The organism is Kitasatospora dryopteridis (genome assembly GCF_050749075.1).
Lineage (GTDB): Bacteria > Actinomycetota > Actinomycetes > Streptomycetales > Streptomycetaceae > Kitasatospora.
In genome coordinates this window covers 4055472-4284680 of the sequence record NZ_CP192749.1, presented here as the reverse complement: position 1 = coordinate 4284680, position 229209 = coordinate 4055472, and the positions used below count along the sequence as shown (strand labels likewise).

194 protein-coding genes, 3 tRNA genes and 3 pseudogenes (2 of these 200 running past the window's edge) are annotated in these 229209 nt (G+C 72.7%); 89 read left to right on the top strand and 111 right to left on the bottom strand.

The features are described from left to right. Nucleotides 1–142: the beginning of a hypothetical protein gene (locus tag ACQ614_RS19515; RefSeq protein WP_431679810.1), read on the bottom strand. Its footprint begins 782 nt before the window's first position; 142 of the gene's 924 nt are visible here — the first part of the coding sequence; it begins with the start codon at nt 140–142; its stop codon lies off the left edge, out of view. A 163-nt stretch (nt 143–305) separates the two neighbouring features. On the opposite strand from ACQ614_RS19515, the gene ACQ614_RS19510 reads away from it, so the two are divergent. Together ACQ614_RS19510 and ACQ614_RS19505 are read left to right on the top strand one after the other, a co-directional pair. Beyond that, the gene (locus ACQ614_RS19510) at nt 306–1481 is read left to right on the top strand and encodes a Glu/Leu/Phe/Val dehydrogenase dimerization domain-containing protein (protein ID WP_431679809.1); all 1176 of its coding nucleotides are present in this window, start codon (nt 306–308) and stop codon (nt 1479–1481) included. Between the two features lie 380 nt (nt 1482–1861). Beyond that, entirely contained in the window at nt 1862–2107 is a 246-nt protein-coding gene (locus ACQ614_RS19505; protein WP_363492793.1) for a DUF3073 domain-containing protein, read from the top strand. A gap of 126 nt (nt 2108–2233) precedes the next feature. Here the strand turns inward: ACQ614_RS19505 and purM are convergent, their stop codons facing one another. The 3 genes from purM to ACQ614_RS19490 form a co-directional block, all read right to left on the bottom strand. Continuing rightward, complete coding sequence (purM, locus tag ACQ614_RS19500; RefSeq protein ID WP_431679808.1) at nt 2234–3319, bottom strand: phosphoribosylformylglycinamidine cyclo-ligase; 1086 nt, start codon at nt 3317–3319, stop codon at nt 2234–2236. A 121-nt stretch (nt 3320–3440) separates the two neighbouring features. After that, complete coding sequence (gene purF, locus ACQ614_RS19495) at nt 3441–5018, bottom strand: amidophosphoribosyltransferase (RefSeq protein WP_363492795.1); 1578 nt, start codon at nt 5016–5018, stop codon at nt 3441–3443. 219 nt (nt 5019–5237) lie between these two features. Then, nucleotides 5238–6059: a diacylglycerol kinase gene (locus tag ACQ614_RS19490; protein ID WP_431679807.1), complete on the bottom strand. Its 822-nt coding sequence runs from the start codon at nt 6057–6059 to the stop codon at nt 5238–5240. A gap of 127 nt (nt 6060–6186) precedes the next feature. Between ACQ614_RS19490 and ACQ614_RS19485 the strand changes: the two genes are divergently transcribed. Together ACQ614_RS19485 and ACQ614_RS19480 are read left to right on the top strand one after the other, a co-directional pair. Beyond that, nucleotides 6187–7470, top strand: a complete 1284-nt coding sequence (locus tag ACQ614_RS19485; RefSeq protein ID WP_363492797.1) for an adenylosuccinate synthase — start codon at nt 6187–6189, stop codon at nt 7468–7470. A gap of 179 nt (nt 7471–7649) precedes the next feature. Continuing rightward, the gene (locus ACQ614_RS19480) at nt 7650–8252 is read left to right on the top strand and encodes a GNAT family N-acetyltransferase (RefSeq protein ID WP_431679806.1); all 603 of its coding nucleotides are present in this window, start codon (nt 7650–7652) and stop codon (nt 8250–8252) included. Between the two features lie 21 nt (nt 8253–8273). Here the strand turns inward: ACQ614_RS19480 and ACQ614_RS19475 are convergent, their stop codons facing one another. Further along, nucleotides 8274–8696, bottom strand: a complete 423-nt coding sequence (locus ACQ614_RS19475) for a DUF350 domain-containing protein (RefSeq protein ID WP_431679805.1) — start codon at nt 8694–8696, stop codon at nt 8274–8276. Between the two features lie 87 nt (nt 8697–8783). Between ACQ614_RS19475 and ACQ614_RS19470 the strand changes: the two genes are divergently transcribed. The 3 genes from ACQ614_RS19470 to pip are packed head-to-tail and all read left to right on the top strand — an operon-like array spanning nt 8784 to nt 11334. Further along, entirely contained in the window at nt 8784–9101 is a 318-nt protein-coding gene (locus ACQ614_RS19470) for a hypothetical protein (protein ID WP_431679804.1), read from the top strand. A gap of 5 nt (nt 9102–9106) precedes the next feature. Continuing rightward, a complete protein-coding gene (locus ACQ614_RS19465) occupies nt 9107–10327 on the top strand; it encodes a glutathionylspermidine synthase family protein (RefSeq protein WP_431679803.1) in 1221 nt (406 codons plus the stop codon). A 44-nt stretch (nt 10328–10371) separates the two neighbouring features. Further along, on the top strand, nt 10372–11334 hold the full coding sequence (pip, locus tag ACQ614_RS19460; protein ID WP_431679802.1) for a prolyl aminopeptidase: 963 nt from the start codon (nt 10372–10374) through the stop codon (nt 11332–11334). Between the two features lie 39 nt (nt 11335–11373). Here the strand turns inward: pip and ACQ614_RS19455 are convergent, their stop codons facing one another. The 3 genes from ACQ614_RS19455 to ACQ614_RS19445 all read right to left on the bottom strand — a co-directional run bounded on the left by ACQ614_RS19455 (nt 11374) and on the right by ACQ614_RS19445 (nt 13532). Then, on the bottom strand, nt 11374–11859 hold the full coding sequence (locus tag ACQ614_RS19455; RefSeq protein WP_431679801.1) for an LURP-one-related/scramblase family protein: 486 nt from the start codon (nt 11857–11859) through the stop codon (nt 11374–11376). A 134-nt stretch (nt 11860–11993) separates the two neighbouring features. Continuing rightward, on the bottom strand, nt 11994–12908 hold the full coding sequence (locus tag ACQ614_RS19450) for a GlxA family transcriptional regulator (protein WP_431679800.1): 915 nt from the start codon (nt 12906–12908) through the stop codon (nt 11994–11996). 39 nt (nt 12909–12947) lie between these two features. Then, complete coding sequence (locus ACQ614_RS19445) at nt 12948–13532, bottom strand: cysteine hydrolase family protein (protein ID WP_431679799.1); 585 nt, start codon at nt 13530–13532, stop codon at nt 12948–12950. Nucleotides 13533–13655: 123 nt separating this feature from the next. Here ACQ614_RS19445 and ACQ614_RS19440 point away from each other — a divergent pair, with 123 nt between their 5' ends. Then, complete coding sequence (locus ACQ614_RS19440) at nt 13656–15476, top strand: NHL domain-containing thioredoxin family protein (RefSeq protein ID WP_431679798.1); 1821 nt, start codon at nt 13656–13658, stop codon at nt 15474–15476. Nucleotides 15477–15552: 76 nt separating this feature from the next. On the opposite strand, the gene ACQ614_RS19435 is transcribed toward ACQ614_RS19440, so the two are convergent. After that, complete coding sequence (locus ACQ614_RS19435) at nt 15553–16854, bottom strand: M18 family aminopeptidase (RefSeq protein ID WP_431679797.1); 1302 nt, start codon at nt 16852–16854, stop codon at nt 15553–15555. 267 nt (nt 16855–17121) lie between these two features. After that, the gene (locus tag ACQ614_RS19430) at nt 17122–18951 is read right to left on the bottom strand and encodes an acyl-CoA dehydrogenase (RefSeq protein ID WP_431679796.1); all 1830 of its coding nucleotides are present in this window, start codon (nt 18949–18951) and stop codon (nt 17122–17124) included. Nucleotides 18952–19164: 213 nt separating this feature from the next. Between ACQ614_RS19430 and ACQ614_RS19425 the strand changes: the two genes are divergently transcribed. Then, nucleotides 19165–19656, top strand: coding sequence for an SseB family protein (locus tag ACQ614_RS19425; protein ID WP_431679795.1), 492 nt, complete (start codon nt 19165–19167; stop codon nt 19654–19656). A gap of 133 nt (nt 19657–19789) precedes the next feature. Continuing rightward, a complete protein-coding gene (locus tag ACQ614_RS19420; RefSeq protein ID WP_431679794.1) occupies nt 19790–20740 on the top strand; it encodes a pirin family protein in 951 nt (316 codons plus the stop codon). 29 nt (nt 20741–20769) lie between these two features. On the opposite strand, the gene ACQ614_RS19415 is transcribed toward ACQ614_RS19420, so the two are convergent. Continuing rightward, nucleotides 20770–21591 (bottom strand): integrase, encoded by an 822-nt coding sequence (locus tag ACQ614_RS19415; RefSeq protein WP_431679793.1) that lies wholly within the window; start codon nt 21589–21591, stop codon nt 20770–20772. Between the two features lie 335 nt (nt 21592–21926). Here ACQ614_RS19415 and ACQ614_RS19410 point away from each other — a divergent pair, with 335 nt between their 5' ends. Further along, nucleotides 21927–22166 (top strand): DUF5302 domain-containing protein, encoded by a 240-nt coding sequence (locus ACQ614_RS19410; RefSeq protein WP_431679792.1) that lies wholly within the window; start codon nt 21927–21929, stop codon nt 22164–22166. A gap of 67 nt (nt 22167–22233) precedes the next feature. Here ACQ614_RS19410 and ACQ614_RS19405 read toward each other — a convergent pair whose 3' ends face one another. From ACQ614_RS19405 to ACQ614_RS19385, 5 genes are all read right to left on the bottom strand, one after another. Further along, a complete protein-coding gene (locus ACQ614_RS19405) occupies nt 22234–23106 on the bottom strand; it encodes an alpha/beta hydrolase (protein ID WP_431679791.1) in 873 nt (290 codons plus the stop codon). A 113-nt stretch (nt 23107–23219) separates the two neighbouring features. Continuing rightward, entirely contained in the window at nt 23220–23843 is a 624-nt protein-coding gene (locus ACQ614_RS19400; protein WP_431679790.1) for a TetR/AcrR family transcriptional regulator, read from the bottom strand. Nucleotides 23844–23883: 40 nt separating this feature from the next. Further along, a complete protein-coding gene (locus ACQ614_RS19395) occupies nt 23884–25158 on the bottom strand; it encodes an amidase (RefSeq protein WP_431679789.1) in 1275 nt (424 codons plus the stop codon). Nucleotides 25159–25212: 54 nt separating this feature from the next. Continuing rightward, a complete protein-coding gene (locus ACQ614_RS19390) occupies nt 25213–25443 on the bottom strand; it encodes a hypothetical protein (RefSeq protein WP_431679788.1) in 231 nt (76 codons plus the stop codon). A gap of 112 nt (nt 25444–25555) precedes the next feature. Next, on the bottom strand, nt 25556–26206 hold the full coding sequence (locus tag ACQ614_RS19385; protein ID WP_431679787.1) for an ATP-binding protein: 651 nt from the start codon (nt 26204–26206) through the stop codon (nt 25556–25558). A gap of 227 nt (nt 26207–26433) precedes the next feature. Between ACQ614_RS19385 and ACQ614_RS19380 the strand changes: the two genes are divergently transcribed. The 8 genes from ACQ614_RS19380 (at nt 26434) to ACQ614_RS19345 (ending at nt 35210) form a co-directional block, all read left to right on the top strand. Further along, entirely contained in the window at nt 26434–27237 is an 804-nt protein-coding gene (locus ACQ614_RS19380) for a hypothetical protein (RefSeq protein WP_431679786.1), read from the top strand. Nucleotides 27238–27379: 142 nt separating this feature from the next. After that, on the top strand, nt 27380–28114 hold the full coding sequence (locus tag ACQ614_RS19375; protein WP_431679785.1) for a YcnI family copper-binding membrane protein: 735 nt from the start codon (nt 27380–27382) through the stop codon (nt 28112–28114). 80 nt (nt 28115–28194) lie between these two features. Further along, a complete protein-coding gene (locus ACQ614_RS19370; protein ID WP_431679784.1) occupies nt 28195–28869 on the top strand; it encodes an SCO family protein in 675 nt (224 codons plus the stop codon). Then, nucleotides 28866–29342 (top strand): copper chaperone PCu(A)C, encoded by a 477-nt coding sequence (locus tag ACQ614_RS19365; protein WP_431679783.1) that lies wholly within the window; start codon nt 28866–28868, stop codon nt 29340–29342. The genes ACQ614_RS19370 and ACQ614_RS19365 overlap by 4 nt, the downstream gene beginning before the upstream one ends. Before the next feature lie 5 nt (nt 29343–29347). Continuing rightward, nucleotides 29348–31369 carry a FixH family protein gene (locus ACQ614_RS19360; protein WP_431679782.1) on the top strand — a complete coding sequence of 674 codons (2022 nt, stop codon included), beginning with the start codon at nt 29348–29350 and terminating at the stop codon, nt 31367–31369. 169 nt (nt 31370–31538) lie between these two features. After that, nucleotides 31539–32474 carry a prephenate dehydratase gene (gene pheA / locus ACQ614_RS19355; protein ID WP_431679781.1) on the top strand — a complete coding sequence of 312 codons (936 nt, stop codon included), beginning with the start codon at nt 31539–31541 and terminating at the stop codon, nt 32472–32474. A gap of 637 nt (nt 32475–33111) precedes the next feature. After that, entirely contained in the window at nt 33112–34389 is a 1278-nt protein-coding gene (gene serS / locus ACQ614_RS19350; protein ID WP_431679780.1) for a serine--tRNA ligase, read from the top strand. Further along, a complete protein-coding gene (locus ACQ614_RS19345) occupies nt 34386–35210 on the top strand; it encodes an HAD family hydrolase (protein WP_431679779.1) in 825 nt (274 codons plus the stop codon). The genes serS and ACQ614_RS19345 overlap by 4 nt, the downstream gene beginning before the upstream one ends. Before the next feature lie 83 nt (nt 35211–35293). On the opposite strand, the gene ACQ614_RS19340 is transcribed toward ACQ614_RS19345, so the two are convergent. Beyond that, complete coding sequence (locus tag ACQ614_RS19340; RefSeq protein ID WP_431679778.1) at nt 35294–37183, bottom strand: LCP family protein; 1890 nt, start codon at nt 37181–37183, stop codon at nt 35294–35296. Between the two features lie 268 nt (nt 37184–37451). Here ACQ614_RS19340 and ACQ614_RS19335 point away from each other — a divergent pair, with 268 nt between their 5' ends. Both ACQ614_RS19335 and ACQ614_RS19330 read left to right on the top strand, forming a co-directional pair. Continuing rightward, nucleotides 37452–38183, top strand: a complete 732-nt coding sequence (locus ACQ614_RS19335; RefSeq protein ID WP_431679777.1) for a FadR/GntR family transcriptional regulator — start codon at nt 37452–37454, stop codon at nt 38181–38183. A 59-nt stretch (nt 38184–38242) separates the two neighbouring features. Beyond that, a complete protein-coding gene (locus tag ACQ614_RS19330) occupies nt 38243–39481 on the top strand; it encodes an MFS transporter (protein ID WP_431679776.1) in 1239 nt (412 codons plus the stop codon). A gap of 89 nt (nt 39482–39570) precedes the next feature. Here the strand turns inward: ACQ614_RS19330 and ACQ614_RS19325 are convergent, their stop codons facing one another. The 11 genes from ACQ614_RS19325 to ACQ614_RS19275 all read right to left on the bottom strand — a co-directional run bounded on the left by ACQ614_RS19325 (nt 39571) and on the right by ACQ614_RS19275 (nt 50365). After that, entirely contained in the window at nt 39571–40287 is a 717-nt protein-coding gene (locus ACQ614_RS19325) for an ABC transporter permease (RefSeq protein WP_431679775.1), read from the bottom strand. A 37-nt stretch (nt 40288–40324) separates the two neighbouring features. Further along, a complete protein-coding gene (locus ACQ614_RS19320) occupies nt 40325–41242 on the bottom strand; it encodes an ABC transporter ATP-binding protein (protein ID WP_431679774.1) in 918 nt (305 codons plus the stop codon). Nucleotides 41243–41251: 9 nt separating this feature from the next. Then, nucleotides 41252–42157, bottom strand: coding sequence for an ABC transporter permease (locus ACQ614_RS19315; RefSeq protein ID WP_431679773.1), 906 nt, complete (start codon nt 42155–42157; stop codon nt 41252–41254). Further along, the gene (locus ACQ614_RS19310; RefSeq protein WP_431679772.1) at nt 42141–43115 is read right to left on the bottom strand and encodes an ABC transporter ATP-binding protein; all 975 of its coding nucleotides are present in this window, start codon (nt 43113–43115) and stop codon (nt 42141–42143) included. Before ACQ614_RS19310 ends, ACQ614_RS19315 begins: the two co-directional genes overlap by 17 nt. 147 nt (nt 43116–43262) lie before the next feature. Beyond that, nucleotides 43263–44252 carry a hypothetical protein gene (locus tag ACQ614_RS19305; protein WP_431679771.1) on the bottom strand — a complete coding sequence of 330 codons (990 nt, stop codon included), beginning with the start codon at nt 44250–44252 and terminating at the stop codon, nt 43263–43265. Beyond that, nucleotides 44249–45175, bottom strand: a complete 927-nt coding sequence (locus tag ACQ614_RS19300) for a hypothetical protein (protein ID WP_431679770.1) — start codon at nt 45173–45175, stop codon at nt 44249–44251. Before ACQ614_RS19300 ends, ACQ614_RS19305 begins: the two co-directional genes overlap by 4 nt. Beyond that, a complete protein-coding gene (locus ACQ614_RS19295; protein ID WP_431679769.1) occupies nt 45172–46053 on the bottom strand; it encodes a hypothetical protein in 882 nt (293 codons plus the stop codon). Before ACQ614_RS19295 ends, ACQ614_RS19300 begins: the two co-directional genes overlap by 4 nt. 52 nt (nt 46054–46105) lie before the next feature. Then, the gene (locus ACQ614_RS19290) at nt 46106–47032 is read right to left on the bottom strand and encodes a hypothetical protein (protein ID WP_431679768.1); all 927 of its coding nucleotides are present in this window, start codon (nt 47030–47032) and stop codon (nt 46106–46108) included. Nucleotides 47033–47246: 214 nt separating this feature from the next. Next, nucleotides 47247–48410 (bottom strand): hypothetical protein, encoded by a 1164-nt coding sequence (locus ACQ614_RS19285; RefSeq protein WP_431679767.1) that lies wholly within the window; start codon nt 48408–48410, stop codon nt 47247–47249. 90 nt (nt 48411–48500) lie between these two features. Next, nucleotides 48501–49388, bottom strand: a complete 888-nt coding sequence (locus ACQ614_RS19280; protein ID WP_431679766.1) for an LLM class flavin-dependent oxidoreductase — start codon at nt 49386–49388, stop codon at nt 48501–48503. An 83-nt stretch (nt 49389–49471) separates the two neighbouring features. Then, nucleotides 49472–50365 carry a DUF72 domain-containing protein gene (locus ACQ614_RS19275; protein WP_431679765.1) on the bottom strand — a complete coding sequence of 298 codons (894 nt, stop codon included), beginning with the start codon at nt 50363–50365 and terminating at the stop codon, nt 49472–49474. 359 nt (nt 50366–50724) lie between these two features. Here ACQ614_RS19275 and ACQ614_RS19270 point away from each other — a divergent pair, with 359 nt between their 5' ends. The 4 genes from ACQ614_RS19270 to ACQ614_RS19255 all read left to right on the top strand — a co-directional run bounded on the left by ACQ614_RS19270 (nt 50725) and on the right by ACQ614_RS19255 (nt 53895). After that, nucleotides 50725–51486 carry a hypothetical protein gene (locus tag ACQ614_RS19270; RefSeq protein ID WP_431679764.1) on the top strand — a complete coding sequence of 254 codons (762 nt, stop codon included), beginning with the start codon at nt 50725–50727 and terminating at the stop codon, nt 51484–51486. Between the two features lie 350 nt (nt 51487–51836). Further along, nucleotides 51837–52001 carry a hypothetical protein gene (locus tag ACQ614_RS19265; protein WP_431679763.1) on the top strand — a complete coding sequence of 55 codons (165 nt, stop codon included), beginning with the start codon at nt 51837–51839 and terminating at the stop codon, nt 51999–52001. An 88-nt stretch (nt 52002–52089) separates the two neighbouring features. Continuing rightward, nucleotides 52090–52995 (top strand): hypothetical protein, encoded by a 906-nt coding sequence (locus ACQ614_RS19260; protein WP_431679762.1) that lies wholly within the window; start codon nt 52090–52092, stop codon nt 52993–52995. 84 nt (nt 52996–53079) lie between these two features. Then, a complete protein-coding gene (locus ACQ614_RS19255; RefSeq protein WP_431679761.1) occupies nt 53080–53895 on the top strand; it encodes an HAD family hydrolase in 816 nt (271 codons plus the stop codon). A 34-nt stretch (nt 53896–53929) separates the two neighbouring features. Here ACQ614_RS19255 and ACQ614_RS19250 read toward each other — a convergent pair whose 3' ends face one another. From ACQ614_RS19250 to hisC, 12 genes are all read right to left on the bottom strand, one after another. After that, nucleotides 53930–55576 (bottom strand): GAF domain-containing protein, encoded by a 1647-nt coding sequence (locus ACQ614_RS19250; RefSeq protein WP_431683965.1) that lies wholly within the window; start codon nt 55574–55576, stop codon nt 53930–53932. A gap of 243 nt (nt 55577–55819) precedes the next feature. Beyond that, complete coding sequence (gene cydD, locus ACQ614_RS19245) at nt 55820–59248, bottom strand: thiol reductant ABC exporter subunit CydD (RefSeq protein WP_431679760.1); 3429 nt, start codon at nt 59246–59248, stop codon at nt 55820–55822. Further along, on the bottom strand, nt 59248–60255 hold the full coding sequence (gene cydB / locus ACQ614_RS19240) for a cytochrome d ubiquinol oxidase subunit II (RefSeq protein WP_431679759.1): 1008 nt from the start codon (nt 60253–60255) through the stop codon (nt 59248–59250). Before cydB ends, cydD begins: the two co-directional genes overlap by 1 nt. A gap of 13 nt (nt 60256–60268) precedes the next feature. Next, complete coding sequence (locus ACQ614_RS19235) at nt 60269–61810, bottom strand: cytochrome ubiquinol oxidase subunit I (RefSeq protein ID WP_431679758.1); 1542 nt, start codon at nt 61808–61810, stop codon at nt 60269–60271. Between the two features lie 263 nt (nt 61811–62073). Continuing rightward, on the bottom strand, nt 62074–63132 hold the full coding sequence (locus ACQ614_RS19230) for a sensor histidine kinase (protein ID WP_431683964.1): 1059 nt from the start codon (nt 63130–63132) through the stop codon (nt 62074–62076). Nucleotides 63133–63648: 516 nt separating this feature from the next. Next, complete coding sequence (locus tag ACQ614_RS19225; RefSeq protein WP_431679757.1) at nt 63649–64407, bottom strand: response regulator transcription factor; 759 nt, start codon at nt 64405–64407, stop codon at nt 63649–63651. 120 nt (nt 64408–64527) lie between these two features. Beyond that, nucleotides 64528–65193, bottom strand: a complete 666-nt coding sequence (locus tag ACQ614_RS19220; RefSeq protein ID WP_431679756.1) for a VC0807 family protein — start codon at nt 65191–65193, stop codon at nt 64528–64530. Between the two features lie 137 nt (nt 65194–65330). Further along, the gene (locus ACQ614_RS19215) at nt 65331–65975 is read right to left on the bottom strand and encodes a hypothetical protein (RefSeq protein ID WP_431679755.1); all 645 of its coding nucleotides are present in this window, start codon (nt 65973–65975) and stop codon (nt 65331–65333) included. A 16-nt stretch (nt 65976–65991) separates the two neighbouring features. Further along, on the bottom strand, nt 65992–67194 hold the full coding sequence (locus ACQ614_RS19210) for an ABC transporter permease (RefSeq protein ID WP_431679754.1): 1203 nt from the start codon (nt 67192–67194) through the stop codon (nt 65992–65994). Beyond that, the gene (locus tag ACQ614_RS19205) at nt 67191–67967 is read right to left on the bottom strand and encodes an ABC transporter ATP-binding protein (RefSeq protein ID WP_431679753.1); all 777 of its coding nucleotides are present in this window, start codon (nt 67965–67967) and stop codon (nt 67191–67193) included. Before ACQ614_RS19205 ends, ACQ614_RS19210 begins: the two co-directional genes overlap by 4 nt. Beyond that, nucleotides 67967–69349 carry an efflux RND transporter periplasmic adaptor subunit gene (locus tag ACQ614_RS19200; protein WP_431679752.1) on the bottom strand — a complete coding sequence of 461 codons (1383 nt, stop codon included), beginning with the start codon at nt 69347–69349 and terminating at the stop codon, nt 67967–67969. The genes ACQ614_RS19205 and ACQ614_RS19200 overlap by 1 nt, the downstream gene beginning before the upstream one ends. A gap of 239 nt (nt 69350–69588) precedes the next feature. After that, nucleotides 69589–70668 (bottom strand): histidinol-phosphate transaminase, encoded by a 1080-nt coding sequence (gene hisC / locus ACQ614_RS19195; RefSeq protein WP_431679751.1) that lies wholly within the window; start codon nt 70666–70668, stop codon nt 69589–69591. Between the two features lie 340 nt (nt 70669–71008). Between hisC and ACQ614_RS19190 the strand changes: the two genes are divergently transcribed. The 4 genes from ACQ614_RS19190 to ACQ614_RS19175 all read left to right on the top strand — a co-directional run bounded on the left by ACQ614_RS19190 (nt 71009) and on the right by ACQ614_RS19175 (nt 75705). Further along, the gene (locus ACQ614_RS19190) at nt 71009–72181 is read left to right on the top strand and encodes a LacI family DNA-binding transcriptional regulator (protein ID WP_431679750.1); all 1173 of its coding nucleotides are present in this window, start codon (nt 71009–71011) and stop codon (nt 72179–72181) included. A gap of 163 nt (nt 72182–72344) precedes the next feature. Then, nucleotides 72345–73553 (top strand): metallophosphoesterase, encoded by a 1209-nt coding sequence (locus ACQ614_RS19185; protein ID WP_431679749.1) that lies wholly within the window; start codon nt 72345–72347, stop codon nt 73551–73553. A gap of 238 nt (nt 73554–73791) precedes the next feature. Next, on the top strand, nt 73792–74637 hold the full coding sequence (locus ACQ614_RS19180) for a hypothetical protein (protein ID WP_431679748.1): 846 nt from the start codon (nt 73792–73794) through the stop codon (nt 74635–74637). 138 nt (nt 74638–74775) lie between these two features. After that, a complete protein-coding gene (locus tag ACQ614_RS19175; protein WP_431679747.1) occupies nt 74776–75705 on the top strand; it encodes a glycerophosphodiester phosphodiesterase in 930 nt (309 codons plus the stop codon). A gap of 91 nt (nt 75706–75796) precedes the next feature. Here the strand turns inward: ACQ614_RS19175 and ACQ614_RS19170 are convergent, their stop codons facing one another. Beyond that, nucleotides 75797–77188, bottom strand: coding sequence for a VWA domain-containing protein (locus tag ACQ614_RS19170; RefSeq protein ID WP_431679746.1), 1392 nt, complete (start codon nt 77186–77188; stop codon nt 75797–75799). Nucleotides 77189–77516: 328 nt separating this feature from the next. On the opposite strand from ACQ614_RS19170, the gene ACQ614_RS19165 reads away from it, so the two are divergent. The 3 genes from ACQ614_RS19165 to ACQ614_RS19155 all read left to right on the top strand — a co-directional run bounded on the left by ACQ614_RS19165 (nt 77517) and on the right by ACQ614_RS19155 (nt 79486). Then, the gene (locus ACQ614_RS19165; protein ID WP_431679745.1) at nt 77517–78455 is read left to right on the top strand and encodes a MarR family transcriptional regulator; all 939 of its coding nucleotides are present in this window, start codon (nt 77517–77519) and stop codon (nt 78453–78455) included. Between the two features lie 122 nt (nt 78456–78577). Next, nucleotides 78578–78964 carry a roadblock/LC7 domain-containing protein gene (locus tag ACQ614_RS19160; protein ID WP_431679744.1) on the top strand — a complete coding sequence of 129 codons (387 nt, stop codon included), beginning with the start codon at nt 78578–78580 and terminating at the stop codon, nt 78962–78964. Between the two features lie 90 nt (nt 78965–79054). Then, nucleotides 79055–79486, top strand: a complete 432-nt coding sequence (locus ACQ614_RS19155; RefSeq protein WP_431679743.1) for a hypothetical protein — start codon at nt 79055–79057, stop codon at nt 79484–79486. Nucleotides 79487–79580: 94 nt separating this feature from the next. Here ACQ614_RS19155 and ACQ614_RS19150 read toward each other — a convergent pair whose 3' ends face one another. Further along, the gene (locus ACQ614_RS19150) at nt 79581–80015 is read right to left on the bottom strand and encodes a DUF4267 domain-containing protein (protein ID WP_431679742.1); all 435 of its coding nucleotides are present in this window, start codon (nt 80013–80015) and stop codon (nt 79581–79583) included. 93 nt (nt 80016–80108) lie between these two features. Here ACQ614_RS19150 and ACQ614_RS19145 point away from each other — a divergent pair, with 93 nt between their 5' ends. Further along, on the top strand, nt 80109–80693 hold the full coding sequence (locus tag ACQ614_RS19145) for a TetR/AcrR family transcriptional regulator (RefSeq protein ID WP_431679741.1): 585 nt from the start codon (nt 80109–80111) through the stop codon (nt 80691–80693). 152 nt (nt 80694–80845) lie between these two features. On the opposite strand, the gene ACQ614_RS19140 is transcribed toward ACQ614_RS19145, so the two are convergent. Continuing rightward, the gene (locus ACQ614_RS19140) at nt 80846–81292 is read right to left on the bottom strand and encodes a DUF5994 family protein (protein WP_431679740.1); all 447 of its coding nucleotides are present in this window, start codon (nt 81290–81292) and stop codon (nt 80846–80848) included. 255 nt (nt 81293–81547) lie between these two features. Between ACQ614_RS19140 and ACQ614_RS19135 the strand changes: the two genes are divergently transcribed. Next, nucleotides 81548–81970, top strand: a complete 423-nt coding sequence (locus tag ACQ614_RS19135) for a CBS domain-containing protein (RefSeq protein WP_431679739.1) — start codon at nt 81548–81550, stop codon at nt 81968–81970. 76 nt (nt 81971–82046) lie between these two features. On the opposite strand, the gene ACQ614_RS19130 is transcribed toward ACQ614_RS19135, so the two are convergent. The 4 genes from ACQ614_RS19130 to thiC all read right to left on the bottom strand — a co-directional run bounded on the left by ACQ614_RS19130 (nt 82047) and on the right by thiC (nt 90395). Next, the gene (locus ACQ614_RS19130) at nt 82047–82199 is read right to left on the bottom strand and encodes a hypothetical protein (protein ID WP_431684132.1); all 153 of its coding nucleotides are present in this window, start codon (nt 82197–82199) and stop codon (nt 82047–82049) included. Between the two features lie 284 nt (nt 82200–82483). Further along, nucleotides 82484–84898, bottom strand: coding sequence for a non-reducing end alpha-L-arabinofuranosidase family hydrolase (locus ACQ614_RS19125; protein WP_431683963.1), 2415 nt, complete (start codon nt 84896–84898; stop codon nt 82484–82486). Between the two features lie 320 nt (nt 84899–85218). Next, the gene (locus ACQ614_RS19120; protein ID WP_431679738.1) at nt 85219–87846 is read right to left on the bottom strand and encodes an RICIN domain-containing protein; all 2628 of its coding nucleotides are present in this window, start codon (nt 87844–87846) and stop codon (nt 85219–85221) included. Between the two features lie 737 nt (nt 87847–88583). Further along, nucleotides 88584–90395 carry a phosphomethylpyrimidine synthase ThiC gene (thiC, locus tag ACQ614_RS19115; RefSeq protein ID WP_431679737.1) on the bottom strand — a complete coding sequence of 604 codons (1812 nt, stop codon included), beginning with the start codon at nt 90393–90395 and terminating at the stop codon, nt 88584–88586. Nucleotides 90396–90621: 226 nt separating this feature from the next. Between thiC and ACQ614_RS19110 the strand changes: the two genes are divergently transcribed. Both ACQ614_RS19110 and ACQ614_RS19105 read left to right on the top strand, forming a co-directional pair. Further along, complete coding sequence (locus ACQ614_RS19110) at nt 90622–90825, top strand: hypothetical protein (RefSeq protein WP_431679736.1); 204 nt, start codon at nt 90622–90624, stop codon at nt 90823–90825. A gap of 159 nt (nt 90826–90984) precedes the next feature. Then, nucleotides 90985–92451: a flotillin family protein gene (locus ACQ614_RS19105; protein WP_431679735.1), complete on the top strand. Its 1467-nt coding sequence runs from the start codon at nt 90985–90987 to the stop codon at nt 92449–92451. Between the two features lie 72 nt (nt 92452–92523). Here the strand turns inward: ACQ614_RS19105 and ACQ614_RS19100 are convergent, their stop codons facing one another. Together ACQ614_RS19100 and ACQ614_RS19095 are read right to left on the bottom strand one after the other, a co-directional pair. Continuing rightward, nucleotides 92524–93504: a hypothetical protein gene (locus ACQ614_RS19100; protein ID WP_431679734.1), complete on the bottom strand. Its 981-nt coding sequence runs from the start codon at nt 93502–93504 to the stop codon at nt 92524–92526. Nucleotides 93505–93575: 71 nt separating this feature from the next. Further along, nucleotides 93576–94268: a VC0807 family protein gene (locus ACQ614_RS19095; RefSeq protein ID WP_431679733.1), complete on the bottom strand. Its 693-nt coding sequence runs from the start codon at nt 94266–94268 to the stop codon at nt 93576–93578. A 210-nt stretch (nt 94269–94478) separates the two neighbouring features. On the opposite strand from ACQ614_RS19095, the gene ACQ614_RS19090 reads away from it, so the two are divergent. The 8 genes and pseudogenes from ACQ614_RS19090 to ACQ614_RS19055 all read left to right on the top strand — a co-directional run bounded on the left by ACQ614_RS19090 (nt 94479) and on the right by ACQ614_RS19055 (nt 106356). Then, complete coding sequence (locus ACQ614_RS19090) at nt 94479–95489, top strand: 3-oxoacyl-ACP synthase III family protein (RefSeq protein ID WP_431679732.1); 1011 nt, start codon at nt 94479–94481, stop codon at nt 95487–95489. Continuing rightward, the gene (locus ACQ614_RS19085) at nt 95486–96226 is read left to right on the top strand and encodes a glycosyltransferase family A protein (RefSeq protein ID WP_431679731.1); all 741 of its coding nucleotides are present in this window, start codon (nt 95486–95488) and stop codon (nt 96224–96226) included. Before ACQ614_RS19090 ends, ACQ614_RS19085 begins: the two co-directional genes overlap by 4 nt. A gap of 11 nt (nt 96227–96237) precedes the next feature. Then, on the top strand, nt 96238–97692 hold the full coding sequence (locus ACQ614_RS19080) for a class I adenylate-forming enzyme family protein (protein WP_431679730.1): 1455 nt from the start codon (nt 96238–96240) through the stop codon (nt 97690–97692). Then, the gene (locus tag ACQ614_RS19075) at nt 97689–98738 is read left to right on the top strand and encodes a cytochrome P450 (RefSeq protein ID WP_431679729.1); all 1050 of its coding nucleotides are present in this window, start codon (nt 97689–97691) and stop codon (nt 98736–98738) included. Before ACQ614_RS19080 ends, ACQ614_RS19075 begins: the two co-directional genes overlap by 4 nt. A 5-nt stretch (nt 98739–98743) precedes the next feature. Then, a pseudogene (locus ACQ614_RS19070) lies at nt 98744–99313 on the top strand (NAD-dependent epimerase/dehydratase family protein); the annotation flags it as partial. A 596-nt stretch (nt 99314–99909) separates the two neighbouring features. Next, nucleotides 99910–100494 (top strand): NAD-dependent epimerase/dehydratase family protein, encoded by a 585-nt coding sequence (locus ACQ614_RS19065; protein ID WP_431679728.1) that lies wholly within the window; start codon nt 99910–99912, stop codon nt 100492–100494. Between the two features lie 302 nt (nt 100495–100796). Next, the gene (locus tag ACQ614_RS19060; RefSeq protein WP_431679727.1) at nt 100797–103550 is read left to right on the top strand and encodes a PKD domain-containing protein; all 2754 of its coding nucleotides are present in this window, start codon (nt 100797–100799) and stop codon (nt 103548–103550) included. A gap of 34 nt (nt 103551–103584) precedes the next feature. After that, nucleotides 103585–106356 (top strand): PKD domain-containing protein, encoded by a 2772-nt coding sequence (locus ACQ614_RS19055; RefSeq protein ID WP_431679726.1) that lies wholly within the window; start codon nt 103585–103587, stop codon nt 106354–106356. 58 nt (nt 106357–106414) lie between these two features. Here ACQ614_RS19055 and ACQ614_RS19050 read toward each other — a convergent pair whose 3' ends face one another. Continuing rightward, nucleotides 106415–106615 carry a DUF5326 family protein gene (locus tag ACQ614_RS19050; protein WP_431679725.1) on the bottom strand — a complete coding sequence of 67 codons (201 nt, stop codon included), beginning with the start codon at nt 106613–106615 and terminating at the stop codon, nt 106415–106417. A 223-nt stretch (nt 106616–106838) separates the two neighbouring features. Between ACQ614_RS19050 and ACQ614_RS19045 the strand changes: the two genes are divergently transcribed. Further along, nucleotides 106839–109613 carry a PKD domain-containing protein gene (locus tag ACQ614_RS19045; RefSeq protein WP_431679724.1) on the top strand — a complete coding sequence of 925 codons (2775 nt, stop codon included), beginning with the start codon at nt 106839–106841 and terminating at the stop codon, nt 109611–109613. Between the two features lie 73 nt (nt 109614–109686). Here ACQ614_RS19045 and tenA read toward each other — a convergent pair whose 3' ends face one another. Both tenA and ACQ614_RS19035 read right to left on the bottom strand, forming a co-directional pair. Then, the gene (tenA, locus tag ACQ614_RS19040) at nt 109687–110349 is read right to left on the bottom strand and encodes a thiaminase II (RefSeq protein WP_431679723.1); all 663 of its coding nucleotides are present in this window, start codon (nt 110347–110349) and stop codon (nt 109687–109689) included. Between the two features lie 59 nt (nt 110350–110408). After that, complete coding sequence (locus ACQ614_RS19035) at nt 110409–110726, bottom strand: cupin domain-containing protein (protein ID WP_363494646.1); 318 nt, start codon at nt 110724–110726, stop codon at nt 110409–110411. Between the two features lie 151 nt (nt 110727–110877). Between ACQ614_RS19035 and ACQ614_RS19030 the strand changes: the two genes are divergently transcribed. Then, on the top strand, nt 110878–111255 hold the full coding sequence (locus tag ACQ614_RS19030; protein WP_363494644.1) for a phage holin family protein: 378 nt from the start codon (nt 110878–110880) through the stop codon (nt 111253–111255). A gap of 19 nt (nt 111256–111274) precedes the next feature. On the opposite strand, the gene ACQ614_RS19025 is transcribed toward ACQ614_RS19030, so the two are convergent. After that, a complete protein-coding gene (locus ACQ614_RS19025; protein WP_431679722.1) occupies nt 111275–111703 on the bottom strand; it encodes an SsgA family sporulation/cell division regulator in 429 nt (142 codons plus the stop codon). A 344-nt stretch (nt 111704–112047) separates the two neighbouring features. On the opposite strand from ACQ614_RS19025, the gene ACQ614_RS19020 reads away from it, so the two are divergent. Further along, nucleotides 112048–112575: an NUDIX domain-containing protein gene (locus tag ACQ614_RS19020; RefSeq protein ID WP_363494640.1), complete on the top strand. Its 528-nt coding sequence runs from the start codon at nt 112048–112050 to the stop codon at nt 112573–112575. 29 nt (nt 112576–112604) lie between these two features. Here the strand turns inward: ACQ614_RS19020 and ACQ614_RS19015 are convergent, their stop codons facing one another. The 4 genes from ACQ614_RS19015 to pdhA form a co-directional block, all read right to left on the bottom strand. Next, nucleotides 112605–114281 (bottom strand): globin domain-containing protein, encoded by a 1677-nt coding sequence (locus tag ACQ614_RS19015; RefSeq protein WP_431679721.1) that lies wholly within the window; start codon nt 114279–114281, stop codon nt 112605–112607. 297 nt (nt 114282–114578) lie between these two features. Further along, the gene (locus tag ACQ614_RS19010) at nt 114579–115901 is read right to left on the bottom strand and encodes a dihydrolipoamide acetyltransferase family protein (RefSeq protein WP_431683962.1); all 1323 of its coding nucleotides are present in this window, start codon (nt 115899–115901) and stop codon (nt 114579–114581) included. 5 nt (nt 115902–115906) lie between these two features. Beyond that, entirely contained in the window at nt 115907–116902 is a 996-nt protein-coding gene (locus ACQ614_RS19005) for an alpha-ketoacid dehydrogenase subunit beta (RefSeq protein WP_431679720.1), read from the bottom strand. Next, nucleotides 116902–118044: a pyruvate dehydrogenase (acetyl-transferring) E1 component subunit alpha gene (pdhA, locus tag ACQ614_RS19000; protein ID WP_431679719.1), complete on the bottom strand. Its 1143-nt coding sequence runs from the start codon at nt 118042–118044 to the stop codon at nt 116902–116904. The genes ACQ614_RS19005 and pdhA overlap by 1 nt, the downstream gene beginning before the upstream one ends. Nucleotides 118045–118192: 148 nt before the next feature. Between pdhA and ACQ614_RS18995 the strand changes: the two genes are divergently transcribed. After that, a complete protein-coding gene (locus ACQ614_RS18995) occupies nt 118193–118657 on the top strand; it encodes an Lrp/AsnC family transcriptional regulator (protein ID WP_363494632.1) in 465 nt (154 codons plus the stop codon). Nucleotides 118658–118699: 42 nt separating this feature from the next. Here the strand turns inward: ACQ614_RS18995 and ACQ614_RS18990 are convergent, their stop codons facing one another. Then, nucleotides 118700–119284 (bottom strand): TetR/AcrR family transcriptional regulator, encoded by a 585-nt coding sequence (locus ACQ614_RS18990; protein ID WP_431679718.1) that lies wholly within the window; start codon nt 119282–119284, stop codon nt 118700–118702. A gap of 212 nt (nt 119285–119496) precedes the next feature. On the opposite strand from ACQ614_RS18990, the gene ACQ614_RS18985 reads away from it, so the two are divergent. Both ACQ614_RS18985 and paaN read left to right on the top strand, forming a co-directional pair. Continuing rightward, a complete protein-coding gene (locus tag ACQ614_RS18985) occupies nt 119497–120768 on the top strand; it encodes a glycosyltransferase family 39 protein (RefSeq protein ID WP_431679717.1) in 1272 nt (423 codons plus the stop codon). 101 nt (nt 120769–120869) lie between these two features. Then, nucleotides 120870–122567 carry a phenylacetic acid degradation protein PaaN gene (paaN, locus tag ACQ614_RS18980; RefSeq protein ID WP_431679716.1) on the top strand — a complete coding sequence of 566 codons (1698 nt, stop codon included), beginning with the start codon at nt 120870–120872 and terminating at the stop codon, nt 122565–122567. A gap of 76 nt (nt 122568–122643) precedes the next feature. Here the strand turns inward: paaN and ACQ614_RS18975 are convergent, their stop codons facing one another. Next, nucleotides 122644–123861 (bottom strand): glycosyltransferase, encoded by a 1218-nt coding sequence (locus tag ACQ614_RS18975; RefSeq protein ID WP_431679715.1) that lies wholly within the window; start codon nt 123859–123861, stop codon nt 122644–122646. 105 nt (nt 123862–123966) lie between these two features. On the opposite strand from ACQ614_RS18975, the gene ACQ614_RS18970 reads away from it, so the two are divergent. Beyond that, on the top strand, nt 123967–125451 hold the full coding sequence (locus ACQ614_RS18970) for an FAD-dependent monooxygenase (RefSeq protein WP_431679714.1): 1485 nt from the start codon (nt 123967–123969) through the stop codon (nt 125449–125451). Nucleotides 125452–125500: 49 nt separating this feature from the next. On the opposite strand, the gene ACQ614_RS18965 is transcribed toward ACQ614_RS18970, so the two are convergent. Both ACQ614_RS18965 and ACQ614_RS18960 read right to left on the bottom strand, forming a co-directional pair. Then, nucleotides 125501–126622 (bottom strand): ISAs1 family transposase, encoded by a 1122-nt coding sequence (locus tag ACQ614_RS18965; RefSeq protein WP_431676013.1) that lies wholly within the window; start codon nt 126620–126622, stop codon nt 125501–125503. A 263-nt stretch (nt 126623–126885) separates the two neighbouring features. Continuing rightward, nucleotides 126886–127443: a CGNR zinc finger domain-containing protein gene (locus tag ACQ614_RS18960; protein ID WP_431679713.1), complete on the bottom strand. Its 558-nt coding sequence runs from the start codon at nt 127441–127443 to the stop codon at nt 126886–126888. A gap of 199 nt (nt 127444–127642) precedes the next feature. On the opposite strand from ACQ614_RS18960, the gene ACQ614_RS18955 reads away from it, so the two are divergent. The 5 genes from ACQ614_RS18955 to ACQ614_RS18935 all read left to right on the top strand — a co-directional run bounded on the left by ACQ614_RS18955 (nt 127643) and on the right by ACQ614_RS18935 (nt 134069). Next, complete coding sequence (locus ACQ614_RS18955) at nt 127643–129793, top strand: protease pro-enzyme activation domain-containing protein (RefSeq protein WP_431679712.1); 2151 nt, start codon at nt 127643–127645, stop codon at nt 129791–129793. A gap of 236 nt (nt 129794–130029) precedes the next feature. Continuing rightward, on the top strand, nt 130030–131121 hold the full coding sequence (locus ACQ614_RS18950) for a hypothetical protein (RefSeq protein WP_431679711.1): 1092 nt from the start codon (nt 130030–130032) through the stop codon (nt 131119–131121). A 118-nt stretch (nt 131122–131239) separates the two neighbouring features. Further along, nucleotides 131240–131713, top strand: a complete 474-nt coding sequence (locus ACQ614_RS18945; protein WP_431679710.1) for a VOC family protein — start codon at nt 131240–131242, stop codon at nt 131711–131713. A gap of 3 nt (nt 131714–131716) precedes the next feature. Then, nucleotides 131717–132604: a pyridoxamine 5'-phosphate oxidase family protein gene (locus ACQ614_RS18940; protein ID WP_431679709.1), complete on the top strand. Its 888-nt coding sequence runs from the start codon at nt 131717–131719 to the stop codon at nt 132602–132604. Between the two features lie 142 nt (nt 132605–132746). After that, a complete protein-coding gene (locus ACQ614_RS18935) occupies nt 132747–134069 on the top strand; it encodes a peptidoglycan-binding protein (protein WP_431683961.1) in 1323 nt (440 codons plus the stop codon). Between the two features lie 7 nt (nt 134070–134076). Here ACQ614_RS18935 and ACQ614_RS18930 read toward each other — a convergent pair whose 3' ends face one another. The 5 genes and pseudogenes from ACQ614_RS18930 to ACQ614_RS18910 form a co-directional block, all read right to left on the bottom strand. Further along, nucleotides 134077–134757: a TrmH family RNA methyltransferase gene (locus tag ACQ614_RS18930; RefSeq protein WP_431679708.1), complete on the bottom strand. Its 681-nt coding sequence runs from the start codon at nt 134755–134757 to the stop codon at nt 134077–134079. Continuing rightward, on the bottom strand, nt 134754–136895 hold the full coding sequence (locus tag ACQ614_RS18925) for an FUSC family protein (RefSeq protein WP_431679707.1): 2142 nt from the start codon (nt 136893–136895) through the stop codon (nt 134754–134756). The genes ACQ614_RS18930 and ACQ614_RS18925 overlap by 4 nt, the downstream gene beginning before the upstream one ends. A gap of 10 nt (nt 136896–136905) precedes the next feature. Continuing rightward, a pseudogene (locus ACQ614_RS18920) lies at nt 136906–137858 on the bottom strand (HTTM domain-containing protein). 74 nt (nt 137859–137932) lie between these two features. Further along, complete coding sequence (locus tag ACQ614_RS18915) at nt 137933–138565, bottom strand: DUF5819 family protein (protein ID WP_431679706.1); 633 nt, start codon at nt 138563–138565, stop codon at nt 137933–137935. 127 nt (nt 138566–138692) lie between these two features. Beyond that, on the bottom strand, nt 138693–139877 hold the full coding sequence (locus tag ACQ614_RS18910) for a rhodanese-like domain-containing protein (RefSeq protein ID WP_431679705.1): 1185 nt from the start codon (nt 139875–139877) through the stop codon (nt 138693–138695). A 362-nt stretch (nt 139878–140239) separates the two neighbouring features. Here ACQ614_RS18910 and ACQ614_RS18905 point away from each other — a divergent pair, with 362 nt between their 5' ends. After that, nucleotides 140240–143011 carry a SpoIIE family protein phosphatase gene (locus tag ACQ614_RS18905; RefSeq protein WP_431679704.1) on the top strand — a complete coding sequence of 924 codons (2772 nt, stop codon included), beginning with the start codon at nt 140240–140242 and terminating at the stop codon, nt 143009–143011. A 4-nt stretch (nt 143012–143015) separates the two neighbouring features. Here ACQ614_RS18905 and ACQ614_RS18900 read toward each other — a convergent pair whose 3' ends face one another. Next, on the bottom strand, nt 143016–143744 hold the full coding sequence (locus ACQ614_RS18900) for a hypothetical protein (RefSeq protein ID WP_431679703.1): 729 nt from the start codon (nt 143742–143744) through the stop codon (nt 143016–143018). A 287-nt stretch (nt 143745–144031) separates the two neighbouring features. After that, nucleotides 144032–145873 (bottom strand): phosphatidylglycerol lysyltransferase domain-containing protein, encoded by a 1842-nt coding sequence (locus ACQ614_RS18895; protein WP_431679702.1) that lies wholly within the window; start codon nt 145871–145873, stop codon nt 144032–144034. A gap of 268 nt (nt 145874–146141) precedes the next feature. On the opposite strand from ACQ614_RS18895, the gene ACQ614_RS18890 reads away from it, so the two are divergent. Together ACQ614_RS18890 and ACQ614_RS18885 are read left to right on the top strand one after the other, a co-directional pair. After that, nucleotides 146142–146813: a response regulator gene (locus tag ACQ614_RS18890; protein WP_431679701.1), complete on the top strand. Its 672-nt coding sequence runs from the start codon at nt 146142–146144 to the stop codon at nt 146811–146813. Beyond that, on the top strand, nt 146810–147946 hold the full coding sequence (locus ACQ614_RS18885; RefSeq protein WP_431679700.1) for a sensor histidine kinase: 1137 nt from the start codon (nt 146810–146812) through the stop codon (nt 147944–147946). Before ACQ614_RS18890 ends, ACQ614_RS18885 begins: the two co-directional genes overlap by 4 nt. A 76-nt stretch (nt 147947–148022) precedes the next feature. Here the strand turns inward: ACQ614_RS18885 and ACQ614_RS18880 are convergent, their stop codons facing one another. Both ACQ614_RS18880 and ACQ614_RS18875 read right to left on the bottom strand, forming a co-directional pair. After that, on the bottom strand, nt 148023–151067 hold the full coding sequence (locus tag ACQ614_RS18880; RefSeq protein ID WP_431679699.1) for a S53 family peptidase: 3045 nt from the start codon (nt 151065–151067) through the stop codon (nt 148023–148025). A 448-nt stretch (nt 151068–151515) separates the two neighbouring features. Further along, a tRNA-Leu gene (locus ACQ614_RS18875) sits at nt 151516–151599 on the bottom strand. Nucleotides 151600–152050: 451 nt separating this feature from the next. Between ACQ614_RS18875 and ACQ614_RS18870 the strand changes: the two genes are divergently transcribed. From ACQ614_RS18870 to pknB, 6 genes are all read left to right on the top strand, one after another. Further along, on the top strand, nt 152051–152914 hold the full coding sequence (locus ACQ614_RS18870) for an FhaA domain-containing protein (protein WP_431679698.1): 864 nt from the start codon (nt 152051–152053) through the stop codon (nt 152912–152914). Nucleotides 152915–152926: 12 nt separating this feature from the next. Next, nucleotides 152927–153439: an FHA domain-containing protein FhaB/FipA gene (locus tag ACQ614_RS18865; RefSeq protein WP_363494592.1), complete on the top strand. Its 513-nt coding sequence runs from the start codon at nt 152927–152929 to the stop codon at nt 153437–153439. A 122-nt stretch (nt 153440–153561) separates the two neighbouring features. Next, the gene (locus tag ACQ614_RS18860) at nt 153562–155163 is read left to right on the top strand and encodes a PP2C family protein-serine/threonine phosphatase (RefSeq protein WP_363494590.1); all 1602 of its coding nucleotides are present in this window, start codon (nt 153562–153564) and stop codon (nt 155161–155163) included. Between the two features lie 45 nt (nt 155164–155208). Then, nucleotides 155209–156642 carry an FtsW/RodA/SpoVE family cell cycle protein gene (locus ACQ614_RS18855; protein WP_431679697.1) on the top strand — a complete coding sequence of 478 codons (1434 nt, stop codon included), beginning with the start codon at nt 155209–155211 and terminating at the stop codon, nt 156640–156642. A 13-nt stretch (nt 156643–156655) separates the two neighbouring features. Continuing rightward, a complete protein-coding gene (locus ACQ614_RS18850) occupies nt 156656–158119 on the top strand; it encodes a peptidoglycan D,D-transpeptidase FtsI family protein (RefSeq protein WP_431679696.1) in 1464 nt (487 codons plus the stop codon). Between the two features lie 270 nt (nt 158120–158389). Next, entirely contained in the window at nt 158390–160441 is a 2052-nt protein-coding gene (gene pknB, locus ACQ614_RS18845) for a Stk1 family PASTA domain-containing Ser/Thr kinase (RefSeq protein WP_431679695.1), read from the top strand. Nucleotides 160442–160519: 78 nt separating this feature from the next. On the opposite strand, the gene ACQ614_RS18840 is transcribed toward pknB, so the two are convergent. The 5 genes from ACQ614_RS18840 to ACQ614_RS18820 all read right to left on the bottom strand — a co-directional run bounded on the left by ACQ614_RS18840 (nt 160520) and on the right by ACQ614_RS18820 (nt 163986). Next, entirely contained in the window at nt 160520–161218 is a 699-nt protein-coding gene (locus tag ACQ614_RS18840) for a class E sortase (protein ID WP_431679694.1), read from the bottom strand. 24 nt (nt 161219–161242) lie between these two features. Further along, nucleotides 161243–162253 carry a class E sortase gene (locus ACQ614_RS18835; RefSeq protein WP_431679693.1) on the bottom strand — a complete coding sequence of 337 codons (1011 nt, stop codon included), beginning with the start codon at nt 162251–162253 and terminating at the stop codon, nt 161243–161245. A 4-nt stretch (nt 162254–162257) separates the two neighbouring features. Beyond that, nucleotides 162258–162917, bottom strand: a complete 660-nt coding sequence (locus ACQ614_RS18830) for an aminodeoxychorismate/anthranilate synthase component II (RefSeq protein ID WP_431679692.1) — start codon at nt 162915–162917, stop codon at nt 162258–162260. Nucleotides 162918–162978: 61 nt separating this feature from the next. After that, the gene (locus ACQ614_RS18825) at nt 162979–163149 is read right to left on the bottom strand and encodes a hypothetical protein (protein WP_363496469.1); all 171 of its coding nucleotides are present in this window, start codon (nt 163147–163149) and stop codon (nt 162979–162981) included. A 78-nt stretch (nt 163150–163227) separates the two neighbouring features. Next, on the bottom strand, nt 163228–163986 hold the full coding sequence (locus tag ACQ614_RS18820) for a DUF881 domain-containing protein (protein ID WP_431679691.1): 759 nt from the start codon (nt 163984–163986) through the stop codon (nt 163228–163230). A gap of 164 nt (nt 163987–164150) precedes the next feature. On the opposite strand from ACQ614_RS18820, the gene crgA reads away from it, so the two are divergent. Continuing rightward, nucleotides 164151–164399 carry a cell division protein CrgA gene (gene crgA / locus ACQ614_RS18815; protein ID WP_363496472.1) on the top strand — a complete coding sequence of 83 codons (249 nt, stop codon included), beginning with the start codon at nt 164151–164153 and terminating at the stop codon, nt 164397–164399. 309 nt (nt 164400–164708) lie between these two features. Here crgA and ACQ614_RS18810 read toward each other — a convergent pair whose 3' ends face one another. Together ACQ614_RS18810 and ACQ614_RS18805 are read right to left on the bottom strand one after the other, a co-directional pair. Then, a complete protein-coding gene (locus ACQ614_RS18810; RefSeq protein WP_431679690.1) occupies nt 164709–165599 on the bottom strand; it encodes a rhomboid family intramembrane serine protease in 891 nt (296 codons plus the stop codon). 82 nt (nt 165600–165681) lie between these two features. Continuing rightward, entirely contained in the window at nt 165682–166206 is a 525-nt protein-coding gene (locus ACQ614_RS18805; RefSeq protein WP_431679689.1) for a peptidylprolyl isomerase, read from the bottom strand. A 154-nt stretch (nt 166207–166360) separates the two neighbouring features. On the opposite strand from ACQ614_RS18805, the gene ACQ614_RS18800 reads away from it, so the two are divergent. Continuing rightward, nucleotides 166361–167245, top strand: coding sequence for a DUF5324 family protein (locus ACQ614_RS18800; protein WP_431679688.1), 885 nt, complete (start codon nt 166361–166363; stop codon nt 167243–167245). A 103-nt stretch (nt 167246–167348) separates the two neighbouring features. On the opposite strand, the gene ACQ614_RS18795 is transcribed toward ACQ614_RS18800, so the two are convergent. The 14 genes from ACQ614_RS18795 to dnaA form a co-directional block, all read right to left on the bottom strand. After that, a tRNA-Ala gene (locus ACQ614_RS18795) sits at nt 167349–167421 on the bottom strand. Between the two features lie 126 nt (nt 167422–167547). Continuing rightward, nucleotides 167548–167676: a DLW-39 family protein gene (locus ACQ614_RS18790; RefSeq protein WP_014137031.1), complete on the bottom strand. Its 129-nt coding sequence runs from the start codon at nt 167674–167676 to the stop codon at nt 167548–167550. Nucleotides 167677–167854: 178 nt separating this feature from the next. Continuing rightward, a complete protein-coding gene (locus tag ACQ614_RS18785) occupies nt 167855–168148 on the bottom strand; it encodes a DUF6191 domain-containing protein (protein ID WP_431683960.1) in 294 nt (97 codons plus the stop codon). A gap of 347 nt (nt 168149–168495) precedes the next feature. Next, nucleotides 168496–168741 (bottom strand): hypothetical protein, encoded by a 246-nt coding sequence (locus tag ACQ614_RS18780; RefSeq protein ID WP_431679687.1) that lies wholly within the window; start codon nt 168739–168741, stop codon nt 168496–168498. A gap of 371 nt (nt 168742–169112) precedes the next feature. Further along, nucleotides 169113–169186: transfer RNA gene (locus ACQ614_RS18775), tRNA-Ile, on the bottom strand. Between the two features lie 16 nt (nt 169187–169202). Next, nucleotides 169203–170579 carry a class I SAM-dependent methyltransferase gene (locus ACQ614_RS18770; RefSeq protein WP_431679686.1) on the bottom strand — a complete coding sequence of 459 codons (1377 nt, stop codon included), beginning with the start codon at nt 170577–170579 and terminating at the stop codon, nt 169203–169205. A gap of 204 nt (nt 170580–170783) precedes the next feature. Next, entirely contained in the window at nt 170784–171527 is a 744-nt protein-coding gene (locus ACQ614_RS18765) for a DUF3566 domain-containing protein (RefSeq protein WP_431679685.1), read from the bottom strand. 143 nt (nt 171528–171670) lie between these two features. After that, the gene (gene gyrA / locus ACQ614_RS18760; RefSeq protein WP_431679684.1) at nt 171671–174262 is read right to left on the bottom strand and encodes a DNA gyrase subunit A; all 2592 of its coding nucleotides are present in this window, start codon (nt 174260–174262) and stop codon (nt 171671–171673) included. A 53-nt stretch (nt 174263–174315) separates the two neighbouring features. Continuing rightward, nucleotides 174316–176349 carry a DNA topoisomerase (ATP-hydrolyzing) subunit B gene (gene gyrB, locus ACQ614_RS18755; RefSeq protein WP_363496491.1) on the bottom strand — a complete coding sequence of 678 codons (2034 nt, stop codon included), beginning with the start codon at nt 176347–176349 and terminating at the stop codon, nt 174316–174318. A 238-nt stretch (nt 176350–176587) separates the two neighbouring features. Then, nucleotides 176588–177124, bottom strand: a complete 537-nt coding sequence (locus ACQ614_RS18750) for a DUF721 domain-containing protein (protein ID WP_431679683.1) — start codon at nt 177122–177124, stop codon at nt 176588–176590. Nucleotides 177125–177211: 87 nt separating this feature from the next. Beyond that, nucleotides 177212–178345 (bottom strand): DNA replication/repair protein RecF, encoded by a 1134-nt coding sequence (recF, locus tag ACQ614_RS18745; protein ID WP_431679682.1) that lies wholly within the window; start codon nt 178343–178345, stop codon nt 177212–177214. 29 nt (nt 178346–178374) lie between these two features. Next, on the bottom strand, nt 178375–179250 hold the full coding sequence (gene gnd / locus ACQ614_RS18740) for a phosphogluconate dehydrogenase (NAD(+)-dependent, decarboxylating) (protein WP_431679681.1): 876 nt from the start codon (nt 179248–179250) through the stop codon (nt 178375–178377). A gap of 172 nt (nt 179251–179422) precedes the next feature. Continuing rightward, entirely contained in the window at nt 179423–180553 is a 1131-nt protein-coding gene (dnaN, locus tag ACQ614_RS18735; protein WP_431679680.1) for a DNA polymerase III subunit beta, read from the bottom strand. 1001 nt (nt 180554–181554) lie between these two features. After that, nucleotides 181555–183399, bottom strand: a complete 1845-nt coding sequence (gene dnaA, locus ACQ614_RS18730) for a chromosomal replication initiator protein DnaA (protein ID WP_431679679.1) — start codon at nt 183397–183399, stop codon at nt 181555–181557. Nucleotides 183400–183832: 433 nt separating this feature from the next. Here dnaA and rpmH point away from each other — a divergent pair, with 433 nt between their 5' ends. The 9 genes from rpmH to ACQ614_RS18685 all read left to right on the top strand — a co-directional run bounded on the left by rpmH (nt 183833) and on the right by ACQ614_RS18685 (nt 190565). Next, nucleotides 183833–183970, top strand: coding sequence for a 50S ribosomal protein L34 (gene rpmH, locus ACQ614_RS18725; RefSeq protein ID WP_030059672.1), 138 nt, complete (start codon nt 183833–183835; stop codon nt 183968–183970). Between the two features lie 21 nt (nt 183971–183991). Beyond that, nucleotides 183992–184420 (top strand): ribonuclease P protein component, encoded by a 429-nt coding sequence (gene rnpA / locus ACQ614_RS18720; protein WP_363496506.1) that lies wholly within the window; start codon nt 183992–183994, stop codon nt 184418–184420. Continuing rightward, nucleotides 184417–184731: a membrane protein insertion efficiency factor YidD gene (gene yidD, locus ACQ614_RS18715; protein ID WP_095873843.1), complete on the top strand. Its 315-nt coding sequence runs from the start codon at nt 184417–184419 to the stop codon at nt 184729–184731. The genes rnpA and yidD overlap by 4 nt, the downstream gene beginning before the upstream one ends. A gap of 3 nt (nt 184732–184734) precedes the next feature. Then, nucleotides 184735–185895 (top strand): membrane protein insertase YidC, encoded by a 1161-nt coding sequence (gene yidC / locus ACQ614_RS18710; RefSeq protein ID WP_431679678.1) that lies wholly within the window; start codon nt 184735–184737, stop codon nt 185893–185895. A 79-nt stretch (nt 185896–185974) separates the two neighbouring features. Continuing rightward, entirely contained in the window at nt 185975–186505 is a 531-nt protein-coding gene (locus ACQ614_RS18705; protein WP_431679677.1) for a protein jag, read from the top strand. 139 nt (nt 186506–186644) lie between these two features. Continuing rightward, a complete protein-coding gene (gene rsmG / locus ACQ614_RS18700; RefSeq protein ID WP_431679676.1) occupies nt 186645–187493 on the top strand; it encodes a 16S rRNA (guanine(527)-N(7))-methyltransferase RsmG in 849 nt (282 codons plus the stop codon). Nucleotides 187494–187788: 295 nt separating this feature from the next. After that, nucleotides 187789–188757 carry a ParA family protein gene (locus tag ACQ614_RS18695; RefSeq protein WP_431683959.1) on the top strand — a complete coding sequence of 323 codons (969 nt, stop codon included), beginning with the start codon at nt 187789–187791 and terminating at the stop codon, nt 188755–188757. Next, nucleotides 188754–189830 (top strand): ParB/RepB/Spo0J family partition protein, encoded by a 1077-nt coding sequence (locus tag ACQ614_RS18690; protein ID WP_431679675.1) that lies wholly within the window; start codon nt 188754–188756, stop codon nt 189828–189830. The genes ACQ614_RS18695 and ACQ614_RS18690 overlap by 4 nt, the downstream gene beginning before the upstream one ends. 117 nt (nt 189831–189947) lie before the next feature. Further along, nucleotides 189948–190565 (top strand): GNAT family N-acetyltransferase, encoded by a 618-nt coding sequence (locus ACQ614_RS18685; RefSeq protein ID WP_431679674.1) that lies wholly within the window; start codon nt 189948–189950, stop codon nt 190563–190565. Nucleotides 190566–190672: 107 nt separating this feature from the next. On the opposite strand, the gene trxA is transcribed toward ACQ614_RS18685, so the two are convergent. From trxA to ACQ614_RS18650, 7 genes are all read right to left on the bottom strand, one after another. Beyond that, nucleotides 190673–190999, bottom strand: coding sequence for a thioredoxin (gene trxA / locus ACQ614_RS18680; RefSeq protein WP_363496520.1), 327 nt, complete (start codon nt 190997–190999; stop codon nt 190673–190675). 112 nt (nt 191000–191111) lie between these two features. Next, complete coding sequence (gene trxB / locus ACQ614_RS18675) at nt 191112–192077, bottom strand: thioredoxin-disulfide reductase (RefSeq protein ID WP_363496523.1); 966 nt, start codon at nt 192075–192077, stop codon at nt 191112–191114. A gap of 194 nt (nt 192078–192271) precedes the next feature. Beyond that, nucleotides 192272–193189, bottom strand: coding sequence for an anti-sigma factor family protein (locus ACQ614_RS18670; protein ID WP_431679673.1), 918 nt, complete (start codon nt 193187–193189; stop codon nt 192272–192274). Then, nucleotides 193186–193920 carry an RNA polymerase sigma factor SigM gene (gene sigM / locus ACQ614_RS18665; protein WP_431679672.1) on the bottom strand — a complete coding sequence of 245 codons (735 nt, stop codon included), beginning with the start codon at nt 193918–193920 and terminating at the stop codon, nt 193186–193188. Before sigM ends, ACQ614_RS18670 begins: the two co-directional genes overlap by 4 nt. Before the next feature lie 26 nt (nt 193921–193946). Continuing rightward, entirely contained in the window at nt 193947–196148 is a 2202-nt protein-coding gene (locus ACQ614_RS18660) for a protein kinase family protein (protein WP_431679671.1), read from the bottom strand. Nucleotides 196149–196376: 228 nt separating this feature from the next. Beyond that, nucleotides 196377–198689, bottom strand: a complete 2313-nt coding sequence (gene murJ / locus ACQ614_RS18655; RefSeq protein ID WP_431679670.1) for a murein biosynthesis integral membrane protein MurJ — start codon at nt 198687–198689, stop codon at nt 196377–196379. A gap of 41 nt (nt 198690–198730) precedes the next feature. Next, nucleotides 198731–201109, bottom strand: coding sequence for a DUF6049 family protein (locus ACQ614_RS18650; protein ID WP_431679669.1), 2379 nt, complete (start codon nt 201107–201109; stop codon nt 198731–198733). 366 nt (nt 201110–201475) lie between these two features. Between ACQ614_RS18650 and ACQ614_RS18645 the strand changes: the two genes are divergently transcribed. Together ACQ614_RS18645 and ACQ614_RS18640 are read left to right on the top strand one after the other, a co-directional pair. Further along, nucleotides 201476–202921, top strand: coding sequence for a CCA tRNA nucleotidyltransferase (locus ACQ614_RS18645; protein WP_431683958.1), 1446 nt, complete (start codon nt 201476–201478; stop codon nt 202919–202921). A 107-nt stretch (nt 202922–203028) separates the two neighbouring features. Continuing rightward, nucleotides 203029–203745 carry a restriction endonuclease gene (locus ACQ614_RS18640; RefSeq protein WP_431679668.1) on the top strand — a complete coding sequence of 239 codons (717 nt, stop codon included), beginning with the start codon at nt 203029–203031 and terminating at the stop codon, nt 203743–203745. Between the two features lie 59 nt (nt 203746–203804). On the opposite strand, the gene ACQ614_RS18635 is transcribed toward ACQ614_RS18640, so the two are convergent. The 5 genes from ACQ614_RS18635 to ACQ614_RS18615 form a co-directional block, all read right to left on the bottom strand. Further along, nucleotides 203805–204482 (bottom strand): LppU/SCO3897 family protein, encoded by a 678-nt coding sequence (locus ACQ614_RS18635; protein ID WP_431679667.1) that lies wholly within the window; start codon nt 204480–204482, stop codon nt 203805–203807. A 41-nt stretch (nt 204483–204523) separates the two neighbouring features. Next, nucleotides 204524–205222 (bottom strand): LppU/SCO3897 family protein, encoded by a 699-nt coding sequence (locus tag ACQ614_RS18630; protein ID WP_431679666.1) that lies wholly within the window; start codon nt 205220–205222, stop codon nt 204524–204526. 47 nt (nt 205223–205269) lie between these two features. Further along, nucleotides 205270–206622 (bottom strand): MFS transporter, encoded by a 1353-nt coding sequence (locus ACQ614_RS18625; RefSeq protein ID WP_431679665.1) that lies wholly within the window; start codon nt 206620–206622, stop codon nt 205270–205272. Between the two features lie 146 nt (nt 206623–206768). Then, a complete protein-coding gene (locus tag ACQ614_RS18620) occupies nt 206769–207851 on the bottom strand; it encodes an inositol-3-phosphate synthase (protein ID WP_363496547.1) in 1083 nt (360 codons plus the stop codon). A 135-nt stretch (nt 207852–207986) separates the two neighbouring features. Further along, nucleotides 207987–208670 carry a helix-turn-helix transcriptional regulator gene (locus ACQ614_RS18615; protein WP_431679664.1) on the bottom strand — a complete coding sequence of 228 codons (684 nt, stop codon included), beginning with the start codon at nt 208668–208670 and terminating at the stop codon, nt 207987–207989. 386 nt (nt 208671–209056) lie between these two features. Here ACQ614_RS18615 and ACQ614_RS18610 point away from each other — a divergent pair, with 386 nt between their 5' ends. Beyond that, nucleotides 209057–211621 (top strand): transglycosylase domain-containing protein, encoded by a 2565-nt coding sequence (locus ACQ614_RS18610; RefSeq protein ID WP_431679663.1) that lies wholly within the window; start codon nt 209057–209059, stop codon nt 211619–211621. A gap of 110 nt (nt 211622–211731) precedes the next feature. After that, nucleotides 211732–213360 carry a glycosyltransferase family 87 protein gene (locus tag ACQ614_RS18605; RefSeq protein WP_431679662.1) on the top strand — a complete coding sequence of 543 codons (1629 nt, stop codon included), beginning with the start codon at nt 211732–211734 and terminating at the stop codon, nt 213358–213360. An 8-nt stretch (nt 213361–213368) separates the two neighbouring features. Here the strand turns inward: ACQ614_RS18605 and ACQ614_RS18600 are convergent, their stop codons facing one another. The 3 genes from ACQ614_RS18600 to ACQ614_RS18590 all read right to left on the bottom strand — a co-directional run bounded on the left by ACQ614_RS18600 (nt 213369) and on the right by ACQ614_RS18590 (nt 216036). Further along, nucleotides 213369–214391, bottom strand: a complete 1023-nt coding sequence (locus ACQ614_RS18600) for an alanine racemase (RefSeq protein WP_431679661.1) — start codon at nt 214389–214391, stop codon at nt 213369–213371. Nucleotides 214392–214429: 38 nt separating this feature from the next. Then, nucleotides 214430–215548, bottom strand: coding sequence for a lipid II:glycine glycyltransferase FemX (locus ACQ614_RS18595; RefSeq protein WP_431679660.1), 1119 nt, complete (start codon nt 215546–215548; stop codon nt 214430–214432). Nucleotides 215549–215727: 179 nt separating this feature from the next. Further along, the gene (locus ACQ614_RS18590) at nt 215728–216036 is read right to left on the bottom strand and encodes a hypothetical protein (RefSeq protein ID WP_431679659.1); all 309 of its coding nucleotides are present in this window, start codon (nt 216034–216036) and stop codon (nt 215728–215730) included. A 327-nt stretch (nt 216037–216363) separates the two neighbouring features. Here ACQ614_RS18590 and rpsF point away from each other — a divergent pair, with 327 nt between their 5' ends. From rpsF to rplI, 4 genes are all read left to right on the top strand, one after another. Beyond that, complete coding sequence (gene rpsF / locus ACQ614_RS18585) at nt 216364–216654, top strand: 30S ribosomal protein S6 (protein WP_030270167.1); 291 nt, start codon at nt 216364–216366, stop codon at nt 216652–216654. Nucleotides 216655–216758: 104 nt separating this feature from the next. Next, complete coding sequence (locus tag ACQ614_RS18580) at nt 216759–217355, top strand: single-stranded DNA-binding protein (RefSeq protein ID WP_431679658.1); 597 nt, start codon at nt 216759–216761, stop codon at nt 217353–217355. Nucleotides 217356–217463: 108 nt separating this feature from the next. After that, a complete protein-coding gene (gene rpsR / locus ACQ614_RS18575; protein ID WP_030270170.1) occupies nt 217464–217700 on the top strand; it encodes a 30S ribosomal protein S18 in 237 nt (78 codons plus the stop codon). A gap of 17 nt (nt 217701–217717) precedes the next feature. Further along, entirely contained in the window at nt 217718–218164 is a 447-nt protein-coding gene (rplI, locus tag ACQ614_RS18570; RefSeq protein WP_363496573.1) for a 50S ribosomal protein L9, read from the top strand. Between the two features lie 115 nt (nt 218165–218279). Here rplI and ACQ614_RS18565 read toward each other — a convergent pair whose 3' ends face one another. Next, the gene (locus tag ACQ614_RS18565; RefSeq protein ID WP_431679657.1) at nt 218280–219605 is read right to left on the bottom strand and encodes an MATE family efflux transporter; all 1326 of its coding nucleotides are present in this window, start codon (nt 219603–219605) and stop codon (nt 218280–218282) included. Nucleotides 219606–220095: 490 nt separating this feature from the next. Between ACQ614_RS18565 and dnaB the strand changes: the two genes are divergently transcribed. Beyond that, a complete protein-coding gene (gene dnaB / locus ACQ614_RS18560; RefSeq protein ID WP_431679656.1) occupies nt 220096–221667 on the top strand; it encodes a replicative DNA helicase in 1572 nt (523 codons plus the stop codon). 58 nt (nt 221668–221725) lie between these two features. Here the strand turns inward: dnaB and ACQ614_RS18555 are convergent, their stop codons facing one another. The 3 genes from ACQ614_RS18555 to ACQ614_RS18545 form a co-directional block, all read right to left on the bottom strand. Beyond that, a complete protein-coding gene (locus ACQ614_RS18555; protein WP_431679655.1) occupies nt 221726–222649 on the bottom strand; it encodes an NADP-dependent oxidoreductase in 924 nt (307 codons plus the stop codon). 135 nt (nt 222650–222784) lie between these two features. Beyond that, nucleotides 222785–223978: a mannose-6-phosphate isomerase, class I gene (manA, locus tag ACQ614_RS18550; protein WP_431679654.1), complete on the bottom strand. Its 1194-nt coding sequence runs from the start codon at nt 223976–223978 to the stop codon at nt 222785–222787. A gap of 128 nt (nt 223979–224106) precedes the next feature. After that, nucleotides 224107–225498, bottom strand: coding sequence for a phosphomannomutase/phosphoglucomutase (locus ACQ614_RS18545; protein WP_431679653.1), 1392 nt, complete (start codon nt 225496–225498; stop codon nt 224107–224109). A 357-nt stretch (nt 225499–225855) separates the two neighbouring features. Between ACQ614_RS18545 and ACQ614_RS18540 the strand changes: the two genes are divergently transcribed. After that, complete coding sequence (locus ACQ614_RS18540) at nt 225856–226620, top strand: polyprenol monophosphomannose synthase (RefSeq protein ID WP_431679652.1); 765 nt, start codon at nt 225856–225858, stop codon at nt 226618–226620. A 94-nt stretch (nt 226621–226714) separates the two neighbouring features. Here ACQ614_RS18540 and ACQ614_RS18535 read toward each other — a convergent pair whose 3' ends face one another. Continuing rightward, on the bottom strand, nt 226715–227077 hold the full coding sequence (locus ACQ614_RS18535; protein WP_363498302.1) for a winged helix-turn-helix transcriptional regulator: 363 nt from the start codon (nt 227075–227077) through the stop codon (nt 226715–226717). Nucleotides 227078–227183: 106 nt separating this feature from the next. On the opposite strand from ACQ614_RS18535, the gene ACQ614_RS18530 reads away from it, so the two are divergent. From ACQ614_RS18530 to mobA, 3 genes and pseudogenes are all read left to right on the top strand, one after another. Next, nucleotides 227184–227831 (top strand): FMN-dependent NADH-azoreductase, encoded by a 648-nt coding sequence (locus tag ACQ614_RS18530; RefSeq protein WP_431679651.1) that lies wholly within the window; start codon nt 227184–227186, stop codon nt 227829–227831. 133 nt (nt 227832–227964) lie between these two features. After that, entirely contained in the window at nt 227965–228879 is a 915-nt protein-coding gene (locus ACQ614_RS18525) for an MBL fold metallo-hydrolase (protein ID WP_431679650.1), read from the top strand. Nucleotides 228880–228956: 77 nt separating this feature from the next. Beyond that, a pseudogene (gene mobA, locus ACQ614_RS18520) lies at nt 228957–229209 on the top strand (molybdenum cofactor guanylyltransferase); its annotated part runs 305 nt beyond the window's last position; the annotation flags it as partial.

Sequence of the window (229209 nt, the reverse complement as noted above, 5' to 3'; positions counted from 1 at the left end):
CGGCGTCCGGGCCGTGCTCCGCCGCGTACGCCTGCCAGCGGGCCCGCTCCGGCTCCGGATAGGCGGCCAGCGGCTCGTACACCCGCAGCTGGGCGGCGTAGGGCGGGAGCACCGAAGTGCGCACGGCGGTCACACCCGGCATCGTCGCACGCCCGCGGGGCCCCCGGGGAGGGTGCCGTCGGGGGGCCATCGGTCGTTATGTCCATGGGACCGTCAGGGGGCAGATCCGGTGACGGCCCCGGGGCTAGGCTTCGATCAGACGCCCGCACCACAGCCGCGGGCCCACAAATACTGGAGTCACCACAGTGACCGACGTACACACCGCGTCCGCCGCGCACCCCGCATCAGGTGTGCTCAGCAGGATCTTCGCGACCGGGCAGGACGCTGCCCCCGGGGACGGCCACGAGCAGGTCGTCCTCTGCCACGACCGGTCGACCGGTCTCAAGGCGATCATCGCCATCCACTCCACCGCGCTGGGCCCGGCCCTCGGCGGCACCCGCTTCCACCAGTACGACTCCGAGGAGGAGGCGCTGGAGGACGCGCTGCGGCTGTCCCGCGGCATGAGCTACAAGAACGCGCTGGCCGGCCTGGACCTCGGCGGCGGCAAGGCCGTGATCATCGGCAACCCCGTCCCCTCCTCGGAGGGCGGTGACAAGAACGAGGCGATGCTCCGCGCGTACGGCCGCTTCGTCGAGTCGCTGCGCGGCCGCTACGTCACCGCGTGCGACGTGGGCACCTACGTCCAGGACATGGACATCGTGGCCCGTGAGACCACCTTCGTGACCGGTCGCTCCCCCGAGTACGGCGGCGCGGGCGACTCCTCCGTGCTGACCGCCTTCGGCGTCTTCCAGGGCATGCGCGCCTCCGCCAAGGCCCGCTGGGGCCAGCCCACCCTGCGCGGCCGTCGCGTGGGCGTCGCGGGCGTCGGCAAGGTCGGCCACTACCTGGTCGGCCACCTGGTCGCGGACGGCGCCACCGTGGTCGTCACGGACGTCTCCGAGGCCGCGGTGAACCGCGTCCGCGCGGCCCACCCCGAGGTGGAGGTCGCCGCCGACACCGCAGCCCTGCTGCAGTCCGCGCTGGACGTCTACGCCCCCTGTGCGCTGGGCGGTGCGCTGGACGACGCCACGGTGGCCCAGCTCGGCCAGGCCGGCACCTCGGTGGTCTGCGGCGCGGCCAACAACCAGCTGGCGCACGCCGGCGTGGAGAAGGACCTGGCCGACCGCGGCATCCTCTACGCGCCGGACTACCTGGTGAACTCCGGCGGCGTCATCCAGGTCGCCGACGAGATCGAGGGCTTCGACTTCGACCGCGCCAAGAACAAGGCGACCAAGATCTTCGACACCACGCTGGAGATCTTCACCCGGGCCGCCGCCGACGGCATTCCGCCGGCGGTCGCCGCGGACCGCCTCGCCGAGAAGCGGATGCGCGAGGTCAGCGCTCTGCGCTCGATTCTGCTCCCGGGCGCCCGCCGGTCCTGATCGGCGGAGCGCACCGGTCCGGAGGGGGGCGAACGGAGTTCGCCCCCCTCCGGATCACAATGTGGAACCGGATTCTCACTTGGTAGCCCGATCGGGGGATACCGAGCCCTCTCGCGAGGGATAATCGGAACCGGAACGACGAGCCCGGGCACGCTCCGGGCAGCCTGCAGAAGCCCGAGAAACCTCCTGTGACCTGGAAAGACCCGGTTTCGGGGGTCGGCGGTGCGCGCCACGTCACACCCGCGACGTACCGTCCGGCGGCGGAAACAGGTACCGTTAATGCTCCAAGGGACGGCTCTCCCACTCCGGGCAGGCCGCTCCTGATCATGAACACGTGTCAGACTCGGGGCCGTGAGCCCCACCGTTGAGGGGGTCGACCCATGGGGCGCGGCCGGGCCAAGGCCAAGCAGACGAAGGTCGCCCGCCAGCTGAAGTACAACAGCGGCGGCTTCGACGCTAACCGTCTGTCTCATGAGCTGGGCGTATCTCCGTCCACCGCGATCGAGCCGGAGCCGATCGAGGAAGAGGACGACGACGACCCCTACGCGGCGTACGCAGATCTCTACGCCGACGAGGACGACGACGAGGACCCCGCCGACAACGGGCAGTCCCGCCGCCGGGCCTGACAGCCAGCACAGGACCGGCCCGGCGCTCATCGAGCGCCGGGCCGGTCTTCGGCGTATCCGCAGCCGTACGGCGGCCGCAGCCCGCCGCGGGCCCGCCCCGGGGTGGGGCGGGCCCGCGGGCCGGGCTCAAGCCAGGTCGAAGCCCTCGTAGGCGTTGTAGAGCGCCGCGGCACCGTCGTGCTCGTCGGCGCGCTCGACGATGTCGCCGAGCAGCCAGGCCTCCACGCCGCGGTCCTCCAGCACGGACAGCACCACGTCCACCGAGGACGGCGGGACGACGGCCACCATGCCGACACCCATGTTGAGGGTCTTCTCGATCTCCAGCGCCTGCATGTTGCCGACCCGGGCGACGGTCTGGAAGACCGGCATCGGCGTCCAGGTGCCGCGGTCCAGGCGGGCGTGCAGGCCGGCCGGAATGACCCGGGCCAGGTTGGCCGCCAGGCCGCCGCCGGTGACGTGCGAGAAGGCGTGGATCTCGGTGGCCCGGGCGAGCGCCAGGCAGTCCAGCGAGTAGATCCGGGTGGGCTCCAGCAGTTCCTCACCGAGGGTGCGGCCGAACTCCTCGACCTGGCGGTCGAGCTTCCAGCCGGCCTGGTTGAGCAGCACGTGGCGGACCAGCGAGTAGCCGTTGGAGTGCAGGCCCGAGGCGGCCATCGCGATGACCACGTCGCCGGCCCGGACGCGCTCCGCGCCGAGCAGCGCGTCGGCCTCCACGACACCGGTGCCGGCGCCCGCGACGTCGTACTCGTCCGGGCCGAGCAGGCCCGGGTGCTCGGCGGTCTCGCCGCCGATGAGCGCGCAGCCGGCCAGGGCGCAGCCCTCGGCGATGCCCTTGACGATCTGGGCGACCCGCTCCGGGACGACCTTGCCGACGCAGATGTAGTCGGTCATGAAGAGCGGCTCGGCACCGCAGACCACGAGGTCGTCGACGACCATGCCGACCAGGTCGTGGCCGATGGTGTCGTGCTTGTCCATGGCCGAGGCGAGGGCGACCTTGGTGCCGACGCCGTCGGTGGCGGTGGCCAGCAGCGGGCGCTCGTAGCGCTTGAAGGCGGAGGCGTCGAAGAGTCCGGCGAAGCCGCCGAGGCCGCCGACGACCTCGGGGCGGTCGGCCTTCTTCACCCACTGCTTCATCAGCTCGACGGCGCGGTCGCCGGCCTCGATGTCGACACCTGCGGCGGCGTAGGTGGCGCCGCCCTCGTTGCTGGTCACTGTCCGGTGGCCCTTTCAGGAATGGTCAGACCGTCAGGGGCGCGAGCAACGGCGCACCCGGCCGGCACCGTACGGGTGCCGGCCGGCCGCGCAGTTCCCCGCGCCCCTGGATCGTGCATGGTTACGGGCGACGGAGCGCGTCGGCCGCGCCGTGCCCGCCGATCAGCGACTGGACGCCGTCCAGGTCGCTGGTGGGCTTGCCGCGCACCGCCGGCGGCTGCTGGCTGCCGGCGATCTCGGCCTCCAGGAGCAGCTTCCCGAGCAGGGCCGGGTCCGGCAGCTCCATCGGGTACTCGCCGTCGAAGCAGGCCCGGCAGAGCTTGTCCTTGGGCTGCGCGGTGGCCTCGATCATGCCGTCGATCGAGATGTAGGCGAGCGAGTCGGCGCCGAGCGTCCGGCCGATCTCTTCGATGGTCATGCCGTTGGCGATCAGCTCCGCGCGGGTGGCGAAGTCGATGCCGAAGAAGCAGGGCCACTTGACCGGCGGGGAGGAGATCCGGATGTGCACCTCGGCGGCGCCCGCCTCGCGGAGCATCTTCACCAGCGCGCGCTGGGTGTTGCCGCGGACGATGGAGTCGTCCACGACCACCAGGCGCTTGCCGCGGATGACTTCCTTCAGCGGGTTGAGCTTGAGCCGGATGCCGAGCTGGCGGATGGTCTGGCTGGGCTGGATGAAGGTGCGGCCCACGTAGGCGTTCTTCACCAGGCCGGAGCCGTACGGGATGCCGCTGGCCTCGGCGTAGCCGATGGCGGCGGGGGTGCCGGACTCCGGGGTCGCTATCACCAGGTCGGCCTCGACCGGGGCCTCCTTCGCCAGCCGGCGGCCCATCTCCACGCGGGAGAGGTGCACGTTGCGGCCGGCGATGGTGGTGTCCGGGCGGGCCAGGTAGACGTACTCGAAGACGCAGCCCTTGGGCTTGGCCTCGGCGAAGCGGGAGGTCCGCAGGCCGTTCTCGTCGATGGCGATGAGCTCGCCGGGCTCCACCTCGCGGATGAAGGAGGCGCCGACGATGTCGAGGGCCGCCGTCTCGGAGGCGACCACCCAGCCGCGCTCCAGCCGGCCGAGGACCAGCGGGCGGATGCCCTGCGGGTCACGCGCCGCGTAGAGCGTGTGCTCGTCCATGAAGACGAGCGAGAAGGCGCCCTTGACCTTGGGCAGGACCTGCCGGGCGGTCTCCTCGATGGAGAGGTCCGGGTACCCGGCGAGCAGGGCGGTGACCAGGTCGGTGTCGTTGGTCGCGGCGGTGCGGCCGGAGCGGGAGACGTGCTCCTCGCCGGGCAGCTCGGCGACCATCGCCGCCAGTTCGGCGGTGTTGACCAGGTTTCCGTTGTGGCCCAGGGCGAGCGAGCCGTGCACGGTCGCCCGGAAGGTCGGCTGGGCGTTCTCCCAGACCGACGAGCCGGTTGTCGAGTAGCGGGCATGTCCGACGGCGATATGCCCGTGCAGCGACCCCAGCGAGGTCTCGTCGAAGACCTGGGAGACAAGCCCCATGTCCTTGAAGACGAGAATCTGGGAGCCGTTGCTCACTGCGATGCCCGCGGATTCCTGTCCGCGGTGCTGCAGGGCATAGAGGCCGAAGTACGTGAGCTTGGCGACCTCCTCGCCGGGAGCCCAGACACCGAAGACGCCGCAAGCGTCCTGGGGGCCTTTCTCGCCGGGAAGAAGATCGTGGTTGAGTCGTCCGTCACCACGTGGCACGTCTTCGAGTCTAGGGCAGTTCCGTACGCCTTCCCGAACAGGGATGCCGAGGATTATTGGCCGAACCGATGGCAACGCGCGTAGACAAAACCCCTTACAGCTCGGGTCATTTCTCCGGCGCGTTTTCCGGCGAGCGGCGCACTCCCTTGTCACGCGCGCCCTTCGGGGTGGCGCAACGGCTGACGGGGCGTCGGCCGGCGGGGCGCGGCGTGATCCTGCTCACCCGGCAGGCAGCATCAGCGCCCAGGCACCCGGATGCACCGTCCACGTCCGATGCCGGACGGGGCCCACAGGGCAGCCGTCCGCGGTGTAGCCGAAGCCCCGGCCGGCCACGCCGAGCGTGGAGGTGCGCAGCCGGCGGACGGGCCCGCCGGTACCGATCTCCACTTCGAGCTCGCCGCCGGCCGGCCGCGCGCGCAGCAGCCGGACCCGGTCGTGGACGTCGGCGAGCAGCCTGCCGCCGTCCGCCTCGACCCGCAGCGGTACGCCCTCCGGGTCGGAACCACTCGCCTGGTCGGGCGCAGCGAGTTTCGCCCATAGCGAACGCAAGGACAGCGGGGCCCTTCGGGGTTCCGCCCCGATCCGCAACTCGGCGAGCACCACGCCGCCGCCGTCGTCCACCACCAGGTCGAGCTTGCGCGGGGCACCGCCCAGCACCGCCCTGGCGGCGGCCACCGGCAGGTCCGGCACACCGAACGAGCGGCAGGCCGAGGTCGCCTCCGGCGGACCCACCGGAACCACCCCGACCGGGTCCGCGCCCAGGTCACGGTGCCGGTGGAGGGCCTGCAGCAGCCGCTGGACGGCAAGATCGGAACCGATCACCACCGGTCGCCGGCGGCCGCGGTGCGACAGCACGCGGTCCAGTTCGGAGGGGCTCTCGGGCAGCGCCACCTTGGCGTCCGCACCCCCGCAGAGGACGTCCCGGGCGATCCGCACCGACTCTCCGTCGGCCCGGCCGGCCGCCGGGTCGACCAGCACCAGCAGCGGCTCCCCCGGACCTCGCCCGTCGGGGCGGGATGCGGGCGTGGACAGGGACGACACGACCGGTCCTTCCTCAGGTAATCTCTCGGTGCAAGAGCCCCTTGCGCTATTGCGCCAGGGGCTTCGTCTATCTCGGGGCAGACTGCGGTCTTCCGCAGGATGCCCCAACCGGAAGGGGTGTACGCCTGTGCCGGCACTCGTGCTCGTTGGCGCCCAGTGGGGAGACGAGGGCAAGGGGAAGGCTACTGACCTCCTCGGTGGCTCCGTCGACTACGTCGTCCGCTACCAGGGCGGCAACAACGCCGGTCACACGGTGGTCATCGGCGACCAGAAGTATGCCCTGCACCTGCTGCCTTCCGGCATCCTCAGCCCGAATGTGACCCCGGTGATCGGCAACGGCGTCGTCATCGACCCGGGTGTGCTGCTCTCCGAGCTGAACGGGCTGAACGAGCGCGGCATCGACACCTCCAAGCTGCTGATCTCGGGCAACGCCCACCTGATCACGCCGTACCACCGCACCCTCGACAAGGTCACCGAGCGCTTCCTCGGCAAGCGCCGGATCGGCACCACCGGCCGCGGCATCGGCCCGACCTACGCGGACAAGATCAACCGCGTCGGCATCCGCGTCCAGGACCTCTTCGACGAGTCGATCCTCCGCCAGAAGATCGAGGCGGCGCTGCACGACAAGAACCAGATCCTGGTCAAGCTCTACAACCGCCGCGCCATCCCGGCCGACCTGGTGCTCGAGGAATACCTGGGCTACGCGGAGAAGATCCGCCCCTTCCTCGCCGACACCACCCTCGTCCTGGACGAGGCGCTGAAGGCCGGCAAGGTCGTCCTGCTGGAGGGCGGCCAGGGCACCCTGCTGGACGTCGACCACGGCACGTACCCCTTCGTGACCTCGTCGAACCCGACCTCGGGCGGCGCCTGCACCGGCTCCGGCATCGGCCCCACCAAGATCGACCGGGTCATCGGCATCCTCAAGGCGTACACCACCCGCGTCGGCTCGGGCCCGTTCCCGACCGAGCTGCTGGACGCCGACGGCGAGGCGCTGCGCCGGATCGGCGGCGAGCGCGGTGTCACCACCGGCCGCGACCGCCGCTGCGGCTGGTTCGACGCGGTGATCGCCCGCTACGCCACCCGCGTCAACGGCCTCACCGACTTCTTCCTCACCAAGCTGGACGTGCTCACCGGCTGGGAGCAGATCCCGGTCTGCGTCGCGTACGAGATCGACGGCCGCCGGGTCGAGGAGCTCCCGTACAACCAGTCGGACTTCCACCACGCCAAGCCGATCTACGAGACGCTGCCGGGCTGGAGCGAGGACATCTCGAAGGCGCAGACCTTCGCGGACCTGCCCAAGAACGCCCAGGCGTACGTGAAGGCCCTGGAGGAGATGTCCGGCGCCCCGATCTCCGCGATCGGCGTCGGCCCCGGCCGCACCGAGACCATCCAGATCAACTCCTTCCTGTAGGCAGCTCCTGCCTGCGGGGGCTCCTTCCTGCAGGCAGTGCCTTCCTGCAGGGCCGCAGGGCACCGCCGAAGGGCCCCGCACCTCCGGGTGCGGGGCCCTTCGCGCGCCCGCCACCCGATCGATTGCACTAGTGCAGAAACCCGTTGCACCTAGTGCGTACCGGGTCTATGGTCGGCGGCATGACTGCGAAGCTGCCCGCCCCGACCGTCCTGACCGGCCGCCACGTCCGGCTGGAGCCACTCGCCCAGGGCCATGTGCCCGACCTGTTCGCCGCGGCCGGCGGGGACGAGGAGGTGTTCCGCTGGATGTCGCACGAGGCGCCGCGCACCGAGGAGGAGATGGCCGACCGGATCGGGCACCGGCTCGCCGATGCGGCCGCGAGCGCCTGCGTCCCCTTCGCCGTGGTCTCGCCCGCCGACGGCCGGGCGATCGGCGTGACCTGCTACCTCGACGTCAGCCCGCGGGACGAGTCGGTCGAGATCGGCGGCACCTGGTACGCCCGCCGGGTGTGGCGCAGCGCCGTCAACACCGAGGCCAAGCTGCTGCTGCTCGCCCACGCCTTCGAGGACCTCGGCATGGGCCGCGTCACCTGGAAGACCGACCACCTCAACGAGCGCTCGCAGAACGCGATCCGCCGGCTCGGCGCCCAGTACGAGGGCACCCTGCGGCGCCACCGCCGCCGGCCCGACGGCACCTGGCGGGACAGCGTCTACTTCTCCATGCTGCGCGACGAATGGCCCGCGGCCAGGGCTCGACTGACGGAGCGCCTGGCCGCGGGCTGAAGGAAGAGGGGGGTGGGTCCGTCAGGCGATGGAGGCCGCGACGATGGCCGCCACCGAGAGGTTGCAGGCGGCGGTCACCCAGACCGCCGGGTGCGGCTCGGGGTCGACGAGGACGGCACCGAGCTTGCCCGGGGTCAGCAGGTCGACCAGCCAGAACGCGGCGGCCATCAGCACCAGGCCGAGCAGGCCGAACAGTGCGGTCGCCGCGAGGCCCTTCCCGAACTCGTCGTAGGTGTACATGATCGCGGTGAAGACGATGCCGCCGATGCCGATCAGTGCGGAGCTGAGCACCACGGCCGCGTTCCGGTTGCGCTCCAGCCAGATCTGCCGGCCGAGCTTGCCGGGCGTCAGTGCATCGACGAGGCCGACACCGAGCAGCAGCAGCACCAGGCCGACCGCACCGTAGGCGGCGGCCGTGCCCAAGCCGTGGACGATGTCGTTCATGCTGCTCCCCCGTGGCGAAGTGTCAAGGACCGGCAAAAGATATCCCATGGTTCCGGCTCCGGGGAGCCCTGAGTACCATCACCCGTCATGACGCAGACCGACCCCTCCTCCACCAGACGCCGCTCGGGCGTCGTCGCCCTCGGCATGGTGGGGACGCTGGCACTGGCCCTGTCCGGCTGCTCCTCCTCCTCGGGCGGCAGCACGCCGAGGCGCTGCGTCGACCCGGGCACCCTCAAGGTGCTCGACGACCACTCCTGCGGGGGCGGCACCACCGCCGCGGCCGGCCGCTGGTACTACTGCGGCTCCGGCTCGCTGACCGCCGCCGGCGGCACCTTCGACAAGGCCGCGACCAAGCGCGGCGGCTTCGGCTGCCCGTCGGGCAGCTCCGGCTCGGGCGGGGGCTGACCGCCGTGCGCCGCCGCACCGTCGAACCCCGCGCCGGCTGGCAGGCCGCGGTCGAGGCCCAGGGCCTGATCTACGCCGTCTGCGAGGACCCGCGCAACCCCGGCACCGAGTACGCCTACTGGGACGAGAGCGCCTACTACGAGTTCTCGCTGCCCGAGGTCGAGGCGCTGGAGGAGGTCGTCGACGAACTCCACGAACTCTGTCTGGAGGCCGCCGACCACGTGGTGCGGACCGGCCGGTTCGCCGACTACGGCATCACCGACCCGCGGCTGGCCGAGGTGATCGCGGCGTCCTGGCGGCGGCGCGAGGAGCAGCCGTCGCTGTACGGGCGGTTCGACCTCGCATACGACGGCACCGGCCCGGCCAAGCTCTTCGAGTACAACGCGGACACCCCGACCTCGCTGATCGAGGCGGCCAGCCCGCAGTGGTTCTGGATGGAGGAGCGCTTCCCCGACGCCGACCAGTGGAACTCGCTGCACGAGCGGCTGGTCGCCGCCTGGTCGCGGCAGAAGGACCTGCTGCCGCCCGGCCCGGTGCACTTCGCGCACTCGCGCGGCGACACCGAGGGCGAGGACTGGATGACCACGCTCTACCTCCAGGAGACCGCCGAGCAGGCGGGCCTGGAGACGGTGTCCATCGCCGTGGAGGACATCGGCCTGGACGGGCTGACCGGGCGCTTCGTGGACCTGCAGCACCGGTACATCCGCTCGGCGTTCAAGCTGTACCCGTGGGAGTGGCTGGCCGAGGACGAGTTCGGCGCGCAGCTGCTCGCCACCGTCGACCTGGGCGGCTCCACCGGCTCCACGCTGTGGATCGAGCCGCCGTGGAAGATGCTGCTCTCCAACAAGGCGCTGCTCGCCGTGCTGTGGGAGCTCCACCCCGGCCACCCCAACCTGCTGCCCGCCTACCTGGACGGCCCGCGGGAGCTGGCCGCCACCGGCTATGCGGCCAAGCCGCTGCTCGGCCGGGAGGGCGCGGGCGTACGGATCGTCGAGCCGGGCCACGGCGAGACGCTGCTGCCCGCGTGGGCCGGCGACCCGGACCGGTACGGTGCGGAGGGCTTCTGCTACCAGCAGCTGTGCCGACTTCCGGACTTCGACGGCAACCACCCGGTGCTGGGCGCCTGGGTGGTGGACGGCGAGGCCGCGGGCCTCGGCATCCGGGAGACGCACGACTCGCCGATCACCCACGTCGGCGCCCGCTTCCTGCCGCACGTCATCCTCTGAGCGGGGCCGGGCCGACCGGCCCGGACGATCGGGAGGGGAGTCCCGTGGACGCGAAGTACCCGGCGGTGGAGCCGTACGCACACGGCATGCTGGAGGTCGGCGACGGCAACTCCCTGTACTGGGAGACCTGCGGCAACCCTGACGGCAAGCCGGCGGTGGTGCTGCACGGCGGCCCCGGCTCCGGCTGCACGCCCGGGTGGCGGCGGTTCTTCGACCCGCAGGCGTACCGGGTGGTGCTCTTCGACCAGCGCGGCTGCGGGCGGTCGACGCCCGACGCGGCCGATCCGGCGACGCCGCTGGCCGCCAACACCACCGCGCACCTGCTGGCCGACCTGGAGCGGCTGCGGGAGCACCTGGGCATCGACCGGTGGCTGGTGTTCGGCGGCTCGTGGGGTTCCACGCTCGGCCTGGCCTACGCCGAACGCCACCCCGAGCGGGTCACCGAGCTGGTGCTGTTCAGCGTGGTGACCGGTGGCCGGGCCGAGGTCGACTGGGTGACCCGGCAGATGGGGCGGGTCTTCCCCGAGGAGTGGCGGCGCTTCGCGGACGGCGTCCCCGCCGAACTGCGCGACGGCTGCCTGGCCGACGCCTACGCCCGGCAGCTGGAGTCTTCGGACCCGGCCGTCCGGGAGCGCGCCGCGCGCGACTGGTGCACCTGGGAGGACACCCATGTCGCCACCGCCGACGGGCACCGGCCGGACCCGCGCTACGACGACCCGGTGTTCCGCTTCCGGTTCGCCCGGCTGGTCACCCACTACTGGCGGCACGCCTGCTGGCTGCCGGAGGGCGGACTGCTGCGGAACGCCCACCAATTGGCCGGCATCCCCGGCGTGCTGGTGACCGGCCGGCTCGACATCAGCGGCCCGCCCGACATCGCCTGGCAGCTCTCCCGCGCCTGGCCGGACGCCGAGCTGGTGCTGGTCGAGCGGGGCGGCCACGGCTGGGACGCGGACGGCATGAGCGCCGCCCTGCTGGCCGCCACCGACCGCTTCGCGGGCCGGAACTGAGGCGGTGCCGCAGGGCGGCGCGCACGCGCCGACCGGACGTCAGGCGTTGTGCTCGACCATCCGGTCCAGGCACACGGCGACGGCGAGCAGCAGGGGGACGTCCGCGCCGTCCGCGATCTCCACCCCGTAGGTGTCGCGGATGCGGAACCACTTGCGGGAGATCTCGGCGACGGTGTCGCCGTCGGACTCCACGGTGTACTCCTTGTCGATCAGGTCGCCGTGGACCTCCATCTCGCCGCCGGCCTCCAGCTCGACCAGGTACTTGTCCCGGAAGGGCGTGAACAGCTTCTTGCGGACGGTCGCCACGGTCTCGCCCTCGGCGTTCTCGATCCGCATGGCGTCCCGGACGGTGAGCACCTTCTCCTTGATCACCGCGACCACGGTGCCGGACGGGTCCTGCAGTTCGAAGGTGTCGCGCAGCCGCAGCACCTTGCCGTCCACCAGGAACGCCTTCTCGCCGTCGCCGTCCTCGATCCAGTAGTCGTCGCCGACCGCGAACAGCCGCTCCTTGACCACGTACTTCATACCCGTCCGACTCCCTCGTCCGTCTGCCCTGCCCGATCCGACGAGCACATCGTGCCGGACACCGGCCCCGCGGTCAGCCCCCGGCGGCACGGAACCCGGGACGTGTCCCTCCGGTGCCGGGCGCGTCCCCGGTGTCAGCCCGCCGCCGGCCGGGCGCGGAGCCTGCGCAGCATCCGCGCGTCCTGGAAGCCGACCGCGCGGGCCGCGGCCTCCACCGTCGCCCCCTGGGTGATCAGGTGCTCGGCGTGCTCCAGCCGCAGCTGCTGCTGGTAGCGCAGCGGGGTGAGGCCGGTCGCCTCGGAGAAGCGCCGGGTGAGGGTGCGCTCGCTGACCCCGGCGGTGGCGGCCAGCCCGGTGAGCAGCAGCGGGTCGGCGAACCGGGCGTCGATCACGTCCTGCACCCGGTGCACGGCGTCGCTCAGGTGCGCGCGGTGCCGCAGCATCGCGCTGGCCTGCTGCTCGTCGCCGTTGCGGCGGGTGTGGACCACCATGGTGCGGGCCACCTGGGCGGCGGCGAACGGGCCGTGCCGGACGGCGACCAGGTGCAGTGCCAGGTCGATGCCGCTGGCGATGCCGGCCGAGGTGAGCACCCGCCGGTCCTCCACGTAGAGGACGTCCCGGACGACGGCCGCCCGCGGATAGCGCCGGGCGAGTTCGTCCTGCAGGTCGTGGTGGGTGGTGCAGCGCCGGCCGTCGAGCAGCCCGGCCCGGCCGAGGGCGTCCGCCCCGGAGCAGACGCTGGCCACCGTGCCGCCGGCGGCATGGTGCGCGACCAGCCGGTCCAGCGACTCCCGGGAGAACACCGGCCCGCGGGGCAGCGCGGGGGAGCGCCAGCCCGGCACCACCACCAGGTCGGCCGGGGTCAGCTCCGGCCAGCCGGTGGCGGCGCGCAGGCCGACGCCCTGCGCGGTGGGCACGTCCTCCTGCTCGGCGACGTAGACCGTGCTGTAGCGGTGGCCGAATTCGTCCGCCGAGGAGAACACCTGGGCCGGGCCGGCGAGGTCCAGCAGGTGCAGCCGGGGAGCCAGCAGGAAGACGACCTTGCTCACGGTCTGCCGCCTCCTGCTCTGCTCACGATCAGGCCCTGCTCACGATCCGGTCAGCTCGGCCACGGTGGCGATCCGCGCGAAGCGGCCCGCCAGCGCGTACTCGGTGCGGGCGATGACCTCGTCCGTCGACAGCGTACGCGGGTCGGCCAGGATCTCCGCCAGGTCGCGGCCCGCGGGGGCGTCCCGGTGCTCGATCGGGTGGGTCGCGGTGGCGTCGGTGACGAACACCACCTGGTACCCGAGGTCGGAGGCGACCCGCGCGGTGGTCTCGCAGCACTGCTCGGTGCGGATGCCGCTGATCACCACCTTGCCGACGCCCTGCTGGGTGAGCAGCTGCTGGAGGTTGGTGGTGGTGAAGGCGTTGTGCGAGGTCTTGGTCAGGACGGGCTCGCCCTCGGCGGGCTTCAGGCCCTCGATCGGGCGCACGAACCCGAGCGCCGGGTCGAAGTCCCCGCCCGAGCCCGGCTCGGCGTGGAGCACCCAGACGACGAGGTCCCCCTTCTCCCGTGCGGCGGTCACCAGGCGGTCCACCTTGTCGGCGATCCCCGGGTCGGAGACGGCCGCCCAGTTGGGTCGCCGGCGGAAGGACTCCTGGACGTCGATGACGACGAGTGCGGTCTTCATGCCTCCATCCTGACCGCCCCGAGGCCCCGCCCCCAGGCATGATCACGCCCCACCCCGGACCGATCCGGTCACCCCGCCGAGCCGTACGGAATGCGGGCACCGCAGGTGGGGTTGGATGGGGGCATGGCTTCTCGTGCACGCGTACGCGCCCCCGAACTGGTGGGCAAGGGCGGATGGCTCAACACCGGCGGCAAGGACCTGACGCTGGCCGACCTCCGCGGCAAGATCGTCATTGCCGACTTCTGGACCTTCTGCTGCATCAACTGCCTCCACGTCCTGGACGAACTCCGGGAGCTGGAGGAGAAGCACCGCGACACCGTGGTGATCGTCGGCGTCCACTCGCCCAAGTTCGTCCACGAGGCCGACCACCGGGCCGTGGTGGACGCGGTGGCCCGCTACGAGGTGCACCACCCCGTGCTGGACGACCCCGAGCTCGCCACCTGGAAGCAGTACGCGGTGCGCGCCTGGCCGACGCTGGTGGTGATCGACCCCGAGGGGTACGTCGTCGCCCAGCACGCCGGCGAGGGCCATGCGCACGCGATCGCCGCCCTAGTCGAGGAGCTGGAGGCGGAGCACGGCGCGAAGGGCACGCTGCGCCGCGGCGACGGCCCGTACGTGGCGCCGGAGCCGCAGGCGGGCGACCTGAAGTTCCCGGGCAAGGCGGTGCGGCTGCCGGACGGCCACTACCTGGTGGCCGACTCCGGCCACCACTCGCTGGTGGAGCTGGCCGAGGACGGCGAGACGGTGCTGCGCCGGATCGGCGACGGCGAGCGCGGCCTGGTCGACGGCACCTCCCCGCGCTTCAGCGAGCCGCAGGGCCTCGCCCTCGTCCCCGAGGGCCTCGGCCTCGACTACGACGTCGTGGTGGCGGACACCGTGAACCACGCCCTGCGCGGCGTGCGCCTCGCCGACGGCAGCGTCACCACCCTGGCCGGCACCGGCCGGCAGTGGTGGCAGGGCTCGGCGACCGGGGGCGCGGCCCGCGAGGTCGACCTCTCCTCGCCGTGGGACGTCGCCTGGTTCGACGGCCGGGTGTGGATCGCCATGGCCGGCGTGCACCAGCTGTGGGCCTACGACCCGGCGGCCGGCACCGTCGAGGTCGCGGCCGGCACCACCAACGAGGGCCTGGTCGACGGACCGGCGGCCGAGGCCTGGTTCGCCCAGCCGTCCGGCCTCGCGGTCTCCGCCGACGGCGAGCGGCTCTGGGTCGCCGACTCGGAGACCTCGGCCGTCCGCTGGGTTTCACGTGGAACATTCACCGTCCACACCGCGGTCGGCACCGGCCTGTTCGACTTCGGCCACCGCGACGGCGCCGCCGACCAGGCGCTGCTCCAGCACCCGCTGGGCGTCACCGTGCTGCCGGACGGCTCGGTCGCGATCGCCGACACCTACAACCACGCGCTGCGCCGCTTCGACCCGGCGAGCGGCGAGGTGACCACCCTCGCCACCGACGTCCGCGAGCCCTCCGGCGCCGTGGTGGTGGACGGCGACATCGTCGTGGTGGAGTCGGCCCGGCACCGGCTGACCCGGCTGCGTCTGCCGGAGGAGGCCGTCCAGGTCGAGTCGGTGGCGCACCGTACCCAGCGCGCCGCCACCGAGGTCGCCCCCGGCGCCCTTCAGCTGGACGTGGTCTTCCAGGCCCCGTCCGGTCAGAAGCTGGACGAGCGCTACGGCCCGTCGACCCGGCTGCTGGTCAGCTCCACCCCGCCGGAGCTGCTGCTCTCGGGCGCGGGCGCGGACACCGACCTCTCCCGCGGGCTGGTGCTCAACGAGGCCGTCGCCGAGGGCGTGCTGCACGTGTCGGCGATGGCCGCCTCCTGCGACGACGACCCGGCCGTCGAGTACCCGGCCTGCCACGTGCACCAGCAGGACTGGGGCGTGCCGGTGAAGCTGACCGCCGACGGCGTGCGCCGACTGCCGCTGGTCCTCGCCGGCATGGAGTGACCTGAACGGGACGGGTCGACCGGGGGCCGTCCGCGCGGCGGCCCCCACCGCCCGCGCACCGGCCCCCGGCCCCGGCTCAGCCCTCCAGGAACGCCTTGAGCGCGCTCGCCAGCAGGTACGGGTCCTCCGCGCCGCACAGCTCGCGCGCCGAGTGCATGGAGAGCGCGGCGATGCCGCAGTCCACGGTGGTGATGCCGAGCCGGGCGGCGGTGATCGGGCCGATCGTGGTGCCGCAGGGCATGGCGTTGTTGGAGACGAAGGTCTGCCACGGCACGCCGGCCTTCTCGCAGGCGGCGGCGAACACCGCCCGGCCGACGCCGTCGGTGGCGTACCGGTTGTTGACGTTCACCTTGAGGATCGGGCCGCCGTTGGGCATCGGGTGGTGCCCGGGCTCGTGCCGCTCGCTGTAGTTGGGGTGGACGGCGTGCCCCATGTCGGAGGAGAGGCAGACCGTGCCGGCCAGCGCCCGGGCGCGGTCCTCGGCGGTGCCGCCGCGGGCGAGGACGCTGCGCTCCAGCACGTTGCCGAGCAGCGGGCTCTGCGCGCCGGTGTCGGACTCGCTGCCGGTCTCCTCGTGGTCGAAGGCGGCCAGCACCGGGATGTACGGCAGGGTGGCGTCGCCGGTGGCGACGGCGGCCAGCGCGGCGGTGGCGGCGTGCACCGAGAGCAGGTTGTCCAGGCGCGGGCCGGCGAGCAGCTCGCGGTCGCGGCCGAGGTAGGACGGCGGCTGCACGTCGTGGGTCATGAGGTCCCAGCCGACCACGTCGTCGGCGGCCACGCCGGCCTTGGCCGCGACGTACTCGACCAGGGCGCCCTCGGTCACCTCGCCGATCCCCCAGATCGGTGTGAGGTGGCGCTGCTTGTCGAGCTTGAGGCCCTCGTTGACCGCCCGGTCCAGGTGGATGGCGAGCTGCGGGACGCGCAGCAGCGGCTCGTCGATCTGCACCAGCCGGGCGGTGCCGTCGCGCAGCGCGAGCCGGCCGGAGACGCCGAGGTCGCGGTCGAGCCAGGTGTTCAGCGGGACGCCGCCGTAGATCTCGACGGCGACCTGGCGCCAGCCGGCCGAGCCGGTGTCCGGGATCGGCTTGACCCGGAGGTTGGGCGAGTCGGTGTGCGTGCCGACCACGCGGAACGGCGTCTCCGGCCCGGCCCCCTCGGGCACGTACCACGCGATCAGCGCGCCGCCGCGGACGAGGTACCGGCCGCCGGCCTCGGCCCCCCAGGCGTCGGTCTCCAGGACCCGGCGGAAGCCCGCCTTCTCCAGGCGCTCGGCCGAGGCGGCCACCGCGTGGTACGGCGAGGGCGCGGCGCCGAGGTAGGCGATCAGATCGTCGGTGTGCGTCCGGTCGAAGTAGGCCGGGCGGTCGGCGGTCGACATGCTGCTCCTGGGTTGAGGGAGGTCGGACGCCGGATGGGGGTACCGGCTCCGCATCTGAGCATATGCCCGTACACGGACATGACGCGGCGAACTCAAAAACGGTGACACAACGGTGAGGGCGCCGGGACACAGCGCACTCCTGACCGGACGTCAAGCAGTTCTCGACGGGGGGTTTGCCCGCATCCGTCCGGTGCGGAAACGCCGTGGGGCCCGGTCGTCGGACCGGGCCCCACGGCGTGAGGGTGTGTCAGGCAGACTTCAGGGGCCTCAGAAGGCCTCCTCCGCGAGCTCCATGATCTCGTTGTCCACGGCCTCCGCGATCAGGCGCTGCGGGGCGGTGGTGGGGAGGATGTTGCGGGCGAAGAAGCGGGCCGCGGCGACCTTGCCCTGGTAGAACGGCACGTCCTTCTCGGAGGCGCCGGCCTCGAGCTTGGCCAGCGCGACGGCGGCCTGGCGGAGCAGCAGCCAGCCGATCACGACGTCGCCGGAGACCATGAGCAGGCGGGTGGTGTTGAGGCCCACCTTGTACATGTTGGTGACGTCCTGCTGGACGGCGGTCAGGTCGGCGAGGAGCTTGCCGACGATGGCCTCCAGGTCGCCGGCGGCCTTGCCGAGCGCCTCGCGCTCGGTGGCCAGGGCGTCGCCGCCCTCACCGGTGGCGATGAACTTCTGGATCTGCTCGGAGACGGCGGTGAGCGCCTGGCCGCCGTCCTTGACGATCTTGCGGAAGAAGAAGTCCTGGCCCTGGATGGCCGTGGTGCCCTCGTAGAGGGTGTCGATCTTGGCGTCCCGGATGTACTGCTCGATCGGGTACTCCTGCAGGTAGCCGGAGCCGCCGAAGGTCTGCAGGGACTGGGCGAGCTGCTCGTAGGACTTCTCCGAGCCGTAGCCCTTGACGATCGGCAGGAGCAGGTCGTTCAGGCGCTCGGCGGCCTCGTCGGACTCGCCGCGCAGGCGGGCGGCCAGCACGTCGTCCTGGACGGAGGCGGTGTAAAGCACCAGGGCGCGCATGCCCTCGGCGTACGCCTTCTGCGTCAGCAGCGAGCGGCGGACGTCCGGGTGGTGGGTGATGGTGACGCGCGGGGCGGTCTTGTCCAGGAAGTTGGCGATGTCCGCGCCCTGCACGCGCTCCTTGGCGTACTCGAGGGCGTTCAGGTAGCCGGTGGACAGGGTGGCGATCGCCTTCGTGCCGACCATCATGCGGGCGAACTCGATGATCTTGAACATCTGGCGGATGCCGTCGACCTTCTCGCCGAGCAGCCAGCCCTTGGCCGGGTGCTTGGCGCCGAAGGTCATCTCGCAGGTGTTCGAGGCCTTGAGGCCCATCTTGTGCTCGACGTTGGTGGCGTAGACACCGTTGCGCTCGCCGAGCTCGCCGGTCTCCCAGTCGAAGTCGTACTTCGGCACGATGTAGAGGCCGAGGCCCTTGGTGCCGGGCTTGCCGCCCTCGGGGCGGGCCAGCACCAGGTGGATGATGTTGTCGGACATGTCGTGCTCACCGGAGGTGATGAAGCGCTTCACGCCCTCGATGTGCCAGGAGCCGTCCTCCTGCTTGATCGCCTTGGTGCGGCCGGCGCCGACGTCCGAACCGGCGTCCGGCTCGGTCAGCACCATGGTGGCGCCCCAGAGGCCGTCGACCATGCGCTGGGCGACCTTGTGCTGCTCCTCGGTGCCCTCCTCGTAGACGACGCCGGCGAAGGCCGGGCCGGAGGAGTACATCCAGATGGCGGGGTTGGAGCCGAGGATCTGCTCCGCGTAGGCCCAGACCAGGGAGGACGGGGTGACCTGGCCGCCGATGCCCTCCGGGATGCCCAGGCGCCACCACTCGGCGTCCATGAAGGTCTGGTAGCTCTTCTTGAAGGTGGCCGGGATCGGCGCGGTGTTGGTCTCCGGGTCGAAGACCGGCGGGGTGCGGTCGGTGTCGGTGAACGACGCGGCGAGGTCGTTCTCGGCGAGGCGGGAGATCTCGCTGAGGATGTTCTTCGCGGTGTCGACGTCCATGTCGGCGAACGGACCGGTGCCGTACACCTGGTCGCGGCCGAACACCTCGAACAGGTTGAACTCCACGTCCCGCAGGTTGGACTTGTAGTGACCCATGACCGTTTCTCCGGTTCGTCTGCTTGCCGTGGGCCCGCCGATCGAGCGCCACTTACCCACCAGTACGCACCATGATGCTACCCGGCAGTAACTTGTTCAAGCCCTCGCACGGCAAAGCCTTATGAACGTGGTCACGTCCCACAACCGCAGCCGCGGCCGCATTGTGCGGTCCACCCGCTCCCCGGAGGCGCCCGGCCCGCTAGCCTGGTCCCCGTGTACGGCTACGAGCAGACCGCGTACCAGGACCCCTACCAGCAGCAGGCGGGGATGAACGGCATGCCCGGCCCCGGCCCGTACGGCGACCCGCAGCAGGGGGCGGCCCAGCAGTCCCTCTACCCGGAGCCCTCGCCGCCCTCGCTGGCCGACGCGGTCCGGGCGTTCACCACCGGATCGATGCCGGTCGAGGACTTCCAGGCGATCTTCATCACCTCCAAGGTGCACTGCCCGCGCGGCGACCGCCCCGGCTTCCTCGCCCTGCACAACACCCCGACCCCGGTGATCCCGATGTTCAGCTCGCTCAAGGAGCTGAGGCGCTACGCCGGCAAGGAGTCCAAGCACTTCAGCGTCACCGGCGCCGAGGTGCTCGACCTGCTGCCGACGGGCTACGGCTTCGCGCTCGACATGGAGGGCGAACACCGCATGGTCTTCGACGCCAAGGCCGTCGAGCAGATGGTCGACTTCACCATGCGCCGGATGTACGGCTGACCCCACACCCCGCGGGAGGCGTGCGGCCTCCCGCCGACCTTTCACCATTTAGTTCAACATTCAACTTGCAGTTGGTTGATGATTGAACTAACCTGTCGGACGTAGGCCACAGACCCCTCCGAAGGAGGCCGACATGCCCGCCGTGACCGTCGAGAACCCGCTGACCCTTCCGCGCGTCGCCACCCCCGACCCCGCCGTCGCGGGCGCCCGGCCGGTGCTGGCCGTCGCCACCGCGCCGGAGGGCTTCGAGGGCGAGGGCTTCCCCGTCCGCCGCGCCTTCGCCAAGATCAACACCAAGTTCCTCGACCCGTTCATCATGATGGACCAGATGGGCGAGGTGGAGTACGCCGCCGGCGAGCCCAAGGGCACCCCCTGGCACCCGCACCGCGGCTTCGAGACCGTCACCTACCTGATCGACGGCGAGTTCATCCACAAGGACTCGCACGGCGGCGGCGGCCACCTCGGCGGCGGCGACACCCAGTGGATGACGGCCGGCTCCGGCATCCTGCACATCGAGACCCCGCCCGAGTCGCTGGTGCTGAGCGGCGGCCTGTTCCACGGCATCCAGCTGTGGGTCAACCTGCCGGCGAGCGACAAGATGACCCAGCCGCGGTATCAGGACATCCACGGCGGCCACGTGAAGCTGCTGACCAGCCCGGACGGCGGCGCCGTCCTGCGGCTGATCGCCGGCGAGCTCGACGGCCACCAGGGCCCGGGCGCCACCCACACCCCGATCACCCTGCTGCACGCCACGATCACCCCGGGTGCCTCGATCACCCTGCCCTGGCGGCCGGACTTCAACGCCCTGGCCTACGTGCTCAACGGCGACGGCACCGTCGGCACCGAGCGGCGGCCGGTCCGCACCGGGCAGGCCGTGGTCTTCGGCGACGGCGACACCATCACCATCGCCGCCGACGCCAAGCAGGATTCGCGCCACCCCAACCTGGACGTGATCGTCCTGGGCGGGCAGCCGATCCGGGAGCCGGTCGCCTGGTACGGGCCGTTCGTGATGAACAGCCACCGGGAGCTGGAGCAGGCGATGAAGGACTTCCAGTCCGGCTCCTTCGGTCACCCGATCGACTGACCGTGAGGTCCGGGGCCCCTCCGGGGGCCTCAGATCCGGGCGTAGAGGGCGCAGGCGTCGTCCGACTTCTTGCCCCTCGGCCACTGCGCGCAGTCGGCGTCGGCCTCCTCGACCGCCCGCACCTGGGCGATCAGCTCGGCCGGCCCCGACTCCGCCAGCAGCCGCAGCGCGTCCGACCAGCTGCCGAGCCCGAACCGCTCGGTGAAGCGGGCCGCGCCGTCGGTCAGCGCGGCCACCCCGCGCAGGTCGGCGAGCGGCACGAAGCCGGTCTCGGCGTGCTCGGCCGCACGCGGGGCGGCGGCCGCGATCCACGGCCCCTGCCCCGAGTTCCGCGCCGTGCGGACGGCCTGGGCGTACGCCATGTACAGCTCGGACCGCTCCGCGCTGCCGGGCACGGTCGTCCAGACCTGCCGGCGCAGCAGCTCGCCGCCCGGGAAGCGCTGGTTGTCCCCGATCACCCGGGGCGCGCCCTTCCGGGGGTGCAGCACCAGCAGGGAGTCCCCGAGCACGAGGTACTCCAGCGAGCCGCCGGTCAGCCTGGCGGCGACCACCATCGCGGCCGGGGTGTTGGGGTTGGCGAGGTCGCAGCGCCCGCCGTGCAGGGCGGCCGTCTCCGCGATGGCGTCGGCCAGGCACTCGGCGATCGAGCGGTCGGCCCGGTCGGTGAGCCGGGCGAGGAGGTGCACGCCGAGCCTTCTCGCGTACCAGGCGGTGCCGTGGCGGCACCCTGATTCCATCCCCTCCGGCATGCTGGAACCGTCCAGCAGCACCAGTGCTTCGGCAGAGGCGGCGGCGAAGTCCTCGCTCTCGCGGCCCGGCCCGTACGGTTCTCCGGCGAGCTGTACCTGCATCCGACCAGTCTGGGGGCGGGCGGGCGCCCGGTACAGGGGTCGGACGGCCTTCTGCGCGACGGCGCGGCGTGCGCCGGAGCGCGCGGTGGCGACCGGGCGGAGCGCGGCATACCGTCGAAAGATCAACCGGTCCCGCCCTGGAGTGTGCGATGGTCTGGCAGTTCTTCGTCCTGGTGATCGCGTCCATCGGCTTCCCGATCCTCGCGCTCTTCTACCTGATCGGCGGGCCGCGCTTCCCCGACGAAGTGAAATGAGCCCGACACTCGGCGGCAGGCATGGCAGGGTGTGCACTGCACACGGCCCCCGCCCCGGGGGCCCGTACCGGAGGTCGCGTCATGAGCCAGGAAGCAGCCCCACCCGCCGAGCAGCCGGAGGCCGCGGCCGCCCCGGCCGACGCGCCGACCGAGGCGCCCGCCCAGGACGACGTCAAGGCGAAGTTCCTCGCCGCGCTGGAGCGCAAGCACGGCGGCCGCGCGTCCGGCGGCGCCGGACAGGGCGGGGACGCGTCGAAGATCCACGGCACCCACGGTGCCGCGGGCGGCAAGCGCACGTTCCGCCGCAAGAGCGGCGGCTGACCCCACGCGAAGCCTGATGCAGCACCGGAGGGCGGCCCCGCACAGGGGCCCGCCCTCCGGCGTCGTGTCAGGCAGTGCTGGGCGCCGGCCTGGCGCTCGGCTCGGCCAGGAAGCCCAGCGCGTTGTCGAGGACGGAGGGCTCGGTGAGCACCCGCCGGTGGCCGAGCCGCCGGGTGGTGAGCAGCTCGACGCGGTCGCCGTACGCCGCCTTCAGCCGGTGGGCGTGCCGGATCGGCACCATCGGGTCGTCCTCGTCGTGCACCACCAGGGTGGGCGGCACCGATGCGGCCGGCTGCCGGGTGGAGTCGAAGCTGTCCCACACCGAGTCCACCTCCGGGAAGAGCACGGTCTCGATCCGGTGGGCGAGTTCGGTGCCGAGCCGCTCGGAGAGCCCCAGTTGGTGGCGGAAGCCGTCGACCAGGAAGCGGATGTCGGTCACCCCGGCGACCGCCACCACCCGGCCGACCGGCACGCCGCCGCCGAGCGCGAGGAACGTGGCGGCCACTCCGAAGGAGTGCGCCACCGCGGCCTCGAAGGGCCCGTGCCGCTCGTGCAGCCGGCCGATGATCTCCCGGTACTCCAGGATCGTGGTGGTCCGGCCGCCGGAGTCGCCGTGGCCGGGTGCGTCGAAGGCGACCGGGCTGAGTCCCGCCGCGAGCAGCCGGGACACCCACGGGGCGAAGCGCGAGGCGCGGGACTGCCAGCCGTGCACCAGCAGGACGGGACGGGTGCCGTCGCCCCAGCGGTAGACCGTGGTGCGCTTGCCCGCGACGGTGAGGTGCTCGGTTCGCGCCCGGTCGTGGACCTCGCGCTCGGCGGTGCGGACCCGGCTGCGTCCGCCGGGTCGGCGGAAGATCTCGAAGGTGGCGCGGCCGGCGAGGCCCGGGGAGAGCAGCGCGGTGCTGTTGAGCGTGCGGCCGAGCAGGGCGTAGGTGTCCATGGGGTCTCCCCGGTGGTGGTGCGGGGCGGGTGGAGCCTGACGGGGAAAAATATTAGCACGACCGTTCGTGCAGTTTTAGGGGGACGGAAATGCGGTGACGGTGCGGGAAGGGGTCAGGCCGCGGTGGACGCCTGGTCGAGCAGCCGGGCGACACCGGCCGCCGCCAGGTCGTAGCGGTTCTCCTCGCCGTACAGCAGCGACTGGGCGTTGGCCGTCTCCAGCAGGCTGATCAGCGAGAAGACCAGCAGGTCCAGGTCGGTGTCGGCGCTCAGCTCGCCGGCCGCCCGGGCGGCGCGCGCCAGGTCGGTCATGTGGCCCTCCCAGGCCCGGGCGACCACCGCGAGGGCGTCCCGCACCGGCCCCGGCCGGGCGTCGAACTCCGCCGACACCGCGTAGAAGAAGCAGCCCCCGGGGAACACCCGGCGCCGCGAGTACGCCAGCCAGGACTCGCAGAGGGCGCGCAGCCGGCCGAGCCCGAACGGCAGGCCGTCGACCGGGGCGACCACGGCGTCGTAGAAGATCCGCTGGGCAGCCCGCACGGTGGCCAGCTGCAGCCCCTCCTTGGAACCGAAGCTCGCGAACACGCCGCTCTTGCTCAGCCCCAGGTCGGTGGCGAGCCTGCCGATCGACAGCGCCTCCAGGCCCTCGACCGAGGCGAGCTCCACGGCGCGCCCCAGCACCGCGCGGCGGGTCTCGTTGCCCCGCTGCACCCGGCCGTCCGTGGTCGGCGCCTCCACCGCGCTCCTCCCGTCCCGGCGGTTGCTGTCGGCGGCCAGCCTACGCCGCGAGGCGGCCCTCGATCACGGCCGCGCGGGCGAGCAGCGCCTCGTCACCGCCCTCCGCCCCCACGCACTGCAGGCCCAGCGGCAGACCGTCCAGCCGTCCGGCCGGCAGCGAGACCGCGGGCAGCCCCGCGTGGCTCCACGGCAGCGACATCACGGCACTGCCGGTCGAGTCCAGGCCGAGCGGGGCCGGGCCGGTCGCGGCGGGCGTCACCCAGACGTCGACCCCGTGCTCCGCCGCCACCCCGGCCACTCGCCGCCGGAAGTCGGCGCGGGCGGCCAGCGCGGCCGCGTAGTCCGCCCGGTCGATCTCCCGGCCGTGCCGGACGGCGGCCACCGTCTCCGGCCGGTACAGGCTGCCGAAGCGGGTGAACAGCTCGTGGTGCACCTGCGCCAGCTCGTACCGGATGATCGTCCGCAGGTGGTGCTGGACGGCCTCGAAGTCGCCCAGCACGTCGACCCGGCGCACCGGCAGGCCGAGCTGCTCCACCGTGCGCTCGAAGGCGGCCAGCGCCTGCGGGCGGACCTCGTCCAGGTAGCCGCCGACCGGCACGCCCAGCACCGGCTCCGCCGCCGGGGCCGGCTCCTCGCGCCACCCGTCGCAGAGCACCGAGGCCGCCAGCCGCACCCCGGCCGTGTCCGAGGCGAAGCAGCCCATGGTGTCCAGCGTCGGCGCGTGCGCGATCACCCCGTCCACCGGCATCCGGCCGTACGTCGGACGGAAACCGACCACCCCGCAGTACGCCGCCGGGCGGACCACCGAACCCACCGTCTGGCTGCCGATCGCCAACGGCACCAGACCCGCCGCCACCGCCGCCGCCGAACCGCTGCTCGACCCTCCCGGTGTGTGCCCCAGGTCGTACGGGTTCCGGGTCGGGCCCGGCGCCAGTACGGCGAACTCCGCCGTCACCGTCTTGCCCGCGATCAGCACCCCCGCCGCCCGCAGCCGCCCCACCAGGGCGCCCTCCGGGCCCGCCAGCACCCCGGGCGGCAGCGCCGAGCCGCCATGGGTGGGCAGGCCCTCGACGTGCACGATGTCCTTCACCCCGACCGCCACCCCGTACAGCGGCGGGCGGGCGGCGGGCGACGGGTACCGCGCCTCCAACTCCTTGGCGGCAGCGGCGATCCGGTCGTGCCGGCCGGGCTCCGGGACGAAGGCGCGCAACGCCGGGTCGATCCGGTCGATCCGGGTGCAGAGGCGCTCGACGTGCTCGCCGAGCGGGGGGTCGCCGGCGCGGAGGCGGGCGGCGGCGGGGACAAGAGGCGTCATCGGCTCCATGGCGCCCACGCTACGGCTCCGCCGCGGCCCGCACCGGCGGTTCGATCACTCGTGTTCGGCCGGCATGTAGGGCGTCTCGCGCAGGAACAGCGCCCCGCAGGTGTGGCAGTTGAGGTCCGGCGCACGGGACCACAGCTCCGGGTCCTGGGTGAGCGCCGAAGCATCCAACTCCCGTCCACAGAGGGCGACCTCGGTGCCGCCGTGGGCGATGTGCCAGGTCTTCACCCCGTCGGACGGGCCGGACGGACCGTACTCGGCTCGCATCTCGTACCTCATGCCGCCATGCTGCGACGGCCTCCGGCCCACGGCAATCCGGCACGCCCGCCGCTGAAGGGGACTCGCCCCGACACGAGGGGTGCCCCTGTCGGGGTTTGCGTGCAGCGCCTCGTCAGGAGGCGGTGCGGAGGAGGGCGTCGTCCTGCCACTTGAGGATCTTGTCGAAGCTCACGATGGCGCCGCGCAGCGGGTGGTTGCGGAGTTGGACGTGGTCGGTGAGGGCGTGGATGAGGAAGAGGCCCCGGCCGGACTCGGCGGTGAGGTCGGGGAGGACGTCCGGATCGGGGGTGAGGACGGGGAGGAGCCGGCCGGCGGGCAGGACGTGGGTGTCGTACGGGGCGGGGTGTCCGGGCTGCCGCGGCCGGTGGCCGGCGAACAGCGAGGGGCCGAGGCTGGCGCGGCCCCGGCGGTTGCGGCACCGCCGCGGACCGGGGCGGGGTGCGGCGGCGGGCCCGGGGTGGGCCGGCGGGGGGAGCGTGCCGGGCACGGCGGGGGCGATCGGCGGCAGGCCCGGGCCGGAGTCGACGACCTCGATCCGCAGCCGGTCGCCGGCGATGGCGGCGGTGACCTGGAAGCCCTCGTCGGGGCGGCCGGTGACGGCGTGCTCGACGGCGTTGGCGCAGGCTTCGGAGAGTGCCACGCCGAGGTCGTGGGCGATCTGCGGGTCGACACCGGCGGTGTCCATGGCGCCGAGCAGGATGCGGCGGGCGAGCGGCACGCTGGCCGGGTCGCGCTTGAGGTGCAGAGTCCACCAGATGTCCACGGGAGGTCCCTCCTGGCTGCGGCTCCACATACAACTAGGTATCTCCGGGCGTTTCGGCAGTGAACCGTCGGCTCCGGCCGCGACCGCCCGTTCGGCGGATGGACTGATGCGGAACAGTGTGCCGCGCGGCGCGCGTGATGGCGCGCACGCCGGGCCGAAAGGGTCATTCGGCGTATTTCCCACCCTGCCCGTGGTGACGGTGTGAGCGGTGAGATGATGGCCCGGCCATGACTGCCGACCCCGCCGCCGCGTTCGCAGGCGCCGCCGCACCCTCCGACGGGGTGGCGGCCGCAGCCTGGGACCTCCGGGTGGCGCGGGCGGTGCCGTTCGCGCTGGTGTGCACGCTGGTTGCGGCCGCCGGGCACGCGCTGGTGGGTGGCGGGGACGTCGCCCTGCCGGCGCTGGGGCTCGGTTTCACCGCGGTGGTGCTGCTGGCCGCGGCCCTCGGCGGGCGGGAGCGCTCGCTGCCGGCGATCGCCGGGGCGCTTGGTGCCGGGCAGCTCGGTCTGCACCTGCTCTTCCACACGCTGACCCCGGCCCGGGCGCACCACATGGCGGGCATGTCGATGCCGGAGGTCGCCGGGCGGCTGCTCTGCGACGACGTGGCGGGCAACGGTGTCACCCGTGTGCCTGCCGGCACCTCCCCCGAGCAGTTGATCAGCGACGCCGGCCTGGACCCGCACATGTATGCCGCGTCCGGCGCCGGGCATGCCGCCCCGGACCTGTGGGGGACGAGCCCGGCGATGCTGCTGGGCCACCTGCTGGCGGCGGTCGTCGCCGGGTGGTGGCTGCGGCGCGGCGAGGCTGCGCTGTGGCGGCTGGTGCGGCTGACCGCGGAGGCGGCCCGCGAGTGGGCCGCGCCGCTGCGGCGCGCGCTGGTGCTGCTGGCGGCGGTGCTGCTGGGCGGTGTGCCCGCGGCCCGTCCTGCGGTGCCCGGCGGTCGGGCGGCGGACGTGCCGCTGCCCGGGGCCGCGGTCCTGTTGCACAGCGTGGTCCGGCGGGGTCCGCCGACGGGGGCGTTCGCGCGCTGAGCGGCCCGGGGCACCGGGTTCGCGGCGCGCAGTCCGGCCGTTCCCGCACGGAGTCGGGACGGCCCGTACCGCCCCACCCGAAGCCCGGTGCATGCCGCGGCCGTTGCCGCCGTGCACCCCGCTCCCCTTGGAGAGACCTGTCATGCGTACCACTTCCGCCCGCCGGACCGCCCTCGCCGCCGCCGTCGCCGGTGCCGCCCTCGTCGCGTTGGCCGGCCCGGCCTCCGCCCACGTCACCGTCCAGCCGGGCAGCGTCCCGCAGGGCGGCTACACCGCCGTGGCGTTCCGGGTGCCGGACGAGAGCGACACCGCCTCCACCGTGAAGCTGGAGGTCAGCCTGCCGATGGACCACCCGATGGCGTCGGTGCGCATCCAGCCGCTGCCGGGCTGGACGGCCGTCCTGGAGAAGTCGAAGCTCGACAAGCCGCTGAGCTCGCACGGCAAGGAGATCACCGAGGCCGTCTCCAAGATCACCTGGACCGCGGACGCCGGCACCAGGATCGCCCCCGGCCAGTTCCAGGAGTTCCGGGTCTCGCTCGGCGCCCTGCCGACCGACACCGACAAGCTGACCTTCAAGGCCCTGCAGACCTACGACAACGGCGACGTCGTCCGCTGGATCGAGGAGGCCAAGGAGGGCCAGCCCGAGCCCGCCAAGCCGGCCCCGGTGCTGACCCTCACCAAGGCCGCCGCCACCGCCGCCGCCGCGCCGGCCGCCGACCAGCACGCCTCCCAGGACTCCCACGGCGACAAGGCCGCCGCGAGCACGGGTGACGACTCCACCGCCCGCACCCTCGGTGTGGTCGGCATCGTCGTCGGCGTGATCGGCGCCGCCCTCGGCGTCGCCGGCCTCCGCCGCAAGAGCGGCACCGCCTCCTGACCGGGCGCCCGGCGGGGCCGCACCCCTGGTGCGGCCCCGCCGGGCCGAGCCACCACCGCACGATCGGAAACCCCAACGCCATGGCCCACACCCCCCGTCCGAAGGCCCGGCTGCTCGGCGCGGCCGCCCTGGCCCTGTCCGGCGCCCTCGCGCTCACCGCCTGCTCCTCCTCCGCCGGCAGCGGCACCGGCGCGGCGACGGTACGCAAGGAGAGCAGCGGCTCCGCGTACCAGGGCAGTGTGCTGAGCAAGCACTTCGACAAGCCCGACCTGGTGCTGACCGACACCTCCGGCCAACCGTTCGACCTGCGCAAGCAGACCGCCGGCCGGTCCGTGGTGCTGTTCTTCGGCTACACCAGCTGCCCCGACGTCTGCCCCACCACGATGGGCGACATCGGCGTGGCGATGTCGAAGCTGTCCGCCGAGGAGCAGAAGAAGATCGACGTCGTGTTCGTGTCCACCGACCCCGAGCGGGACACGCCGAAGGTGCTGCGCACCTGGCTGGACTCGATGGGCAGCGGCTTCATCGGCCTCACCGGCGACCTCGCCAAGGTGAAGGCCGCCGCCCGGACGGTGGGCGTCGCGGTGCAGGACCCGGTGGTCAACGCGGACGGCACCGTCACCTCCGCGCACGGCGCCCAGGTGCTGGCCTTCATGCCCTCCGACGACAAGGCGCACGTGCTGTGGATGGGCAGCAGCACCGTCCAGACCTACACCCACGACCTGGCGCTGCTCGCCAAGGGGGTGCCGGCATGAGCCGCGCCTTCCGCCGCTCGGCGCTGATCGGCGCGGGTCTCGCCACCGTGCTGACCGCCGGGACGATACTCGTGGCGTGCGGGACGGGAACCGACGACGGGCGCGCCGAGCTCAGCATCAGGGACAGCTACGTCCCGCTGCCCGCCCTGCCCGGCGGCATGGGCGCCGGCTACCTCACCGTGCACAACGACGGCGGGACGGCCGACCGGCTGGTCGCGGTGACCAGCCCGGACGCCGGGTCCGTCACCATGCACACCTCCGGCGGGTCCTCGATGACCGCGGTCGACAGCCTCCAGGTGCCGGCGCACGGCGAGCTGGAACTGGCCCGGGGCGGCCACCACCTCATGATCATGGGATGGCAGAAGCAGCCCGCCGTGGGCGACGAACTCGAACTGGACCTCACCTTCGCCAAGAGCGGCACCATCACCGTCACCGTGCCGGTGAAGCCGCTCACCTACCGGCCCGGGAGCTGACACACATGCTGAGGAGAGTCGCGGCACTGCTGGCCGTGCTGGCGGCGGCCGCCGCGGTGCTGCTGGGCAGCGCCGGCACCGCCGCCGCGCACGCCACGCTGGTCTCCACCGACCCGGCGCAGGGCTCGGTCGCCGCCACCGCGCCCGCCGCCGTCACGCTCACCTTCAGCGAGGGGGTCTCGCTCACCGCCGACTCGGTGCGGGTCCTCGACCCGGCCGGGAAGCAGGTGGACAACGGCGACGCGAGCCACGTCGACGGCAAGGACGCCAGCGCCCGGGTGACCCTGCGCCCCGGCGTCGGCAACGGCACCTACACCGTGGCCTGGCGGGCGGTCTCCGAGGACTCCCACCCGGTCGGCGGGGCGTTCACCTTCTCGATCGGCGCGCCGTCCGACACCAGCGTCTCCGCCTCCTCGGTGCAGGGCGCCGAGCCGGACGCGGTGGTCGCCGCCGCGTACGGCACCGCCCGCACCGTCGCTTACGCGGCGTTCGCGCTGCTGGTGGGGGCCGTCGCGTTCGTGCTGATCTGCTGGCCGCGCGGTGCCGCCGTGCACCCGGTGCAGCGCCTGATGATGACCGGCTGGATCGCCCTGCTGGTGTCGACCGTCGCGGTGCTGCTGCTGCGCGGCCCGTACGAGCGCGGCACCGGGATCTCGCAGGCCTTCGACCTCTCCCTGGTGCGGGCCACCCTGGACGAGCGGATCGGCACGGCGCTCGCCGCCCGGCTGCTGCTGCTCGCCGCCGGCGGCGTCTTCCTGTCGCTGCTGGTCGGCCAGCTCGGGCAGGAACGCGGCACGGAGCCTGCGGCCGACGCCGAGGACGGCGCTCCGGAGGAGGGCGGCTCCGCGGCGGCCGGTACGCCGGACGGCGAGGAGGCCGAGCTGCGCGCCCTGGAGCGGCGGGCGGCCGAACGGCCGCTGCGCGACGCCCGGCTGGGCCTGGGGGTGGCCGGCGCGGTGCTCGCCGTCGCACTGAGCGCGACCTGGGTCGGGGCCGACCACTCCTCCGTCGGCATCCAGGTGCCGCTGGCGCTGCCCATGGCGGCCCTGCACCTGCTGGCGATGGCGCTCTGGCTGGGCGGCCTGGCCACCCTGCTGGTGGGGTTGCGGCACGGGGTGCCGACCGCGGCGGTCGAGCTGTTCTCCAAGCTGGCGCTGGCCGCCGTGACCGTGCTGACGGTGACCGGTGTCTACCAGTCCTGGCGCGGTCTCGGCAGCTGGAGCGCGCTGGTCGACACCGAGTACGGGCGGCTGCTGCTGATCAAGACCGGGTTGGTGGCGGCGATGGTCGGCCTGGCCTGGATCTCCCGCGCCTGGGTCGCCCGGCTGCGGGCGGCCGGCGCCGAGGCGCCCGCGGCCGAGTCGGGGTCGGAGGCCGACGAGGCGGCGGAGGCCGCCGTGGGGACGAAGAAGAACGCGGCCGAGGGCGGTGCCGACCCGGCACGGCAGGCCCAGCTGGCCCGCCAGCAGGCCGCCCGCGACCGGGCGGCCGAGCGGCGCGTCCGCGACGGGGGCCCGGCCAGGTCCGGGCTGCGGCGGACGGTGCTGGTGGAGTCCGTGGTCGCGGTCGCCGTGCTGGTGGTGACCACCATGCTGACCAACTCGCCGCCCGGCCGGGTGGCCGAGGCGGTCGCCGCGACCTCGCAGTCCCCGGCGGCGCCCGGGGCGTCCACCGTGCCGGGCCGGACGGTGGAACTGAAGCTGCCGTACGACACCGGCGGCCGCACGCCCAACGCCAAGGGCACCGCGACGGTGACCGTCAACCCGGTCGCCACCGGCCCGAACGAGGTGCAGCTGAAGCTGGACGACTCCTCGGGCAGGCCGGTCGAGGTGCCGGAGGTGCAGCTCGCCTTCACCCTGCCCGACCGCGACCTCGGCCCGCTGCCGGTGACGCTGGCCGCACAGGGCACCGGGCGCTGGACGGGGACCGCGCAGCTGCCGCTGGCAGGGAACTGGGTGGTGTCCGTGACGGTGCGGTCCTCGGACATCGACCAGGTGACGGCGACCGAGCAGCTGAAGGTCGGCTGAGCGCGTCCCCGGGCCGTGGCGGCCGTCCGGAAGTGCCGGAGGGCACTCGGTGACATGCCCGGCCCGGGGCGGCGACCAGTGGGCGAAACGGTGTCCGGGCGGGCGCCGCGAGTGACTATGGTGGCAGGCCGAGTCCTGCTCAGCACCACCCTTGCGTTACGGAGGCGGCATGTCGGCGACCCGCTACACCTATCTCGGGCCGGAGGGCACGTTCACCGAGGCCGCGCTGCGCACGCTGCCCGAGGCGGCGACCCGCGAGCTCGTGCCGTTCGCCTCCGTCCCGGCGGCGCTGGACGCGGTGCGGGCGGGCGAGGCCGCGGGCGCGTTCGTGCCGGTGGAGAACTCGGTGGAGGGCGCCGTCACGGCGACCAGCGACGAGCTGGCCTCCGGCGCACCGCTGATGATCTACCGCGAGGTGCTGCTGCCGATCACCTTCGCGCTGCTGGTGCGGCCGGGCACCTCGCTCGCCGACATCAAGACCGTCACCAGCCACCCGGTGGCGCAGCCGCAGGTGCGGCGATGGCTCGCGACGAACCTGCCGGACGCCCAGTGGGAGTCGGCGGCGTCCAACGCGGACGGCGCCCGGCTGGTCCAGGAGGGCCGCTTCGACGGCGCGTTCGCCGGGGAGTTCGCGGCCGTGCTGTACGGGCTGGAGCCGCTGGTGAGCGACATCCACGACGCGGCCAACGCGACCACCCGCTTCCTGCTGGTGGGGCGGCCGGGCCGGGTGTCCTCGCCGACCGGCCTGGACAAGACCTCGATGGTGGTGTGGCTGCCGGACGACCACCCGGGTGCGCTGCTGGAGCTGCTGCAGGAGTTCGCGGTGCGCGGCATCAACCTGATGCGGATCGAGTCCCGGCCCACCGGTGAGGGCATGGGCAATTACTGCTTCCTCATCGACTGCGAGGGGCACCTGAGCGAGCGGCGGGTGAGCGAGGCGCTGATGGGCCTCAAGCGGATCTGCCCGCAGGTGCGTTTCCTGGGCTCGTACCCGCGGGCCGACAAGGGTTCGCAGCGGCCGGTACGGCCGGGCACCTCGGATGCGGACTTCTCGGAGGCGGCGGACTGGCTGTCCCGCTGCCTGGACGGCCGCGGGGAGCTCTGACCGTTTCGGTCGGGCGGCCGCCCGGCCGCCCGGGCGGCCGTTCATCCACAGGCGGGGCGCTTCGTCCACAGGCTGTGCGGGGCTGTGGTTATCCACAGGGTCGGGGTCGAGTCGACAAAGCGGTATAGCCATAGCCTGAACTGGTCAGATCATCACACTTAGCCTCGGAGACGACTCATCGGACCAGAGTCACCCTTCAGGCAGCAAATCACCCGTTCGAGCGAGCAAAATGCCTCACCCGAGAAGGCTCATCGAGGTTTCAAACCCCAATTCCTCTGCGAATCGAGGCGCGCGCCCCTGCTTTCGCTTCGTCCACAGGACCGGGGTGGGGCCTGTGGACAAACTCACGCCGAGCGAGTTCCCCACAGGAGTTATCCACAGGATCGAAGGGGTTATCCCCAGGGCTTCCGCCGCTCTCCACAGCCTCCGGCGCGCCCCCGCAGCGTCAGAACCCTGCCGGGACCGCAGAATCCCGGACAGGAATGGACATAGTGGGCGGGATTGCGATCGGCTCCGAAAGCAGTGAATCACATGCGCGGGTTCCGGCGGGGCAACCGCCGCGGGCGCTGCGCCGATCCGCGCGCAACCCGCGGAAACCGGTTCCGGTCCGGGGCCCGCTCACCGGTAGGCTTGGCCCGTGATTGACCTTCGCCTGCTCCGTGAGGACCCCGACCGAGTGCGCGCCTCGCAGCGCGTCCGTGGTGAGGACGTCGACATCGTCGACGCCCTCCTCTCCGCCGACGAGCGGCGCCGGTCCTCGGGCAGTCGCTTCGACGAGCTCCGCAACGAGCAGAAGACCCTCGGCAAGCAGGTCGCCAAGGCCCAGGGCGAGGAGAAGGCCGCACTGCTCCAGCGCACCAAGGACCTCGCCGCCGAGGTGAAGGCCGCCGACGCGGAGCAGAACGAGGCCAAGGAGGAGGCCGACCGCCTGCTCCGCTCGCTCGCCAACCTCATCGACCCGGCCGCGCCGGTCGGCGGCGAGGAGGACTTCGTCACGCTGGAGGAGGTCGGCACCCCGCGCGACTTCGCCGCCGAGGGCTTCGAGCCCCGCGACCACGTCGAGCTCGGCCAGATCCTGGGCGCGATCGACACCGAGCGCGGCGCCAAGGTCGCCGGCGCCCGCTCCTACTACCTGACCGGCGTCGGCGCGCTGCTGGAGCTCGCCCTGGTCAACATGGCGATGGCGCAGGCCACCGCGGCCGGCTTCACCGCCATGATCACCCCCGCCCTGGTCCGCCCGGCCGCCATGGACGGCACCGGCTTCCTCGGCCAGGCCGCCGAGAACGTGTACTACCTCCCCGAGGAGGAGCGCTACCTCGTCGGCACCAGCGAGGTCCCGCTCGCGGCGTACCACATGGACGAGATCCTGGACGTCGACCAGCTGCCGCTGCGCTACGCCGGTTTCTCCTCCTGCTTCCGCCGCGAGGCCGGCACCTACGGCAAGGACACCCGCGGCATCATCCGCGTGCACCAGTTCGAGAAGGTGGAGATGTTCGTCTTCACCACGCCGGAGGAGGCCGAGGCGGAGCACCGCCGCCTGCTCCAGTGGGAGAAGGACTTCCTCAACGCGCTGGAGCTGCCCTACCGGGTGATCGACGTCGCCTCCGGCGACCTCGGCGCCTCCGCCGCACGCAAGTTCGACATCGAGGCGTGGATCCCCACCCAGGGCAAGTACCGCGAGGTCACCTCGACCTCCAACACCACCGAGTACCAGTCGCGCCGGCTCGCCATCCGGGTCCGCGAGGAGGGCAAGGTGCGCCCGCTGGCCACGCTGAACGGCACGCTCGTCGCCGTCCCGCGCACCATCGTGGCGATCCTGGAGAACCACCAGCAGGCCGACGGCTCGGTGGTCGTCCCCGAGGCGCTCCGCCCGTTCCTCGGCGGCCGTGCGGTGATCGAGCCCGTCGCCAAGTGAGTACCGCCCCCGGTGGCGGCCTGCCGTACCGGCTGGTCGCCACCGACCTCGACGGCACCCTGCTCACCTCCACCGAGACGGTGAGCGAGCGGACGCGCACCGCCCTCGCCGGGGCGGTCGCGGCCGGGGCGCAGCACATCATCGTGACCGGCCGCTCGGCGGCCTGGGCCCGCCCGGTGTTCGACCAGATCGGCTACACCGGCATAGCGGTCTGCGGCCAGGGCGCCCAGGTGTACGACGCCGGTGCGCACCGCCTGCTGACCTCGCTCACCCTGGACCGGCGGGTGGCCGCGCTGGCGCTGGCCAAGATCGAGGCGGAGACCGGCACGCTCGCGGTGGCCGCCAACCAGGACGGGCTGGACGGCCAGGTGCTGGCCGGGCCCGGCTTCCGGCTGCAGATCGGCACCGAGCTGCCGGTCGTACGGGTGGCCGCGGACGAGCTGCTGACCGGCCCGCTCGCCAAGCTCTACATCCAGCACCCCACCCTCTCCGACGACGAGCTGGCCGACGCCGCCCTGCGGGTGGCCGGCGACCTGGTCGGCGTGGTGATGGCCGGGCCGGGTGTGGTCGAGCTGCTGCCGCCCGGGCTGTCCAAGGCGACCGGGCTCGCGGTGGCGGCGCTGCGCCTCGGGGTGAAGCGCGCCGAGACGATCGCCTTCGGCGACATGCCGAACGACCTGCCGATGTTCGCCTGGGCCGCGTACGGCGTGGCGATGGCGGGCGCGCACGAGCAGCTGCGCGCGGTGGCCGACGAGGTGACGGCCGGCAACGACGAGGACGGCGTGGCCCTGGTGCTGGAGCGGGTCTTCGGCCTGGGCTGAGCGCCCCTTCGGCCGACACACCCGGCGGGCGACGCGCCGGGGGCCGCCGGGCCGGAACTCGTCCGGCCCGGCGCCGCCGACGGTCAGCCGTACGAGACGTTGGAGCAGGGGTCGTCGTCCGCGGAGCGGGCCTCGTTGGCGACGCTGGACGGCAGGGCGGTGGGCACCGCGCTCGCCGAGCCGGCCGCGGCGCCGGAGGCGTAGTCCATGCCGAGGACCAGGCTGATGCCGGCCTTGCTGGAGGACTGCAGGGTGGCGCCCGGGAAGAGCTGGGCGACCAGCTGGGCGTTGGCCTTCTCGCCGGGGCCGTACTGGACGAGCGTGGTCTCGTGGTTCTGCGCCGCCGCGTTGCCCCGGCTGGTGACGGTGAAGCCGGAGCCGGTGAGGGTGGCGGCAGCCTTGGTGGTGAGGCCGCTGGTCAGGGTGCCGTTGTAGACGCCGAGCCTGATGCCCGCGCCGTTGACCGCGACCGGGGTCGGGCTGGGGCTCGGGGCCGCGGAGGCGCTCGCGCCGGCGCCCGCGCTGGCGTCCTGGCCGTCCAGGGTGCGGTCGGCCTTGAGGGCCTGCCACAGGGTGTCGACGTCGGGGTGGACGAGGTCGATCCGCGAGCCGGAGAACTTCCAGGGCGTGGTCAGGAACTTGATGTTGTGGAGGTCGATGTCCTTCATCTGCGTGGCGAAGGAGATCAGCTTGGTCGGCGAGTTCAGCCCGGGGTCGACGATCATCGACTTGGTGGCGGCGTCGGCGAGCGGCAGCAGCGTGGTCGGGTCCATGCCCTTGCTCTTGACGCTCTTGATGAGCGAGGCCATGAAGGCCTGCTGACGCTTCATCCGGCCCACGTCGGAGCCGTCGCCGATGCCGTGCCGCAGCCGGACGTAGTCGAGCGCGGCCTTGCCCTGGACCTTCTGCTCGCCCTTGGGGTAGAGCTGCTTGCCCTTCTTGCCGAGGTTGGGGTTGAGGTCCCCCTCGTAGATGGCGTTGGGGAGGCAGACGTTGACACCGCCGACCGCCGCGGTCATCGCGGAGAAGCCCTCGAAGTTGATCACCATGGTGTGGTCGACGCGTATGTTCGTGAGCGCCTCGACCGTGTTCTGGGTGCAGGCGGGGTTGCCCTCCTCGGTGTTGCCGGTCGAGAAGGCGCTGTTGAACATGACGTCGGTCTTCTTCTTCGTCCAGCTGCCGTCCGGCAGCTTGCACGGGGGGATGTCGACCAGGGCGTCGCGGGGGAAGGAGACGCCGACGGCGTGCTTGTGGTCGGCGTAGACGTGCAGCAGGATCGTGGTGTCCGAGCGCGCGCCGCCGTCCTCGCCGCCGCCGAGGTTCTTGTTGTCGCCGCTGCGCGAGTCGGAGCCGATCAGCAGGACGTTGATCGGGGTGTGGCCGTTGGCGTCGGGGGTGGCGGCGTCCGGGCGGTTCTTGCTCAGGCCGTCGCCGTCGAACGCCTTGATGTTGCCGCTGAACTTCAGGTAGAGCGCGCCGCCCGCGGCGGTGACCAGGGCGAGCGTGGTCACCGCGACCCAGACCACGGCCTTCTTCCGCCCGCGGGGTTTCTTCCGGGCGCGTCTGGCCTCGGCCCGGCTGCCGGAGCCGCCGTCGTCACCGCCGCGGCCCTGCTGGGCGCGTCTGGCCTCGGCCCGGCCGCCGGGGACGCCGTCGTCGCCGCGGCCCTGCTGGGCACGGCGGGCCTCGGCGCGCCCGCCCTGGCGGGGTACCGGCGGGCGCTCCGACTCGTCGCCGCGGCGGGGGCGCGGGGGCTCGTCGCCGCGGCGGGGGCGCGGGGGCTCGTCGCCGCGGCGCGGGCGCGGGGGCTCGTCGCCGCGGCGCGGGCGCGGGGCGGCGGGGCGGCGCTGGGGCGCGGAGAAGTACGCGTCGTCGCGCTGCGGGGCGTCGCGGCGGTAGCCGTCCTGGTAGGAGGCATCGTCGTGCCACCAGCCGGCGTCGTGTTCCGACGCCCCCGCCCTCTGGCCTGACATTCGTACACCTTCCACCGGCGCAGCCAACACACGACCGCAGCAGGGCACCGTGGTGGGGTACTGCCGCGTGAGCTTCTGCGGAGCATATAAAGGCATCAATGAAGAGTCACGGCCCGGGCCGCCGATTGCACAATCGGACAAGCCCGGTGTGCGGCTCTCGAAGGAGATGCGACGAACTCGGGAGTAGCCGATTCTAGGTCGGTTGCCGGTGCAGTCCAGTTGTAGGATGACTGGGCAAGCCGACCTCTGCGCTCGGAAGGGAGCCGCCATGCCCGGTCGTACCGACGGTCTGCACGCCGCCGGCCGCCGCTCCCTGGTGGACGAGACCATCGAGCAGCTGCGCGAGCAGCTCGGCGCCGGCGTCTGGGCGGTCGGCGAGCGCATCCCCACCGAGCACGAGCTCGCCGAGCGGCTGCAGGTCGGCCGGAACACCGTCCGGGAGGCCATCCGGGTACTGGTGCACGCCGGCATGCTGGTCTCCCGCCAGGGCGAGGGCACCTTCGTCCGCTCCACCAGCGACCCGGCCGCGGTGCTGCGCGGCGTGCAGCGCTCCGGTGTCCGCGACGTCCTGGAGGTGCGGGCCGCGCTGGAGGCCGAGGCGGCCCGGCTGGCCGCCGTCCGGCACACCCCGGAGGACATCGCCCGGATGCGGGCCGCGCTCGCCCGCGAGGCCGAGGTGATGGCCGCCCACCCGGAGCGGGCCGGCCGCGAGGCCACCGTCGAGCACGACCTCGAGTTCCACACCGCGGTGGTGGACGCCGCGCACAACCCGGCCCTGGCCGAGCTCTACCGCTACTTCGGCGCCTCGGTGCGCGAGGCGATGCGGACCGCGTTCGGTGACCACGAGATGCCCGAGATCTCCCTGGAGACCCACCGGGCGCTGGTCGACGCCGTGGAGAGCGGAAACCCGGACCGTGCCGAGGCGGCCTGTCGCGCGCTGCTGGCGGGGCCGACGGCCGCCGTCGAGCAGCTGATCGCCGCCATCGCGGCCCGGAAGTGACGACGGGCCCGCCCCCGTCCTCCCCCCGACGCACCGAACCCGAGAGAGCCCACGCAACCATGGCGGTCACCCGCACCCCGCAGCCCGTCGCCACCCAGGTGGTCCGTACCCGCACAGCCATCGCGCACCCCGCGCTGATGCTCGTCGGCATCCTGCTCGTCGCGCTCAACATGCGGGCCTGCCTGGCGGCGATCTCCCCCATGGTCGGCGAGATCCAGCGGACGCTCGGGCTGTCGGCCACCGCGAGCGGCCTGATCACCACCGTGCCGGTGCTGTTCCAGGGCATCGGGGCACCGCTCACCCCGCGGCTGACCCGCCGCTTCGGCGCCGAGCGGGTGGTGCTCGGCGCGGTGCTCACCCTCGGCGCGGGCGTGCTGCTGAGGGTGCTGCCCTCGGCGGCCGCGCTGTACGCCGGGTGCGTGGTGATCGGCGTGGCGATCGCCGTCCTGAACGTCTCCATGCCGGGCCTGGTCAAGCGGGAGTTCCCGCACCGGGCGGCCGCGATGACCGGCGTCTACTCCACCACCATGCTGGTCGGCGCCACCCTGGCGGCCGGGGTGTCCGTCCCGCTGGAGCACGCGCTGGGCGGCGGCTGGCGGGCCTCGCTGGGCGCCTGGTCGGTGCTGGCCGTGGTCGCGGCCGCCGCATGGCTGCCGCAGCTGCTGAACTCCCGCCGCCCGCAGGCCCCCGCCGTGCCGGCGCCGGCCGCCGCGGCCGCGAAGGGCGCGGGCCCCTGGCGCTCGGCGACGGCCTGGCAGATCAGCGCGTTCATGGGGATCTCGTCGCTGCTGGTGTACAGCCTGGTCGCCTGGATGCCCACCGTGCTCGCCGACCACGGCATGGACCGCGGCGAGGCCGGCCTGGTCTTCGCCTTCTCCAACCTGGTGCAGGTGGCCGGGGCGTTCCTGGTGCCGCTGATCGCCGGCCGGATGACCCGGCAGCGGGCGCTCGCCGTGGCGATGGCCGGGCTGAACGCGGCCGGGATCGCGGTGCTGCTGCTCGCCCCGGTCTCCGGCGCCTGGGTGGCGGCGGCCGTCCTCGGGGTGGCCCAGGGCGGCTCGCTGGGGCTGGCGCTGGCCTTCATCGTCCTGCGCACCGACAGTGCGGCCGGCGCGGCCGGGCTGAGCGGGATGTCCCAGGCGGTCGGCTACCTGGTGGCCGCGGCGGGGCCGGTCGGCGCGGGTGCGCTGCGCCAGCTGACCGGCGGCTGGACGGTGCCGCTCGCCCTGCTGCTGGTGCTGGCCGCGGCAGCCGGTGCGGCGGGCTGGGGCGCGGGCCGGAACACCACCGTCCGCTGACGGGGCACCCGAGGACACAACGGCCGCGGGGCGGGAGGTACGGTGCCGTACCTCCCGCCCCGCGGCGGTCCCCGAGCCCCCTCGGGCGACTACTCCTCGCCGGCCAGGGTGAGGCCGCCGAGCCGGACGGCGGCCAGCACCGTCGCCGCGACGGCGACCAGGGCGAGCATCGGAGCGGCCACCTTCAGGGCGACGTCCGCGGCGATCGCACCCTCGACGGCCAGCGGCTTGGCCACCGCCAGGCCCCACTGCTGGATGCTCAGCGTGCGGGCGCCGGGCACGAAGTTGCCGACCAGGCTCTCCCAGACCAGCGCGTAGCCGAGACCGGCCACCACCGCGTGCTTGGTGACCACGCCGAGCAGCAGGAAGAGCGCGCTGTACGCGGCGCCGGAGACCAGGGCGCCCACGGTGTACGCGACGGCCACGCCGTCCCGGGTGCCGCACAGCAGCAGGCCGGCGACCAGGATCGGCAGGGCCGAGAGCAGCCAGGTCGCGAAGACCGCGACCGCCAGCTTGGTGGTGACGATCAAGTGCCGCGGCAGCGGCTTGGACAGCAGGTAGACGATCGAGCCGTCCTCGATCTCGGTGGCGATCACGCCCGTGCCGACGACCAGCGAGAGGATCGGCAGCAGGGTGCCGAGGCCGAGCCGGCCGATGACGGTGGCGGCGAGGTCCTCCGGGGTGTCGGCGGTCAGCCGGGCGATCACGGCGACGAGCAGCAGCAGGGCGGGGACGACCAGCAGCAGGATGCCGCGGCGGCGCCCCAGCAGGCCGCGCGCGGTCAGCCTGGCGACGGTCACGTTCACGGTTCGGCCTTCCTTCGGGCGTGGTTCGGTGGTCTGGTCAAGAAGCGACGAGGTAGGAGAAGACGCTCTCCAGCGACTCGTCGGCCGGGGACACGGTGTACAGACGGATGCCGGCGTCCCGGGCGACCCGGGGGAGCAGGGTGGTGAAGCCCTGGAAGTCGACCGCCTGGATGCGCAGGGCGCGCTCCTGCCCGTCGAACTCGATGCCGGTGGTGGAGCCGTCCGCGATCAGGGCGGCGGCCAGCCGGCGGTCGTCGCTGGAGCGGACGAGGTAGCGGTGCGGGCGGTTGGTCATCAGCCGCCGGATCTTGCGGAAGTCGCCGGAGGCGGCGTGCCGCCCGGCCACCACGACCTCGATGTGCCGGGCGAGCTGCTCGACCTCCTCCAGGATGTGCGAGGAGAACAGCACGGTGCGGCCCTCGGCGCCGAAGCGGCGCAGCAGCTCCATCAGCTGGAGCCGCTGGCGCGGGTCCATGCCGTTGAACGGCTCGTCGAGCAGCAGCACGGCCGGGTCGTGGACGAGCGCGGAGGCCATCTTGACCCGCTGCTTCATGCCCTTGGAGTAGGTGCCGGTCTTGCGGTCCTGGGCGTACTCCATCTCGACCAGGGCGAGGGCGCGGCGGGCGGCCGCGGCCGGGTCGGCGAGGCCGTGCAGCTCGGCGTTGGCGAGGACGAACTCCCAGCCGGTCAGGTAGTCGTACATCGACTCGCGCTCGGGGACGAGCCCGATCGCCCGGTACGCCTCCTGGTTGCGCCAGATCGGCACGCCGTCCAGCGCGACCTCGCCGGCGGACGGCGGCAGGAAGCCGCTCATCATGTGGATGAGGGTGGACTTGCCGGCGCCGTTCGGGCCGAGCAGGCCGGTGACGCCGGGCCCGATCTGCATCGAGACGTCGTTGACGGCGACGACGTTGCCGAACCAGCGGGAGACCCGGTCGATGGTGATGACTGCCATGGCGAGCTCTCAGATCTTCCGGTAGCGGCGGTCGGTGAACCAGTAGCAGGCGACGGTGAGCAGCACGATCTCCGCGCCGAAGAGCACGGCGGCACCGGCACCGGGGGCGTGCACCACGCGCGAGTTGGCGACCAGGCCGAAGACCTGGTTGGTGAAGCCCTGGACGAGCCAGCTCGGGGAGAGCATCGCGGCCCAGTTGGCCTTCTCCGGGACGTCGGCGTAGTCGCCCCCGCCCAGCGCGTAGACGATCAGGGCGATGCCGCTGCTGACCACCATCGCGCCCATGATCGAGGCGACGCCGAAGCCGCGGCGCGGAGTGCAGGCGGCGATCAGCAGGCCGATCGAGGAGCCCACCACCGCGTACAGCAGTGCGGTGGCCAGGCCGAAGAACAGGTGGCCGGTGTGGTGGCCGAAGTCCTGGCGGCCGAGCAGCGAGCCGAGGTACAGCACCAGCAGCGGCGCCGCCATGACGATCATCATCGCGCTGATCATCGCGGCGAACTTCGCCCGCACGTAGTCGGCGCGGGTGATCGGGCGGGAGAAGTACAGCGGGACGGTGTTGTGGCGGAGGTCCCTGGAGAGCAGCACCGGCGCCTGGGCGGCCAGGAAGATCCAGGTCAGCATGCCGGTGGCGTCGAGGAACTCGGTGTAGTCCAGGATCGGCTTCTCGATCTTCATGACGATCTGAACGGCCGCCACGACGACGGCGATCATCAGCGGCAGCGCCAGGACGATCATGGGCAGCACCTTGGAGCGCCCGGAGCGGCCGAGCCCGAAGGCGGCGCGCAGGCTCTGCTCGTACAGCGAGCAGGTGGCGTAGCCGCGGCCGAGCCGGGGCCCCTCGTACCGGCGGTAGCCGATGTTGTGGATCACGCCGCTGTCGGCGGCGGTGCGGGCGTCAGGAGACGGCTGCATCTGCGGGACCTCCCGTCCGCTCGGTGCCGTGCGCGGGCTGGGTGAAGATCTCGGCGACCCGGTGGCGGCGCTGTTCCAGGCGCACCAGGCCGAGCCCGAGGTCGGCCACGGTGTCGCGGACGGTGTCGTAGGTGCTCTCGTCCTTGATCTCGACGAGCAGGATGCGGGAGCCGTCGGTGCCGACGGTCAGCCCGGCGGCGGCCAGCCGCTCGCGGACGGCGGCGTCCGGATCGGCGATCTCGTCCTGCGGGTGGTCGGTGACCTCGACCGCGAGGAGCTGGGTGGCCTCGGTGAAGGAGGCGGTGGAGGAGGAGCGCAGCAGCCGGCCGCCGTCGATGACGACCAGGTGGTCGCAGGTGCGCTCCAGTTCGCCGAGCAGGTGGGTGGTGACCAGCACGGAGATGCCGAAGTCGGTGTACACCCGGCGGATCAGGCCCAGCATGTCGTCGCGGCCGACCGGGTCGAGGCCGTTGGTCGGCTCGTCGAGCAGCACCAGCTGCGGGTCGTGGACGAGTGCCTGGGCGAGCTTGACCCGCTGTTTCATGCCGGTCGAGTAGCCGCCCATCGGGCGGTACCGCTCCTCGTAGAGGCCGACGTGGCGCAGGATGTCGGCGGTGCGTTCGCGGGCGGCGGCGGCCGGCAGGCCGGACATCCGCGCCATGTGCACCACGAACTCCGTCGCGGAGACGTCCGGCGGCAGGCAGTCGTGCTCGGGCATGTAGCCGACGCGCTCGCGGATCGCGGCGCCCTCGGTGGCGATGTCCAGGCCGAGCACGCGGCCGGTGCCGGAGGTCGCCGGGGAGAGCCCGAGCAGGATCTTGATGAGGGTGGACTTGCCCGCCCCGTTGGCGCCCACCAGGCCGACCACCCCGGGCTGCACCTCTACGGTCAGCTGGTCGAGGGCGGTGACCCGCGGGAACCTCTTGGTGAGGCCGTCCGTTGCGATGACAGTGGACACGTCCCTCAACGTAGTGGTGCCGCGCCCGCACGGGAATGAGCTGGGATGACGAGCCCGCCCTGATCCTTCGGGATGACGCGGAGGGGGCGTCCCCTAGGGGTCGCCCCCTCCGCACGGCCGGGGCCCGGTCGGCGCCGGGGCGGTTCGTCAGCGCAGCATCTGCGACTGCAGCAGCGCGACCTGACGGTAGGCCTGGACGGCGACCCCGTCCGGGTTGGTCATCACGATGCCGGCGACCACGTCGCCCTGCTGCAGGTACGCCGCCCGGGCGGTCGGCCCGTTCTTCGCCTTCTGGTCGCCCGCCTGCGCGGTGAGTGCCGCCGCGGGGAGCGACGGGTCGACCTCGACGTCGGCGCTGTGCAGCGCGGGGACGCCCTTCGGCTCCGACCAGCCGATCTCGCCGAACATCCCGCGCGCCTCCGTCTGCGAGCCGAACCGGAACAGCCAGATGTCGGTGCGGGTGCCGTCGGCCGCCGTCCAGGTCCGGCGGGTGGCGGCACGGCAGGCGTACTCGGCCATCGCCGCGTCGAGCCTGGCCCGGGCGCCGTCGCCCGCGGCGTAGTCGGTGCACGCCAGCCACGGCACACCGGCCGCGGCTGCGCTCGCACCGCTCGGCGCGGCGCTGCCCGCGGCGGAGGTCGCGGCCTTCCCCGGCGCCGCCGGCTGTTCGAGCACGGCGCCGCGCGGCGGCGGCAGCAGCAGCCCGCGCAGGTCGGCGTAGTGCCGACCGCCGGCGTCCACCTGCCCCGGGTCGGGCTTGCCCGAGGGCAGTCGGGGGAGCGTCAGCGGCGGGAAGGCGTACCGGCCGTCCTCGGGGGTGGCCAGGCCGGGGATGTCGGTGCGGTCCGGCGCGGTGACGGCCAGCGCCGCGGCCGTGCCGGACAGCAGCAGGACCAGCGCGACCGCGCCCCAGCGCAGCAGGGCGGCGCGGGTGCGGCGGCGGTCGGAGGCGGCGGCCTCCAGCAGCTCCGGGGCGAGGCTCCAGGCGTCGCCGGCCACCGCGGGCGGCGGCCCCGGCTGCTCGGGCCCGGGCTGCGGCGGCACAGCGGCAGCCGGGGGCGCGGCAAGGGCCTCCGGCGCCGCGGTGGGAACGGCCGGGGATGCCGCCGCGGGCACGTGGCCGGTGGTGTCGGTCATGCGGACGCTCCGGGGATGGCCAGCCGGTCGAGCTGCTGGGCGAAGAGGGGGACGATCCGGTCCTTCGGCAGCGGGGCGATGCCCTCGACGTGGAGCACCACCCGCAGGTCGCCGAGCGCGGCCGAGCACTCCAGCTCGTCGATCTCCGCGCCCGGGGCGAGGTCCGGCAGGTAGCAGTGCGCCTCGGGGTGGCCGGGGATCGGCGGTCCGACCCGGAACAGGCCGGAGTCCGACCCCAGCGCGGCGACCCAGGCGTCGTGCGCCTTGACCGCGGCCTGGTGGTACTGCAGCAGCCAGACGGTCGCCTGCATGCTGCCGTCCTCGGCCGCGAAGCTGCGGACACCGCCGCCCTTCAGCGGGATCTCCTGCCAGGCCTTGCGGACGGCGTCCTGCAGCTTGGCGGGCAGGCCGCGGACCTCGTCCTCCACCCAGGCCTTGCGCTGGGCCTCGGTCAGCTCGGTGTCGTTGCCGAACGCGCCCGAGTCCGCACCGAGCCGGAAGCCGGCGGGCACCGGCAGCAGCAGGTCGCGCATCGAGCCGAAGTGGGTGCCGTTCTGCTGCGCGCCGAAGGCCGGGCCCGCCGAGGCGGTCGGCGCGCCGGACGGCTGCGCGGTCGCGGCCGCGGGCGCCGGGGCGTCGTCGAAGCCGACCTCCAGGATGCCGAGGCCGACGCCCACGCCGAGCAGCGCGGCGGCGGCCACGGAGGCGGCGGCACGGACGGCGAAGCCGGCCCGCCGTCCGGCCGGCCCGGGCTCGACAGGGGCGTGCACAGCGGGCTCCGGTGCGGCCGGCCCGGGCTCGACAGGGGCGTGCACAGCGGGCTCCGGTGCGGCCGGCCCGGGCTGCGCCGCCGGGACGGGCAGGGTGGGCTCGGGCTGCGCCGCGGGCTCGGCGCCGGCCGGGTTCATGGTGGTGTCGCTCACTTCAGCCGCTCCCACTGACGCTTCGCCAGGTCCTTGATCTCGTTGGCATCGACCGGGTTCGGGGAGAAGACCGTGATCCGCATGACCACCGAGCCGCGGACGGCGGTCGCCAGGCCGTAGTAGTACTGCTCGGTGCTCTCGGCGTAGTGCGAGGCCTTCTTGGGGGCCTCGTACTGTCCGTTGACCGTGCCGTCGATCTTCCCGCCGTCCTCCGGGACGCCGATCGTGTAGGCCACGGTCGCCGGGCCGATGTCGTCCGGCCCGAACTGGATGAGCTCGATCCGGTAGAGGACGTCGCCGCGGCGGTAGGCGAGCAGCGCGTCCCGGCGGAAGTGGTACTGCATCAGACGGCGGAACTCGCGCTCCGAATTGCCGACCAGCATCGCCTTGTCGCCGGCCCGCAGCCAGCCCGACGCGTCGCCGAACCCGTTGTTGTCCCACTCCTGGGCATCGGCGGGCCGGTCGACGAGCAGCTTGCGCAGGTCGCCGTCGATTGCGAGCGGCTTGGGCTCGGCGGCCGCGGCGAGCGCCGGGTCGAGCGGCGCGGTCGGGTAGTGCAGGGTGTCGACGGCCAGCGGCGGCAGCGGCGTCTGCGGACGCGCGGCCTGGACGGCGTAGCCGACGCCGGCGCCGAGCACCGGACCGAGCAGCACGGCGGCGAGCATCAGCCGGGCCGTCCGAGGCGTCCGGGCAGCGGGGGAGCCGGACGGTGACGCGGCATCGGGTGCGTCGGCGGCCTCGGGGGTCCCGGGCGCGTCGGCGGATTCAGGGGTGTCGACGGGGTCGGCGGGGTCTGACGTGCCGTCGGCCGCGACCGGTGCGGGCTGCGGCGGCGCGGGCTCGTCGGGTACCGGGGTCGCCGGGGTCTCGGTGGTCACGGGGTGCTCCTGGTCGGAGGGGGAGGGTGCCGGGTCCGTCCCCGGCCTGGGCTCAGCCACCGGAGGCCAGCCGCTCGCGCTGGCGCTTCATGGCGTCGACCAGCAGCGCCTTGTCCGGGGTGCCCTTCACGTACACGGTGACCTCGTACTCGATGTCGCCGGAGAAGGAGACGCCGACCATCTCGCCGGTCCAGGCCTCCTGTTCGGGCTTGAGCATGATGCCCTGGGCGGCGCCGTCACCGGGGATGTCGAAGGTGTCCCCGTGCTTGAAGGTCAGCCCGGCGGCGAACTCCTTGGCCATCTGGCGGCTCTTGAAGCGCATCAGGCGGACGTACACCTCCTGCGTCCCGTCCGCGGTGCGGTAGCGGCGCTCGGCTGCGTCGTTCTTGTAGCCGTACGAGCGCAGGACCTCCGGCATCTCGGACGGGTTGCTGAACTCCTCGGAGACCTCGTCGGTGCTCAGCTTGGCACCGTCCGGGGAGCCGTAGGACTCGGCGCCGGCCGGCAGCGGCAGCAGGAAGTAGCGGATGTCGCCGCCGTGCGTGGAGCCGTCGACCGTGCCGTGCAGGGTGCTGGTCGGCACGGGTGCCGCGGAGGGCTTCGCCGTGGGCGAGGCCGCCACGCTCGGGGACGCGGAGGCGGAGGCGCCGGAGGCCGACGCGGAGACAGTGGCGGCGGGGGCCGCGGCCTGCACCGTGTTGTCCGGACGGCCGACCGCCACCGTGGCGGTGGCACTGAGGGCGGTCACGGCGAACAGGCCGGCCGCCGCCAGCGCCACCGACCGCGGCGACCGGCGGGCGGTGGCCGCCTCGGCGCCGCCCTCGGGGACGGTGCCGGGCTGCCCGGCATCGGGCACCCGGTCGGCCGGGGCCTCGACGGCGGATTCGGCAGTGGGCTCGGCGGGTGCGTGGGCGGCAGGTGCGTCGGCGGCCGCCGGCGGCACGGCAGGCTCGGGCGGCGCGTTGTCGGGCGCAGACAAGGGACTCCCCAGAAAGGCAAACGGATTGCCGCGCGCGGGCCGGACGGGTCACCCCCGGTTCGCCGACGTCCGAGCCTCTGACCACGCGTGTCCGGGAATTATGAGAGTCCGTTGCCTGAGGCGACAACAGAGTTGTTCGAGACATTCCGCTCGACGCCCGCACATGTCCGACACGTCGTGATCGAACCGCAACGGTGCGGCAGTTCCGCCGGTGTCACTCCTCGCCGGTTCCGGGCTTCGCCGCCCCCGGTTCGGCTGCCGACGGGCCGTCGGCCGGCGGGCCTGCCTGGGCGGGGACGTCGGCCTCGGGCCAGGGACGCAGACCCGCCGCGGCGGCGAGCGAGACGTCCAGGCTCTCCCGGCGGATGCGGCGGTCGATGTACAGCAGGCCGTTGGTCAGCGGGGTCAGCGGCATGGTCAGGGCGGTGGCCGCCACGAGGCCCACCGCCACGCAGAACAGCATGACCACCAGGGCGCCGAGGGACGGGGCCGTGGGCTCGCCGTACGGGTCGGCCGGGTCCTCCCCCATGGACGAGAACAGCGTCACCAGGCCGACCACCATGAACGGGGCCAGCACGATCTGGGCGGCGAACGAGCCGATCAGGCTGACGACGTACGGGATGCCGAAGCTGCGCCACCAGTTGCCCTCGTTCAGCCGCCAGGCGCGGCGGAGCGCCGCGAGCGCGGTGGTGTCCTCCATCACCAGCACCGGCACCTCCAGCACCAGGCGCACCTGGACGTAGACCGCACCGGCCCAGCCGGGCACGGCCAGGAGCAGCGCCACCGCCGCGGTCGGGTCGCCGTGGGTGGCGATGCCGATCAGCACCGCCGGCAGGTAGGAGACCAGCACGATGCCGGTGGCGATGCCGCCGACGAGGAACTGCGAGACGACGACCCGCCACACGGCCGGCCGCGCCTCGGCCCAGATCTCCCGGCCGGACTTCCGGCGGCCGATCACCGCGTACCGGAGCACCACGGTGGCGGTGGCCGAGGACACCGCGTACAGGGCGGTCAGCGCGGCCGCCAGCACCAGGAAGGCGGCCGCCGCGACCGAGAGCAGCGCGACGAGGTCACCGGTGGCGGGCGTCTCCGTCGCGGTGACCGCCCGGTACGGGCCGTCCAGCACCGGGAAGGCGACGACGGCCAGCGCACCGAACACCACCAGCGAACCCAGTGCCGTCCACAGCAGCGGGACGAACAGCGCCGCCGGGTAGCGCTGCAGGGTGGCGAACACGCCGGAGATGACGTCGCCGACCTTCAGCGGACGCAGCGGCACCACCCCCGGCTGCGGTGCCGGGGCCGCCTGGCCCCAGGGCACCTGCCCTCCGCCGCCGCCCGGGCCGAACTGCGGCCCCTGCCATTCACCGTGGCTGCTCATCGCCGGTCCTCTCCCCTCGACCGCCGCAGTGCGCGGCGCGACACCGAAGCGTAGAAGGCAGGAGGGACGGCGGCCGGACGGGCCCCGGGGTCAGCCCAGCTGGGCCAGGCCCTCGACGGCGATCTTCTCGAAGACGGCGAGGTCGTTCTCGAAGATCGAGTCGGGGACGGGCCAGTGCACCACCAGCTCGGTGATGCCGAGCTCCCGGTAGGTGCCGGCCCAGTCGACGAAGGCGTCCAGCGAGGCCAGCGGCTTCTCCGCGGTCGAGCCCTGCAGCAGCACCTTCTCCAGCCCGGCGACGTCACGGCCCTGCGCCTCGCAGGCCGCGGCGAGCTTGGCCAGCTGCGCCTCGATCACCGCCGGGGCCTGGTCGACCGGCACGTCCGCCGGGCCGCGCGGGTCGCCGTAGGTGACCCAGCCCTGGCCGTGCTCGGCGGCCAGCCTCAGCCCGCGGGGGCCGGTCGCCGCCACGTAGAACGGCACGCGCGGCCGCTGCACGCAGCCGGGGATGTTCCGCGCCTCGACGGCCGAGTAGTAGCGGCCCTCGCTGGTGGTGGCGTCGCTGGTCAGCAGCTCGTCCAGGAGCGGCAGGAACTCGGCGAAGCGGTCCGCCCGCTCCTTCGGCGACCACGCCTCCTGCCCCATCGCCGTCGCGTCGTAGCCGACGCCGCCGGCCCCGATCCCGACCGTCAGCCGGCCGTCCGACACGTCGTCGACGGTCAGCAGGTCCTTGGCGAGGGTCACCGGGTGCCGGAAGTTCGGCGAGGTGACGAGCGTGCCGAGCCGCATCCGCTCGGTCGCCGCAGCGGCGGCCGTCAGGGTCGGCACCGCGCCGAACCACGGCGCGTCCCGGAAGGACCGCCACGACAGGTGGTCGTAGGTGTATGCGGCGTGGAAGCCGAGGTCCTCGGCCCGCCGCCAGATCTTCTGCCCCTCGCCCCACCGGTGGATGGGGAGGATCACGGTGCTCAGTCGCATGTCCCCGACCCTACGCGTACGCCCCGCGGGCGAGTCCGGGGCGGCCACGGCGGCCGGGGGCACCACGTCGTGCGCGGTGCCCGTCAGTCCGCGGGCCCGGACGCCGCAGGGGTGGCGAGCAGATCGCGCATCGACTCCGCGGCGCGGACGGCCGCGTCGCCGCAGCAGTTGTTGAACAGGACGTGGACCTCGCGGGCCCGGTCGGCCATGGCGCGGATGCGGGGTGTCCAGGACGCCAGTTCCTCGGGCGTGTAAACGTGGCGGAACCTGTCCTCCTTCGAGCCGGTCCTCCAGGCGGGGCTGCGTCCGTGGAAGCGCACGACCGCGAGCCGGTCGGAGGTGACCGGGGTGACCGGGGGTACGGACACGGGGAGCGTCTGCACCATGTCCACGGCCACGGCGGCCATCCCCAGCTCCGCCAACAGGTCGGCGGTGGCGGCGAAGTGCGCCTCCCGCCACCAGTCGGGGTGCCGGAACTCGACGGCCACGGGCCATCCCGCGGTGCGCTCCCGGCAGCGGCGCAGGAACGCCTCCGCCGGCCCGCCCGGGGCCAGCCGCGGGGGGAACTGGAAGAGGACGGTCCCCAGGCGCTCCGCCCGGCGCAGGGGCTGGAGGGCCTCGCTGAAGCGTCCCCACACCTCGTCGAGCAGTCCGGGGTCCGGCTCCGTCCGGCCGCGCTGCCGGGCGAGGGCCAGCCGCAGATCGGCCGGCAGCGCACCCGACCGGGTCGGGTGTCCGGTGAGCAGCGAGAACGCCTTCACGTCGAAACGGAAACCGGTCGGCGAGCGCTCCGCCCACAGGACGCCGTTGCGGGTGCTGGGCAGCCCGTAGTAGGTGGCGTCGACCTCCACCACCGGGAACTGCGCGGTGTAGTACCGCAGCCTGGCCTCCGCACCGCGGTGGCCCTCCGGGTACCAGCCACTGGCCACGAGCTCCCGGTCCGTCCATGAACACGTACCGACACGGATCTCTCCCATGCCCCGCGTCTGCCCGGTACCGCGGAACCGACTCGGCGACCGGGCCCCGGCTGCCGACCCCTCGTGGAGCAGGCCGACAACTTGCTCGCCCAGGCGTCGAACCACGACGCCCCGAGGGTCAAGGCGATGATCGAGCCTGCGGAGCGGGCCCTGGATGAAATGAGCCCGTTCTGACGGCGCCCGGGCTGCTCGGGACCGGATCGGCCGCCACGGCGAATGCCCCGGGCATGACAGGGGGACGGGTGGCGGGCGGACTGCCGAGTAGTGCCATTTCGTTGTACATGTTTTGACGCATTGTCATATGTGCGGTCGTCGATTCCGACGGCTTTCGCGATCTGATGATGATTTAGTTGTTCTCCGTGACCAGTCCATTCATACGAAAGACAGCTGCCGTCTGCGGGCTCGCCTCCGCGCTGCTCCTGGCCGGCTGCAGCAGTTCGGGCGGGAGTGGCACGGCCGCCCCGGTGCCGTCCGCCCCGTCCGCCCCGTCCGCCGCCGGCTCCTCGGTGTCGGGTGCACCGCTGGTGGCGGAGGCGCCGGACGCTCCGGCGCTGGCCGCCTCGGTGGCGCTGAAGCCGCAGGAGTGGGCGGCGGGCTTCGTCGGCGGCGAGCCGTACGAGTCGGCGCAGCTCGTGGAGCGGATGGTCGACACCTCCTGCGAGTACGTGGCGAACTCCCAGGGGACGGGCCGGATCGGCACCATGGCCCGCACCGTGCGCCTGCCCGCGCAGGCGGGCGGCAGGAGCGTCGCGGTGTACGCCCGCTCCACGGCGGACGTCTACGTCCGGGCCGAGGACGCGCACGAGGCGGTGTCCGCGCTGCGGACCGACGCCCGGCGATGTACCGAGGTCGTCGACCAGGAGTACGGCCGGAAGTACCGGGGCACCCGCGAGGTCGCGCCGCCGCGGACGACCGCCGCGGACGAGGTGTACGCCGAGGAGGGGCAGGCGGTCCTGATCGGAGGTGCGGGCGAGTTCCCGTTCGTCCACCTGGCGGCCCGCAAGGGCGCGGTGGTCGTCGACGTGTTCGTGGACGTGGAGCAGGGTCAGGGGGCGGCCGCCGCCCGCGACCAGTCCCGCAAGGCGCTGGCCGCCCTGCTGGCGAAGCTGCCCGACCGGTAGCCGCCCGGCGCCGCGCCAGGGGAGCCTCCAGCGCTGTGCCCGATACCGGTAGGGGGTATCGTCGGGCCGATGTGTGGGAGGCCGGCGAGGGGGCGGGCGGTGCACGGCAGGACGACAGGCGCTCGGGCGGCCGCCCGTGCGGCCCTGCTGTGCGCGCTGCTGCTCTGCCTCTTCCTGATGCACGGCAGCCCGACCGCCGCGGCCGCCGGCTGCCAAGAGATCGGCCGGCCGCCGCCGCTCCGTCGCACCTGCACCAGCCGGCCGCCGCCGACACCGCCCCGGGCGGGTCCGCCGCCCGGCCGCCGCAGCCCTGGGGCACCGGCACCCACTGCGTCTCCACCCAGGCGCGGGTGACCGCCTCCCCCACCGCCCCGGGCCCGGCGCCGCTGCCCGCGGACGGCGCGGACGCGGGCCCGGGCGGAACAAGCACTGCACCGGCCGCCCGGGACGGCGGGCGGGCACCGCCCGACGGCGGCCGCACCCTGCTGCTCAAGGTGTGCGTGGCACGGGCCTGACCGACCCACCCGGCTCCCGCAGGGGCCCGGGCGCCGCGTCCTGCACTCCCACGGCCCCGTCGCGGGCCTGCACCCTCGGAGAACCACCGTGACCACGAAGAACCGCCTCCTGCTCCCCGCTGCCGCCGCCGTCCTGACCCTCGTCCTCGCCGGATGCGGCTCCAACGGCGGCGGCATGTCCGGGATGCACCACGGCGCGGAGGGCCACACCCACGCCAGCGCCTCCGGCCACGGCGGCGACCACACCGACACCGGCCACGCCGCGGACGGGCACGCCACCGCCGGCGACGGCCTCGCCGCCGAACAGGCCGGCTACCGGCTGGACCTCGCGACCGCACAGCTGCCCGGCGGCAGCCCCGCCGAGCTCAGGTTCGCCGTCACCGGCCCGGACGGTGCGAAGCTCACCGCCTTCCAGCCGGAGCAGACGAAGCCGATGCACTTCTACGCCATCCGCTCCGACCTCAGCGGCTTCCAGCACCTGCACCCCGAGATGGCCGCCGACGGCACCTGGACCGCCCCGCTGACCGCGCTGCGGCCCGGCGACTGGCGCTTCTACGCCTCCTTCGTCCCGGACGCCGGCGCCGGCAGGGGCAGCGGCCTGGTGCTCAGCCGCACCCTCACGGTGCCCGGCTCCGCCGCCGACACCCCGCTCCCGCCCGCCTCCGGCACGGCCACCGCCGACGGCTACACCCTCACCGTCACCGGCTCCCCGAAGGCCGGCGCCGCCGGCGAGCTGAAGGCCACCGTCACCCGGGACGGCAAGCCGGTCACCGACCTGCAGCCCTACCTGGGCACCTTCGCCCACCTGACCGCCTTCCACGCCGGCGACCAGGCCTTCGCCCACCTGCACCCGCAGGCCGCCGAGGGGGCCGCGGGCGGCCCCGAGCTGACCTTCCACGCCGAGCTGCCCAAGGCCGGCGACTGGCGGCTCCACCTGCAGTTCCAGACCGGCGGCACACTGCACACCGCCGCGCTCACCCTGCACGCGGGCTGAGCCGGTCCCGGGAGGGGCGGCCCCGTCCCTCCCGGGCGGAACGCCCCCTCCCGGGGCGCCGCCGCCGTACGCGAAGATGGACCGGTGACCGCCACCCCGCCCCGCGCCCGCCTGATCGCCACCGACCTGGACGGCACCCTGCTGTGCCGCGGCGGGACCGTCTCGGACCGGACGGCGGCCGCACTCGCCGCCGCCGAGCGGGCCGGCCTGCAGGTGGTCTTCGTGACCGGTCGGCCGCCGCGCTGGATGGCACAGCTCAGCGGGCACATCGGCGGGCACGGCGTGGCCATCTGCTCCAACGGCGGCGCCGTCGTCGACGTGCACCGCGGCGAACTGCTGGAGTCCTTCCCGCTCGGCCCCGAGGAGGCGTTGGCGGTGGTCCGCGCCCTGCGCGAGGAGCTGCCCGGCACCGCGTTCGCCTTCGAGTTCCCCGGCGGCTTCGCCCGCGAGCCCGAGTACACCCTGGTCATGTGGGAGTCCGACAAGGAGCACCCGGTCGCCCGCGCCGAGGAGCTGATCGCCGGCGGACAGGTCGACGGCCTGTTCAAGGTGCTCGCCAAGCACTCCGAACTCGACCCGGACACCTTCCTCGTCCGGGCCCGCGAGGCCGCCGGGCACCTGGCCGAGATCACCCGCTCCAGCCCGATCAGCCTGCTGGAGATCAGCGCCGCCGGGGTCACCAAGGCCAGCACCCTGGCCCGCTGGTGCAAGGAGCAGGGCATCGACCGCAGCGAGGTCGTCGCCTTCGGCGACATGCCGAACGACCTGGAGATGCTCGCCTGGGCCGGCACCTCCTACGCCGTCGCCAACGCCCACCCGGACGTGCTCGCCGCCGTCGCCCAGCACACCGTCAGCAACGAGGACGACGGCGTCGCCGCCGTGGTCGAGACGCTCTTCTGACCCCGAGACGCTCTTCCGGCCCGCGGGCGGGAGCTCACAGCCGGGCCGTCCAGCGGACCCGGGTGCCGCGGCCGCGCAGGCCGGCCTCGTGCCAGGCGTCCCCGCCGAGCGCCTCGGCCCGCCGGGTCAGGTTGCGCAGCCCGCTGCGGCGGCCGCCCTCCGGGATGCCCACACCGTCGTCCGTGACGGTCAGCAGGACACCGGGCCGGCTGCTCTCCAGCGCCGGCGGGTCCGCGGCGAGCGGCCGGCCCTCCGCGTCCAGGTGGACGGTGGCGTCCACCTCCACCGCCACCCGCGACGCCCGGGCGTGCCGCGCCGTGTTGGAGAGCATCTCCCGCAGTGCGGCCAGCAACTGGCGGCCCGTCCCCTCCCCGACCAGGCTCTCCACCGGGCCGGTGAAGCACACCGACGGCTTGAAGCCGAGCGCCGCCCCGGCCTGGCTCGCCTCCCGCAGCACCCGGGTGCGCAGGGTGTCCGGCTCGTCCCCGGTGTCGTGCTGCAGGGCGTAGATCGTGGTGCGGACCTCCTGGATCGTCGCGTCCAGCTCGTCCACGGCCTTGCCGATGCCCGTCCGCACCTCCGGGACGACCGCCCGCCGGGCCGCGCCCTCCAGCATCATCCCGGTCGCGAACAGCCGCTGGATCACCAGGTCGTGCAGGTCCCGGGCGATCCGGTCGCGGTCCTGGAAGACCGCCAGGCGCTGCTGGTCCCGCTGGCCCTCCGCGAGCCGCAGCGCCAGCGCCGACTGCGAGGCGAAGGTCTGCGCGAGCTGCTTCTCGCCGTCGGTGAACGGCGCCGCCCCCCGGTTGCGCCACACCACCAGACCGCCCAGCACCCGGCCCGCCGACACCATCGGCACCGCCATCGCCGGGCCGAACCGGCGGGCCAGCCGGATCACCACGTCCGGATCGGTGGACATGTCGTCGAAGTAGACGCTCTCCCCCGCCAGCAGCCGCCCCGCGAAGCCGCCCTCCGGCATCAGCTCCCCGCGGACGAACTCGGCGGCCTCGCCCGAGGCGTGCGCCACCCTCAGCCGGCCGTCGCCCGTCGGCAGCAGGATCATCCCCAGCGCACCGGCCGCCAGGTCCCGGACCTGCTCGGCGGCCACCGTCAGGGCGACCTCGGCCTCGTCCGTGGAGAGCAGCGCGGTCGTGACCGCCGCCGCACCCGCGATCCACCGCTCCCGCCGCCGGCCCGCCTCGTACAGCCGGGCGTTCTCGATCGCCACCCCGGCGGCCGTGGCCAGCGCCTGCACCACCTGCTCGTCCTCCGGGGTGAAGCCGCCGCCGCCCTGCTTCTCGGTCAGGTACAGATTGCCGAACACCTCGCCGCGGACCCGGATCGGCACCCCCAGGAAGGACGTCATCTGCGGATGGTGCAGCGGGAAGCCCACGGAACGCGGGTCCTGGCTCAGATCGGCCAGCCGCAGCGCCTCCGGGCGGTCGATCAGGGCACCGAGGATGCCCCGGCCGGACGGGAGGGCGCCGATCCTCTCGGCCGTGCGGTCGTCGATGCCGACATGGATGAAGTCGGAGAGGCCCGTGCCCTGCGGGGAGACCACGCCGAGGGCGGCGTACTCGGCATCGACCAGCTCCGCGGCCCCGGCGGTGATCCGCTGCAGGGTCGCATGGAGGTCCAGGCCCACGCCGACGGAGACCACCGCCTCCAGCAGCCGCTGCATCCGGTCGGTGACCGCAGCGGCCGACTGCAGCCGCTCGGACACCTCGCTGACCAGGGTCTCCAGGCCGAGGGAGGCGATCTCGGGAACGCGATGCGGCTCCATGTCCCGAGCGTAGCTCCGCAAGGGAGCGCCCTCAGGGCTCGCCACCAGGGGCGCACCGTGAGCGCGAGGGTGCCCGCTCTCGGATTGCGCAGTTCCCCGCGCCCCTGCGGGTCAGCCTGCCCCTGGCCGGCTCACTGCCGGTCAGGGCTGGAGGGCGAGTTCTCGGTGGAGGAGGGCGGCGAGGCGGGTGTCGGGGCGGGTGGTGAGGTCGGACCAGCGGCCGCGTTCGGCGATGCGGCCGCGGTCGAGGACGAGGACCTCGTCGACGGTGGTGTCGTCGAGGCCGGCGAGGCGGTGGGTGATGAGGAGGGTGGTGCGGCCTGCGGTGGCGGCGAGCAGGTCTGCGGTGAGGGCGTCGGCGGTGGGCAGGTCGAGGTGTTCGGCGGGCTCGTCGAGGATCAGGACGGGGAAGTCGGCGAGCAGGGCGCGGGCGAGGGCGAGCCGCTGCCGCTGGCCGCCGGAGAGGCGGGCGCCGTGTTCGCCGACCATGGTGTCGAGCCCGTCGGGGAGGGTGTCGACCCAGGGGAGCAGGCGGGCGGCGGCCAGTGCGTCCCGGAGGGCGGCCTCGTCGGCGTCGGGCCGGGCGAGCCGGAGGTTCTCCCGCAGGGAGCTGTCGAAGACGTGGGCGTCCTGGGCACAGAGCCCGACGACCCGGCGGACGTCCTCGCCGGTGAGGGCGCGGGTGTCGACGGCGTCGGGGCCGAGGGTGATGCTGCCGGCGCTCTGGTCGAGGAACCGCAGCAGGGCGTGGGCGAGGGTGGTCTTGCCGGAGCCGGAGGGGCCGACGACGGCGATCCGGCGGCCGGGGGCGAGGTCGAGGTCGATGCCGTGCAGGGCGTCGGTCTGCTGTCCGGGCCAGCGGGCGGTGAGGCCGCGGACGGTGACCGGCAGCGGGTCGGCGGGCAGCGGTCGGGGGTCGGCGGGTTCGGTGACGGGTTCGGGGGCGGCGAGGACCTCGTCGAGGCGGGCCCGGGCGGTGCGGCTGCGCTCGCGGAAGCGGACGGCGGTGGGCATCCCGGCGACGGCCTCGAAGGCGGCGAGCGGGGTGAGGACGACGACGGCGAGGCAGACGCCGGGGAGGGCGCCGGTGGCGACGCCGTACACGCCGGCGGCGGCGGAGAGGACGACGGTGAGGCCGGTGACGAGGGCGGTCAGCCCGGCGCCGAGGGCGGCGCCGGCGGCTGAGCGGGCGGCGAGGCCGGTGAGGTCGGCGTCGGCGCGGCGGACGGCGGCGAGCCGGCCGGGGAGGGCGCCGGCGACGGTGAGTTCGGCGGTGCCGGTGAGGGTGTCGACCACGGAGGCGGTGAGCGCGCCGCGGGCGGCGGCCTGCCGGCGTTCGGCGCGGCCGGAGATCAGGGCGGCGAGGGCGGGGACGGCGGCGCCGGCCAGCAGCAGTCCGGCGGCGAGGACGGCGCCGGCGGCGGGGAGCAGCAGGCCGAGGGCGGCGGCGGAGCCGGCCGAGACGAGGACGGCGACCGCGGCGGGCAGCCGCCAGCGCAGGTGGTGGTCCTGGACGGCGTCGACGTCGGCGACGAGGCGGGCGAGCAGGTCACCGCGGCGGTAGGCGGGGAGGCCGGTGGGGGCGAGCCGTTCGAGGCGGCGGTAGACGGCGACGCGCACCCCGGCGAGGGCCTTGAGGACGGCGTCGTGGGAGACCAGGCGTTCGGCGTAGCGGAAGACGGAGCGGCCGATGCCGAAGGCGCGGACGGCGGTCACGGCGACCATCAGGTGGAGCACCGGCGGCATCTGGGAGGCGCGTGAGATCAGCCAGCCCGAGGTGCCGAGCAGGGCGACGGCGCAGCCGAGGGCGAGGGTGCCGAGCAGGACGGCGGCGGCCAGCCGGGGCCGGGTCGGCGGCCGCTGCTCGGGCTCGTCGTCGTCGGCGGCGGGCCGGACGCGGGTGCCGGGCCGGGCGGGGGCCTCGGGCAGGGGTGCGGCGGGGGTGTCGGCGGCGGGGCCGGGCAGGTGGTGGATGCGGTCGGCGGTGTCGAGGAGGGCCGGCCGGTGGGCGACCAGCAGGACCGTCCGGGTGCCGTGCAGGGCGCGGACGGCGTCGACGACGGCGGCCTCGCTGGCGGGGTCGAGGTTGGCGGTGGGCTCGTCGAGCAGCAGCAGGGGCCGGTCGGTGAGCAGGGCGCGGGCGAGGGCGAGGCGCTGGCGCTGTCCGGCGGACAGGCCGCTGCCGCCCTCGCCGAGGAGTGCGTCCGGGTCGGCGAAGTCGAGGGCGTGGGCCGCGGCGAGGGCGGCGCGGACCTCGTCGTCGGTGGCCCCGGGCCGGGCGAGCCGGACGTTGTCGGCGACGGTGCCGGCGAACAGGTGGGGGTGCTGGGGCACCCAGGCGATCTGCTGCCGCCAGGCCGCCGGGTCGAGGTCGGCGAGGTCGTGGCCGCCGATCCGGACGGTGCCGGCGTCGGGGCCGACCAGGCCGAGCAGGACGGCGAGCAGGGTGGACTTGCCGGCGCCGCTGGGGCCGGTGAGGGCGGTGGTGGTGCCGGGCTGCAGGGTGAGGGTGGCGCCGTCGAGGGCGGGGGCGCTGCGGCCGGGGCGGGTGACGGTGACGCCGTCCAGTTCGATCTGCGCGTCGGCGAGCGGCGGGACGGGCCGGGTGCCGGCGGCGGGCAGCGGGGTCTCCAGGACGTCGAAGACCTGTCCGGCGGCGGTGAGCCCCTCGGCGCTGGAGTGGTAGAGCGCGCCGACCTGGCGGATCGGCAGGTGGACCTCGGGGGCGAGGACGAGGACGAGGAGCCCGGTCTCCAGGTCGAGGCTGCCGTCGACGAGCCGGAAGCCGATGGAGACGGCGACCAGGGCGACCGAGAGGGTGGAGAGCAGTTCCAGGGCGAAGGAGGAGACGAAGGCGATCCGCAGGGTGCGCAGGGTGGCGCGGCGGTGGTCGTCGGTGATCCTGGCGATGGTGCGGGCCTGGGCCTTGGCCCGGCCGAAGACCTTGAGGGTGGGCAGGCCCGCGACCACGTCCAGGAAGTGGTGGGAGAGCCGGGCGAGGTGCTGCCACTGCCGGTCCATCCGGGCCTGGGTGGCGAGGCCGATGAGCACCATGAACAGCGGGATCAGCGGCAGGGTGACGGCGATGATCGCGGCGGAGACCCAGTCGGCGCCGAGGATGCGGGCCAGCACGACGGCGGGGACGACGACGGCGAGGGCGAGCTGCGGGAGGTAGCGGGCGAAGTAGTCGTCGAGGGCGTCGATGCCGCGGGTCGCGAGGGCGGCGAGTTCTCCGGTGCGGCGGCCTGCGAGGTACTCGGGGCCGAGGGCGGTGGCGTGGTCGAGCAGCCGTCCGCGGAGGGTGGACTTGACCCGGGCGACCGAGCGGTGGGCGGTGAGTTCGGTGAGCCAGGCGACCGCCGCCCGCCCGGCCGCGGTGGCGGCCAGGGCGAGCAGCGGCCCGGTGAGGTCGTACCGGTGCTGCTGGAAGGCGCGGACGACGATCTCGGCGATCAGTCCGGCCTGGACGACGACCAGGACCGCGCCCGCCCCGCCGAGCAGGACGGAGCAGACGAGGAAGGCGCGGGTGGCGGCGGCGTACCGCAGCAGGCGGGGGTCGACGGGCTTCATCAGTGCTGCACTGCCGCGGGGATGTGCTGGACGCCGATCCGGCGGCGGAACACCCAGTACGTCCAGCCCTGGTAGAGCAGCACGATCGGGGTGAAGACCACGGCGACGACCGTCATCACCTTGAGGGTGTACGGCGAGGAGGCGGCGTTGTCGACGGTGAGGCTGAACGCCGGGTTCAGGGTGGAGGGCATGACGTCGGGGAAGAGGGCGAGGAAGAGCATGGCGGTGGCGGCGGCCACGGCGGTGCCGGAGAGGGCGAACGCCCAGCCCTCACGACCGAGCTGATTGGCGGCCAGGGCGCCGGCCAGGGCGAGGACGGCGACCACCAGGGCGGCGAGGCTCCAGGCGTCGCCGGAGTCGGCCTGGGTCCAGATCAGGAACGCGGCGGCGAGGACGGCGGTGGCGATGCCGAGCTGCAGGGCCTGGGCCCGGGCGCGTTCGCGGATCTCGCCGACGGTCTTGAGGGCGGCGAACACGGCGCCGTGGAAGGTGAAGAGCACCAGGGTGGTGAGCCCGCCGAGGATCGCGTACGGGTTCAGCAGGTCCCAGAAGGTGCCGGTGTAGTTCTTCTGCGCGTCGATGTCGACGCCGTGCACGATGTTGGCGAAGGCGACGCCCCACAGGAAGGCGGGGACCAGGGAGGTCCAGAAGATGGCCTGCTCCCAGTTGCGCTGCCAGCGCTCCTCGGTGCGCTTGGCCCGGTACTCGAAGGCGACGCCGCGGACGATCAGGCAGACCAGGATGACCAGCAGCGGGATGTAGAAGCCGCTGAAGAGGGTGGCGTACCAGTCGGGGAAGGCGGCGAAGGTGGCGCCGCCCGCGGTGAGCAGCCAGACCTCGTTGCCGTCCCAGACCGGGCCGATGGTGTTGATGAGGACGCGCCGCTCGGTGGTGCTGCGGGCGAGGGTGCGGGTGAGGATGCCGACGCCGAAGTCGAAGCCCTCGAGGAAGAAGTAGCCCGTCCACAGGACGGCGATGAGGATGAACCAGAGGTCGTGGAGGTGCATGCCGTTTCCGTCCTCAGTAGGCGAAGGCGAGGGGCTTGTCGGCGTCGTCGCCGTCGGACGGTCCGCGCAGGACCGGGTCCTTCGCGGGTGGCTGCTCGGAGGTGTCCGGGCCCGGCTTGGCGTACTTGACGAGCAGTCCGACCTCGACGACGGCGAGGATCGCGTAGAGCGCCGTGAGGGTGATCAGCGAGGCGGTCTGCAGGCCGACGCCGACGCTGGGGGAGGAGGCGTTGGCCGTCTTCATCAGGCCGAAGACCACCCAGGGCTGGCGGCCCATCTCGGTGAAGATCCAGCCGAAGCTGTTGGCGATCAGCGGGAAGCCCATGGTGAGGATGCCGATCCGCCAGCTCCACCGGGTGAAGAAGGTGTTCATCTCGCGGTGCTTGGTCAGCATCAGGCGGGGCGGTTCGTCGTCGCCGGTGCGGTACTCCTCGGCGAGCCAGAACTTCCGCCGGGTCGTCCAGAGGCCGATCAGCGCGGCGACGAAGGAGGTCATGCCGAAGCCGATCATGAGGCGGAAGCCCCAGTAGGTGACGAAGATGCTGGGGATGTAGTCCTCGGGCTGCCCGCCGTACTTGGCGGCCTCGGCCTCCGCGGTGTCGTTGATGCCGGGGACGGCGGTGGAGAAGTCGCTGTGGGCGAGGAAGGACAGCAGTCCGGGGACCTCCAGCTCGACCGAGTTGCGGCCCTGGGAGACGTCGCCGACCGCGAAGATCGAGAAGGGGGCGGGCGCCTGGGTGTCCCAGAGCGCCTCTGCGGCGGCCATCTTCATCGGCTGCTGCTCGAACATGACCTTGGCCAGGGTGTCGCCGCTGACGGCGGTGCCGAGGCCGGCGACCACGGCCATCACCAGGCCGACCCGCAGCGAGGTGCGCATCGCGGCGGTCTTCCTCCGGTCCTCCACCTTGCCCCGCTTGGCCTTCCACAGGTGGTACGAGGCGATGCCGACCACGAAGGCGGCGCCGGTGAGGAAGGCGGCGGTCAGGGTGTGGAAGACCTGGACAAGGGTGGTGTTCTGGAACAGGACCCGGGCGATGTCGGTGAGCTGGGCCTTGCCGGTGGCCGGGTCGATCCGGTAGCCGACCGGGTGCTGCATCCAGGAGTTGGCGGCGAGGATGAAGTACGCCGAGAGCGCGGTGCCGATCGCCACCATCCAGATGCAGGCGCAGTGGATCTTCTTCGGCAGCCGGTCCCAGCCGAAGATCCACAGGCCGATGAAGGTGGACTCGAAGAAGAAGGCGATCAGCGCCTCCATGGCGAGCGGTGCGCCGAAGACGTCGCCGACGAAGCGCGAGTAGTCGGACCAGTTCATGCCGAACTGGAACTCCTGGACGATACCGGTGACCACGCCCATCGCGATGTTGATCAGGAAGAGCTTGCCCCAGAACTTGGTGGCGTGGAAGTACTTCTCCTTGCCGGTACGGACCCAGGCGGTCTCCAGGCCGGCGACGGTGGCGGCCAGGCTGATCGTCAGCGGGACGAAGAGGAAGTGGTAGACGGTGGTGATGCCGAACTGCCATCTCGCCACGGTCTCGTGGGCGACTGCTAGGTCCACAGCGCTCTCCTGACAAATGTGCCCTTGCCGGACAATCGGGTGTCTAGCACGCATCCGCGTCGAAGCATGCCAAGCTTGTCCGCTTGTGAACGTGAACACGTTCACAAGCGCAGTATGCACCACCCCTACATCGGGAGATGCGGCGGGGTGTGGTTTTGCGTCCATCGGATGATCCGACGGAATCCGGAGGCCTCACAACCGGCAGCCGGGAGGGCCGGTTCGACGTCCCGGCACTTGACAGCGCCGGGCAGCGGGCCTGCGGGTCAGAGCTGGCGGGGCAGCAGCACCTTGAACGCGGCGCCCGCGCCGGGCGCGGTGTCCAGCGTCAGCGTGCCGCCGTGCGCGCCCACCAGCGCGGAGGCGATGGCCAGGCCGAGGCCCGCTCCCCCGCCCTCCCGGCGGCTGCGCGAGGCGTCCACCCGGTAGAACCGCTCGAAGACGAGGGAGGCCTGATCGCCCGTCATCCCCGGGCCCCGGTCGGCCACCTCCAGCAGGCAGCGGCCGTCCACCGATCCGACGCCGATCCGCACCGCGGTGCCCGCCGGGGTGTGCTTGACCGCATTGCCGACCAGGTTGGTGACGACCTGGCGCAGCCGCGACTCGTCGCCGAGGACGGGCGCGGCCTGCGGTGCGCCGGAGCCGTCCGGTCCGGTGAGCGAGACGGGGCGTCCCGGATCGAGGGCGGTCAGGTCGTGCAGTGCGTCCGCGGCGAGGGTGCGCAGGTCCATCGGGGCGAGGTCGAGCGGGCGCTCCTCGTCCAGCCGGGCCAGCATCAGCAGGTCCTCGACCAGGCCGCCCATCCGGACGGCCTCCGCCTCGATCCGGTCCATCGCCCGGTCGGTGTCCGGCAGCGCCCCCATCCGGTGCAGTTCGGCGAAGCCGCGGATGCCGGCCAGCGGGGTGCGCAGCTCGTGCGAGGCGTCGGCGACGAAGCGGCGCATCCGGGCCTCGGACTCGGCGCGGGCCGCGAAGGCCGCCTCGATCTGCGCCAGCATCCCGTTGAGCGCCGCGGACAGCCGGCCGACCTCGGTGCCGGGGGCGAGTTCGGGCATCCGGTGGGAGAGCTCGCCGGAGGCGATCCGGGCGGCGCCCTCCTCGATCCGGCGCAGCGGGCTCAGCCCGGCCCGGACGGCGAACAGCCCGAGCACGGCGATCAGCAACAGGACGACGCCGCCGATCGCCAGGAACGCGGTGCGCAGCCGGTGGACGGTGCCCCGGACGTCGTCCAGCGAGACCGCCACCAGTACGTAGGAGGGCAGCGGTTGGGCCTGGGGGGCCGCGGCGGTCGTGCCGGGGGCGGCGCTCGGGGCGGCGCCCGGCATGCCGACGGCGGCGGACGGGTCGACCGGCAGCACCAGCACGCGCCATTCGCCGCCGCCGTGCTCGGCCGGGACGTCGAAGGCGGTGAGCCGGCTCTGCTCCAGTCTTCGGCCGGTGAGGCCGGTGAGGGAGGGCGCGCCGTCGGATTCGCTGACCGGCTGGCGCAGCACCGTCTCCACCGCGCCGTCCGCGCCGAGGTACTGGACGACGTACTGGCTGGGCAGGAACTGGTTGATCCGGCGGCCCGCGCCGGCCCCGGCGCCCTGGCCCGCGCCGTCGCCCTGCTGGCCCGCTCCGGCCCGCTGGCCGGTGCCCTGGCCCGGGGTTTGCTGTGTCCGGCCGGGGACGCGGCGGGCGAGCGGCTCGCCGAAGCGCCGCAGCTGCTGGTCGGTCCGCTCGATCAGCTGGTTCTGGACGGTGCCGATCACCAGGGTGTCGCTCACCACCAGGCCGGTCGCGACCAGCAGCAGGGCCAGCACGAGCAGCCGGACGCGCAGGGAGAGCCGGGCCAGCACGGGTCAGGCCTGCTGGGGCCGGCGCAGCGCGTAGCCGATGCCGCGGACGGTGTGGATCAGCTTGGGGCCGTGCACGGCGCCGCCGGAGTCGAGCTTGCGGCGCAGGTAGGAGATGTAGGACTCGACGATGGAGAGGTCGCCGCCGAAGTCGTACGCCCACACGTGGTCGAGGATCTGCGCCTTGGACACCACCCGGCCGACGTTGGCCATCAGGTAGTGCAGCAGCTTGAACTCGGTGGGGGAGAGCGAGACCGTCCGGCCGCCGCGGGTGACCTCGTGGGCGACCGGGTCGAGGGTGAGGTCCGCGACGATCAGCCGGCCGTCCTCGGCGGGGCCGCCGGCCCGGCGGAGGATGGCCCGGATGCGGGCGATGAGCTCCTCCAGGCTGAACGGCTTGGTGACGTAGTCGTCGGCGCCGAGGGCGAGGCCCTGCACCTTGTCTCCGGTGCCGTCGCGGGCGGTGAGCAGCAGGACGGGCACGTGCTCGCCCGCCGTCGGCCACTGGCTCTGGTCGCGCAGCCGCTCGACGACGGTGAAGCCGTCAAGGTCGGGCAGCATCACGTCGAGGACGACGAGGTCGGGCCGCTCGGCGGCGACGGCGGCGAGGGCCTCCTCGCCGGTCGCCGCCGACGCGACCCGGAATCCGGAGAAGCGCAGGCTGGCGGAGAGCAGTTCGCGGATGTTCGGCTCGTCGTCGACGACGAGGAGGAACGCCTCACCGGGAGCGGCCGCCCCGCCTACGGTCTGTACTGTCCCTGACACGTGCCCTGCGCCTCCCGGTCCTCACGAAATCTTCTCATCGGACGATAGCCGGGGAAGGCTATGCGGGGTTGATGAAAGTTTGATGATTGTCGACCCCGTCATCGTAAGCGGTCCCCCGGGCTACCCCGCGGCCGCCGCCGTCGCCGCGGCCGCACGGGCCCGCGCCCGCTTGGCGTAGAGCACCGTCCACACCGCCAGGGCGGCGGTGGTGCCGTAGGCCAGCACCGGGTTCAGGGTGACCATCGCACCTGTGGACAGCGTGTAGGAGAGGGCGACCCGCAGCAATGCCTCGGCGACGTACGCGGCGCCCCAGCCGACCGTCAGGTTGCGCTGCACCCGGCGGAAGCCCTCGAACTGCCAGAGCCCGTTCCAGCGGGCCAGGCCCTCGGCACTGCCGTCGGTGCCGAACTTGCGGCCGAAGTAGAACATCAGCGGCCTGGGCGCGGCCAGCGACGCCAGGCAGACCACCCCGAACAGGCCGGTGACCAGCGAGTCCTTGACCAGCAGCAGCCGTGCCGAGTTCGGGCCGACCAGGGTCACCAGCACGGTGATGCCCAGGAAGACCAGGGTGATCGCGGCGAACTCGTCGATCCTGCGGTGCCAGGCCAGGTAGACCACCACGTCGACGATCGGCCACAGGCCGGAGAGCAGCAGGGCCGTCACCTCGCTGTGGCCGTGCTCGACGAGCTGGTTGTAGGTGAGGATCGGCGCCACGATGTTCAGGCCGATCGTCAGTATCCAGCCCAGCGCGGTCGATCCGCTGCGGTCAGGCTTGTTCCCCGACACGGTTTCCCCCGAATTCTCTGTACATGTCGAACCTCGGCAGCCTAGGTGATGCCGCGTCAGACCTGCCAGGAAAGAAAAGGTCAAGGAGACGGGCGGGCCCGGACCACCGGTCCGGCCCCGCCCGGGTTCGGGGGGGGTCAGCGGCTCCCGGTGCCGCCGACCGCAGCGGCGCCGGTGCCGCGGGCACCGCCGAAGCCGCCCGCGGCGGCACCCTCGGTGAGCTGGGTGGCGGTGTAGCCGCCGTCGGCGCCCTTCTGGCCCAGCACGGTGACGGTCTGTCCGGGCTGCAGGTCGGAGACCTTGCCCTCCTTGTTCAGGGTGACCTTGGTGGAGTCCCCGGTGGTGACCTTGACGGTGTTGCCGGAGGCGTCGGTCAGGTAGACGGTCGTCCCGTCGACGGAGGCGACGGTGCCCCGGGTGAAGCCGGCGTTCTGCCCGCCGCCGGGCACGGCACCGCCCGCCGCCGCGTTCCCGTTCCCGGCCCGGCCGCCGTAGCCCCCGAGGCCGCCGTAGCCCCCGAAGCCGCCCGGGCCACCGGCGCCCTGGCGGCCGGCGGCGACCTGGCCGCCCCCGGCCCCGTCGCCCTTCTGGAACCACACCCCGCCCGCGAAGGACAGGGTGGCTATCACCGCGCCGGCCAGCACCAGGGTGGGCCAGGGCAGGCGGGGGCGAGGCGGGGCGGCGAGTTCCGCGGCGATGTCGCGGGCGTCGGGCGCGGTGCTGAGCAGCTCGGTCGCCTCGACCGGGCCGAGGGGGCGGCCGGGCTCGTTCTCGCTGGTCATGTCGGATGCTCCTGGGTCACTCGTGGCGGAGGGCTTCGATCGGGCGCAGCGAGGCGGCCCGGCTGGCGGGGTAGCTGCCGAAGAACAGTCCGATGGCGACGGCGATGCCGAAGGCGCCGAGGACGGACTCCGGGATGACCACCGGCTCGATGCCGACGATCGTGAAGTGCGAGCCGATCAGGCCGGCGGCGACGCCGAGGCCGGCGCCGGTCACCGAGAGCAGGGTGGACTCGGTGAGGAACTGGCCGAGGATGACGGCGCGCGGGGCGCCGAGCGCCTTGCGGATGCCGATCTCCCTGGTCCGCTCGGTGACGGTCACCAGCATGATGTTGGTGATGCCGATGCCGCCGACCAGCAGCGAGATCGCGGCCACCGCGCCGAGCAGCACGGTGAACGTCTTGGTGGTGGACTCCCGGGCGGTGAGCAGCGAGGTCTGGCTGCTGATCCGGAAGTCGGCCTTGGTCGGGTCGGTGATGGCGTGGGTGCCCATCAGGATCCGGGTGATGTCGCTCTGCGCCTCGGTGGTGGCCTCGGCGGAGGCGGCCTGCACCATGATCTGGTTGACCGAGCCGAAGCCGGTGAAGGCGTTCTGCACGGTGGGCAGCGGGGCGATCACCACGTCGTCCGGGTCGTTGAAGCCGGTGGAGCCCTTGGCGGTGAGCACGCCGACCACGGTGAACGGCGTCCCGCCGATGACGATCCGCTTGCCGACCGGCTCCTCGGTGTCGAAGAGCTGCTTGGCCGTGGTGGCGCCGATCACCGCCACCTTGCGGGAGTTGAGCACGTCGTCGTTGGAGAAGTAGTCGCCGTCCCTGACCTTCTGGTTGGCGGTCTCGAAGTAGGCCGGGTAGGTGCCGACGATCGAGCCCGGCTGGTACGAGATGTTCCCGTACAGCGCGGTGCCGGTGGTGGTGACGACCGGCGCCACCGACTTGATCGACTTGGCGTCGGCGTCGGTGGCGAGCGCCTTGGCGTCGGCCACGGTGAGCGCCTTGGCGGCCGTGGCGGACCCGCGGCCGGCGTTGGAGGAGACGGTCAGCGCGTTGGTGCCGAGCGAGGTGATGGACGCCTTCACCGCCTCCGACGAGCCGTTGCCGACGGCGAGCAGCAGGATCACCGAGGCGACGCCGATGAGCACGCCGAGCATGGTGAGCGCGGAGCGGACCTTGTTGGCGACCAGGCCGCCGACCGCGAAGCGGATCATCTGCCAGAGGATCATGCGGGCACCTCCGCGGCGAGGGCGGGCGGCGGGCCGTCCACCGGCGCGCGGCGGACGTCGTCCACGATCGCGCCGTCGACCAGCCTGAGGACCCGCTTGGCGTGCCGGGCGACCTCGTCCTCGTGGGTGATCACCACGACGGTGCGGCCGGAGGCGTTGAGCCGGTCGATGATCGCCAGCACCTCGGCGGTGGAACGGGAGTCGAGGTTGCCGGTCGGTTCGTCGGCCAGCAGCATGGCGGGCGCGGTGACCAGGGCGCGGGCGACCGCGACGCGCTGCTGCTGGCCGCCGGAGAGCTCGTTGGGCTTGTGCCCGGCGCGCTCGCCGAGGCCGACCAGCTCCAGCGCGGCCAGTGCCCGGCGGCGCCGTTCGGCGGCCCGCACCCCGGCGTAGGCGAGCGGCAGCTCGACCTGGGCCAGGGCGGTGGTGCGGGGCACCAGGTTGAACGACTGGAAGATGAAGCCGATCTTGCGGTTGCGCACCAGCGACAGCCGGCCCTCGTCGAGGTGGCCGACATCGGTGCCGTCGAGCAGGTAACGGCCGGAGGTCGGCACGTCCAGGCAGCCGAGGATGTTCATCAGGGTGGACTTGCCGGAGCCGGAGCTGCCCATCACGGCCACGTAGTCGCCCTCCTCGATGTCGAGGCTGACGCCCAGCGGCTCGCCGGTCCCCGGTGCCGACGGGCCGCGCAGCGCGTGCACGGCGGAGTCGCCCTGGCCGTACGACTTGGTGACCCGGCTGATCCGGATCACCGGGGGCTTGGTGGCGGCCATCAGCGGGTGCCGCCGCCGGTACGGGTGCCGCCGGTGCTGCGGGCACCGCCGCCGCCGAGGCCGCCGGCTCCGCCCGCGGTGCCGAGGCCGCCGGCCGCCCCGCCCGCGCCCGGGAAGGCGCCGTTCGGGAAGCCGTTGCCGGTGGCGGCGGTGGTGGAGGTCAGCTCGACCTTGTCGCCCTCGGCGAGGCCCTCGACCACCTGGACGGTGGTGTCGCCCTCGATGCCGACGGTGACCGACACCCGCTCGGTGGAGCCGTCCTCGTGGACGAGGGTGGCGGTGCGGGAGCTGCCGGTGCCGGCCAGCGCGGCGGTGGGCACCGAGAGCGCGTTGTCGGCCTCGCCGACGACGACCGAGATGGTGGCGCTCAGGCCGGTGCGCAGCTTGCTGGTGTCGCTGGTGATCTGCAGCACCGCGCCGTACTGGACGGCGCTGCTGCCGTTGCCGCCGGAGGAGCTGGGCAGCGAGCTGACGGACAGCACCGTGGCGTTCAGCTTGGTGTCGGACTGCGCATTCAGGGTGACGGTGGCGGACTCGCCCTTCTTGAGCTTGAGCGAGTCCAGCTCGGAGAAGTTGGCGGTCACCTGCATGCCGCTCGGGTTGGTCAGCACCACGAAGCCGCTGGGGGTGGTGGAGGAGGACGTGCTGCTGCCCGTGCCCGTGCCGCTGCTGCTGCTCTTGCTGCCGGTGCCCGAGGCGCCGCTGCCGGAGGAGCTGCCCGTGCCGCTCACGGTGTCGCCGACCTTGCCGGCGACCGAGGCGACGGTGCCGTCCGCGGTGGCCTTGAGAGTGGTGCCGTCGAGGGCCGCCTCGGCATTGGTGAGGGCCGTCTCGGCGGAGTCCACCTGCTGCTGGGCCTGGGCGACCTGGGCGGCGTCCACCTTGGTGGTGGTCGTGGTGGTCGGCGTCTGCTGGGCGCTGCTGCCACTGCGGCCGCCGGTGGTGCCGGCGGTCGATCCGCCGGAGCCGCCGGACATGGTGGTGACGGTCTCACCGGCCTTGGCCTTGGTGAGATTGGCCTTGGCGGTGGCCAGTGCGGCCTCGGCGGCGTCCACGTCCTGCCGGGCGGCGGTGGTGTCGACGGTGGCCAGCACCTGGCCCTTGGTGACGGCGTCGCCGACGGCGACCCTGACCGAGGTGAGCCGGCCGCCGGTGGTGAAGTCCTGGCCGGTGTCGGAGGGCGAGGAGAGCGTGCCGGAACCCGACACGGTGGCCAGCACCGTGCCCTTGGCCACGGTGGCGGTGCGGACGCGGGTACCGCTCGCGGCAGAGCTGGTTCCGGAGTCCACGGTGGTGTACGCCAGCGCGGCCCCGCCGACCAGGGCCACACCGAGCGCGGAGTTGACGAGGACGGCACGGCGCCGTCGCGGGAGCACCTTCATGGCGGACAGCTTCGCCCCGTGCTCTTTCCGCTTCCTGGCGCCGTCCTGGGAGCCTGCTGAGCCCTCCGATGCGGACAATCGCGGCAAAGCATGCCTGCCGGGCGGATCCCTCTACCTGCCGGGGATGAAGCGTTGATCCGTCTCCCAGTGAGTTCCCAGCGTTTGTCCGCCGCTTTCTGAACCGGCACGGGAAGGGGCCCGCCGCCGTGGCCGGCGGCGGGCCCCTCCGGGCGGACGGCTCAGAGTTCCTTGCGGAAGGCCTCGGCGGTCGCCAGGAAGATGTCGTTGCCGGCGGTCTCGCCGATCGACACGCGGACGCCCTCGCCCGGGAACGGCCGCACGACGACCCCGGCGGCGGCGCAGGCCGCGGCGAAGTCCACCGTGCGCTCGCCGAGCCGCAGCCAGACGAAGTTGGCCTGCGACTCGACGGCCGTCCAGCCCTGGGCGCGCAGCGCGGCCAGCACCCGGGTGCGCTCGGCCACCAGCGACTCGACCCGCTCCAGCAGCGCCTCCTCGGCGCGCAGCGAGGCGACGGCCGCGTCCTGGGCGAGCTGGCTGACGCCGAACGGCACGGCGGTCTTGCGCAGCGCGGTGGCGACCTGCTCGTGGGCGACCGCGAAGCCGACCCGCAGGCCCGCCAGGCCGTACGCCTTGGAGAAGGTGCGCAGCACGCAGACGTTCGGCCGGTCGCGGTAGAGGTCGATGCCGTTGGGCACCTCGGCGTCCCGGATGAACTCGATGTACGCCTCGTCGACGACGACCAGGATGTGGCCCGGGACGGCGTCGAGGAAGCGCTCCAGCTCGGCGCGGTGGATCACGGCGCCGGTGGGGTTGTTCGGGTTGCAGACGAAGATCAGCCGGGTGCGGTCGGTGACGGCGGCCAGCATGGCGTCGAGGTCGTGCTCCTCGTCCGCGGTGAGCGGGACGGGCACGGGGGTGGCGCCGGCCACCTGGGTGATGATCGGGTAGGCCTCGAAGGAGCGCCAGGCGAAGATCACCTCGTCGCCGGGGCCGGCCGTGGCGAGCACCAGGGACTGGGCGACGCCGACCGAGCCGGTGCCGGTCGCGATGTGCTCGGCGGGGACGCCGAAGCGCCGGGCGAGCTCCTCGGTGAGGCCGGTGACGGCCATGTCCGGGTACCGGTTGAACGAGCCCGCGGCGGCGGTGGCCGCCTCCAGCACGCCGGGCAGCGGCGGGTACGGGTTCTCGTTGGAGGACAGCTTGTACGCGTCGGCACCGGCCGGCTTGCCCGGCTTGTAGGTGGGGATGCCGTCCAGGGTCGGCCTCAGCCGGGGCCCCTGCGCTGCGGTACCGCTCACGGTCGTTCTCCTTCTGTGCTCTCTTGGGCGCACGTGCCGGGCCGCGCACGCCGGGTTCGCCGATCCCGCGCCGCCCCTCGCCACACACCCGCGCCACCCCGGTCGGGTGCCCCGCACGATACCGGCCGGGCTCACCCGTGCGGGTGAGATGCACGATCGGGTTACGGGTGCAGATCAGCCATTCTGCCGCGTTCCGACGGCACATGTCAGAGGCGAGAGGCCCGAATCGGCGCAGGTATCGAAGGGTGCTATCCGTCCCGACTCTTGGAGAAACGTATCTTCAGACCGGTGGCCGGGCCCGGTCACAGCCCGCTGTCATGCGCCATACGATCGGTCCGCCATGACAGCAGCAGCCAACCAGAGCGGTCGGCGGTCCACCTCGCGGCGCCTGGAGCGGGCCGGCATCCGGGACGTGGCGGCGGCCGCCGGAGTGTCGATCACCACGGTCTCGGACGCCCTCAACGGGAAGGGCCGCCTGCCCGACGAGACCAGAAGCAGGGTGCGCGAGGTCGCCGAGCGCCTGGGCTACCGGCCCTCCGCGGCCGCCCGCACCCTGCGCACCGGCCGCTCCGGCCTGATCGGCCTCACGGTCACCACCTACGGCGAGGAGCCGTTCACCTTCACCGAGTTCGCCTACTTCGCCGAGATGGCGCGGGCGGCCACCAGCGCGGCACTCGGCCGCGGGTTCGCGCTGGTCGTCCTCCCGGCCTCCTCCCGGCACGACGTCTGGAGCAACATCGCCCTGGACGGCACGGTGGTCATCGACCCGCCCGACCAGGACCCGCTGGTCACCGAGCTCTACCGCTCCGGCGTGCCGGTGGTCAGCGACGGAAAGCCGGGCAACTGCCCGGTCACCGCCTGGGTCGACAACGACCACGAGGCCGCCGTCCTCGACATCCTGGAGCACCTCTCCGAGGCCGGCGCCCGCCGGATCGGCCTGCTCACCGGCACCAGCACCGACACCTACACCCGGCTCTCCACCGAGGCCTACCTCGGCTGGTGCCACCGGGTCGGCCAGGAGCCGGTCTACGAGACCTACCCCGCGCACGACCCGGCCGCCGGCGCCGTCGCCGCCGACCGGCTGCTCGCCCGCCCGGACCGCCCCGACGCGGTGTACGGGCTGTTCGACCCGAACGGCACCGACCTGCTCGCCGCCGCCCGCCGCTACGGCCTGCGGGTCCCCGACGACCTGCTGCTGGTGTGCTGCAGCGAGAGCGACGTGTACGCCGGCACCGAGCCGCCGATCACCACCCTCTCGCTCAAACCGCGCAAGATCGGCACCACCGTGGTCAACCTGCTGATCGACGCCATCGAGGGAGTCGACTCCGGCACCGGCGCGGCCGCCGGCGGGCGCGGCGAGGGCGCGCGGCTCTTCCCGCCGCGCTTCCGCACCGCGGGGACGGGCCCGCCGCCCGGCACCCTGATGCCCACCGAGCTGATCGTCCGGGCCTCCTCCCAGCGGCGCAGCCCCCGCAGGACGGTCAGCCCGCCCCGCACCCCGGGCGAGGTGTAGGGGTGCCGCCCAAGGCACTTGGGCACCCCACGGGGGCGCGGCCCACGACCGGAGTGCGAGGACGCCCCGGAGACCCGGACCGCGCCCGCGCCCGTGACGCTCCGAATGATTGGATGCCCACCAGGTGAGGACGGCGGGAGAGTGGTCTTCCTATGATGGTCGAATGACACCCGAGGACCGCTTCCCCGGGCCTGAACAGCCCCACTCAGGCCCCCGCCATCACCAGGACCTCGACGTGCTCCCGTACGGCACCTACTACGAGCCCGCCGAGCCGCCGGCGGGCTACGGATACGACGAGACGTACAGCGGCTACGGCGGCGCCCACTACCTCGAGCAGCACTGGCACGCCCCGGGGCACCCGGCGGATCCGCACGCCCCGTCCGGCCACGACGCCACCGTGCAGCTCGGCACCCTGCACGCCGCCGGGCACGACCCGGCGGCCGCCCAGGAGCAGGCGCAGGCGCCCGCCGTGCCCCGCGAGGACCCGCCGACGATCGAGCTCGGGCCTCCGCTGACCGAGCAGCCGGTCAACTTCCCGTACCCGCAGCCCGAGCCCGGCGAGGCCCCCGGCCCGCTGTACGTGATCGGCGACGTGCACGGCTACCTCGACGAGCTGCTCGCCGCGCTGCGGCAGGCCTCCCTGATCGACGCCGAGGGCCACTGGGCCGCGGGCCGTTCCCGGGTCTGGTTCCTCGGCGACTTCACCGACCGCGGCCCGGACGGCATCGGCGTGATCGAGCTGGTCATGCAGCTCGCCGCGGAGGCCGCCGCGGCCGGCGGCTACTGCCGCGCCCTGATGGGCAATCACGAACTGCTCTTCCTCGGCGCCGCCCGCTACGGCGACGAGCCCGTGCAGTCCACCGCCGGCACCGCCTCCTTCCTCGCCGCCTGGCGCCTCAACGGCGGCCAGCAGCACGACCTGGAGCGGCTGGAGTCGCACCACATCAGCTGGCTCTCCCGGCTGCCCGCCATGGCGCTGGAGGACGGCCACCTGCTGCTGCACTCCGACACCACCGCGTACCTGGAGTACGGCGACTCGATCGCCGAGGTCAACGACGCCGTCCACGACCTGCTGGCCGACGAGGGCGTCGACGAGTGGTGGGACTGCTTCCGCCGCTTCACCAAGCGCTTCGCCTTCCGCGGCGAGAACGGCCCGACCGCCGTCCACGAGCTGCTCGCCGCCTACGGCGGCTACCGCGTGGTGCACGGCCACAGCCCGATCCCGTACCTCACCGGCGCGGTGCACGCCGACGACGGCGCCCCGCCGCACGTCCCCGGCCCGTACATTTACGCCGACGAGCTGGCCATCGCGATGGACGGCGGCGTCACCATGGACGGCCGGCTGCTGATCGCCCGACTGCCGGTGAACTGAACTTCCGCCGGACCTGTCCTGACCCTGTGTCAGGACAGGTCCACGGAAAGTCGGAACACGGGCTGAACGACCGCCGACCGAGCACCTGACTACCGTCGAAAGCACTGAAAATCCGGAAAGCGACTGTCTGAGTCTCGGTGGTCACCCCTACCATCGAGGCACCGCGCAGCCGCCCGCCCGCCACCGGGCCGCCGCGCCGCACCAGTCCACCTCCGTGAATCAGCGGAACGGGGTCCCCATGACCGACGCCCCGCACCTGCTCGCCGAGGACCGCCCGGACTACGAGCGCATCCTCGACGAAGCACTGCGCGACGGAACCATCCTCGAAGCACTGAGCGCGCCCGAACCCCACCTCAACACCGAGCAGCTGCGCACCAAGGCCATGCTCAACGCCGGCGCGGTGGCCTCGGCCGCCGCACCGGAGTACCGCCACTACATCGGCCTGCGCGACGACCTCAGACACGCCCCCGCCGCCGAGGGCACCGGCCTCGGCGGCGAGCTCTCCGGACGGCTGCGCTCCGACGAAGGGGCCGGACTCTTCCCGGTGCTCACCGTGCTCGCCCCCGTCCTCTCCTGGGCCGCGGCCGCCCTGCTGCTGGCCATCGGCTACCTGCTGCGCGCCGTCCGGCCCGCCCTGCCGCTCGGCCGCAGCGTGGTCACCGCAGGCTGGGCGGCCATCGCGGTGGGCACCGCAGCGATGGCCGTCGGCATCGTCGGCCTGCTGCTCACCGCCCTGCGGGACGGCTCCGCCGGGCCCGCCGGACAGGACCCGAACCTCGCCGCCGACGTCGCCGAGGCCCGCCGGGCCTGGCACACCGCCCTGCTCGAACGGGCCCTGCTCCCCTACCTGTACGACAACCTGGGCTCCGACCCGGCGCTCTCGCCGCAGCCCGCCGGGCGGCCGGTGCCCCCGGACCTGCTCAGCCCCGGATACAGCCGGCCCGGGTACAGCAGCGCGGGGTTCAGCAGCCCCGGAGTGGAAGGGCTCACCGACCCCGAGGGGCGGGAGCCCCGGACGGCCGAGTTCACCGGGCCCGGCTACACCCCGCCCGGCTTCACCGGGCCCGACGAGGTCTCCCCCTGAGGCACCGCCGCACCCCCCGCCGCTCCGTCAACCGGCGCCCCGGCGGCTCACCCGGACGGGGTGTCATCCTGCTCCGAGCGGCGCACATCACTCGTGGCCCGCAGAACCGAACGGACCCACCGGCCCATCATCCCCGGCATGAAGACCTCTCCGCGGACCGTGCGGGCCGCAACGGTGGTCGCCGCCACCCTGGTGATCACCGCCTTCGTGCTGCCCGCCGACAGCCTCCGCACGGGCAGTGCGCGGGGCGCCGACCGCCCGGCGGCACCGCCCGCGGCCGTCCCGCCGCCCGCCCTGGACGCGACCGCAGCCGGCGTGCTCGCCGCCGCCGTGCCGCCGGTCGGCCTCCGCTGCCCGTCGCTCGCCGTGGTCGGCCACCGGGGCGCCCCGCGCGCCGCCGCCGAGAACACCATGGCCGCCTTCCGGGCCGCCCTCGACGGCGGCGCGGACTGGCTGGAGACCGACGTGCAGACCACCCGGGACGGCGTCCCCGTGCTGATGCACGACGCGACCGTCGACCGGGTCACCAACGGGCACGGCAAGGTCTCCGAGCTGACGGCAGCCCAGATCGCCGCCCTCCGGGTCACCGTCGGCCCCGGCCCGGCTCAGCCCGTCCCCACCCTGCAGGAGCTGCTCGACGAACTCGCCGGCACCTCCACCCGGCTGCTCATGGAGATCAAGGAGCAGCGCAGCCCCCAGGACGCGGCCCGGATCGCCCGGATCGCCGCCGCGGGCGGGGCCGACGTGGTGCTGTACTCGTTCTTCCCCGCGCTCCTGCAGGCCGCCCACGAAGCCGCCCCGGAGCTGCCCGTCGTCCTCCTCCAGGGCGCTTTCCTGTCCAACGACCCCGGCCGGCTGCGGCTGGACGCCATCGCCCTCGACGAACAGCTCGCCACCCCCGAACGGATCGCCCGCGAGCACGCCGCGGGCCGACAGGTCTACGTGTGGAAGCTCGACCGGGAGACCGCCTGGAGGACCATGGCCGACCGGCACGCCGACGGCCTGATCACCGACGTCCCGGCGGCCGCCCGCACCTGGACCGACGCCAACTGCCCGCCGGTGCTCTGACGGCGCGTGGGGCGGGCCTCGCCGCCGGGCCCTGCGGCGGGAGCCCGGCGGCCGAGTGCCCGGCTGGTGGCCAGTGGCCAGTGGCCAGTGGTCAGTGGTCGTGCAGGATGCCCGCCCGGCGGGCGGCGGCCAGCCAGGACGGGAACTCCGTCAGCAGCCGGTCGTAGAGCTCGGGGTCGGAGATCGAGTCGATGTCGTCGACGGCGAAGAAGCCCACGTTGTCGACCCGCCGGCCGGACAGCGTGTCGAACCGCTCCAGCACGCCGTAGTCCGCCTGCCCGAGCCCCACGAACTGCCAGAAGACCGGCTCCTCGACGGCCTCCCGCAGCTCCTGCTCGATCGCCGCGTTGCGGTAGACCCCGCCGTCGGAGAAGAACAGCACCAGGGTCGGCTCGGCCGTCGGATCGGCCCGCACGTGGTCGCGGACCTCGGCGATGACCTTCTGCTCCTCGTTCTGGATGCCCACCATGCGCATGTCAACCTGGCCCGGCAGCAGGCCGCGCCGCGGCTTCTTCGGCCGCCCGAAGAGGGTCAGCTCGCCGACCCGCACATGGCGGGGAATCCACTCCGCCAGCTCGGCGAGGTGCAGGTCCGGCAGCCGGGCGGGGTGGGTGGCGAAGGTCCACGCGGACATCCGGCCGTCCTCCGCGAGCTGGGCGGCCACCGCGGCCATCCGCTCCACCACCCCGGCCACCGTGCCGCGGCGGTAGAGCCCGGCCATGGACCCGGAGGCGTCCAGCACCAGCACCACCCGGGCCCTGACGCCCGCCGCGCCGTGCTTCTCCAGGCTGACCGCGACCTGCTGCTTGCGCAGCGAGAGCCGCTTGCGCAGGTCGATCGGCAGCGCGTCCTCCGGCGCGGCCCGGCCGGGCTCGGGCTCGGGTACGGGTACGGGTACGGGCGGGACCGGCGCGGTGGCCGGCGCCGGTGCGGGCGGGACCGGGGCCGGAACGGGCTCCGGCGCGTCCGTGGCGGCGGGCGGCGGTTCGACAGCGCCGTAGTCGGCGGTCAGGCCGGCCCACCCGTCGGCGTACCCCTGGCCCACCGCGCGGAACTTCCACTGGCCGGCCCGGCGGTACAGCTCGCCGCCGACGATCGCGGTCTCCCGGGTGGCCGCCATCGGGAAGCGGGCCGCCTCCGCGCCGGTCCGAGCATCCGTCAGCACCAGCTCCAGGGTGCCGAGTCGGCCGAGGGTGCCGCCGTCGGCGGTGGCGCAGAGCAGAATCCGCTCGATCTGCGCCGGGAGCGGGGCGAGATCGGCCTCGACGGCGCCGCCCCCGGCCGACCGCACCCGCCCGGACGGGTCCGCCGGCCGGCCGCCGCCCACCACGCCGTCGTCGGCCACCCGGCCGTCCGCACCGAGGAGCAGCGCCCAGACCCGGACGTCCGGCCCGCCGGGCGGCTGTGCCCAGGAGAAGGCCGCCCGCACCGACGGCGCCGCGACGACCAGATTGGCGCCCTTGCCCAGCGAACTCGAGGTCATCCCGCCAGTCTGCCAACAGGCCCGGCGGATCGGCAGCCTCGCCGCTCCGATTGCCGTGGACATTGCAGGAGCGATTACCGGCGAATACCACGCCGAATTACCGCTGTCCATCACGCAGTGGAACGGCTTGACTACCGATCGCGCCGGACGGTTGGATAACGCCAGTTGCCACCGGCGGGAATTCGCCGGTATTCGACCTCCACCGAGGGAGAGTTGTGCCTGAATTCACCGGGACCGGTCGAATACTTCGCCCTGCCGCCGGCGCCCGGTCGTTCCTGACCGGTTCCGACCGCATTCCCGATCGAATTCCGTGCTGCGGAGCGCGGGCGTGACAGAATTCCGTCCGGGCACCGGCCCGCCGCTGCCCGCCGTGGTGCGGACCGACGCGGCCGGCCGCCTTGCGACGGTTCTCTCCGCCACCCCGGGCGGGCGGCCGTCCGGCACGCTGACGGTGCTGGGAGACCCGGGCGGAGTGTTCCACCTGGCCTCAGGCATCATCACCGCGGTCGACTCCCCGGGCGCTCCGGACGTCGCCACGCTGCTGCTCCGCTCGGGGCGGGTCGGCGCCGCCGACTGGGAGGCCGCCTGCCACGCCGGCGCGGCCGACGGCCGGACGGGCGCCGAACTGGTCGCCCGCCAGCTGCTCGGCGCCGCCGAACTCCAGCTGATGTGCATGATGGCCGCCCTGGACGGCGCCTTCGCGGTGGCCGCCGGACGGGTCGACGGATGCACCCTGGCCGGCGGCCCGCCCGCCCACCGGCTGCCCGCACCCCAGGGTGTGGAGCCCGAGTGGCTGTTGCAGGAGACGGACCGCAGGCTCCGCGCGCTGGCCGCCCTCCGCCCGCCGCTCTCCCCGCTGCACGACCGGATCGGCCCCGCCCCGGGGACCGACCGCCGCAATGCCGGCGACGGCCGGGGCAGCCGGCTCACCGGCGAGCGGCGGGAGATCCTGCAGTGCGCCAACGGGCGGCGCAGCGCCCGGGACATCGCCTTCCGGCTCGGCCGCAGCCTCTACGCGGTCACCGTGGAGCTCTCGCGGCTGCTCGCCGACGGGCTGGTCGAGATCGTCCCGCCCGGTCCCGCGGCCCCGGTGGCGGGCGGCCGCCCCGGGGTGACGGCGGCCCGCCGCCCGCCGGACCCGTCGCCGGTCCACCAGCCGGCGGGCCGGCTGCCGCTGCCCAGGCGCCGCCGGGGAGCCAGCGGCATCAACGACGTCCTGTCGTGGCGGCCCGCGGCCGGCCGCCACCACCGCGCACCCGGTTCCTGAGCGGGCCGAGCTGCCCGGCCGGCCGTTGCCGGCATTTCTGCACCCAGCGCGACGGGCGGTTTCGGCATGCCGTGGAACGCGGCGCGCGGCCCCCGAGCAAGGAATTCCAGAACAGGAGAGATGTGAGCAGTGGAAACGGCGAATTGCTCGCCGAAATGCGCACCCTGCGGGACCGGGTGGCAGGTGTCACCGATCTCGCGCTGGCCGCCGTGGACGGTCTGCTGATCACGGCCGACGCCGAGGACGGGCTCGACACCGAGAGCCTGGCCGCACTGGCCGCCGCCGCCCTCGGCCTCGCCCGCCGGGCCGGCCAGGCCACCGGCAAGGGCCTGCTGCACCGCACGGTGGCGCAGTTCAGCCACGGCTACGTGGTCGTCCAACCGGTCGGCCGGATGGGCCTGATGACCGTCCTCGGCGACTCGGGCCTGGACGTCGCCCGCCTGCACACCGAGTCGCAGGCCGCGGCCGAGCGGATCGACCGCCTGCTCACCGCCGCACCGCAGGCCTGACACCCCGCCGGCCCGTCCTGCCGGCATTCCGACGTGCTGTCAGCCGTGTTGTCAGCCGTGTTGTCAGCCCAACCGCAGAGAAGGAGCACCATGAACTCACCGCAGGGATTCGGGAGCATGTCCGACCGGGTGCAGAACCTGGTCAAGGGCCTGCGCTCCGAGGTGCCCGAGTGCCTCGCCGCCGGCATCATCGACATGTCCACCGGCATGCTGCTGTCCGTCGAGACCGTCGACTCCCATCCGCCGGAGGTCCTCGACATGCTGGCCGCCGCCACCCTCGACCTGTTCCAGGGCCGCAACGTGGTAATGATCGAGGGCATCTTCAAGGAGCGGCGCGGTGTGGTCAGCGACCGCCACTACTTCCAGGAGATCCTGGTCAACAGCGACAACCTGGCGCACCTCTTCCTCCGCGTCGACAGCGGGGACGAGATCGTCGCCGTCGTCGTCTGCCGCAACACCGTGAACGTCGGCATGCTGTTCGCCCAGTCCCGCCGGGTCCTGAAGGAGACCGGCCGGCTCTGACCGCGATGCGCCGGGTCCGGGCCTCCCCCGACCGCGAGCTGCGCGGCGGCCGTACGGAGGTCCGGACCGGGCGTGCCCGCCGCCCCCGGAGGGGTCACCCGGCGGCGGGCCGCGGGTCGGCGGGCGGCGCCTGCTCGGCCGTCCGGGTGCGGTCCTCGGTCAACAGCATCACGGCCGCCAGCAGGACGAGGAGCGCCGCGAAGACGTGGACGCCCAGGACGGTCGCGAGCGTGCCGCCGTGGGTGGCCACGGCGAACGCGTCGCCGAGCGGGATGACGGCGTTGATGAGGACCACCCAGCCGAGGGCGCGGCGCTGACCGAGCGCCAGCAGCAGGAACGTGGTCGAGCCGACGGCGATGTCGCGGACGCCCTTCACGATGTAGTAGCCGCTCGCATTCCCCTGCGGCCACGGATCGATGCCGAAGCCGGGGGCGGAGCCGCCGGGGTTCAGCAGGAAGTTCAGTCCGAAGAACAGGACGGCCGCACCGGTCAGCGCGGCGAGTGCGGTGGTGAGGTGGCGCCTGGTCATGGGTCCCCCAATCAGAGTGCCTAGCATTGCTAGCTCTTGGAGCGATGCTAGACCTAGCGCCGCTTCCATGTCTAGCGCTGCTAGGATCGAGGCATGGCAGTACAGCAGCGCCGGGAGCGCGAACGATCGGAACGGCACCGCCTGATCATCAGTGCGGCCCGCGAACTCGCCGAGGCGGAGGGCTGGGGCGCGGTCACCACGCGCCGCCTCTCCGAGCGGGTCGAGTACAGCCAGCCCGTCCTCTACAGCCACTTCAAGGGCAAGGACGCCATCGTGGCGGCCGTGGCCGTCGAAGGGTTCGGGGAGATCGCCGAGGAACTGCGCCGCGCCCGCACCGCACAGGCCTCACCGCGCGCGGCGCTCGGCGCCCTGGCGGACGCGTACCTGGAGTTCGCCCGGGCGAAGCCCGCGGTCTACGCCGCGATGTTCGTCCGCGAGATCGACGTGGAGTTCGGCAGCGCGGCGACGCCGGCCCCGCTGAAGGCGGCCTTCGGCGAGCTCCTCGGCGCGGTCGAGCCACTGGCCGCCGCCCGCAACGCCGACCCGGAGGCCCTCACCGAGGTCTTCTGGAGCGCGCTCCACGGCCTGGCCACCCTGGAGGAGGGACACCGCCTGCGCCCCGGGGCCCACCGGACCCGGGTGGACCTCCTGATCGACCTGGTCGCCGCCGGCACGTGACGGTCTTCGGCGAGGCGACCACACCTCCCCGTGTCACGGCAGCCCTGGGGTGCGGCGCAACGCCACGATCCCACAGGTCACGAGCCGGCACGTACCGCGCTCCGCTTCGCGGCTCACAGACCGCATGTTCGGGCAGGACGGACAACCGCCGTTCAGCCGAGCAGGAGTTCTGCTGCCGGGGTGTGGTTTCCGGTCACCGAGGCTCCGGCCATGGCCGAGGCGGCCGCGCCCGGCGCGGTGCCGGGCGGCACCACGAGGAGCAGGAGGTGGTCCTGGAAGCCCCGGGTGACACTGATCGTCGCATCGCTGCCGGCGCACCAGTTGATCTTGATCATCAGGCCGTTCACCACGACGGACCGTGGCACGTCGTTCCAGGCCGAGGTGGCGAGGCCCACCCGGACGATGCGTCCGAAGTGGGCGCCGAGCGCGGTGATCAGGTCCGGCAGCTCCGCGAGGACATGGTTCGAGCGGGGCCACCAGGCGCCGTCGAACATCCCGTCCCGCGACATCGTGGGCTCCAGCACGAGGCGCGGCAACAACGGGGCGTCAGGTACGGACCACGGCCCGGGAGAGGGAGGGGTGGGAAGGGGGATCGGCATCATGAGGAGCCGCCCGTCCGGTCCACGAGGGACCAATCATGACCCAGGGCGACGCCGGCGCTGATGCCGGTATGCGGAATGTCCTTGGATACCTCCCACGGTACTCCGCCGCGGTCTCCCCGGAGCCGTTCTCCACGGGAGTAGGCTCGAAGAGATCCAGGGCATCCCGCATTCCGGTACCCCTTCCGGCTTCGTTCTGGGTGCAGACAGCCCGGCAGTCCCCGTGGACAGCCGGAGACGGGAACGGTGAACACCGTGACCACTCACCCGCAGCCAGGACGACACGGCCGCGGCCTCACGGTCGCCGACGCCATGGAGCCCTGCGACTACCAGATAGCCGACGACAGCACCGTCGACCAGGCCAACGACATCTTCCAAGGCGCTCGTGTCGAGTTCCTGCTCGTCCGCGACCACAACGGCCGGTGCGAGGGGCTGGTCACCCGCGCCGGACTCCACCCGTTCCTGTCCCGCTCGTGGTACACCGAGCGGACCGCGATCAGCGCCACCTCGCACCAGCGCGGCCCGTTCGCCTGGCCGACCATGGGTCTGGCCCTGGCCGCGATTTCCATGCGGATCAGGCGCCTGGTGGTCTGGCCCGTCGTCGACGAGGACGGCTACACGCTCGGCGTGCTCACGGCGGACCGCGCCACGGCCGTCCTCGCCGACGCGCCCGCATGAAGCGCCGCGTCCGGCCGGAGCACTGCTCCGGGAAGCCCCCTCCACCTCCCGGAGCAGCACCGACGACGAACGACCGTCAGTCCGCCAGCGGGAGGTAGACCCGGTTGCCCTGGGCGGCGAACTCGGCGGACTTCTCGGCCATGCCGACCAGCGCCTCGGAGTCGTAGCCGGACTCGACGGCGGTGGAGCCGTCGCCGTGCTCGTCGCGGATCTTCTGACTGATCTTCATCGAGCAGAGATTCGGCACGAACCCAGCACGTCCCCCGGTACCCGACGTGCCGACGGCCAACGTCCGCCAGATTCCGATACCCACCAGCCCGCCGAGTGTCGCATCTTCCTCGGCGTCACCCTCTGCTCTCGCAGGACCGCTGATGAAAGTCCACGAAAGAGGAACCCCAGCCGACGCACGGCTGGGGTTTCTCTATGCGGTAGTACCGGTCAACAGGTCGAGTCGGGCCCGTTCCTACGTGCCGGCAGGCCGCACCCGATCGTGATCACCGTGGGTGGGGCGGGTCAGCGCTTCAGGGTGAGGACGCCGGGCCGGTACGGCAGTTGGTCGTAGGGGCCGCTCGCGGTGGGGGACTTGCCCTGGTAGAGGAACTGCAGGTTGCAGGGGTCGATGGTCATGGTCTGGTCGGGGTTGCTGCGGACCAGGTCGCCGTGGCTGATGTCGTTGGTCCAGGTGGCACCGCTGTTGGCCTTGCCAGCGAAGGGGTTGCTCTCGCTGGCGGCCTGCGGGGTCCAGGAGCCGTTCAGGCTGGTGGCGGTGAAGGAGCGGAAGTAGCGCCCGTTCGCACCCTGCGCCTCAACGATCATGAGGTACTGGTTCTGGCCCTTGACCTTGTAGACCTGCGGCGCCTCGAACAGGTTGTTCGTCGTGTCGCTCATGACCGTCGTGTAGGACGAGCCGAAGCTGCCCGGGAAGTTCCCGATCGGCATGCTGGCCCGGTAGATCTTGCCGTTGTCACCGGCGAAGAACAGGTACATGTTCTGGCCGTCGGCGATCAGGGTCTGGTCGATCGGGCCGGTGCTGGACTTCGGGATGCTGCCGGTGAACAGCGGCTGCGGCGCGGACCAGCCGTTGGGGTTGGTCGGGTCGCTGGAGGTGCGGTAGATGAACGGCCACTGACCCCACTGGTACGCCAGCACCCAGATGTTCTTGGGCGCGAAGTAGAACAGCGTGGGCGCCACCGCGGCCTGGCCCATCCCGCTCTGCCCGGCCGACGCCATGTCCGACCAGTTCGTGAACGGGCTGAACATCATCGACCCGTACGACGATCCCGACACGTTCGACGCGTAGACCACGTGCTTGCCGTTGTACACCACATCGGTGAAGTCCTTCACCGACGCCCACCCGTTCGCCGGCTGCGCCAATGAACCCGTCGAAGTCCACCGGTAGGTCGACGGAAGGGCGCACGTGCCGCCCGGCGCGGGCGTGGTCGGGGTCGGGGTCGGGGTCGGCGCCGGGGTGGACGACCCGGACGACCTGAAGTTCCAGTGCTGGTTGGCTGCCCCCCAGGAGTCCCAGATCTGGACGGCGGTGCCGTTGGCGGTCTGGTTGCCGGGGGTCTCCAGGGCACGGCCGCTGGCGACGTTGATCAGGGTGAAGGAGCCGTCGCCGTTCTGGGCGGCCTTCCAGTGCTGGTTGGCGCCGCCGTTGGCGTCCCAGACCAGCAGCTTCGTGCCGTTGGCGGTCTGGCCGCCCGGCTCGTCCAGGACCCGGCCGCTGGCGACGTTGGTCAGCGTGTACGAGCCGTCGCCGTTCTTGGTGGCGCGCCACTGCTGGTTGGTGGCGCCGCTGGCGTCCCACACCTGGAGCGGGGTGCCGTTGCCGTTCTGCCCGGCGGGCTGGTCGAGAACACGTCCGGCGGCGCCCACCGCGGAGAGCGTGTAGACGGTGCCGGAGTTGATGCCGCCCGGCGTGCTGCCGCCGGCGCCGCCGAGGGCGGTGAGGACGGCGTTGTAGGCGGGCTTCTTGTTGCCGCTGTTGTCGAACAGCAGCGCGTTCTCACCGGTGCGCCAGGAGTCGCTGTCGCGGATGCCCCACACCGTGATGCCGGTGCAGCGGGCGACGGCGAGGCAGTCCTTGACGGCGTTGTCGTACGCGCTGGCGGACGCCTGGGCGATGTCGAGTTCGGTGATCTGGACGTCGACGCCGAGCGCGGCGAAGCTGGACAGGGTGGTCTGGAAGCTGGCCGGCGGGCCGCCCGCGCCGAAGTGGCTCTGGAAGCCGACGCAGTCGATCGGCACGCCGCGGGACTTGAAGTCCTTGACCATGCGGTAGACGCCCTGGGTCTTGGCGTCGGTCCAGTTCTCGATGTTGTAGTCGTTGTAGCAGAGCTTGGCCGAGGAGTCGGTGTTCCGAGCGGTGCGGAAGGCCTCCTCGATGAAGCCGTTGCCCAGCACGTTCTGGAACACCGAACTGCGGTGCTGGCCGCTGCCGCCGTCGGCGAAGGCCTCGTTGACCACGTCCCAGGCGTAGATCTTGCCCTTGTAGTGGGCCATCTCCTGGGTGATGTGGTTGTTCATCACACTGCGCAGGGTGTTGGCGTCGTTGATGGAGCCGACCCAGTTGGGCAGCTGGGAGTGCCAGACCAGGGTGTGGCCGCGCATGCGCTGGCCGTGCGCGGAGGCGTGGCTGACGATCGAGTCGGCGGCGCCGAAGTTGAACGACCCGCGGGAGGGCTCGATGGCGTCCCACTTCATCTCGTTCTCCGGGGTGATCATGTTGAATTCCCGGTCGAGAATGGTGGAGTACGTCGAGTCACCGAGCCTGCCCGCGGCCACCGCCGTACCGAAGTAGCGGCCGCTGCCGGCCGCTGCCGCGCCGAGGACGGTCGGCGTGCCGGCATTCGACGTGAATGCGGCCTGGGCGACCAGCGGTATGGCAGCACCCACGGCGGCGAGCACCACGGCGGCGGCGATCAGGCGGCGGGTTGCCGGACGGCGGCGATGAGAGCGGTTCTGATCTGGCAACAGCTTGTCCCTCTGGCGCAGTGGGCCTTGGTCTTGGCCACGGTTACCTGCCAGTTGCCGCCACGCACACAGAGGTTGCCGTGATCGGGAGAACTTTTTTGTCGAGTCGGAGATTGGCGCGGCCCTCGTCCCGTCGGGGCGAAGCCGCCCCGGACCACGAGGGCGCCCGCGGCGTTCCCGGCCTCGGCGCGATGGGTGTCGTCCTTGGTTTTCCGTCAGACGCGGCGGGACCGCAGGCCGTTTGACCTGCGGCCCCGCTCAGGGGGTCGGGATCAGGATGGGTCGCCGTACTGGAGGCCGCGTCCGTTGGTGCCGATGTAGACGCGGCCGAAGGTGTCGGGGTCGCCGGTGATGATGCCGAGGCTGCCGATGGCGCCCCACTGGTGGGCGTCGTCGTTGACGCGGAGCCAGGTGGCGCCCTTGTCGGTAGAGCGGAAGACTCCGGTGACGTCCTTGACGGTGCCGATCAGGTACAGGGCCTGGTAGTTGGCGCCGGGTGCGGCCTTGCCGAAGCCGAGGGCCGAGGCGGACTGCACCGAGCCGAGCGGGGTGAAGGTGCGGCCGCCGTCGGTGGAGTGCAGCAGCCCCTTGCCGCCGCCGGAGATCCACAGGTCCCCGGCGATGCCGGGGACGGCCGTGAGCCGGCCGGAGGGCAGGTTGCCGGTCCGGGCGGTGAAGGTCGCGCCGCCGTCGGTGCTGGCGTAGAGGGTGCCGCCGGACAGGGAGTAGAAGGTGTTGCCGGAGGAGCGGTCGGCGACGACCTCGGCGTCGGCGCCCAGGCCGCTGACCTTCGACCAGCTCGAGCCCTTGTCGGTCGAGCGGTACGGGACCTGACCGTCCTCGGTCCAGACGATGGTGGAGCCGTCCGCCGCAAGCGCGACATGGCCCATCTGGGAGCTGCTGACCGGCTCTGACTTGAAGCCGTTCCAGCTGCTGCCGCCGTCGGTGGAGTAGGCGCCGTCCTGCGCGCCGCCACGGCCGACGCGGACCATCATCGAGGGGTTGGACTGAGCGAAATCGATGTCGGTGCTGCTGCTCATCAGCGGGTTCTTCAGCCGTCCGGCGGGCACCTCGGTCAGGGAGTCGTGGCGGAAGCCGCCCTGGTCGCCCATGGAGGTGATGACGGTGGCGCCGCCGGGAGGGGCGATCGCGTCCGCCAGCGAGGTCTCCTCCAGCCCGCGGGCCCCGGAGGCCCAGTGGCTGGTGCCGCCGCTGTCGGAGGCGTTGGCGTCCTTGCTGCGCCAGATGCCGTTGCCGGTGCCGTACAGCGCGTGCCCGGAGTCGAAGGGATCGATGGCCAGCGCGGTCATCCAGTGCCCGGTGCCGGTACCGACGTAAGGAGCGCCGGAGGCGTCGCGCTGCGACTTGTCGGCCAGTGCCTTCCAGGTCGTGCCGCCGTCGGTGGTCCGGTAGACCTCGTCCTCGGGCCACCAGCGGTCGAGGGTGGTGACCATCACCGTGGACGGTCTCTGCGGGTCGACGGCCAGACCGGAGAACCCGTAACCGCCCTGGGAGGGGGAGATGTTCTTCCACGCGCCGCCGGACGGCGTGTACTTCCACACCGAGCCCGCCGTCGCGTCCATGGGGCCGATGCTGTTGCTGTAGGACAGGTACAGCGAGCCGTCACCGGAGACCACGCCGTGCTGCGGCATCTGGCCGGTGGGCTGCCCGGAGATGGCCTGCCAGGTGTTGCCGCCGTCGGTGGAGCGGTACAGGGAGGTGGACCTGTCGTTGACGCCGACGTAGATCGTGTTGCTGCCGGTCGGGCCGTACGTCACGAAGGAGATGCCCGCGCCGCTGCTCGCCCCGTCCTTGACGGGGAACGAGGAGACCTGACTCCATGTCGCGCCGTAGTCGGTGCTGCGCCACAGGCCGTTCTTGCGGGTGCCCAGCAGTAGGGTGCCGTGGTTCGCGGGGTCGATCACGAGCCGTTCGCCCGCCCCGCGGCCGGGTTCGTTGCCGCCCAGCTTGAACGGCAGATCGGTGCGCTGGAAGGTGCGGCCCCGGTCGGTGGAGCGCAGGATCGCGCCGTTGCCGGCCCACTCGTTGGTGTAGGTGCCCGTCGCGAGGTAGAGCCGGTTGGGGTCGACGGGGTCGGTGGCCAGCGCATCTATGCCCAGCAGGTTCCAGTCCTTCTCGCCAATCCAGTCGGTCAGCGGTATCCACTGCTCGGCCCCGGTGTCCCAGCGGTACGCGCCGCCCATGTCGGTGCGCGCGTACAACAGGCCCTTCTCCTTCTGGTTGAAGACCAGGCCGGTCACGTAACCGCCGCCCGCCACCGGGGCGTTCTTCCACACGTACGATCCGGACCCGGTCTGCGCGCCGCCGCTCTCCGCCACCTTCACCAGCTTCCACTGCTGGTTGGCGCCGCCCCAGCCGGGCCACTGGATGACCTGCGCGCCCCGGTCCGTGGAGCTTCCGGAGACGTCCAGGACCTGACCGCTCTTGCGGGAGGTGAAGGTGACGGCGTCGGAACCGCGCACATCGTCGATCCGCCACTGCTGGGACGCTGAGGACCTGTCCGTCTGCTGCTCGGCGGCAGCCGCCTGGCTGGTCGAGTCGCCCGCTATGCCCAGCACCTTGCCGCTGTTGCGGTTCACCAGCTCGTAGTAGCCGTCCCCGGTGGACTTCAGTTTCCACTGCTGGTTGGCGGTGTTCTGGTCGGTCCACTGCTGGATCCGGGTGCCGTCGGCGGTAGAGAAGGCGTTGACGTCCACCACCTGGCCGCTGCGTACCGAGACCAGCCTGTAGTAGGCACCGTTGTCGACCGTCGTGGCCTGGGAGTCCTCGGGTGTGAACATGAAGTACGAGACGCCGGCGAGGGGCACACCGAGCGCCAGAGCGGTGGCGCTGAAACGACGGCGGTGACGCCCGCGGCGCCCGCGGGTGGGGTTGCTCATGGGTAGACGTTCTCCTTGCGAACTGTGCACGAGGGAAAGGCGGATCGGGACACCGGAACTGGCCGGATCTACTTCCTTGTGGTCACAGGCTCCGCAAAGGGTTGCCGCGAGCCGGAAACTTTTTCCGGTCACCTCGTGGTGAGGTGAACGTTGATCAGCGTCCAGGGTGACGTCGGCGCCCTCGGCGTCGACGTTCCACACGCGCGTAGCCCAGAAGGGTCGGCGTCCTCATAAGCGGCTCAAGAACACGGCTGAGCAGGCATATCGGATGCGGTGGCGCTGAAGAGCACGGCCGCACACGTCGGCTGAACGGCTCCTGCCGACGCGCCACCGGCGCGGACCAGGCCGTCCAGCCATGCCCGGCGGCGGGTGAGCACGGACGGTTGGCGGTTCACTCGTCGTCCGCTTCTCCGCGCAGATACGCCTGATGTCACGCGCGACCGGCGCCGCACCATCCGAGTGCAGCGCTCCCTTGCCCCGAGACCCGGGCCGGGCGGAGCTCGAAGAGATTCGCCGGCTCTTTGACGGCCAGCTCGTCCACTGTGATGCCCTCGGCTGTGGCCTGCTCACGCAGACAGACCTCAACACCGTCCGGCACCTGAATGGACATGCGGACACCGCGCGCCTGCGCAGGAGGGCCGGAGCTCGGCGGAGACAATCCGGCCGCCCGGTAGGCCTGTACAGCGAAGCGCCGTCCCGGAAAGCGAAAGTCGCTCGGGACGGCGCTCGTCTGTAGGTCAGTCAGCCAGCGGCAGGTAGACCCGGTTACCCTGGGCCGCGAACTCCTCCGACTTGGCCTTCATGCCCTCGACGGCCTCCGCGTCGTACTCGGGCTCGGGCGCACCGTCGCCGTACTTCTCTGTGATGGTTCGACTGATCTTCATCGAGCAGAACTTCGGACCGCACATGGAGCAGAAGTGCGCGGTCTTGGCCGGCTCGGCGGGCAGCGTCTCGTCGTGGAAGTCGCGGGCGGTCTCCGGGTCGAGGGCCAGGTTGAACTGGTCCTCCCAGCGGAACTCGAAGCGCGCGTCGGAGAGCGCGTCGTCCCAGGCCTGGGCGCCGGGGTGGCCCTTGGCGAGGTCGGCGGCGTGGGCGGCGATCTTGTAGGTGATGACGCCGGTCTTGACGTCGTCCCGGTTGGGCAGGCCCAGGTGCTCCTTGGGCGTGACGTAGCAGAGCATCGCGGTGCCCCACCAGGCGATCATCGCGGCGCCGATGCCCGAGGTGATGTGGTCGTAGCCGGGGGCGACGTCCGTGGTGAGCGGGCCGAGGGTGTAGAAGGGCGCCTCGTCGCAGATCTCCTTCTGGAGGTCCATGTTCTCCTTGATCTTGTGCATCGGGACGTGGCCCGGGCCCTCGATCATCACCTGGACGTTGCGCTCGCGGGCGATCCGGCCGAGCTCGCCGAGCGTCTGCAGCTCTGCGAACTGGGCCTCGTCGTTGGCGTCCGCGATCGACCCCGGGCGCAGGCCGTCACCGAGCGAGAAGGTGACGTCGTACGCGGCGAGGATGTCGCAGAGCTCCTCGAAGTTGGTGTAGAGGAAGTTCTCCTTGTGGTGCGCCAGGCACCAGGCGGCCATGATCGAGCCGCCGCGGGAGACGATGCCGGTCTTGCGGCGGGCGGTCAGCGGCACGTACCGCAGCAGCACGCCGGCGTGGACGGTCATGTAGTCGACGCCCTGCTCGCACTGCTCGATGATGGTGTCGCGGTAGACCTCCCAGCTGAGGTCCTCGGCCCGGCCGTCGACCTTCTCCAGTGCCTGGTACAGCGGCACGGTGCCGATCGGCACGGGAGAGTTGCGGAGGATCCACTCGCGGGTGGTGTGGATGTTGCGGCCGGTCGAGAGGTCCATGACGGTGTCGGCGCCCCAGCGGGTCGCCCAGGTCATCTTCTCGACCTCCTCCTCGATGGAGGAGGTGACGGCGGAGTTGCCGATGTTGGCGTTGATCTTCACCAGGAAGTTGGTGCCGATGATCGCCGGCTCGACCTCGGGGTGGTTCACGTTGACCGGGATGACGGCCCGGCCGCGGGCCACCTCGTCGCGGACGAACTCCGGGGCCAGGCCCTCGCGGAGCGCCACGAACTCCATCTCGGGGGTGATCACGCCCTGCTTGGCGTAGGCGAGCTGGGTGACGGCGGTGCCGGCCCGGCCGCGCAGCGGGCGGCGCGGGCGGCCGGGGAAGACCGCGTCGAGGTTGCGGAGGTTCCCGCCGCGCGGCGAGGTGTGCTTGATGCCGTCGTCCTCGGGGCGGGCCTCGCGGCCCTCGTACTCCTCGACGTCGCCGCGCTGGCGGATCCAGGGGTCGCGCAGGGCGGGCAGGCCGCGCCGCACGTCGGGCTCGTAGGACGGGTCGGTGTACGGGCCGGAGGTGTCGTACAGCGGGACGGTGCGGCCGTTGGTGAGGAGGACCTCGCGGTACGGGACGCGGAGGTCGGGGCGGCTTCCCTCGCGGTGGGCCTTGCGCCAGGCCGGGGTGGGGTAGCCGGTGGACGCGCTGCTGACGTCCCGGCCGGAGGCAGACTGCGGCTGTGCTTCAAAGATGGTCATCAGACCCTCTACTCCCTACGCCGGCATTACCCGGTCAGGTTCCTGCGGTCGGCGCAGCGGTCGGTTCGCACACCTGCGATCCGTTCAGCGCCCTCTCAGCCCGGTGCTCCGAGCTCCCGTTGGTTGCGGGCGGGTGCCCGCAACAAGACGTCAACACCGTAGCGGCCGCATCCGGGCAGGTCCAGACGGGTTCCGGCCAGTGGACCGGCGCGGCAGACTGGCCGGCATGGTGGGCAGCACGGGGCGGGTGACCGGACGGATCGGGCCGGGACTGGTCGGCGAGGTGATGGTTTACGTCCGCGAGCGGAGCGGCACGGAGGCGTTCCTGGCCCACCCGGCTGTGCCGGGCGAGCAGTTGGCGGTCGGCACGCCGGTGGTGGTCGTGGAGTACCAGCCGCCGCGCACCGTGTACGTGGCCGCCCTCCCTTGACGGAATCTTGACGATCTCCTGGGCGGATCGGGGGCTCCCGCCCCTTCCGCGGGGATCACCGCAGGCGCAGAATCTCCTGCTGCCGCCGGCTCCCGCGCCTCCCTGCACATCAGCGCGCAGCCACGGGACGCCGGCGTGCCCTGAAGGGGGAATCAGCCGATGCTGATCGGCATCGCGGGGGCCGTGGCGGCCTCCATCGTCGTCCTGGTCGTGCTCTTCAAGCTCATGTGGCGGGTCGCCGAGCCGAACGAGGCACTGATCATCTCCGGCTCCCGGCACCGCTCCGAAGGCGTCGCCGACGGGCTCGGGTTCCGCATCGTCACCGGCCGCGGGACGCTGGTGATGCCCGGCGTCCAGGTGGTGCGCCGGCTCTCGCTGGACCTCAACGAGGCGGACCTCGACGTCGAGTGCGTGACGTCGCAGGGAATCCCGCTGCGGGTCAAGGGTGTTGTGATCTTCAAGGTGGGCGACGACCCGGTGTCGATCGCCAACGCCGCCCGCCGCTTCCTCGACCAGCAGAAGCTGATGGGCCACCGCGTCCACAACGTGTTCGCGGGCCATCTGCGGTCCATCGTCGGCGGGTTGACGGTCGAGGACATGATCCGCGACCGCGAGCGGATGACCGGCGAGACCCGGGCCGCGTCCGGCACCGAGATGGAGAAGCTCGGCCTGATCATCGACTCGCTGCAGATCCAGGAGATCCTCGACCCGACCGGCTACATCAAGAACCTCGCCGCGCCGCACGCCGCCGCCGTCCAGCGGGACGCCCGGATCGCCGCCGCCGAGGCGGACCGCCGGGCCACCGAGGCCGAGCAGGAGGCCTTCGCCCGCAAGGCCGAGGCCACCCGCAACTCCGGTATCCAGCAGGCCGGTTACCAGGCCGAGCTGGAGACGGCGCAGGCCCGGGCGCTGCAGGCCGGCCCGCTGGCGCAGGCCGCGGCCCGGCAGGAGGTCGTCGTCGAGGAGACCAAGGTCGCCGAGCTGGAGGCGCACCGCAAGGAGCAGCAGCTGCAGGCGGACGTCCGCAAGCCGGCCGACGCCCGCGCGTACGAGACTCGCACCAAGGCGCAGGCCGACCGCGACGCCCGGATCTCGGCGGCCGAGGCGCTCGCCAGGGAGACCGAGCTGAAGGCCGGGGCCGAGGCGAACCGGGTGAAGGTCGCCGCCACCGCCGAGGCGGAGGCCACCAAGGCCCGCGGCCTGGCCTCGGCCGAGGCCACCCGGGCCACCGGCCAGGCGGAGGCCGCGGCCGCGGAGGCCAAGGGCCTGGCGGCCGCCGAGGCGGCCCGCGCCCTGGGTCTGGCCGAGGCCGAGGCGATCAAGGCGCGGGCGGCCGCTCTCGCCGAGAACCAGGAGGCCGTGGTCGCCCAGCAGTTGGCGGAGAACTGGCCGGACATCGTCCGGGCCGGCGCGGAGGCCCTCGGGAACGTCGAGCACATGGTGGTGCTGAACGGCGCGGACGGCATGGCGGACATGCTCGCCAAGGCTCTCGCCATGGGCGGCACGGGCCTGGGCCTGGCCCGGCAACTGCTCGCGGCGACGGGCCCGCAGCAGCAGCCGGCCGCCGAGCCGGCGGCGGGCCGGGTGAGCCACCCGATCCCCGTCCAGGAGGGCTCCGACGACTAGGGATTGCACCGCGACGGCCCGCCGACCGCGCAGTGCGGTCGGCGGGCCGTCGGCTTCGGGCCGGGTGGGCGGTCAGGCGCGGTGGGCCTCGGCGAGGGCGGCGAAGACCGCCTTGGGCCTGCGGGCGCCGTCGAGCAGCTTGACCACGCCGTAGGAGCCCAGGTCGAGGTCGTGGGCCGGGTCCTGGGGGCGGTGCGGGGCACGGTAGCCGGCCCAGGTGAACCAGAAGGCGGCGTCCACGCCCTCCTCCTCGAAGACCGGCAGCAGTTCCTGCAGGTACCGGACCTGCTCCTGCTCGTCGCGGGCGAGGCCGGGGCGCAGCACGGGCGGTTCGGCGGAACGGTCGATCACGTCCCAGCCGAGGCCGCCGCGGTCGCCGGCGCCGGTGTAGGTGCAGCAGCCGAACTCGCTGACGGCGACGGGCTTTCCGTGGGAGGCGTGGGAACGGAGCTCCGCGCGGTAGCGGGCGGCGTTGTGCGCGTCCCGGTAGGCGTCGACGGCGACCAGGTCGAAGGGTGTCCAGTCGACCTCCTCCCAGGTGCCGGCGGCGTAGGTGATCCGGCCGCCGAACTCGGCCCGGCAGGCGGTGACGGTGTCGGCGAGGAAGGCGTTCAGCCGGGCGGCGACGGCGGACAGGGTCTGCCGGGTCTCCGGGGCGAGCAGTGCGGCGATCCGCTCGCCGAGGTCCGCGCCGGGCAGCAGGCCGTCGGCGAAGAGGGTGAGTTCGCAGCCGAGCACCAGGACGGTGTCGGTGCCGCCGGCCCGCAGCTGCTCGGCCCGGCGGGCGCAGTCCAGCAGCAGGGGCCGCATGCCGTCCTCGTCGAGGCCGCACGGGAAGGGCGAGAACCAGACCTCCAGGCCGTACTCGGCGGCGTGCGCGGCGGCGAGGGCGATCCGCTCCGGGTCGCCGCCGGTGATCCGGACGGCGGTGCAGTGCAGTTCCTCTGCGATGGTGCGCATCTCGGCGCGGACCTCGGCCGGGTCGAAGTGCGGGCGGCTGGTCTCCCCGTCGGGGGTGAAGCCGGTGTCGTAGTTGATGCCCCTGGCGCGCACGGTGCCTCCTCCGGTGGGTGTTTCGGGCCTGCGAGGCCTGCGAGGGCCTGCGGGTTTCTGTGCGGGGGAGGTCACTCGGACTCGGCGACGACCTGCTCGGCGATCCGCTCGGCGAAGACGTTGCCGCCGAGGATGCCCACGGCGATCGCGGCCACCAGGAAGACGGTGCCGAGCCAGACCATGGTCTCCACCGGCACGGTGTAGGCGCCGACCACCCGGGCGATGCACTCGGCGACCAGTGCGGAGCCCCAGACCAGCGAGAAGTTGCGCTCCTGTCGGCGGAAGGCCGTGGAGCCGGCGGCCAGGCGCTCCCAGGCGGCGGCCCGGGCGGCGATGCCCTTGACGACGAAGGGCTTGAGGCCGGCGGTCATCAGCGGCTTCCCGGCGAAGGCGGAGACGATGACCGAGAGGCCGATGACGCTGCTGATCGCACCGTCCTTGGCGAGCATCAGCCGCGGGTCTCCGCTGACCGCGGAGAGCGTGATGCCGACGGTGTTGACCACCAGCATCACCAGGGCGAGCCCGTTGAGGCTGCGGTGGCGGAGCAGTCCGGCGACGGTGCGGACGGCCGGGACGGCGCTGCTGATGCCCAGCGAGGCGACCAGGCCGAGGCCGAGCAGGCCGTGCGCCGCGTAGTAGACGCCGAGCGGCACGGCGACGTCGACCAGCAGGGGCTTGAAGGCGTCGAGCCTCGACGCGCCCGCCCCGGCCTGCCCGTTCTGCTCGGTCCGCTCGATCGCCGCGCTGCTGGTGATGGTGGCCATGGTGTCCGCTCCCCGTGTCGGTGGTGCCCGGTCTTCCCGATGCATCGAGAATCCCGCGGCGGGGGTGCCGCCCGGCAGTGTCGGCCGCACCGGGATCCGCATGACGGATGTCACGGCCCGGTCCCGGCAGGAAGGTTGGGGGCGATCACCGGTTCGGGCTGAGTACGGGTACTCAGGCCGCGGGCGTCCGGCGCCCGGCAGCATGGCGGCATGGACCTTCGAATTCCGAGCGTGGGCATCACCGCGGTGGGCTCCGGCCTGCCGGCCCGGGTGCTGACGTCGCAGCAGCTCCAGGACGAGGTGGTGGCGGGCAGCGGACTCCGGCTCCCCGAGCGGATGTTCGAGAAGGCCACCGGTATCGCCACCCGGCGGTTCGCCGCCGACGACGAGTACGCCTCCACGCTGGCGCTGGCCGCTGCGAGGAACGCCCTCGGCAACGCCGGGTACGACCCGCTCGACATCGACCTGCTGGTGTACGCCTCGGCCACCCGGGACGTCTGCGAGCCGGCCACCGCCCACCTGGTGCAGGCCGAACTCGGCTCCCGCGCCCACGCCTTCGACGTCTCCAACGCCTGCAACAGCTTCATCAACGGCATCGACGTGGCCCGCGCGATGATCCTCGCCGGACGGGCCCGCCGGGCGCTGGTCGTCACCGGCGAGACCCCGAGCCGGGCGATGCGCCGCGACCCGTCCGGGCTCGCCGATTTCCGGGACGGCTTCGCCGGCTACACCTTCGGCGACGCCGGCGCGGCCGTGGTCGTCGAACCGGTCGAGCGCGGCGGCATCCTGGACGTGGAGACCGAGACCGCCTCCGAGCACTGGGCGGTCGGCGGCATACCCGGCGGCGGCTCGCGGCACCCGCGCGGCGACGAGTACAGCTACTTCCGGGGCGGCGGAAAGGAGTTGAGGGGCGTCTTCGAGAAGATCGGCGGCGACATCCTGACCCGGGTCGCGGCCCGCACCGGGCTCGGCTGGGACGCGTACGCCCGGGTGCTGGTGCACCAGGTGACCGTGCCCTACCTGGAGCGCTTCGTGGAGCTCACCGGGGTGCCGCAGGAGAAGCTGGTGCTCACCGTCCCGGAGCTGGGCAACGTCGCCAGTGCCACCCTCGGTGTCCAGCTCGACCGCATCCACGGCGGGCTGCGCTCCGGCGACAAGGTGCTGATGGTCGGCCTCGGCGGCGGCGTCAGCCTGATGACCATGGTGTGGGAGGTGCCGTGACCGCGCTCTGGGTGATCGTGCCCGCCTACCGCGAGGAGGCCCGGATCGGCGAGACCCTGCGGGCGCTGGCCGCCCAGCGGGACACCGACTTCACCCTGCTGGTGGTCGACAACGCCTCCGACGACCGGACGGCCGCCGTCGCCGAGGAGTTCGCCGCGAACGCGCCGTTCCCCGTCCGGGTGCTGGTCGAGCCGGAGAAGGGGGTCGGCTGCGCCGTCGACACCGGCTTCCGGCACGCGATCGCCCACGGCGCCGACCTGCTGGCCCGCACCGACGCCGACTGCCTGCCCGAGCCCGGCTGGACGGCCGCCGCCCGCGCCGGGCTGCTCGCCTCGCGCGGCCTGGTCTGCGGCCACATCACCGCCCGCCGCGACGAGCACGGGCCGGTCGGCCGCCGGCTGTTCCGCACCCTGGTGGTGCTCGGCGCCTTCTTCGGCCGCATCCGCCCCGCACACCACCGCCGGCACGGCTTCCTGGTGCCGTACCGGATGCACGCCGGCAACAACATGGCGATCACCGCCGACCTGTACGAGGCGGTCGGCGGCATGCCGCGCCGGCCCTCGCCCACCGACCGGACGTTCATCAACCGCGTCCGCCGCCACACCACGGCCATCGTGCAGCGCCGCGACATGGTGGTGCAGAACTCCACCCGCCGCATCCGCGCCTACGGCGTCGTCGGCACCGCCCGCTGGTACCTGGACCGCGGCAGCGGCGGCCGCGGCGTCGACCCCCGATGAAGGAGCCGGACGTGCTCGACCACCTCACCCGCGTCCTGCGGGACGGCGCCGACCGGCCCGCCGTCCTCGGCTGCACCCGCAGCGGAGCCGTCCGGGTCCGCGCCCGCTGCGGCGAGATCGCCGACCTCGCCGACTCGTACGCCGCGGCCCTGCACCACGGCCACGGGCTCGCCGCCGGGGACACCCTCGGCGTCGCCGTCCGGCCCGGCCCGCGCGCGCTCGCCCTGATGCTCGCCGCCCACCGGCTCGGCCTGCGGGCCGCCGTCCTCGACCCCTCGGCCGGCCCGGACGTCCTGCTCGCCCGTCTCGAACTCGCCCGCCCGGCACTGGTCGTCGCGGACGCAGCCGCCCAGGCCGTGGCCGGCTGGGCCCGCGGCCTCGCCCGCCGCGCCTCGCTGGAACTGCCCCGTCTCGACGCGCTCGGCCCGGTCGCCACCGCAGGACCGCGCCGCCCCGGCTGCGCACCCGCCCTGCGCACCCCCGGCGGCCGCCCGCCCGCGCCCTACGACGGCGACGGCGACGCGGTGATCGTCTTCACCTCCGGCACCACCTCCGCCCCGCGCGCCGTGGTGCACACCCGCGCCTCGGTCGCCGCCGGGATGCGGGCAGTCGCCGGGCTGGTCCGCCCGCAGGCCGGGCAGGCCGTGCTCGGCGGCACCTTCTTCGTCCTCGTCCCCTCGCTGGCGGCGGGTGCCACCGTCGCCCTGCCCGCCCGCTCGCCCAAGGTGCTCGGCCGGCAGGTCCGCCGCCTCGCCCCCGCCGAGACCTATCTGACCCCGCCCCAGCTGCGCGGCCTCGACCACCTCACCGGCCGGGTCTGGACGGGCTCCGCACCGGCCTCCGCCGAACTGCTGCGCCGTGCCAAGCAGGCCGGCGCCACCGAGGCCTGGGGCGTGTACGCGCTCACCGAGCTGTTCCCGGCCGCGGCCGTCGAGGAGGCCGACAAGTCCGCCTTCGACGCCGACGGCGACCTGCTCGGCCACCCGCTGCCCGGCGTCACCGCCCGGCTCACCGACGGCGGCGAACTGCTCCTCGCCGGAGCCGCCGCCCGCGACCGTTACCTCGGCGAACGCCCCGACCCGTGGGTGCGCACCGGCGACCGCGCGAGCCTCGACCCGGACGGCCGGATCGTCCTCGCCGGCCGCTGCAAGGACATGGTGCTGCGCCGCGCCGAGAACATCTACCCGGGCCTGTACGAGCCCTCCCTGCACCTGCCGGACGTCGAACTCGCCCTGCTGGTGGGCGTGCCCGCAGGGGACGGCGACGAACGCCTGGTCGCCCTCGTCCAGCCGCGCCGCGGCGCCGACCGGCACCGGCTGCGCGCCGACCTCGAACGCCCGCTGGCCCGGATGGGCAGCGCCCGCCCGGACGCCGTCCTGCTCGGCGAGATCCCGCTGGCCGGCCGCTCCCGCAAGCCCGACCGGGCCGCCGCCGCCCGGCTCTGCGCCCGCGAGCTCGCCCGGTGAGCGCGGACCGCACGGCCGTTCCGGCGCGCGCCCACCGCACCGCCCGGCGGCTCGACCGGCGGGTCTACCTGGCCTCCCACCCGGTGCTGTTCGCGCTGCTCGCCGCCACCCGCCGGCGGCCGGTCGTCCGCCTCGGCAGCACCGTGCTGGTGCACGGCGCCGAGGCGTACCGCGAGGTGCTCACCCGCGTCCCGCTGGACCGCACCGCCGAGGGCACCACCGGCGGGGCCGCCGCCCGGCGCACCGACGGCGGACTGCTCTTCGACCAGGACGGCGGCGAGCACCGCGCCGCCCGCCGCGACCTCACCGAACTCCTCGGCGCCCACGGCACCGAAAAGCTGCGCCCGGTGTGGCAGACCGTCCTCGACCGCCGGCTCGCCGGACTCACCGGCACCGTCGACCTGGTGGACGTCGTCCGGGAGCTCGCCGGGGCCACCGCCGCCGCCCTCACCGGCAGCACCGCCGAACCGGCGGAACTCGCCCGCGCCTGCGCCGAGGCCGCCGCCGAGGCCGCCCGGGAGCACCTGCCCGGCCTGCCCCGGCGCACCTCCACGACGGCCGCCGAACACCTCAACTCCCTGCTGCCCAACGGCCGGGACGCCATGCTCGCGGTCGCCGCCGTCAACACCACGATCGCCGCCCTCCCGCGGGCCGCCGCCTGGTGCGCCCGGGCCGGCCTGTGGAGCGACGTCTCTCCCGAACTCGCCGTCGAACTGCTCCGGTTGACCGCACCCTCACCGATCCTGCCGCGGGTCGCCGCCGCCGACGCAACGGCGGCCGACTGCCCGATCGGCCGCGGCGACCGGCTGGTGCTGGTCGCCCGGCACGCCGCCGGCGCCCACGGCAGCGGGCCCGCAGACCCGCAGGCCGCCCAGGCGGTCTTCGGTTCAGGCCCGCACGCCTGCCCCGGCGCCCGCCTCGCCCGCGCCCAGCTCACCGACTTCCTGGCCGCCCTGGCCCCGCACCGGCCGGTGGTCGTCCGGGCCTCCGTGGACCGCCGTGCCGCCCTGCCCGGCTACTCCTCGCTGCTCGTACGGAAGGGTTGACCCGCATGCTCCGCATCGCGATCACCGGCGCCAGCGGCTTCTGCGGCTCGCACCTCGCCGAGGCCGCGGCCGCCGCCGGCGCCGAGGTGCGCTGCCTGGGCCGCCGGCCCGGCCCGGTCGGCACCCACGTCCGCTGGGACGCCGCCGCCGAGGCCCCCCACCTGAGCGGCGCCGACCTGGTGGTGCACTGCGCCGCCGCCGTCGGCGACCACCCGCCGGGCTCCCCCGCCGAGGCCGAGCAGCACGCCGTGAACGTCGACGGCACCGCCCGGCTGCTGGAGGCCGCGGCGGGCACACCGGTGGTCCTCGTCTCCAGCGCCAGCGTCTACGACCCGCGCACCGACCGCAGCCTGGTCCGCGAGGACCACCCGACCGGCGGCGGCCACCGCAATGCGTACGGCCGCACCAAGGCCGCCGCGGACCGGCTCGCCCTGCAGGCGGGTGCGGTGGTGCTGCGGCCGCGCGCCGTCTACGGCCCCGGCGACCCGCATCTGATGCCCCGCCTGCTGGAACGCGTCCGCCGCGGCCTCCTGCTGCTGCCCGGCCCCGACGTTCCGCTCAGTCTGACGGCCGTACAGAACCTCGCCGAGGCCTGCCTGGCCGCCGCCGAGTGGGCGCCCGGCGCGTACAACATCACCGACGCGGAGCCGTACCGGCGGGACGCTGCCGTCCGAACGGTGTGTGTGTGTGTGTGTGTGTGTGTGTGTGTGTGTGTGTGTGTGTGTGTGTGTGTGTGTGTGTGTGTGTGTGTGTGTGTGTGTGTGTGTGTGTGTGTGTGTGTGTGTGTGTGTGTGTGTGTGTGTGTGTGTGTGTGTGTGTGTGTGTGTGTGTGTGTGTGTGTGTGTGTGTGTGTGTGTGTGTGTGTGTGTGTGTGTGTGTGTGTGTGTGTGTGTGTGTGTGTGTGTGTGTGTGTGTGTGTGTGTGTGTGTGTGTGTGTGTGTGTGTGTGTGTGTGTGTGTGTGTGTGTGTGTGTGTGTGTGTGTGTGTGTGTGTGTGTGTGTGTGTGTGTGTGTGTGTGTGTGTGTGTGTGTGTGTGTGTGTGTGTGTGTGTGTGTGTGTGTGTGTGTGTGTGTGTGTGTGTGTGTGTGTGTGTGTGTGTGTGTGTGTGTGTGTGTGTGTGTGTGTGTGTGTGTGTGTGTGTGTGTGTGTGTGTGTGTGTGTGTGTGTGTGTGTGTGTGACCGCAGCCTGGTCCGCGAGGACCACCCGACCGGCGGCGGCCACCGCAATGCGTACGGCCGCACCAAGGCCGCCGCGGACCGGCTCGCCCTGCAGGCGGGTGCGGTGGTGCTGCGGCCGCGCGCCGTCTACGGCCCCGGCGACCCGCATCTGATGCCCCGCCTGCTGGAACGCGTCCGCCGCGGCCTCCTGCTGCTGCCCGGCCCCGACGTTCCGCTCAGTCTGACGGCCGTACAGAACCTCGCCGAGGCCTGCCTGGCCGCCGCCGAGTGGGCGCCCGGCGCGTACAACATCACCGACGCGGAGCCGTACCGGCGGGACGCTGCCGTCCGAACGGTGCTCGCCACCCAGGGCGTTCGCGCCCGGATCGGCCATGTGCCGGTCGCCGCAGCCGAGTTCGCGGCCCGCCGCGGCCTGCTGCCCGGCCTCACCCCGTACGCCGTCGACCAGCTCGCCCGACCCGTTGTCCTGGACACCACCAGGGCCGCCGACCAGGGCTTTCGGCCACGCTGGGAGTTGACCTCGGCACTGTCCGCCACAAATGATCACGAATGCGCAACACCCGCGAAGATCACGTGACACTTCGCATGCCACCCGCCAGAATCCCTCTGCCCGTGCGTGAGCGGACCACCGCCCGCGGGCCAGGGACTTTTCTGGGGGACAGGTCGCCATGCGCACCCGCCACACCGCTGCCCTCGTCGCAGCATGCCCGACGGCACCGCCCGTCGGGCACCGACGCACGGACGCCGACAACGGCCCCGCCGTCGTCCCGTTAGGCGCCGTCGCCCCCCTCGGCCCCACCGGCACCACCCCGTGGTGACCGCCCCCTCCGGCCGGTCCGCCGACGCCTGACCGGCCCACTCCACCCCCGGGAACCACCCATGCGCATCCGCCGCACGGCCGTCCTGACGGTCGCCTGCACCACCGGCCTCCTCGGCCTGGCCGCCCCCGCCCACGCCGAGACGGCCGCAACGCTCTACGTCAAGAACGGCACCGACGTTCCCTGTTCGGACACCGGCCCGGGCACCCAGGAGCAGCCGTTCTGCTCGATCGGCGCCGCGGCTGCGGTGGCCGTGCCGGGCCAGACGGTGGACATCGCCGCCGGCCGCACCTACACCGAACAGATCGCCCCCACCCGTTCCGGGGAGCCGGGCAGGCCGATCACCTTCCGCAGCTCCGGTCTGGTGAACATCCAGAGCGACGCCACCCGCAGCAGGGCTGCGATCGCGGTCAGCGGCGTGCACGACCTCGTGTTCGAGAATGTCCGCGCCCTGGGCGGAGTCACGGTCGACCAGTCCGACCGGATCGCCTTCAACAAGGTGCCCACGGCTGCCACCGGCACCCGGCCGGGCGTGCTGATCGGCGGCGCAAGCCACGATGTGGTGTACACCCGCTCGTTCATTGCCACGCAGTCCGGCAACCCGCAGTTCAGGATCGAGGGCGCGACCGGTACCGTCCTCAGCCGCAACCAGGGGTCGGGGGCAAGCCTCACTCCCTCCGTCATGTTCAGCGTGGCGGACGCCCCGAAGACGACGATCACCAACAACAGCAGTGATGCGGGATGCGGTGTCGTCCTCTCGGGCGGCTCGATCGACTCGAACATCTTCAACAACATCTTCGCGGCTGCCACCCCGGCCACCACCTGCAGCGGCGAGAAGCAGCCGCCGATCTCGGTCGCGGCGACGGCGGTCCCCGGCACCCGCGTCGGCTACAACCTGCTGAACGCCGCCCCGGGCACCGCCCTGTACTCATGGGCGGGCACGGACCACACCGACCCCGAGCAGTTCCGTACCGCCACCGGCCAGGGCACGAACGACCTGGTGGCCCCCACCGGCCAGGCCCCGAACGCCGACAAGGGACCGGCCGTCGACTCGGCCGACGCCACGGCACCCGGTGTGATCGACGCCGACAGGTCCGATGCGCAGCCCGCGGACGACCCCCGCGTTCCGAACACCGGTACCGGGTACGGCTACCTGGACCGCGGCCCGTACGAGAAGCAGGACCGCTTCAACGGCGTCACGCTGCTCTCCGTGACCAACACGTGGGCGCCGTACGGCACCAAAGTGACCGCGGCCGCCTGGGCCGACGACCTCTGGCCGGCGGCGCTGACGTACACCTTCGACTTCGGCGACGGCACCCAGGTGACCACCAAGGAAACGGTGGCCACCCACATCTACAGCTCGCCCTGCGCCTGCAAGGTGAAGGTCACGGGCGTGAACGGGGCCGGAGTGTCAAAGGTCAGCAACCCGGTGGACGTCAAGGTCACCACTCCCGGCCCGATCGTGCCGCCGCTGTCGGCCACCCCGGCCCTCCCGCTCGGCAACGACCCGATCAGCCACACCCCGCCGCTCTCCGTCGCGGTCGACGCACCGGTCCCCGACTCGGCGTGGCCGATCGCCTCGTACGCCTACTCCTACGGCGACGGTTCCCTGACCGAAAGCACCTGGTCGAACGGCCGGCACACCTACGCCAAGCCCGGCGACTACCAAATCACTGTGACCGTCCGGGACATCAAGGGCAACATCGGAACCGCCTCCACCACGTTCCACGCCGAGTACTCGAAGGCGACGTACACGCCGGTGTCGCCGTTCCGGGTGATCGACACCCGGTCGTCCCCGTCCATCCTTCCGGGCGGCGGCTCAATCACACTGAACGTCTCCAACGGCTACCCGGGTGGCGACAAGCCGGTCACCTCCGGCAGCCCCGAGGCGGTCGTCCTCAACGTCACCGCCACCAACGCGACAGCGGACACCTACCTCACGCTCTTCCCCAGCGGCCAGGACCGCCCGACCGCCTCCAACCTGAACGTGAAGGCCGGACAGACCGTGGCCAACCTGGTCACCGTTCCCGTCGGCAGCAACGGCATGGTCGAGCTCTTCAACTTCTCCGGACGCACCGACGTCGTCGTCGACTTCGTCGGCTACTACCAGCCCAACGCCGGCCAGGGTTTCACCGCCACCGGCCCGGCCCGGCTCTCCGACGCGCCGATGGCCGCCGGTGCCACCAGCACCCTGAAGGTCGTGGGCAAGGCCGGTGTGCCCGCCGACGCCACCGCGGTCGTCGTGAACCTCACTGCCGACAAGCCCACTGCCAACGGCTACCTCACCGCCTACCCGCACGGCATCAACCGGCCGACCGTCTCCAGCCTCAACTTCCGTGCCGGGCAGACGATCGCCAACCAGGCCATCGTCCCGGTCGGCGTGGACGGCTCGATCGACCTCTACAACTTCACCGGCAACACTCGCGTCGTCGTCGACGTCTTCGGCTACTACAGCCCCGGCAGCAAGGGCCTCTTCACCCCGGCAGCCCCCGTCCGCCTCACCGACACCCGCTACGACAACACCAAGCAGCCCCTCGGCCCCGGCGCCCAGCTCAACCTGCCCGTCGCCGGCACCCACGGCGTCCCCGCCGACGCCACCGCAGCGGTCCTCAACGCGGTCCTCCAACCCCGCCTCACCGTCTGGCCCGACCTCACCACCAGGCCGAACACCTCCAACCTCAACCTCGCCCCCGGCGTCACCACCCCCAACCACGTCACCACGCCACTCGGCACCAACGGCCGCGCGAACATCTACAACTTCAGCGGCAACACCCACGTCGTCGCCGACCTCGCCGGCTGGTTCACCAACAACTGACCTGCCCGCACCACCTTCCTGGGGAAAGCACTCCATGCGCATCCACCGCACGGCCGCCCTGACCGTCGCCGGCATCACCGGTGCCCTCGGTCTGGCGGCACCGGCCCACGCCGCGGCGCCCGGCACCCTCTACGTGAGCAACAACTCCGGTGCCGGCTGCACCATCACCGGTGACGGCACCCAGCAGAAGCCCTTCTGCACCATCGGCGAGGCCGCGGCCGTGGCCCAGCCCGGCCAGACGGTGGAGATCAGGGGCGGCATCTACCCGGAGCAGCTCATCCTCACCCGCTCCGGCGAGTCCGGCAGTCCGATCACCTTCCGGGCCGCCCCTGCCACCGGCCAGGTGACCGTCCGGTCCGACACGCAGGGTTCCAAGACCGCCATCGTGGTGAACAGTGCGCACGACATCGTGGTCGAGGGCTTCTACGGCTACGGCGGCGTCTCGATCGATGCCTCCGACCGGATCACCTTCAATAAGGTCACCACAACCGGTACCGGCACCCGGCCCGGCGTACTGATCGGCGGCGGCAGCCACGACGTGGCCTACACCCGCTCCATGCTCTTGGCGCAGCAGGGAGCACCCCTGGTCAGGATCGAGGGCGCCAGCGGCACGCTGCTCGGCCGCAACCGGGGCTACGGAGCCGTCGACAAGCCGTCCGTCCTGGTCAGTGCATCGGACGCGCCGCACACCACGGTCACCAACAACACCCACATGCGGGGATGCGGCGTCGTCCTGTCCGGGGATTCGACGGGATCGAACATCTTCAACAACGTCTTCGTGGCCACCACCCCGGCCCCCACCTGCGGCGGTGAGGTGCGGCCCCCGATCTCGGTGGCAGCGTCGGCGACCGCCGGTACCCGCGTCGGCTACAACATGCTGTCCGCTGCCGGCACGGCCATGTACTCCTGGGGAGGAGCGACCTACCCCGATCCGGACACGTTCCGGGAGGCCACCGGGCAGGGCCTGCAGGATCTGGCCTCTCCCGCCGGCACGTACCCCGCAGGGGACAAGGGACCGGCCGTCGACTCGGCGGACGCCACGGCACCCGGCGTTCTGGAGACCGACACAGCTGGCAAGAGCCCCGAGGACGACCCACGGGTGCCCAACACCGGCACCGGCTACGGCTACCTGGACCGCGGCGCGATCGAGCAGCACGACGACCTCGTCCGGGTGGAACTGGCCGTGGAACAGGCCTGGGCGCCCTACGGCACCACCGTCACGGCGACCGCGAAGCCGACCGACACCTGGCCGACGGGCCTGACCTACACCTTCGACTTCGGCGACGGGACGGTGGTCAACACCCGGGACACCTCGGTGAGCCACGTCTACGCCGCACCGTGCAAGTGCACGGCGAAGGTCACCGCCACCAACGGTGTCGGCGTCACGAAGACCAGCGAGCCGTACAGCATTCGGGTGACCGAGCCCGGCGACCTCCAGGCCGTCCTCGACATCGTGCGGGAGGGCCACAACGTGGGTCACACCGACCCCATGCCCTCCCTGACCTTCAGCGCCACCGCGGCCCGGAGCACGGCCCCCTGGCAGATCACCGGCGTCACCTACGACTTCGGCGACGGAACGCAGGAGACCACCAGCTCGCTCGAGCAGGGGAGCGGCCACACCTACACCGCCCCGGGCGATTACACCGTCACGGTGACCCTCCAGGACGCCAAGGGCCACACCTCGACCGCGTCCACCGTCCAGCACGTGGCCTATGAGGCCTCGAAGTACGTCCCCGCCACCCCGTTCCGCCTGGTGGACACCCGGAGCGGCGGCGGCGGACTGCAGGGCGGTACCACCCTCGACTTCAACGTCATCCGCGGCCCCTTCGAGTTCGACGAGCGCCTGCCGTCCTCGAACCCCGAGGCCGTGGTGCTCAATGTGACCGCGACCAACGCCACCACGGACACCTTCCTCACCGTCTTCCCCGGCGGCCAGGTGCGCCCAACCGCGTCCAACTTGAACGTGAAGGCCGGGCAGACCGTCGCCAACCTGGTCACCGTCCCGGTCGGCAAGGACGGCAAGGTCCGGATCTACAACCACTCCGGAAACTCCGAAGTGGTCGTCGACTTCGTCGGCCACTACAACGCGCTCTACGGCGACGGTTTCACCGCCACCGCCCCGGCCAGGCTCTCCGACGCGCCGATGGCCGCCGGCGCCACCAGCACGCTGAAGGTCGCGGGCAAGGCCGGCGTGCCCGCCGACGCCACCGCCGTGGTCGTCAACCTCACCGCCGACAAGCCCACCGCCAACGGCTACCTCACCGCCTACCCGCACGGCATCAACCGGCCGACCGTCTCCAACCTCAACTTCCGCGCCGGCCAGACGATCGCCAACCAGGCCATCGTCCCCATCGGGCCGGACGGCAGCATCGACCTCTACAACTTCACCGGCAACACCCGCGTGATCGTGGACGTCTTCGGCTACTACAGCCCCGGCAGCAAGGGCCTCTTCACCCCGGCAGCCCCCGTCCGCCTCACCGACACCCGCTACGACAACACCAAGCAGCCCCTCGGCCCCGGCGCCCAGCTCAACCTGCCCGTCGCCGGCACCCACGGCGCCCCCGCCGACGCCACCGCAGCGGTCCTCAACGTCACCGCCACCCAGCCCACCAACCCCGGCTACCTCACCGTCTGGCCCGACCTCACCACCAGGCCGAACACCTCCAACCTCAACCTCGCCCCCGGCGTGACCATCCCCAACCACGTCACCACGCCACTCGGCACCAACGGCCGGGCGAACATCTACAACTTCAGCGGCAACACCCACGTCGTCGCCGACCTCGCCGGCTGGTTCACCGAGAGCTAGCCGGAGCATGCCGAAGGGCCCCACCCCGCAACGGGAGTGGGGCCCTTCGGCGGCAAGGTCAGTTCCTGGCTGCCTTCTTGACCAGGATCACCACCGCGGCGCCGAGGCCGACCACCAGCAGGACCTTGATCAGGAATCCGATCAGCGAGCTGACCACGCCGACCACGAACCACAGCAGGTTCCAGGCCAGGATCAGCACCAGGATCGGGACGACGATGTTGCGCACCCACGAGGGCAGCGACTTCCAGAGCTCGGCCATGTCCGTTCCTTCTCTCCCCTCGGGCTCGGCGCCGGTCCGTCCGCCGCTTCCCGTTCGTTTCGGTACTTCGATCGTAGGGCGCCGCCTGCACCAGAACGAGGGCCCGGGCCCCGGAGAGAACCCGGAGATCACCCCGAGACCGGGCCCGGGGGACCCCCTGAGGGGTGCCCGAACGACCGGCTTCATACTTCTTTCACCAACGACTTGGGGGGACCACCAAGCCATGCGAAGAATCCGTGCCATCGGTCTTGCCGCCGCCACCGTGACGGCCGTCCTGGGCATGCCCGTTCCGGCCGCCGTCGCCGCGTCCGGCGACCTGTACGTGGACAACACCGGCACCTGCTCGGACTCCGACCCGGGCACCCGGGCCGCGCCTTTCTGCACCGTCGGTGCAGCGGCCGCCGTGGTCGGGCCCGGCACCACCGTCCACCTGAACGGCCGGTTCAAGGAGGACCTCCGCATCACGCGCTCGGGCGAGAAGGACGCACCGATCGTCTTCACCGGCCAGGGCGCGGTGACCGGGGTTGACCCCAACGACGCCACCCCGGCCGTGACCGTCGACGGCGCGCACGACGTGGTGTTCCGCGAGGTCCCGCTGTTCTCGGCGCTGGTGAAGAACTCGGACCGGGTCACCTTCGACCGAACCACGAGCATGTCGGGCAGCACGCCCGTCCCCCTCGTCGCCATCACCGGCGGAAGTGACAACAGGGTCACCCGCAACTGGCTGGACCAGGGCGGAAGCATCGGGGTCTCGGTCTCGGGCGGTGCCACCGGCACCGTCGTCAGTGGCAACGTCGTCGCCACCGACCGCAGGGGCATCGTGGTGGACGGGGCGACCGGCACGGTCGTCACCAACAACACCGTGCTGGACGGCTGCGGTCCGGGCATCGGTCTGTCCGGCGGTTCCACGGGCTTCCGCCTGTACAACAACATCGTCGCCTGGCACACCAGCACGCACCCGAACCCGCGGGACACCTGCGGCGAGGGCACTTCCGCCACCGAGGTGCTGGCCTCCGCGGACTCACTGCCCGGCAGCAGGGCCGACTACAACCTGGTCTGGCCTGCCAAGGACGGCCTGGCCTACTCCTGGGGCGGCACGGCGGCCAAGAGCGTCACCGAACTGCTGGCCGTGTCGAACGGCGAGGGCACCCACGATCTCGTGGCGGACCCCATGATCATCGCGGGCATGCCCGGCGAGGGCTCCCCGGCCATCGACTCCGCGGCCATGGACGCCCCCGGCGTCCTGGACACCGACCTGGTCGGCAACCCGCCCGTCGACGACCCGCTGGTCGCCAACAGCGGCTCGGGATTCGGGCTCCTCGACCGCGGGGCGTACGAACTCCAGGACGCGCTGGACTTCGTGACGCTCTCGGCCGACAACTCCTGGGCGCCGTACGGCACTGCGGTGACCTTCACGGCCAAGGCCCAGTCGCGCTGGCCCAGCACGCTGATCTACACCTTCGACTTCGGCGACGGCACGTCGGTGAAGCAGACCGGTCTTCCGACGGCAACGCACACCTACAGCACGGCCTGCACCTGCAGGGCGACCGTGACCGTCACGGACCAGTCCGGCCGACAGGTGAAGACGGCCCAGGTCGAGGTGAAGGCGACCACTCCGGGCGAGCTCACCCCGAAGATCACCGTGAACCCCGACCTGCCCTCGTCGAACAGCCCCATGTCCCACACCCCGCCGCTCACCGTGCGGGCCGACGCCGCGGCCACTGCGGCGCCCTGGCCGACCACCTCGTACGCCTTCGACTTCGGTGACGGCTCCCCGGTGGTGACCGGCGTCTACCAGGCCGAGTCGCACACCTACGCCAAGCCCGGTGATTACAAGGTCACCGTGACGGTCAAGGACTCCAAGGGCAACTCGGCCTCGACGAGCACGACGGCCCACGTGGAGTACGCGAAGGCGACGTACACGCCGGTCAAGCCGTTCCGGATGCTCGACACCCGGAAGACCTGGCAGACCCTCAACGGCGGCAACTCGCTGACGCTGGACGTCTCCAACGGCTACCCCAACGGCGAGAAGCCGGTCACCTCCGGCAGCCCCGAGGCCGTCGTCCTGAACGTCACCGCCACCAATGCGACCGCGGACACCTACTTCACCCTGTGGCCGACCGGCCAGACGCGGCCCACCGCCTCCAACCTGAACGTGAAGGCCGGGCAGACCGTCGCCAACCTGGTCACCGTCCCGGTCGGCAAGGACGGCACCGTCCAGCTCTTCAACCTCTCCGGACGCGCCGACGTGGTCGTCGACTTCGTCGGCTACTACCAGCCCAACACCGGCCAGAAGTTCACGGCCACGGGCCCCGCCCGCGTCTCCGACGGCGTCATGCCCGGCGGCACCACCACCGCGGTCAAGGTCACCGGAAAGGCCGGCGTGCCCGCCGACGCCACCGCCGTGGTCGTCAACCTCACCGCCGACCGCCCGACTGCCAACGGCTACCTCACCGCCTACCCGCACGGCACCGACCGGCCGACCGTCTCCAGCCTCAACTTCCGCGCCGGGCAGACGATCGCCAACCAGGCCATCGTCCCCGTCGGCGCCGACGGCAGCATCGACCTCTACAACTTCACCGGCAACACCCGCGTGGTCGTCGACGTCTTCGGCTACTACAGCCCCGGCAGCAAGGGCCTGTTCACCCCCACCACACCGGCCCGCCTCGCCGACACCCGCTACGACAACGCCAAGCAGCCCCTCGGCCCCGACGCCCAGCTCAACCTGCCCATCGGCGGCACCCACGGCGTCCCGGCCGACGCCACCGCGGCCGTTCTCAACGTCACCGCCACCCAGCCCACCAACCCCGGCTACCTCACCGTCTGGCCCGACCTCACCACCAGGCCGAACACCTCCAACCTCAACCTCGCCCCCGGCGTGACCATCCCCAACCACGTCACCACGCCACTCGGCACCAACGGCCGCGCGAACATCTACAACTTCAGTGGCAACACCCACGTCATCGCCGACCTCGCCGGCTGGTTCACCGACAACTGACCGGTACCGCAGGTACGAAGGCCCCGCACCCCCGGGCAGGGGGTGCGGGGCCTTCCGCGTGTGCGGCGGACCGTCAGACCGGCCAGGTCTCGCCGCGCCAGGCGGCGTCCCAGAACATCCACTCGTAGCGCGAGGTGGTGGTGAAGTGCCGGACCATCCGGTGCCGTTCGGTGGGGGAGATCTCCTCGCCGAGCCGGTCGGTGAGGTCGAGCACCCGGCGGACGACGGACTGGAAGGCCTCGTCACCGTAGGTGGCGATCCACTTGGCGTAGAGCGGGTCGGGGGAGGACTTCGCCAGCAGCGCCTCGCCGACCCGGGCGTAGATCCAGTAGCAGGGCAGCACGGCGGCCACGGCCTCGGCGAAGGAGCCGCCGTGGACGGTGGCCAGCAGGTAGCTGGTGTAGGCCAGGGTGGTGGGCAGCACCGGCTCGGCGGCCGCCTCGGCCGCGGTCTCGCCGAAGGCGGTCAGGAACTCGGCGTGCATCTCCTGCTCGGCGGCGAGGGCGCCCACCGCGTCGTCGGCGAAGGCGCGGACGTCGGCCTCGTCCGGCGCCTTGGCCGCGCACACGGCCAGCGCCCGGGCGTAGTCGCGCAGGTAGTGCGAGTCCTGGACGACGAAGTGGCGGAACGCCTGCCGGGGCAGGGTGCCGTCGGTGAGGCCGGCCAGGAAGGGGTGGGCCAGGATCTCGTCGTAGACCGGCTCGATCGCCGACCAGAGTTCGTCGGTCAGGGCCACTGTTCTCGCTCCTCGTCTCCGGGTGGTCGCGCCCGGCCGACCCTACCCGGCGGCGCCGGTCAGTCCTCCGGCGGCGAGAAGATCACCAGGACGCGCAGTTCCTCGGTGATGTGGTGGAAGCGGTGCGGCACCCCGGCGGGCACGTACACGACGGTGCCGCGGCCGACGGTGGTGGTCTCGCGGCCGACGGTGAGCTCGGCCCGGCCGCTGATCACCTGGTAGATCTCGTCCTGGTCGTGCGGGGCCTGGGTGTCGGTGTCCCCGGGAGAGAGCGCGTAGAGGCCGGCGGACATGTTCCGCTCCTTGAGGAAGCGCAGGTAGGAGCCCTGATGGGCAGCCCGTTCCGCATCCAGCTCGTCCAGCCGGAAGACCTTCATCGCGCGCTGCTCCTCTCCGGGCTCCGTTCCGGGCCGGGACCATTCAACACCCGGTCCGGACACCGCCGGTGCGGGCCCGGGGCGAAGAAGGCGCACGACGTTCCCGCCGAGAGCTTCCCAGCGGGCGGGCGGCCTGCGACCATCCGGTGCCATGAAGAGTTTCGTGATCAAAACGCTCATCAACGCGGTGGCCATCTGGGTCGCCGCCTGGATCGTCGACGGGATCACCCTGTCCGACGGCAGCTGGGGTCACCAGGCACTGACCGTGATCGCGGTGGCGCTGGTCTTCGGCGTGGTCAACTTCCTGATCAAGCCGTTCGTGAAGCTGCTCTCGCTGCCCCTGTTCGTGCTCACGCTCGGCCTGATCACCTTCGTGATCAACGCCCTGATGCTGTGGCTGACGTCCTGGGCGTCCGACGTGCTCGACCTGGACTTCCACGTGTCGGGCTTCTGGTCGGCCCTGCTCGGCGCCCTCATCATCAGCGTCGTGTCCTGGGGCCTGGACCTGGCGCTGGGCGACGACGACTGAGCGCCGGCCGTGCCGGCGGTCAGCCGGCGTTCTCGCAGCCGCCGCTGAGGATCAGGTCGAGCTGGGCCTCCAGCTCGACCTCGGTCTCCTCCTGGCCCATCGGGACGAGCTTGTCCGTCCGGGCGAGGAAGGCGATCAGCGGCGGCGCGGGCGCGCGCAGGGTGGCGTCCCCGTCGGGGGAGCGCAGGACGACGCAGACCTCGGTGAGGTCCTCGCCGATCGGGTGCAGGTGCACGTCGCCCTCGCCGGCCGGGCGGCTGATGCCCTCGACCAGCAGCTCGCGGGCGAAGTACCACGTGACCGGGGTGTCCCCGGGCAGGTGGAAGGTGAACCGCACCGCGTACGGGTCGTCGGTGTCGTACCCGAGGTCGACGGCGATACGGACGGAGAGGTCGTCACCCGCCACGAGGTCCATCACCACATGGCCCAGGACTGTGCTGCTGTGCATGCGCGCGCTACCTCCGCGATCCGTTGGTGTCGGCCTGCCCGGCTGGCGGCCATTGCAGCACAGGGGCCACCCCGCTTCAATCATTACGCCGGGTGAAGGCGCCGATTGGGCTTCAATTCCAAGAGCAAACTAGTGTCCGACCTTGTCGATTGACAACCGGAGTGCGATCTTCCTTTGAATGGAAGATCCAATTCCGTGACCGGCCGGACCGGGTCGAACACGCAGCGGCACGCCGAATCATCCGTTCGGCCCAACGTTTTCCCCCTGTTCGCCCATGTGTGCGAGTTTCATTCCGCCCCGTGCGCGGGAGAATCACGCACAACTCCCGTGTCCCGGAGGTGGCCATGGCCGTCCCCGTCCGCCCCGTCGTCAAGCGCACCGCGCGGGCGATCCTGTTGGAGGACGACCCGGGCGATCCGCACGCCCCGGCCACCATCCTGCTGATCCGCCGGGTCCGGCCCGGGGCCGTCCATCCGTACTGGATCACGCCCGGCGGCGGTGTCGAGCCCGGCGACCGGACGGTCGTCGACGCCCTGCACCGCGAGGTGGACGAGGAGCTCGGCGCCAAGGTCCAGGACGTGGTGCCCGCCTTCGTCGACACCGTCGCGCACTCCCACCACGACGACGGCACCCCGGCCCACCCGCACGGGGTCAAGGTCCAGCACTTCTTCGTCTGCCGGCTGGCGTCCATGGACCTCTCCCGGCGGCACGGCCCCGAACTGGAGGACCCGAACGGCGAGTACGAGATCGTCCGGCTGCCGTTCACCCGCGAGGGCGTCACTTCGGTCAACGTCGTACCTCCCAGCCTGCGCGCCTACCTCGCCGCCAACATCGAGGGCATCCGCGCCCTGCTCGCCCGCGACCTCGCCTGACCCGCCGATCCGGCGGCCTCCGTCGGGGCTCAGCCCGCGGCCTGCTCGGCGGCCAGGTCGTGGTGGATGCGCTCCTTCGCGATCCCGGCCCGCAGCAGCACGCCGACCGCCCGCCGCACCATCGCCGCCGGCCCGCCCAGGTAGGCGTCGTGGCCGTGCCACGGCGCGTACCGGGAGACCACCTCCGGCAGTTCGCCGACCACCTCGCCGCCGGACGCCGTGTCCTGCGCGGACACCACGGGGTGCACCTTGAGCCAGGGGTGCTGCCGGTCGAGGCCGCGCAGCTCCTCCAGGGCGTACAGCTCGGACGTGCTGCGGGCCCCGTAGAAGACCTCCACCGATCGGCCGCCGGGGCCGTGCTCGGCGACCTCCTCCACCAGCGCGGCGATCGGGGCGATGCCGGTGCCGCCGCCGAGGCAGAGCAGGTCGGCGCCGCTGCCGTGGTCGACGACCATGCCCCCGGCCGCCGGGCCCAGCCGGAGCACGTCGCCCGGTGCCGCGCGCCGGACGAGCGCGGTGCTCACCCAGCCCGCCTGGACGGACTTGACGTGGAAGGTCAGCAGCCCGTCCGGCCGGGGCGCGGTGGCCAGTGAGTACGGCCGCCAGACCCGCGGCCACCAGGGCGTCTCCACGGTGGCGTACTGCCCGGCGCGGTAGGGGTAGGGCTGCTCCGGCCGGACGGTGAGCACCGCGACGTCCCGGCCGCGGCGCTCGTTGGAGACGACCTCGGCCCGCCACCAGGCCGGCGCGCTGCGGGCGTCGTCCTCGGCGGCCTCGATCATGGTCCGGGAGACCAGTCCGTAGACCCGGCGCCAGGCCAGCTCGGTCTCGGCGTCCCAGCGGCTGCCGCTGTACTTGGCGAGCGCCGCCACCAGGCACTCCCCCATCGGCGCGTAGTGGGCGTTCAGGGCGCCGTACTTGCGGTGGGCCCGGCCGAGGCCGGACAGGTACTCGGTCAGCCGGGCCGGGTCGTCCGCGTGGCGGGCGATCGTGAGCAGCGCCCGGAACAGCCGGTCGCGCTGCACGTCCATGGCGGCCGGGAAGAGCGCCCGCACCTCGGGGTGGTGCACGAAGAACACGGCGTAGAAGTGCGCGGTGGCCTGGTCGGCGACCGGCTCGACGACAGCCAGGCTGTCCCGGACGAGGGCGAGGTCGCGCGGGGTGGGCGGCAGGCATGCTTCGGGGGGAACGGTCTGCGGCAGCGGCGCGGGCCGCGGTGCGCCGACGGGGGCGCCCGCCGTCCAGGCGCGGCTCCAGCGGTCGCCGGGGCCGGTCCAGTTGCGGGCCGGGGCGGCGGTGTGGCGGGGCAGCGCCGGCGCGGGGGTGCCAGGCGCCGGGGCGCCGGGTCCGGCCGCGTCCGGGTGGCCCGGTGCGGGGATGCGCGGCGGCACGGTGGGCGGCGCCGGCACGGGCCCGGGAGTGCCGGGCGGGGCCGCCGGGGCGGCGGGAGCGGACAGGGCGGGGAGGGCCGGGAGGGCGGGCAGCCCCGTCGGCAGCGGCACCGCCGCAGTGGGACCGTCCTCGGGGGCGGGGGCGGCCCCGGCGGCGTCCCGGTCGGCCGGGGGGAGTGCCGGGAGCCCGGGGAGTGCGCGGGTTTCGGCAGTCTCCGCGGCCGGGGCCGGGGTCTCGGGGGCGGCGGGTTCCGCCGGGGCCAGCCCCGGCACGGCGGCCGGGCCGGTCGAGCCCGATCCGGATCTGACCCGCATCGGACGTGCCTTCAACGCGACATGACGAGTAGCCAAGAGAATCGTTCCGCTTCCGGTCGCCCTGCACAGCCGAACGGCTGGTGCTGTATCTGCTGACGCCTTCAGCAGACTGGCACGACCGGGGTGCTCGTCCCACGAATCAACCGAACCCCGGACATACGACCGGCGTACGCGCTAGTCTCACGCAACTCGCGCCCCCTTTTCCCATGCGCACGCCGGGGCGCCCGTGCCCGGGCGCGTGTCCGCAAACGCGCGCGGGCCGGGCTCAGTGAGCCCGGCCCGGTCCGTCGGAGACGGTCAGAGCGTGCGCAGCAGCAGCCCCGGCTGCTCCACGCAGTCGGCGACGAAGCGCAGGAAACCGCCGGCCGTGCCGCCGTCGCACACCCGGTGGTCGAAGGTGAACGACAGCTGGGTGACCTGCCGGACGGCGAGTTCGCCCTCGTGCACCCACGGCTTGGGGGTGATCCGGCCGACGCCCAGCATGGCCGCCTCCGGGTGGTTGAGGATCGGCGTCGAGCCGTCCACCCCGAAGACCCCGTAGTTGTTGAGGGTGAAGGTGCCACCGGTGAGTTCGGCCGGGGTGAGCGAGCCGGCCCGGGCCGACTCGGTGAGCCGGGCGAGCTCGGTGGTGAGCTTCTCGGTGCCGAGCAGCTGGGCGTCCCGCACCACCGGGACGACCAGGCCGCGCTCGCTCTGGGCGGCGAAGCCCAGGTGCACCGCGCGGTGCCGGACGATGTGCGAACCGTCCTCCGACACACTGGAGTTGAGCTCGGGGAAGCGCTCCAGCGCGGCCGTGCAGATCCGGGCGAGCAGGGCCAGCACGCTGACCTTCGGCCCCGGGGCTCGGTTCAACTGGGCGCGCAGTGCCATGAGTTCGGTGGCGTCGGCATCCACCCAGCAGGTGGCCGCCGGGATCTCGCGGTGGCTCCGGCCGAGCTTCTCGGCGATGGTGCGGCGCAGTCCGCGCAGCGGGATCAGCTCGGCGTCCGCGGAGGCCGCCACCGCGGGGGCGGGGGCCTGGACCGGGGCGGCGTGGGCCGCGGTGTCCACGGCCCGCTGCACGTCGGCCCGCATGATCAGGCCGTCCGGGCCGCTGCCGGCGAGCCGGGCGAGGTCGATGCCGTGCTCGCGGGCCATCCGCCGGACGAGCGGCGAGATCACCGGCACCACGGCGGAGACGTGCACGGGCGCGGCCTGCGCGGCCGGGGCCGTCACAGCCACGGGGGCGGTCGCAGGTGCCGGAACGGCGGCGCCGGCCCTGACCCGGGCCCGGCGTGCGCCGCGCGACTCGGCGACGCCGTACCCGACCAGCGGGCGCTCCACCGGCTCGCCGGGGCCGCCCGAGGCGGTGGGTGCGGCGGAGCCGTCGGCCGGAGCGGCGACCGCGACGGTCACCAGCGGGGCGCCGACCGGCACCTCCTCGCCGACCTCGCCGAACAGCGCGGTGACCACCCCGCCGTACGGGCAGGGCACCTCCACCACGGCCTTGGCGGTCTCCACCTCGACCACCGGCTGGTCGACGGCGATGACCTCACCGACCTCGACCATCCACCGCACCACCTCGGCCCCGGTGAGTCCCTCACCGAGGTCGGGCAGGGTGAACTCGCGGACGACAGGCATCACGGTCACACCTCCCACTGCAGCCGGGCGACCGCGTCCAGGATCCGGTCCACCCCGGGCAGGTGGTGGTGCTCCAGCATCGGCGCCGGGTACGGGATGTCGAAGCCGGTGACCCGCAGCACGGGGGCGGCCAGGTGGTGGAAGCACTTCTCGGTGAGCCGGGCGGCGATCTCCGCGCCGGGGCCGGCGAAGCCGGTCGCCTCGTGGACGACGACCGCGCGGCCGACCGAGCGGACGACCTCGCAGGCGGTCTCCTCGTCGAAGGGCACCAGCGAGCGCAGGTCCAGCACCGCGAGGTCCCAGCCCTCGGCCTTCGCGGCCTCGGCGGCCTCCAGGCAGACCGGCAGCGAGGGGCCGTAGGTGATCAGCACGGCGGAGCGGCCGGTACGGCGCAGCACGGCCTTGCCGATCGGCTCGACCGGCGCGGCCGGGTCCCACTCGGCCTTGCCCCAGTAGAGCCGCTTGGGCTCCAGGAAGACCACCGGGTCGTCGGAGGCGATGGCCTCGCGCAGCAGCCCGTAGGCGTCGTGGACGGTGGCCGGGGCGACCACGTGCAGGCCGGGGGTCTGCACGTAGTACGCCTCGGAGGAGTCGCTGTGGTGCTCGACGCCGCCGATGCCGCCGCCGTACGGGACGCGGACGGTGATCGGCAGCGGCAGCTTGCCGGCGGTGCGGTTGCGCATCTTGGCGACGTGCGAGAACAGCTGCTCCAGCGCCGGGTAGGCGAAGGCGTCGAACTGCATCTCGACCACCGGGCGCAGGCCGTACATGGCCATGCCGACGGCGGTGCCGAGGATGCCGGCCTCGGCGAGCGGGGTGTCCAGGCAGCGGTCCGGGCCGAACTCGGCGGTCAGGCCGTCGGTGATCCGGAAGACACCGCCGAGCTTGCCGACGTCCTCGCCCATGACGTGCACGGTCGGGTCGGCCTGCATGGCGTCGCGCAGGGCCGCGTTGAGCGCCTGCGCCATGGTGCTGGTGCGGGCGGAGACAACTGTCGTCATCAGTGGTGCACCTCGGCCTCGGCGGCCAGTTCGGCGGCGAGCTGGGCGGCCTGCTCGCGCAGCTGCGGCGTGGGCTCGGCGTAGACGTGGGCGAAGAGCGACATCGGGTCGAGCTGCGGGTCCTCGTGGAACTCGGCGCGCATCCGGGCGGCGAGCGCCTCGGCCTCGTCGGCGGCCTCCTGGACGAGGGTGTCGTCGAGGATGCCGAGCGGGCGCAGGTGTCGCTCCATCAGCAGGATCGGGTCGTGCTCGCGCCAGGCGGCGACCTCGTCGTCCGTCCGGTAGCGGGTGGCGTCGTCGGCGTTGGTGTGCGCCTCGACGCGGTAGGTGAGCGCCTCGACCAGGGTCGGACCGCCGCCGTTGCGGGCGCGCTCGAAGGCCTCGGTGAGGACGGCGTGCACGGCGGGGGCGTCGTTGCCGTCGACCAGCCGGCCCGGCATGCCGTAGCCGACCGCCTTGTGGGCGAGGGTCGGCGCGGCGGACTGCTGGGTGAGCGGGACGGAGATCGCGTAGCCGTTGTTCTGGACGAGGAAGACGACCGGGGCGTTCAGCACCGCGGCGAAGTTCAGCGCCTCGTGGAAGTCGCCCTCGCTGGTGCCGCCGTCGCCGAGCATGGCGAGCGCGACGACCGGGTCGCCGGCCAGCCGGGCGGCGTGCGCGAGGCCCACCGCGTGCGGGGCCTGGGTGGCGAGCGGGGTGCAGAGCGGGGCGGTGCGGGTGGCGCGCGGGTCGTAGCCGGTGTGGGCGTTGCCGCGCAGCAGGGTGAGGGCCTCCAGCGGGTCCACGCCGCGGGCGACCACGGCGAGGGTGTCGCGGTAGCTGGGGAACAGCCAGTCCTGCTCGCGCAGGGCCATCGCGGCGGCGACCTCGCAGGCCTCCTGGCCGGTGGTGGCCGGATAGACGGCGAGGCGGCCCTGCTTGGTGAGGGTGGTGGCCTGCTGGTTGTAGCGGCGGCCGACGACCAGGCGCCGGTACAGCTCGCGCAGCAGCGCCGGGTCCGCCTTCTCCAGGGCCGGGGTGCCCAGGACGCGGAAGGGGGAGTCGTCCGGCAGCAGCGGGGCGGGGTCGGTCCGCGGGGCAGTGGCACCGGGCAGCCAGCCGGGTACCGCGGCCGCCTGGTGTCGGTGGTCGAGAACGGTCATCTCGGGGCACCTCCGGGGTGATGGGGGCTCCCTACCGATTGTTCGGTTGTCTGTTCATCTTGACCAGATGTGCGACAGGGTGGTGGACAATCGGCCCGATCAGCGGTCGACTGGAGGCAGCATGTCCAATCAGGGAGGGTGGGGGGCCATGTCGGCTGAACAGACGTCCAGGCTCGACCGTGTCGACCGTGCGATCCTGCGGTTGCTGCAGCAGGACGGCCGCGCTTCGATCCGCTCGGTCGCCGAGCGGGTGCACGTCTCCCGGGCCAATGCGTACGCCCGGATCTCCAGGATGGTCGACGAGGGCGTGATCCGCGGGTTCACCGCGCGGGTGGACCACGAGAAGTCCGGCCAGGGAGCCGCCGCGTACATCACGCTGAAGATCGTCCAGAACTCCTGGCGGACGATCCGCGAGCAGTTGCTGGAGCTGCCGGGGGTGGCGCACATCGCGCTGGTCGGCGGCGAGTACGACGTGCTGATGCTGGTGCACACCGCGGACAACCGGGCCCTGCGGGAGCTGGTGCTCAACCGCATCCAGGCGATCCCGGACGTCCTGGGCACCCAGACCATGCTGGTCTTCGAGGAGACCGACCAGGTGCCGCCGGACGCATGAACCGCGGCCCCGGGGGCAGCCGCCGAACGGCTGCCCGAGCGGCTAGCGGGCCCGGAGGCCGTCGAAGGCGAGGTGGACGACCGCGTCGGCGACGCCGTCGGTGCCCTTGGCGCCGGGGCGGTACCACTCCACGATGGAGTTGATCATGCCGAAGAGCAGCCGGGTGGCCATCCGCGGCTCGACGTCCGCCCGCAGTTCGCCGGCGGTGACCGCGGCCCGCAGCAGCTCGGCGACCCGGTGGTCGAAGTCGCGCCGGCGCTCCAGCGCCCACTGCTCGGTGGCGGTGTTGCCGCGCACCCGCAGCAGCAGGGTCACGTAGGGGAGTTCGGCGAGCAGCACCTCCGTGGTGCGGCGCACCACGTGCTCCAGCCGGTCCACCGCCGGGCCGGTGACGGCGGCGGGCTCCTCCAGGATGGCGAACAGCGCGTCCAGGGCACGTCCGACGGCGAGCCGCAGCAGTTCCTCCTTGCCGCGGACGTGGTGGTAGATCGAGGACTTGGAGATCCCGGCGGCCCGGGAGAGGTCCTCCATCGAGGTGCCGTCGTACCCGCGGTCGTTGAAGACCTGCACCGTCACGGCGAGCAGCGAGTCGACGGTGTAGGCGGTGCGGGGGGTGTTCTCGGCCATGTGCACGAGTATCCCCGCCCGATCGGGGCGTGATCGGCCGGGGTCGCCGTGGCGGCGGTCCCGCCCGTCACGCGGCTGGGACCGGTACGGACGGAACTCCTGCGGCGGGGCTGGAGTCCTGAACAGCAGCCGGTACGCTGGTCGGATTTTGCACAGGATGAACGGACGACCGGTGCCGCACTGCGGATGGCGCACGAGACGGGAGACCCGGTATGGGTTCGACGATCGGCACGGCCACGGAGCATCCCACGGCTCCGGACGATCCCGTCGGTGCAACCGGCCCGGCCGGGCGGCGCGGCCGTGACCGGCTCCGCGCCGCAGCCGGCCGCTACGGGCCGGCGCTGCTGGTCTACGGCGCGGTACGGCTGGTCGGCCTGACCGTCTTCGCCCTGCTCGCGAACTGGTCGGGGGATTTCCACAAGAACGATCCACGGTTCGGCGGCGGCCGGACCTTCTGGGACATCCTGGGCTCCTGGGACGGCTGGTGGTACCGGCAGATCGCGGAGAACGGCTACCACCCCCAGCTGATTGCCCTCCCTGCGGGTGGCCCGTGGGACTACGAACAGAACTCCGCGGCGTTCTTCCCGCTCTACCCCGGTCTGATGCGGCTGGTCTCCTCGGTCACCGGCCTCGGCTCCTACGGCGCCGGCATGCTGGTTTCGGTGGTGGCGTCGTTCGCCGCCGCGGCCGGCATCTTCGCGGTCGCGGCCCGGCTCACCGACCGGCGCACCGGCATCGTGGCGGCCGCGGTCTGGGGCGTTTTCCCGGGCTCCGGCGTCGAGTGGGCGGTGTACTCGGACTCCCTGTTCGTCGCCCTCGCCGCCTGGGCGTGCTACTGCATCCTGACCGAGAACTGGCCTGCCGCCGGCCTGATCACCTTCCTCGCCGGACTCAACCGGCCCACCGCGGGCACCCTGGTCGCTGCCCTCGGCACCGCCGCGCTGATCTCGCTGGTGCGCCGGCGGGGTCCGGTGCTCGCACCGATCGCCGCCACCCTGATCGCCCCGCTCGGCCTGACCGGCTACATCGCCTGGGTCGGCTGGCGGATGGGCGACCTCGGCGGCTACTTCACTCTCCAGCGCGGCGCCTGGAAGCACTACTTCGACTACGGCCGGCACACCCTGGACGTGGCACGCGGTGTCCTGTTCGGCCACTACGACTACGGCTTCGCCTATCCGACCGAGGACCTGATCGGCCTGCTGCTGGTGGCCCTGCTGCCCGTCCTGGTCTTCCTGTACCTCCGCCTCCGGCCGCCGGCCGCCCTGACCGTCTACACCCTGCTGACCATCGTCATGGTTCTCGGCAGCTACCAGATCTTCGGCAACACCTCCCGCTACCTGCTGCCGGCCTTCCCGCTCTTCCTGCCCATCGCGGTCGCCCTGCGCCGCCTGTCCCCCCCTTCGCTGGCGGCCGTGCTCGGCAGCGCCGCCGTCGCCTCCGGCTGGTACGCCGGTTTCGTCATCTTCGAGCTGGGAATTCCGTAACCCTGCCGGGCCGTCCGACCACCCGGCCGCGCCCTCTTGTCCCGACCGATCGTTCGGTTACTCTTTGGGGTGTCCCGTTCTCCGCTGTGAGGAGCGCACCAATGGCTGCTGCGACCCCCGACCCGATGGTCGCCGACCTGATCGAACGCCACCAGGAGACCCTCGACCGCGCGCTCACCGCGATGGCCGAGCGCGACTACTGGTCGCCGTACCCCGAGTTCCCCAAGGCGTACGGCGAGACCGGCGCCGAGGACGGCAAGGCGGCCTTCGACGCGCTGCTCGGCACCGTCTTCACCGTCGAGGGCCAGCCCACCGACGGCGACCTGGTGGGCGGCGAGGCCTCCCCGTACGGCGTCGAGCTGGGCATCAGCTACCTGCACACCGACCCCGACGCGCTGATCGCGGCGCTGGAGGCGGCCCGCCCCGCGTGGGCGGCGGCCGGCCCCGCGGCCCGCGCCGCGGTCTGCCTGGAGATCCTGGCCCGGATCAACGCCCGCTCGCACGAGTTCGCGCACGCGGTGATGCACACCACCGGCCAGGCCTTCGGCATGGCCTTCCAGGCGGGCCCGCACGCCCAGGACCGCGGCCTGGAGGCCGTCGCCTACGCCTACGCCGAGCAGACCCGGCTGCCGCAGAGCGCCGGCTGGACGAAGCCTCAGGGCAAGCGCGAGCCGCTGCAGATGGTCAAGGAGTTCACCGTGGTGCCGCGCGGCACCGCGCTGCTGATCGGCTGCAACACCTTCCCGACCTGGAACGGCTTCCCCGGCTTCTTCGCCTCGCTGGCCACCGGCAACGCGGTGCTGGTCAAGCCGCACCCGCGCGCCGTGCTGCCGCTGGCGCTGACCGTCCGGATCGCCCGCGAGGTGCTCGCCGAGGCCGGCTTCGACCCCAACACGGTGTGCCTGGCCGCCGAGCACGAGGGCGGCACCGCCGCCCAGGTGCTGGCCGTCCGTCCCGAGGTCAAGGTCATCGACTACACCGGCTCGACCTCCTTCGGCGACTGGCTGGAGGACAACGCCCGCCAGGCCCTCGTCTACACCGAGAAGGCCGGCGTCAACACCGTGCTGGTCGACTCGACCGACGACTACCGCGGCATGCTGAACAACCTGGCCTTCTCGCTGTCCCTGTACAGCGGCCAGATGTGCACCACCCCGCAGAACCTGCTCGTCCCGCGCACCGGCATCAGCACCGACCAGGGCGACAAGTCCTACGACGAGGTGGTCACCGACCTGGCCGCCGCGATCGACGGGCTGCTCTCGGACGACGCCCGCGCGGCCGCCATCCTCGGCGCGGTCGTCAACCCGGGCGTGCTGCAGCGCACCGCGCAGGCCGCCGGCGGCGAGTACGGCGAACTGGCCCTCGCCCCGCGGCAGGTGGAGTCCGCCGAGTTCCCCGGCGCGACCATCCGCACGCCCGCCCTGGTGAAGGCCGACGCCGACAAGCCGGACGACCGCGCGTCGTTCCTCGGCGAGCAGTTCGGCCCGATCTCCTTCGCCGTCGCGGTGGAGTCCACCGAGGCCGGCATCGAGCTGCTGCGCCGCAGTGTCCGCGAGCAGGGCGCGATGACGGTCGGCGCCTACACCACCTCCCCCGAGGTGGAGCAGTCCGTCGTCCGGGCCTGCCTGGACTCCGGCGTCTCGCTCTCGCTCAACCTGACCGGCGGGGTCTACGTCAACCAGACCGCCGCCTTCTCCGACCTGCACGGCACGGGCGCCAACCCGGCCGCCAACTCGGCCTACTGCGACGGCGCGTTCGTCGCCGGCCGGTTCCGCACGGTGGAGGTCCGCCGGCACAGCTGATCCGGCGTCCGGCACGAGTCGGCGGCCCGCTCCCGCACCGCGGGGGCGGGCCGCCGGCCTTCCCCGGCCCGCCGCCTCACCGGCGGGCGCGGCGGGGGTTGAACACCCACACCCGCAGCAGCAGGAAGCGCACCAGGGTGGCCAGCGCATTGGCGCCGACCAGGGCGGCGAGTTCCGCCGAGTGCCCGGCGGCCGGGGCGGCCGCACCGAGCAGGGCGATCGCGCCGCTGCTGAGGACCAGCCCGACGGCGAGGGCGATACCGCCCTCGACCTGGTGCTTGAGGGCGTCCCGGCGCCCCGTCACACCGAAGGTGAAGCGGCGGTTGGCCGCCGTGTTGAAGACAGCGGTGACCGCCAGCGCAAGGAAGTTGGCGGCCAGCGCCGGCATCAGCTGGCGCATCCCCAGGTACAGCAGCACGTACGCCAGGGTGGAGAGCGTGCCGACCACCGCGAAGCTGGCGAGCTGCCAGCCGAGGCCGGGCGGCAGCTGCGCCTGCCGGACCCGCTCGGGGGCCTGGATGTCGGCGGCGCCGGCCAGCGAGCGGCGGGCCACCCGGGCCATGCCCTTGAGGTCGTCGACCGCCGTCCGGACGATGTCCACCCGGCTGTCCGGGTCGTCGACCCAGTCCACCGGCACCTCGTGGATGCGCATCCCCGACCGCTCGGCGAGCAGCAGCAGCTCGGTGTCGAAGAACCAGGCGTTGTCCTCGACCTCGTCGAGGAGCTGCTTCACCACCGAGGTGCGCCCCGCCTTGAAGCCGCACTGGGCGTCCGAGAACTTCGCCGCCATGGTCGCCCGCAGCAGCAGGTTGTAGGTGCGCGAGATGAACTCCCGCTTGGGCCCGCGGACGACCGCCGAGCCGCGGTGCAGCCGGCTGCCGATGGCGAGGTCGCTGTGCCCGGAGAGCAGCGGGGCGACCAGCGGGAGGAAGGCCTCCAGGCCGGTGGACAGGTCGACGTCCATGTAGGCGACGACGTCGGCGTCGCTGTCGCCCCAGACCTGCCGCAGCGCGCGGCCGCGGCCCTTGAGCTCCAGGTGGACGGCGTTGACCTGGGGGATCTCCGCGGCCAGCGCCGTCGCGACCTGCCAGGTGCGGTCGGTGGAGGCGTTGTCGGCGACGGTGATCCGGTAGGGGTAGGGGAAGGTCTCGGCGAGGTAGGCGTGCAGCCGGCGGACGCAGCGCTCGACCGTGTGCTCCTCGTTGTAGACCGGGACGACCACCTCGACCAGGCTCGTCCGTACCTTGTCCCCGGTCGCCGGGGTGTCGGCCAGGATCGTTGCGGGCTCTGTCATGGCAAAGAGGCTCACAGCGCCTGATGGGCCCGGGATGATGGGAGTCTGAGAGCGGACTGAGAACCGCGCGGCCCGCTCGTCGTTACGACCAACGGGAGATGACACATGGCTGACAGGCAGCTCGACTCCGATGTCGTGGTCGTCGGCGCAGGGCCCACCGGGCTGCTGCTGGCCGGCGACCTGGCGGCCGCGGGGGTGCGGGTGACGGTGCTGGAGAAGCGCGGTGCGGAGTCCAACCTCACCCGGGCGTTCGCGGTGCACGCACGGACACTGGAGCAGCTGGACGCCCGCGGCCTGGCCGACGACCTGATCGCCACCGGCACCGCGCTGTCCTCGCTGCGCCTGTTCGGCCGGCTGCGGGTGGAGCTGGGCGACCTGCCGACGCGGTTCCCCTTCGTCCTGATCACCCCTCAGTCGAACACCGAACGGCTGCTGCAGGAGCGGGCGCTGAAGGCCGGTGCGGTGATCCGGCGGGGCGTCGAGGTGGTGGGGCTGCGGCAGGACGCCACCGGAGTGCGGCTGGACGTCCGGGAGGACGGCGAGCCCGCGGCGCACCGGGCGGCGTACGCGGTCGGCACGGACGGCGTGCACAGCACCGTCCGCGACCTGATCGGCCTGCCGTTCCCGGGCACCTCGGTGGTGGACTCGGTGATGCTGGCGGACGTACGGCTGGAGCAGGCACCGGAGGAGGTTCTGACGGTCGCCGCCAACGAGGCGGGCTTCGCGCTCGTCGTGCCGTTCGGCGACGGCTGGTACCGGGTGGTCGCCTGGGACCGCCACCGCAGCCTGCCGGACGGCTCCCCGGTGGACACCGTCGAACTGGCCGGGCTGCTCCGCGCGGTGCTCGGCTCCGACCACGGACTGCACGACGTGCGGTGGTCGTCCCGCTTCCACAGCGACGAGCGCCAGGTGCCGACCTACCGCTCCGGCCGGGTGTTCCTCGCCGGCGACGCGGCGCACTGCCACTCCCCGGCCGGCGGGCAGGGCATGAACACCGGCCTGCAGGACGCCGCGAACCTCGGCTGGAAGCTCGCCGCCGCGGTGCAGGGCTGGGCGTCGGACGCACTGCTCGACACCTACCAGGCCGAGCGGCACCCGGTGGGGCGGGCGGTGCTGCGCAGTTCCGGGGCGCTGATCCGGATCGCGCTGGCCCAGTCGCTGCCGGCCCGGCTGGCCGGCGGGGTGCTGACCGCCGCGGCGGACCGGCTCGGCCCGCTCGCCCGGCGCGGCGCCCGGACGGTCTCCGGCCTGGCCGTGGCGTACCCGCCGGCCGGGGAGGCGCACCCGCTGGTCGGACGGCGCATCCCCGACCTGCGGCTGGCGGTGGACGAGCCGGGCGACTCCCCGCGGCTGTACGAGGCACTGCGCTCCGGCCGTTCGGTGCTGATCGGCAACGACGAGCAGCCGGCCGCCGAGGAGTGGTCCGGCCGGGTGGTGACGGCGGCGCCGGCGGACCCGCACGGCAAGCTGCGGGACACCGTGCTGCTGGTCCGGCCGGACGGCTACGCGGCCTGGGCCGCGGTCGACCCGAGCCGCTCCGAGGTCCGGGCCGCCCTCACCCACTGGCTGGGCCGCCCCTCCCGCCCGTAGGAGGGGGCAGGGCTCTTGCAAGGTCTGATTTCTCTGGCATTCGCGCTGGTCAACGGGGGATGCCGAGGAGGTCGAGGGGCTTGGTGAAGGGTTCGTAGGACAGGTCGCGGACGGCCGCGGCGATGTTGGTGGCGCCGTCGGCGCGCAGGTGGTTGAGCGCGGTGTTGCGCAAGCCGGCCATGTTCTCCGGGCCGTGACCGGTGCGGACCTGGGAACGGTCCTCGTCCCAGAGGGTGTCACGAACGTAGTGGATCTTGTTCTCGATGCCCCAGTGCCCGCGGACGGCCTGGGCGAGGTTCTCGGGCTTCGCCCGCGACGAGGGCAGGTCGGTGACCACGTAGACGGTCTCGCGGGTCCGCTTGCCGGTGGCCTGTTCGGTGCGGTGACGAGTGATCCGGGCGACCTGCCTGACGTGCGGGAACGCGAAGTGGGAGACGGTGAGGACCTGGACGACCCGGGTCTCGGTGCGACCGTGGCCCCGGCTGCGGTCGTAGTACTTGGCGGTGGCCTGCTTCCAGGGCAAGGCCCGGCAGCTGGCGTGCAGGGTCGGCTGGTTGGCCTTCACCGTCAGGACGAAGTGGGCCTTCTTGTCCTCGACCAGGAACCGGGCGGTCTCGACCTGGGTGTGCAGGGCGTCGGCGGTGACGACCGTACCGGAGATGTCCAGCGCCGCCAGCAGGTCCCGCAGGCACGGGATCTCGTTCGTCCCGTCCGGCACCCGCAGCTGAGCCAGCAGACGGTCGTCCTGGTCGACGACCGAGAGCAGGTGGGCGGCCTGCCGGTCTCGGGTGCGTGAGCCCCTCGCGCTCTTGCCGTCCGCCGCGAGCCGGCGTGGCCGGGGACCCGGCTCGCCGACCGGCTGCAGCAGGACAGCGAGCCCGGCCGGGTTCAGCTTCTCGACCACACGGCGCACAGTGTCCATCGACGCCGCCGGCCGCACGCCCAGCGCGCCGCGCGGCGGGAAGCCCAGCCTCTCCAGCGTGTGCTGCGGGGCGCGCCGTAGCCACTGACCAATCGCCGCGTACGAACGGGCCCCGGCCACCACCGCGCAGGCCGCCGCGCGGACCAGTGCGAGCAGTGGATACCGCCGTCCGCGCCGATCCCGCGGGTCCCACGCCTCGGGCCCGTCACCCGCACCGGTGACAACGCACGACAGCACGGCCGCGGGCATGGAAGACTCACAGAACACCGAAGCTCCGTTGGTAGTAAGCGACTTGAGAGGTCACTCACACCAACGGAGCTTCGGTCTTTCCGGTCACACCCCCGATGACCAGGCGCTTTGCAAGATCACATCGACCTTGCAACAGCCCTGTAGGAGGGGGCGAGCCGCCAAGGGTGCGGGAACTGCGCAATTCGGATGCGGGCGTCAAAACGGAATGGGCCGGCCCATGATCCGTAAGGCAGCCGCTCCGAATTGCGCAGTTCCCGGCGCCCCTAAGGGGCAGCCGTGCGCTCGCCGATCGTCCGCTCGTAGTGGCGGGCGGCTTTCGAGCGGTTTCCGCAGACGGCCATCGAGCACCAGCGGCGGCGGCCGTTCTGCGATGTGTCGAAGAAGTGCAGAATGCAGGCGGGGTGTGCGCAGCGCTTGATGCGGTGGGCCCCCAGGCGGAGCAGGGAGAGGTAGTCGTCGGCGGCCAGCCAGGCGGCGAGCTGCTGCGGGGTGTCGGTCTCGGCGGTCTCGGCGGGGCCGTCGGCGGTGAGGGTGTGCCGGAGCCGGCCGTGCGCCAGGACGGCGTTGAGGGCGGCGACGCCCTCGGGGGTGCCGGGGGTGTCGACGAGGGCGTCCAGGGCGCTGCGGGCTGCCCTGACGGCGCTCAGCGAGGCCTCGTCGGCGGGGCAGCGGTCGGCGAGGCCGGCCGAGGAGAGCCAGGTGCGGTAGCCGTCGAGGTCGGCCAGGAGGTCCTGCTCACCGGCGTCGCGCCAGCGCGTGTTCAGCAGATCGAGCGCGAGCGGTTCGCCGATCAGCGGGCGCGGGTCGCGGGGGTCAGCCATGCCGCCGAGTGTAGTGCTCCGCAGCCCGGAACCATTCACTGTATGAATTCACATTCATTCTGTTGATGAATCCGGATTCCACAGTTGACTGTTTTTTAGCAAGCGATTGCTGCCGCATGGGCCCATTCCTGGGCGCTTTCTGAGAACTTCGTGCAAGCGTTTTCGATCCCGGAACGCCCCACACCTTCCGGAGGAACCCGTGCGACCCCGCTCGCTCGCTCTTTCCGCGGCCATCGCCGTCCTGCCCCTGACCGTTGCCTCCCTCGGCGCCTCCACCGCCCAGGCCGCCCCGACCCCGCAGGCCGCCTCCCGGGTGGCCCTGCCGAACACCGTGACCCCGGCGGTGGCCCGCTCGCAGAAGCAGGGCGACCTGCCCGCCGACCGGACGCTGTCCGTGTCGGTCAACCTGAAGCTGCGCAACACCGCCGACCTCGACCGCTTCCTCAAGGCCGTGAGCACCCCCGGATCGCCCGAGTACGGGCGGTACCTGACGCCGGCGCAGTTCACCGCCGCGTACGGGCCGACCGAGGCCGACGTGGCGAAGGTGCGCGCCTTCCTGACCGGCCAGGGCCTGACGGTCACCTCGGTGAGCGCCAACCGCCAGGTGGTGAACGTCCGCGGCACCGCGGACCGGGTGGCGAAGGCGTTCGGCACCCACGAGAGCTCGTACCGCGACCCGCAGCAGGGCGGGCGCACCTTCTTCGCCAACGACGCCGCCGCGACGGTGCCGGCCGAGCTGGCCGGCACCGTCGAGGGGATCTCCGGACTCGACAACCACACCGTGCGCACCTCGCGGGCCGTCAAGCCGAACGCCGCCGCACCGCTCGCGGCGCCGAACGGACTGGCCCCGGCGCAGTACGACGGCGCCTACCGACTGGACAAGGTCGGCGCCGACGGCACCGGCGTGACCGTCGCCCTCTGGGAGTTCGACGGCTACAGCTCCGCCGACCTGCGCACCTACGACACCCAGTACGGCCTGAGCGGCCCGGCGGTCTCCACCGTGTCGGTGGACGGCGCGAACTACGACTCCTCGCCGGGCGAGGGTCAGGGCGAGGTGGAACTGGACAGCGAGATCGTCCGCGGCGTCGCCCCGAAGGCCACCCAGCTGATCTACGAGGCCCCGAACAGCGACCAGGGCGAGATCGACATGGCCGCGAAGATCGTGTCGGACAACCGGGCCTCGGTCATCTCCATCTCCTGGGGCTCCTGCGAGCCGGACACCACCCCGTCCTCGATGACCGCGGTGAACAACTCCTTCAAGCAGGCCGCGGCCCAGGGCATATCGATCTTCTCCGCCTCCGGCGACGACGGCTCCCGCGACTGCACCCGCTCGACCAGCGGCTCCACCGTGAAGGCGGTCGACTTCCCGGCGTCCAGCCCGTACAACACCGGCGTCGGCGGCACCAACCTCAAGGTGAGCGGCAACGCGTACTCCTCGGAGAGCGCCTGGAGCACCGCAGGGGGCGGCGTCTCCACCCAGTTCGCCAAGCCGAGCTGGCAGACCGGCACCGGCGTCACCGGCACCATGCGCACCGTGCCCGACATCTCCTCCAACGCCGACCCGGCGAGCGGCTTCGCGATCTACACCACCGGCGGCTGGCAGGTCTACGGCGGCACCTCCGCCGCGGCCCCGCTGTGGTCCGGCTACACCGCGCTGTACAACCAGAAGGCCAAGGCCGCCGGCCAGGCCGTGCTCGGCGAGGCCAACCCCAAGCTCTACTCGCTGGCGAACTCGAGCAGCTACGGCAGCGTGCTGCACGACATCACCACCGGCAAGAACCAGGACTTCTCCACCAAGACCGGCTACGACCAGGTCACCGGCTGGGGCACCCCGATCGCCGACTCGCTGACCACCGCCCTGCTCGGCGGCGGCACCACCCCGCCGCCCACCGGCGGCTGCACCGCCGCCCAACTGCTCGGCAACGCCGGCTTCGAGACCGGCACCGCCGCCCCGTGGACGGCGTCCTCCGGCGTCGTCGACAACAGCGCCTCCGAGGCCGCGCACTCCGGCTCCTGGAAGGCCTGGATGGACGGCTACGGCTCCGCCCACACCGACTCGGTCTCGCAGACCGTGTCGATCCCGGCCGGCTGCAAGGCGGCCTTCACCTTCTGGCTGCACGTGGACACCGCCGAGACCGGCAGCACCGCGTACGACAGGCTGACCGTCACGGCCGGCTCCACCACCCTGGCGACCTACTCCAACGCCAACGCGGCGAGCGGCTTCGTGCAGAAGTCCTTCGACCTGTCGGCCTTCGCCGGGCAGACCGTGACGCTGAAGTTCACCGGCACCGAGGACTCCTCGCTGCAGACGAGCTTCGTCGTGGACGACACCGCGCTCACCGTCTCCTGAGCCGTCGCCCGCCGGCCGGCGCGGACCCCTTTCGGGCCCGTGCCGGCCGCACTGTTGCGGATGTGTTTCTATCCGCCGTGAACCAGGACTTTTTTGTCGTGACCACTGTCATATGTCCGAGTTGATGACGTAGCCTCTCGACGGTGCGTAGGGTGTGCCCCCAGCTCGGTGTGGCAGCCCGATCACGGAACGCTGGGCCGACGCCGCCGAACTCGCCTGGTGGGGGAGGTTTCCGGATGGGTTCACAGCAGCCGCAGCAAGCGGGCCGGCTCAGGCTGGTCGGAGAACGGGACGCAGGTCCGGCGTACGGCCGGCAGCCCCGGCCGGCGGCCGAGCGCGCCCCGGGCCCGGCGCCCGCGCGCACACCGGTCAGGCCGCCCGCGCAGCCCGCCGTCCCGCCGCAGCCCGCGCCCCCGCAGCCGGCCGCGGCCGGCCACGGCCTGGGCTTCGCCGAGGTGCTCAACGCCGCGATCGAGGCCAGCGGGCTCAGCCTCGACCGGATCAGGGCCGCCCTGGCCCACCAGGGCGTCAGGATCAGCGTCACGACCCTCAGTTACTGGCGCCGCGGGCGCAGCCAGCCGGAACGCGCCGCCTCGCTGCGCGCCGTCCACCTGCTGGAGGAGCTGCTGGCGCTGCGCCGCGGCACGCTCTCCTCGCTGCTCGGGCCGCCGCGCCCGCGCGGCCGCTGGATCGCCCCGACCACCCACGACGCCCTGCGGGTGGAGCAGGTCTGGCCGGGCGAGCAGGAGATCGCCGAGGTCTTCGAGGAGCTGGACGCCCCGCCCACCGGCGACCTGGAGCGCCTCTCCATCCACGACTCGTACTTCGTCGACGCCAACCGCCGCGGCCACCTGCTGAGGATGCGCCAGGTGGTGCGGGCGACCGTCGGCGGGGTGGCCCGCTGCGTGGTGGTGCACAAGGCGGACGAGGGCGCCGTCGGCTGCCCGGAGATCACCTCGGTGCGGCACGCCCGGCTCGGCCGGGTCCGCCGCCGCCCGGAGAGCGGGCTGCTCGTGGCCGAGCTGCTGCTGGACCGCCCGCTGGCGCTCGGCGACTCCACCGTCTTCGAGTACGAGGTGGGCATCCCCGACACCGGGCCGACCACCGACTACGGCCGCTTCTTCGCGGTGCCGGTGCGCGAGTACGTGCTGCAGGTGCACTTCGACCCGGGGGCGGTGCCCGCGCACTGCGAGCGCTTCGACCGGGACCCGGGGGCGGAGGTCGACCGCAAGCGGGATCAGCTGTGGATCGGCGCCTCGGCCAGCGCCCATGTGCTGGCGCCGGACCAGCCGCCGGGCCAGGTCGGCATCCGCTGGCAGTGGGAGTAGCCGGATCATCTAACCATTACACGACCCCATACCGGTTTGCGCCCCGATCATCTAACCCGTACTGTCAGTAGTACCGGTTAGACGACCGGGCCGTCCCCTCTTCCGGGAGTGATGCGTCGTGTCCACCGCCGCCCTGGCCCCCCGCACCCTGCAGACCGGCCACGTCGGGCTCAACGTCACCGACCTGACCCGCTCGGTCGCCTTCTACAGCCGCCTGCTCGGCCTGGAGGTGGCCGCCGAGTCCGCCGAGCCGGGCCGCCGCCACGCCCTGCTCGGCCGGGACGGCACCCTGGTGCTCACCCTCTGGGAGCAGAGCAGCGGCACCTTCTCCCCCGGCACCCCCGGGCTGCACCACCTCTCCTTCCGGGTCGACTCGGTCGAGGAGGTGCAGGCGGCCGAGGCCGTCCTCAAGGAGCTGGGCGCCGCGTTCGCCCACGAGGGCGTCGTCCCGCACGGCGAGGGCGCGGACTCCGGCGGCATCTTCTTCACCGACCCGGACGGCATCCGACTGGAGGTCTTCACCGCCGCGGGCGTGGCCGTCACCGGCGCCGCGGCCCCCGACGGCACCGCCCCGACCTGCGGGTTCTTCTAGACCATGTGGCACGAGGGCGAGCGGGCCGTACAGCGGCGCGCCGGGCAGCAGGAGCGGGCCGACCACACCGGGCGGTCGATCGGTCGCGTCATTCCGCCGGTGGCCGCCCGGTTCCTGGCCGAGCGGCGCACGGTCGTGGTCGGCGCGGCCGACCGCACGGGGCGGCTGTGGGCCACCCAGCTCTCCGGGCCGGCGGGATTCGTCCGGGCCGAGGGCGAGCACACCGTGACGGTGGCGGCCCGCCCCGTCCCGGGGGACCCGCTCGCGGAGGTGCTGGCCGGGCCGGCCGAGGTCGGCACGATCGCCCTGGACGCGGCCGGGCGGCGCCGGATGCGGCTCAACGGCCGCTCCGTCCCGCACGGCCCGGAGGGGCTGCGGATCACCGCCGACCAGGTGTACGCCAACTGCCCCAAGTACATCCAGCGGCGCAGCCCGCACGACCTCCCCGCGGCCGGGCCGGCCACGGCCGCCACCGCCTCCTCGGGAGGCCGGCTGACACTGGGCGGCCGGCTGGCCGTGGCGAGCGCCGACACCTTCTTCATCGCCACCGCCGGGCCGGACGGCCGGGTGGACGCCTCGCACCGGGGCGGCAATCCGGGCTTCGTCCGGGTGCTCGGCCCGGACCGGCTGCGCTGGCCCGAGTACCCCGGCAACAGCATGTTCATGACCCTGGGGAACCTGGAGCTCAACCCCTCCGCGGGCCTGCTGCTGCCCGACTGGGAGACCGGCGGCACCCTGCTGCTGACCGGCCGCGCCGAGGTGGACTGGTCCGACCCGGCCGCCCCGGCGGTCGACTACGCCGTCGAGCAGGTGGTGGAGCTGGCCCGGGCCACCGCCCTCGCCTGGTCGGAGCCGGAGTTCTCACCGGCCAACCCGCCGGTGCCGAGGTGAGCCGGGGCTGACACCCCGACGGTTCCGTCCGACATCTCTTCACCGGCTTGTAATATTTTGTTACTTAACAGGTGATATTCCGTCGGCTGACGGTGGAACACATCCCTCTCCCGCACAACGAGGAAGGGACCCAACCGTGCTGATGGAGTTCACCGAGGTCGAGCCGGACGACCGCTGCAGCTGCCGCGGCTGCGGCGCCCGCCGCCTCGCGCGGTCGCACGCCGCCCACCGCCCCGACGGGCGGCCGGCCGTCCACGGCGCCCGCCGAGCCGCCGTCCTGGTCGCGGCGGTCGGCACCGCGCTCGGCGGTGCCACCAGCGCCATAGCCGCCGCCCCGCGGGCCGCCGCCGCGGACAGCCCCGCACCCACCACCCCGCAGGGCGAGGTCGCCGGCCCGTTCGGCGCCGAGGCCGAGCAACCGCGGGCCCTGCAGCGCGCCACCACCCGGGAGGAGATCATCGCCCGTGCCCAGCGCTGGGTGGACCAGAAGGTGCCGTACTCGATGAGCCGCTACTGGTCCGACGGCTACCGGCAGGACTGCTCGGGCTTCATCTCGATGGCCTGGGGCCTCGGCAGCAGCCAGACCACCTGGACGCTGCCCAACTTCGCCGACCGGATCGGCAAGGACGAGCTCCAGCCCGGCGACGCGCTGATCTACAACGACTCCTCCAGCCCGCAGGGCGGCTCGCACGCCGTCCTCTTCGGCGGCTGGACGGACTCCTCGCACACCCGCTACACGGCCTACGAGCAGACCAGCCCCAACACGATCCGGCGCAGCACCCCCTACGCGTACTGGAACCACTCCGGCTCCTACCTGCCCTACCGCTACCGCGGGCTCGCGGCCACCACGGACGAGGCGGCCTTCCCCGGCCTCGGCTGGTTCGGCCCCGGGCAGACCAACCCCTACGTCAAGCGGCTCGGCGAGATGCTGGTCGCCCGCGGCGGCGGGCGGTTCTACCCCGAGGGGCCGCACTCGGCCTGGAGCGAGACCGACCGGCTGGCGACCCAGGCGTTCCAGCTCGCCCAGGGCTGGCGCGGCACGGAGGCGGACGGCCTGCCGGGCAAGGACACCTGGGCGCTGCTGGTGAGCGGCCGGGGCAGCGCCATTCCGGCCGCACCGCTGCCGGTGCCGCCCCCGCTTCCCGTGCCGCCGGTGCCGCCGGTGCCGCCGGTGCCGACGGTGCCGCCGGTGCCGACCGTGCCGCGGCTGCCGGGGGCTCCCGCGGCTCCGGCCTTCCCGGGGGTGGACGCCTTCGGTCCGGGGAAGGTCAACGCCGCCGTCTCACTGCTCGGCGAGCAGCTGGTACGCAAGGGCTTCGGCGCGTACTACGCGGTGGGCCCGGGCCCGGAGTGGACCGAGGGCGACCGGCGCAACGTCGAGGCGTTCCAGCTCGCCCAGGGCTGGCGCGGCGCCGAGGCGGACGGCTACCCCGGTCCGCACACCTGGCGGCTGCTGTTCGGCTGAGCCGCCGTCACGGGCGGCCGGCGCCGTTCCCGTGCACCCTGATCCAGGCGTGCATGGCGATGGCGGCGGCCGCCCCCGCATTGATCGACCTTGTCGAGCCGAACTGCGCGATCGAGCAGACCGCCGAGGAGTGCTCCCAGGCCTCCGCGGTCAGCCCCGGGCCCTCCTGCCCGAACAGCAGCACACAGCGCTCCGGCAGCTCGTACGTCTCCAGCGGCACCGCGCCGGGCAGGTTGTCGATGCCGATGACCGGCAGCCCCCGCTCGGCGGCGAAGGCGGCCAGCGTGGCCACCGACTCGTGGTGGCGCACGTGCTGGTACCGGTCGGTGACCATGGCACCGCGGCGGTTCCAGCGGCGCCGGCCGACGATGTGCACCTGCTCGGCCAGGAAGGCGTTGGCGGTGCGCACCACCGAGCCGATGTTGAAGTCGTGCTGCCAGTTCTCCACCGCGACGTGGAAGCCGTGCCGGCGGGTGTCCAGGTCGGCGACGATCGCCTCGCGGGTCCAGTAGCGGTACTGGTCGACCACGTTGCGGCGGTCGCCGGCGGCCAGCAGCTCGCGGTCCCAGTGGTCGCCCTCGGGCCACGGCCCGGGATGCGGGCCGACGCCGATCTCGCGGTCGTCGGCGGTCTGCACGAAGGCGTCGTCGTACTGCTCGCCCTCGTGGGGCACTCCGGTCTCGCTCACGTCCCCGAGGGTACGCGGCGCGGCCGGACGGCCTTCTCGAGGTCGCCCAGGGCCTGCAGCATCAGCTTGGCGCCGGCCCGGGCGAGCGCGTCCCGGTCGTCCTGGCCGGCGCCCGGGGCGTCGGTGTGCCCGGCCGTGGAGCGTTCCGCCCCGCGGTCCGGGCGACCGTCCCAGCGGGCATAGGCGTTGCGCAGCCCGTCGAAGTCGACCTGCTCGCCGATCAGCACGGCGGCCGCCGCGATCGCGGTGGAGTAGCGGAGCTCCTCGGCGAAGTCGGCGGCGCCGGGCACCGGCCGGCTGCCGGCGCCGGGCAGGTGGGCCTCCATCAGGACGGCGCTGCGGGCGAGGAGTCCGACCGCGGTGCGGGCCCGGTCGAGCTGCTTGCGGGAGAGGTCGGGCAGCCGGTCGGCGTGCCGGACGGGCTCGGCGTCGGCCCGCTCGATCGCCTCCAGCAGCTCGGCCCGGGCCTCGCGGGCGTCCAGCAGGGCGTCGCGGACCTCCCGGTCGTCCCGCCCGGCCGGGTCGCCGTACGCACCGATCACCGCGGCCCCGTAGCGGCCGGCCGCGGCGAGCCACTCGGCGAGCCGCTCCGCGAGCCTGGCGGTCTGCCAGGTCGGGAAGAGCGCGTAGGCGCCGAGCGCGATCGCGCCGCCGAGCAGGGTCAGCAGGACGCGTTCCAGCGCGGTCTCCAGCGGATCGCCGGCCTGCAGCCCGAGCAGGAACACCACGTAGGAGGAGACGCAGGCGGTGGTGAACGCGTACCCGGTGCGGATGGTCAGGTAGGCGCCGAAGATGCACACCACGGCGAGCGCCGTCGACAGCCACGGCCCCGGGTCCAGCACCTGGACGACGGCGGTGCTGACGGCCACGCCGACGACCGTGCCGGCCAGCCTCGCCACGCCCCGGCTGAAGGTCTGCGCGAAGTCCGGGCGCATCACCATGGCCGCGGTCAGCGGCGCCCAGTAGCCGTGGTGCAGCCCGAGCGGCCGCGCCGCCAGGTAGGAGAGGGTGACCACGCAGGACAGCCGGACGGCGTGCTGGAAGACCGCGGAGCGCGGCTGGAGCTGCCGCCTGACGGTCGCGAAGCCGACCGGCACCACCTGCCAGAACGACGGGCGGCGGCGCTGCGGCGTACGGACGGCGGAGCGGTCCTGCCGGTCGAGCGCGCCCACCGCCCGGCTGATCTGGGTGGCCAGCCGCTCGGCCGAGCGGCGGGCCGCCCGGGGCAGCTCGGGGCTCTCGGCGGCCTCGGCCAGGGTGAGTGCGGGGGTGCCGGTCGGCGGCCGCACCGCCTCGGCGGCCCGGACGGAGGCGGCCAGGGCGTCCAGCAGCTCGGCGGCCGCGGCGAGGATCTCCCGGGCCCGGTCCCGGCCGGGACCCTCCGCGGGGGCGCCCACCGCGGGGTCGGCGAGCGCGGCGAGCGCAGGGCGGATGTGCTCGGCGACGGCACGCAGCCCGTTCAGCTCGGGCGGGCGGTGCCTGGCCTGCCAGGCCGTCAGGGCGCCGGCCCGCCGGGCGGTCATGAAGGGTTCGGGGTCGACGATCGCGACCGGGTCGTGGCGCAGTCGGCGGGCGTAGTCGCCGAGTTCGGCGTAGGTGTCGGCGAGGGCGTCGCGGTGGCCCCGCCAGGGGTCGACCCGCCACAGGGCGCCGGTCAGCGCCTGCACCGCGCCGCCGAGCGCGCAGAGCAGGCCGTGGCCCACCGCGGTGGGGATGCTGACGGGCAGTTGGACGACGACCAGCATGACGGAGACCGTGGTGGCGGCGACGGTGCCGCCGGTCGAACCGATCGCCCAGATCATGCCCGCCCCGAACGACCAGACGGCCAGCAGGACGGGGAAGGCGCCCGGGACACCCACCGCCGCGTACCCGAGGAAGGTGCTGATGCCGAGCCCCAGGCCGGCTGCGGCCGCCAGCCCCGCCCGGGGGCGGAAGGTGCGCTGGAAGGTCGCGGTGCCCGCGATGAAGGCGCCCATCGCGGCGGAGGTGGCGGGCCCCGTCCCGGCGACGGCCAGCACCGGGAAGACCACCAGGGCGACGGCCACCGCCCCGCGCAGCGACCGCCGCGGGTCGGAGAGTTCGCGTGCCGGGACCAGTCCGGCCTTCGCAGTGTCACGAAGCGCAACGGACCAGGGCATATCGGGCAGTCTAGGCGCTGCGGCGCCACCCGGCCGGGAGGCGTACGGCGCCCAGCCGCAGCAGGAATCCGGTCGGCAGGAACACCAGGTCGGCGGCGATCATCGCCAGCGAGAAGAACGGCAGGCCGAGGACGACCGCGATCGCCGAGTGCTCGGCGATCATCAGGGCCAGCAGCACGTTCTTCAGCCGCCGGTTGACCAGGGTGAACGGGAAGGCGACCTGGAGGACGACCGTGCCGTAGCTGAGCACGAAGGTGATCAGCAGGCTGGAGCCGAGCAGCGCGGACAGCTCCGGCCAGGGGGTGAAGTAGTCCAGGTGCAGCGGGTAGTGCAGGGCGGTGCCGTTCTGCCAGCGGGAGCCCTGGACCTTGTACCAGCCCGCCGTGGAGTAGATCAGCACCACCTGTGCGGCGATGATCACCATGCCGCAGTTGTGCAGCATGGTGGCCAGCGCGTCCGCCACCGCCCGCACCTCCCCGGCGGGCGCGGCGGCCGGCGGGCCCGGCGCCGGGCGTCCAGCGACCACACCAGGCCCGAGCGGACGAGCACCAGGTACATCGCCATCAGGTGGACGACGTTGTCGCCGCCGTCACCGACCAGCACATTGCGGTTCTGCAGGGAGAGCACGGTGACGGCGAACAGCACGGCGGTGGCACGGGTGCGCCAGCCCAGCACCATCAGCACCGCTGCGGCGATCCCCAGGTGGTAGACGGTCTCGAACCAGAGCCGGCCGTCCGACCAGGAGAGCACGGTGAAGGCGTGGGTGGCCGACAGCAGCCCGTCGGAGAGCTCGGCCGACCAGGGCGACCTGTCCCCGTACAGCACCCGGCGGTGGGGCCACTCGCGGAGCAGGAAGCCGAGCCAGGCGAGGCCGAAGCCGATCCGCACCACGGCGGCCTGGTGGCGGCCGAAGACAGTGCCGGTGAAGGCGTCGAAGAAGCGCTCGAAGCGGGTGGGCGGCACGGCCGCCGCGGCGGGTGCCCGCTCGTCGGCGGGGGCGGCGGTCTCGGCGGTCTCGGCGGTGGTGCGGGTCTCGCTCACAGCAGCCCCCGGTAGTCGTCCTCGTCCACCGGCCACCAGGGCAGTTCCTGCGGCGCGGCGGGCTCCGCGGGCTGCTCGGTGCTCCACGCGGGCGGCGGCACGGCCACCGCCGCGGAGCGGAACTGGATCTGCAGGATGCGCTCGCCGCCGGCGGTGCGGCCGAACCGCTGCAGGGCTATTCGCTTGAGGTACTCCTCGGCGAGCTTGCCGCGCTGCCCGGGCGCGGGCGCGCCCTCCTCCGTCGGATGCGTGGACTCGTAGAAGTCCCAGGCGCGGCGCAGCATGTTCTGGTCGACGTGGCTGGGCGCCGGGTTGTGGCGTATCGCGGCGGCGTCCCGGGCGGTCAGGCCGACCCAGTCGCGGGTGTGCACCTCGCCGTCCTCGGCGATGGTCTGCACCCGGGCGTCGACGGTGACGTTCTGCTGCAGCGGATTGGGCGCGAACAGCTTCCAGTTCTGCTCGAACTCGGGGTAGACGATCCCGTCGAGCTGCTCCCGGTACTGCTGCGAGAGCGCATTGGGCGGGGCGTTGTGCAGGAACAGCACGCCCAGCAGGAGCGCGGTGCCGCCGAGCATGCCGGCCCCGGACAGGCAGATCACCGCGAGGGCGGGGGTGGACCAGGTGCGCACGGCGGTCTCCTCCCCTGCGGCTGCCCTGCGGCGACGGTTGCCGGCCATCCTGCCGTACCGCGGCGCCGGACGACAGGAGGATCACGGCGCCGGGCCGCGTACCGGCCCCGGCGCCGTGCGGGAGGTGTCAGAGGACGAAGGGTGCCCGGTCGTCGGTGCCGACCATCGGGCGGCCCGCCGCCTCCCAGGCGAACATGCCGCCGTCCACGTTGACCGCCTCGCGGCCCTGCGCGACCAGGTACTGCACCACCTGCGCGGACCGGCCGCCGACCCGGCAGACCACGTACAGCTTCTCGTCGGGCAGCTCGCCGAGCCGGGCGATCACCTGGCCGATCGGGATGTGCAGCGCACCGTCCACATGGCCGGCGTCCCACTCGTCCTGTTCGCGGACGTCGAGCAGGGCGGCGTCGGCCGGCACGGACGCGGCGTCGGTGGTGGGCAGCGCTTGCGCGAACATCGTCGGGTTCTCCTGGGAGTCGGGGCGGGAACGGTGCTGGGAGGGGTCCTCCCCTCCATTGTGCCGACCGCCGGAGTGCGGCCCCTGCGGATCGGCGCCGCCGAGCAGCCGTTCCAGCTCGGCGCGCCGCTCGGCGGCCCGGCCGAGCAGCTGCTCGGCGAGCTCCTCCAGCAGTCGCTCCGGCTCCTGCGGCGCCAGCAGCAGCAGCTCGCCCATCGGGGTGCGCTCCAGCCGGACCTGCTCGGCGGCGAGCTGGCCGATCCGCGCGGTCAGCCACTCCAGGCGGCGCAGCAGCCAGTCCGGGCGCTCGGGGGAGTCGGGGGCGGGCGCGCTCTCGGGGGCGGTGGACCACTCCCCGGCGAGCTCCTCCAGGGCGGCGTTGTCGCCCTGCGCGTACGCCTCGTTGACCCGGGCGATGAAGGCGGAGCGGCGCTCCTGCTCGGCCGGGTCGGTGGTCAGGTCGGGGTGGGCGCGGCGGGCGAGGTCGCGGTAGATCCGCTGGGCGTCCCGGTCGGGGCGGACCTTCGCGGCGGCCGGCGGCTCCGGGGCGAGGTCGGCGGCGGCCGGGTCGTCCGGCTCGGCGACCCGGCTGCGGGCCTCGGCGGCGCGGCGCAGCGCCTCCGGATCGCCGCTGCGGGCGGCGACGGTCTCGGCGATCAGCGCGTCCAGCTCGTCGAGGCTGGCGTAGAGCGGGCCGAGCAGCCGGTGGTGGACGAGGGCGAAGTTGTCGATCTCCACCCGGAGGGTTTCGACGTCGACGTCGAGGGTCAGCCAGGCCAGCTCGGCAGCGGCGACCCGCTCCTCCAGCAGCAGCCGCTCGTGATCGCTCCACTGGACGGGGCTCTCCGCGTTCACCAGTCCGCCTCCGCATGCACCCGGTTTCCGAGCCTGCCACCCTACCGGGGGGTGCGGACCGGACGCGGAGGCTCCGTCCGGGTACCCCGTCCGACTGAACTCGCAGCGCACACGGGCGCTCACCCAATGACATGTAACTGATACCGAGGAATCTCCGCGATTCGCTGTCGAAGCCGCCCTCGCACGTGCTTCGCTGGAGGACGCACCGGTGCTGCACCGCAGGCACGCCCCAGTGCCGCACGGGTGCAGGCGTACAACAGACGGGACACACAGGAGCGGCAGGAGACGAGGTCCAGTACGCCGCCGCCCCCACACGACGGCCGCCCCCAGGCACGGCGGCCAGGCGGGAGCAGACCGAATCCATGGTGGACGAGCCGAACTCCACACCGACCGCCGAAGACCGCACGGGTGACCCTCCTTCCGGAGTGGTCGCCCTGCTGCGCGTGGCCGCGGTGATGGTCGATCCGGACGGCCGGATCGCCCTGTGGAACCGCGCGGCCGAGGAGCTGTTCGGCCACCGGGCCGAGGTCGCCTGCGGCCGTACCGCCTCGGGCCTGCTGCCCGGCGTCGAGCCCCGGCCGGAGACCGGCTCGCCCCGCCCGGGCGCACCGGCCCGGCGCTGCGACGCCCTGGACACGCTCGACGACCTCACCCAGCTCGACACCGCCTGGGCCGGTTCGATGGCCGTGGTCGACCGGGAGGAGCGGCTGCGCGACGTCATCTGGTGGGCCTACCCCCTGGTCGAACCGACCGGCCGCAGCCTGCTCGCCCTGGCCGCGGACGCCCGCCCGCTGCGCGCCGGCGGCCCGCGGATCGCCCTCGGCGAGCGGCTGCTCGCGTACGCGGCGGCGCCGGCCGCGACCGGTGCCTTCCACCGGGTCGCCCCCGCCTTCGCCCCGGTCGGCCGCTCCGGCGCGGTGCCGTTCGAGAGTCTGCTGCCGCGCGGCTCCCAGGAGCGCCGCCGCCGGCTGCTCGACCAGGTCGCCGCGGTCGGCGTGCCCGCGCTCTGGGTGGACGCCGCGACCAGACTCCCCGTCCTCCCCTACGAGCCGACCGGCCGCGGTGCGGCACGGGTCGCGGCCGGGCTGGTCCGCCGCTACCCGACGCCGCAGCAGCGGGCCGACCGGCCGCGGGCGGCCCGCCGCCCGGCCGATCCGGCGGCGCCCGGCGGGCGCGGCACCATCGGCCTGCAGGTCCTCTCCGCGGGCGCGGCGCGCGGCGCCGACGACGGGCGGGCCATCGGCACCACCGTGCCCGGGCAGCGCGAGTCCGGGGCGGCCACCGCGAACGGCCAGAGCCAGGGAGGCCCCGCCATCGAGTCCATCGCCAACGGCACCGCGCCCGACCGCACCGCCGTGGGGTCCGCTCCGCCGCAGGGCGGACCGGACGGGCCGGACGCCCACCGCCCCGAGGTGCCCGGGGTGCCGGCCCCGCCGGCGCCGCCGTCCGTGGAGGTGCTGACCGTCAGCCAGGCCGGCGAGCAGCTGGCCCTGCTGAGCGAGGTCGGCAACCGGGTCGGCACCACCCTGGACCTCGACACCACCGCCCGCGAGCTGTGCGAGGTGCTCGTCCCGCGGGTCGCCGACTTCGCCTGCGTGGACCTCCTCGACGGGCTGATCTCCGACTCGGAGCTGCCCGACGAACGCCCCGACGACCGGACGATGCTGCGCCGGGTGGCCCGCGCGGTGAACAGCTCCCCCGGCCACTGGGACCACGTCCTGGACGAGGGCGCGCTGCTCGCGATGCCCCGCTCCACCCCGCCCGGCCTGGCCCTGCAGGAGAACCAGCCGGTGCTGGTGCCGGTGATCGACCCGGACGTGGCGGTGGACTACGCGGCCTCGCTCGGCGGCGGCCCGGACCTCGTCCCGGTGGTGGTCGGCCGCTCGATGCTGGTGCTGCCGCTGTCGGCGCGGGGCACCGTGCTCGGCATCCTCAAGCTGCTGCGGCTGTCCGACCGGTCGCCCTTCGACAAGTCGGACGCGGCGACCCTCAAGGAGCTGGCGGCGCGGGCCGCGCTGTCGCTGGACAACGCCCGGCTGCACCGGGCGGAGTCGCGGGTCGCCACCACCCTGCAGCGCTCCATGATCCCGACCCGCCCGCCGCGCATCCCGGGCGTGCAGATCGCCCACCGCTACCTGCCGGGCGACTCCCGGGCCGAGGTCGGCGGCGACTGGTTCGACGCCATCCAGCTGCCCGGCAGCCGGGTCGCCCTGGTGGTCGGCGACGTGATGGGCCACGGACTGCACTCGGCGGCCGCGATGGGCCGGTTCCGCACCGCCATGCAGACCCTCGCCGCACTGGACCTGCCGCCCGGCCAGCTGCTGCGCCACCTGGACAACCTGGCGCACAAGCTGGGCGACGACCACCTGGCGACCTGCCTGTACGCGGTCTACGACCCGATCAACCGCACCTGCGAGCTGGCCAGCGCCGGCCACGTCCCGCCGGTGCTGGTGCACCCGGACGGCCGCGGCGAGCTGCTGGAGATCCCGGAGGGCGCGCCGATCGGCGTCGGCGGCGTCCCGTTCGTGGCGAAGCGGATCGACGTCTCGGACGGCTCGATGCTGGTGCTGTGCACCGACGGCCTGGTCGAGGTCCGCGGGGGCGACATAGGAGAGGGCCTGGCCGCGCTGTGCGGCAACCTGATCGACCCCAAGCAGACCCCGGACGAGGCCTGCGACACCGTGCTGGAGCGGCTGCACTCGGACGACCGGGCCGACGACGTCGCCCTGCTGGTCGCCCGCTTCGACGGCGTCCCGCCGAGCGAGGTGGCGACCTGGGAGCTCGGCGTCTCGGAGGAGGAGGTGCGCCGGGCCCGCGCCCTGGTACGGGACCGGCTCGCCGGCTGGGGGCTGACCGCCCTCACCGACACGGTGGAGCTGCTGGTCAGCGAGCTGGTGACGAACGCCGTCCGGGTCGCCAGGGACCACGTCCAGCTGCAGCTGATCCGGGTGGACAAGCTGCTGGTCGAGGTCAGCGACGACAACCACAACCTGCCGTCGCTGGAGCCGGCCGAGTCGCTGGACGAGCACGGCCGCGGCCTCAACCTGGTGAGCAAGCTCGCCGAGCGCTGGGGCACCGCCCGCAAGGCGGTCGGCAAGGTCGTCTGGTTCGAACTGGCGCTGCCCCGGGCCTGACCGGTCAGTGCGCCGCCGGCACCGCCGCCCGCGGCCCGGCCTCGGCCGCCACCGAGGCCGCCGCGCCGACGCCCGCCAGCACCCGCGGCCAGAACTGGCCGAACACCTCCAGCGAGGCGGCGATCAGGCCGGCCACCAGCACCGCCACCACGTGCTCCAGGCCGGCGAGGTTGGGCAGCAGCACGGCCTCCACGACCATCGCCAGCACCACCGCCCCGCCCGTCCACCAGGCCCGGCAGCGGATCGCCACGCACACCGCGAGCGCCACCACCGCGGCCGAGGGCCCGGTGTCCCGCACGTGGCCGACCGCGCTCGGGAGGCCGAAGAGGTGCTCCGGCCCGAGCTGCACGCCGATCCGTGCGAACAGCGTCCCGGCGAGGGTGCAGGCGTAGGCGACGGCCACGGTGAGGCGTCGGCCGATGACGATCTCTGCGATCCCGAACACCAGGAACACCTGCACCAGCGCCCCCCAGACCGGCAGGTCCAGCGCGGGCACGTACAGCGAGAGCGGTGTCCTCAGCAGGGAGACCCCGAGCGGCAGCGCGGCCCGCACCACCCCGACCTGGGTGACCAGCCGCTCGCCGCCCGGCAGGTGCTGGACCACCGAGAAGGCCAGCACCAGCAGGGTGGCCGCGGTGGCCAGCGGGACGGAGGCGAACCGGTGCCGCCGCACATGGTCGCGGACGGTGCCGAACAACGATCCCCACTCGGCCGCGGCCGCCCTGACCGCCACCGGCGCCGGGCCCTTCCGCACGCCCCCCGTACGAGCCGTCCGCTCCACCGCTGAATCTCCCCGTCCGCTTTTCGGCCGGACGCCCCCCTCGACGCCCCGCCGTGCAATTCCCGGGACATTTCCCGTAGGGCCGGGATTCTCCGGCCGTACTTCCACGGTAGGGACGGGGGAAAAGGAGCGCGTCACCTTGCGAGGCGAATCGCGGATCATACTCAAGATGGAGGGGGGTTACCGATCCGGCGGGTGGCACCCCCCGATCGGCGGCCCTCCGCCCCCCGGCGGAGGGACTACCCCTTCCCGTCCCGCTCCGCCGCCGGCCCCCCGCCGGGCAGCGCCTGTGCGGCGGCGGCCCGGACATGCCGGCGACGGAACAGTGCGGGCAGACTCGGCACCGTGATGAAGCCTTCGGCGCGGGCGCTCGCGATACCGATGCGCGGAATCTCGCTGCTCTTCTCGAAGAGCAGATAACGCGGCTCCCAGATCGGGCGGTACTTCGCATTGGCGCGGTACAGCGACTCGATCTGCCACCAGCGCGAGAAGAATCCCAGCACGGAGCGCCAGAGCCGGAGCACCGGCCCGGCGCCCAGCCGCGAGCCGCGCTCGAAAACGGAACGGAACATCGCGAAGTTCAGCGACACCCGCTCCAGCGCGACCTCGTCGGCGCGTTGCAGCAGCTCGATCACCATGAATTCCATCAGGCCGTTCTCGCTGTCGCGGTCCCGGCGCATCAGGTCCAGCGAGAGGCCGTTGCGGCCCCACGGGACGAAGCTCAGCAGCGCGCGCAGCTCGCCGTCGCCGTCGTGGCACTCCAGCATCACGCAGCGGCCGTCGTCCGGGTCGCCGAGCCGGCCGAGCGCCATCGAGAAGCCGCGCTCGGTCTGGCCGTCCCGCCAGTGGTCGGCCTTGTCCAGCAGCGCCGCCATCTCCTCGTCGGGGATCTCCTCGTGGCGGCGGATGCGCACCGTGTACCCGGCCCGCTTGACCCGGTTGTACGCCTGCCGGACGACCCGCATGGCCCGGCCGTCCAGCGAGAACTCGTCGATCTCGACGATCGCCTCGTCGCCCAGCTCCAGGGCGTCCAGGCCGTGCCGGGCGTAGATCACGCCGGCCTCCTCTGAAGCGCCCATCACGGCCGGCACCCAGGCGTGCTCGCGGGCCTCCTGCAGCCAGGCGTCGATCGCCCCGGGCCAGGCCTCCGGATCGCCGATCGGGTCGCCGGAGGCCAGCGAGACGCCGCCGACCACCCGGTAGGCGACCGCCGCCTTGCCGGACGGCGAGAAGATCACCGCCTTGTCCCGGCGCAGCGCGAAGTAGCCCAGCGAGTCCCGCTCGCCCTGCCGGTCCAGCAGCTCGCGCAGCCGCACCTCGTCGGCCGCGGTCAGCAGCTCCTGGCCGCGCGGGCTGCGGAAGGCCAGGTACAGCACCAGCAGGAAGAGCACCGCGCCCATGGCGTTGATGAAGGCGTTCACCCAGGTCGGCACGGCGATCTCGTCGGCCAGCCGGCCGGACGGGGTGATGGTCACCATCCGGGCCACCGCGTAGCCGAACCTGGTGCCGAAGCCGGCGCCGTGGATGGTGTTGGTCAGCTGCACCAGCGCCGCACCGACCACGCCGCCGAGCAGCAGCCCGCCGAAGAAGGTCGCCACCCCCGTCTTGGGGTTGGAGCGGTCGCCCTTGGAGATGAACTCGCGGCGGCCCATCAGCAGCGCCAGGAAGAAGCCGACGGTCAGCACGGTGGAGACGTAGTTCAGCGGGTGGTCCGCGAACCCGCCGCCCGGCAGCAGCATCAGCAGCACGTACAGCACCGAGAACAGCCCGGACACCACCGCGTTGAAGATCCACGCGGCCCGCTTGCGCCGACGCATCGCCACCGCGAGGAACAGCGACAGCAGCACCGTGGTCAGACCCGCCGTCAGCAGGTAGGGGGTGAAGTACTCGCCCTCGTTGTGCTCCTGCACCTGGTCCCGGAACGGGACGGCGAGCACCGCCACCAGGTTGAGCAGGGCCAGCAGCCTCAGGTACCAGACCGTGCCCGCAGCGGCTCGCGGCCGCCAGCGGGCGAGCAGCCCGGCACGTGCTCCGAATTGCGCGGCGGGAACGGCGGTGGGCGCCGGCTTCACAGTGGACACAGCTCCAATTCCAGACGATCAACGTGGGGGACGCATCCGTACGACACCCGCGGAGGGACGGAGCGGCCCGCACACCCGGTCTCCGAGCGGCCAGGGCCCACAGGGGGCTCCGTGTTCCATGGTTCCGCACCCCGGATGAGAATTGCGTGAATCCGGTAGCCGATTCGGACCCCCGCCGATCGGCGGGGGTGTCCACCCCGCCGGTGGACCGAACCGCCGGCCGCCGACCCCTAGGCTCGAAGAGAGCCGCGCACGCCCGAGGAGAGCCATGCCACCGATCCGCGTCCTGATCGTGGACGACGAGGTCCTCGTCCGATCGGGCCTCGGCCTGATCGTCGGATCGGCCCCGGACCTGGAGGTGGTCGGCGGCTGCTCCGGCGGCCAGGCCGAGCAGCAGACCGTCGACCTGCGGCCGCAGGTCGTCCTGCTCGACATCCGGATGCCCGACCTGGACGGCATCAGCGTGCTGCGCAGGCTGCGCGCCCTGCCCGACCCGCCGGCCGTCGCCATGCTCACCACCTTCGACACCGACGAGTACATCGGCACCGCCCTGCGCGCCGGCGCCGCCGGCTTCCTGCTCAAGGACACCGCGCCCGAGCAGCTGGTGCACGCGGTGCGGGTGCTCGCCGCCGGCGGCAGCATGCTCTCGCCGACCGTCGCCCGCACCGTGATCAGCGGCTACGTCGAGGGCGGCGGCCCCGACGCGGACGCCGCCGCGCTCGCCCGCCAGCTCACCAGCCGCGAGCTCGACGTCCTCGCGCTGCTCGGCGAGGGCCTGTCCAACGCCGAGATCGCCGACCGCCTCTACCTGGGCACCGGCACCGTCAAGGACCACATCAGCGCCATCCTCGCCAAGCTCGGCGCGGCCAACCGCGTCCAGGCCGCCGTCGTCGCGCACCGCGCCGGCCTCGTCCGCAGCCAGGGCAACCCCGGCGCATGACCGGCCCGAGAGCACTCCCGGCCTGGTGCACCGCGACCTGGCTGATGCTGCTGCTGCCGGTGCTGGTCTCCCTGCTGGACGCCGCGCTGGTCTCCAAGGGCGCGCGCTGGTGGGAGGCCGCGCTGTCGGTGCTCGCCGCGCTCGCCCTGCTGCTGCGCCGCCGCTTCCCGGTGACGGTGCTGCTGCTGACCCTGCCCGGGGCGTTCGTCAACTACATCTGGATCGCACCGATGACCGCGGTCTACTCGGTCGCCGCCCAGCGGGCCGCGCTGCGGGTCACCGCAGTCTGCGCCACCGCCTTCGCCCTCGTCGAGTTCTTCCACTGGCCTCTCTCCGACCACCCGCTCGCGCTCGACCGGGACAACGCGCTCTACGCCATCCAGTGCGTGATGCTCGCGGCCGGCCCCGCCGCACTCGGCCTGCTCGCCCGCACCCGCCGGGAACTCGCCGACCGGCTGGACGAGCTGACCCGCGGGCAGCAGCGCGAGAGCCGGCTGCTCGCCGAGCGGGTGCTGGCCACCGAGCGGGCCCGGCTCGCCCGGGAGATGCACGACGTGGTCTCCCACCAGGTCAGCCTGATCTCCATCCAGGCCGGGGCACTGCAGGTCTCCACCGGCGACCCGGCCGCGAAGGACACCGCCTCGACCATCCGCGAGCTCGCCGTCCGCACCCTGCAGGAGCTCCGGCAGATGGTCGGCGTGCTGCGCGCCGCCGGGGTCCAGCACGACGAGCCGCTCGCCCCCCAGCCGCGCCTCGCCGACCTGCCGCGGCTGATCGGCGGCAGCGGGCTCGCGGTCACCAGCGACCTCCCCACCGACGGTCGGCAGTGGCCGGAGGCGGTGGAGAGGGCCGCCTACCGGACGGTCCAGGAGGCCCTGACCAACATCACCAAGTACGCGCCGGGCGCCGCGGTGACCGTCCGCGTGGTGGGCGGCGGCTCCCGGCTGCTGGTCGAGGTGCACAACGCCGCGCCGCCGGACGGCGCCTCGGAGCTGCCCGTCCTGCCGGGCGGCGGGCACGGCCTGGTGGGTCTTCGCGAGCGCGCCCAGCTGCTCGGCGGCACCCTGGTCGCCGGCCCCACCGCGGACGGCGGCTTCACCGTCCGCGCCGCCCTCCCGGCGACGGCGGACTGAGCCCGGGCACACGCGAGGGCGGCGCCCTCCCCGCGAGGGGAGGACGCCGCCCGGTGCCTGCCGAACCGATCGGGGATCAGTTCGCGCTGTAGTAGCCCATCAGGTCGACGATGACGTCGGCCGGGCTGTTGGTGGCGATGTCGACCGTGCCGTTGTTGACCGGAACGATCACCGAGTTGGCGATGGTCTGGCTGCCCGCGGTCCAGTTGAGGTTGGACGAGGCAGGCCGCGCGGTGCCGCCCGGCCAGGCGTTCAGGTAGCCGCCCCACTGGGTGTTGGTCACCGTGATGTTCAGCACGACCGAGGTCGCACCGGACAGCACACCGTTGTCGTTCAGGTCGAGGCGCAGCACGTTGCCGTCGCCGATCTTGCCGGGTGCGGCGGCGCCCTTGCCGGTACGGGTGTCCACCATGCGCTTCGGGCCGGCGACGTGGAACTTGCTGCCGGAGGCGTCCGAGGTGAAGTAGCCGAAGACGTCGGCGAGCACGTTCACCGCGCCGTCCATGCCGTTGTAGAAGGTCACCTTGCCGTCGGCGCCGACCGGCACGACGACCAGGTTCGGCACGGTCTGGCCGTTGGTCCAGTTCAGGTTGGACGACTTCGCCACGAAGGCCGGGTCGGTCGGGTAGACCGCCATCCAGCCGTTGCCCTGGCCGCCGGTCACGGTGGTGTTGAGCACGACCGCGGTGACGCCGGTCTCCGGCACGCCGAGCGGGGCACCCTTGGCGCTGACGCCGCCGGCGACCTTCACGTCGATCTTCTGCTTGCCGCCCAGCGGGGCCTGCGCCACGTTCGCGTCACCCGTGTAGCGGGTGTCGAACAGACGGGTCGGCGCCAGCGGCTTGAACGTCGCACCGGCGTTGTCCGGGGTGTAGTAGCCCATCAGGTCGACGACCATGCGGGCGGAGCCGGTCCAGCTGCCGTTGAACAGGCTGACCTTGCCGTCGGTGCCCACCGGCACGGTGACCAGGTTCGGGACGGCGACGCTGCCCTGCATCCAGTTGAGGTTGGAGGAGAGCGGCATCGTCTTGCCGGTCGGCCACGCGGTCAGGTAGCCCGGACCGTTGGTGTTCGCCACGGTGACGTTCAGCACCACCGAAGTGACACCGGACGGCACGCCGCTGCCGGCGGCGCCGGCCACCTGCAGCGAGGTGGCGGTGCGGGAGGCGACGCCCGGCGCACCGGTGTCCAGCAGTCGCTTCGGCTGGACGCTGGTGTAGGTGCCGGCCGGCTGCGAGGGCAGCTGCTGGCAGAGCGCCTGGATGATGCCGCGGCCCTTGGGGGAGCCGAGGCCGGTCGTCAGGTCGTAGCCGTAGCCGGCGCTGTAGTTGCCGCCGTAGTAGCCGGCGGCCGCCAGGGCGTTGCTGCCCGAGGTCACGTCCGTGAAGACCGCGCTGTTGCCGGCCAGCTTGTACAGGGCCGGGTTCAGGAAGCCGACCGGGCCGTTGGCGGCGCACTCCTTGGAGGCGTTCGCCGTGGCGATGATGGCCGCCCACAGCGGGGCCGCGGCGCTGGTGCCGCCCGAAATGCTGTACAGGGCCTGGCCCTTGGCGTTGTAGCCGCCGAGCACGAAGTAGCCGGTGCCCGGGTCGGCGAGGGCGGCCACGTCCGGCACCTGGCGGCAGTGCTGGCCTGCGGAAGCACCGCAGACGGCGGCGCTGTAGCCGGGGCCCTCGATCGAGCCCGCCGGGTTGACCGCGTCGTCGAGCTTCCAGTACTTGGAGACGCCGCCGCCGGTGGCACCGCCGTAGCTGTTCCACACGCTCTGCGCGGGGAACTTGCTCAGGCCGGTGTGGGAGGTGCCGCCGACGCCCGTCGCGTACGGCAGCGAGGCCGGGTTGTCGGTGGACATCGTCTTGGCGTACGGGTCCGACGGGTCGCCGTAGTAGCAGCCGGTGGAACCGGAGTCGCCGGAGGCGGCGACCACCGACTGGCCCTGTGCGGCCGCCTGCTTCAGCACCAGGTTGAGGGCGGCGTCGGAGCCCGCGAGGTCGCAGCGGCCCCAGCTGACGGAGACGACGGGGGCGCGGTTGTCGCTGACGATCTGGCGGTAGGTCGCCAGCACGCCGGCCTCGTCGGTCGTGCCCTGGTAGACGAGGATGTTGGAGCCGGGGGCGAGGCCGGCGACCATCTCGATGTCGAGTGCCGTCTCCCAGCCCTCGTTGCTGCCGTTCGGCGGCGTCCCGTTCTGGCCCACGACGCGGATGTTGCTGACCGCGGACTTGGTGCCGTTGCAGCTCTGCCAGTTGTTGACGGCGGAGGTGGAGTAGTTCTCCAGCGCCAGGATCGCCACCGTCGCGCCGGAAGCACCGTCCGCCATGTTGTCCATGTCGTACGCGTTCGCCAGGGACGGCGGGGTGTAGTACTGGCTTCCCTCGCTGTCGCCCCAGTAGGTGGCGACGTCGCGCCAGTAGGAGCAGAGCTGGGGGTGGACGTTGATGTTCCGGGCCGACATCCCGGTCGGTGCCGGGGTGTTGGCGGCCTTCGGCGCCGACTTCATGACGCTGCGCGGAGCCGCCTTGACCGTGTTGCTGAGGCCGGTGATCGACGCGATCCGCGGGGCCAGGTCACCGCGGAAGGCGGGGGCCTGGGTGTTGGCGATCGCGGACGAGCCGTCGGTCAGCCGGTAGCCGGCGAAGTCGGTGCTGAACGCCTTCTTCGCCTCGGCAACGGTCGCCTTGACCGGAATGGTCAGGCCGTCGGCCTCGACCTCGCCGGGCTCGAGGCCGGCCGCCGTGAGCGCCGCACGGACGCTCGCCACGGTGTTCAGGTCCGCGCCGAAGCGCTTACCGAACTCGCCGGTGCCCAGGTAGTGCTTGTACAGCGGGGAGCCGGGGGTGGAGACGGCGTTGACGAACGTGGTCAGCGCGGTCTGGTCCTTCGGCTGCAGGGTGATGCTGAGGTCGAGCTCGGTGCCGTCGGCCGGTGCCGCCGTCTTCACGGCACCCTTCGGCGCGACGGGGGCGGAGCCGATGCGCTTGGCCGCGGCCGGCTCCGCGTTGGCGGTCGCGAGAACGGGCAGGCCCGCTCCCGTGACCAGGGCGGCCGTGGCGACGGCAAGGGTGGTCGCACGTCCTGCCGCCCGCATTCGCGTCCTGGTCGGACCCGATGGGTCGAGCATCCGCGTTCTCCTTGGGATGACAATGCAGCGGATATGAGCGGAATTCCGGACAGAACGTCGTTTCCACGATCGAAAGACAAGAGGCCGGCGCGCCGCGTCAGCAGCGGTCTTCCGGCTGAACCCCCACGTACAACCCCCCGTGGAGACGCCCGAGTTGGCATCATCGGCGCCAAACGGACATTTCAATCGAACTGTCGGACGGAAATTCCGCTGCATGTTCTACCAGTCGGCGCCGACACGAACCGTTCGGGGGCACCTGCTGTTATCAGGCAGAGACATTGTCGGAACGCCGACATCCCGGAATTCGCCCGAACTCCCCCCAAATCCGCCCCGGCATCCCCCCGAGCGGTCGGCATTGCTCCGGTGAGGGCGCGGCACCGCCTCACAGCACAACGGCGCCGGGCAACGAAAAAGCCCCGCAGATCCGAAGATCTGCGGGGCTTCGCTGTGCGCGAGGGGGGAGTTGAACCCCCACGCCCTTTCGGGCACTGGAACCTGAATCCAGCGCGTCTGCCTATTCCGCCACCCGCGCATGGGTGCTGTCGTAAGATGCTTGCCGCTCTTCCGACCTGTCGAGAACCTTACCGTATCTCTCCGGGTCTTCCGTCCGGCTCCCTCTCGGGCGCCCCTTCCGACGTGGAAAACATTAGCACGGCCTGCGGGCTACCTCCGAATCCGTTTCCCCGCCACCCGTGCAGCCGCTCCCCTGCGGGGCGGACGAACGGGTGACCGAGGGATGAGGAGGGGCTCGTGCGGGTACCCCCCGCTTGCCGCGCGGCCCGTTCCGCGGCGGCGTCCGCGCCGGGCCACCGCCCGATCCGGCACCCGCCGGGCAGGTGGCGGGGGGTGTGCCCGGTCTCACGCCCCGGGACCACGTTCCCGGGGAACCGTACGGATGGGCCCGACGTGGATACGATCAGTACGGAAAACCGCAACCCGGCCCGCGAGCGCGGCCCGGCCGACGCCCTGGAAGGGGGTGCCCCGTGGGAGTCCTGAAGAAGTTCGAGCAGCGGCTCGAGGGTCTCGTGAACGGCACCTTCGCCAAGGTGTTCAAGTCCGAGGTCCAACCGGTGGAGATCGCCGGCGCGCTGCAGCGCGAGTGCGACAACAACGCCACCATCTGGAACCGCGACCGCACGGTCGTCCCGAACGACTTCATCGTCGAGCTCAGCCCGCACGACTACGAGCGGCTCAGCCCGTACGCGGGCCAGCTCGGCAACGAGCTCGCCAACATGGTCCGCGAGTACGCCGAGGCGCAGCGCTACAGCTTCATGGGCCCGCTCCAGGTGTCGCTGGAGAAGGCCGACGAGCTGGACACCGGCCTGTACCGGGTGCGCAGCCGCACCCTCGCCGGCGAGGAGCCCGCGCAGCCGCAGCCGCCGGCCGCCCCTGGCGGTTACGAGCGGCGTCCGACCCCGCCGGCGCCCGGCGCACCGTGGCAGCAGCAGGGCGCGGCGCCGTACGGTGCGCCGCCGCCGCCCGCCTCGCCCCCGCCGGTTCCGCAGGGCCCGCCCGCGGTCGGCGGCAACGTCCGCCCCTTCCCGGGTGCCGGCCACAGTGGTGCGAACACCCGCCGCTGGGTGGAGGTCAACGGCACCCGGCACCAGATCACGGGCAACGCGTGCGTGCTCGGCCGCTCGACCGAGGCGGACATCCGGATCGACGACCCCGGCGTCTCCCGCAAGCACGCGGAGATCCGGCCGGGGACGCCGGCGATGGTGCTCGACCTCGGGTCGACCAACGGCATCGTGGTGGACGGGCAGCACACCCAGCGCGCTACGCTCCGCGACGGCTCCCGAATCGTCCTCGGGTCCACCACCATCGTCTACCGACAGGTCGAAGGGTAGAGCGGGCCACTCATGTCAGAACTGACCCTGACGGTCATGCGGCTGGGCTTCCTCGCCGTGCTGTGGCTGTTTGTCATCGTCGCGGTCCAGGTCATCCGCAGCGACCTGTTCGGGACGAAGGTGAACCCGCGCACGTCGCGGCGCACCGCCCCGACCGCCGCCGCGTCCACCGGCCGTCCCCCCCAGCAGGGCGGGGCCGGCGCCCCGCCGCAGCCGCGCCAGCGCCGCGGTGCGCCCACCCACCTGGTGGTCGTGCAGGGCTCGCTCGCCGGCACCACCGTCGCCCTGCAGGGGCAGACGATCACCCTGGGCCGGGCGCACGACTCCACGATCGTGCTGGACGACGACTACGCCTCGTCCCGCCATGCCAGGATCTTCCCGGATCAGACTGGGCAGTGGACGGTCGAGGATCTAGGCTCCACCAACGGCACCTATCTGGACCGGCAGCGGCTCACTGCACCGATGCCGCTCCAGCCCGGAATGCCGATCCGTATCGGCCGGACCGTCATCGAACTGCGGAAGTAGCGGCGCATGAGGGACACCACCCCGTCCAAGACCAGCCGGGAGCGCGGCCTCCGCGCTGCCGCTGCCGTGCGCGCCCGCGGCATGGTCGCCACCGCTCGGGCCCGGAAGGGGGCGGCGACCGCATGAGCCTGGTGCTGCGCTTCGCCGCCGGCTCCCACAAGGGCCTGATCCGGGAGGGGAACGAGGACTCCGGCTACGCCGGTCCGCGGCTGCTCGCCGTCGCCGACGGCATGGGCGGTGCGGCGGCCGGCGAGGTCGCGTCCTCGGAGGTGCTCGGTTCGATCGTCCGGCTGGACGAGGACATTCCCGGCGCCGACCTGCTGACCCTGCTCGGAGACGCCGTGCAGGGCGCCAACGACCGGCTGCGGCAGATGGTCGAGGAGGACCCGCAGCTCGAGGGCATGGGCTGCACCCTGACCGCGATGCTGTGGACGGGCCAGCGGATGGGCCTGGTGCACATCGGCGACTCCCGGGCGTACCTGCTGCGGGACGGCTCGCTGACCCAGATCACCCAGGACCACACGTGGGTCCAGCGGCTGGTCGACGAGGGCCGGATCACGCCCGAGGAGGCGGAGACCCACCCCCAGCGCTCGCTGCTGATGCGGGCACTCGACGGCCGCGGCCAGGTCGAGCCGGACCTCTCGATCCGCGAGGTGCGGGCCGGCGACCGCTACCTGATCTGCTCGGACGGCCTGTCCGGCCCCGTCAGCCACCAGACCCTGGAGGACACGCTCGGGAGCTACTACGCCCCGGAGCAGACCGTCCAGGAGCTGATCCAGCTGGCGCTGCGCGGCGGCGGCCCGGACAACATCACCTGCATCGTGGCGGACGTCATCGACGTGGGCGCCACCGACACGCTCAGCGGCCGGCTCGCGGACATCCCCGTGGTGGTCGGCGCGGTCGCCGAGGCGCAGCCGCACCACGGCGACCACAACCTGCTGAACACCCCGGCGGGCCGTGCGGCGGGCCTCGGCCGCCCGCAGGCGCCGCAGGGCGCCTTCGGTCCGGCCAACGGCTACGACCCGGCCGGCTTCGGCCCGGCCGAGGGCTACGACGACGAGTACGGCGCACAGCAGGGCTACGGCGCGGAGGCGCAGCCGTACGACGGGTACGACGAGGAGCGGCCGTCCCGGCGCCGCCGCAAGGGCAGGAAGCTGAAGGTCTCGCTGGCGGTGCTGGCGGTCCTCGGCCTGCTGGGCGGCGGCGGGTACGTGGGCTGGCGGTGGACGCAGGACCAGTACTACGTCGGCGCGGACGGCGACGGGGTGGCGGTCTACCGCGGGCTGAACCAGTCGCTGGCCGGCCTGAGCCTGTCCTCGGTGTACGAGCCGCACGCCGACATCGAACTCAAGTTCCTGCCGACCTACCAGCGGACGCAGGTGACGAAGACCATCCAGGCCAAGAGCCTGGCGGACGCGCGCGAGCAGGTCCGTACCCTGGGAACCCAGGCGGCGGTCTGCAAGAAGGTCGCGCAGGGCGCCAAGCCCGCCGAGGGCGGCACTCCGCAGCCCGGGGCGAGCCCGAGCCCCAGTCCGTCCGCCTCCCCGTCCGTGTCCGGCACCGCGCTGACCACGGCCGGGTTCAAGTCCGAGACCGCCGCCCCCGGGGCGAGCCCGAGCCCCAGCCCGAGCACCGACACCCTGAGCACCGGCAATCCCGGCACCACACCCGAACTGACCGAGCAGGAGAAGCAGCTGGCAAGCTCCTGCCCGACGACCCCCTAGCACCAAGCCCGCCAGGGGCCTCAGCCGTCGGGGAGCGGCCTACACGTGAGCACCTTTGACCTGAGCAACAACGCCACCGAGCGCCGCGGCCTGCGGCGGGGCAACACCACGATCACCCCGCAGAACGCGCCGAACCGCCGCAACACCGAGCTCGCCATGCTCGGCTTCGCGGTGGTGCTGCCGATGTTCGCCTACGCCAACGTGGGCCTCGCCATGGACGGCTCGCTGCCGGCCGGCATGCTGGCGTACGGCCTCGGCATGGGCACCCTGGCGCTGGTCGCGCACGTGCTGATGCGCCGCTTCGCGCCGTACGCGGACCCGCTGCTGCTGCCGCTGGCGACCCTGCTCAACGGGCTCGGCCTGGTGATGATCTGGCGGCTGGACAAGGCCGGCAAGCTGCTGTCCAACAACTTCCCGGCGGCCGCGAACCAGCTGATGTGGTCGGGCCTGGGCATCGCGTTCTTCATCGGCGTCATGGTGCTGCTGAAGGACCACCGCATCCTGCAGCGGTACACGTACATCTCGATGGCGGTGGCCCTGGTGCTGCTCGCCGCGCCGGCGTTCTTCCCGGCCCGGGCGGGCGACTTCGGCGCCAAGATCTGGATCCACATCGGCAGCTTCTCGATCCAGCCCGGCGAGTTCGCCAAGATCATCCTGACGGTGTTCTTCGCCGGCTACCTGATGGTCAAGCGGGACGCCCTGGCGCTGGCCAGCCGCCGCTTCATGGGCCTGTACCTGCCGCGCGGGCGCGACCTCGGCCCGATCATCGTGGTCTGGCTGCTGTCGATCCTCATCCTGGTGTTCGAGACCGACCTCGGCTCCTCGTTCCTGTTCTTCGGCCTGTTCGTGGTGATGCTGTACGTCGCCACCGAGCGCACCAGCTGGATCGTCTTCGGCCTGGTGATGTCCTTCGGCGGCGCGGCCGTGGTCGCCTCCGTCGAGTCGCACGTGCAGACCCGCATCAACTCCTGGCTCGACCCGATGGCGGCCTTCGCCGACCCGCCGCCGCCCGGCACCTCCGAGCAGATCGGCCAGACCCTGATGGCCTTCGGCTCCGGCGGCGTCACCGGCACCGGCCTCGGCCAGGGCCGGTCCTGGCTGATCCAGTTCGCCGCGAAGAGCGACTTCATCCTCGGCTCGTTCGGTGAGGAGCTCGGCCTCACCGGCATGATGGCGATCTTCCTGCTGTACGGCCTGATCGTGCAGCGCGGCCTGCGCACCGCGGTCGCCGCCCGCGACCCCTTCGGCAAGCTGCTGGCGGTGGGCCTGTCCTCCGCCTTCGCGCTGCAGGTGTTCGTGGTCGCCGGCGGTGTGACCGGCCTCATCCCGCTGACCGGTATGACGATGCCCTTCCTCGCCCAGGGCGGTTCCTCGGTGGTGGCGAACTGGGGCCTGATCGCCATCCTGCTCAAGATCAGCGACAGTGCGCGCCGCCCGGCCGCCGACCCGGAGCCGGCCACCGCCCCGGCTGCGGCCTGAAAGGGATCGACACGTGAACAAGCCCATCCGCCGGGTCGCGGTCTTCTGCCTGATCCTGATCCTCGCCCTGATGGTGCGGACCAACTGGGTGCAGGGCGTCCAGGCGCACGCCTGGGCCACCAACAAGAACAACGACCGGAACAAGTACGACCGCTACGCCTACCCGCGCGGCAACATCATCGTGGGCGGCCAGCCGGTCACCAACTCCGACTTCGTCAACGGCCTGCGCTACAAGTACAAGCGCAGCTGGGTCGACGGCGCGATGTACGCCCCGGTCACCGGCTACTCCTCGCAGTCCTTCGGGACGAGCCAGCTGGAGTCGCTGGAGGACGGCATCCTGGCCGGCACCGACTCGCGGCTGTTCTTCCGCAACACCCTCGACATGCTGACCGGTGACGACAAGAAGGGCGGCGACGTCGTCACCACGATCGACGCCAAGGCCCAGAAGGCGGCGTTCGAGGGGCTCGGCAACAAGAAGGGCGCGGCGGTCGCGATCGACCCGCGCACCGGCGCGATCCTGGCGCTGGTCTCCACCCCGTCCTACGACCCGGGCACCTTCTCCGGCAGCTCGGCGGCGGACGCCAAGGCCTGGACCGACCTCAACGCCGACCCGAACAAGCCGATGCTGAACCGGGCGCTGCGCGAGACGTACCCCCCGGGTTCGACCTTCAAGCTGGTCACCGCGGCCGCCGCGTTCGAGGACGGGAAGTTCCAGAAGCCCGAGGACAAGACCGACACCCCGAACCCGTACCTCCTGCCGGGCACCAAGATCGAGCTGAAGAACGCCAGCAAGACCGAGCCCTGCGAGAACGCCACCCTGCTGACCGCGATGGACTACTCCTGCAACACCGTCTTCGGCAAGATCGGCGCGGAGCTGACCGGGCAGAAGCTGCGCGCGCAGGCGGAGAAGTTCGGCTTCAACAACTCTAAGGTGGAGGTCCCGATCCGGGCCACCACCAGCGTCTTCCCGACGAACTCCTCCCCCGACGGCACCGCGATGGACGCCATCGGCCAGCACGACACCCGGGCCACCCCGCTGCAGATGGCCATGGTCGCCGCGGCGATCGCCAACAACGGCACCCTGATGGAGCCGTACCTGGTCGACCAGGAGCGCTCCAGCACCCTCGCGGTGGTCTCCAAGCACTCCGAGAAGGTGATGAGCCAGGCGGTCTCGGCCGGCACGGCGCAGAAGCTCCAGCAGCTGATGGAGTCGGTGGTGCAGAACGGCACCGGCACCAAGGCGAAGATCGACGGGGTCACGGTCGGCGGCAAGACCGGTACCGCGCAGCACGGCCAGGACAACAGCGGCCTGCCGTTCGCGTGGTTCATGTCCTACGCGAAGGGCGCCGACGGCAAGCAGGTCGCGGTGGCGGTCGTGGTCGAGAACGGCAGCGACGACCGCAGCGAGATCAGCGGCGGTTCGATCGCCGCGCCGATCGCGAAGAGCATCATGCAGGCGGTGGTCCAGGGCAAGTAGCACGGGGGGCCGGGCACCGACCTGAGGGAATCGTCACAGTGGGACCGTTCCGATGCATACCGGTCTGGTCTCAGCTGGCAGGCTGTTCGGGTTGCCGCGGGTTCGCCCGGTAGCGTATCCGCCAGCAGCGGGTCTACCCACTGCCAAGCCGCGGCTCCGGCCGCGGTGTCGGCGCCACAGAACCGCTGGGGCGGCGGCAAGCGTCCAACAGTGCGTGCGGGGACACCTACGTCACATCCTCACCGGCCGGTGAGGGAGAGGGTCGGAACTATGGAAGAGCCTCGTCGCCTCGGCGGCAGGTACGAGCTCGGCGGCGTCCTCGGACGCGGCGGCATGGCCGAGGTCTACCTGGCCCATGACACCCGGCTCGGCCGCACGGTCGCCGTGAAGACCCTCCGCGCGGACATGGCCCGCGACCCCTCGTTCCAGGCGCGCTTCCGCCGCGAGGCCCAGTCCGCGGCCTCGCTGAACCACCCCGCCATCGTCGCCGTGTACGACACCGGCGAGGACTACATCGACAACATCTCCATCCCGTACATCGTGATGGAGTACGTCGAGGGCTCGACCCTCCGCGAGCTGCTGCACTCCGGCCGCCGCCTCCTGCCGGAGCGCGCGCTGGAGATGACCATCGGCATCCTGCAGGCGCTGGAGTACTCGCACCGCGCGGGCATCGTCCACCGCGACATCAAGCCCGCCAACGTCATGCTGACCCGGCAGGGCAACGTCAAGGTCATGGACTTCGGCATCGCCCGGGCCATGGGCGACGCCGGCATGACGATGACCCAGACCTCGGCCGTCATCGGCACCGCCCAGTACCTCTCCCCCGAGCAGGCCAAGGGCGAGACCGTCGACGCCCGCTCCGACCTGTACTCCACCGGCTGCCTGCTCTACGAGCTGCTGACCGTGCGTCCGCCGTTCGTCGGCGACTCGCCGGTGGCGGTGGCGTACCAGCACGTCCGGGAGGAGGCGCAGCCGCCGTCCGCCTTCGACCCCGAGGTCCGCCCCGAGGTCGACGCAATCGTGCTCAAGGCCCTCGCCAAGGAGCGCGACTACCGGTACCAGAGCGCCGACGAGATGCGCGACGACATCGAGCGCTTCCTCGACGGCCTCCCGGTGGCCGCGGCCCAGCAGGCCGCCGCGTACGGCATGGGCGGCGCCGGCTACGGCTACGACCAGGGCGGCGCCCCGCAGTACGACCCGTACGGCCAGACCAACCTGCTGCCGCAGCAGGGGGCGGCCGGCCCGACCACCATGCTCCCGCCGGTCAACTCCCCGCAGTCCGGCTACGGCTACCCGCCCCAGGCGCACGACGACGGCTACGGCGGCGGCCAGGGCGGAGGCTACGACGACGAGGACGGCTACGGGCGCAGCAGCCGCCGGCAGAGCCAGCAGAAGAAGAGCAACACCTCCTGGATCGTGCTGGCCGTCGCGGCGGTGCTGGTCCTGGTCGGTGCGTTCTTCGTCGTGCAGGCGATGCTGAACAGCGGTGGTGGCGGCGGCAAGACGACCGCACCGAACCTGGTCGGTCTGAGCCTCACCGACGCGCAGACCAAGGCCAAGGCGCAGAACGACAAGCTGCTGGTGCAGGCCGGCGACCCGATCGCCTGCCCGGACGCGAAGATCCAGAAGGATCAGGTCTGCACCCAGGAGCCGGTCGCCAACTCCCAGATCGACGTGAGCACCCCGATCAAGGTGCACCTGTCCTCCGGCCCCGTGGAGACGGACATCCCGGACGTCACCGGCCAGTCGGTTGACGCGGCGACCACGACGCTGCAGGGCAAGGGCTTCACGGTCAAGACCGAGATCAAGAACGACGACTCGGTCGCCCAGGACAAGGTCATCTCGTACGACCCGAAGGGCAAGGCCGCGGCCGGCACCCAGATCACCCTGACCATCTCCGGCGGCGCCGGCAAGGTCGCGGTGCCGAGCGTGGTCGGCCAGACCAAGGACGCGGCCAACCAGGCGATCACCGACGCCAACCTGCAGGTCAAGGTCAACACCCAGGCGGTGACCGACCCGGCCCAGGTGGACCTCGTCCTGGACCAGAGCCCCAAGAGCGGCCAGCTGAAGAAGGGCGCCACGGTCACCATCACGGTCGGCAAGCTCGCGGACAAGCCCACGGTGCCGATCCTGCAGGGCAAGACCTACAAGCAGGCCTTCGCGCTGCTGACCCAGAAGGGCCTCCAGCCGCAGGTCGTCTTCGGCCCGCAGGACGACAACGCCATCGTGCTGACCAGCGACCCGCCGTCCGGCACTCCGGTCGAGCCGGGCGCGACCATCCGCCTGACCACCAAGCCGGGTGACACGCCTCCGGGCAACTGACGACCGAACGCACCGGAGGGGCCGCGCACCGCGCGGCCCCTCCGGCGTTCCCGGGGCCGGGAGGAGCCCCGGCACTGCTCAGGCGAGTTCGGGCGGCGGGGTGCGCCGGGCGTCCACCGGATCGACCCGCACCAGGCTCCCCCACACCACCAGCCGGTACAGCGAGGTGTAGGCGGGCGTGCAGGTGGTCAGGGTGATGTAGCGGCCGGGGCTCCCGTACGGCGACCCCTCGGGGACGGGGGCGATCACCCCGGTGTTCTCGGGGGAGGTCTCCGGCAGAACGCCGTCGACCCGGTAGACGTACCAGTGGTCGTCGGTCTCGACGACCACCGGGTCGCCGGGGCCGAGCCGGTCCAGGTCGTGGAACCGCGCGCCGTGCCCGTCCCGGTGGGCGGCCAGGGTGACGTTGCCCTCCGCGTCCCAGGGCATCGCCGAGCGGTACGGCGCCTCGTACAGGCCCGCCACTCCGGTGTCGAGGACCTCGGGGCCGGTGCCGGACCTGATCAGCACCTCGTTGCCGCGGCCCAGGGCGGGGACGTGCAGGAAGCCGACGGCCCCGGCACCGGCGCCCTCCACCCGGCCCCGGTCGGGCGGGGCAGCGCTCCAGTCGGCCCGCAACCGGGCGCCGGCCTGCGCCGCCGCCCGGTCCGCGAGCACGTCCGTCCACCAGAGCGACCAGGCCGCGAAGAGCGCTACCACCACGCCGAGTGTGATCATCAGCTCGCCCGCGGCCCCGGCCACCGCCGCGATCCGCTTGCTGACGGCGACAGGGCTCACGGCGGGCCTCCCGGGAGTGCGGGACTAGCCGGTGAGCGCGGCGGGCTTGCCCTGGCTCCTCGGCCGTTCCTCGAGCATCTTCCCGAACACGATCAGGCGTCCACGGGCGCTGAACTCGGGTGTACACGTGGTCAGCGTGATGTAACGACCCGGTTGGGTGAACGGCGAGCCCTTGGGCACCGGCTGAATGACCGACACGTTGGTCGGCGGCGTCTCCGGGATGCCGCCCGCGACCTCGTAGGTGTAGAAGGCGGTGGAGGTCTCCACCACGATCTTGTCACCGGGCGCCAACTGGCCGATCTTCCGGAACGGCTGACCGTGCGTCGTGCGGTGCGCCGCGACCGCGAAGTTGCCTGCCTTGTCCCCCGGCATCCCGGTGCCCGTGTAGTGGCCGACCAGGCCCTTGTCGAGCACCTGCTGCTTCTGGGTGCCCTCGGCGATCGGGTACTTGAGGCCCAGTTTGGGGATGTACAGCAGCGCGAAGCCCCTGCCGGGCTCGAACTGCCCGGCAGGCGGGGCACCGGGGGTGGCGGGCGCGGTCGGCTGCGGGGCGCTGTTCCACTGCTGCTCCAGCCGGTCCCCCGCGGCGTTGGCCGAGGCGTCGGCCTGCACGTTGGTCCACCACAGCTGGTAGGCGACGAAGAGCAGCATCACCAGGCCCAGCGTGATGAAGAGTTCGCCGACGGCCCGGGCGACCACGACCCGCTTCTTCTCCTGGGGCCGCACCTTGGGCGCGGCCTGGCGGCCGGAGGCCCGGCGCCTGCCGGTGCCCGGGGCGCCCAGCCCGGCAGCCGCCCGGCGGCGCTCGGCGCGGCCCTGCGGCTCGGCACCGGGTGCCGTCCCCGGGCGGGGCAGCGGGGCGGCGGGCTCGGGCACCGTCCGCAGCTGCATCGTCCGGTCGTCGAGCGGCCAGGCGCCCTGCCCGGCATCCTGTGCGGCGCTCTGGGCGGCCTCGGGGGCGACGGGCTCGTACACGCCCCACTCGTCGGCCCCCCGGCCCGGCTGCGCGCCCCCCTCCGGGCGTACGGCGGTCACCCGGTCAGCTCCGGCCGATCACCGGGGCGAGCCCGCGGGAGCGCCCGACGGCCTCCGGGAACCCGCACTCGGCGAGCCAGTTGGCGAGCATCCGGTGGCCTCCCTCGGTGAGCACCGACTCCGGGTGGAACTGCACGCCCTCGACCGGCAGCTCCCGGTGGCGCAGGCCCATGATGACACCGCTCTCGGTGCGCGCGGTCACCACCAGACCGTCCGGCACGGTGCCCGGCTCGACGGCCAGCGAGTGGTAGCGGGTGGCGGTCAGCGGCGAGGGCAGCCCCTGGAAGACGCCGCCGTCCTCGTGCTCGACCAGCGAGGTCTTGCCGTGCAGCAGCTCCGGAGCCCGGCCGACGACGGCGCCGTACGCCACGGCGATCGACTGCAGGCCGAGGCACACGCCGAACACCGGCAGGCCGATCGACGCGCAGTGGTGCACCATGTCGACGCAGACGCCGGCCTCCTCCGGGGTGCCCGGGCCGGGGGAGAGCAGCACCCCGTCGAAGCCCGTGTCGCCGGCGCGGCGCACGGCGTGCTCGACGGTCACCTCGTCGTTGCGCACCACCTCGCAGGTGGCACCCAGCTGGTAGAGGTACTGGACGAGGTTGAAGACGAAACTGTCGTAGTTGTCGACCACGAGGATGCGGGGCGAGCCGGCCGAGCTCATGCGGGGCTTCTCCTGGAGGGGTCCGGGTGCGGATCGGGCTGGGACGGGGAGTGGCGGGCGGTCAGCCGGCGCCGCCGTCCTCCACCGTGACGTCACCGAAGGGCAGCAGCGGTTCGGCCCACGGGAAGACGTACTGGAACAGGACGTAGACCGCCCCGACGACGAGCAGCAGCGAGATGATCGCGCGGACCGGGGTGGGCCCCGGCAGGTGGCGCCAGATCCAGCCGTACATCGAGCTCCTCGGGTTCGGGTCGGGTCAAGCGTAGACGCCGTGCCGTCGGGGCACGCCGCCGATCGCCCTCCTCCCCCTCTAACGGCTGTCGGCCGGGCCGAGATCCACCGAGCCCTGGTAGCCGGGGACGGTGAGGTCGTTGCTCTCCTGGACCTTCCAACCGAGGCCGTACGCGGCGACGTACTGCAGGTAGTTCTCGATGGTCGGGTCGGCGTTCAGCGCCGAGCGGAGGGCGTCCGTCTTCCCGACCGCCTTGACGACGTACGGCGGGGAGTAGACGCGGCCCTGGAGCAGCAGGGTGTTGCCGACGCAGCGCACCGCACTGGTGGCGATCAGCCGCTGGTCCATGACCTGGATGCCCTCGGCACCGCCGCGCCAGAGGGCGTTGACCACGGCCTGGATGTCCTGCTGGTGGATGACCAGGTCGTTGACGCCGGGCTCGGGCACCCCGGGGATGCGGGCGGTGGCGTTCTGCGGGGCGTCGTTGAGGGTGACGGTGAGGCCGGGGCCGCGCAGCGGTTCGAGGCCGGCGCTGCGCTCCAGGCTGCCGAGCATGGCGGTGTCGGAGGGGTTCTGGCTCTGGACGCCGGCCAGCCCGTCCACCCGGTCGTGCAGCTCGCCGATCTGCGCCTGGATCTCCTGGTTCTGGGTGCTGCGCTCCTGTATGACGTCGCTGAGCCGCAGCAGGGAGTCGTCGGTGCGCAGGTCGGTGCCCTGGGCGGTCCGGGCGCTGATGTAGAAGAGCAGCCCGGCCAGCGCAAAAACGGCGCAGGTCAGGGCACGGCCGACAATTCGGATGCGCGAAGGGCGGCGAACTGCCGGAGAAGGGGGAATCATGGAATTAGGCACCGTACCCTTATCTCCTTCAGACCCGGCGAACCACTACGCTAACGGACGCCGGTGGCATGTGCGGAGCACGTCTCACGTACGGACCGGCCCCCACAGCCGCCCCGCTCCGCTGCACACCGCGCGGTCACAGCGCATCGACAGGAGAGCCACTCGTGCCGAAGTCCCGAGTCCGGAAGAAGGCCGACTACACGCCGCCGGCCACCACCGCCGTGAAGATCAGCTCCGGCCGCGGCTGGGTCGCCCCACTGATGCTGGCGATGTTCCTGATCGGACTGGTGTGGATCGTCACCTACTACGTGACGAGCGGCGACTGGCCGATCAGCAGCTGGGGCAACTGGAACATCCTGGTCGGCTTCGGCTTCATCGCGGCGGGATTCGGCGTCTCCACGCAGTGGAAGTAGCGGCCCCGGCAGCCGCGATCCTGCCATCGCCGCCCCGGCTCGGTCCGGGGCGGCGTTTCGCTGCCCCGCCGACGGCCGATCGTACGTTTATCCACACGGTTATCCACACTGGGGAAAACTCACCCCAGCCTGTGGATAACCTGCTCGTGGATTCCGTCCACACGCCCCTGCGCATTCCGCGCGACCGGCAATTCCACCAGTAAGACGCGCGTAGACGCGGTGTCCGCGGCCCGGCACCTGCACCCGCTGTGCACAACGCTGCGCGCGCTGTGGACAACCCGCCTGCACCCGGCCGTCCCCAGGCCGTCCTCAGGCCGCCAGACTGGCCGTCTGCAGGGCCACCAGCAGCACCACCACGGCCAGCACGCCGGCCACCGTCAGCCCCTGGACGAGATTGCGGTGCGCCCTCGGCGCGTACATCAGCCCGGCGCCCGTGACCGCGCCCGCGATCAGCCCGCCGACGTGCGCCCGCCAGTCGATCGCCGACACCGAGAAGGTGATCACCAGGTTGAACACCAGCAGGGCGATCACCGGCCCCAGCGGCGTCCGGGTCACCCGGAACAGCACGGCCGTCGCACCCAGCAGACCGAAGATCGCCCCGGACGCGCCCACCGAGAAGACGTTGCCCCCGGTCACCACGTACGCGAAGGCGTTGCCCGCCAGGCCGGAGAGCAGGTACAGCGCGAGATAGCGCGCCCGCCCCAGCACCCGCTCCAGCTGCGGCCCCAGCACCCACAGCGAGACCATGTTCATCAGCACGTGGAACGGCCCGGCGTGCACGAAGACCGCGCTCAGCAGCCGGTACCACTCCTCGGGCCCCTGCGCCACGCCGTAGCGCACCGGGACGCCCCCGAAGCTGGTCCCGCTGAGCATCGCCAGCCGGACGCCCCACTCGGGGCTCAGGTACTCGGTCACCAGGAAGACGAGCAGGTTCAGCCCGATCAGCACCTTGGTGACCAGCGCGCCGTCCGCCGTCGGCAGGCCGCCGAACCGCGTCCTGGCCGGCCGCGACTCGGCCGCCCCGCCCCGCACGCACTCCGGGCACTGGAAGCCCACCGAGGCACTCACCATGCAGTCCGGGCAGATCGGCCGGCCGCAGCGCGAGCAGGCCACCCCGGTCCCCCGCTCGGGATGCCGGTAGCAGCCGGGCAGCTGCGCCGTGCCCTCGGGCGTGGGACGTACGGGCTCGTCCGGGAGCATCCGGGATTCCCTCCTCGCGCGACAGGTCCCGGCGGCCGCCCTGCGGGGCACCACCGGGACCGTCCAGGCTACTGCGGGCGCGTCAGCCCCGGGTGATCTCCACGGACTCGATCACGACGGGCTGCAGCGGGCGGTCGTCGCGGTCGGTCGCCACGGCGGCGATCTTCTTGACGACGTCCTGGCTGGCCGCGTCGGCGACCTCGCCGAAGATGGTGTGCTTGCGGGTCAGCCAGGTGGTCGGCTCGACCGTGATGAAGAACTGCGAGCCGTTGGTGCCCGGGCCGGCGTTGGCCATCGCGAGCAGGAACGGCTTGGTGAACGCGAGGTCCGGGTGGAACTCGTCGGCGAACTTGTAACCGGGGCCACCGGTGCCGTTGCCGAGCGGGTCTCCACCCTGGATCATGAACCCGCTGATCACCCGGTGGAAGACGGTGCCGTCGTACAGCGGCTTCGCCTCCTTCTTGCCGGTGTTCGGGTCCGCCCACTCACGGGTGCCCTCGGCGAGCTCCACGAAGTTCGCCACCGTCTTCGGGGCGTGGTTCGGGAAGAGCGCGATCACGATGTCGCCGTGGTTCGTCTTCAGGGTGGCAGTCAGTTCCTGGGCCACGGTTGCCCTCCTTCTCTCCAGTCTCGATCAACACCGGAATCATCCCACGGCCCCGCGGACGGCTCAGCCCGGCGTGCCCCTCGGCATAACGGGATGCATGATCTCGAAAGAGGTGGAAATGTGCATACCGGACGCCACCGAAGAGGAGAAGCCCGTGACCCGTCTGGACTCAGCGCGCGAAAACACCGGCTGGAGCAAGGAGGCCGCCGCCGTCTACGCCGCCACTGCCAAGGACGCCGCCCTCCACTACGCGGACGAGGCCAGGCAGCGCTTCGGCCCGGCCGTCGAGGCGCTCGGGCCGAAGGCCGCGGCGGCCGGTGCACAGGCCCGCACCGGCGCCACCCAGGCGGCCCAGGCCGCCCGCATCCAGTACGCCAAGCACGTCGCACCGCAGCTGGAGCAGGCCTTCTACGCGCTGCCCCCCGGTGCGCAGCAGAGCACCCTGAAGGCCGTCCACCGCGCCCAGGAGGCCGCCCTGGCGGCCAAGATCAGTGCGGCGAAGGCCGCCGACCAGGCCAGGACGACCCTCGCGCCGAAGGTCAGCGATGCGTACTCCGGCGCCATGGCCACAGTCGTCCCGGCCGCCCACGAGGCGCAGGTGCGCGGGGCCGCGGCACTCACCGCCCTGCAGGGCCACGTCACCGCGGCCGAGATCAGCGAGCTCGCGGCCAGGAACATCAGGAAGGAGAACCGCAGCGGCTGGACGACCGGCCTCGCGGTGACCGGCGTCGTCGCGATCGGCGCCGGGGTCTTCGCCTGGCAGTGGTGGCGCAAGCAGAACAACCCCGAGTGGCTGGTCGAGCCGCCGGCCGACGCGGACGGCGCCCAGAACGGCACCACCACCGGGGCCGCCGAGGCGGACACCTCCCCCGGCAGTACGACCCCGACCGCGTCCGACGCCCCGGTGAACGGCTCCGTCCCGCACGAGCAGCAGCCCGACGACGACGCCGCCAAGCCCGGCCCGCCGTCGAGCCAGCCGAACGCCGACCAGCCGAACGCCGACCGGCCGAAGCCGCACGACCCGCGCAAGCCGCACTGACCGGGCGCGCTCCCCCGACGGGCGACACCAACGGCAGACGGCACGGGCCCGGAAACGACGATCGGCCGCCGACCTGATCCCAGGTCAGCGGCCGATCCGCGTGTGGAGCTTAGGAGATTCGAACTCCTGACATCTGCCATGCAAAGACAGCGCTCTACCAACTGAGCTAAAGCCCCAGCAACAGCACACGAAGCCGTGCACTGCGCACTAGCGTACCCGCTCCCGACGGAAATCTTGAGCGGGCCGCCGGCCGGTCCCGTCCCGGCAGGCCGGGACAGGGCCGACGAAGATCGTCCGGAGTCTCAGCGACCGGCCGGGACCGGGTCGGTGGCCTCGGTCCACAGGTCCTGCTCGGCGCGGTCCGCCTGGACCTGACGGTAGACAAAGAAGCCGCCGAGGGCGACCAGGGCGACCAGGAGAAGCTTCTTCACCGCGGGACCTCGTCCTTCTTGCAGATCGGATGTACGAGCACCTACGAGCGGTCGGGCCGACAGACCGCCCTGCGGCCGATGATACACACCGGTAACCCGCTTCCGAGCGGGCCGCCACCGCGTCCAACCCGGCCGTCCCCGTACCCGGTTGACACCGCACCCCGGGCGGGCCGTGCGATCAGGCGCGGCGGACGGGCAGCACGGCCGTCCCGCGCTGCAGGTCGACGCCGCCGCGCGGCGGCGCGCCGTCGCCCTCCTCGTCCCTGAGCATCAGGGTCGTGGTGCGCTGCTCCAGCTCGTGGTGCTTGCCCGCGGCGAACTGCGCGTGCAGCTGCTCGAAGCCGGTTGCGGAGACCTGGCCCTCGCGGCCGGAGCCGCGCCACGGCAGCCGGCCCGCCCGGCGCGCCCGCAGGGCCAGCTGGTCCACCAGGGCCAGCACGACCAGCGCACAGACCAGCCCCGGCAGGCTCATCGCCCAGAAAATCGCCACACCGGCCTCCTTCCGTCCGCGGGGACAAGCCTGCCCGCCACGGGACGGAAGGTCCAGGGTCAGCGGCCCGGGCCCACCTGCGCGGCCGCTCACGGGCGGAGAGCCGCTCACCGGCCTCAGCAGAAGCATCGCGATGTCGAGCACCGCACGGCGCGGACAGAGCGCCGTGCGCCATCCGCCATTCGGGTCAGACTGCAGAACGAAGCCCGAGCTGACCTGGGCGTTCGCCTGACTGTGGACAATCTTCGGCCCGTTGTCCACAAGCTCCGGGCGGCACCTGTGGACAACTGCGTCGATCGCGCGCCCGCCGGCTGCGAAGGCCCCGGAAGCTACTGGATCTGCTCGCAGGGCGGCCGGTTCGGCATCGACGTGTAGCGCCCGGCGTCGAAGCCTCCGACAGCGAGGATCGACATGCCGTGGCTGCCGCCGGTGCCGTATCCCAGTTCGGTGAGCCGACGGCAGAGTGCGAGCGCCTCGTCGCGGGTGGTGCCTTCCGTCACCCGGACGGTCATGGTCCGGCCCTCGACCGGAGCCGCCTCGGCGTCGGGCGGTACGACGAGCACCTCGCCGTCCATGACGTGAGGCAGGCAGCGAACGTCTTCCGGGAGTCCCCCGGTGGAACCGCCCATCCAGCTCACGGTGGGCTTCGGTGAGGCACACACCGCCGCGGCGGTCGCCGCTCGGGGGCTTCCCTGTGCCGTCGGGCCGCTGCCGGCGGCGGGCGGCGCAGTACGGCCTTCGGCAGACCCGGAGCATCCGGTGAGCATCGAGCCGGCCAGCACCGCGCCGGCCACGGCGATCTTCAGCACTGCAGTCCCCTCCGGGATCGCTGCCGCTCCACGGGCGGGGGCGGGTCGTTCACTGAGGCGGCGTTGGGCGTGCTGCGCCGGCGCAACGGCCAAACAGAAGGGCCCGGATGACGAATCATCCGGGCCCTTCTGGCAGGTGGGGCTAACAGGACTTGAACCTGTGGCCTCTTCCTTATCAGGGAAGCGCTCTAACCGTCTGAGCTATAGCCCCTTGCCGCACTGAAAGATTAGCGGACCGACGGCCGATCTCCCAAATCCGTATCCGCGGGCTCCGCCGAACGGAGCCGGTCGGAGCTGCGGCGGGCCTGTGCGAGCCACTCGTCGCGGGTTGCCGGGAGGCCGCTGGCACCGGCGTCGGTGGTGCGGACGGCGAGCACCTGGTTGATGCCGATGCGGTTCTCCTCGAAGGCCACCGCGGAGGCCGCCATGTACAGCCGCCACACCCGGGCGCGGCCGCGGCCGGCCAGCTCCGCGGCGACGGACCAGTGCGCCTGGAGGTTGGCCACCCACTCGCGCAGGGTCAGCGCGTAGTGCTCGCGGAGCGACTCGACGTCCCGCACCTCGAAGCCGGCCTCCTCCAGCAGGCCGACGGTGCTGCCCACCGGGGCGAGCTCGCCGTCGGGGAAGACGTACCGGTCGATGAAGGGGCTGGGGACGTACGGCTCGCCGGGGCGGTCGGGGCGGCGGGAGATCTGGTGGTTGAGCAGCCGCCCGCCGGGGGCCAGCAGCCCGTACAGGCCGCGGGCGTAGGTGAGGTACTGGACGGCCCCGACGTGCTCGGCCATGCCGACGCTGGAAACGGCGTCGAAGGGCCCGTCGGAGATCTCCCGGTAGTCCTGCAGGCGGACCTCGACCCGGTCGGCCAGGCCGGCCTCGGCGACCCGGCTGCGGGCGAGGTCCACCTGCTCGGTGGAGATGGAGACGCCGACCGCGGTCACGCCGTAGTGGCGGGCCGCGTGGATCAGCAGGGAGCCCCAGCCGCAGCCGACGTCGAGCAGCCGCATCCCGGGCCGCAGGCCGAGCTTGCGGCAGATGAGGTCGAGCTTGGCCTCCTGGGCGGCCTCCAGGCTCTTCGCCCCGGGTGTCCAGTAGGCGCAGGAGTACACCATGGTCGGGCCGAGGACGAGGCGGTAGAAGTCGTTCCCGACGTCGTAGTGGTGGCTGATCGCGGCGCGGTCCCGCCCGCGGCTGTGCGCGCGCCCGCGGGCGGTGCGGACCTCCTCAGGCGGGGGAGCGGGCTGCAGGCCCACGGCGCCCGCCCGCAGGGCCGTGTGCAGGGCGCGGCGGCCCGCGGGGCCGAAGGCGTCGCGCAGGCCCGGGTGGTGGATGTCGGGCCGCTCGCCGAACCGGCCGACGGCGGAGAGGACCTCGTAGAGGTCGGTGTCCGGGGCGACGCCGAGGTCTCCGGAGACGTAGGCGCGGGCGAGGCCGAGCTCGCCGGGCTGCCAGAGCAGGCGGCGCAGGGCGCGGCGGTTTCGCAGGACGATGCCGGGGGCGCCGGGCGGGCCGGCGGTGCTGCCGTCCCAGGCCGTGATGCGCACCGGGACACGGGCGCCGAGCAGTGCTTCCACCGCGTCGACGAGTTCCGTCGCGATCTCGGCCATCAGACACCTCCGAGCAGCCATACCGGACAGTCCGGGCGCCCCCGGCACCGCCACAGCCAACCGCCGCCGGGCACCGGAGGGCCGTCCGGCGCGCCGGGGCGGCCGCGGCTGTCACCCGGATGCCAGCGGGCCCCGACGGCTTCAACAGCCGTCGGGGCCCGTCTGTTCCCGGGAGTTGACCGGGTGTCAGCGTGCGGGGTGCGCTCAGTCCTCCTCGGCGAGGGTGAGCTCGATGCCGCCGGTGAAGCCGGCGGCGGTGTTGTAGATGAACGCCGAGAGGGTGGCCAGCGCCGTCATCAGCACCACGTCGACGATGGAGATCAGGGTGGTGAAGACCATCACCCGGCCGAAGCCGATGTACTCCATCAGGTCGAAGCCGCCGGAGGAGTCCGAGCCGGTGACGTCCTTCAGGGTGCCGCCGAGCGAGTCGAAGACGCCGAGCATGTTGAGGACGATCCACAGCACCGCGGTGGCGACGATGATGATCACGCCGACGGCGAGCGACAGCAGGAAGCTGACCTTCATCACCGACCACGGGTCGGCCTTGGCGATCCGCAGGCGGGCCTTGCGGACGCGGCCGCCGGCGGCGCCGGTGCCGGCACCGGGGGCCGCGGGGCGGCGGGCCGCGGAGCCGGACTGGCCGCCCGGCACCCGGGTGCCGCGGGCCGGCGTGGGCTGGCCCTTGGCGTAGGTGGTCGGCTGGGAGTACCCGCCGGCGGACGGCGGGCCCGCCGGCGCGGGCGGGGCGCCGGGCGGCGTGCCGCCGGCGCCGAAGCCGGTACCGCCGACACCGGGCTGTCCGGCCGAGGCGACGGGGGGCATCAGCGAGGTGGATGCGGCCGGGTGCTCGGCCGGCGGCTGCGGCACGCCACCGTAGGGCGCACCGCCCTGCGCGGCGCCCTGCGCTCCGCCGGCGGCACCTCCCGCACCGCCCGTGGCTCCACTCACCCTCGTCCTCCCGCCGTTCCCTCCCGGGCGGCCGCCGCCGCCCGGTCATCGTCTCCGTGCCGGTGCGCGGCCGGGTGGCCGCTGCCGGTCGGCGACCGGCGCGGCCCTCGGGGGAGGGCTGCACCGGCCGCCAGGACGTGCGGTCAGGCCTGGTCGGCCGTGCCGTCCGCCGTCGTCGTGTCCGTGACGGCCTCGGCCTCGCCGGCCTCGTCCTCCACGGTGTCCTCGTCCTCCGCCTCCGCGTTGCGGGCCATGCCCACGACCGCGTCGCGCTTTCCGAGGTTGATCAGTTGGACGCCCATGGTGTCACGTCCGGTTTCACGGACCCCGGAAACCCTGGTGCGGATCACACCGCCCGACAGGGTGATGGCCATGATCTCGTCGCTGCCCTCGACGACCAGGGCGCCGACCAGCGAGCCCCGGCCCTCGACGATCTTCGCCGCCTTGATGCCGAAGCCACCGCGTCCCTGCACACGGTACTCGTCGACCGACGTCCGCTTGGCGTAGCCGCCGTCGGTGGCCGTGAAGACGAAGGTACCCGGCCGGATGACGTTCATCGAGAGGAGTTCGTCGTCCTCGCGGAACGCCATGCCCTTCACGCCGGAGGTGGCGCGGCTCATCGGGCGCAGCGCCTCGTCCGTCGCGGTGAAGCGGATGGACTGGGCCTTGCGGGAGATCAGCAGCAGGTCGTCCTCGGCGGAGACCAGCTCGGCGCCGATGAGCTCGTCGTCCCGGCCCTCGTCGTCCTGGCGCAGGTTGATCGCGATCAGGCCGCCGGAACGGGGGGAGTCGTAGTCCTTCAGCGGGGACTTCTTGACCAGGCCGGCCCGGGTGGCGAGGACGAGGTAGGGCTTGTCCTCGTAGGTGCGCACCGCCATGACCTGGGCGATGTGCTCCTCGGGCTGGAAGGCGAGCAGGTTGGCGACGTGCTGGCCGCGGGCGTCGCGGCCGGCGTCCGGCAGCTCGTAGCCCTTGGCCCGGTAGACCCGGCCCTTGTTGGTGAAGAACAGGATCCAGTTGTGGGTCGTCGTCACGAAGAAGTGGTCGACGATGTCGTCCTGCTTGAGCTGGGCGCCGCGCACGCCCTTGCCGCCGCGCTTCTGCGAGCGGTACAGGTCGGAGCGGGTGCGCTTGACGTAGCCGCCGCGGGTGATGGTGACGACGATGTCCTCCTCGGCGATGAGGTCCTCGATGGAGAGGTCGCCGTCGGAGGGGATGAGGGTGGAGCGGCGCTCGTCGCCGTACTTCTCGACGATCGCGGTGAGCTCCTCGGAGACGATCCCGCGCTGGCGGACGGGGGAGGCGAGGATCTGGTTGTACTCGTTGATCTTCGCCTGCAGCTCGTCGTGCTCGCTGAGGATGCGGGCGCTCTCCAGGGCGGCGAGGCGGCGCAGCTGCATCTCGAGGATGGCGTTGGCCTGGAGCTCGTCGATCTGGAGCAGGCCCATCAGGCCGGTGCGGGCGGCGTCGGCGCTCTCCGAGGCCCGGATCAGGGCGATGACCGCGTCGATCTGGTCGAGGGCCTTGAGCAGGGCGCGCAGGATGTGGGCGCGCTCCTCGGCCTTGCGCAGCCTGAAGGTCGTCCGGCGGACGATGACCTCGATCTGGTGGGCCACCCAGTGCCGGATGAAGGCGTCCAGCGAGAGGGTGCGGGGCACGCCGTCGACCAGGGCGAGCATGTTGGCGCCGAAGTTGGTCTGCAGGTCGGTGTGCTTGTACAGGTTGTTGAGCACGACCTTGGCGACCGCGTCGCGCTTGAGCACGATGACCAGGCGCTGGCCGGTGCGCGAGGAGGACTCGTCGCGGACGTCGGCGATGCCGGCGATCCGGCCGTCCTTCACCAGGTCGGCGATCTTCAGCGCGAGGTTGTCCGGGTTGACCTGGTAGGGCAGCTCGGTGATGACCAGGCACTGGCGGCCCTGGATCTCCTCGACCTCGACGACCGCGCGCATGGTGATGGAGCCGCGGCCGGTGCGGTAGGCGTCCTCGATGCCGCGGCGGCCGACGATCAGCGCGCCGGTGGGGAAGTCGGGGCCCTTGATCCGCTCGATCAGGGCCTCCAGCAGCTCCTCGTTGGTGGCCTCGGGGTGCTCCAGGGACCACAGGGCGCCGGAGGCGACCTCGCGGAGGTTGTGCGGCGGGATGTTGGTGGCCATGCCGACCGCGATGCCGGTGGCACCGTTGATCAGCAGGTTGGGGATGCGGGAGGGCAGGACGGTCGGCTCCTGCGAGCGGCCGTCGTAGTTGGCTGCGAAATCGACGGTGTCCTCGTCGATGTCGCGCATCATCTCCATGGCCAGCGGCATCATCTTGCACTCGGTGTAGCGCATCGCCGCGGCCGGGTCGTTGCCCGGGGAGCCGAAGTTGCCGTTGCCGTCGACCAGCGGCATCCGCATCGACCACGTCTGGGCGAGGCGCACCAGGGTGTCGTAGATCGACGAGTCGCCGTGCGGGTGGTAGTTGCCCATGACGTCGCCGACGACGCGGGCGCACTTGTAGTAGCCCTTCTCGGGCCGGTATCCGCCGTCGTACATCGCGTAGAGCACGCGGCGGTGCACCGGCTTGAGGCCGTCGCGGACCTCGGGCAGGGCACGGCTGACGATGACGCTCATCGCGTAGTCGAGGTAGGAGCGCTGCATCTCCGTCTCGAGCTCGATCGGCTCGATCCGCAGGGTGCCCTGGGCCTCGGTGTTCTCCGGAGTCTCGTCGCCGTCCGGACGGTTGTCGTCGACCACTGGTGGTCAGTTTCCTTTCACGCGTGACTGGTCCGTGGAATCCCGAAGGGGGATCACACGTCCAGGAAGCGGACGTCCTTGGCGTTGCGCTGGATGAAGGAGCGGCGGGCCTCGACGTCCTCGCCCATGAGGACGGAGAACAGGTCGTCGGCGCGGGCGGCGTCCTCCAGGGTCACCTGCAGCAGCAGGCGGTGGGCCGGGTCCATGGTGGTGACCCGGAGCTCCTCGGCGTTCATCTCGCCGAGACCCTTGAAGCGCTGGATGGCGTCGTCCTTGGGGAGGCGGCGGCCGGCCTCGACGCCGGCTGCGATCACGGCGTCGCGCTCGCGGTCGGAGTAGGCGTACTCGAAGTCGTCCTTGCCCCACTTGATCTTGTACAGCGGAGGCATGGCCAGGTAGACGTACCCGGCCTCCACCAGCGGCCGCATGAAGCGGAACAGCAGGGTGAGCAGCAGGGTGCGGATGTGCTGGCCGTCGACGTCGGCGTCGGCCATCAGGACGATCTTGTGATACCGCAGCTTCTCGGCGTCGTAGTCCTCCTGGATGCCGCAGCCGAAGGCCGAGATCAGCGCCTGGACCTCGGTGTTCTGCAGCACCTTGTCGATCCGCGCCTTCTCGACGTTGAGGATCTTGCCGCGGATCGGGAGGATCGCCTGGGTGCGCGGGTCGCGGCCCTGCTTGGCGGAGCCGCCGGCCGAGTCGCCCTCGACGATGAAGATCTCGCACTCCGCCGCGTCCTTGGACTGGCAGTCGGAGAGCTTGCCCGGCAGCGAGGCGGTCTCCAGCAGGCCCTTGCGGCGGGTCAGGTCGCGGGCCTTGCGGGCGGCGACGCGGGCGCTGGCGGCCTGGATGGACTTGCGGATGATGTCCGCGGCCTCGTTGGGGTTGCGGTCCAGCCAGTCGGCGAGGTGCTCGTTGACGACCTTCTGAACGAAGGTCTTGGCCTCGGTGTTGCCGAGCTTGTCCTTGGTCTGGCCCTCGAACTGCGGCTCGCCGAGCTTGACCGAGATGATCGCGGTCAGGCCCTCGCGGATGTCCTCGCCGGAGAGGTTGTCGTCCTTCTCGCGGAGCAGCTTCTTGTCGCGCGCGTACCGGTTCACCAGACCGGTCAGCGCGGCGCGGAAGCCCTCCTCGTGGGTGCCGCCGCCGTGGGTGTGGATGGTGTTGGCGAAGGAGTACACGCCCTCGCTGTACGAGGCGTTCCACTGCATGGCGACCTCGACGGAGATCGTCCGGTCCTTGTCCTCGGCCTCGAAGTCGATGACGGACGGGTGGACCGGCTCGCCCTTGCGGGAGTTGAGGTGCGCCACGAAGTCGGCGATGCCGCCGTCGTACCGGTAGGTGACGGAGAGCGGGTTGCCCTCGTCGTCGTGGTGCTCGGGACGCTCGTCGGTCAGCGAGATGGTGAGGCCCTTGTTGAGGAACGCCATCTCCTGGAAGCGCCGCGACAGCGTCTCGAAGGAGTAGACCGTGGTCTCGAAGATGTCCGGGTCGGCCCAGAACGTGACGCTGGTGCCGGTGCGCTCCGTGGCCTCGTGCCGGTCGAGCGGGGCGGTCGGCGCGCCCATCTTGTAGTCCTGGGTCCAGCGGTGGCCGTCCGTGTGGATCTCGACCGCGAGGCGCGTCGACAGCGCGTTGACGACCGAGACGCCGACGCCGTGCAGACCGCCGGAGACGGCGTAGCCGCCGCCGCCGAACTTGCCGCCCGCGTGCAGCACCGTGAGGACGACCTCGACGGCGGGCTTCTCCTGTCCCGGCACGATGCCGACGGGAATGCCGCGCCCGTTGTCGACGACCCGGACCGCGCCGTCGGGGAGGATCGTCACGCCGATGGTGTCCGCGTGCCCGGCCAGCGCCTCGTCGACGGAGTTGTCCACGACCTCGTACACCAGGTGGTGCAGGCCGCGCTCACCGGTCGAGCCGATGTACATGCCCGGGCGCTTGCGGACGGCGTCCAGACCCTCCAACACCTGGATGGCGTTGGCGTCGTAGGACTTCCCGGTCGCCGGGTCGATGGATTCATTGGTCTGGCTGGGATTGCCGGAATCGGCCACGAAGCGCCCTCTCTGGCACAGCGCGGGCCGCATCCCCGTCCCATCGTCGGGCGGGTCTGCGACCACGGCGTTTCGACTCGGTTGCTGCGAGCAACAGCGTTTGCACTTCAGTCTACCGGTACGACTGACAGAGACGGGCGTTTGGCAGCCCCTGAGGGCAGATGTGCCGCCCTGAATCCCCTCCGCACATGTCCCGATACTCGACAGGGGGGCTCAGAGCCCCTACACGGGCCGCCAGGCGTTCCGGATTCGCTCACTCCGGGTGATTCCGTCAGCCCCAGGTGTCACCCGGTCCCCGACTGCCCGGCGCACGCAGCCGGCCGTACCCCCGCCGCGGGGCGTCCGGACCCAACACCTTGATCACCCGGACCGTGCCGTGCCCCAGCTCGTGGTTCAGTCTCGCCACCAACTGCCTTGCCAGAAGTCTGAGTTGGGTGGCCCATGCGGTCGAGTCGCACTGCACGGTCAGCACTGCCTCGGCCTCGTCGAACTGCTTGGGCACACAGTGCGCCGCGATGTCCGGGCCCACGATCTGCGGCCAACGGCCCATCACCCCGCCGACCGCGGCCGGCGCCTCCCAACCCCGTTCCGTGATCAAACGATTCAGCGCCGCCCCCAGCGGCACCGGGTCGCGGCCGTCCGCACGCGCCCCGCTGCGCAGACCGTGCCGCTTCGCCTCGCGCTTCTGGCTGACCTGCTCGCCGCGCTGCCGCGCCTGCTCCTTGGCCGCCCGCAGGGCGACCCGGGCGAGATCCACCCCCGACGGGCCGGACGACGGGCTCCCCGACGGCTGCGGCGTCTCGCTCATGGCGCGGCTCTCCCTCGATCCCGGCAACGGATGAGCCTTCCAGGGTACGCAACGGACCACCCGCCAGGGGCGCGGGGAACAGCGCGGTCAGGGATCGAGCCGGGCGACCGTGCCCTCGGAGACGCCGAAGCGCGCCCCTGCCAGCGCCTTCGGGACGTCCTCCGCCACCGCCGCCGTCACCAGCACCTGCTCGCCGTCGGCCACCAGCTCCGCGAGCCGGTCCCGCCGGCGGGCGTCCAGCTCCGCGAACACGTCGTCCAGGATCAGCACCGGCTCGCCGCCGTCCGCCTTCAGCAGCTCGTACGAGGCCAACCGCAGCGCCAGCGCGAACGACCAGGACTCCCCGTGGCTCGCGTACCCCTTCGCCGGCAGCGGGCCGAGCCGCAGCACCAGCTCGTCCCGGTGCGGGCCGACCAGCGTCACACCGCGCTCGATCTCCTGCTTGCGGACGGCCTGCAGTGCCGCCAGCAACTGCTCCTCGGCCTGCTCCCGGCTGGTCGGCAGCGCCCCCTCGAAGGAGCTGCGGTACTCCAGCACCGTCTCTCCCCCGCCGGGCGCCAGCTGCCGGTACGCCTCCGACACCAGCGGCTGCAGCGCGGCGACCAGCTGCAGCCGGAAGGCCGTCAGTTCGGCGCCGGCCCGCGCCAGGTGGCCGTCCCAGATCTCCAGGGTGGAGAGGTCCGCCCCCTTGCCGCCGCCCGCCCTGCGGGCCATCGCGGCCGTCTTGAGCAGGGCGTTGCGCTGCTTCAGCACGCGCTCGTAGTCCTGTCGGACACCGGCCAGGCGCGGTGCCCGCGCGGTCAGCAGCTCGTCGAGGAAGCGCCGCCGCTCCCCCGGGTCGCCCTTCACCAGGGCGAGGTCCTCCGGTGCGAACAGCACCGTCCGCAGCAGCCCCAGCACGTCCCGCGGGCGGACGTTGTCGGAGCGGTTGATCCGCGCCCGGTTGGCCTTGCCCGGGGTGATCTCCAGCTCGACCAGCGTGTTCCGCTGCTCCCGCACGATCGAGCAGCGGACGACCGCCCGCTCCGCGCCGAGCCTGATCAGCGGGGAGTCGGTGGCCACCCGGTGGCTGCCCAGCGTCGCGATGTAGCCGATCGCCTCGACCAGGTTGGTCTTGCCCTGGCCGTTGGGCCCGACGAACGCGGTGACGCCCGGGTCGAGGGGCACCTCGACCCGGGCGTAGGAACGGAAGTCGGCGAGCGACAGATGCGCGACATGCATGGTGGTGGACTGCGCCCGCCTTCCGTGGACTACTTCGACTCGACCGCGTGGCCGCCGAACTGGTTGCGCAGCGCGGCGATCATCTTCATCTGCGGCGAGTCCTCCTGGCGGGAGGAGAAGCGCGCGAACAGCGAGGCGGTGATCGCCGGCAGCGGCACCGCGTGGTCGATCGCGGCCTCGACCGTCCAGCGGCCCTCGCCGGAGTCCGCGGCCCAGCCCTTGAGCTTGGCCAGGTGCTCGTCGTCGTCCAGCGCGCGGACGGCCAGGTCGAGCAGCCAGGAGCGGATGACCGTGCCCTCCTGCCAGCTGCGGAACACCTCGCGGACGTCGGTGACCTCGGGCGCCGCCTCCAGCAGCTCCCAGCCCTCGGCGAAGGCCTGCATCATCGCGTACTCGATGCCGTTGTGGACCATCTTCGCGAAGTGGCCGGCGCCGACCCTGCCCGCGTGCACCGAGCCGAAGTCGCCCTCGGGCTTCAGCGCGTCGAAGACCGGCTGCACCTTCGCGACGTGCTCGGCGTCGCCGCCGTACATCAGCGCGTAGCCGTTCTCCAGGCCCCACACACCGCCGGAGACACCGCAGTCGACGAAGCCGATGCCCTTGGCGGCCAGCAGCTCGGCGTGCTTGATGTCGTCCGTCCAGCGGGAGTTGCCGCCGTCCACCACCACGTCGCCGGGAGAGAGCAGCTCGGCGAGCTGTTCCACGGTCTCCTGCGTCGGGCCGCCGGCCGGGACCATCACCCACACCACGCGCGGGCCGTGCAGCTTGCTGATGAGCTCCTGGAGGCTGTCGACGTCCGCAAGATCCGGGTTGCGGTCGTAGCCGATGACGGTGTGGCCGGCGCGGCGGATGCGCTCGCGCATGTTGCCGCCCATCTTGCCGAGACCGATGAGGCCGAGCTCCATGACAAGTCCTTCACTGTGGTGTCGTGCCTAGACGGCGGCGCCGTTGCCGCACTGCCCTGAGCCTACGCCGCCCAGGGATGAGGCCCCGCCGGGTCGCAGCCGACCGGGCGAGGCCTCGTCGTCCACAGCCTGTGGACCGGATGCGCCCGCCCTGTGGAGGGCGGGCCGCCGGTCAGCCGGAGAGCCGGACCGGCATGATCAGGTACTGGTACGCCTCGTCCGCCTCGGCGTCGACCGCGGGCTTGCCGCTGAGCAGCGCCGGCTTGGTCGGGGTGGTGAAGCTCAGCTGGGCGAAGGCGGAGTCGATGGCCTTGAGGCCCTCCTCCAGGTAGCCCGGGTTGAAGGCGATCGAGATGTCGTCGCCCTCGAGGTCGGCGTCGATCCGCTCGGTGGCCTGGGCGTCGTCGCCGGAGCCGGCCTCCAGGGTCAGCACGCCCTGCTCGAAGCTGAGCCGGACCGGGGTGTTGCGCTCGGCCACCAGCGAGACGCGCTTGAGCGCCTCCAGGAACGGCTGCGTCTGGATCGCCGCGACCGCGGAGAACTCGGTCGGGAAGAGGCTGCGGAACTTCGGGAACTCGCCCTCCAGCAGCCGGGTGGTGGTGCGGCGGCCGGCGCCCTCGAAGCCGATCAGGCCCTCGCCCGCACCGCCCGAGGCGAGCGCGATGGAGACCGTGTCGCCGCTGCCGAGGGACTTGGCGATGTCCTGCAGGGTCTTGGCGGGCACCAGGGCGACCGCGCTGATGTCCGGCTGCTCGGGCTTCCACAGCAGCTCGCGGACGGCGAAGCGGTACCGGTCGGTGGCGGCCAGGGTGATCCGGTCGCCCTCGATCTCGACCCGGACACCGGTGAGCACCGGCAGGGTGTCGTCCCGGCCGGCGGCGACCGCGGCCTGGCTGACGGCGGAGGCGAAGACGTCGCCGGAGACCGTGCCGGTGGCGGTGGGCATCGCCGGCAGGGACGGGTACTCGTCCACGGGCAGGGTCGGCAGGGTGAACCGCGAGCTGCCGCAGACCACGCTGACCCGCATGCCGTCGGTGGAGATCTCCACCGGGCGGTTGGGCAGGTTGCGGGAGATGTCGTTGAGCAGGCGGCCGGAGACCAGCACGGTGCCCGCCTCCTCGACGTCCGCCTCGAGCTCGACCCTGGCCGACACCTCGTAGTCGAAACCGGAGAGGGCCAGCGAGCCCTCCTGTGCCGTCAGCAGCAGGCCGGCGAGCACCGGCACCGGCGGCCGCGCCGGGAGGCTGCGAGCAGCCCAGGCCACCGCCTCCGCGAGGACATCACGCTCCACCCGGAACTTCACCGGTAACCGCCTCCTGGCTCACTGCTGCGCGCTGTGCGCTCGATCGTCTGCGTGCACTGGGCCGCCCGGCGCAACCACCCGGCTTCCAGTTGCCGAGAACAGTCTGACGTACTCCACCGACAGACGGAGCAGATGGGCGGAAGCAACCCGAACAGGTGTCGGGAATCCGTTGTCCACAGATTTCGGCCCGCCCCACCGTTGATCAAGGTCCGGGCTCTCTATGTGTAGCGGTAGTAGTAGGGCCTGTGGAAACCGTGGATAACCCCGTTTGCGCAGGTCAGGCCCGACATTTTGTCCACAGTCGCTGTGGATGGCGGATGTGGAAAACCAGGCCCTGCTGTGGACGACCGAGAGTTACCCACAGGCCACGCTGAGTATCCACAGGTTATCCCCAGGACTGTCCCCAGATCATGCCCCGGTTATCCACGGGCGCCGGGCAACATCACGTGACGCCTTTCACACCTGGGGGTGAACATTGACGCTGAGTTGTCGAACTGTGGATAAGCCTGTGGAGAACCTGGGGATAACCGTCGGCTTCCTGGGGACAACCGGTGGACAACCCGTTCGGCCAACTGGCGGGGTGTCAACTGTCCACAGCCTGTGGATAACTGTTGTGCACAAGTCCACAGCCACCTGACCTGCAGGGGAAGAGCGTAACGCGGAGAGCCCTGTGGACGAATTCTGGATAACCGGGGCGCTCCTGGGCTGTGGACAGGGAGAAACCCCGCCGCCCTGTGGATTGCGCCGCCCCGCGCCGAGCCCGTTCGAATTGCCGCTCGGATGTTCCATTCGGCGCATTTCCCGCCCCTCGCGCCGCCACCGGGATGCTGCCCGGCCCCGGCGGCGTCCACACCTCTTGGCGCAGACCGCCGCAGACCGCTCCGTGGCAGCCTGCACGCCCGCTCGCGCCCCGGGGCGGGGTACGGCGAGGGCCCCGCCGACGATGCCGTCGACGGGGCCCCGAAAGCCCACAGACCTCCCTGCAGGAGGCCTGTGGGCCGTCAGCTCTTGATGCGGTTGGTCAGCTCGGTGACCTGGTTGTAGATGGACCGGCGCTCGGCCATCAGCGAGCGGATCTTCCGGTCGGCGTGCATCACCGTGGTGTGGTCCCGGCCGCCGAACTGTGCCCCGATCTTCGGCAGCGAAAGGTCCGTCAGCTCCCGGCAGAGGTACATGGCGATCTGGCGGGCCGTCACCAGGACGCGGCTGCGCGAGGATCCGCAGAGGTCCTCGACGCCCAGGCCGAAGTAGGCGGCCGTCTGCTGCATGATCACCTGGGCGGTGATCTCCGGGCCGGCGTCCTCGTCGCCGCCGGGGATCAGGTCCTTGAGGACGATCCCGGCGAGCTCCAGGTCGACCGGCGCCCGGTTGAGGTTGGCGAAGGCCGTCACCCGGATCAGCGCGCCCTCCAGCTCGCGGATGTTCCGGGTGATCCGGGAGGCGATGAACTCCAGCACGTCGGCCGGCGCGTTCAGCTGCTCCTGGATCGCCTTCTTCCGCAGGATCGCGATTCGGGTCTCCAGCTCCGGCGGGGTGACGTCGGTGATCAGACCCCACTCGAAGCGGTTGCGGAGCCGGTCCTCCAGGGTGATCAGCTGCTTGGGCGGCCGGTCCGAGGAGAGCACGATCTGCTTGTTGGCGTTGTGCAGGGTGTTGAAGGTGTGGAAGAACTCCTCCTGCGTGGACTCCTTGCTCGCCAGGAACTGGACGTCGTCCACCAGCAGGATGTCCATGTCCCGGTACCGCTTGCGGAACGCGTCCGCCTTGCCGTCCCGGATCGAGTTGATGAACTCGTTGGTGAACTCCTCGGAGCTCACGTAGCGCACCCGGGTGCCCGGGAAGAGGCTGCGCGAGTAGTGCCCGATGGCGTGCAGCAGGTGGGTCTTGCCCAGCCCGGACTCGCCGTAGATGAAGAGCGGGTTGTACGCCTTGGCCGGGGCCTCGGCCACCGCGACCGCCGCCGCGTGCGCGAAGCGGTTGCTCGCGCCGATGACGAAGGTGTCGAAGAGGTACTTCGGGTTCAGCCGGGCCGGCTCGTCCTTGCGGGCGCCGCCCGCCGGGGGAGCGCCGGGCGGGGCGGGGACGCCGGGAGCGGGGGTGCGCTCGGGCAGTGCCGGGGCGGCCGCGGGCGGCTGGACGGGCGGCCGGGGTGCGGCGGTGCGGCGGCCCGCTCCGCCGGAGCGCGGCCGGGCCTCGGACGGGTCCGGGCCGAGCACGCCGCCGAAGAGGTCGCCCTGCGCGGGGGTGCCCGCCGGCAGGCCCTTCGCCCGCGGCGGCTCGGGGTGCTGCTCGGCGGCCGCCGGCGGCTGCTCGTAGCCGGGCTGCCCCCAGCCGGCCGGTGCGGCGGGCTGCTCGCCCCACGGGCGCTGCTCCTCGGCGTACGGCGCCGGGGCCTGCTCGTAGCGGGGCGGCTCGTACCGCTCGGGCTGGTGCTGCTCGTGGCGCGGGGCCTCGTAGCGGGTGGTCTCGTAGCGCTCGGGGGCGGACTCGCCGTGGTACGGGCGGTCGGACCACTCGTCGGCGGCCGGTGCGCGCGGCGGCTCGGCCGGCTGAGGCTCGGGCGCGGCCGGGACGGGCAGCGCATTGGCGTCCACCATGACGGCGATCCGGACGGGGCGGGCGAACTCGTAGGTGAGCGCCTCGGTGAGCTGGGGGAGGAGACGCCCCTCCAGCACCTGCTTGGCCCGCTCGTTGGGGGCCGCCAGCAGGGCGGTGTCGTGCATCATCCACATCGGCTGGGTGCGGCGCAGCCACATCTTGTCGCTGTCCCCGACCCCGGAGTCGTTGACCAGCCGCTCTACGACCTTCGCCCAGAGCGGGACGAGATCGCTGTTGACATCAGCCACTGGTGCACGCTTTCTCGTTCCGCCCCCCGGTCTTCGGCCGGGGGTGCCTCCGGCGCGGGGAAGGGTGTCAAGGGACTCGGGGTGCCGGTCCGATCGATGAACAAACCCGACAAGTCCTGCAACGGTAGTCAGCGGACAGAGCTGATTCAAGTTGTTGTCCACAGGCTGTGGGCGACGGGCGCAAGGGCTGCCGGTTTGACCCTCCGGGGCGCCGCCGCGTACCGTAACCAGGTCGAGTTGTCGATGGCCGCTGCCGCATGCCCGCGGGTCCACCCGCTTCCACGAGGCGCGCAGCACGGGCGCCGTGGATGGCCTCAACACCAGCAGACCTGGGCCGTTGGGGCGGATTTCCCGCGAAGGGGAGATCGCGCGGACGCACGGTGACGGCCAAGCGACGTCCCGTCATCCTACGATTCACCTCAGGAGCCCCCGAGTGAGCAAGCGCACCTTCCAGCCGAACAACCGCCGTCGCGCCAAGACCCACGGCTTCCGGCTGCGGATGCGTACCCGCGCCGGCCGCGCCATCCTGGCCGCCCGCCGTGGCAAGGGCCGCGCCAGCCTGTCCGCCTGATCCGGCGCGCAGGTTCTGACCGTGCTGCCCTCCGAGAATCGGCTGCGGCGGCGCCAGGACTTCTCGACCGCGGTGAAACGCGGTCGCCGGGCCGGAAAGCCCCTGCTGGTCGTCCATCTCGACAGAGAGGGCGGCCGGCCGGGGCGGGCGGACCGGGACAGCGACTGTGGCCCGCACGTCGCCGAGGGGCTTCCTTCGGCGCGTGCGGGTTTCGTCGTGAGCAAGGCCGTGGGATCCGCGGTCGTGCGGAATCTCGTGAAGCGTCGGCTTCGTCACCTGGTCCGTGAGCGTCTGCCCCGGCTGCCCGCAGGTAGCCTGATAGTGGTACGCGCGCTGCCCCCGGCAGGGTCGGCGTCGTACCTCGATCTCGAACACGACCTGGACGCGGCGCTGCGGCGGTTGCTCCGGGCGGAGCCGACCGGCAGTGCGCCGACGGGAGCAGGGCGATGAAGTACCTGCTGATGGGGCTGATCAGGCTCTACCAGTGGACGATCAGTCCGCTGCTCGGGCCGGTGTGCCGTTACTACCCCTCGTGCTCGCACTACGGGTACGAGGCGGTGCGCCTGCACGGTGCGATCAAGGGGAGCGGTCTGACCGCGTGGCGCATCCTGCGCTGCAATCCCTGGTCGCCGGGCGGGGTCGACCATGTGCCACCGCGCAAGCACCCGGTGTGGCACCGCCGGGTCCGCAATCTGCTGAGCCCGAAGAGTGGGACCGCCGGGCCGGAGCCGGTGGCCAATCCTGATGTCCAAGGAGCCTGACCGGTGACCTTCTCCTTCCTGAATCCCCTCTACACAGCGGTGTCCTGGATCATCGTCCAGTTCCACTCGCTGTACAGCCACGTCTTCGATCCTGACGGCGGCTGGGCCTGGGGTCTGTCGATCGTCTCGATGGTGGTCGTCATCCGGATCTGCCTGATCCCGCTCTTCGTGAAGCAGATCAAGGCGACCCGGGCCATGCAGGCGATCCAGCCGAAGATGAAGGCCATCCAGGAGCGCTACAAGAACGACCGGCAGCGCCAGTCCGAAGAGATGATGAAGCTCTACAAGGAGGCGGGCACCAACCCCTTCTCGAGCTGTCTCCCGATCCTGGTGCAGGCCCCGTTCTTCACGGCCCTCTACGGTGTGCTGGCCTCGGTCGCCGCCGACAAGACGATCGGTGTGATCAACGAGCAGCTGCTCGACAGCGCCAAGCAGGCGCACATCTTCGGCGCCCCGCTGTCGGCGACCTTCCTCGGCAGCAGCGAGCTGAGCGTCAAGATCGTCGTCGCCGTGATGATCGTCCTGATGTCGCTGTCCCAGTTCGTCACCCAGCGCCAGCTGATGACCAAGAACGTGGACCTGACGGTCAAGACGCCGTTCATGCAGCAGCAGAAGATGCTGATGTACGTCTTCCCGATCATCTTCGCGGTGATGGGCATCAACTTCCCCGTCGGTGTCCTGGTCTACTGGCTGACCACCAACGTCTGGTCCATGGGCCAGCAGCTGATCGTCATCCGCAACAACCCGACGCCGGGCTCGAAGGCCTGGGACGAGCGCCAGGCGCGACTGAAGAAGGCCGGCCGGCTCAACCCGGACGGCTCCGTGCGCAAGGCCGGCTGGGTGGCCGCGCTGACCGGCGGCAACAAGCAGCCCGCCGTGAGTGCCGAGGCCGTGGTCGCCGAGACCGTGCAGGTGCGCCGCCAGCAGCCGCGCAAGCAGAGCAAGGCGCAGCGCCAGCAGGCCGCCGGACACCAGGGGGCGCAGGCGACCGCCGAGCACGCCGAGGAGCCGGCGGCCGAGGAGCAGCCGGTGGCCCTCACCAAGCAGGACGCTGTGCCGGCCGGCCGGTCCGCGGCCAAGCAGCCGGCGGGCAAGCCGGGCCCGCGCCAGCAGCCCAAGCGCGGCGGCCAGGGCGGCGGCCAGCGGCCGAAGAAGAAGTCCTGACCGGCCGTAGCCGGTCCGAGCGGCCCCAGATCTTCCCTCTCGGCCCCACCCGAGGGCCCATCCCCGAAGGAGTCCATCAGTGACGGAAGGCACCACCTCCGCCGTCGACGTCGAGGCAGGAGCGGAGTCCGGTGAAGGCCTCGTGGCCCGGCTGGAGCGCGAGGGCGACATCGCCGCCGACTACCTGGAGGGTCTGCTGGACATCGCGGACCTGGACGGCGACATCGACATGGACGTCGAGGGCGACCGGGCGCTGGTCTCGATCGTCAGCGAAGGCACCGACCGGGCGCTGCAGCGGCTGGTCGGCCAGGACGGCGAGGTGCTGGAGGCGCTGCAGGAGCTGACCCGCCTGGCGGTGCACCGGGAGACCGGCGAGCGCAGCCGCCTGATGCTGGACATCGCGGGCTTCCGGGCGCGCAAGCGGTCCGAGCTGGCGGCGCTGGGTGCCAAGGCCGCCGAGCAGGCGAAGTCCACCGGCGAGCAGGTGAAGCTCAAGCCGATGACCCCGTTCGAGCGCAAGGTGGTGCACGACGCCGTCGCCGCCGCCGGGCTGCGCAGCGAGTCGGAGGGCGAGGAGCCCCAGCGGTGTGTGGTCGTGCTGCCGAACTGACGCCGGTGCCGTGTCGAGCGACCCCGTCCGCCGTGTGCGGGCGGGGTCGTCGTCCCTTCGGGGGCGGTTCGTACGGCCCGGTTTGCGCGCGGGGCCGGGGCCCGCGTGAGGATGGGATGCCTGATGTGGGGTGGATACGGTGAGCGGAGAGGCTGACATGGAGACGGACGGCGTGGCGACCGAGGGCGGGCCGTCGGAGGACGCGCCCGGCGCGGGTGCTCCGGCGGAGGGCGTCGAGGGGAACGGTGCCGCGGCGGCGGAGGGTCCGGGCGAGCCCCCGGCCTCGGCGGGCGGCATTTTCGGCGATCGGCTGCCGGTCGCGGTGCGGTACACCGAGCTGCTGGCCACGGCCGGCGTGCAGCGCGGGCTGATCGGCCCGCGGGAGGTGCCCCGGCTGTGGGACCGCCATGTGCTGAACTGCGCCGTGCTGGCCGAACTGCTGCCGGCGAACGCCTCGCTGTGCGACGTCGGCTCCGGGGCGGGTCTGCCGGGCATCCCGGTGGCGATGGCCCGCCCGGACGTCTCGGTGACGCTGCTGGAGCCGCTGCTGCGGCGGACGACCTTCCTGGAGGAGGTGGTCCGCGAGCTCGGCCTGGAGAACGTCACCGTGCTGCGCGGCCGGGCCGAGGAGATGGTCGGCAAGGTCGCCGTCGACGTCGTGACGGCGCGGGCCGTGGCCCCGCTGGACCGGCTGGCCGGCTGGGGCATGCCGCTGCTGCGCCCGTACGGCCAGATGCTGGCGCTCAAGGGCGACACCGCGGAGCAGGAGATCGCGGACTCGCGTTCGGCGCTGACCCGGCTGGGTGCGGTGAGCTGGTCGGTGATCTCGGTCGGCGAGGGGACGCTGGAGACCTCGACCCGTGTGGTCCGGGTGGAGGCGGGCGAGAGCCCCGGCGGTGTGAAGGCCGCCACTCGGCGGGCGAAGGCCGCGCGGGCCGGCCGGGGTGCCCGGGAGGGAGGCCGCGGCGGGGCGCGCCGCCGGCGCTGACCGGGGCGCGGCAGGGATTTCGGAGCGGGTGGCCCTCGGGCCGCCCGCTCCGTTGTTTCCCCTGGTGGGAGCCATCGTTCGGCTGTCTGTGGGTGGCTGTTCGCCGACCGGGTGGCGTCGGGGCGGGTACGGAGTGTCGCACCGTCAGATTTATGACATTCCGGGCATGGTGTTTCACGTGAAACGTCGCTCAATGCTCCCCGGAATCCTCGACCGCGCCATGGCGGTGACTGTTGCCGCTCCGGTTTCACGTGAAACACTGACCCCCATGCAGGACTCGGAGACCATCCACCAGATCGACGACACGCCGATCGGGCGCGCCGCCCAGGCTGCCGTCCAGGCCATCGGGCGGGCAGAGGAGGGGCTGCCCAGGCCGGCCGCGACCCGGGTGATCGTGGTGGCCAACCAGAAGGGTGGGGTGGGCAAGACCACCACCACCGTCAACCTGGCCGCCGGCCTCGCCATGCACGGGCTGCGCGTGCTGGTCGTCGACCTCGACCCGCAGGGCAACGCCTCCACGGCGCTCGGCATCGACCACCACGCCGAGGTGCCGTCGATCTACGACGTCCTGGTGGAGGGCAAGCCGCTCGCCGACGTCGTCCAGCCCGTGGTCGACGTGGAGGGGCTTTTCTGCTGCCCGGCCACCATCGACCTGGCCGGCGCGGAGATCGAGCTCGTCTCGCTGGTCGCCCGGGAGAGCCGCCTCCAGCGCGCCATCGCCGCCTACGAGCAGCCGCTGGACTACATCCTCATCGACTGCCCGCCCTCGCTCGGCCTGCTGACCGTCAACGCCCTGGTCGCCGGCCAGGAGGTGCTGATCCCGATCCAGTGCGAGTACTACGCGCTGGAGGGCCTGGGCCAGCTGCTGCGGAACGTCGAGCTGGTCCGCGCCCACCTCAACCCGGCGCTGCACGTCTCCACCATCCTGCTCACCATGTACGACGCCCGCACCCGGCTGGCCGCCCAGGTCGCCGAGGAGGTCCGGACCCACTTCGAGAACGAGGTGCTGCGGACGGCCATCCCGCGTTCCGTCCGCATCTCCGAGGCGCCCAGCTACGGGCAGACCGTCCTCACCTACGACCCCGGGTCCACCGGCGCGCTCTCCTACCTGGAGGCTGCCCGGGAGATCGCGCTGCGGGCCGCGGAGGTCGGTTTCGCCGCCGGGGCTGCGGCGGGCTACGGTGCGGTCGGGCAGCAGCGGACCGCTGCCGGAGCGGCGAGCGCCGCGGTGGCACAGCACGGCACGATGGAGGGCAACCGGTGAGTGGTGGTCGCAGGGGACTGGGCAGGGGTCTGGGGGCGCTTCTGCCGGCCGGGCCCGCAGCGGCGGCGCCGGAGACGGTGCCGGTGGCCGACGGGGCAGCGGCGGCGGCCGTCCCCGTGCTGCCGGCCGGCCGCGGCACGGTGGCGGCCCAGGCCGCCGCGGAGAGCCTGCGGGAGCTGGCGGCAGAGGCGCATGCGCGCAGCCTGCCGGAGCCCGCGCTGGCCCCGGTCGACGGCGCGCGCTTCGCCGAGCTGCCGCTGGACGCCATCACGCCCAACCCCCGGCAGCCCCGCGAGGTCTTCGACGAGGGCAAGCTCGACGAGCTGGTGACCTCGATCAAGGAGGTGGGCCTGCTCCAGCCGGTGGTCGTCCGGCAGGTCGGGGCGGACCGCTACGAGCTGATCATGGGCGAGCGGCGCTGGCGGGCCTCCCAGGCGGCCGGGCTCGACGTGATTCCGGCGATCGTCCGCGCCACCGAGGACGACAAGCTCCTGCTGGACGCGCTGCTGGAGAACCTCCACCGGGCGGAGCTCAACCCGCTGGAGGAGGCCGCCGCCTACGACCAGCTGCTGCGGGACTTCTCCTGCACCCACGACCAGCTGGCCGACCGGATCGGCCGCTCGCGGTCGCACGTCTCCAACACCCTGCGGCTGCTGAACCTCCCGCCGGGGGTGCAGCGACGGGTCGCCGCCGGCGTGCTGACCGCAGGCCACGCGCGGGCGCTGCTGGGCGTGCCGGACGCCGAGCGGCAGGAGGCGCTGGCGAAGCGGATCAACGAGGAAGGCCTCTCGGTCCGCACCACCGAGGACATCGTCAGGCTGATGACTGCCGAGGAGAAGCCGAAGCGGACGGCGGCGCCGCGAGCCGGACGGATCGTCTCGCCGGCCTTCGACGACCTCGCCGGTCGGCTCTCCGACCGGTTCGAGACCCGGGTGAAGGTCGAGGTCTCGCAGCGCAACGGCAAGCTCGGCAAGGGCAAGGTCGTGCTGGAGTTCGGCTCGGTGGAGGACCTGAACCGGATCCTCGACAGCCTCGCCCCCGGCGAGGACGGGCTGCGACTCTCCCAGGGCTGACCGGCGGCCCGCCGGGAAACGGACGAGTGGGTGCATGTTTCACGTGAAACGTGCACCCCTCGCGTTTTTCGGAGCAAGCTCGTGGTGTGGGACCGAGCCGGAGGAGGTGTGTGGGGCGTGGGTCGCAGGCTCGCTCCGCTGACGCTGGACAACCTGGCCGATCTGCCGGACGGCTGCCGCTCGTGCGTGTTCTGGGAACTCGACCCGGTCAGCGGGCGGGCGGCGGTGGACGGGGGCAAGGGGGAGCTCGAGAAGGAGGGGTGGATCTCGGCGGTGCTGCTGCAGTGGGGCTCCTGCGGGCGGATCGTCTACGTGGACGACGTTCCGGCGGGGTTCGTGCTGTACGCGCCGCCCGCGTACGTGCCGCGGTCGCAGTCGTTCCCGACGAGCCCGGTCTCGCCGGACGCCGTTCAGCTGATGATCAGCCGGGTGGTGCCGGGCTACCAGCGGCAGGGGCTGGGCCGGGTGCTGGTCCAGGCGGTGGCCAAGGACCTGCTCCGCAGGGGAGTCCGGGCGATCGAGGCCTTCGGGGCGGTCGGCCGCCCGACACCGAGCTGTGTGCTGCCGGCCGACCACCTGCTCGCGGTGGGCTTCAAGACCGTCCGGCCGCACCACCGCTACCCGCGGCTGCGGCTGGAGGCACGGACGACGCTCACCTGGCGCAGCGACGTCGAGGGGGCGCTGGAGCGGCTGCTGGGCGGGGCACGGAAGGAACCCGCGCTGCGGCCGTTCTGAGCGGCCCGTGCCGGTGCCTGCGCGGGAAGCCTGTCGGCGGACGGGCCGCAGGAACGCCGGAGGGCCCCCGGATCGTCCGGGGGCCCTCCGTGGAGAACGGCGTCGGCTCAGATGAACTCGGCCAGCTCGCGGAGCAGGGCGGCCTTCGGGCGGGCGCCGGTGATGGTCTTCACCAGCTCGCCGTTCTGGTACACGTTCAGCGTCGGGATCGAGATGACGTTGTAGGCGGCAGCGGTCTGCTGGTTGTTGTCGACGTCGAGCTTGGCGATGGTCAGCTTGTCGCTGTGCTCGGCGGCGATCTCCTCCAGGATCGGGGCGACCTGGCGGCACGGGCCGCACCAGGTGGCCCAGAAGTCGACCAGGACGGGCTTGTCGCTCTTGAGCACCTCGGCGTCGAAGGTCGCGTCGGTCACGTTGATGGTGGCGCCGGCCACGGAACTCTCCTTGGGGTCACGGACGAGGCGGTGCCTCGCCGCCGCTGCGGGCGGCTCGGCACCTTCGGACGGGATAACAACCGCGAGGGCTGTTCTGTTTCGGGGGCGGCGGTCAGACCGCGACGGCGGCGGCCTGGGCCTCCAGGTCCGCGAGCGAGGCGAGGTAGCGCTCGGCGTCGAGGGCGGCCGCGCAGCCGGTGCCGGCCGCGGTGATGGCCTGGCGGTAGGTGTGGTCGACGACGTCGCCGGCGCCGAAGACGCCGGGGATGTTGGTGCGGGTCGAGGGGGCCTCGACCTTGAGGTAGCCCTCGGCGTCCAGGTCGAGCTGGCCGGTGAAGAGCTCGGTGCGCGGGTCGTGGCCGATGGCGATGAACAGGCCGGTGACCGGGAGCTCGCGGGTCTCGCCGGTGGTGGTGTCGCGCAGGGTCAGGCCGGTGAGCTTCGGGTCGCCGTGGATCTCCTGGACGGCGCTGTCCCAGGCGAAGGTGATCTTCGGGTCGGCGAAGGCGCGCTCCTGCATCGCCTTGGAGGCGCGCAGCGAGTCGCGGCGGTGGACGACCGTGACGCTGCGGGCGAAGCGGGAGAGGAAGGTGGCCTCTTCGAGGGCGGTGTCGCCGCCGCCGACGACCGCGATGTCCTGGTCGCGGAAGAAGAAGCCGTCGCAGGTGGCGCACCAGGAGACGCCGCGGCCGGAGAGCACGTCCTCGCGGGGCAGACCGAGCTTGCGGTGCTGGGAGCCGGTGGCGACGATCACGGCGCGGGCGCGGTGGACGGTGCCCTCGGAGTCGGTGACGGTCTTGACGTCGCCGGTGAGGTCGACGGAGACGATGTCGTCCGGCACGAGCTCGGCGCCGAACTTCTCGGCCTGGGCGCGCATGTTGTCCATGAGCTCGGGGCCCATGATGCCGTCGCGGTAGCCGGGGAAGTTCTCGACCTCGGTGGTGTTCATCAGCGCGCCGCCGGCGGTGACCGCGCCCTCGAAGACCAGCGGCTTGAGGGAGGCGCGTGCGGTGTACAGCGCAGCGGTGTACCCGGCGGGGCCGGAACCGATGATGATCACGTTTCGGACGTCGCTCACTGAGTCTCCTGGTTCGCTTCGCGACCCGCGCTGGTGCGGGGAGGGCGGTCCTGCTCCGCCGCCCGGGACAACGACTGCCCAGTCTCCCGCATTCCCGGGCCCGGCTGTACCACATGACCGCACTGTGGGAGCGGATGTTCCGATGGGTGACCGCTTTCCGGTGACGCACCCGGGCCCGGACGGGGCGGGTGAGGTCAGCGGGCGGGGAGGGTGCGGTGCAGCAGGACGCCCGGGGCCGAGCAGTCCGGAGTGATCAGGTAGACGTCGACCTCGTCGCTCGTACCGGGGACCGCATAGACCAGGGCGGTGACGGGGGAGGAGTGGTAGCTGCCGGGCGCGGCGGCGAGCGGGGCGCGCTCGCCCTGGCCGGTGATCGCGGCGGCGCAGGCAGGGGCGGAGGCGCCGGCGGCCGGCCGGCCGCCCTGGGTCAGCCCTTCGGGCGTCTTGGGGGCGCCCGCCGAGGGGGTGGCCGACGCCGCGTCGAGCAGCTGCCGGACCTGGGCCGCGAGGGCCTGGTCGCTGAATTCGGTGTTGCTGCCGAGGGCGGGCTGCTGTGCGCCGCCGGCGGCGGGCCGGGCGGCGCTGTCGGCCGGTGCGTCGCTCGCGGTGCCGCCGTTCTGGGAGGTGATGGGGACGAGCAGCGCGCCGAAGCCGATCGCGACGGCCGCAGCGGCGGTGGCGAGGGCGATGCGGGCAAGCCGCCTGCGGCGGCCGCGCCCCGGGCCGGTGCCCGCGGTGCCGGAGGGACCCGTGGGGCCGGTCTCGGCGGAGGGGCGCCCTGCCGTCCGGGGGAGCCGGCCGGCGGCCTTCCCCGGGTCGCCGGGAGGGCCGGCCGCGGTGTCGGCGGCCTCGGTGCGGGCTGCGGCGAGGGCGGTGTCGATCCGGAGGGCGACGTCCTCGGGCATGGGCGGAGTGTCGACGGAGCCGAGCAGCTCCTGGACCTCGGCGAGCGCGGCGAAGGTGTCTGCGCACTCCGCGCACTCGGCGAGGTGGGCGCGGAGCGCCGGTTCGTCGGCCGGGTCGGTGAGCTGCTCGGCGAGGTCGGCCAGTGCCTCGATGTCGGGGTGCCGGGGCTCGGGTGCGGACGGGGAGGAAGGCGTGTGCGGCGTCATCGCTTGTTCGCATCTCCTTCCAGCAGGGGCCGGCGTCCGGCGGCGTCCGTACCTGGGACGGTGCCGGGGCCGGACGGGTTCCCGCGCTTCGCCGCCGTTTCACGTGAAACACGTGTGCGGGCCGCGTCGCCGGGGGAGCCGTCCTCGGCGGTTTCACGTGAAACATCGCCGCCGCGCAGATGGCGGACGAGCGGCAGGAGGCGGGCCCGGCCGCGGGCGCAGCGGCTCTTGACGGTGCCGACGGGCACGCCCAGCACCGCGGAGGCCTCGGCGACCGAGTACCCCTGCATGTCGACCAGGACGAGCGCGGCGCGCTGCTCCACCGGCAGCGCGGACAGCGCGTCGGTGACCTCGCGCTGGAGCTCGGCCCGGACGACCGCGGTGTCGGTGGCCTCGGCGGTGCCGAGGGCGGCGTCGAGCCGCTGCGGGTCCTCGTCCAGCGATCCGGCGCGGCGGGAGGCCGCCCGGCGGGCGCGGTCGAGGCAGGCGTTGACCACGATGCGGTGCAGCCAGGTGGTGACCTGGGAGCGGCCCTGGAAGGTGTGGGCGGACCGGAACGCGGACACCAGCGCGTCCTGCAGGGCGTCGGCGGCCTCCTCGCGGTCGCCGAGGGTGCGCAGTGCGACGGCCCAGAGCCGGTCCCGGTGGCGCCGGACGAGCAGGCCGAAGGCGTCGGGGTCGCCGGCGACGTGCCGGGCCAGCAGATCGGCGTCGGAGGACTCCTCTGCCATGTCCGCCACCCCCTGCCCGTTCTCGCTCAGCCGTTCACCGTGATCTCGGCGACCTTGCCCTGGTAGCCGCCACCATCGTTGGGGATGGCGGTCAGCCAGATCAAGAGGTAGCGGGTGGTGATCGGCTTCGCCGGCTTGAGGTGGAGGTCGGTACCGCTCTCGGTGGCGACGGCGTTGCCGAAGGACGCGAAGCCCGCAGCGCTGACCTGGGGTGCGGAGGAGACGCCGGGAGCGGCCTTCAGCTCGACCGTGTGGCTGCCGCCGGCCGTCTTCACGTCGACCGAGCCGACCGCACGGGCGGTGCCGAGGTCCAGGAGCAGGCCGGTGCCGGGCTTGTAGCCGCCGGCCGTGAAGGGGTCCTGGTAGGACTGCGTGGACCAGATGGTGTCGGTCTTGCCGTCCTTGACGTTGGGCAGCGCGCCGGCGTGCTCGGCCTTCTCGTCGCCGTAGGCGTTGAACGAGGTCGGCGTGAAGTCGAGGGTGACGCCCGCGAGCGGCGCGGAGGACTGCTGGGCCGGTGCCCCGGAGGACTGCTGGGCGGGCGGGGCGCCCTGCTCGTCCTTGTTCCGGTTGAGGTGCTCGACGGCCTGCCAGGAGCCGACGACGATCGCGGCCAGCGCCACCAGCGAGGCGGTGGCCCGCAGCGCCGTCCGCAGCAGCCTGCGGCGCCGACGACGGGGCCGGGGGACGGCGGGCGCGGTGGTGTCCTGGTGGGCCGGGTGGTGCCCGGGCCGGGGGTGCGGGGCGGGCCGGGCGGCCGCGGTGTGCGGCGCGGGCTGCGGCTTGGGCTTCGGCTTGGCGGTGAACGCGGGCGCGGGCTGCTCGGGCTGCCGGATCTTCGGCATCAGCGCGATCGCCTTGGCCAGCTGCTCGGGGCTGGTGATCGGGTCCTGGTGGTGCGGCGGGTGCTCGCACAGGGCGCGGGCGGCGAGCTCGGAGAGGCCCTTGTGGACCCCGGCGCGGACCTGGTCCGGGGGGACGCAGCCGATGCTCTTGGGCATGCCGCGCAGGTCGTAGCGGTCCTCGGGGTAGGGCCAGCGGTGGGTCAGCGCGGCGAACAGCAGGGCGCCGATGGCGCGGGTGTCCGTCCGCTCGGCCTCCTCGGTGGGCAGGCCGCGCAGCGCGGCGTCCACCGCGATGCCGTTGATCCGGTACTGGCCGGTGTCGGTGCGCAGCACGCAGCGCGGGGTGAGCCGCAGGTGGGCCTGGCCACGACGGTGGGCGGCGGCGACCGCATCGGTGACCTGACGGACCATCTGGTACGCGTCGTAGGGCTCCATCGGCCCGTCGGAGAGCAGGTGGGCCAGGTCGGAGGCGTCCGGCAGCCACTCGCGGACGACGTAGACCAGGTCGCCCTCCTGGACGGCGTCGAGGACCTGGACGAAGCGCGGGTCGTTCAGCAGCGCGGCGGCACGGGCGGCGGTGAGGACGGCCTTGGCCCGGCGGTGGCCGGCCGCCATCAGGTGGACGCCGACGGCCCGGCGGAGCTTCTCGTCGACCGCGCGCCAGCTGCTGAACGTCTCCGACTGGGTGATGCACTCCTCCAGCCGGTAGCGGCCGCCGATCTTGTCGCCGCTGTGCCGGAGCGGGGCGGGCTTGGCGGCGGGCAGGGTGCCGGTGTCCGCATCCAGGGTCTCGGTGCTGACGGCGGGTCGGTCCTCGCGCTCCGGCGCGGCCGGGGAGGTGCGGGCGGAGCCCGGGACGGAGCGGCCGGACGGGCGGCGGGCGGGGGCGGCAGCGCCGCGGGCGGTGAGCTCGGCGGCCAGTTCGGAGGCGGAGAGCTGGGCGGTGGACTCCTCGGGCTCCTCGGCCGCCTCGGACTGTTCGGCGTCCTCGGCGTGCTCGGCCGCCGCGGGCCGGTCGCCGGCGGAGGCGTCGGAGCCGGGGTCGGATTCGAGGGCGGACTCACGAGCCGTCACGGCCGCCACGAGGGCCTCGGAGGCGGCCTTCCGGACGGCACCGGCCTCCTTGCCCTCCCCGGCGCCGGACGGCCCCCCAGCGGCCTCGGAAGACCCTGCGCGGGCCTCCTCGGCCGCCTCGTCGCCGGTGGTGGCCGCGGCGGTGTCGGAAGCGGCGTCAGCGGCGTCCGAGGCGTCGTCAGAGTCCCCGTCGGCGGGTGCCGGCCCGGCCGACCCGGTGCCGTCCTCGGCGATGTCCTCGATTGCCACGGCCAGCGCCGCCCCGTCCGCGACGGACGTGTCGACGACCGCCTTGGTGCCATCAGCCACCGTGGTCCTGCCTCCCCTTAGTTCCGGCCCGGTCCTGGGAAATCGGCCTGCCCGGCCGCCGGGCCCCGGGTCCCGCCAGGACAATTGTGCCCACTGTTTCTCCCCTGGTACGACCGCTGGGCCGCCCTACCGGTTGCGCAATCATCCGCGATCCGGTGGACGGCCCGTCATCGGGGTCCCCACTCGGCGCGGACGCTCGGGCCGCGCCGGGTTGACGTCATGTCATGCTCAGCGGCCGAGTCGGCTGCGCACCATCCCGAGCATCGAGTTCAGCTCCTCGATCCGCATCCGCCGGGCGACCAGCAGGAACGTCCCGATCTGCAGCGCGGCGGCCACCGCCAGGGTCAGCACGCCGGCCGGCCAGCCGTCCAGCAGGTCGAGCAGCAGCAGCTCGACGGCCAGGCCGAGGGCGGCGGCCGGCAGCGAGGCGATCACCAGCCGGACGTACGTCCGGCCGATCCGGCCGGTGTCCAGGCCGCCGATCCTGGCCTTCAGTCGGGGAACGGCCACGGCGACGCCGACCGCGTACGAGGCGCCGTAGCACAGGGCCATGCCGGTGACCGCCCACTGGGCGGGCAGCACCAGCCAGCACAGCACGGCCGTGGCTGCCTGGCAGGCCGCCACCCAGACGGTGTTGGAGAACGGGGTGCGGGTGTCCTCGTAGGCGTAGAAGCCGCGCAGCAGGACGTACTGCACGGAGTACGGGATCAGGCCGAGGGCGAAGGCGGAGAGCATGTAGCCGATGGACAGGGCGCCGTGTGCCGCGTCGCCGCCGTTGCCGAGGCCGTAGACCGCGTAGCCGATGACCGGGCCGAGGGAGAGGAAGAGGAAGGCCGCCGGCACGATCGCGACGGCGGAGGTGCGCAGCCCGTACGACAGGTCGTCGCGGACCGAGCCGGCGTCGTGGTCGGCGGCCGCCCGGGAGAGCCGGGGGAGGACGGCGCTCATCACCGACACCGTGACCACGGCCATCGGCAGCTGCCAGATCAGCAGGGCGTTGGAGTAGGCGGCGAGGCCGACGCCGAGGTGGCCGTCGGCCTCGGCGGCGATGCCCGCGGCGGTGGCGAGCTGGGTGATGACCAGGAAGCCGGCCTGGTTGGCGAGGACGAACAGGAACGTCCACTTGGCGAGCCGGGCGGCCTTGCCGAGGCCGTGGCCCCGCCAGTCGAAGCGCGGCTTGAAGGAGAACCCGGAGGCGCGCAGGTAGGGGATCATCGCCAGGGCCTGGACGGAGAGGCCGAGCAGGGTGCCGATGCCGAGCAGCCGGACGCCCTCCGGGGAGACCGTCTGGGGGGTCACCTGGCTGTGCTGGAAGGTGCCGTAGACCCAGATGTAGGCGCCGAAGGTGAAGATCACCACGAGGTTGTTCAGAACCGGCGTCCACATCATCGCGCCGAACCGGCCGCGGGCGTTGAGGATCTGCCCCATCACCACGTGCACCCCCATGAAGAACATGGTGGGCAGGCAGTACCGGGCCAGCGCGACCGTGGTCGCGGCGCTGTCGGCGTTCCGCATCAGCGAGTGCGAGATCAGCTGGACGAGCAGCGGGGCGGCGAGCACCGCGACGAACGCCACCCCCGCGAGGCCGGTGACGACCAGGGTCAGCAGGCGGTTGGCGTACGCGGTGCCGCCGTCCTCGTCGCTCTTCATGCTGCGGACCAGCTGCGGCACGAAGACGGCGTTCAGCGCGCCGCCGCCGATCAGGATGTAGAGCAGCGTCGGCAGGGTGTTGGCGGCGTTGTACGAGTCGCCCATGGTGCCGACGCCGATCGCGGCGGCGATCACCATCGTGCGCAGGAAGCCGGTGCCGCGGGAGACCAGCGTGCCGGCGGCCATCACCGCGCTGGAGTTGACCAGGCTCGCCATCCGGCCGGCCGCCGGCGATCCGGTGGCGGGTGCGGCGGCGGGTGCGGCCTCGGCGGGGGCCGGCGGAGGGGCGGCCGCGGCCGGGCGGGGCGGGGCGGTCGGAGGAGGCGGGGTGCCCTCGGCGAGGGCCTCGTGCAGGCTCGCCTCCTCCGCGGTGAGCGGCGGGTCGAACTCGATCGGCGGCACGAAGGGCTGCGGCTCGGGGGCGCTGCGGTCGCCGCTGAGCAGCGCGTCCACGCCCAGGTAGTCGGCGGCCTCCGCCTCGGCCTCTGCTTCGGCTTCGGCCTCCGCCCGGGCCGCTGCCTCGTCCTCGCCGTCCGGGCCGGGCCCGTCGGCGGTGTCCTCGCAGTCGCCGTCCGGGCCGTCCGGCTGCTCGGCGGTCAGGACCGGGGTGGCCGCCCAGTGCGGCACGGGCTTGCCCAGCGGCGGTGCCTGCGTCTCGGCCGGCTGGGGGCCGTGCTGTTGCGGCGGCAGCGCCGCGGCCGCCTCGGCGGCCCGCAGCCCGTACGGATCCTGCTCGGCCGCGCTGCCGAACGCGTCGCCGGCGTACGGATCACGGGAGTAGGTGTCGTCCACGTACCAGTCGGTGGCGGCGGGTTCGGCGGCCTCCGGCGCGCCCGTGCTGCCGGTGCCGCCCCGGCCCTGTGCTCGCTCCTCGCGCGGACCGCTGCTCATGCCACCTCTTCGCTGGTCGGTGGAGCCCGGACGGGGTTCCCTCAGTGACCAACCTTCTCATCACCGGTGGCCCGATCCCGGGCATCTGAGGCGGACTCCGGCGTTGAGTCGGACGGCTCTCCCAGGGCCCCGTCCGGTGCGGTGCCGGGGCCGTCGGCGGCCGCCCGGGACACCGGTCCGGTGACGGGCCCGGCCTCGGCCGCGTCCTCCCCGGGCGCCGGGGTCTCGTCCGCCTCCAGCAGCCGCTCCGGGTCGAGGTCGACCTCGCCGGCCGCGGAGCGCTTCTTGCGCTGCAGGTAGAACCGGACACCGGCCAGCGCCATCAGCACCACACCGCCGCCGATGACGTACATGACGCCGCTGGCCACCGAGGTGACCTCGACGGTGAAGGTGACCGGCTTGCCGTACGGCTGCGAGTTCGGCCCGGTCGTCCAGAGCTGGGCGGTCATCTGCACCGGGCCGTTGACCTGCGCCTCGGCGGGGAAGCGGAAGGTGCGGCTGGTGGTGGCGTCCAGCACCACCGTCGCGGCCTCGCCCACGTTGAGGCGGTTGACCTGGGAGGAGGAGACCCGCAGCTGGAGGTTGCCGACCGCCTGGTTGAGGTCGTTCTTGACGCTGATGAGCAGGGTGGCGTTGTCGCCCGGCAGCGTGATCACGCTCTTCGCGGGCACCTTCACCGCGGCGGCCAGGTTGGCGAGGTAGCTCTGCACGCCGTCCCGGTAGGCGGCGCCGGCCTCCGTGTGGTCGCGCCACTGGGTGGACATCGAGCGGACCATCGCCGCGTTGAACGGGCCCCGGACGCGCTGCGGCTGGGTCAGGATCAGCAGCAGCTGGTCCAGCCCGGTCTGCACGCCCATCACCGAGCCGAGCGCGGCCGAGGACAGCTCGGAACCCCGCAGGTCGCCCGGGTAGTCGCCGGGGACGGAGCTGTTGGCGTCCTGGTCGGCGGGCGCCGTGGCGACCGCGTCGAGCCGGGTCGGGGCCACCCAGCCGTTCGGCTGGGACGCCGCGCGCAGGGCCTCGGCGAGAGCCTCGGCGGTGCCGACGGTCAGGGTCCGGGACGGCATCACCAGCAGGCTGCGCTGGTCGTCCGGGCGCTGATTGGTGATCGTCATGGTCTCGGCGAGGAAGCGCTGTTCGGCGAGGCTCTGCGCCTGGTCGGAGTCGAGGTCGCCGGCGAAGAGCGAGGAGAGCACCGGGTCGGCGACCACCGCGGTCTGCCCGTTGCCGATCGGCCGGGCCGCGTTCGGGGTGTAGGAGAGCGAGCGGGACTCCGGCATGCTCGCCCCGTCCACCAGCACCAGGTCGGAGCCGGTGGTGCGGGCCACGCCGGCCGTGGCCTGGTCCAGCCGGCCCTGGTACGGCCAGGCGACCCCGCCGCGGACGTCCACCGCCAGCCGGCCCTCCGCGGTGACCTTGCCGGCCGTGGCGGCCTTGCGCAGCGCGGTGTCCATGCCGGGCAGGCCGCTGCCGTTGTGGGCGATCGAGGCCAGGTCCGGGTCGGCGTACGGCAGCGCGACCACCTGCGAGCCGTTGGCGGCCACCGCGGTGCGCAGCTGGGCCAGCCAGGCGGTCGCCGCGTTCTGGCCGGCGCCGGCGACGGTGTTCTCCTCCTTCGCCGACTCGCCCGCCGTGCCGGGCTTCTGCACCCGGTACGGCTTGGTCATCGCGAAGACCGTGTCGAGCAGGTCCGGGTCGATCACCCAGGTCAGGTTGGGCAGGGTCTGGCCGATGCTCACCAGCCTGCCGAGCCGGCCGTTGGGTGCGAGCTCGGTGGCGAGGCTGTCGTCGCGCAGCACCGGCATCTGGTCGTTGTCCGGCATGGTCTGGGCGACCAGCTCGGGGGAGTGGGTGATCGGCCACAGCGTGGCGACCTGCGTCTGCTTGCCGCCCGGGGCGGTGTTGTACGGGAGGAAGGTGCGGGCGATGCCCAGCGGCCGGTCCTCGTCCTCGTCGCGGACGTCCAACGCCAGCTCGTACACGCCGGCCGACTTCAGGCCCAGGTCGCCGGGGTTCACCTGGATGCTGTACGGACGGGACTGGCCGGGCGCGAGGTCGCCGAGGTCGGCCTTGTGGCCCGGCAGGACGGTGCCGTCCTTGCTGCCCGGGCTGGTGCGCCCGGCGACCAGGTTGATCGCGCTGCGGGTGTCCAACTGCTCCTTGGGCGAGCGGAGCACCACGTGCGCCGCCTTCACCGTGGACGAGCCGGAGTTGGTGACCCGGCCGGAGACGGTGATCATCGTGCCGTCGCCCGCGACCGGCGCGGAGAGCGAGTCGATCTGCACGGTCGCCGGGTACTCGGGGGAGGCGGCGGGGAAGCCCGTCCGCGCGGGCGCGGCGGCCGAGGCGGCGGGCACGGCGGACAGCAGGACGGTGCCGCCGGCCAGCACCGCGGCCAGGCGGCGGGCCGCCCGTCCCACGCGTCCGTACGCTGTCAGGCCGTGCCGCGCCTCGCCCACGTGCTGTGCCCTCGCCGTTTCTCGTTCGAATTCGTGGATAGCCATGCCCACCGCAGACCCGGTCGGGGCTCGTCCGGCGCCGGGCAGCCCCGACCGACCGGAGCACCCGCGGGCGCCGCCCGTACCGGGCTCTCCCGGCATGGTAACGACGTGCCCGATCCGCCGGTGGTGCGGGCCGCCGACTGCCCTCCTGAGCACCCGGGGCGCGCCCCCGGCGGCGACGCGCCACGGCCGGGAAACGGACGGGCGGCGGGACCTGCCGGGCACGTACCCTAGGGAGCCGTGTCCACTGCCAATGACTCCAGCGTGCATCATTCCAGTTCCACCGTGCCGACGGCCCTGCCCGGGCTGAGCGAGGCCCAGACCCTGGGCCTGCAGGAACTGCTCCGGGTCTCGCCGGTCGCCGACGAGATCGCCCGCCGCTTCCAGGCGGCCGGCTTCCGGCTGGCGCTGGTCGGCGGCTCCGTGCGGGACGCGCTGCTCGGCAGGCTGGGCAACGACCTGGACTTCACCACCGACGCCCGCCCCCCGCAGGTGCTCAAGCTGGTCAAGGGCTGGGCCGACGCGGTCTGGGACGTCGGCATCGCCTTCGGCACCGTCGGCGCGCGCAAGGACACCGCCGACGGCTCGTTCCTGATCGAGATCACCACCTACCGCTCCGAGGCGTACGACCGCACCTCGCGCAAGCCCGAGGTCACCTACGGCGACACCATCGAGCAGGACCTCGTCCGCCGGGACTTCACCGTCAACGCGATGGCCGTCGACCTGCCGGGCCGCGGCTTCGTCGACCCGCACCGCGGCCTGGACGACCTGGAGGCCCGGGTGCTGCGCACCCCGGCCACTCCGGAGGAGTCCTTCTCCGACGACCCGCTGCGGATGATGCGGGCCGCCCGGTTCGCCGCGCAGCTCGACTTCACCCCTGCGCCCGAAGTCGTCGCCGCGATGACCGCGATGGCCGAGCGGATCACCATCGTGTCCGCCGAGCGCGTCCAGACCGAGCTCAACAAGCTGCTGCTCGCCGCCCACCCGGTGAAGGGCCTGCGGCTGCTCGTCGACACCGGCCTCGCCGAGTACGTCCTGCCGGAGCTGCCGGCCCTGCGGCTGGAGAGTGACGAGCACCACCGCCACAAGGACGTCTACGAGCACTCGCTGACCGTCCTGGAGCAGGCGATCGCGCTGGAGCAGGAAGGCCCGGACCTGACGCTGCGGCTCGCCGCGCTGCTGCACGACATCGGCAAGCCGCGCACCCGCCGCTTCGAGTCCGACGGCCGGGTCTCCTTCCACCACCACGAGGTGGTCGGCGCGAAGATGACCCGCAAGCGGATGCGTGCCCTCAAGTACTCCAACGAGATGGTCGACGAGGTCGCCCGGCTGGTCGAGCTGCACCTGCGCTTCCACGGCTACGGCGGCGGCGAGTGGACGGACTCCGCGGTGCGCCGCTACGTCACCGACGCCGGCCCGCTGCTGGAGCGCCTGCACAAGCTGACCCGCTCCGACTGCACCACCCGCAACCGCAAGAAGGCCGCCGCCCTGGCCCGCACCTACGACTCGCTCGAGGAGCGGATCACGCTCCTCAAGGAGCAGGAGGAGCTGGACGCGATCCGGCCCGCGCTGGACGGCAACCAGATCATGGAACTGCTCGGCATCAGGCCCGGCCCGCAGGTCGGCCAGGCCTACAAGCACATGCTGGAGCTCCGCCTGGAGTACGGGCCGATGGACCACGAGGCGGCCGTCGCGGCCCTGCAGGAGTGGTGGGCCGCCCAGCAGGGCTGACCGCCCGGCTCGTATTCGAGCATGGCGGAGCGTAACCAGCCGGTCACCCCTGCGTTGCTCCGTCCGAGGGAGGGGACCTGCCCTTCCCCGGACGGAGGGACACGGCCATGGCTGTGGATGCTGTGCTTCTGGAGTCGCCCACCATGCGGGCGACGGTCGCGGACCGGGTCGAGGTGCTCGACCGGGTGCGTGCACTGGAACTGCTGCCCGACGGCGTGCACGTCACGACCGAGGGAGTGGCGGCGTACTTCGGGGTGGGGCTGGCGGCGATCAAGTCCGTGGCCTTCGACCACCGCGAGGAACTCACCTCCAACGGCTACCGGGTGGTGGCCGGTGCCGCACTGGGTTCCTTCAAGGAACTCAGTGGAACTCAGTCGCGGGCCCGCTCGCTGGCGCTGTTCACGCGGCGCACCGTGCTCAATGTCGCCATGCTGCTGCGGGACAGTGAGACCGCACGCCAGGTGCGCTGCTACCTGCTGGACGCCGAACAGGCGGCGCGCAGGGCGGCTGTGGACAGCGCCGTGCAGCCTGTGGACAACGCACCCCGGTGGCCCGAGGGTTCGCTCCAGGCGGCAGTCGCCGGCGTGGCCGAGCAGGTGGTGCGGGACGTCGTCGGCATCGCAGTGGTGCCGCTGCTGAATGCGCTGACGGTCGAGGTCGGCCGGAACAGCAGCAAGCTGGATGCGATGGCCGACCGGGTGGACCGGCTGGAGCGGGTCGTGCTGGACGACGACGAGCGGACGATCGCCCGGCGGCGCCGTCGGCTGCTGCAGGCGGTGGACGAGGGTGCGGCGGACGAGGAACCGGACGCCCTGCTGAGGTGACCGCCGGCCGTGGACGGGGGTGGACCGGAAAGGCCCGCCCCCCGTCCGCGGCGGTGCGGCTACGGCACGAGCGAGTGCAGGCAGAGGGCCAGCCGGTCGGAGCCCTCCCGGCGGGTGTAGTAGCCGTCGGCGTCCGGGAAGGCCCGGCAGGCGGTCCGGGCGCTGTCGGCGTCGGTGACCTTGCCGACGATCCGGGCCTCGGCGTCCTTGCCCGAGCAGGGCACCACCACGACGTCGGGGTGCACGTCGTGGTCCGCGGTGGTGACGTGCCGGTTGTGCACGCAGTCGCCGACGTCCGCGGACTCGGGGCCTTCGCTGCCGGAGAGCACGAGGGCCAGGGCGACGGCCACCGGGACGAGCAGGCCCAGGATCTCCGGGCGCTTGAACAGCGGGCGCCCCGGGTCCATCGGCCGGCCGGGGGCGCCCGGTACCGGGGGTGCCAGCTTGTTGATCTTCGCCCGGTTGAGCAGGTTGATCAGCATGGTGGCCGGGTTGACGATCGCCGAGGCGATGCCCCACCAGCCCTGCCACAGGCTCTTGGCGGTCATGTCGCGGTGCACGGCGATCCCGCAGTCGCGGCAGAACGGTCCCTCCAGGGTCAGGAACCGCATGATCACCACCAGGCCCCGGTGGCCGCGGACGGTCGCCCGGACGGCCGGGACCGAACCGCAGAAGCGGCAGACCGGCTGCTGCCCCGGCTGCGCGCTGTACGGCAGCCGGGACGGAGGTGTGGACAAAGGTCCCCCGGGGGCGAGGGCCGGGCGAGCCCGACCGGGTGTCAGAACTTCTTCGGCGAGGCGGACGAGGTCGGGGACTTGACCGTGCCGTTCACCGGGCCGAGGCAGAGCACGTAGTGCTTCTTCCGCCAGCGCCGCCCGGTGCTGCCGCTGAAGGTCGCCGTGGTGCCCGGGGTGCCGTCGCAGGCCGCCACGCTGCCGCCGCTGATGTTGTTCAGCACCTTGTAGTTGGCCTTCGGGTCGGTGCAGGAGATCTTGGAGACGCTCTTGTAGCCGGTCTTCTCCACGCAGTCGCCGGCCTTCGCCGAGGAGGGCGAGGAGTCGGCGACGAAGAAGCCGACGATCAGCACGACCGCGCCGGCCGCCACCGCGCCGACGCGCAGCCAGAAGCGGAATCCCCGCTTGGGCTTGGGCGCGGCGGGCACCGCGGGGCCGGGCGGCGGCGGGTAGGCGGGGGCCTGGTGGCCGGGGCCGCTGCCGTACGGGGGCTGCGGGCCTGCCGGCGGGGCGGGCGGTTGCTGGCCCGGGCCCGGGTAGCCGTACGCGGGCGGGGGCGGTGCGGGCTGGCCGTAGGCCGGGGGCTGCCCGTACGCGGGGGGCTGCTGCCCGTACGCCGGAGGCTGTCCGTAGGCGGGCGGCTGCCCGTACGCCGGCGGCGGCTGGGGTGCCCCGTAGGGCGGCTGTGGCTGCGGTGTCCCGCCGTACTGCGGCTGGCCGTACGGATTGTGCGGTGTGCTCATCGATCCCCCCGTGGGCTGCTGAGGTCGCGCCGGTGCGCGGACGTACCTTAGCGACTCGGGGCGGGCCGACGGGATGTCAGGTCGCCGCGGCGGCGGTCGGAACGGGCCGCGCGGGCGTACAGCAGGGCGCCCAGGGCGTAGACCAGGGAGACCCCGCAGACCACTGCCACGGAGCGCCCGTTCAGCGGAAGGACCAGGGCGGTCACCCCGGCGGCGGCCACGAAGGAGACGTTGAACAGCACGTCGTAGACGGCGAAGACGCGGCCCCGGTAGGCGTCCTCGACGGACTCCTGGACGAGGGTGTCGGCACAGATCTTGGTGCCCTGGGTGACCACACCGAGCAGCAGAGCGGCGACCAGCCCCGTGCCCTCCCGGAAGGTGAGGCCGAGGGCGGGGACGAAGACCGCCGCGGAGGCGAGGCAGGTGACCATCCAGCCGGTGAGGCCGAGCCGGCGGGTGCACCAGGGGCTGACGAGGGCGGCCAGGAAGAAGCCGACGGCGGAGAAGCCGACCGCGCGGCCCAGGCTGACCAGTCCGCCGGCGGCGTCCTCGGGCCGGTTGAAGGTGTAGCGGGAGAGCATGAGCACCACGACGATCAGCACGCCGTAGCAGAACCGGGCCAGCGTGACGGCGCCCAGCGCGTGGGTGGCGGGCCGGCAGTCGTGCACCAGGTGCCGCAGGGCGGTGCCGAGGTCGCGGGCGGCGGTGACCAGGGCCTTGCTCAGCGGCGGCCGGCCGGGGTGGTGCTCGGGGCCTAGCAGGTCGCGGTCGATGAGCAGGGCGGCGAGCGCGGCGGAGAGGTAGAGCAGCGCGGCGACGGTGACCAGGGCGGCGTCGGCGCGGGGGCCGGGCGGCAGGATCTGGTGGACGACGAAGCCGAGGCCGCCGCCGAGGGTGGCGGCCACCGTACCGAGGGTGGGGGAGACGGCGTTGGCGGTGACCAGCTGCTCGGGTTCGACGACCCGCGGCAGGGAGGCCGAGAGGCCGGCCAGGATGAACCGGTTGAGGGCGGTGACCAGCAGGGCGGCGGCGAAGAACATCCAGTCCGGGGCGCGGCCGAGCAGCAGGGCGGCGGTGGCCAGTCCGAGCCCGAACCGGGCGAGGTTGCCGTGGTACAGCACCTGGCGGCGGCGCCACCGGTCGAGCAGCACTCCGGCGAAGGGGCCGACGACGGAGAACGGCAGCAGCATGACGGCCAGCACCGCGGCGATGTCGGCGGGGGAGGACTGCCGCTCCGGGGAGAAGATCACGTATGCGGCGAGGGCGACCTGGAAGGTTCCGTCGGAGAGCTGGCTGAGCATTCTGACCACGAGGAGCCGCCGGAATCCGCGCCCGCGCAGCAGCCCGCGGAGGGTGGCGCGGTGGGGTGCCTGCTTGCCGTTGTCCTCGGTGATCGCCACCCGGACAGGTTGCCATGCCGGGCGGCGCCGTTTCACGTGAAACATCGCGGCATTGGTGCCGGAATGCCGAAGGGGCCCCGGTCCACGACCGGGGCCCCTCACGGGTGGTCCTGCTCAGCGCCTCGGCGCCGGGCGTCGACCGCTGGTCAGCGCTCGACCTCGCCGCGGATGAACTTCTCGACGTTCTCCTTGGCCTCGTCGTCGAAGTACTGGACCGGCGGGGACTTCATGAAGTACGAGGAGGCCGACAGGATCGGGCCGCCGATGCCGCGGTCCTTGGCGATCTTCGCGGCGCGCACGGCGTCGATGATGACACCGGCGGAGTTCGGGGAGTCCCAGACCTCGAGCTTGTACTCCAGGTTCAGCGGGACGTCGCCGAAGGCGCGGCCCTCGAGGCGGACGTACGCCCACTTGCGGTCGTCGAGCCACGCGACGTAGTCGGACGGGCCGATGTGGACGTTCTTGGAGCCCAGCTCGCGGTCGCGGATCTGCGAGGTGACGGCCTGGGTCTTGGAGATCTTCTTGGACTCCAGGCGCTCGCGCTCGAGCATGTTCTTGAAGTCCATGTTGCCGCCGACGTTCAGCTGCATGGTGCGCTCGAGGATGACACCGCGGTCCTCGAACAGCTTCGCCATCACACGGTGGGTGATGGTGGCGCCGACCTGGGACTTGATGTCGTCACCGACGATCGGCACGCCGGCCTCGGTGAACTTGTCCGCCCACTCCTTGGTGCCGGCGATGAACACCGGGAGGGCGTTCACGAAGGCGACCTTGGCGTCGATGGCGCACTGGGCGTAGAACTTGGCCGCGGCCTCGGAGCCGACCGGGAGGTAGCAGACCAGGACGTCGACCTGGCGGTCCTTCAGGACCTGCACCACGTCGACCGGAGCCTCGTCGGACTCCTCGATGGTCTCCAGGTAGTACTTGCCGAGGCCGTCCAGGGTGTGGCCGCGCTGCACGGTGACGCCGGTCGGCGGCACGTCGCAGATCTTGATGGTGTTGTTCTCGCTGTTGCCGATGGCGTCGGCCAGGTCGAAGCCGACCTTCTTGGCGTCGACGTCGAACGCGGCGACGAACTCCACGTCACGGACGTGGTAGTCGCCGAACTGCACGTGCATCAGCCCGGGGACCTTGCCGGCCGGGTCGGCGTCCTTGTAGTACTCGACACCCTGCACCAGCGACGCGGCGCAGTTGCCCACGCCCACGATGGCTACGCGAACCGAACCCATTCCGGTTGCTCCCTGTGTTCTCATGAGCCCCGCCGTGAGGCGGTTCTCGAATCCCTACTGGTATGACTGTCTGACGGGCGCGCGGCGCCCACTCCTCCCGTGGTCCGGTACCGGTGGGCACCGGGGCCTCGGGTCTCAGCGCTCCTGTGCGGAGCGCCCCGGGCGGTCGTGCGGTGGCCCCGGCGGGTCCGAGGACCCGGCCTCCTGGCCACGGCCGTCCGAAGTCTGTGACGCACTCGACGGCGCGCCGTTGCGCCCGGTGCGGTTGGCCCGCTCGGTCTCGATGAGCTCGTTGAGCCAGCGGACCTCGCGCTCCACCGACTCCAGGCCGTGCCGCTGGAGCTCGAGCGTGTAGTCGTCGAACCGCTCGCGGGTGCGGGCGATCGAGCTGCGCATCCGCTCCAGCCGCTCCTCGAGCCGGCTGCGGCGGCCCTCCAGGACGCGCATCCGCACGGCCTTGTCGGTCCGCGCGAAGAACGCGAAGTGGACGCCGAAGTGCTCGTCCTCCCAGGCGTCCGGGCCGGAGTCGGCGAGCAGCTCCTCGAAGCGCTGCTTGCCCTCGGCCGAGAGCCGGTAGACGATCTTCGACCGCTTGCCGTTGAGTGCGGTGGCGGGCACGTACTCGGTGTCCGGGTTGTCCTCGACCAGGAAGCCCTGGGCGACCAGGTTCTTCAGGCAGGGGTACAGCGTGCCGTACGAGAACGCGCGGAACGAGCCGAGCAGGACGTTGAGGCGCTTGCGCAGCTCGTAGCCGTGCATCGGGGCGTCGTGCAGCAGGCCGAGAACGGCGAATTCCAGCACTCCGGAGCGCCTGCTCATCCCCTGCCGCCTCCTCTCCCCGTGGCCGTGGGCCGACCCCCGAATGGCGGTTATGCCGCCCCGATGTATCGGCTCGATATATCGAGAACAGTAAACCGGGGTCACGGAACGGGCAAGGGGGGCACGCGTGAACGTGATCACAAGGTGGTCGTGGAGTGTGCGGAGGGCCCGGGTCAAGGCCTGGCGCGGCCCGCTAGGCAACGGCCATGTAATGATCTGCCGGACTTATGTACCTTTTGTCCTTTAATGTCCAATTGTTGACAGTTCAAGGGTGCGTACGCTGTCGCGTGTGCACGAGGACCACCTCCGGGGTTAAGGCGGTTGCGGGCATCGGAAGTGAACCCTGCCTTCGGGCCCGAAGAGCCCGACCGAGGAGTTGCTGAGAGATGAGCGAACACCGGCGAAGGTCGCCGAACGGCGGCGGCGACCGGCCCCCGGTCGGTCGGGGCGACGGCCGGCAGCCGCGTCCCCACGGCACGCCGCCGCAGGGTGCGCCCTCCTACGGGGGAGGGCGCGGCTCGGACGAGGTCCGTTCCGAGGGGCTGCGCCGCGCCCGTGCGGCCGGTCCCCGCGAGACCGCGCAGCAGCCGCGGCTGACCCGCGCCGAGATGCGCCGCCAGGCCCAGAAGGGCAGTGGCGGCGGTGGCGGCCGTGGGGCCGCGGGAGCGGCCGGCGGCCCCGGCAAGAAGCGCTTCATCGACTACCCGCGCTGGGGCAAGAGCGGCTTCCGCCGCTGGATCCCCTCGTGGAAGCAGATCCTCACGCTGTTCCTGATCTTCTTCGGCGGCACCACCGCGGCCGTGGGCGTCGCCTTCGCGATGACGCCGGTCCCGGACCCGAACAAGCAGTTCGAGGAGCAGAACAACATCTACTACTGGGCCGACGGTTCGGAGATGACCCGCAAGGGCGCCACCAACCGCCAGATCGTCCCGCTCGCGGACATCAGCCGCGCCGCGCAGGACACCACGATCGCGGCCGAGAACGAGACCTTCCGCACCGACAAGGGCATCGACCCCAAGGGCATCGCCCGCGCCGTCTACAAGATGGCCACCGGCGGCGAGACCCAGGGCGGTTCGACGATCACCCAGCAGTACGTCAAGAACTACTACCTGAGCCAGGACCAGACCCTGACCCGCAAGGTCAAGGAAATGTTCATCACGCTCAAGATCGCGGACGAGAAGGACCGGGTCCTCCAGGGGTACCTCAACACCAGTTGGTACGGCCGGAACTCCACCGGCATCCAGGCGGCGGCGCAGGCGTACTACGGCAAGGACGCCTCGCAGATCAACCTCTGCGAGGGCGCCATGCTGGCCGGTCTGCTCAAGGGCGCGGGCCTCTACGACCCCTCGATCAGCCCCGAGAACGAGAAGCGCATGGACGAGCGCTGGGACTACGTCCTCAACCGGATGGTCATCGCGGGCCTCGCCACCAAGGCGGACCGCGACAAGTGCGGTCAGAAGTTCCCCAAGCCGATCCCGCCCAAGGCCGCGTCCAACATGACCGGTGAGATCAGCTACCTGGTGGAGACCGCCAACAAGTACCTGACGAACAAGGACCCGTCCATCACCCAGGTCGCCCTCCAGCGCGGCGGCTACAAGATCTACACCACCTTCCAGAAGGACAAGGTGGACGCGCTGAAGGCCGCGGTGGACGGCTTCCAGAAGGACAACCTCAAGCCGGACAAGCGCGAGCAGGACAAGTTCGTCCAGATGGGCGCGGCCTCGGTCGTCCCCAACGACGGTGCGATCGTGGCCATCTACGGCGGTGCCGGCATCGAGAACGGCCACTACACCAACAACGCCGACGCCTTCGGCATCCCGGTCGGTTCGACCTTCAAGCCGTTCGTGCTGGCCGCCGCCATGCAGCTCGGCGTGCAGACCAAGATGGACTCGGACGGCCAGCCGACCCGGATCAGCACCGACAGCCGCTACATGGCCAACAACCTCTCCGAGATCTTCAAGCCGGACGGCAGCCCGGTGATCGGCGACAACGGCCAGCCCTACAAGCAGCGCAACGACAGCACCTCCAGCCCGGGGTACGTGACGCTGAAGGAGGCCATGCGCAACTCCTACAACGTGCCCTTCGTGCAGCTCAACCAGGACGTCGGCGGCAAGAACGTCGAGAGCCTGGTGACGGGGATGGGTCTGCTGAAGGGCAGCCTGGCGCCGTCCAGCACCATCACCTTCCCGCTCGGCACCTCGACCCCGAGCGCGATCCGGATGGCCTCGGCGTACTCGGTGTTCGCCGCCCGCGGGCAGCAGACCGACCCGTACTCGGTGAGCAAGGTGCTCAAGGACGGCGTCGAGATGCCGAAGTTCACCAAGCCCCAGGCGAAGAAGGTGCTCGAACAGGCCGTCGCCGACAACGTCACCGACGTGCTGGAGAACGTGGCCAAGAACGGCACCGGAAAGAAGACCAACGAGCTGGGCTTCCCGGTGGCGGGCAAGACCGGTACCACCGACGCCGGCACCTCGGCCTGGTGGGTCGGCTACACGCCGAGCCTGGTGACCTCGGTCGGCATGTGGCGCGAGGAGCCGGGCAAGCCCGGCCTGCTCTCGCTCAACGGCACCGCCGGCAAGAGCGAGATCCACGGTGGTGACTACCCGACCGACGTCTTCACCCGCTACATGAAGGTCATCGGCCCGGGCAAGCCGAAGAACTTCCCGGACCCGGAGGAGAGCGGTGTGAAGCTGGACGCCTCCGGCGCCCCGTCCACCGCGTCGCCGTCCGCCTCGGCCTCGGCCTCGACCAGCGCCTCGGCGTCGGCCTCCCCGTCGACCACGCCGAGCCCGACCAGCGGCCCGTCCGGCGGCACGCCGTCGCCGACCGCGTCGGACAGCTGCTTCATCCTCTGCCCGACCCGCACCCCCACCAGGCCCGGCAAACCCACGCCGACCGCCACGGACACCTCCACCCAGGGCGGTGGCGGAGGCCAGGCACCGGCCCAGTGACGGAACCCCGGCAGTGACGGAACCCCGGCGCCGGTCCACCCCTTCGGGGGCGGGCCGGCGCCGGAGTCTTTGCCGGGGTCTCCTCGTCGCGGGAGCGGTGGTGCGGCAGTATGTGCGCCATGACGTCCAGCACCCACGAGACCGCCGGGCCCGCCCCCGTCCCGGCGGCCGGCCCGCTGCCCAACACCGTCGTCGTGCCGGCCGACGAGGACCCGGTCGCGGCGGCCGGCAGTGAGGTGCTCGGCGGCCCGCCCGGACGCCGTGCCCTGCTCGGCGTCTCCTGGTGGACGCCGGCCCGCTTCCTGGCCCTGGTCGTCATCGTGACCTACGTGCTCGGCCTGGTGCAGAAGATCCCCTGCTACGACGGCGGATGGTTCCACGGCGCCACGACCCAGTACACGCACGCCTGCTACAGCGACATCCCGCACCTGTTCTCCGGGCGCGGCTTCGACAGCGGGCGCCACCCGTACCTGGACCCGCTGCCGTTCCCCACGGCGGACATGCAGTACCTGGAGTATCCCGTCCTGACCGGCCTGTTCATGCAGGTCGCCGCCTGGCTCACGCCGACCGGCGGTGAGCTCCAGGGCCGCGAGCAGTGGTTCTGGATGGTCAACGCCGGAATGCTGATGGTCTGTGCGGTGGTGGTCGTCGTCGCGCTCACCCGCACCCACCGCCGCCGCCCCTGGGACGCCCTGCTGTTCGCCGTGGCGCCCTGCCTGGCGCTGGACTCCACGATCAACTGGGACATGCTCGCGGTCGCGCTGGCGGCCGTCGCCATGGCGTACTGGGCGAACTCCCGGCCCACCGCCGCTGGCGTCTTCATCGGCCTGGCCACCGCCGCCAAGCTCTACCCGGTGCTGCTGCTCGGCCCGCTGCTGGTGCTCTGCTGGCGGGCCGGGAAGTGGCGCGACTTCGGCCGGGCGGCCGGCGGCGCGGCTGCGGCCTGGCTGATCGTCAACCTGCCCATCATGGTGGCCAACTTCAAGGGCTGGGCGACCTTCTACACCTTCAGCCAGGTCCGCAAGGAGGACTTCGGCTCGTTCTGGCTGATCCTCATGCAGGACCGCAACCAGCAGCTGCCCACCCTCAACACCTGGATCTCGGTGCTGCTGGTGCTGTGCTGCCTGGGCATCGGCTTCCTCGCCCTGGCCGCCGCCCGCCGCCCCCGCTTCGCCCAGCTGGCGCTGCTGGTGGTCGCCGCCTTCGTGCTCACCAACAAGGTCTACTCGCCGCAGTACGTGCTGTGGCTGATCCCGCTCGCCGCGCTGGCCCGGCCGCGCTGGCGGGACTTCCTGATCTGGCAGACCTGCGAGGTGCTCTACTTCCTCGGCGTCTGGTCGTACCTGGCCTACACCGGCGACTCCAAGCAGCACGGCATCGGCCAGGACTGGTACCACCTGGCGATCGCGCTGCACCTGATCGGCACCCTGTACCTCTGCGCCATGGTGGTCCGCGACATCCTGCACCCGGACCGCGACCCCGTCCGGTGGGACGGCAGCGACGACCCCTCCGGCGGTGTGCTGGACGGCGCCCCGGACAAATTCGTGCTCGGCACCGCCCGCCGCCTGCGCGAGGAGGCCACCTACGGGGCCTACGCCCCGCACGCGGACTGGCTGGTGGCCATGGCCGCAGAACACCGGGCCGCCCAGGAACGGCGGGAAGAGCCGACGGCCCAGCAGGAGGCCGCCCCCGAATGGCGCGCCCCGGCGCCCGAGGACAACGCCCGAGGCGCGTCGTAGGACATGCCCTAGCGGTACACCACGCGGTCGAAGTGGGTGGTGGTGTGGCGGACGGTCAGGGAGAGTTCGTCGCCGATCACCGGCGGTTTGACGTCGCCGGGCAGGAAGAGGATCGACACCTGCATGTGCGGCGGCTCGGCGAACCACAGCTGCCGGCCGTCCCAGGCGTACGGGGAGAGGGTGCGGTTCACGGTGGCGAGGCCGGCCCGGGCCAGGCCCTTGGCCCGGGGCAGCATTCCGTGCAGGTACTTGGGCGCCTCCAGACCGACCCCGTGCGCCGTGCCGCCGGTCACCACCAGCAGGTGCCCGTCGGAGGGCGCCTTGTGCTGCCGGTAGCCGTAGCGGTCGCCCTTGGCCACCGGGGTGACGTCCAGGACGGTGGCCGCGGCGTGCAGCGCCCCGACGTCGCCGAGCCACAGCCGGGTGCCGATCCGCGAGCGGAAGACCGTGTCCGGGAACATCCCCGACAGCCGGGCGAGGTCGGCGGAGCCCAGGTGGCTCAGGTAGACGGTGGCCGGCGGCGGCCCGGCCGCGGAGATCGCCCGCATCCAGTCGGCGACCTCCGCCACCGGGTCCGAGCCGTCCGGCCGGTCCAGCGGGAGGTGCAGGGCGAAGCCCTCGACCACCGGGCCGTCCGCGGACAGTTTGGGCAGGTCGGTGCGGGCGATGCCGTGGCGTCTCATGCCGGTCATGCACTCCACCACCACCCGGGTGCCGGGGGGCATGGCGCGCAGGGCGTCCAGGTGGGCGACCGTGCGGACCGTCCGCTGCGGCACGCCGGCCGTCTCCTCGCCGACGCGGTACGGGGTGAGCACCAGCAGCTCGCCGGGGAAGGAGACGGAGGCCGCCTCCTGGGCGGTGCCCACCGCCAGGATGCCGGTGCCCAGGAGTGCGGCCTCCTCGGAGAGCCGGGCGTTGCCGAGCCCGTAGCCGTTGCCCTTGGCGACCGGCACCAGGCCGGGGAACTCCGCCAGCACCGCCTGCTGGTGCGCCCGCCAGCGGGCGGTGTCCACGTACAGCGACAGGGTCATCGGTCACTCCCCGGGGATGTGGTGAGGGTGAGGGCGCCTCAGCGGCGCGACATGTAGAGGTCGAGCGCCTTGTGCAGCAGCTTGTTCAGCGGGAAGTCCCATTCGCCGAGGTACTCGGCGGCCTGGCCGCCGGTGCCCACCTTGAACTGGATGAGGCCGAAGAGGTGGTCGTCCTCCTGCAGGGTGTCGCTGATCCCGCGCAGGTCGTAGACGGTGGCGCCGAGCGCGTAGGCGTCCCGCATCATCCGCCACTGGATCGCGTTCGACGGCTTGACCTCGCGCTTGTGGTCGGCGGAGGCGCCGTAGGAGTACCAGACGTGCTCGCCGACCACGAGCATGGTGGTCGCGGCCAGCGGCTCGCCCTCGTGGTAGGCGATGTAGAGCCGCATCCGGTTGGGGTCCTCGGCGGTGAGCGACTTCCACATCCGCTGGAAGTAGGCCAGCGGGCGCGGGGTGAAGCGGTCCCGCTCGGCGGTGACGGTGTAGAGGCGGTGGAAGACCGGCAGGTCGTCGAAGCCGCCCTGGACGACCTCGACCCCGGCCTTCTCGGCCTTCTTGATGTTGCGCCGCCACAGCTGGTTGAAGCCGCGCTGCACGTCGTCGAGGGAGCGGTCGGCGAGCGGTACCTGGAACACGTAGCGGGGCTGGACGTCGCCGAAGCCGGCGCCGCCGTCCTCGCCCTGCAGCCAGCCCGCCTTGCGCAGCCGCTCGGCGACGTCGAAGGCGCGCGGCTCGTACCAGTCGGGGTCGACGTCGCGCAGCCGCTTGGCCTGCTGGGCGGCGATGGCGCCCTTGATGGTGGCGGCGTCCCACCGGCGGACGACCACCGGCGGGCCCATCTTCACGGAGAACGCGCCCTGGGTCCGCAGGTGCGCCAGCATCGGCTGCAGCCAGCTGTCGAGGTCCGGGTCGAACCAGTCGATCACCGGGCCCTCGGGGAGGTAGGCCAGGTACTTCTTGAGCTTGGGGATCTGCCGGTAGAGCACCAGGCCGGTGCCGACGATCGCGCCCGACCCGTCGAACCAGCCGAGGCTCTCCGAGCGCCACTCCGCCTTGACGTCCGCCCAGGCCGGTACCTGCATGTGGCTGGCGGAGGGCCGGGACTGGATGAAGGCGAGGTGTTCCTCGCGGCTGATCGTCCTCAGGCGCAGGCTCATGCTGGGGTGCTCCTCCTCGGTCGGGCGGTCCAGGGCGGGATCACGGCGACCCTATCGCCCGAATGGTCCGTTTCCGCTGGGGCTGGCGCCGACGTGCCGGTGCCCTCCCCGCATACCTGAGCACAAGTAGTTACGCGGGGAGGGCACCGGAGGTCACGCAGCGCTCCGGCGTACGGGTGTCACCACACGCCCCCGAAGAAGCCCCCGTGCGCGAGGCCCAGGTAGAACCCCACTGCCGACATGCCGACCGAGATCACCAGGACGAACCGCTCGGCCGTGGTCACCGAGATGAACTGGCCCCACATGCCGGTGACGATGCCGAAGAGCCCCGTCCAGGAGCTCATGATGTGCAGGTTGTCGAAGAAGCAGCTGACGAACGCCAGCACGCCGAAGACGGCGGCCACCGCGACCATCGTGTTCTCGCGCGGGTGCGCGTGGCCGTCGGTGTTGAGGGTGAGGGCCGGAAACCGGCGGACGGTCTGAGCCATGGGACCCACCTCCAGGGTGGACGGGCGGGACGGCGCGGACCGCGCGGCGCCGTCGGCGGCACGGCCGGAAGGCGTGCCGTTCCGTCCAGATTGCGGCCGATATGCCCTGGATCACAACCCCTATACGTTTTGGACCGCCGCGCCCGGGCGGGTAGGCTGTGCGGTCTGCACTGGTGTAGGTGTGCCCCCGTGTGCCCTTCGCCGGGCTCGGTTGTCAGACCCCGCCACTACGGTGGTCGGAGGTCGTCACCGCATCGGTGCGACGCTGCACAACCCTCCTGCCACGGAGAGACCGTGGCCGCTGAGTCCAAAGGAGGTGGGTTACCCATGCGTCACTACGAGGTGATGGTGATCCTCGACCCCTCGGTCGAGGAGCGCGCTGTCTCCCCCCTGATCGAGAACTTCCTCAACGTTGTCCGCACCGGTGGCGGCAAGGTCGAGAAGATCGACACCTGGGGTCGTCGTCGTCTGGCCTACGAGATCAACAAGCAGTCCGAGGGCATCTACTCGGTCATCGACCTGAAGGCCACGCCTGAGGTCGTCAAGGAGCTCGACCGCCAGCTCAGCCTGAGCGAGTCGGTTCTGCGGACCAAGGTCCTGCGCCCGGACACCCACTGAGCCACCGCTGACGCCTGACGGCGTCAGGTGACTCACGCACGGTGTTTCACGTGAAACACCGAGCGAGCACCGCAGAACTCCTTTTCCGAGAGGTCATCACCACCATGGCAGGCGAGACCGTCATCACCCTCGTCGGCAATCTCGTCGACGACCCCGAGCTGCGTTTCACCCCGTCGGGTGCCGCGGTCGCGAAGTTCCGCATCGCGTCCACCCCGCGCACCTTCGACCGTCAGACGAACGAGTGGAAGGACGGCGAGAGCCTCTTCCTCACGTGCAACGTCTGGCGTCAGCCGGCGGAGAACGTGGCCGAGTCGCTGCAGCGCGGCATGCGCGTGATCGTGCAGGGCCGACTGCGCCAGCGGTCTTACGAGACCAAGGAAGGCGAGAAGCGGACGGTCTTCGAGGTCGAGGTCGACGAGGTCGGCCCGAGCCTGCGGTCTGCGACCGCCAAGGTCACCCGGGCCAACCGGTCCGGCGGCCCCGGCGGCGGCGGCTTCGGCGGCCAGCAGGGCGGGGCTCCGTCCGGCGGCGGCTGGGGCGGCGGCCAGCAGGGCGGCGGCGGCGGTGGCTGGGGTGGCAACTCCGGCGGCCAGTCCGAGGACCCGTGGGCTTCCTCCGCTCCCTCTGGTGGCAACCAGGGCGGCGGCGGTGGCTGGGGTGCCCCGTCGGGTGGCGGCTACTCGGAAGAGCCTCCGTTCTAAGCGGTGCGCGCCGGGTCGGCCCTGCGGCCGGCCCCGGCATGCTGAGAGATTTCGTGCGGTCCGATCCGCCTCGCGGGTCCGGACCGTCCATCCCCAATGGAGCACATGATGGCGAAGCCGCCTGCTCGCAAGCCGAAGAAGAAGGTTTGCGTCTTCTGCAAGGACAAGGTCAACTACGTTGACTACAAGGACACGAACCTGCTGCGGAAGTTCATCTCCGACCGCGGCAAGATCCGTGCCCGCCGGGTGACCGGCAACTGCACCCAGCACCAGCGTGACGTCGCCACGGCCGTGAAGAACAGCCGTGAGATGGCGCTGCTGCCCTACACCTCCACCACGCGCTAAGAGAGGGTGACCGAAGAATGAAGATCATCCTCACTCACGAGGTCCCCGGTCTCGGCAGCGCCGGTGAGGTCGTCGAGGTCAAGGACGGCTACGCCCGCAACTTCCTGGTCCCGCGTGGCTTCGCCATCCGCTGGACCAAGGGCGGCCAGAAGGACGTCGACGCGATCCGTCGCGCCCGCAAGATCCACGAGATCCAGACCCTCGAGGCGGCCAACGAGGTCAAGGCCAAGCTCGAGGGCCTGCAGATCAAGCTGGCCGTCCGCTCGGGCGACGCCGGCCGTCTGTTCGGCTCGGTGACCCAGGCCGACGTCGTCGACGCCATCAAGGCTGCCGACGGCCCGGCCGTGGACAAGCGCGCCGTCGCGATCGCCTCGCCGATCAAGACCGTGGGCACCCACAAGGTCTCGGTCAAGCTGCACTCCGACGTGCAGGCCAACCTCGACGTCAACGTCGTGGCCGGCTGAACGCTCCGGTAGCGGTCCGAGGGCCGGTCTCCCGCCAGGGAGGCCGGCCCTCGGCCTTTGTGTCGGCCTTCGTGCGCGACGGCCGCCGCCGCGGTGCTCCGTCGGCCCTGCGCCGCTACGCGCGGACGGCTCCGGTGACCAGCCAGTGCCCGGTCCGCACCCGCAGCACCAGGAAGGCCGCCCGGGTCAGCATGAAGAGGTTCATCGCCCACCACAGGGCGGCCAGCCCGCCGCCCAGCGCGGGCACCGCGAACGCGGCCGGGGCGAACACCAGCAGCGTGCCGAGCATCGCGGCGGCCAGGTAGCCGCCGTCCCCGGCGCCCATCAGCACCCCGTCCAGGATGAACACCAGGCCGCCCACCGGCTGGGTCAGCGCGGCGAGCAGCAGCACGGTGGAGAGCTGCGCCTGCACCTGCGGGTCCGAGGTGAACAGCGGCACGTACAGGGGCCGGGCCAGCACCATCAGCAGGCCGAGCAGGACCCCGGCGCCGAGGCCCCACTCGACCATCCGCCGGGTCGCCGCCCGGGTGCCCGGCACGTCGCCGGCCCCCAGGAAGCGGCCGATGACGGCCTGCCCGGCGATGGCGATGGCGTCCAGCGCGAAGGCCACGAACACCCAGACGGTCATGGTGATCTGGTGGGCGGCGATCTCCGTGTCACCGAGGCCGGCGGCCACGGCCGTCGCGATCAGCAGCACCGCCCGCAGGCTGAGCGTGCGGACCAGCAGCGGCCCCCCGGCCCTGGCACCGGCCCGGATGCCCGCCGGGTCGGGCCGCAGGCTCGCGCCCTCCCGCCCGGCGCCGCGGACCACCACGACCAGGTAGGCGGCGGCCATCGCGTTCTGGGCCAGCACGGTGCCCCAGGCGGAGCCGGCGACGCCGAGGCCGGCGCCGTACACCAGGCCGAGGTTGAGGACGGCGTTCGCGGCGAAGCCGCCCACCGCGACCAGCAGCGGTGTGCGGGTGTCCTGAAGGCCGCGCAGGACGCCGGTGGCCGCCATCACCACCAGCATGGCGGGCACCCCCAGTGCGCTGATCCGCAGATAGGTGACGGCGTACGGGGCGGCGGTCGGGGAGGCGCCCAGCAGGGAGGCCGTCTGCGGGGCGAACGCCACCATGAGCAGTGCGAGGCCCGCGGAGAGCAGCAGGGCCAGCCAGATGCCGTCCACGCCCTGCTGGACGGCGGCCTTCCGGTCACCGGCGCCGATCCGGCGGGCGACCGCGGCGGTGGTGGCGTAGGCGAGGAAGACGAAGGCGCCGATGACCGTGGTGAGGGCGGCCGAGGCGATGCCGAGGCCGGCCAGCTGGGCCGTGCCGAGGTGGCCGACGATGGCCGAGTCGGCCATCAGGAAGAGCGGCTCGGCGACCAGCGCGCCGAAGGCCGGGACGGCGAGCGCGAGGATCTCGCGGTCGTGGCTGCGGCGGGCGGTCGGGGAGGTCATGCGAGTCAGCCTACTCATCCACAGGTAAGTGGTGAATAGGATCCGGATCACTTACTCGAATTCTTGATCGAGGGCCGGTGGAGATGGATGTCCACCGGTCGCCCGGTGAGCGGACGGGCGTGTGAACTTTTTCTCATGCACAGCTGTCCGAGTGAGTCATTGCAGGTCAGCGACTGGCAGTGGATGGGTGGTGTGGTTATCCACAGACCTGTCCACAGGGTTGTGCACAGGTTTGAGGCACTTCTCCACAGGCGCCGCCCCGTCGTCCACACCCCCTGTGGATAACCATCTTGGCCGAACGGCCCCCGGCGCCGTAGCGTGGGGCGCCGACCCCACCCCTGCCCATCGGCCCGTACCCGGGCGGCCGGGGACCGCCCGGTGCGACACCCGTCGCCCGGCCGCGGAAATGTCGGCCCGGTGGCGTAAGAAAGAGGGTGCGCCACCGGCAAGGCTCGCTCCACTCGCACGATTCGCTGAACGGGGAACACGCGTGACCGGCCCCCAGTACGACGACCACGACGTTCCCCCGCCGCCGGAGGACGACTGGCAGCCGTCCGACGACGCCTTCTCGCCCGGATCCTTCCCCAGCACCCCCAGCGACCGGCTGCCGGTCTCCCGCGGCCGGAACGACGGCGGGCGCGACGGCGGCAAGGGCTCCTTCCAGCGCGGCGACCGCCGCCGGCGGGACGAGGGTGGCGACACGGGCGACGGGCGCGGGCCGGCGGTCGACGGCTTCGAGCGCGTCCCCCCGCAGGACCTCGCCGCCGAGCAGTCCGTCCTCGGCGGCATGCTGCTCTCCAAGGACGCCATCGCCGACGTCGTCGAGGTGCTCAAGCCCGCCGACTACTACCGGCCCGCGCACGAGCTCATCCACGGCGCCATCCTCGACCTGTACGCGCGCGGCGAGCCCGCCGACCCGATCACCGTCGCGGGCGAGCTCACCAAGCGTGGCGAGCTCGCCCGGGTCGGCGGTCCCGGGTACCTGCACACCCTGGTCAACTCCGTCCCGACCGCGGCCAACGCCGAGTACTACGCCGAGATCGTCCACGAGCGCGCCGTCCTCAGACGGCTGGTCGAGGCCGGCACCCGGATCGCCGGCATGGGCTACGCCGCCGAGGGCGACGTCGACGAGATCGTCAACGCTGCTCAGGCCGAGATCTACGCGGTCACCGAGCAGCGCACCAACGAGGACTACGCCCCGCTCGCCGACATCATGGAGGGCGCCCTCGACGAGATCGAGGCGATCGGCTCCCGGGCCGGCCAGATGTCCGGCGTGCCCACCGGGTTCGCCGACTTCGACGCCCTCACCAACGGCCTCCACCCCGGCCAGATGATCGTCATCGCGGCCCGTCCCGCGATGGGAAAGTCCACCCTGGCACTGGACTTCGCGCGGGCCTGCTCGATCCACAACAACCTGCCGAGCGTGATCTTCTCGCTCGAAATGGGCCGCAACGAGATCGCCATGCGCCTGCTCTCCGCCGAGGCCCGGGTGGCGCTGCACCACATGCGCTCCGGCAACATGACGGACGACGACTGGACGCGGGTCGCCCGCCGGATGCCGGACGTCACCAACGCTCCGCTCTACATCGACGACTCGCCGAACCTGTCGATGATGGAGATCCGCGCCAAGTGCCGGCGCCTCAAGCAGCGCAACGACCTCAAGCTCGTCGTCATCGACTACCTCCAGCTGATGCAGTCCGGCGGCTCCCGCCGGGCCGAGAGCCGCCAGCAGGAGGTCTCCGACATGTCGCGAAACCTCAAGCTGCTCGCCAAGGAGCTGGAGATCCCGGTCATCGCGCTCAGCCAGCTGAACCGAGGCCCCGAACAGCGCACCGACAAGAAGCCGATGGTCTCGGACCTCCGCGAGTCCGGCTCCATCGAGCAGGACGCCGACATGGTCATCCTGCTGCACCGCGAGGACGCCTACGAGAAGGAGTCCCCCCGCGCCGGCGAGGCCGACCTGATCGTCGCCAAGCACCGCAACGGCCCCACCGCCACCATCACCGTGGCTTTCCAGGGCCACTACTCCCGCTTCGTCGACATGACCCGCGACATGGGCTGATGCCCTGTCCGGACCTGCCACCGGCAGGCAGCGTGACGCCGCATCAGGTGCGGCGGGTTCAGACGGACAGCACCACCGCGCCGCGGGTGCCGCCGGCTTCCAGGCGGGCGTGGGCGGCGGCGATGCGGTCGAGGGGGAGGACGGAGTCCACGCGTACGGTGAGCCGTCCCTCCGCCACGAGCCCGGCGAGGCCGGCGAGGGCGGGACCGTCGGGGCGGACGTCGTGGACGAGGACGTCGATGCCGCGTTCGGCGGCGGGCGCGGCCGGCGGGCGGACGGCGACGAAGGTGCCGCCGTCGCGTACGGCGGCCAGTACTGCGGTGCTGAGGCCTGCGGTGTCCAGGAGGGCGTCCGCACCACCGGGGGCGAGGGCGAGCACGGCGTCGACCGCGCCGTCGCCGCGCGGCACGAACTCGGCACCGAGGTCGGTGAGGTGGCCGGCGTCGCGGGGGCCGGCGACGGCCAGCACCCGCAGGCCGCGGGCGACGGCGAGCTGGGTGACGAGGTGGCCGAGGTTGCCGGCGGCGCCGGTGACCACCAGCGTGCCGCCGGGGGCGAGGCCGATGAGGTCGAGGGCCTGCAGCGCGGTCAGGCCGTTGAGGGGGAGTGCTGCGGCCGTGGTGGCGGGCACGCCGGCCGGTGCGGGGGCGAGCTGCGCGGCCGGCAGGACGGCGTACTCGGCGTGGGTGCCGTTCCGCGTGGCGAACCAGTGCGAGAGGCCGACGACCTCCTCGCCGACCGCGAAGCCGGCGACGTCCGCGCCGACCGCGTCCACGGTGCCGGCGACGTCCCAGCCCAGGCGGTGCGGCGGTGTTCCGAGCAGCGCCGCCATCAGACCGGACCGGACGGCCAGGTCGGCCGGGTGGACGGCGAGCGCCCGGTTGCGCACGCGGACCTCGCCCGGCCCGGGGACGGGGATCTCGGCCTCGGTGACCTCGGCCTGCTCGGGGCCGCCGTAGTTGTGGACGGTGATCGCGCGCATGGGTGCCTCCTCGTCGGTCGCCGGTCCGGGTGCGTCCCGGTCGGCGTACTTCGAGGTTTCCACCGGCCGCGCGGGCGCGGCAGAGGAGAGCCCACCCTGGGACCGGCAGTCCCAGGGTGGGCCGGGTGCCGTCGGTCAGAGGGTGACGGTGGCGCGGAAGACGGTCGCGCCCGGACCGCTGAGCGAGGTGTCGGTGCCGGTGGCGGGCAGGAAGGCGGACCGGCCGCGGTCGAGGTCGAGGACGGAGCCGTCGGCGCCGGTGAGGCGTGCCGCACCCTCGGTGCAGAGCAGGATCTGCGGGGCGCGGCCGTGGAGGACGGCGGGTCCGGCGCCGAGGGTGTAGCGGGAGAGCCGGAACTCGTCGATCGGTACCGGGTAGTGGTGCTCGCCGTCGGGGGCGGCCGCCGGGCGCAGGACGTCCGGCGCGGTGGGCTCGAAGACGACCACGCGCAGCAGTTCGGGGACGTCGATGTGCTTGGGCGTCAGGCCGCAGCGCAGCACGTTGTCGGAGTTGGCCATGATCTCGACGCCGGTGCCGCGGAGGTAGGCGTGCGGGATGCCGGCGCCCAGGTAGAGGGCCTCGCCGGGCTGCAGCCGGACGTAATTGAGCAGCAGGCCGGCGATCAGGCCGGTGTCGCCGGGGAACTCCCGTGCGGCGTAGGCGTATCCGGCGAGGGCTCCGGTCGGGTCCGTCCCGGCGGCGGCCTCGACGGCGCGGGCGACCTCGGCGACGGTCTGCCGGGCCTCGTCGCCGGTCATCGAGAGGATGGTGGCGAGCGCGTCGGCCAGCGCCTCCGGGGCGGGCTTGCCGAGCAGCGTCTCGACGAGCGGGGCGAGCGCGGGGACGTCCAGGGAGGCCATCAGCGCGGCGGCGTCGGCGGGCTCGCGGAAGCCGCAGAGGCCCTCGAACTCGTCCAGGGCGCAGATGAGTTCGGGCTTGTGGTTGGCGTCCTTGTAGTTCCGGTGCGGGGCGTCCAGCGGGATGCCGGCGGCCTCCTCGGCGGCGAATCCGGCGCGGGCCTGCTCGAGACTGGGGTGGGCCTGCATGGAGAGCGGCCGGCCGGCCGCGAGGACCTTGAGCAGGAACGGCAGGGCGGGGCCGAACCTGGCCACCGCGGCGGCGCCGAGCTCGCCCTCGGGGTCGGCGGCGATCACCTGGTCGAGGGTGGTCGGGCGGTGGCCGCGCTCGAGGCGGGACGCGTCACCCGGGTGCGCGCCGAGCCACATCTCGGCCTGCGGTTCGCCGGTGGGCTCCTCGCCGAGCAGGGCGGGGATGGCGGTGGTCGACCCCCAGGCGTAGGGGCGGACGGTGTTCTGCAGCCTGTCCATCGGCACGGTCCTCGCTGTTCCCTGCGGGGTGGTCGGAACCGACGACTCTAGCCGAGCTGTGTGCACGGACGGTGCGGTGCGGCGGCCGTGGCAGGCCGCCGCACCGGGTACCGGATCGGGTGCGCCGGTCAGGCGCGGACGAGGGCGAGGACGGCGTCGCGCAGTTCGGCCATCTTCGCCGGGTCCTTGGCCTCGACGTTCAGCCGCAGCAGCGGCTCGGTGTTCGAGGCGCGCAGGTTGAACCACCAGTCGTCGCCGGCCACGGTGAGTCCGTCGAGCTCGTCCGTGGTGACGCCCTCCAGGCCGCCGTACACGGCCTTCACCTCGGCGGTCCGTCCGGCCTGGTCCGCCACCGTCGAGTTGATCTCGCCGGAGGCCGCGTACCGGTCGTAGGCCGCGCAGAGCTGCGAGAGCGGCTGCTCCTGGCCGCCCAGTGCGGCCAGCACGTGCAGGGCCGCCAGCATGCCGGTGTCGGCCCGCCAGAAGTCCCGGAAGTAGTAGTGCGCGGAGTGCTCACCGCCGAACACCGCGTTGGTGCGGGCCATCTCCTCCTTGATGAAGGAGTGGCCGACGCGGGTGCGCACCGGGACGGCGCCGAGGTCGGTGACGACCTGGGGCACCGTCCAGGAGGTGATCAGGTTGTGGATGATCGTGGGCTTCTCCTCGCCGGCGGCGCGGGCGCGGACGATCTCGCGCTCGGCGACCAGGGCGGTGATCGCCGAGGGGGAGACCGGCTCGCCGCGCTCGTCGACGACGAAGCAGCGGTCGGCGTCGCCGTCGAAGGCCAGGCCGAGGTCGGCGCCGACCTCGCGGACCTTCGCCTGCAGGTCGACCAGGTTCTTCGGGTCCAGCGGGTTCGCCTCGTGGTTGGGGAAGGTGCCGTCCAGCTCGAAGTACATCGGCACGACCTCGACCGGCAGTCCGGCCAGCACCGCCGGCACCGTGTGCCCGCCCATGCCGTTGCCCGCGTCCACCGCCACCTTCAGCGGCCGCATCGCGGACAGGTCCACCAGCGAGAGCAGGTGCGCCGCGTACCCGTCCAGCGTCTCCTGCGCGGACAGGGTGCCGGTGGCCGTGCCCTCCGGGGCGGCCGGCACGGCGACCGTGCCGTCCTCGGCCATCCAGGACTCCACCAGCTCCCGGATATCGGTCAGGCCGGTGTCCTGGCCGACCGGCGCCGCACCCGCCTTGCACAGCTTGATGCCGTTGTACTGCGCGGGGTTGTGCGAGGCGGTGAACATCGCACCCGGCAGGTCCAGGCTGCCCGAGGCGTAGTACAGCTGGTCGGTGGAGCACAGTCCGATCTCCACCACGTCCGCCCCGAACGCGGCCGCGCCCTCGGCGAACGCCCGCGACAGCTCCGGCGAGGAGGGGCGCATGTCGTGCCCGACCACCACCGCGGACGCGCCCAGCACCTGCACGAAGGCGGCTCCGAACGCCCGGGCGTACGAGGCGTCCCACTGGTCCGGCACCACGCCCCGGACGTCGTACGCCTTCACCAACTGCTTCAGGTCCCGCATGGTGGCTCCCACCCTGTGGCTCGGTGCGGGACGGCCCGCACGGTCTTCGGTCGACACCCGGTGCGGGCTCCGGTTCGGCCGTGCCACCGCGCCGGGGGCAGGCTGTCGGTGGGCCGCGGTGCCGGGCGCGAGCGACCGGTTGCTGCGCGACCCGCGGGTGTTCAGGTGGACCTGAGACTACCTGCTGGCCGCCGCGGGCCCGTCGCTGCGGCGGGCGGGCGGGACCCCACGTTGTACGATCCGCATTCCGGGTGCCGTGCCCGGACCGACCCGGGCCCTCGCGAAGCACTCACGCTGTCGACCCCCCTCAGGCTGCGGGCTCGCCGCACCGTTTCCCGAAGTTCGAAAGGCTGTGCCGTGACTGCCGCTGAGGAGACCACCTTCGCCGATCTGGGCGAGGTGCTGGTGATCATCCCGACCTACAACGAGGCCGAGAACATCGAGCGGATCGTCTCCCGGGTCCGCACCGCGGTCCCCGGGGCCCACGTCCTGGTCGCCGACGACAACAGCCCGGACGGCACCGGCGAGATCGCCGACAAGCTCGCCGCCGACGACGCCCGCGTCCGCGTCCTGCACCGCAGGGGCAAGGAGGGCCTGGGCGCCGCCTACCTGGCCGGCTTCCGCTGGGGCATCGACCACGGCTACGACGTCCTCGTCGAGATGGACGCCGACGGCTCCCACCAGCCCGAGGAGCTGCCCCGCCTGCTCATCGCGCTGCGCGGCGCCGACCTCGTCCTCGGCTCCCGCTGGGTCCCCGGCGGCAAGGTCGTCAACTGGCCCAAGTCCCGCCTGCTGCTCTCCCGCGGCGGCTCCACCTACTCCCGCCTGATGCTCGGCGTCCCGATCCGCGACGTCACCGGCGGCTACCGCGCCTTCCGCAAGGAGACCCTGCTCGGCCTCGGCATGGACGAGGTCGCCTCGGCCGGCTACTGCTTCCAGGTCGACCTCGCCTGGCGCACCGTCAAGGCCGGCTTCAAGGTCGCCGAGGTCCCGATCACCTTCGTCGAGCGCGAGCACGGCGCCTCCAAGATGAGCCGCAGCATCGTCGTCGAGGCCCTCTGGCGGGTCACCGCCTGGGGCGTCACCGCCCGCCTCGACAAGATCACCGGCAAGCAGAAGTAACCCTCCGGGGTGACGGGAGCGCCCCGTCGCCGGGTACACCGACCGAGCGGTGTGCCACGGCGGCGGGGCGCTTCGCCGTGTCGGGGTGAAAGCCTCAGCAGGTGCCGCCGGGCGGGAGCGGGGGCAGGTAGCGCTCGGCCCAGGTGCGCAGCTCGGTGAGGGCGGGGCCGAGGGCGCAGCCGGACTCGGTGAGCAGGTAGCGGACCCGCAGCGGCGGCCCCTCGTCGACCTCGCGGAGCACCAGGCCGGCCTCGGCGAGCTCGGTGAGCCGGTCGGAGAGCATGCGCTCGCTGATGCCCGGGATGGCGCGGCGGAGCTCCGCGAAGTGCGCGGGCCCGTGGCTGAGCACCGCGACGACCAGCCCCGTCCAGCGCTTTCCGAGCAGGGCGAAGACCCGGGTGATGGTGACGTCCACTCCCGTACAGGCCGGCTGGGCCGGTGCCGTTTCCTGCGCCATGCCTCCCAGGGTACTGCCCGGTGACAAGTGACTATAGAAAAGTAAGCTGCTACGGTTGTGGAAGCTGCTCACGAAGATGCAGCTACTACCGAAAGGGAGGCATGCCATGCCCACGCTGCTGCACATCGACTCGTCCGCGCTCTCCGAGGGCTCCGTCTCCCGCGAGGTCTCCGCGGCCTACCGCGCCGCCTGGGAGGCCGCCAACCCCGGCGGCACCGTGGTCTACCGCGACCTCGCGGCCGAGCCCGTCCCGCACCTGGCAGCCGACGGCATCACCGCCGGCTTCGCCCCCGCCGAGCACCGCACCCCCGGGCAGCAGCAGGCCTTCGAGCTGCGCGAGCAGCTGATCACCGAGCTGGAGCAGGCCGACGCGGTGGTCATCGGCACCCCCATGTACAACTTCACGATCCCGTCCAGCCTCAAGGCCTGGCTTGACCAGGTGATCCTGATGGGTCGCAGCGCCGGCGAGCAGCCCTCCGCGGCCGGCACCCCGGTCACCGTGATCGCCTCCCGCGGCGGCGCGTACGGCCCGGGCACCCCGCGCGAGGGCTTCGAGTTCGTCACCACCTACCTGGAGAAGGTGCTGACCGGCATGCTCGGCCTGGAGGTCGACTTCGTGGTGCCCGAGCTCACCCTGGCCCGGGTCAACCCGGCGCTGGCCCAGTTCGCCGAGCACGCGGACGCCTCCAAGGCGCAGGCGCTCAAGGACGCGGTGGCCCGCGCCGAGGCCGTCGGCGTGCGCGTGGCGGCCTGACCGGCCGGCCCGCGCCCGGGCGGCGGCCACTGCACCCGCCCGGGCGCGCCTGACCGGCGATCGGTACCCCCACCGACCAAGCTGGTACGAACGAGCGGCCGCCGCGGGCCGCCCCGCCGACCAGGGAGCCGACGTGACGCCCAACCCGCCCGACGAGACCGCCGGACCAGACCGCGCGGCCCCCGGGCCCGGGTATCCGCCGCCGGCCCCGCTGGAGATCGACGTCTTCACCGGCCCCGAGAGCGCCTTCTTCGCCACCTCCGTGCTGATCATGGGCGTGTCCACCGCGATCCTGGTGGACGCCCAGCTCACCCGCAGCGCCGGCCGCGAGCTCGCCGAGTGGATCGCCGGCAAGGGCCGCCGACTGCTCGCCATCGTGGTCACCCACCGCCACCCCGACCACTACTTCGGGGCCGAGGAGGTGCTGCGGCTCTTCCCCGAGGCGCAGCTGCTGGCCGCACCCCCGGTCGTGGACGGCATCGCCCGCACCGCCGCCGCCAAGGTCGCCGAGTGGAAGCCGGTCTACGGGGACGACATCCCCGACCAGCCGCTGCTGCCGACGCCCCTGCTGCCGCAGCCGCTGGTGATCGACGGGCAGCAGATCCAGGTCCTGCCGCTCGGCCAGGCCGACTGCGAGGACTCCACGGTCGTCCACATCCCCAGCATCCGCACCGTGCTGGCCGGCGACTTCGTCTACAACGGCACCCACGTGTGGACGGCCGACACCGACGCGTACCGGCGGATCGACTGGGCGCACAACCTGGCCCGGATCGCCGACCTCGGCGTCGACCGGGTGATCGCAGGACACCGGGCCCCGGGCGCGGACGACGAGACGCTGCGGGTGCTGTCCTTCACCGGCGAGTACCTGCAGGACTTCGACCGGGCGCTCGCCGCCCATCCGCACGACGCCGAGGCACTCGCCGCCGCGATGAACGAGCGTTACGGCGCACTCACCCTGCCGGCCATCCTCGACCTCGGCGCCGCCGCCAACACCACCCCGTCCGAGGACGCCGAGATCGTCGACGCGGAGATCGTCGAAGAGGACTGAGGGCGGGTGTCTTCGAGGCACACGGGCGCCCCCGTGGGCCTGCCCGTGTGCGGTTCAGGGCGGCGGATACTGGCGGCATGACGGACTTCGACGTGGTCGTGCCGGCCGGGGGTGCGGCGAGCCGGCTCGGCGGGGCGGACAAACCGGGGCTGGAGGTCGGCGGCCGGAGCCTGCTCGACCGGGTGCTGGACGCCTGCGCGGACGCCCGCACCACCGTGGTGGTCGGGCCCGCCCGAGGCACGGACCGGCCCGGGGTGGTCCGGGTGCGCGAGGAGCCGCCCGGTGGCGGCCCGGTCGCCGCCGTCGCCGCCGGGCTCGCCGCGGTGGCCG

What these genes read in the sequence shown, in the direction of transcription:
- ACQ614_RS19055 (WP_431679726.1), top strand. Translation starts at nt 103,585, where the DNA reads ATGCGCATCCACCGCACGGCCGCCCTGACCGTCGCCGGCATCACCGGT.
- cydD (WP_431679760.1), bottom strand. Translation starts at nt 59,248, where the DNA reads ATGAAGCCCGTCGACCCCCGCCTGCTGCGGTACGCCGCCGCCACCCGC.
- ACQ614_RS18950 (WP_431679711.1), top strand. Translation starts at nt 130,030, where the DNA reads ATGGGTTCACAGCAGCCGCAGCAAGCGGGCCGGCTCAGGCTGGTCGGA.
- ACQ614_RS19280 (WP_431679766.1), bottom strand. Translation starts at nt 49,388, where the DNA reads ATGCGACTGAGCACCGTGATCCTCCCCATCCACCGGTGGGGCGAGGGG.
- ACQ614_RS19410 (WP_431679792.1), top strand. Translation starts at nt 21,927, where the DNA reads ATGAGCCAGGAAGCAGCCCCACCCGCCGAGCAGCCGGAGGCCGCGGCC.
- ACQ614_RS19010 (WP_431683962.1), bottom strand. Translation starts at nt 115,901, where the DNA reads ATGCCTGTCGTCCGCGAGTTCACCCTGCCCGACCTCGGTGAGGGACTC.
- ACQ614_RS18890 (WP_431679701.1), top strand. Translation starts at nt 146,142, where the DNA reads ATGCCACCGATCCGCGTCCTGATCGTGGACGACGAGGTCCTCGTCCGA.
- pheA (WP_431679781.1), top strand. Translation starts at nt 31,539, where the DNA reads ATGTCGGCGACCCGCTACACCTATCTCGGGCCGGAGGGCACGTTCACC.
- ACQ614_RS18600 (WP_431679661.1), bottom strand. Translation starts at nt 214,391, where the DNA reads ATGACCCTGTCGCTGTACGTGGACACCGCCCGCTGGCGGGCGCACCAG.
- ACQ614_RS19275 (WP_431679765.1), bottom strand. Translation starts at nt 50,365, where the DNA reads ATGGGAGAGATCCGTGTCGGTACGTGTTCATGGACGGACCGGGAGCTC.
- ACQ614_RS19305 (WP_431679771.1), bottom strand. Translation starts at nt 44,252, where the DNA reads ATGACCGACACCACCGGCCACGTGCCCGCGGCGGCATCCCCGGCCGTT.
- ACQ614_RS19175 (WP_431679747.1), top strand. Translation starts at nt 74,776, where the DNA reads ATGAAGACCTCTCCGCGGACCGTGCGGGCCGCAACGGTGGTCGCCGCC.
- ACQ614_RS19035 (WP_363494646.1), bottom strand. Translation starts at nt 110,726, where the DNA reads ATGAAGGTCTTCCGGCTGGACGAGCTGGATGCGGAACGGGCTGCCCAT.
- ACQ614_RS19185 (WP_431679749.1), top strand. Translation starts at nt 72,345, where the DNA reads ATGACACCCGAGGACCGCTTCCCCGGGCCTGAACAGCCCCACTCAGGC.
- murJ (WP_431679670.1), bottom strand. Translation starts at nt 198,689, where the DNA reads ATGAGCAGCGGTCCGCGCGAGGAGCGAGCACAGGGCCGGGGCGGCACC.
- ACQ614_RS18640 (WP_431679668.1), top strand. Translation starts at nt 203,029, where the DNA reads ATGGCTGTGGATGCTGTGCTTCTGGAGTCGCCCACCATGCGGGCGACG.
- ACQ614_RS19455 (WP_431679801.1), bottom strand. Translation starts at nt 11,859, where the DNA reads ATGAAGTACGTGGTCAAGGAGCGGCTGTTCGCGGTCGGCGACGACTAC.
- recF (WP_431679682.1), bottom strand. Translation starts at nt 178,345, where the DNA reads ATGCATGTCGCGCATCTGTCGCTCGCCGACTTCCGTTCCTACGCCCGG.
- ACQ614_RS18580 (WP_431679658.1), top strand. Translation starts at nt 216,759, where the DNA reads ATGGCAGGCGAGACCGTCATCACCCTCGTCGGCAATCTCGTCGACGAC.
- ACQ614_RS19470 (WP_431679804.1), top strand. Translation starts at nt 8,784, where the DNA reads ATGACGCAGACCGACCCCTCCTCCACCAGACGCCGCTCGGGCGTCGTC.
- ACQ614_RS18865 (WP_363494592.1), top strand. Translation starts at nt 152,927, where the DNA reads ATGTCAGAACTGACCCTGACGGTCATGCGGCTGGGCTTCCTCGCCGTG.
- ACQ614_RS19170 (WP_431679746.1), bottom strand. Translation starts at nt 77,188, where the DNA reads ATGACCTCGAGTTCGCTGGGCAAGGGCGCCAATCTGGTCGTCGCGGCG.
- ACQ614_RS19335 (WP_431679777.1), top strand. Translation starts at nt 37,452, where the DNA reads ATGCCCGGTCGTACCGACGGTCTGCACGCCGCCGGCCGCCGCTCCCTG.
- ACQ614_RS18860 (WP_363494590.1), top strand. Translation starts at nt 153,562, where the DNA reads ATGAGCCTGGTGCTGCGCTTCGCCGCCGGCTCCCACAAGGGCCTGATC.
- paaN (WP_431679716.1), top strand. Translation starts at nt 120,870, where the DNA reads ATGGCTGCTGCGACCCCCGACCCGATGGTCGCCGACCTGATCGAACGC.
- ACQ614_RS19445 (WP_431679799.1), bottom strand. Translation starts at nt 13,532, where the DNA reads ATGAAGACCGCACTCGTCGTCATCGACGTCCAGGAGTCCTTCCGCCGG.
- ACQ614_RS18565 (WP_431679657.1), bottom strand. Translation starts at nt 219,605, where the DNA reads ATGACCTCCCCGACCGCCCGCCGCAGCCACGACCGCGAGATCCTCGCG.
- ACQ614_RS19030 (WP_363494644.1), top strand. Translation starts at nt 110,878, where the DNA reads ATGAAGAGTTTCGTGATCAAAACGCTCATCAACGCGGTGGCCATCTGG.
- ACQ614_RS19130 (WP_431684132.1), bottom strand. Translation starts at nt 82,199, where the DNA reads ATGAAGATCAGTCAGAAGATCCGCGACGAGCACGGCGACGGCTCCACC.
- ACQ614_RS19200 (WP_431679752.1), bottom strand. Translation starts at nt 69,349, where the DNA reads ATGAAGGTGCTCCCGCGACGGCGCCGTGCCGTCCTCGTCAACTCCGCG.
- ACQ614_RS18590 (WP_431679659.1), bottom strand. Translation starts at nt 216,036, where the DNA reads ATGGCTCAGACCGTCCGCCGGTTTCCGGCCCTCACCCTCAACACCGAC.
- ACQ614_RS18985 (WP_431679717.1), top strand. Translation starts at nt 119,497, where the DNA reads ATGGGTTCGACGATCGGCACGGCCACGGAGCATCCCACGGCTCCGGAC.
- ACQ614_RS18785 (WP_431683960.1), bottom strand. Translation starts at nt 168,148, where the DNA reads ATGAGCCTGCCGGGGCTGGTCTGTGCGCTGGTCGTGCTGGCCCTGGTG.
- ACQ614_RS19210 (WP_431679754.1), bottom strand. Translation starts at nt 67,194, where the DNA reads ATGATCCTCTGGCAGATGATCCGCTTCGCGGTCGGCGGCCTGGTCGCC.
- rplI (WP_363496573.1), top strand. Translation starts at nt 217,718, where the DNA reads ATGAAGATCATCCTCACTCACGAGGTCCCCGGTCTCGGCAGCGCCGGT.
- ACQ614_RS18615 (WP_431679664.1), bottom strand. Translation starts at nt 208,670, where the DNA reads ATGAGCAGGCGCTCCGGAGTGCTGGAATTCGCCGTTCTCGGCCTGCTG.
- ACQ614_RS18595 (WP_431679660.1), bottom strand. Translation starts at nt 215,548, where the DNA reads ATGAGCCTGCGCCTGAGGACGATCAGCCGCGAGGAACACCTCGCCTTC.
- ACQ614_RS19180 (WP_431679748.1), top strand. Translation starts at nt 73,792, where the DNA reads ATGACCGACGCCCCGCACCTGCTCGCCGAGGACCGCCCGGACTACGAG.
- ACQ614_RS18770 (WP_431679686.1), bottom strand. Translation starts at nt 170,579, where the DNA reads ATGGCCGAGATCGCGACGGAACTCGTCGACGCGGTGGAAGCACTGCTC.
- ACQ614_RS19205 (WP_431679753.1), bottom strand. Translation starts at nt 67,967, where the DNA reads ATGGCCGCCACCAAGCCCCCGGTGATCCGGATCAGCCGGGTCACCAAG.
- gnd (WP_431679681.1), bottom strand. Translation starts at nt 179,250, where the DNA reads ATGGAGCTCGGCCTCATCGGTCTCGGCAAGATGGGCGGCAACATGCGC.
- ACQ614_RS19475 (WP_431679805.1), bottom strand. Translation starts at nt 8,696, where the DNA reads ATGAACGACATCGTCCACGGCTTGGGCACGGCCGCCGCCTACGGTGCG.
- ACQ614_RS19190 (WP_431679750.1), top strand. Translation starts at nt 71,009, where the DNA reads ATGACAGCAGCAGCCAACCAGAGCGGTCGGCGGTCCACCTCGCGGCGC.
- ACQ614_RS19440 (WP_431679798.1), top strand. Translation starts at nt 13,656, where the DNA reads ATGGCTTCTCGTGCACGCGTACGCGCCCCCGAACTGGTGGGCAAGGGC.
- ACQ614_RS19415 (WP_431679793.1), bottom strand. Translation starts at nt 21,591, where the DNA reads ATGCAGGTACAGCTCGCCGGAGAACCGTACGGGCCGGGCCGCGAGAGC.
- ACQ614_RS19420 (WP_431679794.1), top strand. Translation starts at nt 19,790, where the DNA reads ATGCCCGCCGTGACCGTCGAGAACCCGCTGACCCTTCCGCGCGTCGCC.
- ACQ614_RS19375 (WP_431679785.1), top strand. Translation starts at nt 27,380, where the DNA reads ATGCGTACCACTTCCGCCCGCCGGACCGCCCTCGCCGCCGCCGTCGCC.
- thiC (WP_431679737.1), bottom strand. Translation starts at nt 90,395, where the DNA reads ATGACCATCTTTGAAGCACAGCCGCAGTCTGCCTCCGGCCGGGACGTC.
- ACQ614_RS19150 (WP_431679742.1), bottom strand. Translation starts at nt 80,015, where the DNA reads ATGACCAGGCGCCACCTCACCACCGCACTCGCCGCGCTGACCGGTGCG.
- ACQ614_RS19250 (WP_431683965.1), bottom strand. Translation starts at nt 55,576, where the DNA reads ATGCAGCGGCTGCTGGAGGCGGTGGTCTCCGTCGGCGTGGGCCTGGAC.
- ACQ614_RS19405 (WP_431679791.1), bottom strand. Translation starts at nt 23,106, where the DNA reads ATGGACACCTACGCCCTGCTCGGCCGCACGCTCAACAGCACCGCGCTG.
- ACQ614_RS19120 (WP_431679738.1), bottom strand. Translation starts at nt 87,846, where the DNA reads ATGAGCAACCCCACCCGCGGGCGCCGCGGGCGTCACCGCCGTCGTTTC.
- ACQ614_RS19430 (WP_431679796.1), bottom strand. Translation starts at nt 18,951, where the DNA reads ATGGGTCACTACAAGTCCAACCTGCGGGACGTGGAGTTCAACCTGTTC.
- ACQ614_RS19005 (WP_431679720.1), bottom strand. Translation starts at nt 116,902, where the DNA reads ATGACGACAGTTGTCTCCGCCCGCACCAGCACCATGGCGCAGGCGCTC.
- ACQ614_RS18830 (WP_431679692.1), bottom strand. Translation starts at nt 162,917, where the DNA reads ATGAGCTCGGCCGGCTCGCCCCGCATCCTCGTGGTCGACAACTACGAC.
- ACQ614_RS18620 (WP_363496547.1), bottom strand. Translation starts at nt 207,851, where the DNA reads ATGGGTTCGGTTCGCGTAGCCATCGTGGGCGTGGGCAACTGCGCCGCG.
- ACQ614_RS19015 (WP_431679721.1), bottom strand. Translation starts at nt 114,281, where the DNA reads ATGCGGGTCAGATCCGGATCGGGCTCGACCGGCCCGGCCGCCGTGCCG.
- pdhA (WP_431679719.1), bottom strand. Translation starts at nt 118,044, where the DNA reads ATGACCGTTCTCGACCACCGACACCAGGCGGCCGCGGTACCCGGCTGG.
- manA (WP_431679654.1), bottom strand. Translation starts at nt 223,978, where the DNA reads ATGGACAGGCTGCAGAACACCGTCCGCCCCTACGCCTGGGGGTCGACC.
- ACQ614_RS19045 (WP_431679724.1), top strand. Translation starts at nt 106,839, where the DNA reads ATGCGAAGAATCCGTGCCATCGGTCTTGCCGCCGCCACCGTGACGGCC.
- ACQ614_RS19505 (WP_363492793.1), top strand. Translation starts at nt 1,862, where the DNA reads ATGGGGCGCGGCCGGGCCAAGGCCAAGCAGACGAAGGTCGCCCGCCAG.
- gyrB (WP_363496491.1), bottom strand. Translation starts at nt 176,349, where the DNA reads ATGCGGCCCGCGCTGTGCCAGAGAGGGCGCTTCGTGGCCGATTCCGGC.
- ACQ614_RS18750 (WP_431679683.1), bottom strand. Translation starts at nt 177,124, where the DNA reads ATGAGCGAGACGCCGCAGCCGTCGGGGAGCCCGTCGTCCGGCCCGTCG.
- ACQ614_RS19380 (WP_431679786.1), top strand. Translation starts at nt 26,434, where the DNA reads ATGACTGCCGACCCCGCCGCCGCGTTCGCAGGCGCCGCCGCACCCTCC.
- ACQ614_RS18905 (WP_431679704.1), top strand. Translation starts at nt 140,240, where the DNA reads ATGGTGGACGAGCCGAACTCCACACCGACCGCCGAAGACCGCACGGGT.
- ACQ614_RS18545 (WP_431679653.1), bottom strand. Translation starts at nt 225,498, where the DNA reads ATGCGGGACCTGAAGCAGTTGGTGAAGGCGTACGACGTCCGGGGCGTG.
- ACQ614_RS18935 (WP_431683961.1), top strand. Translation starts at nt 132,747, where the DNA reads ATGGAGTTCACCGAGGTCGAGCCGGACGACCGCTGCAGCTGCCGCGGC.
- ACQ614_RS19215 (WP_431679755.1), bottom strand. Translation starts at nt 65,975, where the DNA reads ATGACCAGCGAGAACGAGCCCGGCCGCCCCCTCGGCCCGGTCGAGGCG.
- cydB (WP_431679759.1), bottom strand. Translation starts at nt 60,255, where the DNA reads ATGCACCTCCACGACCTCTGGTTCATCCTCATCGCCGTCCTGTGGACG.
- ACQ614_RS19340 (WP_431679778.1), bottom strand. Translation starts at nt 37,183, where the DNA reads ATGTCAGGCCAGAGGGCGGGGGCGTCGGAACACGACGCCGGCTGGTGG.
- ACQ614_RS18530 (WP_431679651.1), top strand. Translation starts at nt 227,184, where the DNA reads ATGCCCACGCTGCTGCACATCGACTCGTCCGCGCTCTCCGAGGGCTCC.
- ACQ614_RS19140 (WP_431679740.1), bottom strand. Translation starts at nt 81,292, where the DNA reads ATGCCGATCCCCCTTCCCACCCCTCCCTCTCCCGGGCCGTGGTCCGTA.
- sigM (WP_431679672.1), bottom strand. Translation starts at nt 193,920, where the DNA reads ATGGCAGAGGAGTCCTCCGACGCCGATCTGCTGGCCCGGCACGTCGCC.
- ACQ614_RS19090 (WP_431679732.1), top strand. Translation starts at nt 94,479, where the DNA reads ATGGACCTTCGAATTCCGAGCGTGGGCATCACCGCGGTGGGCTCCGGC.
- ACQ614_RS18925 (WP_431679707.1), bottom strand. Translation starts at nt 136,895, where the DNA reads ATGCCCTGGTCCGTTGCGCTTCGTGACACTGCGAAGGCCGGACTGGTC.
- ACQ614_RS18670 (WP_431679673.1), bottom strand. Translation starts at nt 193,189, where the DNA reads ATGACGCCGCACACGCCTTCCTCCCCGTCCGCACCCGAGCCCCGGCAC.
- ACQ614_RS19285 (WP_431679767.1), bottom strand. Translation starts at nt 48,410, where the DNA reads ATGAGCAGCCACGGTGAATGGCAGGGGCCGCAGTTCGGCCCGGGCGGC.
- ACQ614_RS19370 (WP_431679784.1), top strand. Translation starts at nt 28,195, where the DNA reads ATGGCCCACACCCCCCGTCCGAAGGCCCGGCTGCTCGGCGCGGCCGCC.
- ACQ614_RS18605 (WP_431679662.1), top strand. Translation starts at nt 211,732, where the DNA reads ATGTGCGCCATGACGTCCAGCACCCACGAGACCGCCGGGCCCGCCCCC.
- ACQ614_RS19155 (WP_431679743.1), top strand. Translation starts at nt 79,055, where the DNA reads ATGAACTCACCGCAGGGATTCGGGAGCATGTCCGACCGGGTGCAGAAC.
- ACQ614_RS19105 (WP_431679735.1), top strand. Translation starts at nt 90,985, where the DNA reads ATGCTGATCGGCATCGCGGGGGCCGTGGCGGCCTCCATCGTCGTCCTG.
- ACQ614_RS19395 (WP_431679789.1), bottom strand. Translation starts at nt 25,158, where the DNA reads ATGACGCCTCTTGTCCCCGCCGCCGCCCGCCTCCGCGCCGGCGACCCC.
- ACQ614_RS18970 (WP_431679714.1), top strand. Translation starts at nt 123,967, where the DNA reads ATGGCTGACAGGCAGCTCGACTCCGATGTCGTGGTCGTCGGCGCAGGG.
- ACQ614_RS18960 (WP_431679713.1), bottom strand. Translation starts at nt 127,443, where the DNA reads ATGGCTGACCCCCGCGACCCGCGCCCGCTGATCGGCGAACCGCTCGCG.
- rpsF (WP_030270167.1), top strand. Translation starts at nt 216,364, where the DNA reads ATGCGTCACTACGAGGTGATGGTGATCCTCGACCCCTCGGTCGAGGAG.
- ACQ614_RS18820 (WP_431679691.1), bottom strand. Translation starts at nt 163,986, where the DNA reads ATGATTCCCCCTTCTCCGGCAGTTCGCCGCCCTTCGCGCATCCGAATT.
- ACQ614_RS19360 (WP_431679782.1), top strand. Translation starts at nt 29,348, where the DNA reads ATGCTGAGGAGAGTCGCGGCACTGCTGGCCGTGCTGGCGGCGGCCGCC.
- ACQ614_RS19095 (WP_431679733.1), bottom strand. Translation starts at nt 94,268, where the DNA reads ATGGCCACCATCACCAGCAGCGCGGCGATCGAGCGGACCGAGCAGAAC.
- ACQ614_RS18630 (WP_431679666.1), bottom strand. Translation starts at nt 205,222, where the DNA reads ATGAGCACACCGCACAATCCGTACGGCCAGCCGCAGTACGGCGGGACA.
- ACQ614_RS18610 (WP_431679663.1), top strand. Translation starts at nt 209,057, where the DNA reads ATGAGCGAACACCGGCGAAGGTCGCCGAACGGCGGCGGCGACCGGCCC.
- ACQ614_RS19315 (WP_431679773.1), bottom strand. Translation starts at nt 42,157, where the DNA reads ATGCAGCCGTCTCCTGACGCCCGCACCGCCGCCGACAGCGGCGTGATC.
- ACQ614_RS18940 (WP_431679709.1), top strand. Translation starts at nt 131,717, where the DNA reads ATGTGGCACGAGGGCGAGCGGGCCGTACAGCGGCGCGCCGGGCAGCAG.
- ACQ614_RS19110 (WP_431679736.1), top strand. Translation starts at nt 90,622, where the DNA reads ATGGTGGGCAGCACGGGGCGGGTGACCGGACGGATCGGGCCGGGACTG.
- ACQ614_RS18880 (WP_431679699.1), bottom strand. Translation starts at nt 151,067, where the DNA reads ATGCTCGACCCATCGGGTCCGACCAGGACGCGAATGCGGGCGGCAGGA.
- pknB (WP_431679695.1), top strand. Translation starts at nt 158,390, where the DNA reads ATGGAAGAGCCTCGTCGCCTCGGCGGCAGGTACGAGCTCGGCGGCGTC.
- ACQ614_RS18965 (WP_431676013.1), bottom strand. Translation starts at nt 126,622, where the DNA reads ATGCCCGCGGCCGTGCTGTCGTGCGTTGTCACCGGTGCGGGTGACGGG.
- ACQ614_RS19435 (WP_431679797.1), bottom strand. Translation starts at nt 16,854, where the DNA reads ATGTCGACCGCCGACCGCCCGGCCTACTTCGACCGGACGCACACCGAC.
- ACQ614_RS18885 (WP_431679700.1), top strand. Translation starts at nt 146,810, where the DNA reads ATGACCGGCCCGAGAGCACTCCCGGCCTGGTGCACCGCGACCTGGCTG.
- ACQ614_RS18780 (WP_431679687.1), bottom strand. Translation starts at nt 168,741, where the DNA reads ATGGACGGCGAGGTGCTCGTCGTACCGCCCGACGCCGAGGCGGCTCCG.
- ACQ614_RS19320 (WP_431679774.1), bottom strand. Translation starts at nt 41,242, where the DNA reads ATGGCAGTCATCACCATCGACCGGGTCTCCCGCTGGTTCGGCAACGTC.
- ACQ614_RS19020 (WP_363494640.1), top strand. Translation starts at nt 112,048, where the DNA reads ATGGCCGTCCCCGTCCGCCCCGTCGTCAAGCGCACCGCGCGGGCGATC.
- ACQ614_RS19480 (WP_431679806.1), top strand. Translation starts at nt 7,650, where the DNA reads ATGACTGCGAAGCTGCCCGCCCCGACCGTCCTGACCGGCCGCCACGTC.
- yidD (WP_095873843.1), top strand. Translation starts at nt 184,417, where the DNA reads ATGAAGTACCTGCTGATGGGGCTGATCAGGCTCTACCAGTGGACGATC.
- ACQ614_RS19330 (WP_431679776.1), top strand. Translation starts at nt 38,243, where the DNA reads ATGGCGGTCACCCGCACCCCGCAGCCCGTCGCCACCCAGGTGGTCCGT.
- ACQ614_RS18535 (WP_363498302.1), bottom strand. Translation starts at nt 227,077, where the DNA reads ATGGCGCAGGAAACGGCACCGGCCCAGCCGGCCTGTACGGGAGTGGAC.
- ACQ614_RS19060 (WP_431679727.1), top strand. Translation starts at nt 100,797, where the DNA reads ATGCGCATCCGCCGCACGGCCGTCCTGACGGTCGCCTGCACCACCGGC.
- ACQ614_RS19145 (WP_431679741.1), top strand. Translation starts at nt 80,109, where the DNA reads ATGGCAGTACAGCAGCGCCGGGAGCGCGAACGATCGGAACGGCACCGC.
- ACQ614_RS18810 (WP_431679690.1), bottom strand. Translation starts at nt 165,599, where the DNA reads ATGCTCCCGGACGAGCCCGTACGTCCCACGCCCGAGGGCACGGCGCAG.
- ACQ614_RS18555 (WP_431679655.1), bottom strand. Translation starts at nt 222,649, where the DNA reads ATGCGCGCGATCACCGTCCACAACTACGGCGGCCCCGAGCAGGCCGAG.
- ACQ614_RS18990 (WP_431679718.1), bottom strand. Translation starts at nt 119,284, where the DNA reads ATGGCCGAGAACACCCCCCGCACCGCCTACACCGTCGACTCGCTGCTC.
- ACQ614_RS18825 (WP_363496469.1), bottom strand. Translation starts at nt 163,149, where the DNA reads ATGTACGGCTGGATCTGGCGCCACCTGCCGGGGCCCACCCCGGTCCGC.
- ACQ614_RS19050 (WP_431679725.1), bottom strand. Translation starts at nt 106,615, where the DNA reads ATGGCCGAGCTCTGGAAGTCGCTGCCCTCGTGGGTGCGCAACATCGTC.
- ACQ614_RS18995 (WP_363494632.1), top strand. Translation starts at nt 118,193, where the DNA reads ATGTCGGCTGAACAGACGTCCAGGCTCGACCGTGTCGACCGTGCGATC.
- ACQ614_RS19025 (WP_431679722.1), bottom strand. Translation starts at nt 111,703, where the DNA reads ATGCACAGCAGCACAGTCCTGGGCCATGTGGTGATGGACCTCGTGGCG.
- ACQ614_RS18975 (WP_431679715.1), bottom strand. Translation starts at nt 123,861, where the DNA reads ATGACAGAGCCCGCAACGATCCTGGCCGACACCCCGGCGACCGGGGAC.
- rpsR (WP_030270170.1), top strand. Translation starts at nt 217,464, where the DNA reads ATGGCGAAGCCGCCTGCTCGCAAGCCGAAGAAGAAGGTTTGCGTCTTC.
- ACQ614_RS19365 (WP_431679783.1), top strand. Translation starts at nt 28,866, where the DNA reads ATGAGCCGCGCCTTCCGCCGCTCGGCGCTGATCGGCGCGGGTCTCGCC.
- ACQ614_RS19390 (WP_431679788.1), bottom strand. Translation starts at nt 25,443, where the DNA reads ATGAGGTACGAGATGCGAGCCGAGTACGGTCCGTCCGGCCCGTCCGAC.
- ACQ614_RS19230 (WP_431683964.1), bottom strand. Translation starts at nt 63,132, where the DNA reads ATGCCGGGCGCCGCCCCGAGCGCCGCCCCCGGCACGACCGCCGCGGCC.